Here is a 204,660-nt window from a genome sequence, read left to right as displayed (position 1 = left end):
ATTACGACGCTTGAGCTCCCGCAGCTCAGCTGCCGCATCCGACGACACACCCGACTTGACTCCGTCTTCGACGTCGGCCTGGCGCAACCACTTGTGCAACGTCATCGGATGCACACCGAAGTCGCCGGCGACCTGCTCGATCGTCACACCCGACTCGCGGTTACGCGCGACCCGGACCACGTCCTCACCGAACTCACGCGGATACGGCTTGGGCACAAAGACATCCTTCCAGCCTGCACCTCAGCAAGCGAACTCAGATGTCACAGAACCCTTCAGCAGCCCCCGATCGTGCGGTCGAGGTAACCGACATAGCCATGACGGGTCGTCGGCTCGATGTCAGCCGTGCGCAGCCACTCATCAATGGCATACGAGAACGACACCGTCGTACTCGGCGAGCGCTGCTTGTCCACCTGCGCCTGTAGCGTCGTCATGACCTTGTCGGCGCGACGATAAGCAGCCTTGTCGGTGCCCCTGACGGTCTCCGACAGGTACAGCTCCCTGCCCGTCACCGGGTCGACACCCGAGTAGACCCGCACCTGCAGCGCCTCGCCACGGCGGCGGATATTGCCTCTACCTCGGCGGTCGCTTCCCTGCTCTGCCCCAGTCATGACCGACAGCGTCCGGGCACAAGCACGACCACGTCAACGATCGCCCCATGGACAAAACCATGGACAAGCGATCTTGAGGACTGAACCGAGAAGAAGTATTGCCTGGTCAGAGCTGTGGGCCGGGCGGGGCTCGAACCCGCGGCCAAGGGATTATGAGTCCCCTGCTCTAACCAACTGAGCTACCGGCCCCCTGGGAGCTGCCGCTCCCCTGGCTGCGCTCGGTAGCCTCGCGGCCGACGTCGAGCCCAGCAAATCGCACTATAGCCGGTGCTCCGCCGTCTCGAGCACCGTGCCCGCCAGGACTGTCCGCGCGGGAGGGTTCGTCAGAGCTTCGGGGTTCGTGAGCGGGTCGCCTTCGAGCAGGAGGAGGTCCGCGTCGTAGCCCTCTCGAAGCCTGCCCTTGCGCTCACCCAGACCGCACACCTGTGCGGCCACCGACGTCGCCGTGACCAGGGCAGCCGCCGGGGAGACGCCGCCTCGCGCCAGGTCGGCCACCGAGTGGCCCAGCATGCCGTGCGGTTTCGGGGTCGCGATGCCCGAGTCGCCGCCCGACACCAGCCGCACGCCCGCCTCGTGCATACGCGCCGCATGCCGCGTGCGCTCCTCCGGCGTCGACCCGGTTCGCTCCAGTAACTCCCGGATCCTCGCCGGCGGCTCCGCATCGCCCACCAGACCGAGCGTCGGGCACACCGCGATCTCGCGCTCGGCCAGCGTGTCCAGCAGCGCGTCGGTGATCCGGACGCCCTGCGGCGTCACACACGTGCAGTGCTCGATGCCGTCCACACCGGCGTCGATCGCCTGCTCCACCGCGGGCAGGCCGTGCGCGTGCGCCGTCACCGGCAGGCCCGCCGCATGCGCTTGCGCGACCAGCAACGCCAGCTGCGCGTCGGTGAACTGGCAGGCCAGGAAATCCGTTCCCTCGGTCGCTAATCCACCGCTCGCCATCACCTTGACGACGTCGACGCCGCGCTCCACCCGCTCCGCCACCGCGGCCTTGATCTCCGCCTCGCCAGCGACCTCTCCGCCCAGGTTCCAGCAGTGTCCCCGCAGGCTCGTGATCGGCGGTCCCGCCGCGACCACGGCAGGCAGTCCCGGGGTGTCCCGCCAGCTCACGGCGGCGAAGTCCCGGTCGCCGAGGTCGCGCACCGTCGTGACCCCGGCGGCGAGCTGGGCGCGCAGGGCCCGTTCGATCACCGCGTCCAGTTCGGCGTCGGAATAGGTGGCAGCGCGGTCCAGTGCGCCGAACTCGCTGTCGCCGCACAGGTGGGCGTGCGCGTCGATCAGCCCCGGCATGAGCGTCGCGCCGGGCACCTCGACGAGCTCCCAGCCGTCGGGCACCGGGCCGAACGTCCGGACCGCCTCGATCCGTCCGTCGGCCACCAGCACCAGCGCACCCTGGCGCAGCACCCGCTCGCCATCGAACGCGCGCCTCGCCCGAACCGCGATTCTGTTCTCCATGGCCACTCCTCGAGCAGGAGTCGCGGCCGGTGCGCCCGCTGTTACACGGCGGCGGGCTGCTTTCCCGTCTCGGTCGCGAGTGGACGCTCCTTGATGAACAGGCAGATCACCAGCGACACCAGGAACAACGGAGCCAGGTAGAGAAACGTCGGCGTCAGCGCGTTGGCGTAGGCGTTGACGAAGAAGTCGCGCAACGGTTCCGGCAGCGACTGCACCAGCTGCGGCGTGATCGCGTTCGCGTCGACCTGCCTGGCCCCTCCCGCCGCGAGCTCCGGCGGCATCTCACTCAACCCGTCCGTCAGCCGCGCCACGAAGATCGAGCCGAACACCGCGGTGCCGATGGAGGCGCCGATCTCGCGGAAGAAGTTGTTGGTCGAGGTCGCCGTGCCGACGTCCTTGGCCGGCACCGCGTTCTGCACGACGAGCACCAGCACCTGCATCATGAGCCCGATCCCGGCGCCGAGCACGAACATGTACGCCCCCGACTGCCACACCGGCGTGCTCGCCGTCATGGTGGCCAGCAGCAGCATGCCCGCGAACGCGACCGCGCTGCCCGCGATCGGATAGACCTTGTACCGGCCGGTCTTGCTGATCAGCTGACCCGACACGATCGAGGTCACCAGCAGGCCGCCCATCATCGGCAGCATCAGCAGTCCGGAGTTGGTCGCGTTCTCGCCGGTGACCATCTGCAGGAACGTGGGCAGGAACGCCGCGGCACCGAGCATCGCGAAGCCGACGACCACGCTGGCCATTGTGGACAGTGTGAACACCGAGTCCTTGAACAGCGTCAGCGGCACGATCGGCTCGGCGACCCTGTTCTCGACGTAGACGAACAGCGCGGTCGACACCACGAACGCCACGCTCAGCCACAGGATCACCGGCGAGGACCACTCGTAGTCCTTGCCGCCCCAGCTCGTCACCAGGATCAGGCACGTCACGGCCACGGCCATGAGCGCGGTGCCCGCGTAGTCGAGCCTCGGCCTGCTCTGCTCGCCCTTCGGCAGCTTGAGCGTGGTGATGGCGACGACGAGCGCGAGCAGGCCCAGCGGCAGGTTGACCCAGAAACACCAGCGCCAGTCGAGGTGGTCGGTGAAGAATCCGCCGAGCAGCGGACCGCCCACCGACGACAGGCCGAACACCGCGCCGAACGCGCCCATGTAGCGACCACGGTCGCGCGCGGGCACGACGTCGGCGATGATCGCCTGCGACAGGATCATCAGGCCACCGCCGCCGAGTCCCTGCAGGCCACGGAAGAAGATCAGCTGGGTCATGTTCGCGGCCAGCGCGCACAACACGGAACCGACGAGGAAGATCCCGATGGCGGCGACGAAGAGGTTCTTGCGCCCGATGAGGTCGCCGAGCCTGCCGTAGACGGGCATGCCGATGGTCACCGCCAGCAGGTACGCGGTGATCATCCAGGCCTGGTGCTCGATGCCGTGCAGTTCGCCGACGATCGTGGGCATCGCGGTGGAGACGATCGTCTGGTCGAGCGAGGCCATGAGCATCGTCAGCAGCAGCGACGCGAAGATCGCGCCGACCTGTCTGCTGGTGAAGGCCCGCCGGTCTCCGGTGTCGGTGATGGTCAAGAAGGTGCTCCCGTTCAGCGCGTGAGGGGTTCGGCCGTGAGCTCCCGCGCGGTGCCGACGGCGGTGCGCAGGAAGTCGGCGAACGGGCGTTCGCCGTCGTCACGGATCCAGCGTTGGAGCGCGACCCGCATGAGCGAGGTGACGATCGAGGCCGCCACCTCCGCGCCGGGCCACGCCGAGTCCCCGCCACCGCGCCGGAGCAGTTCCTCGACCAGCAACTGCTCGGCGCTCTCGAAGGCGCGCAGTTGTTGCGGCACCAGTTCGGGATGCCGCTCCATGAGCCTGTGGTGGGCTTTCACGTCGTCGACCACGGCGGGCTGCAGGTTGGACTGCCGCACCACCGCATCGAGCACGGTCGCCACGAGCTGCTTCGGTTCGATGCGTTCGGGCAGGTCGGCGAACAGGTCGGTGACGCGCTCGCCCATCTCGATGATCAGTGCCGCTTCCTTGGTCGGGAAGTGGTTGAAGAACGTGCGGGGTGCGTAGCCGGCCTCGGCGCTGATCTCGTCGACGGTGACGTGCTCGAGCCCGTTGTCCAACACCAGCCTCAGTGCCGCGAGGTGCAGGTCGCGCCGGGTCTGCCGCTTCTTGCGCTCGCGCAGGCCAGGAGTGGTCGCTGATTCCACGTCGGCGATTGTTGCAGAAACTGCAACGTTGCACAAACTGCTTCGAGAGCTCAGTCAGCGCCCTCGGGACGCAGGTCGAGCCTGCGCAACAGCTGAGCGTTGAGCGCCACGATCACTGTCGACAGGCTCATCGCGATCGCGCCCGCCGCGGGCGGAAGCACGAACCCGACCGGCGCGAGCACGCCGGCGGCCAGCGGCACCGACAGCAGGTTGTAGCCGGTCGCCCACGTCAGGTTCTGCCACATCTTGCGGTAGCCGGCGGCCGAGAGCCGCCGCGTGGCGAGCACCCCGCGCGGGTCGTCCGAGGCCAGCACGACACCCGCCGACTCGATGGCGACATCGGTGCCCGCACCGATCGCGATACCGACGTCGGCACGGGCCAGCGCGGGCGCGTCGTTGACGCCGTCGCCCACCATCGCCACGCGCTCGCCGCGGCTCTGCAGCTCGCTCACGGCCGCGTCCTTGTCGGCGGGCAGCACCTCCGCGAACACCTCGTCCACGCCCAGGTCCTTGGCCACGGTCTCCGCCACCGCGCGGGCGTCGCCGGTGATGAGCACGACCCGGATCCCGTCGGCGTGCAGGCGCCGCACGGTCTCGCGCGACTCCGGGCGCACCTCGTCGGCCAGGGCCAGCGCACCAGCGACCTCGCCGTCGACCACGACGTGCAGCACGATCGCGCCGCGCTCGGACCACTCCCCCGTCTCGCGCGCGAGGTCCGCGGACGGCTCGGCACCACGTTCCCGCAGCAGCGCGGGACCGCCCACGGCGACGGCACGACCGTCCACTGTGGCCTCCACTCCCCTGCCGGTGAGCGAGCGGAACTCCCGCGCGGCAGGCACGGCGCCCCGCTCCGTGGCGGCCGCCATGATGGCGCGCGCCAGCGGGTGCTCGGAGTCGCGTTCGGCAGCGGCGGCCAGCGCGAGCACCTCGTCACTCGTGAAGGAACCCGCCGCGAGGGTCGCCGTGACGGCGGGGCGGCCCTGCGTCAGCGTGCCCGTCTTGTCGAACAGCACGGTGTCGACGGTGCGCATCCGCTCGAGCGCGAGCCGGTCCTTGACGAGGATTCCCGACTTCGCCGACAACGCGGTGGAGATGGCGATCACCAGCGGGATGGCGAGACCCAGCGCGTGAGGGCAGGCGATGACCAGCACCGTCACCGCGCGCTCCACGGCGGGCGTCGCGTCGCCCAGCGCCAGCCAGACGGCGAACGTCAGCGCGCCCGCACCGAGGGCGAACCAGAACAGCATCGCCGCGGCGCGGTCGGCCAGCGCCTGCGCGCGCGAGCGCGAACCCTGCGCGTCGGCAACGAGCCGCCGGATGCCAGCCAGCGCGGTGTCGTCGCCGACCGCGTCGACGCGCACGCGGATCGCCGAGTCCGTGGCGACCGTCCCGGCCACCACGCGGTCGCCGACGTCGCGGCGCACCGGGCGCGACTCCCCCGTCACCATCGACTCGTCGAGCTCGGCACCGCCCTCGACCACGCTGCCATCGGCGGGAACCCGCCCGCCCGAGCGCACCAGCACCGTGTCGCCGACGCGCAACTCGGCGAGCGCGACGGCGCGGATCTCGTCGCCCTCCACTCGTTCCGCGGTGTCGGGCAGCAGTTCGGCCAGTGCCTCCAGCGCGCCGGATGCCTGGCCGAGCGCCCGCATCTCGAGCCAGTGACCGAGCAACATGATCACGACGAGCAGCGCCAGTTCCCACCAGAAGTCCAGCTCCAACCCGCCGATGCCGAGCGTGGTGAGCCCGCTCGCGACGAAGGCGACCGTGATGGCGAGCGCGACGAGCGTCATCATGCCGGGCGCGCGGGACCGCAGCTCGCCGATCGCGCCGGTGAGGAACGGGCTGCCGCCGTAGAGGTAGACGAGCGTGCCGAGCACCGGCGAGACCCAGCCCGCCCAGCTCGGGACCTCGTAGCCGAGCAGGTCGCCGACCATGCCGCTGGCCGCGACCACGGGCAGCGCGAGCACGAGGCTCAGCCAGAACTTGTCCCTGAACACCGCCGCGTGGTCGCCGTGCCCGCCCTGTGTCGTATCCACGGCGGCCAGGTTACCCCCAGGGGGTATAAATGCAAGCGCCCTGGCAAAGGATCTCCTGCTAGATTCGGGGCATTCGTCCTGATCTCTCGCGAGGACGACCGGGACGAAGGACGAACACACTCATGCGAAGCTCGCTGTCCAGACGCACGCTGTGGATTCCGCTCGCTCTGCTGGCGGTCGCCGCGCCGGCCTCGGTGCTCACCGTGGCGTTCTGGCCGCAGGACCAGGCCGCGCGCCAGCCCACCGCGCGGCCCGCCGCGCCAGCCGGTTCCGTGGTGGCGGTGCGGGACCTGGACGAGATCAGGGAACTCCGGCTGCTGACCGCCGCCGAGCCGACGCCGGCGAGCAGGCCAGCAGCCGCTCCGCAGCCCTCCCCCGAGACAGCGCCCGTCGTGCCGCAGGCCGACGCCGTGGTGGCCGAGGTGGCCCCGGCCCCGGCGGTGCCCGCGGGTGGCAGCGTCAGTGACTCTCGCGGGTCGGCTGGCTCCGACGGTTCCAGCGACGCCGTCGCGCGAGAGCGCGCGATGAGCCCCGCACCCCGGCCGCCGCTGGTCGACACCATCTCGCCCGACATCCAGCAGCAGATCGACGAAGCCGAGAACGGACCCGGCATCGACCTGGGCACCCTGGTCCCGGAGCCGTAACCCAGCCGCATCCCGGTGAGCTCCGGGCGCGTGCCCGCGAGTCCCCCGCCCAGGTTCGCGAGTCCCGCACTCGGGTTCGCGAGTCCCCCGCCCAGGTTCGCGAGTCCCCCGCCCAGGAACGCGAGTCCCCCGCTCGAGCTTGCGAGTCCCCCGCTCCTGACGGCCAGTCCGCGGTTCCCGCACGCGAGTTCACTCCCGATGACGAATGCGCGGTGTGGTCCGTCGCAGCGGGTGGGCGTGTGCACAGTTCGCGGTCCGGATCGCACGACTGCGGTTCCGAGCGGACGACTCGCGGTCCCAATGCACGACTCGCGGTTCCGAGCGCACAACTCGCCGTCCAGAGCGCGCAACTCGCCGTCCGGAGCGCGCAACTCGGCGTCGGGAGTGCGGGACTCGCGGGCCTGAGTGCGGGACTCGCGGTAGCCAGGCCCGGCACCTACCACCGCGGGACCCCTACGCGAAGGCCGTGCCGTCCAGCCAGCCCTGCAAGAGCGGGCCGGTTCTGGCGATCACTCGCTCCGTCGGCTCCGAGCCGATGCGCAGTACGAGGCGTGTCGCGCCGAGTCCGATCAGATGCGCGCACACGAGTTCGGCCCGCAGCCTCGCGTCCGGACCGCTGAGCCGGTCGCTGAGCTCGGCGACGAACTGCCGCTCGAAGTTCTCGCGAAACGTCGCACCCGCGGGCCGCGACGACGTGAACAGCGCGCGCAGCAAGGGATCGGCCTGCGTGCGCTCGTGGTGGTCGAGCAGCGTGCGCACGAGGTGCTCACCGAGCTCCGGCAACGGGCAGTCGAGCAGCAGCGCGGCGTCGGACTCGAAGCTGGAGGCCTCCGCGAAGAGCTCCTCCTTGCTGCCGAAGTACTTCAGCACCAGCGCGGCGCTCACCTCGGCGTCGGCGGCGATGTCGCGCAGCTTCACGTCGGCGTAGCCGTGCAGCGAGAACCTCCGCCGCGCGGCGCGCAGCACGGCGGCACGCGTCAGGCAGGCGTCGCGCCGCTGCTCGTCGGTCGTCGCGGTGAGCGGTTCCGAAGTGGACACCGCGTAAGGCTAACGCGGCCCGCCCGCGGTGACCGCCACCCGTGCGGGCACCGTCACGGTCTCGGGCTTCGGCGACGGGGTCAGCGCCCCGATCAGTCCGGCGAGCACCGCGGCGCCACCGGCGATCAGGAAGATCACGGTGTAGGAGTCCAGCGACGGGTACGTCTGCCCGCCGACCCGCACCAGCATTCCCGCGGAGACGGTGGCCACGAGCGCGCTGCACGTCGAGGTGCCGATGGAGCGGCACAGCGCGTTGAGGCTGTTGGCCGCGGCGGTCTCGGACAGGGGCACCGCGCGCATGATCAGCGCGGGCACGGCGCCGTAGGCCAGCGCGGCACCGATCGCGGTCACGGTGACCACCACGATCACGCCCGCGAGCGGCGAGTGCACCAGCGGGCGCGCCAGGTTGCCGACGGCGAGGATGCTCACCCCGAGCACCAGCGTGACGCCGGGACCCCAGCGACGCGAGATCCTGGCCGACAGCGGGGAGAACGCCACCATCGCACCACCCACCGGCAGCAGGGCGACGCCACTGAGCATCAGGGAGAGCCCGAAGCCGTAGCCGGTGCCGGTCGGTGCCTGCAGCATCTGCGCGCTCACCATGAACGAGGCGAACATCGCGACCCCGATGAGGATCGAGGCGAGGTTGGTGAGCAGCACGGCGGGCCGCGCCGAGATCCGCAGGTTCACCAGCGGCGTCGCGGGCACGCGCAGCTCGTAGAAACCCCACGCGAGAAACAGCACCACCGAGGCGGCGAACAAGCCGAGCACGAGCGGGCTGTCCCAGCCCCACATGGTGCCGCGCGAGACCGGCAGCAGCAGGCACAGCAGCGCCGCGGACAGTCCCACCGCGCCGACGGTGTCGAACGAGCCGCCGCTGCGCACCGGTGACTCCGGCACGAACGAGCGCACGAGCAGGATCTGGAACACCGCGAAGAGCGCCGATCCGGCGAAGAGCCAGTGCCAGTCGGCGTACTCGGCGACCAGCCCGGTCAGCGGCAGCCCCACCGCGCCGCCCGCGCCGAGCGTCGAGCTCATCACCGCGATGCCGGAGCCCACGCGGTCGGCGGGCAGCTCGTCGCGCATGATGCTGATGCCGAGCGGGATCACGGCGATGCCGATGCCCTGGAGTCCGCGCGCGACGAGCACCACCAGGAACTCGCTGCTCACCGCACCGAGCGCGCTGCCGACGGCCATCGCACCGAGCGCGACGAGCAGCATCCGCCGCTTGCCGTACATGTCGCCGAGCCTGCCGAGCACGGGCGCGAAGACGGCCCCGGTCAGCAGGGTGATGGTGATGAGCCAGGCCGCGTTGGACGCCGTGGTGTCGAGCAGCCGGGGGAACTCCGGCAGCAGCGGGACGGCGAGCGTCTGCATCAGCGACACGACGATGCCCGACGACGCGAGGACGCCGATGGCGACCTTCGAGCTGGCTGGTGACGACCCCGGAGCGGACAGCGTCCCGGTCACGACAGGACTCCCCTTTCACTGGCGGTGGGTGACAGGCAGGCGACGGGCGGTGAACTCGTGTTCACCGCCCTCCCGACAGAGTAAACCCGTGTTCACCCCCGGGATGCAATCCGCCGACCAGCGGAGGCGGACAAAACGCCGCATGATCCGTGTCTCACCGCGCGGCTCTGCCACGATCGTCACCATGAGCCTGGCGATCCGGGGGATCACCTACCGCGTCGACGACATCCCTGCCGAGCGTGCGGAACGGGACCTGCGGGTGATCAAGCACGGCCTGCACTGCGACACCGTGGTGCTCGACGGAGCCGACCTCGATCGCCTGCTCGCGGCCGCCGGCTCAGCGCTGGAGGCAGACCTCGACGTCTGGGTGCAGCCCAACCTCGCCGACCGCTCCCATGCCGAGGTGCTGGCCCACCTCGCCCGCGCGGCGGCGGGTGCGCAGCGGCTGCGCGCCGAGCACCCCGGACGCGTCACGCTCGTCGTGGGCTGCGAGTTCTCCCTGCGCCTGCGCGGCATGCTGCCCGGCCCGCACGAGCTCGTACGGCTCCAGGTGCTGAGGCGCTGGAGGCGGTTCTTCGACCGCCGGATCACGCGCGGGCTCGACAGGTTGCTCGGGCAGGCCGTCGCCGTCGCGCGCGCCGCGTTCGACGGGCCGCTCACCTACGCGGCCGGGTTCTGGGAGGACGTCGACTGGTCGGCCTTCGACGTCGCGGGCGTGAACCTCTACCGGTTCGGCGACGACCCGGCGGCCTACGAACGGCTGCTGCGGGACGTGGTGGCCGGAGCGGGCAGGCCGCTGGTGGTCACCGAGTTCGGCTGCGGCGCGTTCGCGGGCGCGGAGCGCAGGGGCCCCAACTCGTTCCTGGCCGTCAACTGGTTCACGAATCCACCGAGGGTGAGAAAAGGCCACGTGCGCGACGAGAGCGTGCAGGCGCGCTACCTCGCCGAACTGATCGGCCTGTTCGACGCCGAGGGCGTGCACGGGTGCTTCGTGTTCACCTACGCCATGCCGGACTTCCCGCACGACGCCGAAGCCCGCCGCGATCTGGACCTGGCGGGGTTCGGCGTCGTGAAGGTCAGGCCCGGCGATCCGCACTGGGAGCCCAAGGATGCCTTCCACGCGGTCGCGCGGGCGTACGAGCCGACCGGGTCAGTGCCGTAGCGCCTTGCGCGCCAGCCAGTTGCCCGCGAACTGCGCGGCCTGCACGAGCACGATGATGATCACCACGGCGACCGCGGTGACGACCCAGTTGAACCGCTGGTAGCCGTAGGCGATCGCGAAGTCGCCGAGCCCGCCACCACCGACCGCGCCCGCCACCGCCGTCATGTCGACCACCGCGACGAAGACGAACGTGTAGCCGAGGATCAGCGGCGCCAGCGCCTCGGGCACCAGCAGCGTGGTGATGATCCGCAGCGGGCTCGCGCCCATCGCGCGCGCCGCCTCGATCACACCGGGGTCGATGGTCACGAGGTTCTGCTCGACGATGCGCGAGATGCCGAACGTCGCGGCCACCACGAGCGCGAACGTCGCCGCGACCGTGCCCAGCGTCGTGCCCACCACGTTGATCGTCACCGGGCCCAGCGCGGTCACGAACACGATGAACGGGATCGGCCTGATGATGTTCACCAGCACGTTGAGCACCGTGAACACGACCCGGTTGGCGAGCAGCCCGCCCTTGCGCGTGGTGTAGAGCAGGATGCCGAGCACGAGGCCGAGGAACCCGCCCACCAGCATCGTGATGGTGACCATGATCAGCGTCTGGCCGACCGCGTCGAGCAGCACCGGCCCCAGGACGTCCCAGTTCATGCCGTCAGCTCCTCGACCTCGGTGACCTCCCGCAGGTCCGCGACGAGCGCGTCCACGCCCGCCTCGGGCCCGGTCAGCTCCAGCGTCAGCCTGCCGATGGGCTCACCGGCGAGCTCCTTGATGCCGCCGTAGACGATCTCGAAGCGCACGCCGTGCTTGCGCTCGGCGCCCGACAGCACCGTGCCGATCCGCCGGTCGTCGCGGATGCCCGCCGTCACGAGGCGCCCGGTGTGCCGGGCACGCAACCGCTCCAGGTCCTCGCCGTCGGGCCGGTCGTGCAGCACGGTCTCGACGAACCGGCGGGTCGTGTCGGTCTTCGGCTCGGCGAACACGTCGAGCACGGCGCCCTGCTCCACCACACGGCCCGCGTCGAGCACCGCGACGCGGTCGGCGATCGCGCGCACCACCTCCATCTCGTGCGTGATCACGACGATCGTGACGCCCAGCTCGGTGTTGACCCGCTTGAGCAGGCGCAGCACCTCACCGGTGGTCTCGGGGTCCAGCGCGCTGGTGGACTCGTCGGCGAGCAGGATCTTCGGGTTGGTCGCGAGCGCCCTCGCGATGCCGACCCGCTGCTTCTGCCCGCCGGAGAGCTGGTCCGGGTAGTCCCACGCCTTCTCGCTCAGGCCGACGAAGCGCAGCAGCTCGGCGACCCTGACCTTGCGCGTGTCCTTGTCCCAGCCCGCGATCTTCAGCGGGTAGGCGACGTTGCCGAACACCGTGCGCGAGCGCAGCAGGTTGAACTGCTGGAAGATCATCCCGATCCCCAGCCGCAGCTCGCGCAACCGCCGCTCGCCGAGGGTGGTGATGTCGGTGCCGTCGATCAGCACGGAGCCGGAGGTGACCGGCTCCAGCGCGTTGATCAGCCGGACCAGCGTGCTCTTGCCCGCGCCGGAGTAGCCGATGATCGCGTGGACGTCGCCCGCGTGGATGCTCAGGTCGATGCCGTCCAGCGCGGTCACCTGCCTGCTGCCCGAGGCGAAGGTCTTGGTGACGTCGCGGAACTCGATCAGTGGTGCGTCGGACAGTGGTGCGTCGGTCACTGCTTCGCGGTCCGCACCGTGTCGGTGAGCCGGGAGAGCACGCCCTCGAGGTCCTCGGAAGTCCGCGAGACGAACACCGACGTGCCCTTCGAGTCGGCCTGCACGAGGTCGGAGACCCGCTTGTCCTGGTAGAGCTCCACGATGCGCTGGTAGGTCGGGTTGTCCTTGTCCTCGGCGCGCGCGGCGACGATGTTGATGTATGGCTCGGCCACGGGGCTGTTCGGGTCGTCGCCGTAGAGCGCCGTCGTGGGGTCCAGGCCACCGTCGAGGGCGAAGTTGTTGTTGACCACCGACGCGTCCACCGAGGGCAGCGCGGGCACGGTCTGCGACGCGTCCACGGGCGTGACGCTGACCTTCGAGGCGGCCTCGTCGATCTCGGCGGGTGTGGAGAGCACGTTCCCGCCGCCCTTGAGGCTGATGAGTCCCGCGGACTGCAGCACCAGCAGCGCGCGAGCCTGGTTGGTCGCGTCGTTGGGGATGGCCACCGTGCCGCCGTCGGGGATCTGGGCGAGGTCGGTGTGCTTGTCGGAGTACACGCTCAGCGGAACCACGTACGTTGAGCCGATCGGGGTGAGGTCGTCGTTGTTGGAGACGTTGTAGTCGGCCAGGAACAACAGGTGCTGGAACAGGTTCAGGTCCGTCTGGCCCTGCGACAGCGCCGGGTTCGGCTGCTGGTAGTCGCTGAAGTTCACCAGTTCGACGTCGATGCCCTCGTCGGCGGCGATGCCGATGAACGTCTGCCAGTACTCCTTGCTCGCGTCGGCGACGCCGATCTTGACGACGGCCCGGTCCGAGGATCCCTCGTCCGATCCGGTGTTCACCACGATCAGGACCACCGCCAGCACGGCCACCAGCACGGCGGCGATCCCGCCGAGCAGGATCGGCTTGGTCCTCCTCGGCTTGTCCGGAAGACCGAGTTCGCCGGAGCTCTCGTTGTTCGAGGCGTTCTCCGGCTCGTTGTTCTCAGGCATAGTCGACTTTCTCTCGAGCCAGCTCGCCCGCAGGTGGTGCGGGCGGGATCAGACATCGCGGAGATTACCGACGCCGATCACCCGTCCGAGTCACGTTCCAGATCGTGGAAATACTCCCGGGTTCCAGCGCGGACGTGCTAGGCGCAGGCCGATTTTCTTTCTCTCACACAGAAAACCTGTTCCCGTTCCGCGTACTGGGAACGGCTGTGCCCGGCACCACACCGTGCACTAACTGTGGTGACACACGTCTTTTTCCGTCATCACAGGGAGATCCACATGACACAGGCAGCGGCGGGCTGGTCGTTCGAGACACGGCAGATCCACGCGGGCGCGGAGCCCGACCCGGCCACCGGCGCGAGGGCGACGCCGATCTACCAGACCACCTCGTACGTCTTCCGTGACACGCAACACGGCGCCGACCTGTTCAGCCTCGCCGAACCGGGCAACATCTACACGCGCATCAACAACCCGACACAGGATGTGCTCGAGCAGCGCGTCGCGGCGCTGGAGGGCGGGGTGGCCGCGGTCGCCTTCGCCTCGGGCCAGGCCGCCGAGACCGCGACGATCCTCAACCTGGCCAGCGCCGGCGACCACTTCGTCTCCAGCGCCTCGCTCTACGGCGGCACCTACAACCTCTTCCACTACACGCTGCCGAAGCTGGGCATCGAGGTGTCCTTCGTGGACGATCCCGACGACCTGGCCCAGTGGCGCGCCGCCGCCAGGCCCAACACCAAGCTGTTCTTCGCCGAGACGCTGGCCAACCCGCGCTCCCACGTGCTCGACATCGAGGCGGTCGCGGGGCTCGCCCACGAGCTCGGCGTGCCGCTGGTGGTGGACAACACAGTGCCGACGCCGTACCTGCTGCGCCCCATCGAGCACGGCGCCGACATCGTGGTGCACTCGGCGACCAAGTACCTGGGCGGGCACGGCACCGCGGTGGCGGGTGTCGTCGTGGACGGCGGCACGTTCGACTTCGGCGCCCACCCCGCGCGGTTCCCGGACTTCTCCGAGCCCGACCCGAGCTACCACGGCCTCAAGTACTGGGAGGCGCTCGGTCCCGGTGCGTTCGCCGCGAAGCTGCGCGTGCAGCTGCTGCGCGACACCGGCGCCGCGATCGCCCCGCTCACCAGTTTCCTGGTGCTGCAGGGCATCGAGACGCTGTCGCTGCGCCTGGAGCGGCACGTCGCCAACGCGCAGGCGCTCGCGGAGTGGCTGGAGTCGCGCGACGAGGTGGAGACCGTCTACTACGCGGGCCTGCCGTCGAGCCGGTGGTACGCGGCGGCGGGGAAGTACCTGCCGAAGGGCGCGGGCGCGGTGGTGTCGTTCGACCTGCGCGGCGGCGTCGAGGCGGGCCGGGCCTTCGTCGACGGCACCGAGCTGTTCAGCCAGCTCGTCAACATCGGCGACGTGCGCAGCCTCATCGTCCACCCGGCCAGCACCACGCACTCGCAGCTCTCCGCCGACGAGCAGACGGCGGCGGGCGTGACCCCGGGACTGGTCCGCCTGTCGGTCGGCCTGGAGCACCTCGAGGACCTCAAAGCCGACCTCGAGGCGGGTTTCCGAGCCGCCAAGAACACAACGGACACCACCGCCGCCACGGCCACCGCTGCCGCCACGGACTCAGCGTGACCGACCGGACGGGCGGCCTCCTTCCCGCCAGCGGAGCCTGGCGCGAAGGAGACCCGCCCGGCCGGCGGCGGTGGCTGCGCTGCGCCCGCCCGCTCGGCCTGGAACGCGGCGGCGTGCTGCCCGGCTACCGGCTGGCCTACGAGACCTGGGGCGAGCTGGCCGCCGACGGCTCCAACGCGGTGCTGGTGCTGCACGCGCTCACCGGCGACGCACACGTCGCGGGCGCCGCCGAACCGGGCCATCCCGGGCCGGGCTGGTGGAACGACCTCGTGGGACCGGGCAGGGCGCTCGACACCGACGAGCTGTTCGTGGTGGCGCCCAACGCGCTGGGCGGCTGCCAGGGCAGCACCGGACCGGCGTCGACCTCGCCCGACGGGCTGCCGTGGGGCAGCCGGTTCCCGCACCTGACGATCCGCGACCTCGTGGCCGCCGAGGTCGCGCTCGCCGACGAGCTCGGCATCGCGTCGTGGGCACTGGTGATCGGCGGCTCGATGGGCGGGATGCGCGCGCTGGAGTGGGGAGTCGCGCACCCGGGGCGGGTGCGCAGGCTCGCCGTGCTCGCGGCGCCCGCGCGCTCCAGCGCCGACCAGATCGGCTGGACCTCCGCGCAACTCACGGCGATCAGGGCCGATCCGGGCTGGCGAGGAGGCGACTACTACTACGCGCCGCGCGGCGACGGCCCGCACCGCGGACTGGGCATCGCGCGGCGCATCGCGCACCTGACCTACCGCGGCGAGCCCGAGCTCGACGACCGGTTCGGCGCGCGGCCGCAGCACGGCGAGAACCCGCTCGCGGGAGGGCGCTTCGCCATCGAGTCCTATCTGGACCATCACGCGGCGAAGCTGGCCCGCCGCTTCGACGCCAACACCTATCTGCGCCTGGCCGACGCGATGAACACCCACGACGTCGGCCGGGGCCGCGGAGGCGTCGGCGAGGCGCTGGCCCGGGTCACCGCCACCACCGTGGTCGCGGGCATCGACAGCGACCGGCTCTACCCGCTGGAGCAGCAGCGCGCGCTCGCCGCCGCGCTGCCCGGCTCCGGAAAGCCGTGGGTGCTCGCCTCGGCACACGGCCACGACGGCTTCCTGATCGAGACGCCGCAGGTCGCCGAACTCGTGACGCACGTGCTGGGGGACGGCCTGTGATCGCGATCATCGGATCGGCCGTACTCAGATGCCGATCGGATGGTTAGGGTAGGCACAGCTAACCGTCTCCCCGATCCCCGAAGGACCCCGCGATGCGCCGTGCCGTCTCCCCTGTTCGCAGAGTCCTCGCCGGATCGCTGGCCGGTGCGCTCGTCGCACTCGCAGGCTGCACCACCGGAGGCGGCGAGGCCCAGGACGACGCCCAGGCCAACACCGGCACCGGCTTTCCCGTCACCATCGGCACCGCGTTCGGCGACGTGACGATCGAGCAGGCGCCGCAACGGGTCGTGGCACTCGGCTGGAGCGACGCCGAGGTGGCACTCGCGCTCGGCGTGGAACCCGTGGGCGTGGCCGACTGGCTCGACGTCGGCGGCGACGGCCTCGGCCCGTGGGTCGAGCAGGACTACACCAACTCGCCGGCCCAGCTCGGGACGCTCGAGGTCAACATGGAGAAGGTCGCCGAGCTCGGCCCCGACCTCATCCTCGACACCCGCGCGAGCGGGGACCAGGCACGCTACGACCGGCTCAGCGAGCTCGGCGTTCCCGTGGTGAGCATCCCCGAGGGCGGCGAGAACTACTTCACCGACTGGGAGCAGCAGCTCGACCTGATCGGCAAGGCGCTCGGCAAGCAGGACCAGGCGGTGCAGCTGCGCGACGATCTCGAGGCCAAGTTCGACCAGGCAGTCGCCGACCACCCCGAGTTCGAGGGCGCCACCACGGTGATCGCGGCCCGCAGCAGCGAGGCGTGGGGCGCCTACGTGTCGGGCAGCAACCGCATCACGTTCATGGAGCGGCTCGGCTTCACCAACTCCCCCCAGGTTCAGGAACTGGTGGACCAGAGCGCCACGGGCTTCTCGGTGCCGATCTCGGACGAGCGCTTCGACCTGCTCGACGCCGACCTCACCATCGCCACCCCGGTGGGCGTCGAGCCCTCGACGATCAGCGACGACCCGCTCTACCAGAGCATCCCGTCGGTGCGCGAGGGCCGCAGCGTGCTGTTCACCGACAAGTCGATCTCCCGCTCGTTCGCCAGCGCCTCCGTGCTCGGCACGTCCTACGCACTGGATGTGACGGTGCCGCTGTTCGCCGACGCGCTCGCGAGCTGAGCGGCCCGTGCGCAAGCTGGCCGGGATCGGCGTGCTGGTCCTCGTCGCCGCCGCGCTGAGCCTCGTCGTCGGCACCAAGGCGATCCCGGTCGGCACGGTGCTCGACGCGCTCGTCCGGTTCGACCCGGCCGATCCCGACCACCTCATCGTCACCGAACGACGGCTGCCCCGGACATTGGCCGGCCTGCTCGTCGGCGCGGCACTCGGGCTCGCGGGAGCCGTGATCCAGGGCGTGACCCGCAACCCGCTCGCCGACCCCGGGATCCTGGGCGTCAACGCGGGCGCCGCGCTGTGCGTCGTGCTCGGCATCAGCGTCTTCGGCGTGACGACGCTGAGCGGCTACGTCTGGTTCGGCTTCGCGGGAGCCGCGCTCGCCGCGGTGCTCGTGTACGCGATCGGCTCGCTCGGCGGTGACGGGGCCTCGCCGCTGAAGCTCGCGCTGACGGGCGCGGCGCTCACCGCGGCACTCGCGTCGGTGCAGAACGTCGTGCTGCTGACCGACTCCGCGACCTACGACCAGTTCCGGTTCTGGCGGGTCGGTTCGCTCACCGGCCGCGACGCCGAGATCGTCGCCCAGGGTGCGCCGTTCCTGCTCGTCGGCGTGGTGCTCGCGCTGGGGCTCGGCAAGATCCTCAACGGGCTCTCGCTCGGCGACGACGTCGCGCGCTCGTTCGGGCAGAACGTGACCGCCGACCGCGTGTGGTGCGCGGTCGCCGTGGTGATCCTGTGCGGCGCCGCGACCGCGATGGCGGGCCCGATCGGCTTCCTCGGCCTCACCGTGCCCCACCTGGCCCGTCTGCTGACCGGGCCCGACTACCGCTGGATCCTGCCGTACTCGATGCTGCTCTCCCCCGTGCTGCTCGTGCTGGCCGACGTGGCGGGCCGCGTCGTCGCCAGGCCCGGCGAGGTGCAGGCCGGGATCGTCACCGCGATCCTCGGCGCTCCGGTGTTCGTGCTGCTCGTGCGGCGCAGGAAGCTGGCGGCCCTGTGACCGGCCCTGTGAGCGGCCCGGCGACCGGCACCACGGCCGAGGCCGCGCGCACGATCGCACGCGCGAGGCTGCGCGAGCGCGCGCGGGTGGGCAGCGTGACGACCGCGCTGGCGATCGCCGCGCTCGCCGCGTTCCTCGCCGCCCTGTCCTACGGTGACTTCTCGATCTCGCTGCCCGACCTGCTGGCATCGCTGACCGGCCAGGGCCTGCCCACCGTCGACTACGTCGTGCACCGGCTGCGCCTGCCGCGAGCCGTCACCGGGCTGCTGGTGGGCATCGCATTCGGCCTCGCCGGGGTGCTGTTCCAGCGGCTGCTGCGCAACCCGCTCGCCAGCCCCGACGTGATCGGTGTGACCTCGGGAGCCAGCGCCAGCGCCGTGCTGAGCATCCTGCTGTTCGGCGCCTCGGGGGCGGCCCTGTCGGGCAGCGCACTGGCCGGGGCACTGCTGACGGCCGCGCTGATCTACACGCTGGCGTGGCAGCGCGGCATCAGCGGCTACCGGCTGGTGCTGATCGGCATCGGCATCAGCGCCGGGCTCTCGAGCCTCGTGTCGTTTCTGATGACCAGGGCCGACCTCAGCGCGGCCGAGCAGGCTCTGGTGTGGCTCACGGGCAGTCTCTACCTGAGCTCGTGGGACACCGTCGTGCCGCTGACCGCGTGCCTGGCGGTGCTCGTGCCCGCCGCGCTGGTGCTCGCGAGGGCGCTGCCGAGGCTGCAGCTGGGCGACGACACGGCCCGCGGGCTCGGCCTGCCGGTGGAACGCTCGCGGCTGGGGCTGCTGGTCGTCGCCGTGTGCCTGGCCGGGGTGGCGACCGCCGCCGCGGGACCGGTCGCGTTCGTCGCGTTCGTGTCGGGCCCCATCGCGGCGCGGCTCATCGGCGGCGCCCGTCCGGCGGTGGTGCCCGCCGCGCTCGTCGGCGCACTCGTCACACTGGTGTCCGACTTCGTGGCCCAGCACCTGCTCGGGGGGCACCAGTTCCCGGTCGGGGTCGTCACCGGCGCCGTCGGCGCGCCGTACCTGCTGTGGCTACTGGCCATGACCAACCGCGCCGGACGCGGCGGATGAGGGAGCGCAACCGTGCCTGACCAGTCCACTGTGCACACCGAGGACATCTCGCTCGGCTACGGCGAGCGCAAGGTCGTCGACGCGCTCTCGGTGCGGGTGCCGACCGGGAAGATCACCGTGGTCGTCGGACCCAACGCGTGCGGCAAGTCGACGCTGCTGCGCGGCATGGCCCGGCTGCTGCGGCCCTCGGCGGGCGCGGCATACCTGGACGGCAAGGACATTCACACGCTGCCCAGCAAGGAGGTCGCGGTCAAGCTCGGCATCCTGCCGCAGTCGCCGTCGGCGCCCGAGGGCATCTCCGTGGCCGACCTCGTCGGCCGGGGCCGCTCCCCCCACCAGGGCTGGTTCGGGCGCGCCTCCGGCGCCGACGACGAGGCGGTCGGCGACGCGATGCGCGCCACGGGCACGCTGGAGCTCGCCGAGCGCTCGGTGGACGAACTCTCCGGCGGACAGCGCCAGCGCGCGTGGATCGCGATGGCACTCGCCCAGCGCACCGGGGTGCTGCTGCTCGACGAGCCGACCACGTTCCTCGACGTGACCCACCAGGTCGAAGTGCTCGACCTGCTCACCGACCTCAACCGCGGCGACGGCACCACGATCGTGCTCGTGCTGCACGACCTCAACCTCGCCTGCCGCTACGCCGACCACCTCCTGGTGCTCAAGGACGGCGCCCTCGTGGCCGAGGGCGCACCCGCCGACGTGGTGTCGGAACAGCTCGTGCGCGAGGTGTTCGAGCTGCCGTGCCGCGTCGTGCCCGATCCGGTGTCGGCCACGCCGATGATCGTGCCGATCGGCAGGCACCACACCGGCGACGACGTGTCCGCACCGGACGGACCGGCAGCCGTGCCCGCCGTCGAAGGCACGGCGGTGACCACCGAGGACGAGCTGCGCACGGTGATCGCCGAGCCCGCACAGGTCATCCTGGACAAGCCGGTGGCGGGCGTCGACGAGGAGTCACGGCGCTTTCTCGAGGCGTCGTCGTTCTTCCTGCTCGCCTCCAGCGACGCCGACGGCACCGTCGACGTCTCCCCGCGCGGCGACCCCGCCGGTTCCGTGCTCGTCCTCGACGACGGCCGCGCGCTGGCCTTCGCCGACCGCAACGGCAACCGGCGCGTGGACAGCATGCGCAACATCCTGCGCAACCCGAACGTCGGCCTGCTGTTCCTCGTGCCCGGCGTCGACCACACGCTGCGCGTCAACGGCCGCGCCTCGATCGTGCGCGAGGGCCCGCTGCTCGACCGGCTCGCCCTCAAGGGCACGCCGCCCGACCTCGCGATCGTCGTGGAGGTGGACGAGTTGTTCGTCCACTGTGGCCGCGCGATGACGCGCTCGTCACTGTGGAAGCCGGAGTCCTGGCCCGAGAACGAGACGCTGCCCACGGCGGGCACGCTGTTCAAGAGCCAGGCCGAGCTGCGCGTCTCACTCGCGGGCTGAGGTCTGGCCGAGTTCGCGCCGAGTTCGCTACAGCGCGAACCCCACCCCCGCGCGCTCGGCGACACCGCGCAGCTGGGCCACCAGCGGCTCCGGCATCGGGATGCCGTCGCGGGCGCGTTCCTCACGGGCCCGCGCCTGCGGGTCACCCGCCACGAGCACCGGCGAGTCCTTCTCGAGCGGTGGGGTCTCGTGCAGCAGGTCGATGGCGTCGTCGAGGTCGTCCTCGAACACGCCGGCCGCGCGGAAGAACTCCGGGTTCAGCGCGAGGAAGAAGTGCCCGATGTTGTGCGGCGCCGAGGGATCGTCGCGCTCGCGGATGGCGGGAAACGTCCCGCCGCACAGCGTCGCGCCGAGGATGTGGGCCAGCATGCTCAGGCCGTAGCCCTTGTGGTTCGACATCTCCGCCGTGCCGCCCAGTGGCGTCAGCCCGCCGAGGTCGTCCTCGCGGAGGATCCGCAACGCGTCGCCCGCGTCGGTCACCGGCCGCGCCTGCTCGTCCACCACCCAGCCGGTCGGCAGCGGGCGCCGGTGGTAGTCGTAGACCTTGACCTTGTTGACCGCGGCCGTCGTGGTGGCGATGTCGAGCAGGAAGTTCGGATTACGGCGCGCGGGCGCGGCGAAGGCGATCGGGTTGGTGGCCAGCCGCGGCACCACCGAGCCTGTGGGCGGCGAGCACGACAGGTTCGCCGAGCTCGTCACCAGCCCCACGAGCCCGTCGGCGGCCGCGAGGTCAGCGTAGTACCCGGCGGCTCCGAAGTGGTGCGAGTTCACCACCGACACCACGCCGACCGCGCTGGCCTTCGCCTTCTCGATCGCGGTGCGCATGGCGAACTCGCTCGCCGGGTGCCCGATGCCACCACCCGCGTCGACGAGTGCGGACGCCGCGTTCTCCCGCACCACCGTGGGCCGCGCCGTGACGTCGATCCGGCCCTCTTCGCGGAAGCGCTCGTAGGTCATCAGCATCGACACCCCGTGCGAGTCGATGCCCGCGAGGTCGGTGTCGACCATGACGTGTGACGTGGTCTCGGCCAGATCGGTGTCCATGCCCCACGCGGTGAGCACGTCGACGATCAGCTTCCGCACCCGATCTGCGGGAACTCCCACCGGTATCTCCTTTGCTGTCAGCGAATTCGTCAGGCCGCGGCGGAGTCGCGCACGGCTCGGGCCAGGTCCTCGTCGCCGAGGTGGGAGAAGACGTCCGCCGCGATGTGGGCGCCGATGTGCAGGCTCGACGTCGCCGCGGGCGAGGGGGCGTTGAGCACGTGGATCGCCCGGGGCGTGTGGTCGATGACGAAGTCGTCGACGAGCTCGCCGGTGTCGGTCACGGCCTGCGCGCGCACCCCGCTGCCGTGGCGGCGCAGGTCCCTGCCCTCCAGGCTGGGCACGAGCTTGCGGACCTCGCGCACGTAGAGCGGCCAGAACAGCGACCGGCTCATCTCGGCGACGCCGTAGCGCCAGTACCGCCGCGTGAGCCCGCGCAGCGCGGGATCGCGCAGCAGCCGCGCGAGCAGGCGGCGGTCGACGTCGCGCCAGCGGTAGCCCTCGCGCGCGAACGCGGGCACGGCGTTGGGACCGACGTGGACGCCGCCGTCGAGCATGGGCGTGACGTGCACGCCGAGAAACGGCAGGTCCGGGTCGGGTACCGGGTACACGGGGTTGCTCACCACGTCCCTGCGGCCGGGGCGGATCTCGGTGTACTCGCCACGAAACGGCATGATCCGCACGGTCGGCCGGTCGCCGGCGGCGCGGGCGATCTCGTCGCTGTGCAGGCCCGCACAGTTGACCAGCACGCGCGCGTGGATCTCCTCCCCCGGCGTGCTGACCACGGTCGTCTCGCCGGTGACGCCGATCCCCAGTGCCGGGGCGCCCGTGCGCAGTGTCGCGCCCAGCTCGGTGAGCTCCGTGGCCAGCGCGCGGCACACCTGGCCGAAGTCCGTCATGGCCGTCTCGGCGACCGAGAGCGCCGCGACCCCGGCGACGTGGGGTTCCCGCTCTGCGATCTCACCACGCCCGAGCCTGCGCACGGTGACGCCGTTGGCGCGGCCGCGTTCGGCGAGCAGTTCCAGGCGCGGCAACTGGTTCTCGGCGGTGGCCACCACGATCTTGCCGGTGCGCTCGACGGGAACGCCGTGCTGCTCGCAGTAGCGGATCATGGCCTCGCCGCCCGCCCTCGCGAGCCGGGCCTTGAGGCTGCCGGGCCGGTAGTACAGGCCGCTGTGGATAACGTTGCTGTTGTGCCCGGACTGGTGCGCTCCCCACCGGTCCTCCTTCTCCAGCACGGTGACCGAGGCGCGCGGCTGGGCGCGCAGCACCGCCCTGGCCGTGGCCAGGCCGAGCACACCTCCTCCGACGATGACGACGTCGACGGTTTGGGGCATTTCGCGACCTCCAGGCAGCGCAGCGGAACGCTGCGACTGTATACATTCGCAGCGGCCGTAGACAAGGGGTTACACTCCGCCGGTGACTTCCGCGGCCCGTGCCACCAACAGCTCGAACGTGATCGCCGACCGGCTGCGCACGTCGATCCGGGACGGCGGCCTGCTGCCCGGAACCCGGCTCGTGCAGGAGAAACTGGCCGCCGAGCTCGACGTCAGCCGCATTCCGTTGCGCGAGGCTCTGCACACGCTGGCCGCCGAGGGCCTCATCGAGGTGCTGCCCCAGCGTGGCATGCACGTCGCCGAACTGAGCCGCGCCGACATCGAGGACCTGTTCGAGCTCCGCCTGCAGCTCGAACCACAGCTGGCCGACGAGATCGTGCGCGGCTGCCGCGAGCGCGACGTCGAGGCGCTGCGCTCACTGGCCGAGCAGATGCGGGACAAGGGCGCCGACGCGGCGGGCAGGGCCACGCTCAACTACGAGTTCCACCGGCGCATCTACGAACTGGCCGACCGCAGGCTGTCCCTGCGGTTCATCGACCAGCTGCTGCACCTCGTGGAGCCCTACAGCCGTCGGTGGGTGCGCTCGGGCCACGAGCTCACGCGCATCGACGACGAGCACGCCGCGATGGTCGAGGCGCTGCGCACCCACGACGCCGAACTACTGCGGCGCGTGATCGTCGCCCACGTCGAGGGCGCGCGCGACCACGTGCTCGCCCGTCACCCCGGCTGACCGTCCGGGCTCACGGCGACGATTCCGGAGCCTTCTGCGCGACGTCCCCGTCGGCGTCCTGCGCGGCGAGCCCGTTCAGGCGCTGCAGGACCTTGATCTGCGCGGCGTTGTAGAACTCCACCACCACGTGCGCCATCGTGTTCGCGGCCACCGCGGGCCCGAGAGGCGAGTCCGCCGCCGGGTCGATCAGACGTGGGTACTCGCGCTGGATCTCGCGGATCCTCGGCAGCATGCGTTCGGCGAGCCGGTCGATGGTGTCCTCATCGGCGTCGGCGGGCAGTGCGTCGAAGTCGTCCTCGGCGTCGTCGGGCACGCTCAGCGCCCGGCGGTACTCCGCCATGGTCTGCTCGCTGAACACCGTCGAATAGGCCAGCAGCAAGCGATGCTGCGTCTCGGAGAGCGTGCGGGAGATGGGCGCGAACTCGGTCGGCACGTGCATCGGCGCGCGGTGTCGCACGAGGACCGCCAGCTCCGCGCGCACCCGGTTGAGCCGGTCGACCGTGGCCTCCAGCTCGGCGTCGAGCACGCGGATCGCCTCGTCCGGGTCCTCGTCGGCGTTCTCCATCGCGGCGACCTGCGCCAGCGGGACACCCAGATCGGTCAGCCGCTTGATCTGCGTCAGCCGGATCAGGTGCGAGGCCCCGTACTGCTTGTACCCGTTGGACGCGCGCTCGGGAACCGGGAGCAGGCCGATCTCGTGATAGTGCCGAATGGCTTTGACCGTCGAGCCCGCGAGCTCGGCGAGCTGCCGGGTGCTCCACGCCATTCTCCGCCCCCTCCTCGTCCGCGGCCGTCGGGCAGGTCGCCGCGTGTCCCCGGTTCAGTCCACACCATGCCCCCACGTGGGCGTCAAGCACCATCGGTACACCGTCGACTGACGAAATTCCCGCGACTTGACCGTGCCCCCGGGGCAGAGTCTGTACTGGGCTCATGGTCAAGAAGTTCAAGCGGCAGTGGCAGCTCGGCAAGGTCCGCTCCGGCGACGGCAGCGCACTCGCCGAGTTCCGGCTCTGGCAGCTCTTCGCTCGTTCGCTGTTCTTCCTCGAGCTCCCCGGCCCCGCACAGGACCGGCACCTCTTCGCGGTCGATGTCCGTTTCATGGCCGACGCCAAGAGCAGGAAGCAGCACGAGAACGGCGAGGGCAAGAGCCCCGCCGCGCTGTACCGCGACGGGGTCCAGGTCGCTCGCTCCAACCTCCCGGCGACCTTTCCCGTGCCCGGTGGCGTCATCGAGGTCGCCGCGAGCTCCTTCGGCCTCAAGCGCATGCGGTTCGTGCGCGAGGACGGCACCGAAGAGGCGCTGCGACCGCACCCCAGGTCCCAGGAGGCGCGGCGGGCGAGGTTCGAGCAGCGGCACCCGGTGGCCAGCTCCGTCGTCGGCGCGATCGCCATCGCCATCCTCCTGGTCGCGCTCGCCGGCGTCATCATGGAGGGCATCGAAGCGATCACCAAGGTCCCGGTCATCGCGGAGCACGTCGGCAGGTTCACCATGCCGATCGACCTTCCGCTCTGGGCCACCATCGCACTGGTCATCGCGGGAGTCGTCGCGGCGACCGAACGCGCCACCAGACTCAAGTACCACTGGCTGCTCGACGCCGCGGCGTCCTAGGCGTCGCCGAGCGCGACGATCAGCTCCGCCAGCCGGTGCGCGCCGGGGGCCTCCACCGGGTAGTGGCCCGCGCCCTCGAGCAGCACCAGCTCCTTCGGGAGCGCGAGACGGTCGAAGAACCGGAGACTGACCTCCGTCGGCGTCCACCGGTCCTCGGCGGGATGGGCCAGCACCAGCCGGGGGCCGCTCGCCCGCTCCGGCTCCACACCCGGGGCGGAGTCGAGGAAGCTGCGCAGGAAGCCGAGCGGCACCCGGCCACCACCACCGAGGCGGTCGCGCAGCACCAGCCGCGTCAGCTCGGGGTCGTTGCTGATCGCCCGCATGTTCGTCGACCAGCGCAGCGGAACCCGCAGTCCCGTGAACGGGCCAGCGAGCAGTCGCAGCGCCGGCGCGGCCACCGCACCGAGCCACGCCGGGCGCGCGATGTGCCTGCGCGCCACCGGATCGCGCGGATCGAGCAGGCACGTCGCCAGCACCGCATCGGCCGCCCCGGTGCGGGTGGCGGCGTCGTAGCCCAGCAGCCCTCCCATGCTCGCGCCCACGATCACCAACCGTCCGGTGTGCCGGGCTCGCTCGGCCCGCAGCAGGTCGCTCACGAGCGCGACCCACGCCGGATACCGCACCGCCGCGCCGCCCGGGACGCGCGTGCGCCCGTAGCCGGGCAGGTCGGGCGTCACCACGTGCATCCCGCGCGCCGCGGCGATCGCGGCGTAGGGCCACAGCGCCGCCGCGTGACCGCCCGCGCCGTGCAGCAGGAGCAGGCGCACCGGGGCCCCTGGATCGCCCGCTCGCTCCACGTGGACGTCGACGTCACGCCACCGCCACCACGTGGACTCCCTGCGCGGCAACGGGTCCGCGCGCAGGTCGGCAGGCAGGCGGGACAGGTAGGCTTCGTGCATGCCCTCGATCCCAGCGGGTCAGGACACCCCTGACAACTCGCGTTAGGACGATCATCGACGCGCCCCGGAAAAGGCCCCGCCAGCAGCGGTCCCGCGACACCGTGGACGTGGTGCTGGAGGCGGCTGCTCAGGTTTTCGAGCGCGAGGGCATCGACGCCACCACCAACCGGATCGCCGAACGCGCGAGCGTCTCGATCGGCACGCTGTACCAGTACTTCCCCCACAAGCGGGCGCTACTGCTCTCGCTCGCGGAGCGTCATCTCGACGCGGCGCAGCGGCGACTGGCGGAGCTGTCGGCGGAACTGGCGGCGACACGACCGGGCTGGGAGGAGACCGTCGGGCTGATCGCGGATGCGATCACCGGCCTGCATCACGACCGTCCGGGGCTGCACGCGGTGCTGTACGAGCACACGCCGCGCACGCCGGAGGCGGTGGAAAAACTGAGGGCCCTGCACGAGGCGCTGGCCGCGGAGCTGGCCGGGCAGTTGCGCCGGTGCGGACGGGGCGGTGACGACGCCGAGCACACCGCCGCCCTGCTGGTGCACGCCGTGGACGCGCAACTGCACCGGGTGCTGCTCGGCAGAGAGTCGGCGGGCGAGGACCTCACCCGCACGATGCTGGCGCTCAGCCCCGACGGTCGCCAGGGCTGAGCGCGGGACTCGCTAGTGGGCCTGTTCGGTGTCCTGCTCGACGGCCTCGACCACCATGGCGGGCGGCCACGGCAGGGTGGACGTGCCGCGGATGATCTGGTCCTTCTCGATGCGCACCCGGTGGGGGTTCGCGATCATCCGGAACTGCGCGGCAGTGTCCGTGTGCTCCATGTTCATTCCTCCTGCTCGTCTGGGCCGGTGTCCGCACACTGACCGAGCGCACGCCGAGGACAGGAACGCATCAAGGCCTGTCATCAGCGGCAGGAGCGACCCGGCCGGACGGCCGATAGCTCGGCAGACCGCGAACGGTCACCGATCCCGTCATCCTACGACGTGATCACCCATGTGGACGCGCCTGGTGGCGAGGCCCACCTTCAGCCGCCCGCCATTGACGGCAGCCCGTTGAGGTAGTCGGCGACCACGCGCACGGCGGCCGCGTTGCGCGGGCCCTGGACCAGCTCCGCGTAGGACAGCACGAGGAAGCGCTTGTGCTTGATCGCCGACACGTGCCGCAAGGGTGGGAAGCTCTCCAGGAACGCCTGCTTCTCGGCGGCGCTCGGCGGGTCGTAGTCGTTGATCACGATGACGTCGGGGTCGCGCTTCACGACGGTCTCCCACGTGGTGGTGGTCCACGAGTCCTCCAGATCGCCCATGATGTCCTCGCCACCACCGCGCGTGATCACCTCGTGTGACGCGGCGTAGCGACCGCCGGTGAACGGCTGGTCGGTGCCCGAGTCGTAGAGGAACACCGAGGGCCGGGGCCGGTCGTCGGGCACGGTCGCCTCGGCCTGGCGCACGACCTCGCGGTACTCGGCGATCAGCTCCTCGGCACGCTCGGAGACGCCGAAGATCCGGCCCAGGTTGCGCAGGTCGGTGTAGAGCGCGTCGATGGGCGACATGACGCCCCGCGAGCGATCCGTGTTGCCGTTGCGGCACGACTCACTGAGCACATAGGACGGTACACCCAGGTCGGCCAGGTGCCGGGGAGTGAGCCCGGTGTCCTCGCGGAAGCCGTAGTTCCAGCCCGCATAGACGAAGTCGGCGCCCTCCTCCAGGATCACCTCCTTGCTGATGGTGTCCACGCCGAGCCTGCGCACGCTCTCGAAGTCGGCGCGCCACGGCGAGTTCTCGACGTCGCGGTCGTGCTCGCGCGGCAGCACGTAGCCCTGGATACGGTCGCCGAGGCCGAGTGCGAACAGCGTCTCCACGATCCCGCTGTCGTAGGCCACGATCCGCTCCGGCGGGCGGTCGAAGGTCAGGTCCTCACCGCAGTTGCTCACCGTGACGGGATAGCCGTCGGCCGCGGGCGCGGACTCCTCGCGCACCTGCGCGCCGCATCCGGTGACCAGCAGCAGGGCCGCGAGGGCCAGTAACGGCGAGCGACGTCGCTGTCGGGGCATCAGAGAGTTCCTTCCGGGTCGAGGGCAGTGCTGAAGACGAGCTGGGGCGCACCCGTCACCGGGTGCTCGAGCACGTGCGCACGCACTCCGAACACGGCGGCGAGCAGGTCGGGGGTGAGCACGTCGCAGGGGCTGCCGCTGGTCACCACGCCGCCGTCGTCGAGCACGTAGAGCACGTCGCACGCGGTGGCGGCCAGGTTCAGGTCGTGCAGCGCGACGAGCGCGGTGACGCCCGTGGCGCGCACGAGCGCGAGGATCTCCAGCTGGTGCCGGATGTCGAGGTGGTTGGTCGGCTCGTCGAGCACGAGCACCTTCGGCTCCTGCGCGAGCGCGCGGGCGATGAGCACCCGCTGCCGTTCCCCGCCCGAGAGCGTGAGGAATCCGCGCGCCGACAGGTGGTCGGCCCCGACCCGGCGCAGTGCGGCGGCGCAGACCTCGCGGTCGGTGTCGCTGTCGCGGTCGAGCCTGCCCTGGTGCGGTGAGCGGCCCATCGCCACCACCTCGGCGACGGTGAAGTCGAACTCGAGATGCCGTTCCTGGGGCAGCGCCGCCACCCGCCGCGCGCTGTCGCGGGCGGTGAGGCGCCACAGGTCGTCTCCGTCCACCAGCACGCGCCCCGCCGAGGGCCGCAGTGCCCGGTAGACGCTGCGCAGCGTGGTGGACTTGCCGCTGCCGTTGGGCCCGACCAGCCCGACGACCGTGCCCGCAGGCGCGGCCACGCTCAGGTCGGCCACCAGCCGCGCGCCCGCGACGGTGACGGTGAGCCCTTCGATGCCGACGTCCATCAGCGGCCCCCGAACACGTAGGCGCGACGGCGGATCAGCCACACGAACACGGGCACGCCGATCGCCGCGGTGAGCACCCCCAGCGGCAGTTCCTGCGGCGCGACGAGCGTGCGGGCCAGCAGATCCACCCACACCAACAGCACGGCACCCGCGAGCGGAGCCACGGCGAGCAGCCTGCGGTGGTCCGCACCGGTCACCATGCGGACCAGGTGCGGAACCATCAACCCCACGAACCCGACCGCGCCGCTGACGGCCACGAGGCAGCCGGTCACGGCCGCACTCACCACGAACAGCCTGCGCCGCAACGGCGCGGGCTCCACCCCGAGCGCGGCCGCCGTCTCGTCGCCCATCGCCAGCGCGTTGAGCGCCCGCGCGTACAGCAGCAGGTAGCCGACCCCGGCGACGACGGCCGCGGCGGCCAGCGGGACCGAGGGCCACGTGACCCCGCCGAGGCTGCCGAGCAACCAGAACAGCGCCGAGCGGGCCGCGTCACCGCGAGGCGCGAGGAACACCAGCACGGTCGTGATCGCCGAGAAGCCGTACGCCAGCGCCGTGCCGGTGAGCACCAACCGCAACGGCGTCAGGCCCTGCGGCGTGCGCGCGGCGAGGTAGACGAGCGCGGTGGCGCCGAGCGCACCGAGGAACGCCGCCACCGAGAGGGCGTAGACGCCGAACGCGGCGAACGCCCCCAGCACGATCACGGCCGTGGCGCCCACCGACGCGCCCGAGGACACCCCGAGCACGAACGGGTCGGCCAGCGCGTTGCGCACCAGCGCCTGGCTCGCGACGCCCACCGCGGCGAGCCCGGCCCCGACCACCGCCGCCAGCAGCACGCGCGGCAGCCGCACCTGCCAGACGATCTGGTAGTCGGGCAGGTCCGCGGCGTCGATCCAGCCGCCGGACACGCCTGCGCCGACGTAGCCGAGCACGTCGCCGAAGGGAACCCGCGCGGCGCCCAGTGCGAGCGCGCAGAGCATCGAGGCGGGCAACGCCAGTGCCAGCGCCACCACCAGCAGTGCCGGCGACCGGCGCTGCGGGGACTGCGGCGCGACGGTACCGCTCGCGGTGGCCATGTGGTCCGCCTTCCGGAAAAGCGGGGTCCACGACGAGGCCGCGGGCGCCACGCCCGTCACCAGGAGGACGGGCCGCGGTCCGGGCTCCGACCCGCAGACCTCGACGGGTGTCCTAGAGCGTGCCGCGCTCGCCGGGCGTTCGGGCTCGCCGTCGCGGTGGACGGCCTACCGTTGCGGGTCAGCGCCGGATTTCGACCGGCTTCCCCCGTACGAGCGTGGATGCGGTTGTTCGCCCATGATCGTCGGGCAGGGCGATGGGGGTGTCAATCCGCTGTGACGCGGACGTCAACGGCGCGGATCGACGTGGATCTTCGGCCCCTGCCCCGCGCCCGGTGGCCGTCGCCCGGCGAGGACCTCGGAGACCTCGCCGAGCCCGACGGTGGCGGCCACCAGCGGACGCGGATCCACCGAGGCGTCGGCGTAGCGCTGGATGGTCCGGGCCAGTCCCGGCGAGGCGCTGAGCACCCCCACCGCGGTGACGTCCTTGAGCACCAGCGCCCGCGTGTCGAGCACGCTGGGACTGCCCGCGATGCCGACGTAGACCACGCGCCCCGCGGGCTCCACCACCTCGACCGCCCGCGCGGGCAGTTCCGCGGCGTTGGACGCGTCGATCACCGCGGCGAACGACTCCTCCGGCACCGAGGTCTGCGCCAGAAATCCCAGTGAGCGCGCGAAATCCAGCGACTGCTCCGTCCGGCCCAGCAGGTGCACCCGCGCGCCGCGCGCCCGCGCGAACAACGCGGCGAGCAGCCCGATGGTGCCGGGACCGAGGATCAGCACCTGCTCACCAGCGCTCAACCGCGCGGCCTCGACGGCGCGCAACGCGTTACCACCAGGCTCCACCAGCGCTCCGAGCACGGGATCCACGGTGGCGGGCAACGCGTGCAACGCCGTGGCGGGAACCGCGATCCGCTCGGCGAGCGCACCCGGCCTGCCACCGCGGATGCCGATCTCCTCGCGGAACTCGCACACGTGCTGGTTGCCCGCCCGGCATCGCGGGCACCGGCGGCAGCCGAGCATCGTGTCGCCGGTGACCGCACGGCCCAGCCACGCCGGATCGGCGCCCTCACCGAGCGCGGTCACCGTGCCTGCCCACTCGTGCCCGAGCCGCATCGGGAAGCGCGCGTGCCCGTCGTGCAGGTACTGCATCTCGCCGGTGAAGAACTCCACGTCGGTGCCGCACACACCGGCCCGTTCGACGTCGACCACCACCTCACCGGGACCCGGAACCGGAGCGGGCACCTCGCGCACCACGGCCTCGCCGGGACCGGTGACCACGAACGCCCGGACTGTCGACTGTGGACTCACGCGGGAGCACCCCCTCGCCAGATCGTCGCCGAACGTGCATAGTACGTGGGATGGCGGCAGAGTTGCGCAGCGCGGAATGGTACGGCGGCGAAGACCGCAACGCCTACATCCACCGGGCGTGGATGCGCCGGGGACTACCGGCCAACGCGTTCTCCGGACGCCCGCACATCGCCATCGCCAACACCGCCTCCGACCTCACGCCGTGCAACGCGCACCTCAACGAGGTGGCCTCCTCGGTGCGCGACGGCATCCACGAGGCGGGCGGCATCGCGCTGAACCTGCCGGTGGTCTCCATCGGCGAGACACAGGTGCGGCCCACGGCGATGCTGTGGCGCAACATGGCGGCGATGGCGACCGAGGAGATGTTGCGCGCCAACCCGATCGACGGCGTCGTGCTGCTCGGCGGCTGCGATAAGACCATCCCGTCGCTGCTCATGGCGGCGGGCTCGGTGGACCTGCCCGCGGCCGTCGTGCCCGGCGGGCCCATGCTCACCGGCACGTTCGAGGGCAAGCCGCTCGGCTGCGGAACCGATGTGTGGCGGCTCAGCGAGGAAGTGCGCGGAGGCACCCTCGATCAGGAGCGGTTCACCCGCTCGGAGTCGTCCATGATCCGCAGCAGGGGCCACTGCAACACGATGGGCACCGCGTCCACGATGGCCGTGGTCGCCGAGGCGCTGGGCACCGTGCTGCCGGGACTGGCGGGCACCCCGGCACCCGACAGCAGACTGCTCGAGTCGGCCCACGCCACCGGACGGCTCGTCGTCGACCTCGTGGCGAAGGACCGGCGGCCGAGCGGCCTGCTCACCCGCGCGTCGTTCCACAACGCCATCGTCGCACTGGCCGCCACCGGTGGTTCCACCAATGCGGTGGTGCACCTGCTCGCGATCGCGGGCAGGCTCGGCATCGAGCTGACCCTCGACGACTTCGACCGCATCGGCTCGGCGGTGCCGCTGCTGGTGGACCTGCAGCCGGCGGGCACGTACCTGATGGAGGACTTCCACCGCGCGGGCGGACTGCTGCCGGTGCTGCGCGAGGTGCGCGACCTGCTCGACCCCACCGCACTGACCATCACCGGCACGCCGCTGGTCGACCACCTGGACGAGGCCCGCAGCTGGGATCCCGAGGTGATCCACCCGCGCACCGACCCGGTGCAGGACGACGCCGGAATCGCCGTGCTGCGCGGAAACCTCGCCCCCGACGGCGCGATCGTCAAACCCCGCCGCCGCGTCGGCGCACCTGCTCCAGCACCGCGGCAGGGCCGTCGTGTTCGACTCGGTCGAGGACCTGCACGCGCGCATCGACGACCCGGACCTCGACGTCGACGCCGACTCGGTGCTGGTGCTGCGCGGTTGCGGACCGAAGGGCTATCCGGGCATGCCCGAGGTCTCGAACATGCCGCTGCCCGCCAAGCTGCTGGCGCAGGGCGTGCGCGACATGGTGCGCGTGTGCGACGGCCGGATGAGCGGCACCGCCTACGGCACCGTGGTGCTGCACGTCGCGCCCGAGGCCGCCGCGGGCGGGCCACTCGCGCTGGTGCGCACGGGCGACATCGTGGTGCTCGACGTGCCCGCACGCAGGCTCGACGTCGACGTCCCCGACGACGAACTGCGCGCCCGCGAACCGAACCGGGCCACCACCGACGGCTACGCGACCCCGCACCGCGGCTGGGAACGGCTCTACGTCGACCACGTCCGCCAGGCCGACACCGGCGCCGACCTCGACTTCCTGCTCGGCTCCAGCGGTTCCGAGGTGAGCCGCGAGTCACACTGAGCGACAACCGTCCACACGGGACGGTTAGTCACGGCTCGACGAGCCCCACCCTGATGGCGTAGCGGGTCAGCTCCAGCCGGTCGCGCATCCCGAGCTTGCTCAGGATGTTGGCCCGGTGCCGGTCGACCGTCTTCGCGCTGATCACGAGGATGTCGGCGATCTCCTTGGTGGAGTTGCCCTCCGCGATCAGCTTGACGACCTCCTCCTCCCTCGGCGTCAGGATCGTGTCGGGCAGGCGCCCGCCGTCGCGGTTGCGCTGCAGGTACTCGCGGATCAGCGACGTGACCGCGCCCGGGTAGAGAAAGGGCTCGCCGCGCATCGCGGCGCGGCAGGCCTCGATGAGGTCCCGGTCGGCGACGGACTTGAGCACGTAGCCCGACGCGCCCGCCTTGAGGGACTCGAAGAAGTACTGCTCGTTGTCGTACATCGACAGCATCAGGATGCGCACCTTCGGCGCCCGCCGGGAGATCTCCCGCGCGGCCTGGATGCCCGTCATCCTGGGCATCGCGATGTCCAGCACGGCCAGGTCGAGGTCGTGGGAGTCGGCGGCCTCGATGGCCTCCGCGCCGTCGGGCGCCTCGGCGACGACGGTCAGGTCCGGCTCAGCGTCGAGGATCAGCCGCAGCCCTCTGCGGACGAGCGCGTGATCGTCGGCCAGCAGGATCCGCGTCGCCGTCACGGCGCTCACGCCCCTTCCGCGGAGCCGGGAGGCAGCACCAGCGCGATCCTGGTGCCCTCGCCCGGAGTGGAGTCAACGGTGAGCTGGGCGTTGATGAGCAGTGCACGCTCGCGCATTCCCCGGATCCCCGCTCCTTCCTTGATCACAGCACCGCGACCGTCGTCGGTGATGGTCAGCGTCAGCCTGCCGCGCTCCCTGCGCAACGACAACACCACCCTGCTCGCCTTCGCGTGCCGGGCCACGTTGGTGAGCCCCTCCTGCGCGATCCGGTAGAGGACCAGCTCGGCGTCCTGGCTCAGCCCGACCAGCCCGGTGTCGACCCTCCGCGTCACCGGCACGCCGCTGGCCTGGGAGAACTCGCTACCCAACGCCGTCAGCGCGCTCGAGAGCCCCAGATCGGCCAGCACTCCGGGCCGCAGTCGCCTGGCGACCACGCGCACCTCGTCGAGGCACGCGCGCACCGCCTCCTGCGTGACGTGCAGCTCCTCCCGCAGGTCCTCGGGCGCGCGGTCGACGGTGCGCTTGAGCCCGAGCAGCACCACGGTGAGGCTCTGGCCGATCTCGTCGTGCAGCTCACGCGCGATGCGCTCGCGCTCGCCCTCCTGCGCCGCCAGCGCGTGCGCGCTGCTCTCGCTGCGCTCGGCTTCCAGCCGGTCGAGCATCGCGTTGAACGTGTCGATCACGTGCGCCAGGTCGCGGTTGCCGTTGCCGGAGAGCCGGTTCCCTGTTCGCAGCAGGTCGACGCGCTGCATGACCGAGGTGAGCGCGTCCAGCGGCGCCAGGCTGGAGCGCACGAGCAGCGCGTTTGCCGTGAGGATGAACGCCAGACCCAGGATGAGCACCGGCACCTCGGTGAGCACCACCGGGGAGGACACGGTCGCGGGCGACACCGCGAGCACCAGCGTGCCAACGGTGAACACCAGGCCGTTGATCGTCACCAGCCGCCGGAACAACCCCATGGGCGCCGAACGCGGGACGTCGCGGTCTCTCATGTGTCCAGGGTCGCCGTCGCCGCGCGCGGCGTCCATCCGGGGCATCGCGCACGCGTACGCGCCCGCGTACACATCGGCACCCTCCGTAGATGGGTGTTGGACCCGATAGTGCCGTGCGCCCGAATGGCCGAGAGTGGAGGCCCACGTGGCACCGGGGAGGAGGCAGCGCATGAGCACGCCGGCTGAGCACCGGCAGCCTCCGGCTTCGGCCCAGACCTCGATCACCGAGAGCACCACCGGCGGCTGGGTCTTCGGTGCCGCGCTCGCCGCACTGGGGCTCGGCCTGTCGATGCTGCGCGTGGTCGGCCAGAACCAGCGGATGGTGCTGCTGCGCTTCGGCAAGGTCGTCGCCGTGCGCGGACCAGGTCTGGTGCTCGTGATCCCCGGACTGCGCCGTGGAGTACGCATCCCACTGGGACCAGCACGCCTCGACCTGCTGTGGATCGACGCCGTGACCGCCGACGGGGTGCCGGTCGCCCTCAACGGCTCCGTCGTCGCCACCGTCACCGACCCCGCCGCCCAGCTCGAGGCGCCCCGCTCCCCCGGGGCGATCGAGGCCGTCGCCGCCGACCAGGTGCGCACCTACGTCCGGCGCCGCACGCTCGCCGAGCTGGCGGGGCCGTCCAGGGACGAACTCGCCGCCATCGCCCAGAACGTCGACAGGCGGGTGCGCGGGTGGGGCGTCCAGGTGAGCGAGCTCGAACTCGCCCGCGTGGAGGTCCGGCTCGGCGCCGAGCTCATCCGCTGGGCCTCCCAGCGGCCCTGCACCGACCGGAACGGAGGGAACTCCACAGTGGATGCCACCAGTGACCGGTTCCACGGAATCGGAACCCTGCACCAGCTCCTCACCCGCGGCAGCCAGCGACTCGGCGTCCGCGTGGACGAGGACGGCCGCAGCCACGTCGCCGTCTACGGACCCGACGATCCGGACGTGCCCGCTCAAACCATCGTGTTGGACCCGGACGAGGCAGACCGGCTTGCCGATATGCTCCACACCCGATCCGTCTCCGACCGTCTCGTGGAACTGGAACGCCGCGTCGTCGAGCTGACCAGGGAGGCGAGATGACCACGCTCGGAACACTGAGCAGCCGTGCGCTGAGGAATGGTGCGATGCAAGCACACGAGATCGCGGTCAACGTCCCGACCGTGACCATCGACGACCCGGTCGCCAAGGCCGTCCGGGTCATGGCCGTAGGCCGCCTGCCCGGCCTCATCATCGTCGACGACAAGGCCAGACCCCGGGTCGTGCTCCCGGGAACGCAGGTGCTGCGCCTGCTCGTCCCGGCGAGCTACCAGGAAGATCCAGCGCTGATCCGCACGATCGACGAGGCGCACGCCGACGAGTTCTGGAGCGAGCTCGGCGACCGCACCGTGGGCGACTGCCTGCCGAAGCAGCCGTCGAAGCCGGTGACGGTCCCCGCCGAAGCCACGCTGCTAGAGGTCGCCGCGCTGATGGCGCGGACGCACAGCCCGCTCGTCGCCGTCACCAGTACCGGCGGCACGCTCGTCGGCGCGGTCACGCTGGACCGGATGCTCACCAGCCTCGCGCTCTCCGGCATCGAGGACTGAGCACCATCTCCCTCGAACACCGGACCCCGGGGTGTAACCGTTGAGCGCTGTGCTCGCCCTCGCGATCTTCATTGTCGCGTTCTTCTTCATCGCCACGGAAAAGGCCAACAAGGTCGCGGTCGTGCTCATCGCGGCCGGCGCCATGGCCGTGCTGGGCCTCATCCCCGGCTCGGAGGTCTTCTTCTCCGAGCACGAGGGCATCGACTGGAACGTCATCTTCCTGCTACTCGGGATGATGATCATCGTCGGCATCGTCAAACAGACGGGGCTGTTCGACTACCTCGGCATCTGGGCGGCGAAACGGTCGAAGGGCAAGCCCTACCGGCTGATGGTGATGCTGATGCTCATCACCGCCATCGCCTCCCCGTTCCTCGACAACGTCACCACGATCATGCTGGTCGCACCGGTGACGGTGGTGGTCTGTAACCGGCTGCGCATCGCCGCCCAGCCCTATCTGATCGCCGAGATCCTGGCGTCCAACATCGGTGGCGCGGCGACCCTGATCGGCGACCCGCCGAACATCATCATCGGCAGCCGCGCGGGGCTGACCTTCACCGACTTCCTCGTGCACATGGCGCCCATCGTGGTGATCGTCTTCGCGTTCTTCGTGGTGTTCACCCGGTTCCTGTTCCGCAAGTCCTTCCAGAACGCGCCGCAGCACATCGACGAGGTCATGGCCCTGCAGGAGAAGCGGGCCATCACCGACCCCAAGCTGCTCGTGCGCTGTCTGATCGTGCTCGGCGGCGTGATCACCGCCTTCGCGCTGCACTCGGTGTTCCACATCGAGCCCTCGATCGTCGCGCTCGTCGGCGCCGGCGTGATGGTCCTCGTGGCCAACATCGACATCGGCGAGGTACTGCGCGAGGTCGAGTGGCCCACGCTGACGTTCTTCATGGGCCTGTTCGTGATGGTCTCGGGTCTGGTGCACACCGGCGTCATCGGCGACATCGGCACCTGGGCCGTCGACACGCTGGGCAACAACTATCTGGCCGCGGCCACGAGTCTGTTGTTCGGCTCGGCGGTACTCGGCGCGTTCTTCGACAACATTCCCTACGTCGCCACGATGGCGCCGATCGTGGAGGGTGTCGTCGCGCAGGCGCCGGATCCGCAGACCGGCGAGGCGTTGTGGTGGGCGTTCGCGCTGGGAGCCGACTTCGGTGGCAACGGCACGGCCGTGGCCGCGAGCGCCAACGTGGTCGCGATCGGCATCGCCGCCAGGACGGGGCACCCGATCAGCTTCTGGCAGTTCACCAAGTACGGCATCGTCGTGACGGCACTGAGTTCCATCATGGCGTGGGTCTACGTCTGGCTGCGCTACTTCGTCTGACGCGATTCCCTGATCGGGAACGCGTTCGTGACCGATTTGTGTGCTTCGTCGACGAGGATCATCGTGGTCGCGCGTTCGCGCGGAGGGGACACCACGAAAGGTCGGTCGATGCGAAGAACGATGTTCGCCGGTGCGGTCACCGCGCTGGCGCTGCTCGTGTCCGGATGCGGACAGACCACGGGCGGGACGGCGAATCCGGTCCACGACGACGTACAGCAACTGGTCAGGGCCGCCGAAGCGAGCACCGCGGAGCAGCAGTCCACGAAGATGACCATGACGATGGACCTGGGCCCCTTCTCGATATCCGGTGAGGGCCAGGCGAAGATCAGCTCCTCGGAAGCCCTGATGTCCATGGTCACCACCATGGATCTGAGCGAGCTCGGCGCGGGCGAGATGTCCTACGAGATCCGCCTGATCAACAAGAACGTCTACATCCACCTGCCCGGGGAGATGGCGGCCGGTTCCGGCCTGCCCACCGGCAAGCCGTGGCTCAAGAGCTCGGTCGAGGACATGCCGGGCATGGGGGGGGCGTGGACCTGGACCAGATGGTCCAGCAGAGTGATCCCGCCAAGACCCTCGACTCGCTCCTGGAGGCGGGCACCATCGCCGGCGCCGAGCCCGGCCAGGACGTCGACGGCGTGTCGACCACCAAGTACACCGTCGACGTCGACTTCGACCGCGCGATGGAACAGTCCGGAATGTCGGGCGAACTCGACCAGCTGCCCGTCGACTTCGAGGTCGACACCATCCCCGTCTCGGTCTGGATCGACGAGCGCGACCTGCCGCTGCGCGTCGACGTGGACATGACGGAAGCGATCGCGCAGGCGGCGGCCCAGGCCGAGGGCAGCCCCATGGCGGACATGTTCGACACCGCCGTGATTTCGATGAAGTACTACGACTGGGGCGCCCCGGTGACGGTGGAGGCTCCGCCCGCCGACCAGGTCGAGGAAGCCACCGTCAACTGACGCGTACCCGGACACCGGTGTGACGTCACAGCACGCCGGTGTCCGGCCGCCTCTCAACCTGTTCGTCCACAGTGGAACGTCAGTCGGGCAGTGTGAACGACGACAGCGTGCCGCTCGCGCGATCCGCCAGGATGCGGTGGCGTAGCGCCGAAGGCAGCCGCGGCAGGGCGCGCATGGCAGCGGCGGAGAACGCGACCTGCGCCCGCGAGCGCGGGATGCCCGAGCGCAGCGTGCGCGGCGCGACCCGGCGGCAGCGCAACACGTAGTCGCGTACCCGATCCTCGTACGCGGCGAACGCCGCGGCGTGGTCGCCGCGGTGCTCGGCGAGCGCGCGGCCGAGCACGTAGGCCGCCGCCATCGCCAGTGTCGTACCGCCGCCCACCGCGGGCCCCGGGGAGTACCCGGCGTCGCCCACGAGCGTCACCCGCCCTCGCGACCAGGTGTCCATCCGGATCTGGCTGATCGAGTCGAGATAGAAGTCGTCGGCGTCGTCCAGCGCGCCGAGCAGCCTCGGCACCTCCCAGCCCTCGCCCGCGAACTCGGCCCGCAGCAGGCGTTTCTGCTCGGCGACGTCGCGGCGGTCGTAGCTCAGCTGCGCAGCACGACGGAACAGCAGCACGGCCCTCGCCTGGTCCGTGCGCGGCACCGGGTAGGTCGCCACGACCCGGTCGACCGTGGAGTAAAGCCGCGTCGGCCCCGGCGTGCCGTGCTGGTTCGGGACCGTGAAGACGGCGAGGTAGCCGCCGAGGTAGTGGTGGAACTCCTCCTCCGGCCCGAACGTCAGGCGCCGCACGGCGGAGTGCAGGCCGTCGGCGCCGATCACCAGGTCGAACCGGCGCGTGCGCCCGCTGTCGAACACGACGTCCACCCCGCGCTCGTCCTCGGCCAGCTCCCGGATCGAGTCCCCGAAGACGTACTCCACGTCGTCGCGCGTCACGTCGTGCAGTGTCGACGCGAGGTCGCCGCGCATCACCTCGACGTGGCTGCCGTCGGCGAACGCGTCGGACAGCCCGGTGAAGTCGGCGTCGATCGCAGGTCTGCCCGGCCGCTCGAGCCGCAGCGTCGACTGCCCCAGCGCGGCCTCACGCAGCGTGGGCACGATGCCCATCCGCTCCGCCACCGTCATGGCGGGCGCGAACAGGTCGACCGCGTGGCCGCCGGCCCCCAGTCTGAGCTGCGGTGTTCGTTCCACCACCGTGGGTGTGAACCCGGCACGCGCCAGCCAGTACGCGAGTACGGGACCAGCGACACTGGCCCCCGAGATCAGCACGTCCATCGATGATCCTTCGTTAATTTACTTACCGGAAGGTCAATAGCTTACCGACCGTTAAGTGGATCCGCTAGGGTCGACGTCGTGCCGAGACCGAAGACGAGCCAGACCCGGCAGCGCATCCAGGAAGCGGCGCTCGAACTGTTCACCGAACAGGGCGTGCGGCAGACCAGCCTGCGCCAGATCGCCGACCGACTCGGACTCACCAAACCCGCGCTGTACTACCACTTCGAGTCCAGAGAAGAGCTCGTCACGAGCCTGCTGCAACCCCTCGTCGACGACCTCGACGCGCTACTGGCCGAGGACGAGGCCGCCTCAGAGATCGACGCGCGGGACCTGCTGGGCCGCTACTTCGACGTCTCGTACAAGCACCACGCGCTCATGGGGCTGATGCGACAGGACCTCCCGGCGCTGGGCGAGGTCGGCTTCGTGACGCGCGTCCTCGGCTGGCGCAGGCGCCTCACCGTGCTACTCGCCGGGCCCGATGCCGACACCGCGGCGCAGGCGCGGGCGATCGTGGCGCTCGGCGGCCTCGCCGACTGCCTCGTCCTGCTCGCGGAGACACCCGTCGACGAGTTGCGCGAGGCCACGCTCGACGCCGCCTGCGCCGCGCTCGGCCCGTCGTGATCGCCCGGTAAGGGACCGGCGTCGCGGCGGCTACCTGCCCGCGGCGTAGCCCTGCATGCCGCGCGGATTCGCCGCCGCCGAGAGCACACCGGTGTCCGGGTCCCGCGACACCGCGCACAACCGGCCCTCCGACCACGGCTCCCCCACCGTCACCTCGTGCCCGCGCCCGCGCAGTCCGGCGATCACGTCGTCGCCGATCCGCGACTCCACGGTGACGCCGCCCGGCGTCATCGCCCGCGGGAAGAACGAACTGGGGAAGCTGTCGGTGTGCCAGTTCGGCGCGTCGATGGCGCCCTGCAGGTCCAGTCCGCCGCGCACCGGCTCGCGCAGCGCGACCGCCAGCAGGAAGTGCACACTCCACTGGTCCTGCTGGTCACCGCCCGGCGTGCCGAACGCCAGCACCGGCCTGCCCTCGCGCAGCGCGAGCGACGGGCTCAGCGTGGTGCGCGGGCGACGGCCCGGGGCTAGCGAGTTGGGCAGTCCCTCGTCGAGCCACGCCATCTGCAGCCGGGTGCCCAGCGGGAACCCGAGCTCGGCGATCACCGGGTTGGACTGCAACCAGCCGCCGCTCGGCGTCGCCGCGATCATGTTGCCCCAGCGGTCCACTACGTCGACGTGACACGTGTCGCCGCGAGTCGCGCCGTCCGGGGCCACGGTCGGCTCGCCCGCTCCCGCGCCCACGGCAACGACGCCGCCCTCGCCGCGAGCCACGAGCTCGGCGTGCCTGCTCAGTGCCGGAACCCTGCCGCCGGGACGGCCGGGCCGCAGCTCGCGGGACGCGTGCTCGCCGACCAGCGCGCGCCGCTGCTCGGTGTACTCCGGTGACAGCAACGTCTCCAGCGACACGTCGGTGCCGTCGCCGTACCACGCCTCCCGGTCGGCCATCGCGAGCTTGGTGCCCTCGATGAGGGTGTGGTGATAGCCGGGCGTGCCGTACTCCAGCTCGTCCGGCAGCAACGCGAGCTGTTGCAGGAACGCGGGACCCTGGCTCCACAGGCCGGGTTTGGCGATGGTCCAGCCGTTCCACGTGAAGGTGGCGGGCTGCTCGTAGTGCGCGGAGAACGCGGCGAGATCGTCGCCGCTGAGCGTGCCGGCGTGCCGCTCCCCCGAGGTGTCCATTGTGGGCACCGCGGCCGCGGCGGAGATGGCCTCGGCGACGAATCCCTCGCGCCACACGGCGCGCGCCCGCTCGATCTGCGCCTCCCGGTCCGCGCCGGCCGCCTCGGCCTGGGCGAGCACCCGCTGCCAGGTGCGGGCCAGCGCGGGGTTGCGCAGCAGCTCACCCGCGCCGGGAGCCCTGCCATCGCGCAGGTAGAGCTCGGCCGAGGTGGTCCACTCGGTGGTGAACAGCTCGCGGACGGTCTCGATGGCCGCGCCGATGCGTTCCACGGCGGGATGGCCGCGCTCGGCGTACCCGATCGCGTAGGTGAGCACCTCGCGCAGCGACTTGGTGCCGTGGTCGCGCAACAACAGCAGCCATGCGTCGAACGCACCGGGCACCGCAGCGGCCAGCGGACCGGTACCGGGCACGAGATCGAGCCCGAGCGAGGCGTAGTGCTCCACGCTCGCCCCGGCGGGAGCAGGACCCTGTCCGCAGAGGACCTTCGGTGCCTCACCCTCGGGCGCCACGATCATCGGCACCTCCCCGGCCGGGCCGTTGAGGTGCGGTTCCACCACGTGCAGCACGAACGCGGAGGCGACCGCGGCGTCGAAGGCGTTGCCGTCGTCCTCCAGCACCGCCATGGCCGTGGCGGAAGCCAGCCAGTGGGTGGACGAGACCATGCCGAAGGTTCCCTGCAGGGTGGGACGGGTCGTGAACATCCGCCGAGTATCGCCGGGACCGGGTGCACGCGTCCAAGACATCTGGGACACCGGTTCGATAGCTTGTCGCTATGGAACGGCGTCAGCTGGAGTACTTCGTCGCGATCGTCGAGCACGGCAGCTTCACCCACGCCGCGCGCGCCCTGCGCGTGGCCCAGCCCTCGCTGTCCAGGGCGATCGGCAAGCTGGAACGCGAACTGGGCGTCGCGCTGTTCCACCGGGTCGGCCGCAACGCCGTGCTCAGCAACGCGGGCGAGCTGATGGTCGAGCGCGCACGGCTGGTGCTGCGCGACCTCGACGCGCTGCGCGCGGCGGCACGCACCGTCGGCGAGGGCGCCGTGGGCCGGGTCGACGTGGCCGCCACGTCGTCGTCAGCGCTGGAGCCCGTGATCAGCATCGTCGCCGAGCTGCGCGAGCGGCACCCCGGCGTGCTGGTGAGCACGTCGTCGGCGCTGTCCGCCGCCGAGGTGGCGGCGATGGTGGTGCAGGGCCGCTGCGAGGTCGGTGTGTGCGGCAGCGCCGAACGGCCCGTCGGCCCCGGCCTGCTCGCCCACCACCTGCGCGACGAGGAGTTCCTGCTCGTCGCGCCGCCGGGCACCCGGCGGGGCGACGACGCCACGGTGTCCCGCGACGACCTGCGGGACATGCGGTTCGTCGTCACCAAACCCGCGACGGCGACACGCGCGCTGTACGACCGGTTCGCGTCGAGCGTGCCGGGACTCTCGATCGCCGCCGAGGTCGGCGACCGCAGCGTGGTGCTGCCGATGGTGCTGCGCGGCATCGGCGCGAGCCTGATGCCCGACGGCTGGGGCGAGCTCGCGCGCAGGGCCGGTGCCGAGGTCCACCGCTTCTCCCCCGCCGAGAGCCTGCCTCAGTGGCTGCTGCACCGCACGGGACCGATCACGCCCGCGACGCAGGCGTTCCTCGACACCACCCTGGCCTCGGCCGAGGACTGATCCTCAGGCAGGGCCGAGCGCGCCCAGAATCGCCTCGGCCAGCTCGGCGGGCCGCGTGAACTGCGGCCAGTGCCCGGTGGGCAGGTCGACGTAGGTGACGTCGCGGATGCGCGCGAGCTCGGCCACGAACGGCGCTCCCTGACTCACGAACTCCCGCAGCGTCGCGCTCGGGAACTGGCAGCTGATGATCGTGACGGGCACGTCGTAGCGGCGCTCGTCGGACAGCCGCTGCGGGTCGGTGGCCACGTGTGCCGGCGACGGGATGGCGCGCTCGCGCATCGTGGCACGCAGCGCGTCGTCCAGGTCGATCAGGTCGGCCTCCTCGAAGAAGGACCAGTCCGGCAGCGGCAGTTCACCGCCGTCGGCGGGGATCTGGTCGTTGATCACACCGCCGTCGCCGAGCGGGCCGCTGTCGACGTAGATGACGCGGGCGACGCGCTCGGGGCGGGCGTCCGCCGCGGCGTGGGAGATGGCGCCGCCTCCTGAGTGCCCGACGAGCACCACCGGCCCCTCGGCGGCGTCGATCGCCGTCACGACGGCGTCGACATGGTCGCGCAGGGTGTTCCCGGAACGGTCGGCGTCCGGCGACTCCATGCCCGGCAACGTCAGCGGGTGCACGCGGTGCCCCGCGCGCTCGAGCGCCGGAACCACGTCGCGCCACGAGGAGCCGTCGAGCCACAGGCCCGGAACGAGTATGAGGTCCATGCCGGAGAAGCTAGCCCGTGTCACCGACAATTCCGGCTCACTCGTCGGCGTGGCTCTCGCGCTGGGGCTTGCCCACCGTGAGCACCACGGCGGAGTCCTCGAGCGCGTCGAGCGTGTGCCGCTGCGGCGGGATGACCAGCAGGTCGCCGTGCATGCCATCCCAGCGCACCTCCCCCGCACCCAGTCGCACCCGGCCCCTCAGCACGAACAGGGTCGCCTCACCCGGGCTGTGGTGCTCGGCCAGCCTGTTGCCCGCCGTGAGCGCGATGACCGTCTGCCGCAGCACGTGCTCGTGGCCCCCGTACACCGTCTCCGCCGCACGCCCGTTCGGCGAGTCCGCGGCGCGCCGCAGCAGCTCGCGGGCGAGAGCGTCGAGCGAGAACTTCCGCATAGCCGGAGTGTGACACCGTTCGCCGCGCGGCACTATCCATGACACCTGTCACGACGAACCGTGACCGCCCGCACTGGGCACGCGCGATCATGATCGGCATCCTGAGAGGCATGCCTGCATCGACGTCGACATCGAAGACCGCTCGGCGCTCCGCCGTCGCGATCGGACTGTGCACAGTGGTCGCTCTGGGACTGACTCCCCCCGCGACCGCCGACCAGCGCTCGCCGCTCGGTGCGGCGCTGGACTCGGTGGTCGCCGCCGGGGCTCCCGGCTCCTACGCCGCGACCGGCACCGGAGAACGCGCCGTGGCGGGAGTCGCCGCACTGGGCACCCATCGCTCCCCCGACGCGTCGGGTCGCTTCCGCGCGGCCAGCGTCACCAAACCCTTCGTCGCCACGGTGGTGCTGCAACTGGTCGCCGAAGGCCGCATCGGGCTCGACGATCCCGTGGCCGAGCATCTCCCCGGCCTGCTGCCGTACCCGGAGCCGATCACGATCCGGCAGCTGCTGGGCCACACCAGTGGCCTCCCGCGCGACATCCCCCCTTGGAACTCGCTGGAGGAGGTGGACACGGGACGGTGGGATCGGTTCACTCCCACCGAGCTGGTCCGGTTGGCGACCGACGGTGTACCCCTGCTGTTCGGGCCCGGCACGGACTTCAGCTACTCCAACACCGGCTACACCGTGCTCGGGATGCTCGTCGAACGCGTGACGGGCCGGTCGCTGGCGACGGAACTGACCCGGCGGATCATCGCGCCGCTCGGCCTGTGGGACACCGCATTGCCCTCGGCACAGCCGTTCCTGCTGCGCCCCGCGGCGCGCGGCTACGAGTACCTGTACGGCGAGGACGCCCCGCCGACCGACGTCACCACCTACGTGATGTCGCGGGCGTGGGCCGCGGGCAACCTGGTGAGCTCGGCGCGCGACCTGAACCGCTTCTTCGACGCGCTACTCGACGGCCGCCTGTTGCCCGAGGAACAGCTGACGGAAATGAAGAAGGTCCGCCCCGGCGCGCTGGGCTCCTTCGACTACGGGCTGGGCCTGATGTCGATCGCCAGCCCGTGCGGTGGACCCGACTGGTGGGGCCACGGCGGCGACTTCCCCGGCTACAACACCTGGAGCCTGCACACCGAGGACACCGGCAGGCAGGTCACGGCGGGCATGAACCTCGACGTCACCGCACCGGTCGACGCCCACGCGGCGATGGTGAACCAGGTGCTGCCCGCGGAACTGTGCGACGGCGCGACACCCCGCACGATGACGCGAATCGACCCGCCGGACCTGCGCTGACCCTGCATGTCCGCATCAGGCCGGGTGGTCACCGAGTCATCTCTTCCGAAAGACCAACCAGGTGATTCCGAGGATCACGTCCACCGCCGCCCAGAGAGCGATGATGAGACCAACTCCGATGCCAGTGCCGACGGCTGTCCCAGCTTCGCAGGCATCGAGGTCCTGACCAACCAGGCCGGAACAATCCTCGGTATTCGCGACACCAGCGATGATCCACACTAGGAACAGGATCTGCACGACAAGGAAGAACCAGCGAAAAATATGACGGCGCTTCTGTGGGTTTTGAGGAGCCGGCTGCGCCCCGGTCGGCTCATACGGCGGGTCCGACACGACTGTCCTTTCTCCGATACTTGACCAGTCGCGCCGATCGAGACAGGTGTCAACGCCTTTGAATCGTCGTGACCCGAGCGTGACCGATAAGTCCATGAAATTGCAGTTTCGGGAATCAAATCCAGGCTCGCCCTTCACACGGTCGGCCGTCCGAGATCAACCGCTTGGAGGTATCAGCACCCGGCGCGCCCCTGCAAATGTGATTCCATGAGAGCTGCGACCAAGAAGAAGATCGCGCAGCTGTGGGGGTACCTGCTCTTGGGGGTTGTGGCCTACGGCTGGTTCAGCGCCAACTTCGGACCGGGCTGGATTGCGGGATTGTCAGTAGCGGTAGTGGCGTACACGCTCTTCCAAGCACCGATGTGGTGTTGTGCGGTTACGCGAAGTGAGGAGCCCTGCCGAAACAACGCCTACGGAATTCTACTCGGATGCCATCTACGACAGCACAAATGGCAAAAATTAAGGATGTCATTGCAGTTCAGCATGTGGGGCAGGTTGACGGGCCGTGTCTTGTCCAACATCGGCGGTGTGGCCGCATCGATTTCAGCGATCGCAGCAAGCGCATCGGCAATCATCGCACTCGGAGCACTCGCTGTGAACTAATTGAATTGAACGCACCCGTCGCGCCCACGGCGACGAGCGCACCCGCGACGAGCGCGAGTCCGGCGGCGGTTCCGGCCATCTTCTGCTTCGTGCTGACCATGCGAACTCCCTGTGTTTCGGCCAACCGGTCGATCCGGTCGGATCTACCCGGTCAGTCGACGCGGGCGGCCCACAGGTTCTCGCCTCGGCCGTGATACAGGTCACTCCACGTGATCCGGTGAGGCCCGGAACGCCTGGATCGTGAGCGCGGCGAACCGTCTGGACGCCGCGAGCTGTGCGGCCTCCGAGGCCATCCGGACGCCGCGGTGGGCCATGAGCATGAGGACGAGGTCGTCCACCACGAAATCCGCCCGCAGCCTGCCGGTCTCCTTGGCCCGCGCGGCCAACGTGGCGACGGAGTCGAGGATGTACTTGCGCGACGCCATGAGCTCCGTCTGACCGGCCAGCGTCGAGAGGAACGCCTCGGTGAAGCCGCGGTTGCGCGCGTGCAGCTCGCAGGTCCGCTCGATCACGCGGCAGAACCCCCGCCAGGGGTCGGGTTCGGCGAGCCCCTCGTCGACGATGGCGTGACACCGGCGCGCCTCCTCCTCGAACGCCTCGGCGACCAGGTCCTGCTTGGCCGGGAACCGGCGGTACAGCGTGGCGGGACCGACCCCGGCGCGGCGGGCGATCGTCCGCATCGGCACGTCCATGCCCTCGGCGGCGAACAAGGAGCGTGCCGCCTCGATGATCCGCCTGCGGTTGTCCAGCGCGTCAGAGCGCAGCGCATGAGAGGAATCGGTGCTCATCGCTCTCACTCTAGCCAAGTGGACGCCTGCGTCCGGTAACACGGAGACATGAGAGCGATCAGCATCCGCACGTTCGGAGCCCCCGAAGGCCTGCACCTCGTCGACCTGCCCGACCCGGAGCCCGCCGCCGGGCAGGTGCTCATCGGCACCGAGGCGATCGGCGTCGCGGGCGTCGACGTCGTCGTCCGGCGCGGCACCCTCGGCGACCTCGGCTTCCGGGAGGGACACATTCCGGGCAGCGAGGTCGCGGGCACCGTGCTCGCCGTGGGCGAGGGCGTCGGCGCGTCGTGGATCGGGCGGCGCGTGTGGGCCTTCACCGGCGTCGGCGGCGCCTACGTCGAGCGGGCCGTGGCGGACGCAGGAAACATCATCGCGCTGCCCGACGATCTCTCCGCCGTCGACGCGGCGACGATCGCGGGATCGGCTTCGATCGCCCACTTCGGACTGTCCCGCACCCGCTTCGCGGCGGGGGAGTCGGTGCTCGTGCGCGGCGCGGCGGGCAGTATCGGGATCGCGGCGGTTCAGCTCGCGGCGCGCGGCGGCGCCGCCGCGGTGGCGGTGACGACGTCGTCGGCCGAGCGCGGAGCCCGGCTGCGCGAGCTCGGCGCGACCCACGTTCTGGACCGCGCCGGCAACGGCGAGGCCCCGTTGGGCTACGACGTGATCATCGACATCGTCGCGGGCGAGGCCGCCTCGACGTTTCTCCGCAGGCTCAACCCGAACGGCCGCATGGTGACCCTCGGCGTGGTGGGCGGTCCGCTGCCAGCGGACCTCGGCGTCGCGGTGATGACGGAGTTCCAGAAGTCGTTGACGTTCATGACTTTCAGCGCCGACACCGTGCCCGCCGACGAGCTGCGAGCGGTGCGCTCCGAGAGCCTGGTGGCAGCGGCTCGCGGCGAGCTCGTGCCGGTGGTGCACGAGGTGCTGACCCTCGAGAACGCCGCCTCGGCGCACCGGAAGATGGACGAGGGCGAGGTGTTCGGCAGGGTCGTCCTGGTTCCCTGACCAGGCCTACGATCCTGACACAGGAGAGTGAGGGCGCAAGGCCTCCGGCGGGCAATCCTGTTTGCCCGAACGGGCAGTTTTCGTGGACCCATCGATTGGTCTACACCTAAAGTCGGTTTCCCTCAGCGAGCGACTGGAGGGCCTTGCGGCCACGGCACAGTCGACGGCACACTTCGTTGCCGACAACAACAAAAGTCCGGTTTCGTCGTGTTTCGCATTCGCGGAGAACGACTCCTCCGCCGGATGCCCTGCCCGACCGCGAGGTGACGACGACGTCTCTTCGCCGCACCGGTGATCATGCCACACCAGCCGGTCGGCTCAGCGACACGACCTCCTCCACCGACTTTCCACAATGGACCTGAAAACCCAATCGCATGGAGGAAAAAGCGATGGTTTCACGGCGAAAGTTCCTCGGCATCTCCGCCGCCGCGCTGAGTGCCCCCCTCTGGGCGCGGCCGCTGGTCGCCGTCGCCAGCACGGCCGCCGCCCCGGACAACCTGAAGTTCAGCCTGGTCAACAACTCCGGCGCCACCGCCTACGCCTACATCACCGGACAGCACGGCGCTCAGGCCGACGACGGGCGCCCGGTGTTCATCAAGGCGGACGGCACCGCGTACTTCCCGCCGCGACCGGGTGGCGCGGAGCCGGAGCCGCTCGGTGAGGACTGCGCGATCCCCGTGGACGGGACCACCGAGGTCACCGTCCCGCGCATGTTCGGCGCGCGCGTGTACTTCGTGACCGAGGAGAAGCTCGAGTTCCAGGTCGTGCAGGGCGAGGGCTCCAACGCCGCCGTCGTGCACCCGAACTTCGTCTCGTCCGAGGACGCGAACTACGGCAAGAACTGGACCTTCGCCGAGTTCACGCTCGACCAGACGCAGCTGTACGCCAACATCAGCTACGTCGACTTCGTGGCGGCGCCGATCGGCCTCAAGCTCGACCACGCCGGGGGCACCCAGGAGGTCCCCGGCCTGCCCGCCGGCTCGATCGACAACATCGCCTCCGGCCTGCGCGACCAGGGCGGCCCGTGGACCTCGTGTGTGCAGGAGGCCGGCGGCAACGTCGTGCGCGTGCTCAACCCGAACCACCGGCCCGACGACTTCGCGGGCTACATGGAGCCCTACGCCGACGAGGTGTGGGCGAAGTACTCGTCCGAGACGCTCATCATCGACTCGCAGCGAGGCGATGTCGGCATCCTCGAGGGCAAGGTCGAGGGCGACGAGCTCGTCTTCGGCAGCGAGCGGTTCTCCAAGCCGAACACGATCGACATCTGGGGCTGCAACAGCGGGCCGTTCGCGAACAACCCCGGTTCGGACTCCGAGGAGCGCAAGGCGATCGTGCCCAGGCTGGCCGCGGCGTTCAACCGGACGACGCTGCTGATCAACAACGAGCAGCCGCACAGCGAGGACCCCTCGACCTTCTACCAGCACGACCCGACGAACCACTACTCCCGCGTGGTGCACGAGAACATCCCGGACGGCAAGGGCTACGCGTTCGCCTACGACGACGTCAGCGCCAACACCGGCGAGGACCACAGCGGCAAGGTGAACCACGGTGAGCCCGAGCTGCTGACGGTGACGCTCAACGCCATCCGCTGACCGGCACCGACCACGGAGACGGCCCCCAGGAGCCCCTGGGGGCCGTCTCCGTGTCACCGGAGCGAACTCATCGTCACGGCCCGGTCACCAATTGCGAGAACGTGTGCTGGAATGACAGCCTCGCCCGACGAGCGACGTGACCGATCGAGGAGCCATGACACAGCCGTACCCGCCCGATCCGAACCAGCCGTACGGCCACCAGCAGCCGAGCGGTCAGCCGTCGCAGGCTCCCTACCAGCAGTCGTACTCGCAGTACGGCACCTACCCGCAGCAGCAGGGCTACCTGGGGCAGTATCCGTACGGCCAGGGGCAGCCGGACAACGGCACGGGGACGGCGGCACTGGTCGTGGGGCTGGTCTCGCTCCTGCTGTGGCCTCTCGCCGTCGTCTCGATCATCCTCGGCATCGTGGGCGTCGGCAAGGTCAAGAACGGCCGGGCGACCAACAAGGACAGCGCCGTCGCCGGCATCGTGCTCGGCATCTTCGCCTGTGTGATCGCCGTGATCTTCTTCGGTGTGGTGCTGTCGACGAAGGACTGAGGACCGTCGGTCCGCTCATCAGGCGAACCTGACCCCCGTCAGCTCCTCAGACACCGCCCACAGCCGCGACGCGTCCTCGGTGCTGCGCAGCGGAGTCCACGGCTTCTGTTTCCCGGGAGGCCCACCCAGGTTCGCGGGCCACTGCGGCCCGTAGAAGCCGCCGTCCACCGCATCGGGCGAGGTCGCCGCCAGCAGCGCAGGGAGCTTCGCGCTCTCCACGGTCCCCACGACGAGTCCCCTCGCCGAGAGCCAGCGGATCACCCGCACTCCCCTGGTGTCCTCGGCGCGCCCGACCTCCGGGCGCGCCGCGAGCAGGCTCGTCGGGGCCACCCCCGGATGCGAGAGGTTGCTCGTGATCCCCCAGCCCACGGCCCTGCTGCGGCGGCTGAGTTCGAGACCGAACAGGCCGCAGGCGATCTTCGACTGCCGGTAGGAACCCATGCTGTCGTAGGAGCGCTCCCAGCTCAGGTCGTCCCAGTTGATCGTGCCGCTGCGCGCGGCGATGCTCGCCTGGGTCGTCACCCGCGCTCGCCCGGCCTCGAGCAGCGGCAGCAGCTGACCCGTGAGCGCGAAATGACCCAGGTGGTTCGTGCCGAACTGCAGCTCGAAGCCGTCGGCGGTGGTCCTCCGGGTCGGTGGGGTCATCACGCCCGCGTTGTTGACGAGCAGGTGGATCGGCGCTCCGGCGGCCCGCAGCTGTTCGCCGAGTGCCGCGACCGAGGCCAACGACGACAGGTCCAGCTCCCGCAGCGAGAGCTTCGCCCCCGGGTGGCGCTCGCGGATCCTCGCGACGGCCGCCGTGCCCTTGTCCGGATTGCGCACCGGCATGATCACCTCGGCTCCCGCACCGGCGAGCCTCGTCGCAATACCGAGGCCGACGCCGTCACTCGCTCCGGTGACCAGCGCTCGTGTCCCGGAGAGATCGGGCACGGTGATGTCGTACTGCCGTCGAGGCATGGGTTCGCTCCTGTGTTTCTCGGCTGAGGCTCACCTCGAGACTCCACCGCCGCGCGGGCGTTATCCACGGTCTGTCGATCCGTGGTTGAGCCGGGCCGCGCGGGAGATGATGCACGGATGATCGATCGAGCGGGGCTGGCCGAGTTCCTCCGTGGCCGCAGGGAGGCATTGCAGCCGGAGGACGTCGGGCTGCCGCGGGGGCACCGTCGGCGGACCAGCGGACTGCGACGCGAGGAGGTCGCGGCGCTGTGCCACATGTCGGCCGACTACTACTCCCGCCTTGAGCGCGAGCACGGCCCGCAGCCCTCGGAGCAGATGATCGCCTCGATCGCGCAGGGCCTGCACCTTTCGCGCGACGAACGCGACCACCTCTTCCGCCTCGCCGGGCACCAGCCGCCGGTGCGGGGCCCCGGTAGCGACCACATCAGCCCCGGGATGCTGCGGATCTTCGACCGGCTCACCGACACCCCGGCCGAGATCGTCACCGAACTGGGCGAGACGCTGCGGCAGACCCCGCTCGGGATCGCACTCGTCGGGGACCTGGCTCGCCACACCGGCCCGTCGCGCAGCATCGGGTACCGGTGGTTCACCGACCCCGCGGCGCGCGAGCTGCACCCGTCCGAGGACCACGAGTTCTACTCGCGGATGTACACCTCGGGGCTTCGGGGCGTGCTGACCCTGCGCGGGCCCGAGTCCCGGGCCGCGCAGCTCGCGGAGCTGCTCACCGGCCGGAGCGAGGAGTTCCGCACCCTGTGGGCGAAGCACGAGGTCGGCATCACGCCGAGAGCGGTCAAGCGCTATCGGCATCCCGACGTGGGCCTGTTGGAGCTGAACTGCCAGGTCCTGCTGGACCCGGAATCGTCGCACTCGCTGCTGGTCTACACCGCCGTACCGGGTAGTGAGAGCTACGAGAAGCTGCAACTGCTGTCGGTGGTCGGCGGTAGGTTCTCGGCGAGTACCGAACCCGACGGCGAAGGGCAGACGTGACCATGCGACGGCTCGTCATCACGCAGAACACCACGCTCGACGGTGTGGTCGAGAACGACGGCACGTGGTTCGACCCGACCGGCGACACGCAGCGGGAACGCGAGCTCGCGGTGGTGACGAGGGAGCATTCGGCCGCCTCCGACGGGTTCCTGGTCGGCCGCGTGACCTTCGAGGAGATGCGGGGGTTCTGGCCGAACCAGATCGACGACCGCACCGGGGTCACCGATCACCTCAACCGCGTGCAGAAGTACGTCGTGTCGAGCACCGTGGCCGACCCCGGCTGGGACGGCACCACCATCCTGCGTGGCGGCGCCGGGCTGGCCTCGGAGATTCGCGGACTCCTCGAACAGGACGGGACAGATATCGTCCTGACCGGCAGCATCACCCTGGCCCACGAGCTGCTCCGCCTCGGACTCGTCGACGAGCTCCGGCTCTTCGTCTACCCCGTCGTCCTCGGCACCGGGCGACGCCTCTTTCCCGCCGACCACGACCTGCGCGATCTGACCTTGGAAGAGTGCCGGGTGTTCACCGGAGGTGTGACGCTGCTGCGCTACACGACGTGAGCACGAACCGGCGGGGTCGCGCGATCGCGACGGCCCCGCGGTCGACCGTGCCGAGCGGCCGGCCCGGGCACACGTGCCCGGACCGGCCGCTCGAACGGACTCAGCCCCAGGTGGAGACGAACCAGGACTGGCGTCCGGTCTCAGGCTCGTAGGAACGCCGCGGAAGTGTTCCAATGTCGGCGCCGTAGACATGGATGCCGACACACGGAACGTCGCTGCCGCATTCCACCTGATGCACGTCGTCGTCGGTGGTGCAGCAGACGGTCACCTCGCCGGGCCCCCAGTCGGCCTCGCCGCGAACGGCCAGCGGTTCGTCCGCTGTGACCGGTTTGACGTAGTCGACCTCGCGCTCGACTCCGGAGTGGATGCCGACCACGCCCCACGTCTCGTGCCCGTGCACCGGCGTGCTCTGCCCGACGTCCCAGACCGCGCACGCGACCGAGAACGCACCGTCGGGATCGACGTGCAGTGGCCGCATGACGTAGCGCTCGGCGCGCGGCACGGTCAGCTCCCCGGGTAGCCGGAGGCCCGCGGCGAGCAGGCGACGCAGCCGCGCCGCGACCTCCTCGGTGACATGCCGTTCGCCGCCTCCCGTCGCGACGACGACACCGACGTCGGTGATGAAGGCATCGAGGTCGTAGTCGTCGCGGGTGTCCTGGGCGTTGGAGGTCATGGTGCTCCTCGTACTCCGAGTCTTCTCGTTGGTCAGTCGTCCTCGTGGAAACAGCGCATAGCGGTGAATCCGTGCGTGTAGGCGGCGCCCGCGCGCAGGGCGGACGCGACGAAGGTGGTCTCCGCGATCTCCTCTTCGGTCGCGCCGGCCTGTTTCGCGGCCGCCACGTGACTCTTCAGGCACGCCTTGCACTGCGTCGTCAGCGCGACACCGATGGCGATCAGCTCGCGAGTCTTGAGCGGGACCGCACCGTCTTTCCTGGACATGACGGCGGCGGAGAACGTGCTGTACGCCTTGGCCTCGACGGGCGCGGCGGATCGCAGCGCGGGCATGAATTCACGGTCGTACGTTTCGGCGGCAGAACTCACAGCGAACCTTTCGACGGGGGCGAGGGGGACCTCGGTTCACCAGTTCCGACGATCACCCCGATGAGAACTCGATTGTCCTTCCGGTACCCGACTGCAGGCTAGACTTCCCTGCCGATGGGGTCATAGTCTGCGGCGATGACGGACGGCGCGGTTCCTTTCGACATCGTATCCCTGAAGTTGTTGGTCATGATCGGTCGTTGGTCCAGCATCAGCCGCGCCGCCAGGGAAGTCCGCCTTTCCCAGCCCTCAGCCAGCATGCGACTGGCCGAACTGGAGCGTCGAATCGGGAGCACGCTCGTGGAGCGCTCGCCATCAGGGTCCCGACTGACCCAGGTCGGCATGAGGGTGGCGAGCTGGGCGTCCGATGTGGTCTCCGCGTCCGAGAGCTTCACGCAGAAAGTCCACGCCATGCAGGACTCCGAGGAGCACCGGCTGAGAATCGCGGTGTCGAAGACGATCGCCGACAACCTCCTGCCGGACTGGCTGGTCGCCATGCACGCGGCGGCCGCACCCGAAGTCACGGTCGCACTCGAGGTCCTCGACGCGGCCGACGTGGCCGAACGGGTCCGCGACGGATCGTCGGAGGTCGGGTTCGCCGAGGGCTACGAGTCCGTGGGAGACCTGCGTTCGTGCGCCGTCGGCTCGGACGAACTACTCGTCGTCACCGCGCCCGGCCACCGGCTCTCGCGCGAGGAGCCGGTGTGCCTGAGCCGGCTGGCGTCGATTCCGCTGGTACTGCGCGAAGACGGCTGCGGCAGCAGGGCCACGCTGGAGCGGGCGTTCCATCAGGCCGGTCTCCAGCTCGCCATCGGAGCCGAGCTCGCGTCGACCGTGGCGATCAAGACACTGGTGGCGACCGGCGAGAAGGTCACCGTCCTGAGCGGACTCTCGGTGCGCTCGGACGTGCGCGAGGGCAGGCTCGTGGCGCTGCGGCTGGACGGCGGGCCGCTGAAGCTGCCCTTCCGCGCCATATGGCGCCGCAGCCCACGGCCGACCGGCCCATCGCGCACCCTGATCGACATCGCCCGACGGCTGGGACAGCAGCACTCCCGCGACCGGGTCACGGCCCCGTCGCCACCTCCCGCGCCGAGTCGGTGATCCAGTGCGACCAGGATCCTGGGTACAGGGCGGCCGCGACTCCCGCGGCCTCCAGCGCGAGAACCTGGTGCGCGGCGGTCACTCCTGATCCACAGTAGACGGCGACCTGCCGGCCCTCCCGGGCACCGAGGTCCTCGAACCGGGAACGCAGTGCCGACTCGACGAGGAACCGGCCTCGTTCGTCCACATTGTTCAGCGTCGGTGCGCTGACCGCGCCCGGGATGTGCCCCGCGACCGGGTCGACCGGTTCGGTGCGGCCGAGGAAACGGTCGGTGTCGCGGGCATCGAGTAGCAATCCTCCCCCGGCGACGAACTCCGGCACCTCGTCCGCCGTCAGCACGAGCGCTCGCCCTGGCACCGGCGTGAAGTCACCGGGCTCGCCGCTGCCGCCGTCACCGGACTCGACCGGCCCGCCCGCCGCCTGCCAGGCCGCGAGGCCGCCGTCGAGCACCCGGACGTCGGGATGGCCGTGGAACCGCAGCAGCCACCACGCCCGCGCAGCCGCCGTGCCCGGCCCCGCGTCGTAACAGACCACCGGTGTCCGGGAACCGACGCCCAGCCGCCGCAGGACACCGGCGAAGCGCTCGGGATCCGGCAGCGGATGACGCCCTTCCGGACCCGGCGGGTCGGCGAGATCGCGGTCCAGGTCGACGAACCCGGCCGACGGAAGGTGCCCGGCGCGGTAGCCGTCGCGGTCGGCGTGGGTCGCCAGTGCCCAGCGCACGTCGAGCAGGACGGGTGGCGCGGTTCCTGCCAGTTCGGCCCTCAACGTCGCCACGTCGGTCAGCGGTGTGCTCATGCGTGCTCTTCCTCCTGCGGATGCGGACAAGGCTGCGGCACGGCCTTGCCTGGATTCATGAGGCCCTGCGGGTCGATCGCCCGCTTCACGAGCTCGTGCAGTCTGCGGGCCGCGGGATCGAGCTCCACGGTGAGCGCGTCGCGTTTGAGCAGACCGACGCCGTGTTCGCCGGAGATCGTGCCACCCAGCTCGTGGGCGGTGTCCATGATGGCGTGGAAGGCTCGCCGCGCCGCCGCGTCGGCCTCCGGGTCTCCGTACGGGGCCACGATCACCGGATGCATGTTGCCGTCACCCGCGTGCCCGAACGTCCCGATCAGCGCGCCCGTGCGCTCGGCGATCCGTTCCACCGCCTCGAGCAGCTCCGCCAGCCTGCCGCGGGGAACGGCCACGTCCTCCAGGTAGACCCGGCCCAGCCGCTCCAGCGCGGGGTAGGCGAACCGGCGCGCGCCGAGCAACAGTTCCGACTCGTCCGCGTCGTCGGTGCGGAACACCTCGAGCGCTCCGTGCGCGGCGAACGACGTCTCCAGCAGCCGGGTGTCCTCCACGCCGGAGGCCCCCGGCAGGTCGGTCTGCGCGATCAGCAACGCGGCCGCGGAGGTGTCCAGGTCCATCGACTTCCACTCATTCACCGCTCGGATCGTGGTGCGGTCGAGGATCTCGAGCAGACTCGGTGTGGTCCGAACGAGACAGTCGCGCACCGCGTGCGCGGCGGCCGACATGGTCGGAAACGTCGCCAGCACGGTGAGCGCGGGCGGCGGCACCGGCCGCAGCCGGACCGTGATCTCTGTGACGATGCCCAGCGTGCCCTCGCTGCCGGTGAACAGCGCGGCCAGGTCGTAGCCCGCGACGCCCTTCACGCTGGTCCTGCCGACGCGCGTGAGGGACCCGTCGGGCAGCACGACCTCCAGCGCCAGCACCGAGTCCCTGGTGACGCCGTACTTCACGCAGCACAACCCGCCCGCGTTGGTCGCGACGTTCCCGCCGATCGTGCAGAAGTCCCGGCTGGCCGGATCGGGCGCGTACCAGAGATCGTGTTCCCTGGCCGCGTCGCGCAGCGCCGTGTTGAGCACGCCGGGTTCCACCACGGCCACGCCGTCGGCCGCGTCGATCCGCACGATCCGGTCCATCCGGTCGAGACAGATCACCACGCACCCGTCGACGGCGTTGGCGCCGCCCGCCAGCCCGGACCCCGCGCCACGCGGAACCATCGGCACTCCGTGCGCGGCGGCGACCCGCACGGCCGCGGCGACCTGGGCGCTCGTCCGCGGCAGCACGATCGCTCTCGGGCTGCCCGCGGGCACCTCGGCCGCCTGGTCGCGGCGGTAGCCCTCCATCGAGTCCGGCTGGTCGATGACGTCGCCGGGGTCGAGCACGCCGCGCAGGGCGGTCAGGAAACCGTCGGTCATCCCCGCGACACCGCCAGCACGATGTCGTCGACCAGTGCGGCGGCCCTTGGCTCGTCGTCGAGCGCGCTCAGCCGGGCGATGAGCTCACCCCGCACCCCCGGGTCGAGGACACGCTCGGTGCACGATTCGAACTTGGCCTCCAGATCTCCCCGCGTCATGGGATTGTCCGGATGCCCCTTCGGCGCCTTCGACCGTGCGACGACCGTCCGGCCGCCCGTGAACCGCACCATGACCTCCACGTCCTTCGCGTTGTGCGGCAGCTCGTCCTCCGCGACCAGGCGCCGGGACACCCTGCGCATCAACGCATCGAGCTCACCTCTGCTCTCCCGGTACCCGTCCCGGAAGCTCCACTCCTCGAGCCCGCCGCGCGACAGTCCCTGTGCGACACAGAACTCGGGGCTGAAGCGGGCCTGGTCCCCCGTCGCCGGTGCCCGGTACCGCAGCGTGCGGTCGGTCTGCGGGAGGATCGAGCACGCCACCGACTCGATCGCGTCGAGTCCCGGGCCGTCGACGACGAGCCGGTGCAGGTCGATCGCGCAGTCCACCAGCCCCGTGGCCGAACCGCAGCATGGGTAGGGCTTGAAGCGCAGCCCGGCCTCGATGTGCGGCGGCCCCGCGTGCTCACGCCACGTGCCGCCGAACATCTCCAGATAGGAGGCACGGAGGTCGAGCGCCGCCGGGCCCGCGTCGATCCCGGCGGCGGCGAGCTCGGCCGCCTGCACCCCGTTGCCCGCCGCCCAGCCCGCGTGCAGTGGCTTGACCGGTGAACCGAAGTTGGCCTGGATCCCGCCCGCCAGCGACGCGGCGATCCCCAGCGCGTGGCGGGTTCGGTGCGGCGTCAGGCCCAGCATGCGCGCCGCGGCCACCGTCGCACCGAACACCCCGATCGTCGAGGTGGTGTGCCAGCCGCGGGCCCGCTGCTCGTCCGAGGCCCCGGCGCTGATGCGGCCGAGCGCCTCGTAACCGCTCAGGTAGGCGTCCACGAGCTCGGCACCGGTCGCACCCTCCCGGTGGCCGAGCGCCAGCACGGCGGGAACGAGGACCGCGGACGGATGACCGTGCAGCACCTCGGAGACGTCGTCGAAGTCGCGAGCGTGCGCCAGGCTGCCCCAGCCGGTCGCCGCGTGCTGCGCGCTCAGCGCCCGCATCCCCGGCACCGCCACCGATCCGGGACCACTGCGCCCCAGATGACCGGCGACGGCCACCTGCGGCGGATCGTCGATCGCGGCCAGCGCCACGGCGACGACATCGAGGAACGCGAGCCGTACCTGCTGTCGCGCGCGCTGCGAGACGTGCTGCCAGTCGGCCGAGACCAGGCCGGCGAGGCTGTCCATGTGACTCCTTCCCACGGGACCCGGCTCAGCTCACCGTGAGTTCGAGGCGACGGGAGAGCAGGCTGAGCGAGTAACAGATGACGAAGTAGACGGCCGCCGCGAACAGCAACAGCTGGAACGGATACGCCAGACTGCGCGCGTTGGCCTCCAGTACCCTGGTGAAGAACTCGGGGACCCCGATGATCGTGGCCACCGACGTGTCCTTGATCAGCACGATCATCTGCGACACCAGCGCGGGCATCATCCGGCGCACCGCCTGCGGCAGCACGATGTGGCGCAGCGCCGAGTACGTCGACAACCCGGTCGCCCTGGCAGCCTCCGTCTGTCCGGGGTCGATGCTCTGGATCCCGCCGCGCACGATCTCCGCGACGTAGGCTCCGATGTAGATGGTCAGTGCCACGCAGCACGACCAGAACGCGGACACGTCGTAGCCCTGCGCCGCGATCATGAAGTAGGTGAAGAAGATGAACAGCACGAGGGGAACGCTGCGGGCGCCCTCGATCAGCACGACCGCCGGATAACGCGCCCACCGCCGCTCGGACAGCCGCAACACCGCGAGCACGGTGCCCAGCAGCAGACTGCCGACCATCGACACGGCCGCGATCCCGCCGCTGAACGACAGCCCGCCGAGCATGTAACCGAGGTTGTTCCAGACCGCTTCCATCCCGGGTCACACCCCCGCCGAGGTCGTGGCGAGCGGCTTTCGCCTGGCCCGCGCGGGTTGTCCGCCCCACCGCCGGTCGAGCCGCCTGGCGAGGTAGTTCAGCAGCGCGCCCTCCGCGAGGCAGACCGCCGAGAAGATGGCCATGGTCACGCCGAACACGGCGAAGAACTGGAAGGTCGCCGACTGGATCTGGTAGGCCTGATACACCAGGTCGGGCACGCCGATCACGAGCACCAGCGCGGTGTTCTTGGTGACCGTCACGTACTGGTTTCCCAGCGGGGGCAGGATGATCCGCACCACCTGAGGCAGGATCACGTACCGCGTCGCCGTGCGGTAGGACAGTCCCGACGAGCGGGCCGCCTCCAGCTGACCGCGCGAAACCGACTGCCATCCGCTGCGCACGATCTCGGCCATGTAGGCCGACCGGTACGACACGAGTGCACACAACCCGGCCAGGAACTGGGTGCCCATCAGGTCCCGGAGCGGTTCGGTGATCGTCAGCACCCAGGGCAGGCCGAACACCCCGAAGTTCCAGAGGCTGATGTGGATCAGGAACGGGACGTTGCGGCAGGCTTCGGTCACCGCGATGGCCAGCCAGCGCAGTGGCGCGAGCCGGGGCGAGGTGGTCACCCTCGCCAGCGCGATGGCCGTGCCCACGAGGGAGGACAACACGATCCCCAGCACGGTCAGCTGCAAGGTGACCGACAGCCCGGACAGCAGCAGCGCGCGCCCTTCCGGACCCAGCACCACGCTCCAGTCGATGTCTCCGCCCATGGCTACTTCTCCGGCCACGTGGCGAGGGCGAAGTCGTGATCGCCCCACCACTTGCGAACGAACCGGGCGTAGGTCCCGTCGTCCTGCATCGCCATGAGCTCACGGTTGATCGCGTCCCGTAGCGTCGAGTCGCCCTGGCGCACCCCGATGGAGTACGGCAGCGGCAGCAGGTCGTCGGGGCCGATCACCCTGGTCACGGTGCCGCTCTTGGCCAGCGCCTCCTGGCTGCCCTCGACGGTGCCCCGGGTGGCGAAGATCGCGTCGGCCTGCCGGGCGAGCAGCGACTGCATCGTGTCGGTCCACTTGGAGACACTGAGCACCTGGCACGTCGAGCAGATCCGCGGCACCAGGGTCTCCTGGATCGAGCCCTGCGCGACCACGATCTTCTTGCCCTCCAGATCCTCGATCCGCTGATACGGCGACTTGTCGAGGACGAGGAGCTTCATCGACTCCTCGAAGTAGTCGACCGTGAAGTCGATCGCCTTGTCCCGCTCCCGCGTGTGCACCATCGACGCGGCGAGGATGTCGACCTTGCTCGTCGTCAGGTTCGCGATGCGGTTCGCGCTCGTCACCGGCTTGGTCTCGGCGCGAACGCCCAGGCGCCTGGCGAGCTCGTGCACGACGTCGATGTCGAAGCCCTCCGGTTCGGACTTGCCCTGAGGCACCGAACCCCAGACCACGGCGTCGTACTTCGTGCCCGCGACGAGCACGCCGGAGTCCAGGACCTGTTGCAGCCCATCGGCCTGCGAGCCCGGTCCTCCTCCCGACAGGGCGCATCCGGACAGGGCGGATCCGCCGAAGACCAGCACAGCACTGAGTGACAATGCGCGCGTCCATGAGCGCATGGTGGGAACCCTCTCGTGACGGTCAGGTGATGATCTGGGACAGGAACCGCTTGCTCCGCGCGTCCTGCGGATCGGCGAAGAACGTGGCCGGGGCGGTCTTCTCGACGATGGTCCCGGCTTCCATGAAGATGACGTGGTCCGCGACCTTGCGGGCGAACGCCAGCTCGTGCGTGACGACCATCATCGTCATCCCGGTGTTCGCCAGGTCGGTCATCACGTCGAGCACCTCGCGGATCATCTCCGCGTCCAGCGCGCTGGTGGGCTCGTCGAACAGCATGATCCGAGGCTTCATCGCCAGTGCCCTGGCAATCGCGGCCCGCTGCTGCTGCCCACCGGAGAGTTGCGCCGGGTGTTTGCCGGCCTGCTCGCGGATCCCGACCCGGTCGAGCAGTTCGAGCGCCAGTTCGTGGGCCTCGTCCTTGGCCATCCCGCGAACCTTCATCGGCGCCAGCATCACGTTGCGCTCCACCGTCAGGTGCGGGTAGAGGTTGAACTGCTGGAAGACGAACCCGATCTCGGTGCGCAGCCGGTTCAGGTCGGTGCGCCGGTCGTGCACGGTCACCCCGTCCACGACGATGCGGCCCGCGGCGATCGGCTCCAGGCCGTTCACACAGCGGATGAGGCTGCTCTTGCCCGATCCCGACGGGCCGAGCACCACCACGACCTCACCGGGGTCGACCGTCAGCGACACCTCGGACAGGACCTGGAAGTCGTCGTAGAACTTGTCGACGCCCTCGATGTCGATGATCGGGCTCATGCCGCAGATCCAGCGCCGGGATGGGCGTCGAGGATCCGGTCGATCGCGAGCTCCAGCTCCCGCGCTCCCTCGTCGACCCGGTCCCGCGCGAGCCGGCAGCGCTCGACGTCCTTGGCGAGGGTGCTCGCGAACTCCTCGAGCTCGCGGCGCAGCGCCGACGGTGCGGGGCCGCCGTAGAGCATGCGGGCGCGGACGTTCTCCACCGGGTCCAGCGCCGTCCGCAGGGCCTCGGGCGAGAGTCCCACGGGAGAGCCGAAGTACTCGACGGCCGCCTCGTCGATCAGGTCCACGGTGGTCTCCATCGGCGAGATCCCGCGTTCCTCGGTGTAGCGCACGACGATGCCGATGATCTGGTGGGCGCTGCGCCACGGCAGGCCCTTCTCGCGGACCAGCGCTCCCGCCACGTCGGCGCCCTGCGCCCAGTACCGCTGCACCACCGCGAGCATCCGGTCCCGGTCCACGGTGAGCTCGCGAAACACCGAGACCGCTTCTTCCAGTCTCCGCCGGGCACCGGAGAATCCGGTCCACTGTGCACTCTCAATGAGCCTGCGCCCAGCGACGGGCAACCCGGTGGAGCCCTTCTCCACCATGAGCGCGGTCGTCATGCCGCCCGCGGCCGCTTCGCTGACGGCCTTGGCCGCCTCGCAGAAGTACGGATTCCGCTTCTGCATCATGATGCTGCTCGTCCCGCAGAACCGGTCGGGCAGGTCGACGAAGCCGAACTCGGAGCTGAACCACAGCTGGAGGTCGTCGGCGAGGCGAGCGAGGTTCGCGGTGTGGATGCTCAGCACGGCCATCGCCTCGAGGCACTCGGCGTCGTGGCTCAGGATGGCGTCCATCGTGTGCGGGCTCGGGCGGTCGAAGCCCAGCAGGAACGAGGTGCGCTCGCGGTCGAGCGCGAACTCGCTGCCCGCGAGGATCCCGGCTCCGGCCGAGCTGACGTTGACCCGGCCGAAGCAGCCGAGCAACCGGTCGACGTCGCGCTCGAAAACACACGACCACATCGACATCCAGTGCCCGAACGTCGTCGGCTGCGCGTTCTGCGTGTGGGTGTAACCGGGCATCACCACGTCGGCGTACTCGGGCGCGAGCTCGATCAGGACCGCGCGGAACGCGTTGATCGCATCCACCAAGCCGAGCAGGTGATCCCGCGTGGCGATCCGCCTGCCGACCGCGCCGAGATCACCCGAGCTGCGTCCCAAGTGGATCCGGCCGCCGACCTCCTCACCCAGCGTGCGGATCAGGAACTGCTCACCGGAGTGCATGCCGCCCTGCACGCGGAACCGGACCTCCGAGACACCTTCCTTCTCCATGTCGCGCAGCGCGCTCAGCATCGCCGCGGCATCGGAACCGCCGATCAGCTCCTGTTCGGCCAGCATCACGAGATGCGCCTTGTCGAACTGGTGGATCGCGTCGAGCGTGTCCCCCAGCTTCTCCGTGCGGTGCGACTCCAGGTCGGGAAGGACATCCTCGGTCAACCGGATGCCCGCGGTGCGAAAACCACGGTACTCAGCGGACGTCTGCTGGCGCGGCATCGTTGCCGCCTCCTTTCCTCGGGAGTCGCTGTCTCCCGCTGCTGGTCAGGGTCGTGTCAAAATCCTGACTCCGCTGGGAAAGGAGTGGAAGCCTCTGATTCGCATGACGTCATAGGCAAAGCCGATAGGCCGGAGACACTGTCCCCGTCCGCCCGAGTGAGGCGATGGCATGGTGGCGCGAGCGGCTCACCGCGCCGGCATGCCTCCGTGCGGGCTGGTGACCACCACCGGGACGGACCCTTCGGCGAGGTAGAAGTGCCCAGGATAGTGGTCGAGGTGGAGATGACCGCCGTCCTCGGCGGAAGCGACAGCACGCAGGTTGTCGGCGAGCACGGCCCGCGCCGCGTCGTCACCGCTGATCACCAGCACCCGCCGTTCGGAGTCGAGGTACACGAGAACTCCGGGCCCGGGCGTCGTCCCGACCTCGATCGCCCTGGCAGCACCGTCGTCCGGCGGGGCCGCCGACCCGAGCAGCCCAGCGCCGTCGGCCACGGCATCAGCCAGGCGGGTCAGCTCGTCCGCCGACGCCGTGAGCTCCACCTCGTCGGAGCCGGGGTCACGGACGAGTTTCACCGGCGACGCTTCCTCGAGGGTCGTCATGTTCTGCCACGAACGACTCCCGGATGGTACGGACCGTGCGGCGCAGAGCCGCGACGAGCGCTGACTGTTCGCCGTCGCGAGTGCAGAGTGAGATGGGGCAGGCGGTGACGTCGACGACCGGAACGAAGACCACCTCAGGGTGCCGGTAGCTGTCCACAACGGAACTGCCGGTGATCGCGATGGCGTCGCCGCGCGCGACGACCTCGAGGAGCTCGTCCATCGTGTGCACAATGGGCCCGTAGCGCACGGGTTCCCCGCTGGGGCGCGGATCGCAGGCCCACCACCGCACCCATTGTTCGTCGCTCCTGTCGTCGTCGACGTGGGGATCGCCGTCGAGGTCGGCCAGGACGACCTGGCTACGGGCGGCCAGCCGGTGCCCGACCGGGAGCGCCACGACCCGGGGTTCGTGGCGGACCACGTCGAGTCGCAGCCCGTCGGCGTCGGCGATCGGAGGGCGCACGAGCGCGGCGTCGACGGTGCTGTCCCGGACCGCGCTCGCCTGCTCGTGCCAGGGCAGTTGCACGAGCTGGACGGTGACCGCGGGTGCGTCGCGTTGCAGCAGGTCCAGGATTCGCCGGGTGTGAGTACCGGTCGCCGCGCTCATGAATCCGAGCCGGAGGACGCCGTGGATCGTGCGGCGGTGCGCCTCCACCGCGGCCACCGCGCGGTCGGCCGCGGCCAGGGCCGCGCGGGCTTCGAGGAGGAACTGCCTGCCCGCGTCGGTGGGCACCACGGGATGGGCACTGCGATCGAGGAGGTCGACGCCGAGCTTGCGCTCGAGCGTGCGGATCTGCTTGCTCAGCGCGGGCCCGCTGACCAGGAGCTTGGCGGCCGCGCGCCCGAAGTGGCCTTCGTCGACCACGGCCACGAGGTAACGCACGAGGTGCAGGTTCAAGTCCACGGTGACTCCTCCTGCCTCCAGTGTCGCATGACTCGCCCCCACCAGTGCTCCTACCTGCTCTGATAACCAGATGGTTCAGGGTCTGACCGAGAAGTGTCCTGGACTCGCGGATGCTGCGAAGGCGATTCTCTGTGGCACCACCAACGACGGAGGTACCACCGTGAGCCGCTACGAGCAGGAGTTCGTGACGATGTTCGCCGGGCTGGAGAAGCAGCTGGAGAACATCGAGAACCCGCACCACCGCGCGATCCTGAAGAACTACCGACGCCACGGCCTGCTGGAGGTGTCCGGGCGCTACCGGGAGCTACTGGCACCGGACATGACGGTCGAGCATCCGCGGTACCGGCTGCACGAGGGCGGCCAGTCGATCGTGCTGGACGGGATGGCGCAGGTGACGTCGTTCTACGAGTCGCTGGCCGCGGCCAACGCGCTGGTCATGTGGGTGGTCGACCAGGACATCGCCGTCAACGACCACGGCTTCTCCGGTGAGGTCGTGTTCAACGAGTTCGTCCCGGCACCGATGCTCGGCGAGAGCGCCTTCGGCGACATCCGCGTCGGCGACGACCCGAATGAGATCTACCTGCTCACGCGCACGCTCGCCTTCGTGTGGCCCTACGACGAACGGGCCCGGTTGATCGGCGAGCACGTCTACGAGGACGCCGCCTCCCGCGAGATCAGCGAACCGGACCCGGCCGACGTCATCACCGCCGAACGCGCCGCGCAGCTGCTCGCGCCGGAGATCGAGAAGGCCCTGCCGTGAGCGTCGCACTGGTCACCGGCGCGGCCGGCGGGCTGGGCTCCGCGATCGCGACGCGCCTCGCCCAGGACCACGCGGTACTGCTGACCGATGTCGACTCCGGGAAGCTGGGCGACCTCGCCTCAAAGCTCGCCGCGGACGGCGCCAGTGTGGCGCACGCCGTGTGCGACGTCTCCGACCGCGACTCGGTCACTGCCGCGTTCGACACCGCCGAAGCGCAGCTCGGCGAGGTCGACGTCCTGGCCAACGTCGCGGGCGTCGGGAGGTTCGTGCCCCTCGCCGACCTGACCGACCAGCAGTGGGACCGCACCTTCGCGGTGAACACGCGGGGCACGTTCCTCACCTGTCAGGAACTGTTGCGGCGGCGTGCGGGAAGGCCAGGCGCGATCGTGAACCTCGCGTCGATCGGCGCCCGGCTCGGCATGGACATGCTGGCCGACTACGGACCTTCCAAAGCCGCGGTGATCGAGCTGACGCATGTCGTGTCCCGGGTCGGCGCGCCGACGGGTGTCCGGGCCAACACGGTGATGCCCGGTCTGATCTGGACGGACATGTGGGAGAAGACCAGCGAGTGGTTGCTCGCCAACGATCCCGCCCTCGCCGGATCGTCCGCCGAGAAGATCTTCCAGGGTTTCGTGGAGTCAATGGTTCCGATGCGCCGGCCGCAGACCCCACAGGACGTCGCGGAGATGGCGGCGTTCCTGCTCTCCGAACGCGCGGCGAACGTGACCGGCCAGACCATCTCGGTCGACGGCGGCGTCGTTCTCACCTGATCGTCGACTACGCCACCGACCCGGCGCCGGGCCTGCACGTGAAGGCCCCGCTGTGAGAGAAAAGACCCCCGCCCGTCGTGCCAGCCGCTAGTCTGGCCGCATGTGCCGGTATGCCGAGACGCCGTACAAGGTCCACTACGTGTGTCTGCCGTGCCGTCGCAGCAACAAACACCCGTGGGACGGCGCGCGGCACCTGTGTCCTTCGTGCCGCGCGCCCATGGTCTTCGCGGGGCACGACTTCGCGGCTCCCCGCCGACGGGACTCATCGGGCTGGGCGGCCGTGGCCGCGGTGCTCACCGCGGGACTGCGCTATGAGGGCTTCGAGACCTGCGGATGCGGACACGAGCCGAAGTTCCGGCCGCGCACCCGCGCGCAGGTACGCCACCGCCGCCGAATCGCGGATCGAAACGGAGTCCCCATCGCCGACGCACTGGCCTCGCGCGACCCCTACGACGTCACGTGATCAGTGAACCGGTGTCGATCTCGTCGTATTAGACGGGAAACCCTTCTGCGGTGAGAAAGTCGTGGAATTGCGCGGCGACACCGTCTTTCGCCGCACCGGCCTCCAGCCAGGCGGTGACCCCGACATCCCAACCACCAAAGACAGAACGCCACGGCCGCAGCACCCACGTCAGCCCAACCTGTCCCCCGGACTCGTACCTCGCCTTGACGATCAGATCACGATCGGCGTCGGCCCACCGTTGCTCGCCCTGCCAACCGTGCAAGTCCAGACGTTCAAGAAAACGAGCGAGGCCCCGCCCTGTCACGACGTCGGTGACGCCCTCCACGCGGGCGCCCAGCCCCGGTGCCTGTGCGTGAACGACGAAGAACAACCTTCGATCCCCGGGGTCCGTCGCGACATGTCGTTGCGCGAACCGCACGGACACCGAAGGGTTGCGCTCGCACCGGAGCACGACCCTGGCAGAGCCAGATGCCGACTCGAGTAGCGGTGATGCTCCGTCTGGTTCCGAAGCGTCTCCAGCAACACGTCCGTGATCGCACGACGCTCCCGGGCACGTCACTCCGGCAGGCGCGCGCCCTGCCGGTCGAGTTCCCGGCGCACCGTGGCCGTGTCGACATCACCGTCGCGGGCGGTGAGCGCGGCGGCGACACCGGAGGCCTGTCCGGTCGCCAGCGCGGTACCCATGACCCGCAGTGACGCGCCAGCACCGGCGTCGCCGTCCACGGTGCGACCGGCGCCGAACAGGTTGGGCGTGTTGCTGCTGCGCAGGACATCGAGCGGGATTCCGTAGTAGCCCGGTTGCCCGATTCGTTTCCACTCCGCGGGCAGGCCCGGGCCGGGATGTGACTCGATCGGCCACGCACAGACCGCTACCGCCTCGTCCACCGGCCCTGGTTGCAGCACGTCCTTCTCCGTCACCTGCGCACGGCCGACGAGATGACGTGACTCGCGCGTGCCCAGTTCTGGTCCCGTGCTGACGATGTAGGCACCGGAGCAACCCGGCAATGACCGGATGACGTCGAGATAGGCCTGTGCCTGTCGCCGGGCACTGCGCTCGGCGCGGCTGGTGTCCGCCGCGCTCCGGGCGTCGTAGCCCTCGTCGGCCAGATAGGTGATGAGGTCGCCCGAGACCGGCATCCGCGCGACCAGGCCGCTCTCACCGGTCAGGTCGTCTCGTCCGGCGCGCTTGGCCGCGCGGATCGCGGTGGTCATGAGGGCGCGGTCGACCCGGACATCGGCCGGGATACCGCCGAACCGGACCCCGAGCGTGCCGTTGAGCACCCAGCCGTCGTTGCCGTACCGCACGTCCGCGCCGCCCTGATGAGCAAGGTCGGCCTCGCCGGTGGCGTCGACGAACGCGTCCGCGCTGTAGGTGTGGGTTCCCGAGTGGTCGGCCACTCTCAGCGCGGTGATCCGGTCCTGGTGCCGGGTGGCGTCGAGGACGTACGAGTGCAGCAGCACGTCCACGCCCGCCACCTGGCACAGCTCATCCGCGACGCGTTTCACCGATTCCGGGTCGAACACCACGGCCACCGCCGTGAATTTCCGCGGTTCGGTCACGGCACCCAGCTGCCGCAACCCGGCCAGCATCTCCTCGGCGACACCGAAGACGACCTGCCGCAGGTCCTCGGTGAAGAGCCCGCAATAGGTGACCACGTTGCGCAGGGTCGCCGCCCCGCCCAGGCACGGGCCTCGCTCGATCAGCAGGGTGCGCGCGCCCGCGCGCCGGGCGCCGAGAGCAGCTCCGATACCGGCCGAGCCGCCACCGGCGACGACGACATCGTAATGATCGGTCACGGTTGGATTCCTTTCTTTCTCACGCAACGCGTTCTTCGGTCAGCCCGGAAGCGACTGTCGGCGTGTCACGCTCCCGAATGCCGAGCATGAGCAGCATTCCGAACAGCGGACCGGCGGCCAACGTGGCGAAGGCCCAGAAGAACGACTGGGTCGCCTGGAAAACCGCACCGATCACCACCGGGACGATCGTGCTGCCCAGCTGCCAGAACGAGTTCGTGATGCCGGCTGCGGATCCGGCGAGCCGGACACCCGCGAGTTTGGGAATCAACGCCACCATGAGCGGGCTGTAGACATACGCGGCGATACCGAGGAACGGCGCCACCCACAGGAAGCCGGTCAGGTCGTCGCGAGTACCGAAAACCAGCAGTGTGACGACGAACGCGCCGAGCACGATGATGACCGGGATCTTCCGCCTGTCGCCGAAGAGATCGGACACCATGCCGATGAACGGTTTCGCCGCGATGGCGGTGATGCCGAAGATGACCACGACGGTTCCCGCCTGCACCGGTGAGATGCCGTTGCCCCTGACCATCAGGGAGTTCGACCAGGTGATGAACCCGTAGGTACCCCACAGGCCGCCGAAACCGGCGAGGCCGAGCAACCACAGGTCGCGATTGCGGGTCAACGGACGCAGGTTCGGCACCTCGCGGCGAGTCTCGGCACCGTGTTTTCCGGGACGCAGCAACAGGAAACACAGCACCGCGACGACCATCGACGCCGCGCCGAACAGGTGATACGAGGTCCGCCACCCTGACGAGGCGAGCAGACCCGGCACGACCGCGTTGGCGATCACGGTGCCGAGCGAGGTCGCGGTCATGAACACACCCATCGCGAAGCCGCGGTCCCGCGCCGGGAACCACTGCGAGATGAGCTTCACCCCGGCCGAGTAGTCGCATCCCGCGAACACGCCGACGGCAGCCTGGAAAGCGATGCCGAGAGGAACCGAGTCGGTCTCCCCGAACAAGATCATGAATCCGCCGGCGACGAACAGCGAGACGCTGATCACCGCACGAGCACCGAGCCAGTCCGTCAGCACCCCGCCCGCGGCGTTCGAGATGACATAACCGACGTAGTAGCCGGTGGCGAACACCCCCAGCCCGGCCAGCGAGACGCCAAGATCCTCGCCGACCGACATCGACGCGGGGCCCCACGTCGACCGGTCCACCGCGGTCATCGTGAACGCCGCCCACGACAGCACCAGCACCACCCACCGGTACGGATGCCGCGTCATGACGGGATCGGAGATACCACTCATCGTTGAGGATCCTTTCTGCACCTGCGGTCCACCTGCCTGCCAGGCAGGGCTTCCGGTGACACCTGGCGGCGCGTGCGATGCGGCCGTCTGCGTGGTGGTCACCGAAAGGCCGGACACAGCGCAGTACACAGTGCATGACAGCGGTACGTCCAATGCCAGCTGATCAGACGTGGTATGCCTATCAGGCAGAACCCGGTGTGAAGGAGACCAATGGAGCTACGTCATCTCCGGTACTTCGCCGCGGTCGCGGCCGAGGGCTCGCTCTCGCGGGCCGCCGAGCACCTGCACCTCACCCAGCCGTCGCTGAGCAGGCAGATCCGGCAACTCGAACACGACGTCGGCGCGCCCTTGTTCGAGCGCACCCCCAACGGGACGACCCTCACCCCGGCCGGCACCGCCCTGCACCGCCACGCACTGCTGCTCCTGCGCCTCGCCGACGCCGTACCCGACATGGCGCGCTCCGCCACCGGCCGAAGCCGGGAGGTCGTGCAGATCGGCGTCCCGCCCGGCCTACCGCAGGAATGGCTGCTCAACGCGCTCGCATCCCTGGAAGCCGAGGTCGCGCACGCTGCCGTGACACTCACCGAAGCCGGGAGCACCGAACAGCTGCGCATGATCCGTGAAGGGCATCTCGACCTCGCCATCGTCCGGGAGCAGCCTGCCAGGCTCAGCACGGAGCACCTGTTCGACGTCCCCTTCGGCGTCGCCATCCGCCCCGGCCACCCGCTGGCCGATGGGACGACCTGCCGCCTCCGGGACCTCGACAACCTCAGGGTCCTCGCTCACGGCAGGCAGCAGGTACCGGTCGTCGACGACAGGCTGGTGGTGGCGGCCCACGACGCCGGGGCCGTACCGCTGTGGCAGTTCGCCCAGTTCACCGAACACGCACTGGCCTGCGCCGAAGCCGTGAAAGCCGACGCCGTCCTGCTCATCGCGCAGTCGGCACGCCGCCTGCTGCCCGCCTGGCCGTGGCTCCCGCTGACCGAGCCCGAACTCGCACTGACCACCTGGCTGGCCTGGCCGCCACAAACCCGGACCGTCGTGAGCGAGGTGGCCCAGGCCATTCGCGCAACGCCTCCCGCCGCATGACGTCCCGGGGCGGTGCACCGCCGGCAGAGCTGCGGGGCGAGGCCGCACCAGCCGACGAGGGGTGGCAGGGATGCGGCTCATCGATGACACCCCGAGCCGTCGGCCGGTTCGTCTCCACGGTCGTGAGACTCCGAGTCGATCGGCACCGGCTCGTCGGCGGAACGGCGCAGCCTGGTCACTGTTCGCCGCCACGTTACCGGGCCGCGGTGAATCCACAGTGGATCCGACAACCGAGATCCGCTCAGGCGTCTACTGGCGATCGCTCGCGCGCCGGCAGAGTGTTCGCGCGCGAGCGCCGCACGGCTGCCACACTGCCCACTGCCACGAACGCGACCACTCCGCCCGCCGTCAGCAGCGTCGTGGCGTCCGGGTCGACGACGGATTGCCCGCGCTGTGCCTGCCAGGTGAGAATCAGCACCATCGCGAGGTACCCGCAGGAAGCGACCCGCAACAGGTTGCGGCGCAGCAGTTCGTCGCGCAACGCGGGCACTCGCGTACTCGCCGCGACCAACGCCAGCAACAGCAGCGGCAAAAGCTGGATCGCGTGCAGCCCGACGAAGTGTGCGACGCGCAGATCACCACCGACCGTGCTCCAGCCCACCAGTGGCAGCCCCGGCCCGCCGTCCACGTCACCGACCGTGTGCGCTCCGACGATCGTGGGCGTCCTGCCCGCATCGATCCTCGCCTGCTGCGCGGGCGGCGGCGTGAACATCAGCGCCGCGACCGCCATGCCCAACACGGACAGTGCGAGACCGGCGCGCACCGCGGTCGCCTGCGCCTTGTCCGGCAGCCGCTGGAACACCAGCAGCACGGCCACGACCACCACGGCGAGCATGGCCACGTAAGCTCCGGTGGCGAGCAGGTTGTGCAGCAGGCGGTCGGTCGCGTCCTCGACGTTGAAGTGCGCTCGCCTGCCCCTGATGATCGTCTGCAGGACGATCACGGCCAGATCCAGCGCCAAAGCCGCGGCGACGACGGTGCCCAGCCACCAGCCCGCCCTGCGCCACCGGGGCAGCAGCGACAGCAGCCACGCGAGTGTCAGGAGATACAGGGGCAGCGACACGCAGAACTTGAAGGTCTTGAGCCAGATGGGCTGGTTGAGCAGTTCCCTGCCGTCGACCAGCAAGCCCACCAGGGCCACCACGCCGACCGCGGCCATCGCGGCGGACACGGCGACGAGCGGTCCGTGCAGCCCCCGCAACGCTCGCGGCCAGGCTGGAGTTGGTTGTGTTTGCGTCACCAGGAGGACTCTGCCCACCGAAGCCGTGCGAAACACGGGTGTCGGCACCCAAGATCGCGGTGGGGTGAACCCTACCCGCGAGATCGGTCCACACCGGACGGTGTGCTCGCAGCAGCCGTCGTCCCGTCAAGATCTGCTGCGCGAGTGGCAGCTGTGCGCCGCCGGCCCCTGCCCGCGCGGCCGCTGACCCAGGACATCACACCGCCCGCCGCGCCACCGGTTTGAGGCGCGCGTCGTCCGTCACGACGTGAGAGTTGTCGGTCTCATCGAACTCGCCTCGCCGTGTGCGGTGGGTGGAGGCATGCGTGTAGCGCGGGTCCGAGGTGGGTGACGACGTCGGCGCGGCCCATGCTGGCCAGCGGCTCGATGCGCACGACGTACCGGGTGAGGAAGAGCCCATTGATGACCGACGTGGCGGCGGCAGCGCGTGCCTGCCGGTTCGGGCCGTCGAGGAGGTCGACGAGGCGGGTGGTCACGTGGGCTTCAACGTAGCCGCGGAAGGCGACCTGGGTCGGACGGTCTGACTGCAGGGCGCTCAGCAGCCGGCGAGAACGCTCCTGGACCTCGGGACGGTCCCAGGTGGTGAGCAGCGCGTTCAGCAGACGGGGGACCAAGTACTCGACACCCTGGCCCGCGACGTGGTCCACGAGCCGTCCGGGACTGGCCAGCAGGTCCATGACGACCGTGAACAGTTCACCTTTGCTACCGAAGTGATAATTCACCAGCGCATGGTCGACGCCCGCAGTTTTGGCGATGCTCCTGATGGTCGTCCGAGTGTAGCCATCCCGCAGAAACAGTTCCGAAGCAGCGTCTATCAGGCGCTGTCGGGCATCTGACCCGCCAGAGGGACGTCCGCGCTTATTATTCACCATGATTGCCAGTATCCCATCGTGCTCCCGACCATGGCCGTGATCAGCAATCGGTGACGACGGGGAGGTGCTCGACGATGGGACAGCCACGGCGAGTGTGCATCGTAGGCGGCGGACCAGCCGGGATGGTGGCTGGCGTGCTGCTGGCTCGCGCCGGGGTGGAGGTCGTCGTGGTCGAGAAGTATCCGGACTTCCACCGGGACTTCCGCGGTGACACGATCCACCCCTCGACGCTGGAGGTGATGCACGAGCTCGGCTGGCTGACCGAGTTCCTGCGCCTGCCGCACGACACGATGGAGACCGTTCAGGTCGCGTTCGGTCGGCGCCGAATCACGGTCGCCGACTTCACCCGGCTGCCCGTCCACAGTCCCTACATCGCGTTCGTGCCGCAATGGGACTTCCTGTCCTTTCTCGCGGATAGGGCAGCGCACCTGCCCAGGTTCACGTTGCGACGTGACACCGAAGTGACCGGCCTCGTTTATGAGCACGGCTGCGTCGCCGGCGTACGGGCCCGCTCCGGCACCGACACCGTCCGGATCGACGCGGACCTGGTGATCGGGGCCGACGGGCGACACTCCATCACCCGCCAAGCGGCCGGGCTCCGGTTGACGGAGTCGGCCGCACCCGTCGATGTGTTCTGGCTACACATTCCCCGGCACCCGGGGGAGCAAACGCCACTGTTCACCGGCGGGCACGGATCGCTGATCTCGATCGACCGCGGCGACTACTGGCAGCTGGCCTACGCCTTCCCCCGTGGAACCGGCGAAACGCTCCGGGCTCGAGGGCTGGACGCATTGCGGTCGCGGATCACCAGCCTGCAGCCGGCCTACGCCGATCGAATCGAGGCGATCACCGACTGGGCGGATGTCCATGAGCTGACCGTCAGGGTGGACCGGTTGCGCCGCTGGCACCGGCCGGGCCTGCTGTGCATCGGCGATGCCGCGCACGCGATGTCCCCAGCCGGCGGTGTGGGGATCAACCTCGCCGTCCAAGACGCGGTGGCCACCGCCAACATCCTCGGGCCGATCCTGCGTGACCGCGTCCCGACACCTGCTGAACTCGATCGAGTGCGCCGCCGCAGGGCCTGGCCGGCTCGGGTCACGCAGCTGTTCCAGACCCACCTCATCCGCGGTCTCTACCACGACGCGTCACCGGCCACGGTCCGGCCACCCGTGATGCTGCGGTTGTTCTCCCGGCTTCCGGTTCTCCGTCAACTGGCAGGCCGATTCGTCGGTCTCGGTCTGCGACCGGAGCGCCCCGAGAACACTGAGCATCAGCTGGACTGAAGGAAATCGCTGTCAGGTTCGAGCCCTGGGCTCCACGGTCGTCGATCGGCCGAGGACGCGGTGCTACGTACGCGGGCCGGTCCGCCGGTACCGTCTCGCACCGCGATCACGGCCCGGTTGTGGATACTGCGCTCGACGACATGCGCGACATCCGCTTCAAGAATGATCGGCGCCCTGGTTCCGTGTGCGATAGAGGTACTCCCCTACCGTCCACAGTGCTTCGTGGTCGTCGCGCTCGACCCGAGCCGCGTCCGCGTGGAGTGGCGGAGGCTGTGAGGTCAGCATGATCGTTGTTTCGCCGCGCGGCATCACGCCAGATAGACGATTCAGGCATGCCCAATGACCTGAGACCAGGCAATCCGGGCACGAGCTTGCCCTCCTCGACCTCCCGGGACAACACCACGAGGCTGTTTGGCGACGTCAAGGACGAGTCGACGAGTTGGCGCGAGGACCTGCAGGCGGACTCCCGGAATCACCTGAAATGAGGGTGCCGCGAATCTCGCCGGGATTTGCGGCACCCTCATTCCAGGCTAGACTTCACCTAAAAAGAACTTCCAGCACATAGGCGCTCGGGGTTGCTGTACACATGGCGGCCTGACCATCGTTGATATAAATCTCCTTGCCAACCTTGCATTGGATCGACCCCGCAATCGACTTCTCAAAACGTGCGACTGGCAGCCAAATTCCCTTGGCAGTGACATCAGCAGACGTGGCCGAGGCCGAAGATGGCGCAGTGTGGCCGGTCGTCGGTTCCGCCACAGCGGAACCAGGCACAGCAACAGCAATACCGAGCGCCGCCATCGCAGCACCCGCACTGCACACGATCTTACGAAACATGCGCACTCCTTGACTTCGCTAAACGAACTGTTCCAGGTCTTACGCAATCGACCTTAGCGCTCGAAATCAAATATTCGCGCCACATGCCTGTTAGCACCTGCCGCCATGCGCAAACAGGCAGAACGTCAAACCGAAGCGAGATTTTTAAGTTCTTACAACATCCATCTCTCCAGGATCCGCGCAGCAAAGCGGCGGTCATCGCATTCGCTGTCGATCACGAGCCGAGCTGCCCGGCCGTGACGCCGTCGCCGAGGAACTGGACGAGCAGACCACCCCACCGGAGCGCAACTCCTACTCCGCTACCGGAGCCCCGAACGCCCGACGCCCACTTGCCGGTGGGCAGCCCCCTCGCCACGAGGCTGCATCGCAGACTTCAGCAAGGTGAACGATTCCGCCCATTGCTCCGTGCGTCGCTGCCAAGGCGTGGCGCGCGAGCGCCTCCGAACTCTGCGTAAACGACCTTCGTTTGGCCGCGCTGTCCGATGAGGCCGAGCGCACCCGGCAACTTCGCGCCCTACGACGAGCACCGCGGCTGCGAGGTCTACGACGCTCTCTGGGAGACGGTCGCCACGGCCGAGTCTCTACTGACTTAGCTCCGCGGCGACGTTGCCCACGAGCGGAGGACACACCGATCACGCCGAGCATCGCGACCCACCAGAAGCCGATATCTGCTGACACGCTGCGTGTTCGGTTGGGGATTGGCGCCACGCCAACTCGACGACTCGTCAAGATCGTTCGCGCGTGTAGAGCGCGGCCGCGACGATCGAGGCCGTGTCGCAGATGATCACTACCGGCCGAAGCCCTCGCGCAGTAACTCGTCCGCCTCTTCGGCGATGCTTCCGCCTGTCGCCGGGCGCGCACGCGAAGAAGGCCGTAGGCGAAGGTCGCTCCGCGACCGGCTGGAGGTGGCGCCGCAGCTCGCACAGTGCATCGGACACCCGGTCATCAGGGATTTCCTGGACCAGGCGCAGCAGCACCGCTCCGGACTGACCGTGACCGGCCAATATGGCCCTGACCTGCACCCGGGAGGGCCTGTTTGATTTCCGCCTGCTCAGATCCTTCGGGCCTGCAAAGCGAGTGTCCACGTTGATGGGTGGCGCAGGATCGTTGCCAGGAGCGGGATCGGGTCCGGGAACGAGTGGCGGCTGGTGATCGTCCCGTGCCGCAGTTCGAAGTGGTCGCACACCCGGAACGAGATCGCCGTGCCGGCCAGGGTCGCGGTGCAGGCGGATTCGATGAACACGGTGCCGCCGGTGACCGCCGTGTGTTCGGGGATCGCGACCATGTCGGGGAGGAGCGCGAACAGGCGGCGGAAGGTGCGCGCGATCTGTTCGTGCCCGATGGCGGTGGGCAATGCCGGCTGGGTGAAGGTCGCGTCTTCGGCGATCATCGGCAGGAAGTAGTCGAGGAAGGCGTCGGGCTTCGGCAGCGACCAGCCGCGCGCGAAGGCTTCCGGGAACTCGTCGGGGGTCACGCCGGCGCCTCCTGCTCAACGAACTCGCCGATCAGCCGGGCCAACGCCTGCGGCTGGTCGATCGGGACGAACGTGCGCGAGCCGGGGACGAGCACCATCCGCCCGCGCGGGAACGCGCCGGCCAGCCGCTCTCCCAGTGAGCGCGGGAAGAGCCGGTCCTCCTCCGCCCAGACGACCAGCACCGGCCGGTCGTAGTCGCGGAACGTGCGGGCGGCTTCGAGTGTCTGCGAGTTGGACGACCCGATCAGCAGCTTGCGGAGATCGCGCCGGATCAGCGGGTCCGCGAGGGGGTACCCCAGCTGCGAGGGGTCCCGCGTGACCGCGCCGAAGCCGAACCGGGAGCGGGCGAGGCCTGGCACGGTGAGGGCCGCGGCAACGAGTCCGAGTACGCCCGGCACCCGCGCCAGGCGGAACAACTGCCGGTATGCGCCGGGCGGGAACACCTCGAAGGCGTCGCAGGCCACGAGCACCAGTGCGGTCACCCGGCCCGGCTCGGCGGCGGTGACCAGCTGGGCGATCGCGCCGCCGCTGTCGTTGCCCACCAGCACGGCTTGCTCGACTCCCAGGGAGTCCAGCACCTCGGTCACCAGCCGTGCGATCGCCGGTGGCGAGAGTTCCGCCTCCGCGCGCATCGGCTGCTGATGTGCCCCGAACGGCCAGTCAGCGGTGATGCAGCGTCTTCCGGCCAGCGCCGTCGTCACGTCGGCCCAGACCGCCGGGCGCGCCAGCAGTCCTTGCAGGAACACCAGTGGCGGTCCCGGTGCGGTGGGCTCGCTGTCCCGGTAGCGGAGTGGTCCGAAACTCGTGTCGAGGGTTCGTTGACTCGTAGTCGGTGAATGACTCATAGTCGGCAACTATGATGCGAGTCATGATGGCTGTCAACAACCGGCGTCAGGAGTACAAGGAGCTCACGAGAGCCGCGTTGCTCGAAGCGGCCGGCAAGCAGTTCGCCCGCAGTGGCTTCTCCGCGACCAGCGTCGATGACATCGCGTTGGCCGCCCGCGTCAGCAAAGGGACCGTGTACCACCACTTCACCGATAAGGCCGAGCTGTTCGAAGCGGTCTTCCGGGAGTGGCAGCAGCAGTTGCTGGCCGAGGTCGCGCAGGCCGCCCGGCGCCACCGTGACCCCTGGACACAACTCGACGCCGCGCTGACCGCGTACCTGCAGAAGACGGTCGCCGATCCGGCCCACCGGGCACTGCTCCAGGAAGCTCCGAGCGCACTGGGCGTACAGCGCTGCCGGAAGATCGACGAAGAGCTCGGCCTGCCGGTGATCCTGGCCGCGCTGGAGGCGCTGCACGAGGACGGCCAACTCGGCCAGCAGCCCACGGACATGCTCGCCCGCGTGCTTTTCGGGGCGTTGTGCGAAGCCGCGATGACAGCCGGGGCGGACGCCGACCCTCAGCGCGCGCAGCGGGAAGCGGCGACGGCGCTGCGCACGATCACGGCAGGGCTCCGTCGCGGGTGAGCGACATGTGAAACCCTGCTCATCCGCGGTCCAGCACCTCGCCGAACAGCCGGCTTACGACGGCGGTCTCCTTCGGGTCCGCGGCCTCCCGCGGGGCCGCCGGCGCGACTTGACGCTCAGGCAGCGAAGCAGGTCGATCTCGGAGATCGGTGCGTCGGCCGAGCGAGGGCGGTGTCGGTGTCGAACCGGCCGGTGCTGTACTCCACGAGCCCGGCCAGACCGGCAGCGCGATCGTTTCCGGCATCCCAGCGATCGTCCGGCGCCACTGGACGAGCTGGTCACCGAGATCGAGATTGCCCTGCCACCAGCGCCGCAACATCCGATGGAAGCTCTCCGCCGGTGGCACGGTCGCCTCGGACACGACGAGCGACGACGAACGACTCAGCACGACGAGCCCTGGCGCGGGTCTCGGCCACAACCGCAAGCCAGATTATTTCACTTCGCTCATACGCCTCGCGGTCAGCAGATAGACCCCATAGCCGGGGATCATGGAGTTCTCTTCGACCACCACCGTGAACCCCTTGCTCGCGAGCAAGGATGTGATCATCCCGAGCGAGCCGTCCACGTCTTCCACCTCCACGACCACCTGACCGATCTTCGCCCAGTCGTCGTCCTCGACGCCGCGCAGCACTTCGAGCTCGGCCTTTTCGACGTCGACCTTGAGCAGATCGACCTTGGTGACGCCCTGTTCCCGGAACACGTCGGACAACCGAACGACCCGCGTGTCGATCGTCTCCGGGCTGACGTCCATATCAGCCGCCAGCTCCTTGACATCGACGTCGTCGGGCAACGCGAGATATTCCCGGATGCCGGCACTGGACTCCTCGTCGATCTGGGTACCGGTTTCTATCTTGTGCCCCGGGTAGAACCCCGAGATCAGCGTCGCCCCTGGGTAGTAGATCAACTTGCGCGACCCGGCGGTGTCGGACACGGCGGCCCGGTCCGCCACCGCCTTCACCCCGTGCCGCGCGATGTTCGCCTCCAAGGCCGCGTAAGGAAGGGGACCGGGCTCGAATGCGTACACCGTCACATCCGGCGCTTCGAGAGCGGCCTGGACGGCGAACATGCCGATGTTCGCTCCCACGTCGAACACGACGCCGCCGGGCGGGATCGTGATCCCGTGCCCCAGATAGCAGCGGTCCATGAAGATCTCGCGATGCAGGAAATACGTTTCTCCGATATGGACGCAGTCGACGGTGATCCCGTTCTGCAGAGTCAGCTCAGGCATGACGAATCCTTCTCCTGTGTTGGGCGTTTCCGTGTGCCACCGGTGCACGTGGTCCGATTTCGCGGGCGCAGCCGGATCGACAGCTCGCCGAGTCGGATCATCATCGGGCAAGGGTTCCCCTTCCGGCTCTTTCACCAGGCTGACCTCGGGAAAACGCGTGAAGAATCGCAACAACGCGACTTCCGCTTCGCTCCTCCGGCCCGGAAGTTCTCATGACCGGGCCTCGATCTTCCCGGACAAGTCCTCGACCACCAGCCGCTGCGCGTACGCGGGGGCACCGGCGTCGGCGGGCGGCAGCACCAGGCACGTTCGCTCGCGGGCGAACTCCGCCACCAGCTCGTCCAGCTCCGAGTCCACCGCGTGCAGCGAGGTCAGGTCCACGACCGCGAGCCGCGGCGCCCGGCCGAATGCCCGAAGCACTCCGAAACACGCTCTGTCCGACTCGGACAGAGTGGTCGAGTCCGTCGCCCGCATCCGCTGCGCGGCCCGGAGGGCGACCTCGGATTCCGGCAAGCCGACCAGCTCGTCGGACGTCGGATCCGCCGGGCCCACCCAGTGCACGTTCCGCTCGACCTCGCCGGGTGCGATGTCCGCGATGGGCGTCCCGCCCACGAGAACTCTGCCCGACGGCGGCGCGAGATTACCGGTCGCGAGCTCGGCGAGGGTGAGCCGAATGCCGTCCGAACCACCGAGCAAGGCGGTGCAACTCCTTGCGGCCAGGCGGAAACCGAACGGCACCTGGCCCACCGCCAGGCCGACCTCGGCGAACTCGATGTCATCGTGTTCGGGCCAGTCCTGCTGCGCCCCTGGGTCGCCGTCAAGCAGTTCACCGACGTTGCGGAGAACCTCACGCGAGTTCAGCACCGTGCTCGCCAGCAGGGCCGCTTCCGTCGTCGGCCGGACCATGAGCGCGGACAACAGGATCAGCGCCACCGCCGTCACGGGATCGCCGTCGGTCACCACGAACACGCTCACCGCCATCGCCCCGCACAGCAAGAGCTCGATCGAACGCCACAGCAGGACCTCACCGGCGGCGGGCAACACAATCGACGAGATCCGCCGGGCGGCACCGGCGGGGGGCTGAACCGGCCACGAACGGACGCGCTCCAGCCACTGCGCGGCATCCGGTTCCGTCGTCGCCGTGAGCATCCTGGCCGCCGCGAACGCAAGGACCAGCGACACGATCCAGGCGACCGCGATCAGCATTGCCGCCGCCGGGGCGGCGAAGACCGCAATGACGATCACCGACATGGGGGTCACCACCGCCGCGACCAACGGGCGCAACACGTGCGCCGGCAGCCCCATCAGCACGACGATGGCACTGCTGTCGAGCGCGGCCAGCCGATCCGAACGAGCCGCGCCCAGCTGGTGCGCGGGCAACTGCGAGATGCGCTGGGACACGGTGCGGTTGACCGTGGTGACCAGTTGGGCGCCCAGCTCGTTGCCCATCGGGACACTGCGGTGATGCAGTACCGACTGCACGGCCGCGACCACCACCAGCGCCGCGATCCAGGGCCACGCCACCCTCGGCTCGGGCGCGAAGAGAGCCCGCGCGATCGGCACGATCAACGCGAAGGCGATTCCCTGCAGTACCGCGCCGGCGACCAGCGACAACGAGAGGGCCGACAGCGCACGCCTGTCCGTGCCCCGCAGGAATGAGGTGAGGACGTTTTTCATCGGGACTCCTCGGCGATGGCGGAAACCGGATGGGTGCCGGACTCGGCGAGGTGGCCGTCCACGACCACCCGAACCTCGCCCGTCCCGACCCCGGCGGTGTCCGGTGTCACGACCAGGACCGCGGTTTTCGGGGCAAGTTCGGCGACGGCGTCGGCGAGCACGTCAGCCGGTAGCGCACGCGCGTCGAGCACCACCAGCCTGCTGTCCGCGGCCAGCGCTCGGGCCAGCGCCAGCCGTTGCGACTCCGCCGGGGACAGCCGCACATCGATGTCCACAATGGATTCATAGCCTTTTGGTGTCGCGGCCACGAGGTCGTGCACCCGCGCGATCCGCGCGCACCGCTCGGCCTCAGCCGGACGGCCGTCCGCAATGTAGGCACTGATCTCGCCGAGCACCACCGCCGGTTCGACGTCCACCACGCAGATCCGGTCCGCGGGAACTTGGGTCGAGGTCGTCGCGACCACTCGGGTGGCGTCCCGCGGGTCGGCCGCGACCACTGTCAGCACACCGGTTTCCGGGACCGTGAGCCCCTCGATCGGCTCCGGTTCCTCCCGGGTCCCCGCGATCACGGCGCCCAGCCGCGTGGCCGCGAGCTTGCCCTCGCCGATCTCCTCAAGGTAGTACGTGATAGCCAGCAACGGTGCGGCCAGTCCGGTCCCGACCACGACGAACGGCAGCAGATCGACCGCAGGCAGCCAGCCTGCCTGCACCAGCAACCCGCCGCCGCACAGCACGAACACGAGCACGGTCAAAGGCGCGAACGCGATCTCCGCGAGAGCGCGGCCGCTGAGCAGTTCCCCGATGCGCTGCCGGAAGTACTCGCCGAACCTGTCGGTCTGGACGGTCAGCTCCCGCGCCGCCCGCAAGGTACGCGCCGCCACGCTCGCGCGGGTGCCGGCCTGGCCGACCCGTTCCCCCAGGGGCAACACGGGCCGGGCCGAATCGAGCGCGGAGACATTGGCTTCGTAGTCCACCTTCATCTCCTTGGCGTAGCGCACGGAGATGAACCCGAACACGCCGAATCCCAGCAGGATCGGCAGCAGGGTCACCAGTGCCATCAGCCAGTCGACCCAGAACAGGTAGCCGATCGACAACACGAAAACCAGCACCGCCGAGACGAACTCCGGAGTCGCCCGGCCCACCATCACGCCGACCGAGGAAATGTCCCGCCCCAGCGTCGTCCCGTGCTCGCGCCAGCTCGCGTGCAGCGCTCCCGCGGGTAACGCCGCTCGTAGGCGGAAGGCCACGCCGGCGCGCAGCGCCTCCCGCGTACGCGTTCCCGCGTCGCGACTGAGTACGCGGCCGACGAACTGCACGGCGGCACCGAAGAGCACCACCGCGACGGCCGACACGACCAGTACCGCCGGCGAGCCACCGCTGTCGCCGAGCAGCCGGCGGCAGACCTCGACCACCAGAACCAGCGAGGCCACCGTGGTCACCGCGCCGAGCGCTTCCAGGACGAGCGACGTGCGTACCCGCCAGCCGATCCCGTCGCCGCTCATCGCCCGGCCACCGGGCGGCCGCCGAACCCGCGGGACAGTCGCACTATTGTCCGAGAACCGTTATCGCCCAGAATATTCATGAATTCCTCATCACGCTCGTGGTGTACCGGTTAAAGTCCCTGCGCCGCAAGCCATTCCTCGATGACTGCGCGGGTGCCCGAGATCTGGTCCTCCATGACCGTGAAATGGTCCCCGGGTGTGCTGACGAGGGTGTGCGGGAACGGCCAGGCAACGTCCACACCCGCTTCCTGGAAGGGCAGCGGATCGGCCGCCCGCACGAACAGTGTCGGCACGTCCACCTCGGCAGGGGTGAACTCCTCCAGCAGCGAGTGGTAGCGCCCCATCGCGGTCAGCCGTTCACCGCTGAGCGCCTCCGGGCCAAGAATGTACTCGCGGGCGAACAGACCCGCGAGCATCGCTTCGGCGGTGCGGGCGGAGAACTGAGCCGCGGACTGGAACGTGTCGATCAGGATCGTCGCCGCCGGTGCGAGGCCGCGCTGCACGGCCTGCATGGCGACGGCTTGCGCGATCAGGCCACCTGCCGAATGCCCGAGCAGGACGAACGGTCCGGTCCCCACAGCCTCCCGTAGCGCGGCGAGCTGGCATTCGACGAACGCGGCGAACGAGTCCGGCACCTGCTGCCCGTCGGTAAAACCCGGGTTCGTCAGAGCCAGCACCTCGCGGACGTCATCGGCCGCCTGCGCCAGCTGGACGTACTGGATGGGTCCCGCCGTGGCCGTAATCGCCGGAAGGCAGACCAGCGGCGGACGGCCGGTGTCCTCGCCGGCCAGCCGGACCGGCGGCAGTGCGTGCCCGGCCGCATCTCCTTCGGCGAACGAGGACCGAAGGCCGCCCGCCAGCTTGATCAGTTCCATCCCGGTGGTGCTGGCTTGTCCGGACTCATAGGAGCGCCGGTAGAGGCCCTCGACGCTGTCGAAAGCGGCTTCCCGGGGGCCGGTAGGCAATGCGGCATCGCCTTCGCCCGGCCCCTTCTCCAGCACCTCCGCGAGATGGTCTCGCAACCGGTCCGCCGTCGAGTACTCGAAGATCGTCGTCGCTGACAGGCGCGTGCCGAGCAGCGCGCCGAGCCGGTCGCGTAGCTCGATGCCGGCCATGGAATCGACCCCGAGATCGCGGAAGTCGGTGTCCTCGTTCACCTCCTCGAGGTCGGCCAACCCGAGAACGGCGGCCAGTTCGGAGCGCACGACGGTGAGCAGCCGCGCACCGCGGTCGTCGGCGGACAGCGCGCGCAGTTCCGCGGAGATGTTCTCCGGTGCCGGTACCGCCGGGCCCGAACCCACCTGCGCGGCCGGGGCGTCCAGCCAGTAAGCCGAGTGCTGGAAGGCGTAGTTCGGCAGCTCCACCCGGCCGCGCGGACGCGGGAGCAGCGCGCCCCACTCGATCTCGACGCCGTGGCACCACAGCCGCGCCGCCGCGCGCACCACCGAGGCGCGTTCCCCGCCCTCGCCGTCGAACGTTCCGACGACCGCCGCCGTCCCGGCCAGCTCCGCCGTCCGCGACGCCGAGGCCCGAAACGGCCCCAGCTCGACGACCGTGTCGATACCCGCCTCCAGCAGCGCTCCCATCGCGGCGGCGAGTTCGTCGGGCTTGTGCTGGTCGGTGTCCCAGTAGTCCTCGATGGCCGCGCTATCGATGCGTCCTGGCCGCACGCCCGAGTAGAGCGGGACCTCACCCGGCCCGAACGCGACCTCGGCCATCGCGGTGCGCAGCAGCTCGCGGGCACGCCCCGCCGAGTCCTCATTCGCTCCGGCGAGGCCGACGGCAGTCCGACGAGCCACCAGGACCGCGCCGTCGGATAACGAGGTCGCGCCGGCCGCGCAGGCCGCCGCGACCTCGCCGTGGTCCCAGCCGAGCATCGCGGCCGGGACCACGCCCAGCGACTGCCACATCCGCGCCAGCGACACCATGACCGCCCAGGAGACCGGCCCACTGAGCCGCTCCTGTCCGGGGCCGTCCGGATGGGTGAGCGCCTCGAAGAGGTCTCCGTCGACGTGCGGGGCGAGCGCTTCGGCGCACTCCCGGAAAGCCGCGGCGAAGACCGGAGAGGACTCGAAGAACGCGGCACCCGAGTGCGCTGGATCGGTGCCCTGACCCGGGAACACGAACGCGACCTTCGGTTTCCGCTTCACGACGCCCTGGATCAGTTCCGCGCCACCGGTCTCGTCGCGCACCAGCGTGCCCAGCGCGGTCCCGAAACCGGGGAGATCCGCAGCGAGCACGACCGCGCGATGGTCGAACCAGGTGCGCGTGGTCGCCAATGCAGCCGCCACCTCGGCCGCCGGCAGGCTGGTCCGATCGGCGAACTCCCGCAACCGATCGGCCTGGCCATGCAGGGCCGCCGCGGACTTCGCCGACAGTGTCCACGGCACCACGTCACCGGGTTCGGTGTCGAAGACGACCGCGGCAGGCTCGCCACGGAGCACCGAATCCGGCGCCTGTTGGAGAATCACGTGTGCGTTGGTGCCGCTGATGCCGAAGGCGGAGATCGCGGCGCGGCGCGGCGCTCCGGAATCCGGCCACGAGACGGCCCGCGTCACGAGGTCCACGTTGCCGGAGGCCCAGTCCACGTGCGGGCTGGGCTCGTCGACGTGCAGTGTCGCGGGCACGATGCCGTGCCGCATGGCGAGTACCATCTTCATGACGCCGGCGACGCCCGCCGCGGCCTGCGTGTGACCGAGGTTCGACTTCACCGAGCCCAGCAGGAAGGGGTTCGCACGGTCGCGGCCGTAGGTCTCCAGCAGAGCGGTCGCCTCGATCGGGTCGCCGAGCGGCGTCCCGGTGCCGTGCGCCTCGATCACGTCCACCTCGTCCGGCCGGAGCCCGGCGCCCGCGAGCGCCTGCCGGATCACCCGCTGCTGCGCCGCACCGCTGGGCGCGGTCATGCCGTTGGAGGCACCGTCCTGGTTGACCGCCGTACCCCGCACCACCGCCAGTACGTCGTGTCTGTTCGCGATGGCGTCGGAAAGCCTTTCGACAAGAAGGATTCCCGCGCCTTCCGCCCACGCGGTCCCGTCCGCCGACGCGGCGAACGCCTTGCAGCGGGCGTCTTCGGCCAGTCCGCGCTGACGGCTGAACTCGGTGAACGCCGCCGGGGTGGCCATCACCGTCGCACCGCCCGCGAGCGCGAGATCGCACGCCCCACGCTGCAGTGCGGCCACCGCCATGTCGAGCGCGACCAGTGACGACGAGCACGCGGTGTCCACGGTGACCGCGGGGCCTTCGAAACCGAATGTGTAGGCGACCCGGCCGGATGCGACGCTGCCCGCGTTGCCGTTGCTCAGATATCCCGCGATCTCCTCCGGCACATGGTTGAGTCGGGCGATGTAGTCGTGGTACATCAGGCCGGTGAACACGCCGGTCCGGCTGCCGCGCAACCGCTGCACGTCGAGGTTCGCGTTCTCCAGCGCCTCCCAGGTCAGTTCGAGCAGCAGGCGGTGCTGCGGATCCATCGCCATCGCCTCACGCGGCGCGATGCCGAAGAAGCCCGCGTCGAAACCTGCGGCGTCGTAAAGGAAACTGCCCTTCTCGACGTAGGTGGTGCCCGCCTCGCCCGCCGAGCCGAAGAGCCGCTCGAGGTCCCAGCCCCGATCGCCGGGGAACGGTCCGATGCCTTCGCCTCCGGCGAGCAGGAACTCCCACAGCTGCTCGGGTGAGCCCACCCCGCCGGGGTAACGGCAGCTCATCCCGACGATGGCGATCGGCTCGTCGCCGCCGCCAGCGACGGTGACCGGCGCGGAGATCGTCTCGGCGCCGAGCAGCTCGGTGCCGAGATGAGCGGCGAGCGCCTCCGGGCTCGGGTGGTCGAAGACCAGGGTGACGGGCAACCGGACCCCGGTGGTCTCGGCGAGCATGTTGCGCAGTTCGACCGCGCTCAGGGAGTCGAACCCGAGGTCCGAAAAGGACTGTGTGGGGGTGATGTCCTCGGCGTCGTCGTAGGCCAGGACCACCGCGACGTGTTCGCACACGATGCGCACCAGCGCCGCGGCACGATCGTCAGGGCTCATGCCGGCCACGCGCTCGTGCCAGTCCGGCTCGGGTTCGCTCGGCGCAACGGCCCGGCGCGGCGTGACGAGGGCACGCAGGATGGCGGGCGGCTCAGCGTTCGCGCTCAGGTCGAGCCAAGCGGGCATCAGCACGGGTCCGGGCCTGGCCGTCGCGGCGTCGAACAGCGCGGTGCATTCGGCCTCCGGCATTCCGCGCACGCCACCGCGGCTCAGCCGGCCGCGGTCGGCGTCCCCGAGTTTGCCGGTCATGGTGCTGACTTCGGCCCACAGCCCCCACGCCAGCGAGTGCGCGGCCAGGCCGAGCCCGTGGCGGTGGTGTGCGAGCGCGTCGAGAAAACCGTTGGCGGCGGCGTAGTTCGCCTGTCCCTGTGCCCCGAACATACCTGCCGCCGAGGAACACAGCACGAACAGCTCGAGGTCGAGCTCACGGGTCAGCTCGTGCAGGTGCCAGGCGGCATTCACCTTGGGCCGGAATACTTCCGCGATGCTCTCGGAGGTCATCGACACGACCGTGCCGTCGTCGAGCACCCCCGCCGCGTGCACGACGCCGCACAGCCGCGGAAGGGTGTCCAGCAGTGCGGCCAGCGCTTCGCGGTCGCCCACGTCACAGGCGACGCTGCGCACGGTGGCGCCCTCGTGCCGAAGCTGCGCCAGCTCTTCGGTCTCCACTCCGCTCCGGCTCGCCACCACCAGGTCCCGCACCCCGCGCTCACGCACGAGATGCCGCGCGAGCGTGGAACCGACCACGCCGGTTCCGCCGGTGACCAGCACGGTCCCCCGCAGGGCCGGGGCCGGTCCGACATCCGGGTTCGGCCGGACCAAACGCGGCACGAACACGGTGCCACCGCGCACCGCACCCTCGGGCTCGGCCGCCGCCACCATTTCGCGCAGGACGTCCGATCCCACCTCGGTATCGGCATCGGTGTCGAGAAGCAGGAACCGGTCCGGATGCTCGGACCGGGCCGACCGGGCGAACCCCAGCACGGCGGCCTGCACCGGATCGATCTGCCCGTCGCCGACCGCGGCACCTCGCCGCGTCCGGATCACCAGGCGGCATGCGGACGCATCGTGCGCCCACTCCCGCACGCTCGCGGCGACCGACGCGACGGCCGCGAGCGCGTCGTCGGCCGGTCCGCCCTCGCCCGCGGTGAACCGGGCACAGTCGAGCAGCGCGAACTCCGCGTCCTGCGGCACCTGGCCGGATTCCCATCGCGACAGGGCCTCGCCACCGGCGAGATCCGCCCACCGGTCCCAGCGCAGGGCGAACAACGCCTCGTCCGCTCCGCGGGCCGCAGCGGCGGTGGCCGAACGCAGCACCAGTTCGTCCACACCGAGTAGTGCCCGTCCCGTGGCGTCGGTGACCCGTACCCGCGCGGAGGATCCGGCCACCGACAGCCAGACCCGCACCGAACGCGCGCCCGCGGCCCAGATCTGCGCACCGGACCAGGCGAAGGGCACCCGCGCCGTGTCGTCCTCGGTCGCGAAGCCCAGGGCGTGCAGCGCGGCGTCGAGCAGTGCGGGGTGCATGCCGAACGCGCCGGCCTCGGACGCGAGGGCCTCGGGCAGCGCAGCCTCGGCGAACACATCGCCGCCGCGCCGCCAAACCCGTTGCAGTCCCTGGAAAGCCGGCCCGTAGGCATACCCCTGTTCCGCGATGGCGGCATAGAAATCGGTGAGCTCGACGGGCTCGGCCCCCTGCGGCGGCCAGGTCGCGGCCGTCAACGCGCCGAAGTCGGCCGCGCGGGCAACGCCCGTCCCGGGCACGAGAACCCCTTCGGCATGACGGGTCCAGGGCGCGTGCCCGGCGTCGGGTCGCGAGTGGATGGTCAGCGCACGGGCGCCGTGGGCGTCCGCTTCTCCGATGAGCACCTGCACCTGCACGGCTGCCACCGCGTCCAGTTCCAGCGGCGTCTCCAGGGTCAGGTCCCGCAGCCCGGCACATCCGACCTGCCTGCCCGCGTGCAGCGCGAACTCGACGAAAGCCGTGCCCGGCACCAGAATCCGGCCCAGAATGGCGTGGTCGGCGAGCCAGGGCAGGTCGGCGACCGAGAGCCGCCCGGTAAACAGCTGCGTATCGCCGCCCGCCAGGTGCACGGTCGCACCGAGGAGCGGATGATCCAGGCCGGACAGGCCGGCCGAGGTCAGATCGCCCACACGGCGGGTCCCACTCGGCCAGAACCGCCGCCGGGTGAAAGGGTAGGTGGGCAGGTCCCGGCTGGGCGACGCCGCGGGCAGCAGCGCGTTCCAGTCGATCTCGGCGCCGTGTACCCACAGGGTCACCACCGCGCGCAGGAGTGTCTCCGCCTGGGGGCGTTTGCGGTGGGCGATCGATGTGACGACCGCCTTGTTGTGCCGCAGGCTGTCCTCGATCGCGCCGGTCAGCGCGGCGTGCGGGCCCACCTCCAGGAACACGTCCGCGTCGTCCTCGGCACGGCGCACCGCGTCCTCGAACCGGACGGTCCGGCGGGCGTGGTCGAGCCAGTACTCGGGCGAGGCCAGTTCCGCCGGTGCGATGCGATCCCCGGTGACCGTGGAGATTACCGGGATCGTCGCCTCGCCCCAGTCCAGTCCGGCGAGAACGGTGCGAAACCGGTCGAGCATCGGATCCATCAGCGGCGAGTGGAAGGCGTGACTGACACGCAACCGCGAGGCGCGGTGCCCCGCGCCCTCGGCGAGGTCGACCACCCGCCCCACGATGTCGTCGGGGCCGGACACGACCACGGCACCGGGTCCGTTGACCGCGGCCAGCGCGATCCGGTCGTCCCCGGTTTCACGCAGCCACGCGGTGACAGTGGCCGCGCCGGCCTCGATCGCCGCCATTGCACCACCCTCGGGCAGGTGCTGCATCAGCCTTCCGCGCTCGACGGCCAGGGTCACCGCGTCGGCCAGCGACAACGCGCCCGCGACATGGGTGGCGGCGATCTCGCCGACGGAGTGGCCGAGCAGCAGATCGGGCCGCACCCCCCACGATGCGAGAGTGCGCAGCGCCGCCACTTCCACCGCGAACAGCGCGATCTGCGTGTACTCGGTGCGGTCCAGGCTGTCGCCGTCGGCGGCGAAGACGACCTCGGCGAGCGGCGATTCGAGCCGCTCGTCCGCGAGCGCGCAGATCTCGTCGAAAACCCGGGCGAACACGGCGTGGTCGTCGTACCACTCCCGCGCCATGCCCGCCCACTGCGCGCCCTGGCCGGAGAACACGACCGCGATCCGGACGCGCTGGTGCGCGGTCCCGCGCACCAGCCGCCCGGCGTCGAGTGCCTTGGCGAAACCTGCCGCGTCCGCGGCCACGGCCACGGCGCGGTGTTCGAACCGGGCGCGGGTAGTGACCAGGCCCGTCGCCACGCCGGCCACGTCCGCGCCCGCGGCCGCGTACCCGGCGAACGACTCGATCTGGCCGCTCAGCTCGCTTTCCGATTTCGCCGAGAGCAGCCACGGCACCGGGCCGGTCTCCTGCGCCGTAGCGATTTCCGTGTCCGGCGCCTGTTCCACTACGACGTGGGCGTTCGTCCCGCTGATACCGAACGCCGACACACCTGCCCGCCGTGGCCGCTGCACCCGCGGCCACGGCCCGCTCTCAACGCTGATCCGGACCGCCCCGGAATTCCAGTCCACTTTGGATGAACGTTCGGTCACGTGCAACGTCGGGGGCACCTCGGCGTGCCGCAGCGCCTGGATCACCTTGATCAGCCCCGCAGCGCCCGCTGCGGCCTGTGTATGGCCGATGTTCGACTTGACCGATCCGAGCAGCACCGGCTCGGCGCCATCCCGGCCCTGCCCGTAGGTGGCGAGCAGGGCCTGCGCCTCGATCGGATCCCCCAGCGAGGTTCCGGTGCCGTGCGCTTCGACCAGATCCACGTCGCCGGATCGCAGGCCCGCGTCGTCCAGCGCCTGGTTGATCACCCGTTGCTGGGAGGGACCGCTCGGCGCGGTCAGCCCGTTCGACGCGCCGTCCTGGTTCACCGCCGATCCGCGCACGACCGCCAGCACCCGGTGCCCCAGGCGCCGTGCGTCCGACAGCCGCTCCACCAGCAGTACCCCGGCGCCCTCACCCCACGAGGTGCCGTCCGCGGAGTCCGCGAACGCCTTGCACCGGCCGTCCGCCGCCAGTCCGCCCTGCCGCCCGAACTCGGCGAACACGCCGGGCGTCGACATCACCGTCACCCCGCCGACCAGGGCGAGCCCGCAGTCACCGGCCCGCAGCGCCCGTGCGGCGAGGTGCAGGGCGACCAGCGAGGACGAGCACGCGGTATCCACCGTGACCGCGGGCCCTTCGAAGCCGTACACGTAGGAAATGCGGCCGGACACTACGCTGGCAGTGGTCCCGGTGAGCACGTGGCCGTGCGACTCGTGGCCGGACCGGGTGAGCAGGGCACCGTAGTCGGAGCCGTTGACCCCGAGGAACACCCCGACCCGGCTGCCACGCAGGACGGTCGGGTCGAGCCCCGCGTCCTCGAACGCCTCCCAACTCGTCTCCAGGACCATCCGCTGCTGCGGGTCCATCTCGATCGCCTCACGCGGGGCGATCCCGAAGAACCCGGCCGCGAACTCGGTGGCCGAGTGCAGAAAGCCGCCCTGCCTGCGCGGTCCGTCCTGGAACGCGGGCCAGCCTCGGTCGGAGGGAAAGTCCCCGATGGCGTCCCGGCCGTCGCGGATGAGCTGCCAGAACGCCTCGGGTGTGTCGGCTCCTCCGGGGAACCGGCAGCTCATCCCGACGACCGCGATCGGCTCGCGATCCGCGTCCTCCAGATCGCGGACCCGTTGCCGGGTGCGTTTGAGATCCGCCGTGACCCGCTTCAGGTACCCGACGACCTCGTCCTTCTCAGCCATGTGCAGCCCCTGTTGTGACTTGCGATCCGCCGCCCGGCATCAGCTCAGGCCCAGTTCTTCGTCGATGTAGCGCAGGATGTCTTCCTCACTCGCCGTGTCCAGGTCCTCCGCGTCCCCGGTTTCGGCCTCGGCCGTCCTCGTCCGCTCACGCCACCGGCTGAGCAGCGTCTCCAGCCGCGCGGTGACCCGGGCGGCCGCTTCGTCGGTCCTCGGTTCGGCCAGCACCTCCTCGAGCCGGTCCACCGCTTCGGTGAAGGACTCCCGTTCGATCTGCTCGGGCAGCAGCAGCCCCAGCAGGTGCTCGCCGAGAGCCTCCGGTGTCGGCTGGTCGAAGACCAGCGTGGTGGGCAGCCGTAGCCCGGTGACGGCCGAAAGCCGGTTCCGCAGCTCGACCGCGGTGAGCGAGTCGAAACCGAGGTCGGCGAACGGGCTCGAGGGCGGCAGGGCATCGGTCGACGGGTGCCCGAGCACGGCCGCGCAATGCTCACGCACGACTTCGACCACCAGTCGCAGCCGCTCCTCCCCGGCGAGGGACACCGCGCGTTCGCGCAACGACCGGGTGGCGGTGTCGCGCCGGGTGGTCCGAACCAGCTCCCGGAACAGCGGGGACGCGTGCTCGCCGTGGCGGGACAGGTCCAGCCGAGCGGGCACCGTGTGTGCCCGTCCCCCGCTCACCGCGCGGTCGAACAGTGCCAGTCCTTCCGCGGTCTCCAGTGGCTGGATCCCGCCTCGGCTCAGCCGCCGCCGGTCAACCTCGCCAAGCGTCGCGGTCAGCTCGCTGTCCTCGGCCCACAGCCCCCACGACAGCGAGTGCGCGGGCAGGCCGGACTCCCGTCGCCGCATCGCGAGGGCGTCGAGGAACGCGTTCGCCGCGGCGTAGTTCGCCTGCCCCGCGGAGCCCAGCGCACCGGCTGCGGAGGAGAACAGCACGAACAGGTCCAGCTCGCCCGTGAGTTCGTGTAGATGCCAGGCTGCGTCGACCTTCGGCCGGAGCACCGCGTCCACCCGTTCCGGGGACAGCGAAGCGAGCACCCCGTCGTCGAGCACCCCTGCCGCGTGGACGACACCGCGCAGCTCCGGAATCGTGCTCAGCAGGTCGGCCACCGCCGACCGGTCGGCGACGTCGCAGGTGGCGAGCCTCACCTGCGCGCCACTCGCACGTAGTTCGGCTGCGAGTTCGGCCGCGCCGGGAGCCGTCTCGCCCCGACGACCGGCGAGCACCAGCTCGGTCACGCCGTGCACGGTCACCAGATGCCGGGCTACGGCCGAGCCGACCCCGCCCGTACCACCGGTGACCAGGACGGTGCCGTTCCACTGCTTCGCGTCGCCGTCCGCGCCGTCCCTGTCCGCCGGGACCCGGCCCAGGCGCGGCACGTAGGCACGCTCGCCGCGGATCGCGAGTTCGGGCTCGCCGGGCGCGACCGGGAGGGTGATCTCGGGCGTCTCACACCGCACCGACGGGAAGTCGACCAGGACGAGGCGGTCCGGGTGTTCCGCCTGCGCCGACCGCACCATCCCGCGTACCGCCGCAGCCACCGGATCCACCTTCTCGTCTCCCGTGACCGCGACTCCGGAACCTGTCACGATCACCAGAGGCGCCTCAGTGGTTCGTTCGTCGGCCAGCCATTCCTGCACGCGACTCAGCACGTGGCCGACCGCCTGTCGGACCTGGCCCGGCACCTCCCCTCCGCCGGGCGTCTCGCAGAGCAGCGCGGCGCCCTCGACCGGTGGTGGCCCGTCCTGCCACACGGCCAGTTTCCGGTCCACCGCCGCGCCGGCGACCCAGCGCACCTCGTACAAGGACCGCGCGGCGACCGACGCGGCCGAACGCGGCACGACGTCCCGCAACGGGCGCAGTTCGACGGAGCCCACGCTCAGCACCGGGGAACCCGTGGTGTCGAACGCCTCCAGCCGTGCCGTGTCCTCGCCGAGTGCGGTCAGCCGGACCCGCAGGGGTCCCGTGCCCGTGGCGAATGCCCGCACGTCCCGCCAGGCCGAGGGCAGGACTGGGGTCACCGCGTCCCCGATCAGCTGCCAGGCGTGCCAGAGGCTTTCGAGCAGTGCGCCCTCGTCGGAGGGCTCAACCTCGGCGCAGACTTCGCCGTCCCGCCGCCACGCCGCGCGCAGCCCGGTGAAGGCCGGGCCGAGCTCGTGCCCGGACGCGGCCAGGTCACGGTAGACCTGATCGACGTCGAGTTCCTTGGCGCCCTCGGGCGGCCACGGCCCCAGCTGTTCCGGTGCGTCGGGACCGGCTGCTGCCTGCGCACCTCGGGCATGCCGGATCCACGGCGCGTCGGCGTCGGCCTCGGGCTGGCTGTGCACGAACACCTCGCGCCGACCCGTTTCATCGGGTTCTCCGACCCTGACCTGCACGCGCAGCGCACCGGTGTCCAGCGTCAGCGGAACCTCGTGGACCAGCTCGGCGAGACCCGCGAAACCCGCGCGGTCCGCAGCGTGCAGGGCCCACTCGAGGAGCACGCCGCTAGGCACCACCGGGACACCCCGCACGAGATGGTCCTCCGACCACGACGGTGCGGCGAGCAGCCCGGAGAGCACCACCGAGCCGGTACCCGCCAGTTCGACGGCGGCACCGAGCAACGGATGCCCGGTCCGGGCCAGTCCCGCGCTGGTCAGGTCGGCGGCGTCGTCGGTGGCCTCCAGCCAGAACCGTTCCCGGTCGAAGGCGTAGGTCGGCAGGTCCACCGGCGCGAGCGGACCGGGCACGAGCGCGGGCCAGTCCAACCCGACACCGTGCGTCCACAGGGTGGCCGCCGCGTGCAGCAGTGCGGTGCGCTCGTCCTTCTTGCGCCGCAACGTACCCACGACGACGGCGTCGGTGCCGAGTGCCGCGTCGGTGATGGCGGCCGAAACCACCGGATGCGGGCTGACTTCGACGAAAGTGTCCACGCCTTGCGCGAGCAACTCCCGCACCACGTCCGCGAACCGAACCGGCTCCCGCAGGTTGCGGTACCAGTAGGCGGCAGCTGCTTCCGGGCCCGCCATCGGCGCACCGGAAACCGTGGAGTGCCAGGCGATTTCCGCCGTCTTCGGCTCAAGCCCCCGCAGTGCCGCGGCGAGGGGTTCGCGAACCGACTCGACCCCGGGCGAATGCGACGGGTAGTCCACCGCGACCTCGCGGGCGTGCACGTCCTCGGCGGCGCAGCCGTCCAGGACCTGCCGAATGGCCTCGGTGCTGCCGGCGAGGACCACCGAGCCCGGGCCGTTGACCGCGGCGATCGACACCGCATCGGGCGCTTCGGCGTGCCGTTCGATCAGTTCCCGTGCCCGGTCGGAGTCCACAGTGATCGTCGCCATTCCGCCCCGGCCGACGAGCAGTTCGGCGATGATCTCGCTGCGGCGCACCACGATTCGCGCTGCTTCGGCCCGCGACAGCACGCCCGCCACGCAAGCCGCGGCGATCTCGCCCTGGGAGTGCCCCACCACGACGTCCGGTTCGACACCGGCGGCACGCCATACGGCGGCGAGCGAAACCAGTACCGCCCACAGCGTGGGCTGGACGATTTCCACCCTCTGCAAGGAAGTCTCGTCAGCGAGCGCCTCGAACAGGTTCCAGTCCGCGAACGACGCGAGCGCGGCGGCGCATTCCCTCATCGATTCGGCGAACACCGGCGAGGAGTCCAGCAGCCCGAGCGCCATCCCGGTCCATTGGGAACCCTGGCCGGGGAAGACGAACGCCACCTTCGGATCTCGCCGCGCGGCGCCGGTGACCAGCCCGGAACTTTCGCGCTGCTTAGCCAGCTCGTCCAGCTCACGGGCGAATCCATCCACATCGGACGCCAGCACCACGGCGCGCTGCTCGAACACCGGGCGGGGCCGCATGGTCGCGGCCGACACCTCGGCCACGTCGAGGGCGGTCCGGGAAAAGTCGCGGAACTTCTCGCCGTGCAGGCGCAGGGAGGAAGCCGACTTCGCGGACAGCAGCCACGGCACCACCGCGCCGGGCCGCACGTCGAGCACACCGGCGTCGCCGGGCTCGGCGACCGGCATCGGTGGTCCCTGTTCCAGGAGCACATGGGCATTGGTGCCACTGATCCCGAACGAGGACACCGCCGCCATCCGGGGGCGACCGGTCTCGGGCCAGGCGATCTCCTCGGTGGTCAGGCGCACGGCACCCGTGGTCCAGTCCACCTGTGTGGTGGGCCGGTCCACGTGCAGGGTCCGCGGCACGACACCGTGGCGCATGGCGAGCACCATCTTGAGCACCCCGGCGATCCCGGCGGCCGCTTGGGTGTGCCCGAGGTTCGACTTCACCGAACCCAGCAGTGCCGGACGGTCCTCGGCCCGGCCCTGACCGTAGATCGACAGCAGGGCTTGCGCTTCGATCGGATCGCCCAGCGGCGTGCCGGTGCCGTGCGCCTCGATGACGTCCACGTCGCGCGGCCGGACGCCGGCCTTCGCGAGCGCCTCGGTGATCACCCGCTGCTGCGACGGGCCGTTGGGTGCGGTCAACCCGTTCGACGCGCCGTCCTGGTTCACGGCGGATCCCCGCACTACCGCGAGAATCCGGTGTCCCAGCCGCTGCGCGTCCGACAGCCGTTCGACCAGCACCATGCCCGCACCCTCGGACACACCCATGCCGTCGGCGGAGTCCGCGAACGCCTTGCAACGGCCGTCCACGGCCAGCCCGCGCTGACGCGTGAACTCGGTGAAGATACCGGGGGTGGAGACCGCGGTGACGCCACCGGCCAGTGCCGCGTCGCATTCGCCCCGTTGCAGTGCCGATACCGCCATGTCCAGCGCCACCAACGACGACGAGCACGCGGTGTCCACGGTCACCGCGGGACCTTCGAACCCGAAGGTGTAGGCGATCCGGCCGGTGGCGACGCTGCCCGCGTTGCCGTTGCTGAGGAAACCGGCGACGTTGTCCGGGACGGTCCGCAACCGGGCGGCGTACTCGTGGTACATCAACCCGGAGAACACGCCGGTCCGGCTGCCCCGCAACGAGGCCATGTCGATGCCCGCGTTTTCCACGGCTTCCCAGGAGACTTCCAGTAGTAGCCGGTGCTGCGGATCCATCGCGAGCGCCTCACGCGGGGAGATGCCGAAGAAACCGGCGTCGAAATCACCGATGCGATCGAGAAAGCCGCCGCAGGCCACCGACGAGCTGCCCGGCCGCTCGCCGTCCGGGTCGAACAGTTCCGCCAGGTTCCATCCGCGGTCGGCGGGGAATTCGCTCAGGCCTTCTTCCCCCGCCGCGAGCAGCTCCCACAGTTCGCCGGGACTGCGCACGCCCCCCGGGAACCGGCAGCTCATGCCGACGATGGCGATCGGTTCGTCCACGGCGACGGTGCGCTTAGGCTCGGCGGTCACCGGCGGGTGGCCCACCATCGCCGCGGCGAGGAAGGAAGCCAATGCCGTGGCACTGGGATAGTCGAAAACCAGGGTCGCGGGCAGGCGGAGGCCGCTGAGCTTGCCGAGCCGGTTGCGCAGTTCGACCGCCATCAGCGAATCGAAACCGAGATCCTTGAACGCCTGGTCGGGCTCGACCGCGTCCGGGGTGCCGTGCCCGAGCACCAGCGCCGCCTGCGCGCGGATCAGCTCGACGAGCATCGGTTCGCGTTCTTCGGCCGGCGCCGCGTCGAGACGTCCTTGCCAGCCGTCGCCGGACACGCGCCGAGGCGCGGCCGCCGCCAGCCCACGGAACAGCCCATCCGAAGCGACCCGGGTCAGCCTGATCGGGACCAGGTGGGCGTGTTCGGCGGCCTGTGCGCCGTCGAACAACGTGAGTCCTTCCTCCGTCGACAGCTCCCGCACACCCGCCGTCTCCAGCCGCGCCCGATGTTCGTCGGCGAGGCCGGCCGTCAGCTCGCTCGCCTCGGCCCACAGGCCCCACGAAAGCGATTGCGCGGGCAAGCCGACCGCCCGGCGATGCAGCGCGAGACCGTCGAGGAATGCGTTGGCCGCCGCGTAGCCGGACTGACCGGGCGTGCCGAACACCCCCGCCGCGGAGGAGAACAGCACGAACAGCTCGAGGTCGAGCTCACCGGTCAGGTCGTGCAGATGCCATGCGGCGTCGGCCTTGGACCGGAGCAGGCCTTCCAGCCGCTGCGGGGTCAGCGCGGTGAACAGGGCGTCGTCCACCGCGCCTGCCGCGTGCACCACGCCCCGCAACCCGGGAATCCCGGTCAGTAGCTCCGCCACGGCCTCGCGGTCGGCGACGTCGCCGCTCTCGACCCGGACCTGGGCACCGGCCGCACGCAGCTCCTCAACGAGTGCCGTCGCTCCGGGGGCTCCGGGGCCACGACGGGACACCAGCACCAGGTCGGTGACCCCGTGCGCGGTGACGAGGTGCCGCGCGATCGACGAGCCGATCACCCCCGTACCACCCGTGATCAACACGGGTCCGCCGCTCGGCCGCGCGGCAGCCCCGAGGGCGGGTTCCACACGCGCGAGCACCGGCACGAATGCCTCGCCGTCGCGCACGGCGATCTCCGGTTCCGCGGGCGCCACCAGCACGTCGTCGCCGTCGGCGAGGTCGATCAGCAGGAAGTGATCGGGATGCTCGTTCTGCACCGATCGCAGCAGCCCGTGCACGGCGGTCTGTGCGGGATCCACGTCCTCGCCGTCGTACACCGCGACCGCGTTCCGGGTCACCACGGCCAGCGGGGCGGCGTCCTCCCGCGTGCTCAGCCATTCCTGGATCCGCTCGAGCACACCGGTCAGCAGCGTGCGAGCGCGGGCAGCCCCGTTCTCGCCGTCCGGCACGAGATCGGCGCAGTCCAGCCGCGCGAAGTCGGCCGGTGGCGTTTCCGCGGCCGCGACCCGCTCCCAGCGCACGACGTGCAACGACCGCGCGGGAGCGAGTGCCGGGCCTGCCCGCAGTGGCCGCAGCACCAGCTCGTCCACCTCGGCGATCGGCACGCCCGCGTCATCCGTGATGCGCACCCGGACGGCGTCCTCGCCGACCGCGCGCAGCCACACCCGGGCTGTGCGCGAGATCGATGGATGGCCACGAAGACCGGTCCACGCGAAGGGAAGCCGCACCGTACCGGCATCGAGCAGAGCACCGCAGCCGATCGCGTGCAGCGCCGCGTCGAACAGAGCCGGGTGGACCACGAAACCGGCCTCCGGCTCGAGGTCCGCGGGCAGTGCGACCTCGGCGAAGACCTCTTCCCCGCTCCGCCACACCCGTTGCAGGCCTTGGAAAGCGGGCCCGTACTCGTGCCCTTCCTCGTACAGGGCGTCGTAAAAGCCGGTCAGGTCCACCTCATCGGCGCCGGAGGGCGGCCAGACCCCCGGCAGCGGTCCGGCGTGGGCGGCGGGTGCGGAGGCAGCGAGAACCGCGCGGGCATGCCGGGTCCACTCGCCGGAAGCGCCAACGGGCCGGGAATGGATCGTCGCCGAGCAGGAACCGCTTTCGTCGATCCCGGTCAGCTGCACCCGCAGTGCGTACTCGGCAGCGCCCTCGATCACCAGCGGCGCCTCCAGAGTCAGTTCTTCGACTCCCTCGGCGCGGTCGCGCGCGACGCGCAGCATCAGGTCGGCGAAGACAGTGCCGGGGACCAGAACTGCGCCGTTCACCGCGTGGTCGGCCAGCCAGGGCAGCGCGCGCACCGACACCGTCCCGGTGAACAGGGCCGGCCCGCCGGGCTCGATGTCGGACGACGCCGCCAGAACCGGGTGTCCCGCCAGGTCGAGCCCGAGATCCACGGGCGAGCTCACCGCGTCCTTGCCGCGCAGCCAGAAGCGCTGTCGCCGGAAGGCGTAGGTCGGCAGCTCCGCCGGCTCCGCCGCGGGCAGCAGAGCTGACCAGTCGATCCCGACACCCCGCGTCCACAGGGTCGCGGCCGATCGCAGCAGCGTGGTCACCTCGTCGGAGTCCCGGCGCAGCGAGCCCACCACGACGGCATCCTTCGCACCCGCCGCAGCGGCCAGCTCCGCGACGGCGCCGGTGAGCACCGAATGCGGGCTGATCTCGACGAACGTGTCGACCCCCTGGCCCGCGAGCTCGGTGATGGCCGCTGCGAAACGCACCTGCTCACGCAGGTTCCGGTACCAGTAGCGGGCATCGGGTGCCGTGAGCGGCTCGACCGTGACCGACGACAGCATCGGGATCGCTGCTCGTCCGGGGATGATCGGCTCGGCCAAGGCCAGCAGCTCGTCCTCGATGCGCTCGACGTGCGGCGTGTGCGAGGCGTAGTCGACCGGAAGGGTCCGGACCCGCAGTCCCGCTTGCACGGCATCGGCGGTGAGCTCGGCGAGCGACTCGGGCGCACCGGCGAGCACGGTCGCCTCCTCGTCGTTGGTCGCCGCGATCCACAGCTGCTCGCGGCCGGCCATCAGCTCCGTGCACCGCTGCGGGGAGGCCGCGAGGGACACCATGCCGCCGAGGCCCGCGAGACCCGCGCCGATGGCCTTGCTGCGCAACGCGACCAGCCGGGCGCCGTCTTCGACGGACAGCAAGCCGGCGACACACGCGGCGGCAATCTCACCCTGAGAGTGCCCCACCACAACGTCCGGCGTCACCCCGATCGCCTGCCAGGTCCGGGCGAGCGACACCATCACCGCCCACAACGCCGGCTGGACCACGTCGACCCGGTTCAGCGCCGCCTCGTCGTCCAGCACCGCTAGCAGGTCCCAGTCGACGTGCTGGGCCAGTGCGACCGCACATTCGTTCAGCGAGTCGGCGAAGACCGGAGAGCTCGCTGCGAGCCCGCTCGCCATACCCACCCACTGGGCGCCCTGACCGGGGAAGACGAAGGCCGTACGCGCCCCTTCCCTGGCCCTGCCGCGGATCGTGTCCGGGGTCTCGATTCCTTCGCTGAGGGCGTTCGCCTCGTGCCGCAGCGCGGCGGTGCCGGCGCCGAACAGCACCGCCCGGTGCTCGAGCCCGGCCCGAGTCCGGCACAACGCCGTGGCGACAGCCGCGACGTCGGTGTCCGGACCGGCGAACGCACGGAGCCGGGCGGCTTGCGCACCCAGCCCGGACTCCGACCTGGCGGACAGCAGCCACGGCACGGCCGCCCGGCCGAGCACGGGCCGCGTGGTGCCGGCGGCCGGGCGCTCGAGGTCGGGGGCCTGCTCCAGTACGACGTGCGCGTTGGTGCCGGAGATGCCGAACGCGGACACCGCCGCGCGCCTCGGCCGGCCGGTCTCCGGCCAGGAAACCGGTTCGGTGACCAGCTCGACCGCACCGGATGCCCAGTCCACGTGCGGGCTCGGCTCGGTCACGTGCAGGGTTGGCGGCACGACGCCGTGCCGCAATGCGAGCAGCATCTTGATGATCCCGGCGACCCCGGCCGCGGCCTGGCTGTGCCCGATGTTGGACTTCACCGAGCCCAGCAGCACGGGTGCGCCCTCGCTCCGGTGCTGCCCGTAGGTGGCGAGCAGCGCCTGTGCCTCGATCGGATCGCCCAGCGAGGTTCCGGTGCCGTGTGCCTCCACCACATCCACGTCTGACGTGGACAGTCCGGCGTTGTCGAGGCAACTGCGGATCACGCGCTGCTGTGCCGGGCCGTTCGGCGCGGTCAGCCCGTTCGACGCACCGTCCTGGTTCACCGCACTACCCCGGACGAGGCCGAGGATGCGCCTGCCGTTGCGGCGGGCGTCGGAGAGCCGCTCAAGCACGAGCAGTCCGACGCCCTCACTCCACGCGGTCCCGTCCGCTGTCGCGGAGAACGCCTTGCACAGGCCGTCGGGCGCCAGCCCGCGCTGCTTGCTGAACTCGGTGAAGACGGCGGGGGTCGTCATCACCATGACTCCGCCGGCCAGCGCCAGCGACGTCTCCCGCAGTCGCAACGACTGCACGGCGAGGTGGAGCGCCACCAGCGAGGACGAGCACGCGGTGTCCACCGTGACGGCCGGGCCCTCCAGCCCGTAGGTGTAGGCGAGCCGGCCGGAGAAGACGCTGGATGCGTTGCCGGTCAACAGATAGCCCTCGATGCCGGACTGTCCGTCGTGGACTCCGGCGCCGTAGCCGGAGAGCCCGCCACCGACGAACACCCCGGTGTCACCACCGGCCAGGCTGTGCGGGTCGATCCCCGACCGCTCGAACGCCTCCCAGGAGCCCTCCAGCAGCAGCCGCTGCTGCGGGTCCATCGCGAGTGCCTCGCGGGGGGAGATGTCGAAGAAACCGGCGTCGAAATCCGGGGCGCCGTCGATGAACCCGCCACGCCGGACGTAGGAGCTGCGCGGCCGGTCGCCGTCGGGATCGTAGAGCTCGGCAAGATCCCAGTCGCGATCGTCGGGAAAGTCGGTCATCCCGGCCCGGCCCTGGGAAACCAGCTCCCACAGCTGCTCCGGTGAACTGACCCCACCCGGAAACCGGCAGCTCATGCCGATCACGGCGATCGGCTCGCGGGCGGCGTCCTCAACGGCGCGCAACCGATCATGGGCCTCGCGGGTCTCGCCGATGGCCTGCTTGAGGTAGCCACGTAGCCGGTCCTCGGTGGACGACTCGTTCGACTTCTCCGGGGTTGACATGGGATCTCTTCCGATCTGCCGGGGTCGGGCGGCGGTGGTCAGCTCGACCAGGGCTTGCGGTCCATGAGCGCGAACAATTCGTCGTCGGTGGCCGTGGCCAGATCGTCACCGGCCGGGCCCGCGGGCACGGTCTCGATCTCGGCGGCCCAGTTCTCGGCCAGTGTGCGGAGCCGAGCCGCGAGGCCCGAACGCGCCGGGTGCCCGGACTCCACGCCGTTCAGAGCGCGTTCCAGCTCACCCAGCGCCGCCTCGGCGAGCTGGGACGAGTCGACCTCCGGCTGCAGACGGTCGCGTAGGTAGGCGGCGAGGAGACCCGGCGTGGGATGGTCGAACATCACCGTCGCGGGCAGGGTCAGCCCGGTCGCGGCGGCGAGCCTGTTGCGGAGCTCGATCGCGGTCAGCGAGTCGAAACCGTGCGCCTTGAACTGCTGCCTCGCCGAGATCCCCGCCGGGTCGTCCTGCCCGAGCACGGCGGCCGCCTGGACCCGGACGACCTCGGTCAACCGGTCCTCGCACTCCTCGGGCGAGAGCCCGTCCAGTCGCAGTCGGGCGGTCGTCGCCGGCGCCGACGCAGCGGCGCGCTTGGCGCCACCGCGCACCACCGAACTCAGCAGTGACGGTACGTCACCGCGGAACACCTCGGTGTCCAGGTCGACCGGTACCGCGCAGGTCTCGCCGGAGTCGAGCACCGCCCCGAACAGCGCCACACCGTCCGTGGTGGACAGTGGGCGGACGCCGCGACGGCCCAGCCTGTCCCCTCCGTCCTCAAGGTCGGCCGTCAGCCCGCTGCGCTCGGCCCACAGGCCCCACGCCAGCGACTGAGCCGGCAGCCCGGCGCGACGGCGATGCTGGGCCAGCGCGTCGAGAAACGCGTTCGCCGCCGCGTAGTTGCCCTGGCCGGGCGCGCCGAACACCCCCGCCGCCGACGAGAACATCGCGAACAGCCGGAGATCGCGTCCACGGGTCAGCTCGTGCAGATGCCAAGCGGCATCGGCCTTCGGGCGCAGGACTGTGTCCACGCGTTCCGGGGTCAGCGCGAACAGCACGCCGTCGTCAAGCACCCCGGCCGCGTGCACCACCCCGCACAGGTCCGGCACGCCGTCCACCAGTTCGGCCAGCGCCGCCCGGTCGGACACGTCACACGCGGCGATCCGGACGCTCGCGCCCAGCGCCCGCAGTTCCTCCGCGAGCTCGTCGGCGCCGGCCGCGGCGGATCCGCTGCGACCGACGAGGACCAGGTCCCGCACGCCACGGTCGGCGACCAGGTGGCGTGCCACTGCGCCGCCGATGAGGCCGGTTCCGCCTGTGATCAGCACGGTGCCGTCGAGCGCCCCGGGCGGCGCGGTCAGCACGACCTTGCCGACGTGCCGGGCCTTGCTCAGGTGCCGGAACGCGTCGCGTGCGCAGCGGGTGTCCCACGCCGTGACCGGCAGCGGGGTCAGCGCGCCCGCGCCGAACAGCCCGGCCAGGTCGGCGAACATCTCGCGCACTCGGTCGGGACCCGCCTCGCCGAGATCGAACGCGCGATAGCGGACCTCCGGCCAATCCCGCGCGACGTCCTCGGCCGACCGGATGTCGGTCTTGCCCATCTCGATGAACCTGCCGCCAGGCCCGAGCAGGTTCAGCGACGCGTCCACGAACTCCCGCGCCAGGCTGTTGAGCACCACGTCGATGCCCCGGCCGTCGCGCTCGGCCCGGAATCGCTCGGCGAACTCCAGCGTGCGCGACGAGCCCAGCCGCGACGGCGACACGCCGCCTGCCAGCACGGTCGGCCACTTCGGTTCGCTCGCGGTGGCGTAGACATCGACGCCCCAGTGCCGCGCCAGCTGCACGGCGGCCATGCCGACGCCGCCCGCCGCCGCGTGCACGAGCAGCGATTCACCTCGCTGGACTCCGGCCAGGTCGGTCAGCGCGTAGTAGGCGGTCAGGAATGCCGAGGGCACGGTCGCCCCTTCCGCGAACGACCAGCCCTCCGGGAGCGGGATGATCACCCGGGTGTCGGCGATGGCCACCGGGCCTGCGTACGAAGCGGACATCAGGCCCAGCACGCGATCTCCCACAGCGAACCCGGTCACCCCGGGCCCCACCTCCACGACCACGCCGGCGCCCTCGCCGCCGTAGTCGATCTCGCTGAAGGACTGGGCCATCGACACCATGCCCAGTGCGAGCAGCACGTCGCGGAAGTTGACCCCGGTCGCCCGCACGGACACCCGGACCTGGCCTTCGGTCAGCGGCTCGGCCGCTCGCGGACAGGGCACCAGGCCGAGGCCTTCGAGGGTGCCGCTGCCGTCCAGATCGAGACTCCACGGTGCCGGGGGCGCGACAAGGCTTTCCGCCTGCGTCGCGCGGACCAGCCGCGGGCCGAATGCTTCACCGTCGCGTACCGCGACCTCGGCCTCGCCGGTCCGTAGTACCGACTTCGCGGTTTCCGAGAGGAGCGCGAGGTCCTCGACGTCGAGCTGCCGGACGCGGCCGGGGTTTTCCGAGCACGCGGTCCGCACCAGACCACGCGCGGCGGCCTGCGCCACGTCCACGGCATCACCGGGCAGCACGGCCGCCCCACGGCAGGTCACGACCACGAGCGTGCTGTCCACGGTTTCGTCGGCAGCGAGCCATTCCCGGATCGCGGCCAGCACACCGTGCACGACGGCACGGGTGCGCGCAGGCACGTCGCCGTCGGCCCGCGGAACGGGCAGCAGGACGGAACCGGGCAGCGAGTGGCCCGCACGCACCGCGGCGAGCAGCTCTTCCACGCTGGCGAATGGCGCCTCGTCCGCGCCGAGGACCGCGTGGTCCGGTACTTCGGCGTTCTCGGCGAGCAGGAGCCGTTTCCAGTCCAGCCGATACAGCGAATCCGGGGTGGTATCCCGGCCTGCGGCCAGATCCGAGGCCGCGACGGGCCGGGTCGTCAGGGCCGACACGGTGGCCACCGGCTCACCGGCGGTGTCGGCGACGTCGACCGACACGCGATCGCCGTCACTCACCAACCGTGCGCGGGCCACGCCGGCGCCCGTGGAGTGGATGCGGACGCCGGCGAAGGAGAACGGCAGCCGGGGTTCGATCTCACCGCCCTCGGCGAAGGCGAGCGCCGCCGAGGCGTGCAAAGCCGAGTCGAGCAACGCCGGGTGCAGCCAGTGCAGCGCGGCCCCGGCCGCCTCCGGTAGGGCGAGCTCGGCGAAGATCTCCTCATCGCGACGCCACAGCGCGCTCAGTCCACGGAACACCGGACCGTACTCGTATCCCTGCGCCGCAAGCCATTCGTAGAGCCCGTCGACGGAGATCGCGGTGGCGCCCGCCGGCGGCCACTGGGCCAGCTCGGTCCCCGGAGAGCCCGCCTCGGTTGCCACGGTGCCCGACGCGTGGCTGACCCACTGCTCGGCACCGTCCGCGGAGGACCTGATCTGCACCGGCCTGCGGTCGTACTCGTCGGCCGGCCCGATCGTCACCTGCAGCTCGGCGGACACGCCCGCGGGCAAGGTCAGCGGCGTCTCGATGACCAGTTCCTCGAGGTTCTCGCACCCCGCCAGCTGCCCGGCGCGCAGCGCCATCTCCACCAGCGCCGTGCCCGGGACCAGCACGTCGCCGAGCAGGGCGTGCTCGGCCAGCCAGGCGGGCGACTCCCGCGAGATGCGCCCGGTACACACGATCCCGCCGTCGGCGAGCCGGACCCCGGCCGCCAGCAACGGGTGGCCGATCGCGACGAGCCCGGCGCTCGCGAGCCCGGCGGGTTCGTCGCCGGCAGCCGAGAGCCAGTAACGCTTGCGGTCGAACGCATAGGTCGGCAGTTCGGCGCCGGGCCCGGCGCCGAGCACTGCCGCCCAGTCCAGCTCCACCCCGGCCACCCACAGCTGCGCCAGAGATCTCAGGAACCCGCGCAACCCGTCCGCGTCACGGACTGTCCCAGCCACCACGGAGTCCTGCCCCAGCTCGTCACTCACCGCGTCGGTGAGCAGCGGATACCCGCCGATCTCCACGAGCACGGATCGCTCGGCACCGGGCAACGCCCGCACCGTCTCGGCGAACCGGGCGGGCTCCCGCAGGTTGCGGACCCAGTACCCCGACCCCTTGGCCTCATCCATTATGGACAGGTCAACCGTGGAGTACCAGGGCACTTCGCCCGTCGTCATGACGATTTCCCCGAGTTGGCCGTCGTCCGGCGCGTCCCCGTCCGCCTCCGCGGCACCGCGCAGCACGACAAGGCGTGCGCCGTCCGACAGCGACAGCGCACCGGACACACAGGCGGCGGCGATCTCGCCGTGCGCACACCCCAGCGTCGCCGACGGCGTCACTCCGACGGAGCGCCACAACGCGGCGAGCGAGATCTGCACCGCCCACGAGACGGGCTGCGCGACGGCGGGGGTTGCCATCGCGTCCTCATCCGACAACACTTCGCGCGGATCCCAGTCCACAAAGGATGACATCTCAGTGGCGCACTCGGCCATCGAGTCGGCGAAGACCGGTGAGGTCCTCAGCAGATCCGCCGCCGCTTCGACCCGCTCCGTACCCTCGCCGGGAAAGACGAAGACGACCCCTTCCGGTTCCCGCGCCACGCCGGTCACCACGGTGTCGTCGTCGGCCTCGCCCTCGGCCAGCGCCGCGAGACCGGCGGGTGCCTGGTCAGGGTCCGTGAGCAGGAGCGCGCGAAAACGCAACGCCGAGCGCCCCGCCGCCAGGGCCCGTGCGACGGCCCCGGTCTCGCTTTCGGTGTTCGGCACGGCGCCGAGAAGAGTGTGGGCCTGCCGCCGCAGAGCGGCTTCGGAATGCCCCGACAGCGCCCACAGCACTGGACCACCCTGCTGGGCCAGACCGAGCCGCGGCGCCTCCGCCGACTCGTCCGGGGGAGCCTGCTCCAGAACGACGTGCGCGTTGGTCCCGCTGACCCCGAACGCCGACACCGCGCTCCGGCGAGGTCGCTGCGTGTCCGGCCAGCCGGCGGACTCGGTCGCCAGCTCCACTGCGCCGCCCGTCCAGTCCACGTGCGGCGTCGGCTCGTCCGCGTGCAGCGTCATCGGCACGACGCCATGGCGCATCGCGAGCACCATCTTGATCACGCCGGCCACCCCGGCCGCGGCCTGGGTGTGGCCGATGTTCGACTTGACCGAACCCAGCAGCACGGGTGCGCTCTCGCCCCGGTGCTGCCCGTAGGTGGCGAGCAGAGCCTCCGCCTCGATCGGATCACCCAGTGCCGTACCGGTCCCGTGCGCCTCGAGCACGTCGACATCGGAGGTACCGAGCCCCGAGTTCGCCAGCGCCTGGCGGATCACGCTCTGCTGCGCGAGGCCACTCGGCGCGGTCAGCCCGTTCGACGCCCCGTCCTGATTCACCGCCGAGCCACGGACCACGGCCAGCACTCGCCTGCCCGCGCGCACCGCGTCGCTCAACCGCTGCAGCAGCAGGACACCCACGCCTTCGGCCCAGGCGGTGCCGTCGGCCGCCGCGGAGAACGCCTTGCAGCGGCCGTCCGCCGCCAGGCCCTGCTGTTTGCTGAACTCGGTGAAGATGCTGGGGGTGGACATCACCGTCGCGCCGCAGGCCAGCGCCAGCTCGCACTCGCCCTTGCGCAGCGACTGGGCGGCCAGGTGCAGCGCGACCAGCGACGAGGAGCAGGCGGTGTCCACGGTGAGCGCGGGCCCTTCGAACCCGAACGTGTAAGCCAGCCTGCCGGACGCGACGCTGGCCGCGTTGCCGATGCCGACGTACCCCTCGACCTCGGGCCGGGGCTTGCCGAGCAGCAGCGTCGCGTAGTCCTGGCCGCTAGTCCCGACGAACACCCCGGTCCGGGAGCCCCGCAGCGTCGAGGGATCCACGCCTGCCCGCTCGAAGACCTCCCACGAGGTCTCCAGCAGGAGCCGCTGCTGGGGGTCCATCGCCAGCGCCTCCCGCGGCGAAATGCCGAAGAACTCGGCGTCGAACAACGGGGCATCGTGCAGGAACCCACCGAACCTCGTGGCGGACCCGGTACGGCCGGCCTCGTCCGGGGTGGACAACGCGTCCAGATCCCAGCCGCGGTCGGTGGGGAACTCGGAAATGGCCTCGCCGCCGCCGTCGAGCAGCTGCCATAGCTGTTCCGGGGAGTCGATGCCACCGGGATACCGGCAGGCCATGCCGACGATCGCCAGCGGTTCGCGGTCCGCTCCCTCGACCTCGGCCAGGCGGTTCCGCACGCGGTGCAGATCGGCGGTGACCCGCTTGAGGTAGTCGAGCGCCTTGTCGTCGCCGGTCAGTTGCTGCTCAGTCATGTCCCCTACCGCCTAGATTCCGAGCTCGTTATCGATGAAGTCGAAGAGTTCGTCGCGCGTCGCCGAGCCGATGTGCTCCGCCCTGCCGTTGTCGCGTGCTCCCTGCCAGCGGGCGGCCAGCGCCTCGATCCGGAGCGCGAGTGGGCCCGGTAGCTCCGCCTGCCCGGCCGCGACGGTGGCCAGCTCGGCCTCCAGCCGGTCCAGATCGGACAGCACGGAGCCGACCGTGGACTCCGGGCCGCCCAGTTCTTCCGACAGATGCGCGGCGAGCTCCCCCGGGGTCGGGTGGTCGAACACGACCGCCGTGGGCAGGCTCAGGCCCGTCACGGTGGCCAGCTTGTTGCGGAACTCCACGGCCGCGAGCGAGTCGAAACCGAGATCACTGAATGGCTTGCCCGCCTCGATCGCCTCGGCATCGTGGCCCAGTACCGCCGCCACCTGCTCGCGGACGACGTCTGTGAGAATCTGACGCCGTTCGACCGCCGGGCGGCCCGCGAGATCCGCCGCCAGGTCCACGGGCTCCGCGACGGTGGGCTCCGGCGCGGGTCGCGCCTGCGGGATCTCGTCGAACAGCCTACTCGGACGAGCCGCCGTGAACGCCAACGCGAACCGCTCCCAGTCGATGTCCGCCACCACCGCGAAGGAGTGGCCCACCAACCGGTCGAACAGCGTGAGGGCGACGTCGGGCTCCAACGGACGAACCCCGCGACGCAGCAACTGCGCTTCGGCACCGTCGAGTGCGGCCATGCCCGCCCCGGTCCACGAGCCCCAGGCGATCGAGGTGCCCTGCAGGCCGCGGGCGCGACGACGCTGGGCGAGCGCGTCGAGATAGGCGTTCGCCGCACCGTAGGCACCCTGGGCAGCGCCGCCCCACACACCCGCGGTCGAGGAGAACAGGACGAAGGCATCGAGGTCGGCATCCTCGAAAACCGCGTCGAGATTCCTTGCGCCGTCGACCTTTCCGGCGACGAGTGCCGCCACCGTGGCCGGATCCGTGTCCTCGATCCGGCTGGACTGCGCGACGCCCGCGGCATGCACGACGGTCCGGATGTCGGTGCCCTCTTCGGCGAGCCGTTTCATCAGGTCGTCCACTGCTTCATGGTCCGCGACGTCGCAGGCTTCCACCGTCACCCGCGCGCCGAGCTCGGTCAGCTCCGCGGTCAGCTCCGCCGCACCGGGAGCCCCGGGCCCGCTCCTGCTCGTCAGCACCAGCCGTGCCACTCCGAGGCGTGCGAGGTGGCGGGCCACCTGCGCGCCGAGCGCACCGGTCCCGCCGGTCACGAGCGCCGCCCCGTTGGGAGCCCACTGTGGGCTTCCCGTCGCGAGGTCGGTCCGGACCAGCCGCCTGGCGTGCGTTCCACTCGCGCGGATCGCCACCTGGTCTTCGCCGGTCGTCCCGGCGAGCACCGCGTTCAGCAAACCGAAGGCCCGGCTGTCGCTGTCGGCGGGCAGATCCACCAGACCGCCCCAGCTCTTCGGGTGTTCCACCGCGGCCACCCGGCCGAGACCCCACAGCTGTGCCTGATCCGGGTCGGGGGACTCCTCCGGGGCCACGGCGACCGCCTGCCGCGTCACCCACCACAGCGGCGCGGCGACCTGGAGCTCTCCCAGCACTCGCACCAGCTCGTGGGCCAGGACCGTCGCGGCTGCCGGTTCCTCGGACAACGCCAGCAGTGAAAGGACTCCTGCCAGCGGTTCGTGCCCGGCGGCCGCGCGCAAGGGTTCCCGCAACGCGTCCGGCTCCTGCCCGGTCACGTCCACCGGCACCACGTCGACGCCATGCTCCGCGAGGAACTCCGCACAGGCTCGCGCGACCGGGTCGGAGCCCAGCAGGACCAGCCAGGTTCCCGCGGCTCCGGCGGCCGGCGCGGTGAAGTGCCGCCACGCGACCGAGTACTGGAGCCCGCGCAACGTAGACTCCACCCGACGACGGCGGCGCCAGTCGGCGAGCACCGGCACCATCGACCGCAGTCCCTCGTCGTCTGCGACACCCAGGGTGCCCGCCAGCGCCGCCGGATCACCACTGTCCACAGCGGACCAGAACTCGGTGTCCTCCGCGACGCTCGCCGGCTGCTCCTGCTCGTCGGCGCTGAGCCAGTAACGCTTCCGGTCGAACGCGTAGGTCGGCAGATCCAGCTGCCGGGACCGGCCGACCGCCGGCCAGCGCACGGCGCTGCCCCGGGTGTGCAGGCTCGCCAGCGCGCGGATCAGCATGCCGATCTCGTCGTGCCCCGCACGTGCGGTCGGCACGGCGATCCGCTCGGCGTCGGTGGCCGGGGCCGCCTCGGCGAGGTGGTCCGTGACCAGGGTGGTCAACACGGCGTCCGGGCCGACCTCGACGAAGTCGGTGACCCCGTGCTCGCTCAGGCACCGCAGGCCGTCAGCGAAGCGCACCGCCCGCCGTGCGTGCCGCAACCAGTACTCCGGCTGGGCGACGTCGTCTCGTGCCACGATTCTGCCCGTCAGGTTCGACACCAGCGGAATGCGGGGCTCGCCCCAGGACACGCCCTCCAGCACTCCGGCGAACTCGGCGAGCATCGGCTCGACCAGTGGCGAGTGGAAAGCCTGCGCCACCCGCAGCCGCTTCGCGCTGTGGCCGTCACGGCGGGCCAGTTCCAGCACCCGGTCGACGGCGGCCGGCGCGCCGGAGACCACCACGGACGCCGGCGCGTTGACCGCACCGATCGACACCAGCCCCGGGGTCGCCGCGAGCCAGCCCGAAACCTCCTCCTCGCTGGCCCGGATCGCCGCCATAGCGCCCTTTCCGGGCAGTTTCGCCATCAGGCCGCCGCGCGCTGCCACCACGCGGACCGCGTCGTCCAGCGACAGCAGGCCCGACACGTGTGCCGCCGCCAGCTCGCCGACGGAGTGGCCGATCAGGTAGTCGGGCACGACCCCGCAGGACTGAAGCATCCGGTACGCGGCCACCTCGTAGGCGAACAGTCCGGCCTGCGTGTAGTCCGTGCCCTCGAGTAGATCCGCGTCCGGTGTCCCGGGTTCCGCGCTCAGCACGGCCGACAGCGGCGTGTCCAGCAGCGAGTCGAAGGCCGCGCAGATCTCCGTGAACGCTGCGCCGAAGGCCGGCAATCGCGTCAGCTCGTTGCCCATGCCCGCCCGCTGGGATCCCTGTCCGGAGAACAGGAACGCGATCCGGCGGCCCGGCACCACGGTGCCGGTCACCACCCCGTCGCCGGACTCGCCGGCGGCCAGTGCGGCCAGCCCGCGATCGAAGTCGCCGGCGTCCCGGCCGAGCACGACGGCGCGGTGTTCCAGTGCGGCGCGGGACGAGGACAGCGACCAGGAGATCTCACCTGGGGTGGCGACGCCGCTCGCGGCGTATTCACGCATTCGCGCCGCCTGCCCGCGCAGGCCCGCCTCCGAACGGCCGGAAAGCTGCCAGGGCACGACCCCCGCGGGGCTGCCCGGCGGTTCCTGGTCCTCCTGTCCGGGGTCACCCTGCTCGACCTGTTCCACGATCACGTGCGCGTTGGTGCCGCTGATGCCGAACGCCGACACCGCGGCCCGGCGCGGACGCCCGGTCTCGGGCCACGCCACCGCCTCGGTGACCAAGTGCACCGCACCGGCCGACCAGTCCACGTGCGTCGTCGGCTCGTCCACGTGCAGGGTCGCAGGCACGACGCCGTGCCGCATCGCGGTGAGCATCTTCACGATCCCGGCGACCCCGGCGGCGGCCTGGGTGTGTCCGAGGTTCGACTTGACCGAACCCAGTAGCAACGAGTGGTCCCGGTTCTGCCCGTAGGTGGCCAGCAGCGCCTGCGCCTCGATCGGGTCACCCAGCGTGGTGCCGGTGCCGTGCGCCTCCACCACGTCCACATCGGACGGTTCGAGTCCCGCAGTCGCGAGCGCCTGCCGGATGACCCGCTGCTGTGCCGAGCCGTTCGGCGCGGTGAGACCGTTGGACGCGCCGTCCTGGTTGACCGCCGAACCCCGGACCACGCCGAGGACGCGGTGACCGTTGCGCCGCGCGTCGGACAGTCGTTCCACGAGCAGCATGCCGACTCCTTCGGACCAGGTCGTACCGTCCGCGGCCTCGGCGAAGGATTTGCACCGCCCGTCCGGCGCCAGCCCGCCCTGCCTGCTGAACTCGACGAACGCGGCGGGTGAGGACATCACCGCGACCCCGCCGGCGAGCGCGAGCTCGCACTCCCCCTGCCGCAGCGACTGAGCCGCGAGGTGCAGCGCCACGAGTGAGGACGAGCACGCGGTGTCCACCGTCACGGCCGGGCCTTCGAACCCGAAGGCGTAGGAGAGCCGGCCGGTCGCCACGCTGGCCGTGGTCCCGTTGCCCAGGAAACCCGCGAGATGTTCGGGGATGCCCCGCAAGTCCGTGCCGTAGTCGTGGTACATCAGCCCGGCGAACACGCCGACCCTGCTGCCTCGCGCGGCGGTGGGGTCCAGGTTCGCGGACTCGAAGGCTTCCCACGTCGTTTCCAGCAACAGCCGCTGCTGCGGATCCATAGCGACCGCTTCGTGTGGCGAGATGCCGAAGAACTCCGGGTCGAACTCCCCGGCGTCGTGCAGGAAACCGCCCTCGGCGACGGAGCTGGCGGGCTGACGGCCGTCGGTACCGTGCAGCTTGGCCAGGTCCCAGCCCCGGTCGGCTGGGAAACCCGAGATCGCGTCCTGTCCCGAGGACACAAGGTGCCACAAGTCGTCCGGAGTGCGGACCCCGCCCGGATAACGACAGCTCATGCCGACGATCGCGATCGGCTCGTCGGCGGGGATCGCGACCGGCGCGACGGTTTCCGGGACCTCCTGCTCGCCACCCAGGTAGGTGTCCAGGTGTGCCGCAAGCGCGGCCGGGCTGGGGTGGTCGAAGACCAGTGTCGCGGGCAGCCGGACTCCGAGTTCGGCGGCGAACTGGTTTCGCAGATCCACCGCGGTGAGCGAGTCGAACCCGAGGTCGGAGAAGGCGCGGTCGGGCTCGACCCGGGTGCCCGGGCGATGGCCCAGTACCTCCGCGACGTGCTTGACCACGAGTCCAAGCACGGCCGCGCGCCGCTGCTCGGAAGGCAGCGAGCGCAGCCGCCCTGCGGTGTCCTGCTCGGCTTCCCGGCTCGTCGTCCGCCGGGCCGGTACGCGGATCAGGTCGCGCAGCACCGCCGGTACGACCGCCGAACCGGCGCGTGCCAGATCGAGCTGCATCGGTGCCAGTACCGGCTGGTCCGAGGAGAGCGCGGCGTCGAAGAGCGCGAGTCCGTCCTCCGAGGACATCGCGAACATCCCGCCCCGGGACAGCCGCGCCAGGTCCTGGTCCGACATCGCGCCCGACAGGGCGCTGCGCTGTTCCCACAGCCCCCAAGCCAGTGACTGCCCCGGCAGGCCCTGCGCCCGGCGGAGATGCACGAGTGCGTCGAGGAAAGCGTTGGCGGCGGCGTAGTTCGGCTGCCCCAGCGCACCCACCAGCCCGGCCGCGGAGGAGAACACCACGAACACGTCGAGGTCGCCGGTCAGCTCGTGCAGGTTCCACGCCGCCGTGGCCTTCGGGCGCAGCACCTCTGCGAGCCGCTGCGGCGTGAGCTTCTCGACCGTCCCGTCGGCCGTCACGCCTGCGGCGTGCACGACACCGCGCACCGGGTGTTCGGCGGAAACCCCGTCCAGCACCGCGGCCAGGGCGGAGCGGTCGGCGACGTCGCAGGCCACGACCTCGGCCTCCACGCCCAGTTCGGCGAGTTCGGCGACCAGTGCCGCGACGCCCTCTGCCTCCGGGCCGCTACGGCTGAGCAGCAGCAGATGGCGGACGCCGTGCTCGGTCGCCAGGTGCCGGGCGACCATGCTCCCCAGCACCCCGGTCCCGCCGGTGATGAGCACGGTGCTCTCCGGATCCCAGTACGCGGCGCCGCCGCCGCCCGGCACGCGACCGAGCCGGGAGGCGTGCAGCACTCCGCGCCGCACGACCAGTTCCGGCTCGCCGGCCGCGTCCGCCGTGCGCAGCGCCTTGACCAGCTCGTCGTCCGGCATCGACTCCGTGGTGTCGAGCTGGATCAGGCGCCCGGGAAGCTCGGACTGCGCCGAGCGGACCAGACCCTGCACCGCGGCCTGCGCGGGATCGACAGGGGAGCCGCCGAGGCACACCGCGTCGCGGGTGCAGACGACCAGCTTCGTGGCCGCGAACCGCCCGTCCCCGAGCCAGGTCTGCAGCACGCTCAGCGTCCATTCGGTGGCCTCGCGAGTGTTCTCCGGCACCGTGCCGGAGAACTCGGGCACCGTGACGACGACGTACTCGGGCACCTCCGCGTTCTCGTCCGGAATGTCCCTGCACCAGTGCACGCTGTCACCGGGCGCGGGGTCGATCTCGGTCCAGGAGGGCATGAACAGCGAATCGTTGGTACGCGCGGACCCCAGGTGCTCGGCCGTGACCGGGCGCAGGCGCAGCTCGGCGATCGAGGCGACGGGCAGCCCGCTACGGTCGGTCAGCGTCACCGCGAGACCGGACGAACCGGTGCGCGTCATCCGGACGCGCACATGGGCGGCGCCGGCCGCGTGCAACCGGACCCCCAGCCAGGAGAACGGCAACCCGGCGGGGTCCTCGGCGCGGTCGAGCTGCGACACCGTGTGCAGCGCCGCGTCCAGCACCGCGGGATGCAGGCCGAACTGCCCGGCATCGCCGCCTCCGGGCAGGTCCACCTCGGCGAAGACCTCGTCCTCGCGACGCCACGCCGCGGTCAGGCCCTGGAACACGGGGCCGTAGTCGAAACCGCCCGCGAGCAGCTTCGAGTAGAAGTCACCGAGGTCAACCGGGACCGCCCCTTCCGGGGGCCAGACCGTGTAGTCGGCCGGTGCCGGAGCACGCATCGGCGAGAGAGTCCCGACCGCGTGCGTGGTCCACTGCGTGCTGTCGGTACGGCGAGAGTAGACAGTCAGCGGCCTGCGGCCGTCCGCGGCGGGAGCCGCCACCGAGACCTGCAGACGCACCGGACGCTCGTCCAGGATCAGCGGCGCCTGCAACGTCAGTTCGTCGATCGCGGTGCAGTCCACTTCGGTGCCGGCTCGCAACGCGAGTTCGACGAAGGCCGCGCCGGGGAACAGGACCGAGCCGTGCACCCGGTGATCGGCCAGCCACGGCTGCTCGGTGAGCGACAACCGCCCGGTGAGCACAGCGCCGTCGCCCTCGGCCGGCGCCACGCTGGCGCCGAGCAAGGGGTGGCCGGTGGCGCCCTGTCCCAGTGCCTCAGCCGTCGCCGCAGCCTTGCGGTGCGTGCCCCGGGGCCAGAACCGCTCGTGCTGGAACGGATAGGTGGGCAGCTCGACCCGGCGACCGCGAGTCACCGTGGGCCAGTCCACCGCCGTGCCACGGCTGTACAGGGTGGCCAGCGCAGCCGTGAAGCAGGCGATCTCGTCCCGGTCGGACCGGGCGGCCGCGACCACCGTCGCGCCGTCGAGCTGGTCCGAGGCCAATGCGGACAGGGTGGCGTTCGGGCCCAGTTCGACGCAGTCGGTGACGCCGTGGGCACCGAGGCAGGCGAGCCCGTCGGCGAACCGGACGGCTCCCCTGGCGTGCCGGACCCAGTACTCCGGCGTGCCGAAGACCTCGGCCCCGACGATCCCCCCGGTGACGTTGGAGACCACGGGGATCGCGGGTTCGGCCCAGGTGACGTCGGCGAGGACCGTCGCGAACTCGTCGAGCATCGGTTCGACCAGCGGTGAGTGGAAAGCGTGGCTGACGCGCAGGCGCCGGGTCCGCCGTCCCTCGGTCTCGGCGACCGCGAGCACGGCCGCGACCGCCTCCTCGGCACCGGACACGACCACGGAGTCCGGGCCGTTGACGGCGGCCAGCGACACGGCGTCGACCGCATCGCCGATCCAGGTCAGCGCTTCCTGCTCGGTGGCACGGATCGCCGCCATCACCCCGCCTGCCGGCAGCTGTTGCATCAGCTTTCCCCGCGCGGCGACCACCCGGGCCGCGTCGGCCAGCGACAGCGCCCCGGCGACGTGGACCGCCGCCAGCTCGCCGATGGAGTGGCCGATCAAGTAGTCCGGCTCGACTCCGCACCCAGCCAGCAACCGGAAGGCCGCCACCTCGAACGCGAACAGCCCGGCCTGGGTGTACGCGGTCTCGTGCACCAGCCGCGCGGTGTCGGAGTCCGGATCCGAAGTCAGCACCTCGTGCAGCGGAACGTCGAGTAGCCCGTCGAAGGCCGCGCACACCTCGCCGAGTGCGCTGCGGAAAGCCGGCAGCTCGGCCAGTCGCCGCCCCATCGCCGCGTGCTGCGAACCCTGCCCCGAGAAGAGGACAGCCGTGCGGCGTCCCTGTTCCACCGTGCCGAGCAGCACGTTCGCGGTGGACCGTCCCTCGGCCACCGCGTCCAGCCCGGCGCGGAAGTCCGCTTCGCTCTCCCCGAGCACGACGGCGCGGTGCGTCATCGCGGCACGGGAGGAGATCGTCGCCCACGCGACATCCGCGACCTCTGTGTCGCCGCCACAGGTCTCGCGGAGCCGGATCGCTTGCGCGCGAAGCGCTTCGGGCGTGTGACCGGAAAGCACCCACGGCACCGTTCCCGCAGGTTCGGGCGTGGCACGGGGCGGTTCCGCGGCGGCTTGTTCGAGGATCACGTGGGCGTTGGTGCCGCTGATCCCGAACGCCGAGACCCCGGCGCGGCGCGGCGCGGCGGTCTCCGGCCACTGCGTGGTCGAGTTCACCAACTCGAGCCCGCCGCCGGACCAGTCCACGTGTGGGGTCGGCTGGTCGGCGTGCAAGGAGGCCGGAACGGTGCCCGCGCGCAGGGCCAGCACCATCTTGATCACTCCGGCCACACCCGCGGCGGCCTGAGTGTGGCCGATGTTCGACTTCACCGAACCGAGCAGCAACGGCCGCTCCACCGGACGGTCCGAGCAGTAGCTGCCGATCAGCGCGTGCGCCTCGATCGGGTCACCCAGCGCCGTCCCGGTGCCGTGCGCCTCCACCGCGTCCACTTCGGATGGACGCAGCCCGGAGTCGGCCAGCGCGCGCTCGATGACTCGCTGCTGCGCGGGCCCGCTGGGCGCGGTGAGCCCGTTGGACGCGCCGTCCTGGTTGATCGCCGAACCGCGCACCACCGCGAGGACTTCGTGGCCGTGGCGAACGGCGTCGGACAGCCGCTCCACGACGAGCACGCCGGCGCCTTCCGCGAAACCGGTACCGTCCGCGTCCGCGCCGAAGGCCTTGCACCGGCCGTCCGCGGCCAGTCCCCGCTGCCTGCTGAAGGACACCAGCAGAGTCGGGGTCGGCATGACCGCGACACCACCGGCGAGCGCGAGCGTGCACTCCCCCCGGCGCAGTGCCTGTACCGCGAGATGCAGGGCCACCAGCGAGGAGGAACACGCCGTATCGACCGTGACCGCCGGCCCCTCCAGGCCGAAGGTGTAAGCGATCCGCCCGGACGCGACACTGGTCGCGTTGCCGGTCAGCAGATGCCCGTCCAGCCCGTCCTCGGGGGTGAACAGCTCGACGCCGTATCCGGACACCGCGCCACCGACGAAGACTCCGGTGGCGCTGCCACGAAGCGTGTCGGGATCGACGCCCGCGCGCTCGAACGCCTCCCAGGCGACTTCGAGCAGCAGCCGCTGCTGCGGGTCCATCGCGAGCGCTTCCCGCGGGCTGATGCCGAAGAACTCGGTATCGAACCCGGCGACGTCCGACAAGAAACCGGCGACGCGGGTGTGCGACGTACCCGGCTGGTCCGGATCCTCGTCGAACAGCGCGTCCAGGTCCCAGCCTCGGTCGGTGGGGAATTCCGACAGCGCGTCCCCGCGGTCGAGCAACAGTCGCCACAGGGCTTCGGGCGACGCGACGTCGCCGGGGAACCGGCAGCCCATCCCGACGATGGCGATCGGCTCGTCCGCCGCGATCGCGGTCCCGGCCGGTACCGCCGCGCGGGACTCGGTCTCCGGCAGTAGGCCTGCCAGCAGGAAAACGGCGAGCTCGCGCGGGGTCGGGTGGTCGAAGACGACCGTCACCGGAAGCCGTAACCCGGTGGCCCTCGCCAGCCGGTTGCGCAGATCCACGGCGGTCAGCGAATCGAAACCGAGGGACTTGAACGCCCGGTCCTCGGCCACCGCCGAGGCATCCTCGTACCCGAGGGCGAGTGCGGCCTGTTCGCTCACCAGCTCGACCAGGACGCGCACCTGCTCCGCCGCGGACAGTCCCGCCAGGCGGCCTGCCAGGCTGTCGCGCACCGGGCCCGCCGCGACCGAACGCCGGACGCGCGACCGGACCATCCCGCGCAGCAGCGGCGGCACGACATCCTGGGTCGCAATGCGTGCCGGGTCGAACGAGATCGGCAGGGTAAGCGCCCGGTCGGAGCCGAGCGCGCCGTCGAACGCGGCGAGTGCCTCGGTGGTAGACATCGGCCGCACGCCGGCGCGGCTCATCCGCGACAGATCGGTGTCACCCAGCGCGCCGGTCAGTTCGCTGCGCTCGGCCCACAGGCCCCATGCCAGCGAATGCGCGGTACGCCCGGCCGCACGCCGATCCTGCGCCAGCGCGTCCAGGAAGGCGTTGGCGGCCGCGTAGTTCGCTTGTCCCGCAGCGCCGAAGACTCCGGCCGCGGACGAGAACATGACGAAGAAGTCCACGTCCTCGGCGAGTTCGTGCAGGTGCCAGGCGGCGTCGATCTTCGGCCGCAGCACGGTTTCGAGCCGGGCGGGCGTCATCGTGGAAACCAGGCCGTCGTCGAGTGTCCCGGCCGCGTGCACGATGCCGCGTAGCCCGGGAAGGTCCGCGACGAGCCGCTCGAGCGCGGCGTGCTCGGTGACGTCACAGGCTTCGACGCGCACATTCGCGCCGGACTCGGTGAGTTCCGCGGCGAGCTCCCGCGCGCCGGGGGTGTCCAGGCCGCGGCGCCCGGTGAGCACCAGGTCCCGCACGCCATGCGCGGAAACCAGATGCCGGGCCACGGCCGAGCCGAGCACCCCCAGGCCGCCGGTGATGAGCACCGTGCCGGGCACCGGACCCCACGGCTCGGCGGGGCCGGCCATCTTGACCAGTCTGGGTGCCAGCAACCGTCCGGCCCGGATCGCGAGCTCCGGCTCATCGGACGCCAGCGCTGCCTGGAGCAAGTCGGCGGGCACTTCGGCATCGACGTCGAGCTGTGAGAACCGACCCGGCATCTCCGTGGCCGCCGACCTCAGCAGACCGCGGGCCGCGGCCGCGGCGACGTCGACCCGCTCACCTGGCTGGGCGGCGGTGGCGCCGTGCGTGAGCAGGACGAGACGCGAAGCGCCGACCTCCTCGGCCGCAAGCCATTCCTGGATCGCCGCCAGCACCATCGCCGCCGCTTCACGCGCTTGCTCGGGACGAGTGCTTCCACCGAACGCCAACGGGAACAGCACGACTTCGGGAACCGACGCGCCGGCGCGCACGTCCGCCACGAACTCCGCGACGGTACCGGTGAGGGTGACGTGACTCAGCTCGCTCGGCGCGATGTCCACTGTGGACCATTTGACCTCGAACAACGGGCCCGGCGTGGCGGCCTCCCGGTCGAAGTGCCGGTACCCCACGGTGTTCGCGGAGAGGACCGGCCTCCCCTCGGGATCATCGACCCGCACCGAGACCGTGCCGTCGCCCACCGGAGCGATGCGGACCCGACCTGCCGTGGCTCCGGTGGCCAGTAGGCAGACACCGGTGAACGTGGCCGGCGTCGCTTCGCCGCCGAGGCGCAGCCCCGCCTCGAGCAACGCCGGGTGCACGCCGTACGCCGCGGTCTCCAGGCGTTCCGGCTCGGGCAGCTCGAGGTCGGCGAAAATCTCCTCGCCACGCCGCCACACCCGCCCGATGCCGCGAAACGCCGAACCCAGATCGGTCCCGGTGCCGGCGAAGCGGGCGTGGATCTCGTCCGGGGACATCGGCGAAGCGCCGGCGGGCGGCCAGGCCTCGGTCTCGGCGACCGGCGACGGCGCACCGGAGGTCACCGTCGCGGTCGCGACCTCGTCCCACGTCCCGAGCACTTCATCGGCGCCGGCACGGGAGAACACGCGGACCTGGCGCTCGCCCTGTGCGCCCGGCGCGCCGAGCGTGACCTGCAGGTCCACCGGGCTGTCGGCGAGCAGCTCCAGCGGCTGCCGCAGCGTCAGCTCGGCGACGAAATCGCACTCCACCGCATCGGCCACCTGGAAGACCAGCTCGAGCACCGCCGAAGTGGGCAGGACGACCGTGCCGTCGACGACGTGGTCGGCCAGCCAGGGAAGCGAACCGGTGGACAGCCGGCCGGTGAACACGAACTCCCCGCCGTCGGCGAGCCCGATGCTCGTGGACAGCAGCGGATGCGCGAGCGGCACCAGGCCGCCGCCCGCGGTGGCGCCCTGGCCGGACGATCCGGTGAGCCAGTAGCGACGTCGCTGGAAGGCGTAGGTGGGCAGCGCGCACCGGCGGCCGTCTCCGCCGAACACCCGATCCCAGTCCGGGTCGACGCCACGCACCGACAACTCCGCCAGCGACGTCAGCAGCCGCCGGCGGCCGCCTTGCTCGCGCCGCAGGGTCCCCACAACGGCGATCTCGCCGTGCGACCGCGCGTGCGCCGTCTCCTCGATCGCCGCCGCCAGCACCGGGTGGGGGCTGACCTCCAGGAAGACCGGGGACTCGGTGTCGCACACCGCGGCCACGGTCTGCTGGAACCGCACCTGCTCGCGCAGGTTCCGGTACCAGTACTCGCCATCCAACGCGGAACCGGCGACGGGTGCCGCGTCCACAGTGGAGTACATGGGGATGTCCACGTCTCGCGGCACGATCGCGGCGGCGGCCTCCAGCAGCCGCATCCGGATCCGTTCGACGTGCGGGGTGTGCGAGGCGTAGTCCACCGCGATCCGCTTCGCGCGGACGCCCGCGTCCTCGGCCAGGGACATGACGTGGTCGAGCGACTCCGGAGTGCCCGCGACGACTGTGGACTCCGGCCCGTTCGTGGTGGCGATCCAGACGTCGTCGTGCTCGGCGATCAGCTCCGTGGCCGTGTCGGCGGCGGCAGCCAGCGACAGCATGCCGCCGAGGCCGGCCAGCTCCTCCGCGATGCACCGGCTGCGCAGCGCGATCAGCCGCGCGCCGTCGTCCAGCGACAACGCGCCGATCGCGCAGGCGGCGGCGATCTCGCCCTGGGAATGCCCGATCACGGCGGTGGGCACCACTCCCCACGACCGCCACACCTCGGCCAGGGATACCAGCATCGCCCACAGCACCGGCTGCACGACGTCGACCCGGTCCAGCGGCTGTTCCTGCCGCAGCACGTCGAGCAGATCCCAGTCCACGTGCGGCGCCAGCGCGGCACGGCACCGCTCGACCGACTCGGCGAAGACCGGCGACTCAGCCAGCAACCCGGACGCCATCCCCAGCCACTGCGAACCCTGCCCGGGGAACACGAACACGACGCCGTCGGGCTTCCGGCTCGACACACCGGTCACCACGGCGGCGCTGGACGTGCCCGCGGCAACAGCAGCCAGCCCGCTCTCCAGCTCCACGGCGTCGTCGCCGACGACCACGGCACGATGCGCCAGCGCGGCGCGGGTCGCCGCCGAGGACCAGCCGATGTCGGCCGGGTCCGCGCCGGTTTCCTGCGCGAAGCTCAAAAGCCGCGAGGCTTGTTCCGCCAAGGCCTTCTCATTGACAGCGGAAACCAGCCACAGTGTCGGCTCGTCCCGCCGATCCCGCGCCGGAGGCTGCTCGGCGGGCGGTCCCTGCTCCAGGATGACGTGCGCGTTGGTACCGCTCACTCCGAAAGAAGAGACGCCGGCACGGCGTGGTTGCCCGGTTTCCGGCCACGGGGCGGCTTCGGTCACGAGCTCGACCGCGCCGGTGGACCAGTCGACGAAGGGGGTCGGCTCGTCCACGTGCAGCGTCTTCGGCACCACACCGTGGCGCATGGCCTGCACCAGTTTGATCACCCCGGCCACCCCGGCCGCGGCCTGCGTGTGCCCGATGTTCGACTTCACCGAACCGAGCAGCAGCGGGCGGTCGGCCGGCCTGCCGTGGCCGTAGGCGGCCAGCAGCGCGTCCGCCTCGATGGGATCGCCGAGCTTGGTGCCCGTTCCGTGCGCCTCCACGACGTCGACCTGCACGGCGGAAAGATCCGCGGCAGCCAGCGCCTGCTGGATCACCCGCTGCTGGGCGAGTCCGTTCGGCGCGGACAGGCCGTTGGAGGCACCGTCCTGGTTCACCGCGGAACCGCGCATCACAGCCAGCACCTCGTGGCCGTTGCGCAGCGCGTCCGAGAGCCGCTCGACCAGCAGCAGGCCGACGCCCTCGCCGAGCCCGGTCCCGTCGGCGGAACCCGCGAACGCGCGGCACCGGCCGTCGCGGGAAAGCCCCTGCTGACGGCTGAACTCCACGAACACCTCGGGCGTGGACATCACCATCACGCCCCCGGCGACGGCCAACGAGCACTCACCGCGGCGCAGCGCGCCGGCGGCCAGGTGCAGGGCGACCAGCGACGACGAGCACGCGGTGTCCAGGGTGATCGCGGGCCCTTCCAGCCCCAGTGTGTAGGCAAGGCGCCCGGAGACGACGCTGCCGGCACGTCCGGTCAGCAGGTGCCCACGCACCTGCTCGGGCGCCAACTCGGCGTCGCCGCCGTAACCGTGAAAACTGCAGCCCACGAACACCCCGGTGTCGCTGCGCCGCAGCCCGGCAGGATCCATGCCCGCCCGCTCGAACAGCTCCCAGGTGGATTCGAGCAGCAGCCGTTGCTGCGGGTCCATCGCCAGCGCCTCGCGCGGCGAGATGCCGAAGAGCTCCGCGTCGAACTCCGCCGCGTCGTGGAGGAACCCACCGTGGCGGGTGGCGGACGTGGCCTGTCGGCCGCCCGTGCTGCCGACCAGCCCGGCGATGTCCCAGCCCCGGTCCTCGGGCAGCTCCGAGATGGCGTCGCCGCCGTCCTCGACCAGCCGCCACAGGTCCTCCGGCGACCGGACCCCGCCCGGGTAGTGGCAGCTCATGCCGACGATCGCCACCGGATCGTCCGCCGCGGACTCCAGGTCCCGCAGCCGCGACTTCGTCTCGCGCAGTTCGGCGGTGACGCGCTTGAGGTAGCCGAAGAGCTTGTCGTCGCCGGGCGTCCGCGGCCCGGCCGTTGCCTCGTCACGTGAACTCACGGCTCTCCCAGCTCTTCGTCGATCAGTGCGAAGACCTCGTCGTGCGAGGCTCCGTCGAGGTCCCATTCGCGCGATTCGGTGGCGGGGACCGCGGTCCCGCGCCGGGCCCGGCGCAACATCCGAGCCAGCCTGCCCTCGATCTCGGCCAGGACGGCGTCGTCGTCCGGCAGGCCAGCCAGTGCGTGTTCCACGCGATCCAGCTCTCCCAGTAGCGTCGGCTGGCCGTCACCCCCGAGCTCGGTGCGCAGATAGGCGACCAGGTCGGTCACGGTGGGATGGTCGAACACCAGGCTGGCGGCAAGTTTCCGGCCAATGCCGGCGCTCAGCCGGTTGCGGAGTTCGATGGCGGTGACCGAATCCAGCCCCAGTTCCCAGAACGGCCGGTCCAGGGGCACCGACTCGGCCCGCGGATACCCGAGCACGGCCGCCGCGGTCTCCCGCACGACCTTGCGCACCAGCTTTTCCCGCTCGCCGGGTGCGGTGTCCGCGAGCTGCCGCGCCAGGTCACCCTCGGCGGCCTGCTCGGCCGGTCCGGCGCCGACCGAGCCGATCCCTTCCTGTTCGGCTATCTCCCGCAGGAACGGGCTGGGCCTCGCCGCGGTGTAGGCGGTGTGGAACCGGTCCCATTCGAGGTCGGCGATCACTGCGAAGGTGTCGCCGCCACCGACCGCCGAGCCCAGCGCGGTGGTCGCCAGTTCCGGGGGCATGGCGGGGACCCCGTGTTTGCGGCGCAGCGTCGCGACCGCGTCCGCTTCGGCCATCCCACCCTGTCCCCACGCTCCCCAGGCCAGCGAGGTCGCGGGCAGGCCTTTCCCGTGCCGGTACCAGGCGAGGGCGTCCAGATAAGCGTTCCCGGGTGCGTAGTTGCCCTGCCCGGCCGCCCCGAACGTGCCCGCGGTGGACGAGAACAGCACGAAGGCCGACAGGTCCAGCTGCGAGGTCAGCTCGTGCAGATTCCACGCCGCCGCGGCCTTGGCCCGCAACGCGCCGTCCATTCGCGCGTCGGTCAGCGTCGCCAGGGGTCCGTCGTCCAGTGCCGCGGCCGTGTGCACCACCGCGGTGAGCGGGAACTCCTCGGGGATTCCGTCGATCACCGCGGCCAGCGCGTCACGATCGGCGGCGTCGCAGGCGAGGATCGTCACGCGGGTGCCCGCCTCGGCGAGCTCGGCCCGCAGTGCCTCGGCACCGTCGGCCGTCGCGCCACTGCGGCTGAGCAGCAGCAGGTGGTCGGCGCCTTCCACCGCCAGCCAGCGCGCGACGTGCGCGCCCAGCGCACCGGTGCCACCGGTGACGAGAACGGTGCCGCGCGGCCGCCATTGCGGGGCCTGCCTGCCGATCGGCTTCCGCGCGAGCCGCCGTCCGAAGACACCGGAGGCACGGATGGCCAGCTGGTCCTCCCCGGAATCGCTGCCCAGCACCGCGGCCAGGCGGGCCACGATCTGCTCGTCGAACTCGGCGGGAAGGTCGATCAGGCCGCCCCAGGTCTCGGGATGCTCCTGCGCGGCGATCCTGCCGAGGCCCCAGACCATCGCCTGCGCCACGCTGATCTCCGTGTCACCCGCGCCGGTCCGCACCCCGCCGGCCGTCAGGCACCACAGCGGGATCGTCAGCCCGGTTTCGCCGAGGGCCTGCACGAGGGTCAGGGTCGACGCGAGGCCGTTCGGCACGGCGGTGGTTCCCGGACGCAGGTGTTCGTCCCAGGCCGTCACCGCCAGCACGCCACTCAGTTCCGGCTCCCCGGCCGCGGTCTCGCGCAGCCGCGCGGCGAACCCGGCCGCGTCGGTGTGCCCGGCGATCAACGGCACGACGCGGCCGCCCCGGCGAGTCAGCTCCGAGGCCAGCAGCACGGTCCGGCGGTCATCGGAGAGGGCTTCGGGAACGACCAGCAGCCAGGTCCCTGCGAGCCCGCGCGCCTCGTTCTCCGGCACCGGGGCCCACTCGATCCCGTAGCGCCAGGAGTCCACGGTGGCGGATTCCTGACTATGCCTGCGCCAGTCCGCCAGTGCGGGCAGCACCTGCGACAGTGCCGCCCGCATATCCGCGTCGTCGACACCGAGCTGGGTCGCGAGCCGGTTCGGATCGGCCTCCACCACCGCGTGCCAGAAGTCGGCGTCGCCGGTGTTTCCTTGCTCTGCCGGAGTTTCCGGCGCATCGAGCCAGTACCGGGTGCGGGTGAAGGGGTAGGTGGGCAGGTCGACCAGGCGCCCACCGGCCACCGCTTCCGACCAGTCGACCGCGATCCCGGAGACGAACAGCGTGCCGAGCGCGAGCAGGAAGCGCTCCAGCCCGCCCTCCTCGCGGCGCAGCAGGCCGATCGCCGCCGGAGCACCGTCTTCCAGTGTTTCTTCGATGGCCGCGATCAGCACCGGGCGTGGCGAGACCTCGACGAACACGTCGTGCCCCGCCGCGGCGGCCGCGCGCACGGCACGTTCGAACCACACGGTCTCCCGCAGGTTCCGGTACCAGTACTCGGCATCCGCGGGGACATCCAGCAGCTCGCCGGTGACAGGGGAGTACACCGGCACGATGCCGTCCTGCGGGGTCACCGGTGCGGCCAGCTCGATCAGGGCGTCACGCACGCGTTCCACGTGCGGCGTGTGCGACGCGTAGTCCACCGGAATCCGCCGGGCCCGTACGCCGTCCCGTTCGCACGACGCCATCAGCTCGTCCAGCGCCACGGAGTCACCGGCGACGACCGTCGCCCCCGGTCCGTTGACCGTGGCTACGCAGACGCTGTCGGCCCACGGCGCGATCACCTGCTCCGCATCCGCCAACGGCAGCGCGAGCGAAACCATCCCGCCCAGTCCGGCTAGCTCGCGGCCGATCAGCAGGCTGCGCAGGGCGACGACTCGAGCGGCGTCGTCCACCGACAGCGTGCCGGACACGCACGCCGCGGCCAGTTCGCCCTGGGAGTGCCCGAGTACGGCGTCGGGTTCGACTCCGTACTCGGAAAGCAGGTGCGCCAACGAAACCATGACCGCCCACAGGGTCGGCTGTACGACATCGACCCGGTCGAGAGCCGGCGCGCCAGGCTCCTGTCTGAGGACATCGACCAGTGACCACGACACGTGCGGTTCCAGTGCTTTCGCGCACCGGGCGATGCTCTCGGCGAACGCCGGAGCGTCGTCCAGCAGCTCACCGGCCATGCCCGCCCATTGCGAACCCTGGCCGGGGAAGACGAACACCGTGCCGGCGCGGTCGGTCGCCACGCCGTCGACGACACCGGCCGCGGCCTCGCCCCGGCCCAGTGCCGCCAGGCGGTGCAGGACCTCGTCCCGGGTCCGCCCGACGACCACCGCGCGATGGTCGAACATCGCCCGTGTCGTCACCAACGAGCGCGCGAGGTCCACCGGGGCCAGGCCCGGATCCTCCTCGAGGAGCCGGTGCAGCCGCAGCGCCTGCTCGCGCAGGCTCTCCGCGGTCTTCGCCGACAGCACGAGCGGCACCGCGGACCGCGCTGCGGAGGGCTGTGCCGCTCGCGCCGGCACGTGTTCGAGGATGACGTGGGCGTTGGTGCCGCTGATGCCGAACGACGACACCGCGCCGAGCCTCGGCCCCTCGCGCTCCGGCCATGCCTCGGTCCGCGCGGCGAGCCGCAGGCCACTGTCGTCCCACGACACGTGCTCGGTGGGCTGGTCGGCGTGCAGTGTGCGCGGTACGACGCCGTGCCGCATCGCCAGCACCATCTTGATCACTCCGGCGACCCCGGCCGCGGCCTGGGTGTGGCCGATGTTCGACTTCACCGAGCCGAGCAGCAACGGTCGGTCGCGATCCGAACCGTAGGTCTGCGCCAATGCCCCGGCCTCGATCGGATCTCCGAGGGACGTCCCGGTCCCGTGCGCCTCCACGAAGTCCACATCGGACGATTTGACGCCGGATTCCGCCAGCGCCCGCCGGATCACCCGCTGTTGCGCCGTTCCGCTGGGCGCGGTCAGCCCGTTCGACGCACCGTCCTGGTTGACCGCCGAGGCACGCACCACCGCCTGGATCGGACGTCCCTCGCGCACCGCGTCGGACAGCCGCTGCACCACGAGCATGCCGACGCCCTCGGCGAAGCCCATCCCGTCCGCCGCCGAACCGAAGGCCTTGCACCGCCCGTCCGGTGCGAGTCCACCGATCCGGCTGAACTCGATCACCGGGCGCGGGGTCGACATCACCGTCACCCCGCCCGCGACGGCGACATCGCACTCGCCGCGGCGCAGCGACTGCGCCGCCAGATGCAGAGCGACCAGCGACGAGGAACACGCCGTGTCCACGGTGATCGCAGGTCCCTGCAACCCGAGCGCGTACGCGACCCGGCCGGAGGCGACGCTGTTGGCACTGCCGTTGCCGAGGTAGCCCTCGTACCCCTCGAGCAGGTTCGGGAACCGGCTCGAGTAGTCGTTGTAGATCAGGCCCGCGAACACCCCTGTCTCGCTGCCGTGCAACGAGGTCGGGTCGATTCCCGCGCGCTCGAACGCCTCCCACGTGACCTCCAGCAGCAGCCGCTGCTGCGGGTCGGTCGCCAGGGCCTCGCGCGGCGCCATGCCGAAGAACTCCGGGTCGAAATCGGCGGCGTCGTGGAGAAATCCGCCGACGCGACGGAACTCCCGTTCCGGCTCCTCGGGGTTGCCGAGAAAGTCCACCTGCCAGCCACGATCGTCCGGATAGCCCCCCATCGCGTCACGCTCGTCGAGCAGCAACTGCCACAGCTGCTCGGGCGAGCGGGCACCGCCGGGGAACCTGCAGGCCATGCCGACGATCGCGATCAGGTCCTCGTCCGTGTCCGCTCGTGCCGGCGCGATGTCGTTGACCGCCGCGTCGTCCTCGGGGACCAGCTGGCGGGACAGCTCCGTACCCAGGGTGGTGCTGTTGGGGTGATCGAACACGACCGTCACCGGCAGCCGCAGACCGGTGGCCGCGCTGAGCCGGTTGCGCAGTTCCACCGCGGTGAGCGAATCGAACCCGAGATCGGAGAACGCCCGTCCGGGCGCGATCGCCTCGGCGGTCGCGTGCCCGAGGACGAGCGCGGCGTGTTCGCGCACCAGTTGCACGAGGGCTCCGCGCCGATCGGCTCCCGACAGGGTGCCCAGCCGGTCGGTGGCGGTCCCGGCGCCAGCCGCCACGCGCCGGGTCTTCGCACGCACCAGGTCCCGCAGCAACGGAGCCGGGTTTTCCCGTTCGCGCAACGCCTTCACGTCGAGATGAACGGCAACGGGCCGGGGCAGTGGCGACCGGACCGCGGAGTCGAACAGCGACAGGCCCTGCTCTGTCGACAGTGGACGGATGCCGGTGCGGCGCATCCGGCCGAGATCGGCGGCGGTGAGCGCTCCGGTCATCGCGCTGCGCTGCTCCCACAGGCCCCAGGCCACCGAGTGCGCGGGCAAGCCCGAGCGGCGGCGGTGCAGGGCGAGCGCGTCCAGGGTCGCGTTCGCGGCGGAGTACGCGGCCTGCCCGGCCGACCCGAAGACGCCGGCCGCGGAGGAGAACAGCGCGAACAGCGACAGGTCCCGGTTCCGGGTGAGCTCGTGCAGGTTCCAGGCCACGTCGAGTTTGGCGCGTAGCACGGTGCCCACCTGCTCGGGAGTCAGCGCGGTGAGCATCCCGTCGTCGAGCACCCCGCCGGCGTGCACGACCCCGCGCAGGTCCGGCAGCGAGTCGATGAGCCGGCCGAGCGTGTCCCGATCGGCGGCGTCGGCGGCCACGATCCGGGCGGTCTCGCCGAGTTCCCCGAGCAGTTCCCGCGCGCCGGGAGCGTCCGGCCCCTGCCTGCTCACGAGCACGAGCTCGGTGACCGACGGCTGGGCCGCGAGGTGCCGGGCCAGCGCGCTTCCGATGCCCCCGGTCCCGCCGACCACCAGCACGGTTCCCGCCTGCGCCGCGGGAGGCGTTGTCAGCACGACCTTACCGACGTGCCGTGCCTGGCTGATGTGCCGGAAGGCGTCGCGGGCGTCACGGGTGTCCCAGCTGGTCACCGGCAGCCGGTGCAGCGCACCGGACTCGAAGAGCCCGACGAGCGTGGCGAGCATCTCGCCGAGCCGGTCGGCGCCAGCCTCGGCGAGATCGAACGCCCGGTAACCGATCCCCTCGGGCACGGTGTCGCGGATGTCGGTCTTGCCCATCTCGATGAACCGGCCGCCCCGGGGCAACAGCGTCATCGAGGCGTCCACGAACTCGCCCGCCAAGGAGTTCAGCACGACGTCCACACCGCGGCCGGCACTCGCCGCCAGCAACCGGGGTGCGAACTCCACCGTCCGCGACGACGCGAGGTGTTCGGCAGCAACACCTTGGGCCTGCACCACCGGCCATTTGGCCTCGCTCGCGGTGGCATAAATCTCCGCCCCGAGGTGACGGCCCAGCTGCACGGCCGCCATCCCGACACCGCCCGCAGCGGCGTGCACCAGCAACGACTCCCCTGCCCGCACCTCCGCCAGATCGACCAGCGAGTAGTAGGCAGTCAGGAACACCGCGGGCACCGCGGCTGCCTCGGAAAACGTCCAGCCACTCGGGACGGGTGCCACCAGCCTGCGGTCGGCCACGGCCAGCGGACCCGCGTAGGAACCCTGGAACAGGCCCAGTACACGGTCTCCGACGGCCAAGTCGCGAACCGCGGAACCGACCTCGGCGACGACACCCGCACCCTCGCTGTCGAACAGTGAACCGGTGTTCGCGACGACACCCAGCGCCACCAGGACATCCCGGAAGTTGACGCCTGTGGCACGCACCTCGATCCGCACCTGGTCGGGCCCCAGCGGCGCGGCGGCTTCCGGCGCCGGCACGAGTTCGAGCCCGTCGAGGGTCCCTCCCGTACTCAGCTCGAGGCCCCACGCGGAATCGTCCGGCGGCACCAGTTCACGCGACGCGGTGTGGCGGGCCAACCGGGGCACGGACACCGCACCCTGCCGGATCGCGATCTCCGGCTCGCCCGCCTCGGCCGCCGCGGCGACGGCGGCCGGGAGCGCCCCGGCGGAGCTCTCGGCCGCGTCCAGGTCGACGAGCAGGAACCGGTCCGGATGCTCGGTGCAGGCGGAGCGCAGCAGACCGGCAACCCCGGCCTGAGCCACGTCGACCGGCTCCGCACCGGTGACGGTGACTGCGCCACGCGTCACCACGACGAGTCGCGCGGCACCTTCGGCCCGTGCGGGGAAGTCCCGCATCACCCCGAGCACGGTGTCCAGCACCTGACGGGTAGCGGTGGGCGCGTCGTCGGCGGTGCCTGCCGGGCATGGGTAGAGCACCGGCCCGTCCACCGCGTCGAGCGAGGCGACCGAGCGCGCCGTCAACCCCGGAATCGTTCCGAAGACGGGAAACTCCCGCGCCGTGGCGAAGTCCACGTCCAGCGGCCGCCAGGACACCTCGTACAGCGGTTCCACGGACACGGAGCGCACGGCGTCCTGGGTCAGCGGCCTCGCGGTCAGGTTGTCGACGGTGAGGATCGGCAGCCCGGCGTGATCGGTCAACAGCACCGACAGACTGTCCGGCGCAGTCCTGGTGAGCCGCACCCTGGCACTTCGCGCTCCGGTGGCGTGCACCTGCACCCCGGAGAAGGCGAACGGCAGCAGCTGCTCCCGACTACCGGCCAGACGGGCCTGCAGTGCCGCGTCCAGCAACGCCGGGTGCACGCCGAGCCCCTCGGCGTCCGGCACCGTCTCGGGCAGCTCGATCTCGGCGAACCACTCCCCTTCGCGCTGCCACACCGCGCGAAGGCAGCGGAAAACCGGACCGTAGAGATATCCCGACTCGGCCGCCTTGTCGTAGAAGTCGTCCACCGGCAGCGGAGTCGCGTTCGGCGGAGGCCACTGCTCCGGCTCGGGTGAGGCGGCCTCCCCGAGCGGGGCGAGTACGCCGGTGGCGTGCTGCGTCCAGCCGGAATCGTCGCCGGGGCGTCGTGAGTGCAGGTGCACCGCTCGCCGTCCCGACTCGTCGGGTGCGTCCACCCCGACCTGGAGTTCCAGTGCCTCCTCGGTGATCACCAGCGGCGCGCTCAGGATCAGCTCGTCCAGCTGCTCGGCGCCCACCTGAAGCCCGGCGTGCAGGGCCAGCTCGACGAACACCGCACCCGGCACAATCGTGCGCCCGAGCACCACGTGGTCGGCCAGCCACGGATGCGAATTGAGCGAAACCCTTGCACTGAAGACGAATTCGTCCGCGCCCGCCAGCGCGATGCCCGCAGCGAGAAGCGGATGCCCCAGGGGCGTGAGGCCGGCCGCCGAAACGTTCCCGCCACCGGCCGCCCCGGTGAGCCAGTAGGGCCGGCGCTGGAACGCGTAGGTGGGCAGATCGAGCACCTCACCGGCACCGAGCACAACAGTCCACTCCGGACCGGCGCCATGGGTCCACAGCCGCGCGGCCGACTCGTACACACGCTCCAGACTGCCGTCACCGCGCTGCAGGGTGCCGACCGCCGTCGCGTCCCGGCCGGCGGCAAGACCGCTCTCCTGGACCGCCGCGGCCAGTACAGGGTGCGGGCTGACCTCAAGGAACACGAAGTCGCCCTGCCCCAGCAGAACCTCGACGGTCTCGGCGAAGCGCACTCGTTCACGCAGGTTGCGGTACCAGTACTCGGCGTGCAGCTCGCTGTCCTGGATGGCCGCGCCGGTCACCGTGGAGTACATCGGGACGTCGCCCTCGCGCGGGCTGACCGACGCGGCCAGCTCGAGCAGCCGGTTGCGGATGCGCTCCACGTGCGGGGTGTGGGAGGCGTAGTCGACGGCGATCCGTTTCACCCGGACGCCCGCCGCCTCCGCGACGGCCCGCACGTCTTCGAGCGCATCCGGCGCACCCGCGACGACCGTCGAATCCGGACTGTTGGTAGTAGCGATCCAGACGCCGTCGCGACCCGAGAGGAACCCGGCGACCCGTTCGGCGGACGCGGCGACGGACATCATCCCGCCCTGTCCGGCCAGTTCTTCGGCAATGGCCCTGCTGCGCAAGGCCACCAGCCGGGCGCCGTCCTCCAGCGTCAGCGCGCCGCTCACGCACGCCGCGGCGATCTCGCCCTGCGAATGGCCCACCACGGCAGCGGGTTCGACGCCCCAGGACCGCCAGTGCGCGGCGAGCGACACCATCACCGCCCACAGCGCGGGCTGGACGACGTCGACCCGGTCCAGCGGCTGCTCGGCGTCGAGCGTTTCGCGCAGCTCCCAGTCGGTGAACGGCGCCAGCGCGCTCGCGCACCGGTCGATCGACTCCGCGAAGACCGGCGACGCGGCGATCAGTTCGGACGCCATGCCCACCCACTGCGCGCCTTGCCCGGGGAACACGAAGACCACGCCGCTGCGCTCGCCCGCGACCTCCTCGGCCACCAACGGAGAAGGCTCACCGGCTGCCACGGCGGACAGTGCCTCCAGTCGGCTCTCCCTGCCGGAGGCGAGCACCACGGCCCGGTGCGGCAGGGCTGCACGCGCCGCCAGCGACTGCGCGACCTGCACCTCGTCCGACGCGGCCGCCGTCACGTGGGCATGCAGGCGTTCGGCCTGGCGACGCAGCGCCTCGGCCGAATGCCCGGACAGCACCCAGGGAACCGCGCCCGCGGGCACCGGGCGCTCGACGTGATCCGGTTCCGGAGCCTCCTCCAGGATCACGTGGGCATTCGTCCCGCTGACCCCGAACGAAGACACCGAAGCGCGTCGCGGGCGTTCCGTCCGCGGCCACGGCTGTTCCCGGGTCGCGAGCTCGACGGCGCCCGCGGTCCAGTCAACGCGGGTGCTCGGCGTGTCCACGTGCAGGGTCCTCGGCACCGTCCCGTGCCGCAGCGCCTGCACCATCTTCAGCACACCGGCCGCCCCGGCCGCGGCCTGAGTGTGCCCGATGTTCGACTTCACGGATCCGAGCAGCAACGGGTTGACCCGCTCGCCACGGCAGTACGTGTTCAGCAAGGCCTGCACCTCGATGGGATCGCCCAGCGAGGTGCCTGTCCCGTGTGCCTCCACGACGTCCACATCGGACGGTTTCAGCTTCGCGTCGGCGAGCGCGGCGTGGATGACCCGCTGCTGAGCAACGCCGTTCGGCGCAGTGAGCCCGCTGGACCTGCCGTCCTGGTTGACCGCGGAACCACGGACCACAGCGAGCACGCGATGCCCGTTGCGCCGCGCGTCGGACAGCCGCTCCACCAGCAGCAGTCCGACGCCCTCGGCCGCGCCCATCCCGTCGGCGGAGTCCGCGAAAGCCTTGCACCTGCCGTCGCGGGCCAGGCCCTGCTGACGGCTGAACTCGGTGAACAGATCAGGGGAGGACATGACGGCGACGCCGCCGGCCACCGCCAGCGAGCACTCGCCCAGCCGCAGCGACCGCACCGCCAGATGCAGTGCCACGAGCGAGGAGGAACAGGCGGTGTCCACGGTCAGCGCGGGACCTGTCAGTCCGAACACATAGGACAGTCGTCCGGACGCGACACTGCCCGCGGTGCCGGTCATCGCGTGGCCTTCGACGATCTCGGGGATCTCGGGCAGCCTGCTGCCGTAGTCCCGGAAGCTGGACCCCACGAACACGCCGGTTTCACTTCCCCGCAACGAAACCGGGTCAATTCCCGCATGCTCGAAGAGCTCCCAGCACGACTCCAGCAGCAGCCGCTGCTGCGGATCCATCGCCAACGCCTCGCGCGGCGAGATACCGAAGAAGTCCGCGTCAAACCAGCCCGCGTCGTGCAGGAACCCGCCCGCACCAGTGTAGGACGTGCCCCGCCGTTCGCCGGTCGGGTCCACCAGCGCGGACAGATCCCAGCCCCGGTCGGCCGGAAACTCCGACACCGCGTCGCCGCCCTCGGCGAGCAGTGCCCAAAGCCGGTCCGGGGAGTCGACGTCACCGGGGTAACGGCAGCTCATGCCGACGATCGCGATCGGCTCGTCGTTCGTGGCCTCCACGGAGCGAAGCCGCTCCCGTGTCTCCTGCAACTGCGCGGTGACGCGGTTCAGGTAGTGGCGGAGCCTGCTCGCCTCGTCCATGCTGGCACTTTCTGGCGTCGAATTCATGTCAGGAGATTCCGAATTCCTTCTCGATGAACTCAAAGAGCTCGTCGTTGCTCGACGATTCGAGCAACGCGGTGACCGGGGGCTCAGCTGCGGGCGAATCCTCCCGCAGTGTCAGTTGGTCCTCTAGGTAGGCGGCCAGCTCCACGGCGTCCGGCTGATCGAATACCACGGTGGCAGGCAGCCGCAGGCCAGTGGCGCGGTCGAGCCGGTTGCGCAGATCGACCGCGGTCACCGAATCGAGCCCGAGCTCCAGGAACGGCCGCCGGGTACCGATCGCTTCGGCCGAGTTGTGCCCGAGCACCGCGGCGACCTCCCCGCGAACGGTGTCGAGAAGTTTTCGGGATCGCTCGGCGGGTTTGAGCCCGGCCAGCTCTTCGGCCAGTGCGGCAGACCCTGCCCGGTCGCTCGGCTCCTTGTGCTCCATGGCGGCCTCGGCGATGTACTCCAGCAACGTGCTGGACCGCAGCGCGGTGTAGGCGTGACTGAACCGGGCCCAGTCGACATCGGCGATCACGATGTCGGGGTCGTCGTGCGCCAGCGCGATTTCCATCGCGTCAAGCGCGGATTCCGGTTCCAGCAGGGGAACTCCGTGCCGCAGCTGGGTCGCGACGACCGCCTCGGACTCGGCCATACCGCCCTGTGCCCAGCTGCCCCAGGCCAAGGAGATCGCCGGCAGGCCGAGGCTGCGGCGGTGGTGCGCCAAGGCGTCGAGGTAGGCGTTGCCCGGTGCGTAGTTTCCCTGACCAGCCAGACCGATCGTCCCGGACAGCGAGGAGAACAGGACGAACGCCGACAACTCCCGGTCACAGGTCAGTTCGTGCAACCGCAGCGCCACATCGGCCTTGACGCGCAGAACGCGGTCGATCTGCTCCGCGGTGAGACCGTCGAGCGCGCCGTCGTCCAGGACGGCCGCGGTGTGGAACACGGCGCTCGGCGGGTGTTCGGCGACGAGCCCGGCGAGCGCCTCGGGATCGGCGAGGTCGCACGCCACGATCGTCACCCGGGCGCCCAGCGTGGTCAGCTCGGCCTCGAGTTCGGCCGCGCCGGCGGCATTCGCGCCACGCCTGCTGGCCAGAACCAGGTGGTGCGTGCCGCGGCGGGCCAGCCTGCGCGCGACCTGGCTGCCGAGCGCGCCGGTGCCGCCCGTGATCAGGATCGTGCCGGATCCCGGGTCCCACCCGTTCCTGTCGGGCTCCCGCCGGAAACCGGCCCGGAACAACCGCCGGCCGAGGGCACCCCCCGGCCGGATCGCGACCTGGTCCTCGTCCCGCTGCGCGAGCACCTCGCAGAGCTGCTCCAGCACTCGGGCGTCCACCTCGGACGGAAGGTCCACGAGGCCGCCCCAGTGCTCCGGGAACTCCTGCGCCGCGACGCGGCCGAGCCCCCAGATCAGTGCCTGAGCCGGAGCGGACACCGCGTCAAGGGGGTCGGTCGAGACGGCCCCCTGGGTCAGGCACCAGACAGGTGCCGAGGCGGTTCGCACCAGCCGCAGCGTGCGGTGGACTTCTTCGGCGTCCGGACGGACCGCTGCGCCCAGCGCCAGCACGGACACGATTCCGTCGATCTCGCCGTACCGGGCCACACGTTCGCCGATATCCGGGTCGTCGGCCAGCACGGTCTCGACCACGGCACCACGAGCACGCAACGCCCCGGCGAGGTCGTCGGCGAGCGCGGCACGTTCCCGTGCGTCGTCGGTGACCACCACCCAGTTCGGCGGCAGGACCGCCGGGCTCCCGGACGTCAGGTGCTCCCAGCCGACCCGGTACCGCAAGCGGTCCATTTCCGCACCCGCCACGCTGTCCCGGCGCCAGCCGGCCAGCGCGTCGACAACCTCACCGAACCCGGCCCCGCCTTCGACACGGAGCATCCGCGCGATTGCTTCCAGGTCCTGTCGTTCCACAAGGCGCCAGAACTCCGCGTACGGATCGCCCTGCTCCGGCCCGGTCTTCTCGCCGGAGGACCGCGGCCAGAAACGCGAGTGCTGAAACGCGTAGGTGGGCAACAGAACCCGCCGCGCCCCTGTGCCGGCGAACACCCGATCCCAGTCGGGCTCGACGCCGCGCACCCACAACTCCGCCAGTGACCTGAGCATGCGGTCAGTACCGCCCTCTCCGCGCCGCAGCGTGCCGGTCGCGACGATGTCGGCCTCCTGTTGCCTGGCGATGTCGTGGACCGCCGGAGTCAGCACAGGATGCGGGCTGACCTCGAGGAAAGCCGTGTCCCCCTCCACAATCAGCTTCTCGATCGTCTCCTCGAACCGCACCGTCTCCCTGAGGTTGCGGTACCAGTACGAAGCGTCCAGTTCGGTACCGCCGACGCGGCAGGCGGTCACCGTCGAATAGAACGGAACGTGACCGGGGCGCGCGGAAATCGGCGCGGCGAGGTCGAGCAGACGGTCACGCAGCGGCTCGACGTGCGGGGTGTGCGACGCGTAGTCGACCGGGATCCGACGCGGCCGCAGTCCTCGTTTCTCCGCCTCCGCATGGATTTCCTCCAGCGCGGCCAGCTCGCCGGCGAGCACTGTCGACTCGGGCCCGTTGAGGGTCGCGATCCACACGTTGTCGTGCCGGGACACCAGCTCGTCGGCCACGCAACTGCCCGCGGCGAGCGAGAGCATGCCACCATCACCCGCCAAGTGGCGCGCGATCACCTGACTCCGCAACGCCACCAACCGCGCACCGTCCTCGAGCGACAACACACCCGACACACACGCCGCGGCGATCTCGCCCTGCGAATGCCCCACCACCACATCGGGAACCACGCCCACCGAACGCCACGTCTCGGCCAGCGACAGCATCACTGCCCACAGGATCGGCTGCACCACATCCACCCGCTCCAGCGACACCTCGTCCGACAGCGCGCCCCGCACGTCCCAGTCCACGAACGGTGCCAACGCCGCGGCACACCGATCGAACGCCTCACCGAAAACCGCAGAACTCTCCAGCAAACTCGAAGCCATGCCCGCCCACTGGGAGCCCTGCCCCGGAAAGACGAACACCACCCGCCCGGAACCCCGCCCCAGCACCTCACCCGCCACGACGCCCTTACTCACGCCGACACCCGCCACCGCGGCGAGTCCCTCGCGGTAGCCGCTGAGCTCGTCCGCGATCACGACGGCGCGGTGCGCGAGCCCGGCCCGCCCGGTCGCCAGCGACCACCCCACCGACGCGGGATCGCACACGGTGTCGGTGAACGCGTGCAGCCGGCCGGCCTGGGCGGTCAGTGCGGCCGGGGAGCTCGCCGACAACATCCAGGGCATCGCGCCGACCGGGGCGTCCGCGACCACCGGCTCGGCGGGCTCGACGGCTTGTTCGAGAATGACGTGGGCGTTGGTGCCGCTCACGCCGAACGCCGACACGGCGGCACGGCGCGGCGCGGCCGACTCCGGCCACGGCTGGTTTTCCGTGACGACATCGACCTTTCCCGCACTCCAGTCCACGAACGGGCTCGGCTCGTCCACGTGCAGGGTGGCGGGCACCACGCCGTGGCGCAGCGCCTCCACCATCTTGATGACACCGGCGACGCCTGCCGCCGCGGAGGCGTGCCCCAGCACCGATTTAAGCGATCCGACCAACAACGGCTGCGCGCGGTCGAGGCCGTAGGTCGTCAGCAGCGCCTGCGCCTCGATCGGATCGCCGAGGCTGGTGCCGGTCCCGTGGGCTTCCACGACCTCGACGTCCTGCGGCCGCAGCCGGGCGTTCGCGAGCGCCTGCCGGATCACCCGCTGCTGCGAAGGACCGTTCGGCGCGGTCAGCCCGTTCGAAGCGCCGTCCTGGTTGACCGCCGATCCACGCACGATCGCGAGCACGTCGTGCCCGTTGCGCCGCGCGTCGGAGAGCCGTTCCAGCATCAGCACACCGACACCTTCTGACCAGGCGGTGCCGTCGGCCGCCGCGGCGAACGGCTTGCACCGGCCGTCCGGGGCGAGCGCGCCCTGATGGCTGAACTCCACGAACACATTCGGGGTCGACATGACCGTGGCGCCCCCGGCCAGCGCCAGCGAACACTCGCCCGCCCGGAGTGCCTGCATGGCGAGATGCAGCGCCACCAGCGACGAGGAGCACGCCGTGTCCACGGTGACCGCGGGGCCGGTCAAGCCCAGCGTGTAGGCGATCCGCCCGGAAGCCACGCTGCCGGCGGCCCCGGTGAACACATATCCCGACGTGTTCGGTTCAGCGGCCGCCACCGTGTCGTACCCGTGCGGGACGAGGCCGACGAACACCCCGGTGCGGCTGCCGCGCAGGCTTCGCGGATCGACGCCGGCACGCTCGATCGTCTCCCAGGAGACCTCGAGGAGATGGCGTTGCTGCGGGTCCATCGCCAGCGCTTCCCTGGGCGAGATCCCGAAGAACCCGGGGTCGAACCCCGCCGCGTCGCGCAGGAAACCACCTCGGTCCACGGAGCTCGCGCCGGGCCGGGTCCGGTCGGGATGGCCGAGCTCCTCCAGATTCCAGCCGCGATCGGCCGGGAACCCTTCGATGGCGTCACGGCCGGAGAGCAGCAGCTCCCACAGTTCTTCCGGTGATCGGACACCGCCGGGGAACCTGCATCCGGTCGCCACGATGGCCAGTGGCTCATCGGTGCACGCCGCGGTGTCGGTGTCGAGGGCGGCCGCACCGAGCGTCAGATCGCTCAGCTGCTCGGCCATCGCCTGGGGTGTCGGATGATCGAACACGGCGGTCGGGGACAGTCGCTGTCCGGTGGCGGCCGAGAGTCTCTTGCTCAGCTGCACGCCGGTGAGCGAATCGAAGCCGAGGTCGCGGAAGGTGCGGTCCGCCTCGAGCTTGTCGGCGGAGTCCCACCCGAGCACCGCGGCCGCGTGCGCGCGGATCTCGGCCAGCACGGCCCGGGTTCGCTGCGCGTCGTCGGCCGCGGCGGAGATTCGTTCGGTGAACCCATCGGTGACCTCCCGGGTCCGCATCGCAGGCAGCTCGACCCGGACCTCGCTGCCGGATCCCGTTGACGCCAGCCAATACCGGTCCCGTACAAACGCGGTCGTGGGCACGTTCGCCGAGGCGGTGACGCCTCTGCCGAAGACCGCATGCCAGTCCGGCATCACCCCGTGCACCCACAGTTCCGACAGGGAGGTCAGCAACCGATCGGTGCCGCCGTCGTCCCGCCGCAGTGTGCCGATCGCGGTCGCCGGGACGCCGTCCGCGTGCCCGATCTCCTCGATGGCGCTCACCAGCACCGGGTGCGCGCTGACCTCGACGAAGAGGTGATCGGCCAGCAGCGCGCGAATCGCGTCCTGGAACCGCACCGGTTCGCGCAGGTTCCGGTACCAGTACTCGGCGTCCAGGTCCGGGCCGGCGACCCAGTCGGCAACGGTGGTCGAGAACAGCGGAACCGTGCCCTCACGCGGTTCGACCTTTCCGATGCGCTCTAGCAAGTCGGGCCGGATCCGATCGACGTGGGCGCTGTGCGAGGCGTAGTCCACGGGGATGCGGCGGGCTCGCACCCCGAGCGCCACCGCTTCGGCCTCGATCGCGGACAGGGCTTCCGCGGTACCCGCGACGACCGTGGACCGCGGACTGTTGATCGCGGCGATCGCGGCGTCCTCGCCGAACGAGGAGAACCCGAGTACGTGCTCGGTGCCGGTGGCAAGGGAGAGCATGCCACCGTCACCCGCCAGGTCGCGGGCGATCACCTGACTCCGCAACGCCACCAACCGCGCACCGTCCTCGAGCGACAACACACCCGACACACACGCCGCGGCGATCTCGCCCTGTGAGTGGCCCACCACCGCGGCCGGAGTCACCCCGGCCGACTCCCACCACGCCGCCAGCGACACCATCACCGCCCACAGCACCGGCTGGACCACATCCACCCGCTCCAGAACGGCATCCGCACGGAGCACCGCGGTCAGCGACCAGTCCACGAACGGTGCCAACGCCTCCTCGCACTCAGCCATCGATCGCGCGAAAACCGGAGACGAGTCGAGAAGATCCCGGCCCATCCCCACCCACTGAGAACCCTGCCCTGGGAAGACGAACACCACCCGCCCGGAACCCCGCCGGAGGACCTCGCCCGCCACGACGCCATCGCCCGCGCCGCCGGCCGCCACCGCGGCCATGCCCGCGGCGAACTGCGCCCGGTCGCTCGCCAGCACCACGGCGCGGTGCTCGAACGCGGCCCGCCCGGTCGCCAGTGACAGGCCCACCGACACGGGATCGCCGCTGCCCGGGGCGAACTCGGCGAGCCGATGCGCCTGTGCCCGCAGTCCTGCCGCCGATCGACCCGAGACGACCCACGGAACCACTGCCCCCGCGAGGGGATTCGCCGCATCCGCGGCCGGAGCGGGCGGCCCTGCAGGCGCCTGTTCCAGTACGACGTGTGCGTTCGTGCCGCTGATGCCGAAGGACGAGACACCGCCGCGCCGCGGCCGGTCCACCGCCGGCCAATCGGCCGGCGAGGTGACCAGTTCCACCGCACCGGTCGCCCAGTCGACCCGGGTGCTGGGTTCGTCCACGTGCAGGGTCGCGGGCACCTTGCCGCGATCGAGCGCCAGCACCATCTTGATGATCCCGGCCACTCCCGCGGCAGCCTGGGTATGGCCGATGTTCGACTTCAAGGAACCCAGCAGCAACGGCCGGTCCCGGTCCCGGCCGTAGGTCGCCAGCAGCGCCTCCGCCTCGATCGGGTCACCGAGCGCGGTGCCGGTCCCGTGCGCTTCGACAACGTCCACATCGGATTGGCCAAGGCCCGCGTCCGCCAACGCGGCACGGATGACCCGCTGTTGCGCCGCGCCGCTCGGGGCGGTGAGGCCGTTGGACGCCCCGTCGGAGTTGACCGCCGAGCCGCGGAGCACCCCCAGCACCGTGCGACCTTGCCGCTGGGCGTCGGAAAGACGTTGCAGCACAAGCATTCCAGCTCCCTCGGCCATGCCGGTGCCGTCGGCGGCCGCGGCAAACGCCTTGCACCGGCCGTCGCGCGCGAGGCCTCCCTGAGTGCTGAACTCGGTGAAGATGCCCGGGGTGGCGAGCACCGTGACCCCACCGGCCAGCGCCAGTGAGGTTTCCCCGCGTCGCAATGAGTTGATCGCGAGGTGCAACGCCACCAGTGAGGACGAGCACGCGGTGTCGAGAGTGATCGCGGGACCGGTGAGGCCCAGCAGGTAGGCGATCCGGCCGGACGCGACGCTGGTCGTCTTACCGGTCAGCAGGAACCCGTCCAGCTCGGCCGGTGCCTCGTGCAGCCGAGGGCCGTACTCCTGGTCCATCGTGCCGACGAAGACCCCGGTGTCCGTGCCGCGAAGGGCTGTCGGGTCCATTCCGGCACGTTCGAACGCTTCCCAGGACACTTCGAGCAGCAACCGCTGCTGCGGATCCATGCCGAGCGCCTCGCGCGGGGACAACCCGAAGAATCCGGCGTCGAAATCCGCGGCCTCGGCCAGGAAACCCCCGCCGTCGGTCTCGACGCCGCCCGGACCCGATGCGCGGTGGAGCCGGTCGAGGTCCCAGCCCCGATCGGTGGGAAACGGCGTGATCGCATCTTCGCCGTTCGCCAGCAGCCGCCACAGGTCCTCCGGGGACTCGACCCCGCCGGGCAACCGGCACGCCATCGCGACGACGGCTATCGGTTCCTCGGTCGAGACGGAAGGCCCGGTCGTGGCAACGGCCTGCGGCTGCCCCGGCTCCAGATGCGCCGTGAGAGCTTCCAGCGTCGGATGGTCGAACAGCGCCGAAACGGTCAGGCTCGTACCGAGCGCGGTGTTGATCCGCCCGCACAGCTCGCCGAGCATGATCGAGTCGAAGCCGAGGTCCTTGAACGTGCGGGAAACGTCCAGCTCACCGCCGGACCCGTGGCCGAGTACCGCGGCGGCCTGCGCGCGCACCACGCGGGTGGTGTCGATCGCGGCCGACCCCGCCGGTTCCTGCTCCGCGGGCGGCTCCTGGGCCTGACCGGACACGGGGACCGAACGGTGCTGACTGTGGCCGAACCAGTGTTCTCGCTGCTCGAACGGGTAGGTCGGCAGCGCGACCCGCCCACGCTGGTGTCCGGCGAAAACCGCCGTCCAGTCCGGTTCGGCACCACAGAGCCACGCCTCGGCGACCGAGGTGAGGAACCTCCGCGGGCCACCGTCCTCCCGGCGCAGCGTCGCTGTCGCGCTGAGCGGAACCCGTGCTGCCTGGCCGGCCTCGGTGATCGAGGTGACCAGCACCGGGTGGGGGCTCACCTCGACGAAAGCCGTCGGCGCGGCGGCCGCCAGCCGGCGCACCGTGTCGTGGAAGCGAACCGGCTCGCGGAGATTGCGGTACCAGTAGTCCGCGTTCAGCTCGGTCGCGTCGAGGAGGTCACCGGTGACCGTGGAGTAAAACGGCACGGCTCCCGGCCGGGAGCGGATCGGCGCCGCGATCTCGTGCAGCGCAGAGCTGATGCGTTCGACCTGAGCTGAGTGCGAGGCATAGTCGACCGCGATCGTCCGGGTGCGAAACCCTTGGCTCGCACACGCTTCGCCGAAGGCCGCCAGTTCTTCGACGCCACCCGCGACCACCGTCGCCGCCGGACCGTTGACCGTCGCCACCTCGACACCGGGATGCCCGGCGAGCTCCCGCTCGACGTCCTCGATCGCCGCGGCGACGGACAACATCCCGCCGTGCCCGGACAGGTTCTCGGCGATGACCCGGCTGCGCAGCGCCACCAGCCGGGCCCCGTCCGCGAGCGTCATCGCGCCGGAAAAGCAAGCCGCGGCGATCTCACCCTGCGAATGCCCGACGACCGCCGTCGGCTCGACGCCGACAGACCGCCAGAGCCGGGCCAGCGACACCATCATCGCCCACAACGCGGGCTGCACGACCTCCACCCGGTCGAGCGAGACCTCCGCCTCGCCGCGCAGCACCGCGACGAGATCCCACTCGATGTGCGCCGCCAGCGCGTCCGCGCACTCCCGCACCGCCTCGGCGAAAACCGGTGCGGTGTCGAGAAGCTCGCTCGCCATCCCGATCCACTGCGAACCCTGGCCTGGGAAGACGAAGACGGTGTGCCCGACGTCGCGCGGGACAGTGCCTTCCACGACGTGAGCGGCGGGGTCGCCGTCCGCCAGCGCCCGCACTCCCGTGTGGAAGGACTCGGCATCGTCGGCCAGCACCACAGCGCGATGCGGCAACGCCGTCCGAGTGGTGGCCAGCGTCCAGCCGACGGCCGCGGTGTCGCACTCCGTGGTGGTGACGTGCTCGTGTAGCCGTGCCGCGTGCTTCCGGAGCGCGGCACGGGACTGTGCCGACAACGGCCAGGGCAGCACGCCCGACCAGTGGATCGGCGCCGGTGCCTCGGCTGGCGCCGACTGCCGCGGGTGCGGTGCCTGTTCCACCACGACGTGGGCGTTCGTGCCGCCCATTCCGAACGCCGAGACCCCGGCCAGTCGATGCGTGTCGGAGGCAGGCCACGACGAGGATTCGGTCTGCACCCGCAGCCGCCATGCGTCGAAATCGATCGCGGGGTTGGGCTCGGCGAAGTTCAGGCTGACGGGCAACAGGCCGTCCCGGATCGCGAGCACGACCTTGAGCAGGCCGGCGATCCCGGCCGCGCCCTCCAGGTGGCCGATGTTGGTCTTGACCGAACCCACCCGCAGCGGCCGGTCCGGCGAGCGATCGCGGCCGAGCACCGCGCCGAGGGCAGCGGCCTCCACCGGGTCACCGAGCGCGGTCCCGGTGCCGTGCAGCTCCACGTACTGCACGGCGGCCGGGTCGACCGCAGCTACCTCGTAGGCGAGCCGAAGCACCTCCTGCTGCGCGGCTCGATCCGGTGCGGTCAGCCCGTCTCCACCGCCGTCGTTGTTGATCGCGCTACCGCGCAGTACCGCGTGCACCGTGTCACCGTCGGCCAGCGCCGCGGACAACGGCTTGAGCAGCACGAAACCCCCGCCCTCGCCGCGCGCGTAACCGTTGGCGCGGGAGTCGAAGGTGAAGCACCGGCCATCTGGCGAAAGGCCGCCGAACCGGTCCACTGCGACGGTCGTCTCGGCCGACAGGTTCAGGTTCACGCCGCCGGCGAGCGCGGCCCGGCACTCCCCCGCACGCAGGCTCTGACAGGCCAGGTGCACCGCAACCAGGGACGAGGACTGCCCGGAGTCCACCACCATGCTCGGCCCGCGCAGTCCGAAGAAATAGGAGATCCGGTTGGCGATCAGGCTCCGGTGACTGCCGGTGAGGCTGTGGTGGTCGACCACGCCCGCCCGATGCCGCAGGTTCGCGTAGTCGTCCGCGATCGCACCGACGAACACCCCGGCGCGCGACCGGGCGAGCGAGTTTGGGGTGATACCAGCGTTTTCCAGCAGCTCCCAGCTCAGTTCGAGCGCGAAGCGCTGCTGCGGATCCATCGCCGCCGCTTCCCGCGGGGAGATGCCGAAGAGCTCGGCGTCGAATGAGGCGACGTTCTCGACGAACCCGGCACGGGCCGCGCCGGGCTCACCATCGCTGTCGCACCAACGGTTCGGCGGCACCGGGATGAGGGCGTCGGTGCCGGCGGCCAGTAACTCGGCGAATGCTTCCGGTGTGCCCGCACTCGGGAACCGGCAGGACAGACCCACCACCGCGACGGGCTCGACGGCGACCCCAGAACCAGTTGTCGAACCTGCACTCGAGGAAGACATGCCAGATCAACGTCCTTAAGCCTTGGAGGTCCACACCGGACACAATCCCCGGTCCGCGTCGACCATTTGAGAGTCAGGTCGGGTCCGATTTCAGCATTTTTCGAACGGGCGTCGGGCCTGGCCGCAATGTCATGACCGCGAGATCGAACCTAGTTGGCACCCAACGATCATGCAAGAAACGGACGGGCACGTTCAATTGCCCCAACGGGTTCTGCGCACCTCGCACGTTTGACTGCACGTCTCGGCCCGCTAATACCAGATGGAAAGCGGTATTCCCAGGAAACTCTCTGCCCTTCGTGACCACGCGATGAAAAAGCCGGATCAGGTTGACAGCAGCCGGAGAAGACCGCTCAGAATAGGCCGACCGTCCCGGGAGAGATGATTCCTGCCCACTGCGGGAAGGAAAATGTCCGGATGCTCCCGATCAGGGCTCTCACGGAGGATTCATGCGGGTCTCGCTTGTCGTATTGGGCTCACGCGGTGACGTGCAGCCGTTCATCGCCCTGGGCAGGACGCTGAGAGACCGGGGGCATACGGTGACCCTCGCCACGCACCAGGATTTCGCCGGACTCGTAGAGGAAGCCGAGCTGGGCTTCTTCGAGCTGCCCGGCAGCCCACGTGACTTCCTGGCGCATCCGGCGCTGGCAGAGGCGTTGCAACAGGGTGCTTCGCTTTTCCGCGCCGCCCGCAAGGTGCCGCGTCCGTCGAAAGAGCAGAACCAGGTTCTGGCCCAAGCGGTCGCCGCTGCCGCGAAGGACGCGGACCTCGTCCTCAACACCATCCTCAGCCGCATTCCGTTCGAGGACGACGGCACCAAACCGTGGGGCTCGCTGTCCTGGTGGCCGTTGAACCCGACCTCGAGGTGGCCGGCGATGATGGCCCCCCAGGTGCAGCGCGGCCCCGTGTACAACCGGGTGACCCACTGGGTGGCCGGAGTGCTGAACTGGTTGTCGCTACGTGCGTATCGGAGCGACGCCGGGCTTCCCGCGTTGCCCGTCGGCGACCCGTACCGCGAACTCGGCCGCGACGTGCCCCTGCTGTGCCCGGTGACCCGGGAGATGTTCACCGAACCTCCGGACTGGCCCGCGCTCTCGCACGTGACCGGGTACTGGTTCTGGGACCGCGAGTGGACGCCACCCAAGGATCTCGAGGCGTTCGTCGAGGACGGTCCGGCACCGGTAACGCTGTCGTTCGGCAGCATCTGGCCGGTCTATCCTCCCGCCGAGACGCTGGCGAAAGTGCTGTCCGCGGTTCGGGCGCACGGTCGTAAGCTCGTGCTGATAGGTGGCCCGAAGGACGTTCCGTCGGACGTCTTCCGGATCACCGACGTGCACTATCCCTGGTTGTTCCCTCGTTCTTCGGTGGTCGTGCACCACGGTGGTTGCAACACCACGGGCGACGCGCTGCGCTCGGGTACCGCGCAGGTCGTGGTGCCCACCTTCGCCGACAGCCCGTTCTGGGCGGCGCAGGTGCGCAGGCTCGGTGTGAGCCCGGACCCCGTGCCATACGCGAAGTTCACCGCAGAGAAACTCGAGACCGCGCTGGGGCAGGCACTGGGCGACGACTCGATCCGCAAGCGCGCCGACGAAATCGGTACGGCCATCCGCGCGGAGGACGGCGTCGGGCGTGCCGCGGACATAGTCGAGCGCTGGCACGCGCAGTGGCACGAACGCCACGGCCCGCGGAATGCGCCGGATGGCCGCGAATCCACATTCTGACGTCGAGGCCGAGTCCCGCCAGACCGCTCACGAGGAGAGTTCATGAGCCGCTCCGCCGCGTCGAACCTGTTGCGCACCAACGATGAGACCCTGCCCAGCCGGCTCGCCCGCTCGGCTGCGGCCAAGGAGAGCGAGGTCACCGACTGGGCCGCGCTGCACGCGTGGATCGACGAACGGAACCAGGAACAGACACACGAGGTCCATCGGATTCCGTTCGGCGAGCTGGTCCGGTGGGAGATCGACCAGGAGACCGGCAATCTCCGTCACGACAGCGGGAAGTTCTTCAGCGTCGAGGGACTGCGCGTGCGCACTGACCTCGGTCCGGTGCGCACGTGGACGCAGGCGATCATCAACCAGCCGGAGATCGGCATTCTCGGCATCCTGGTGAAGGAGATCCACGGGGTACTCCACTGCCTCATGCAGGCGAAATCGGAGCCGGGCAACGTGAACGGGGTCCAGATATCCCCGACCGTCCAGGCCACCAAGAGCAACTACACCCGGGTCCACAAGGGAAACCCGGTGCCCTATCTCGACTTCTTCCGTTCGCTCGAGTCCAGGCACGTGCTCACCGATGTGCTCCAGTCCGAACAGGGCTCGTGGTTCTACCGCAAGCGCAACCGCAACATGATCATCGAGGTGGACGAGGACGTCGAACCGCACCCGGACTTCCGCTGGCTGACGCTGGGGCAGCTCAACGAGCTCCTGAAGTTCGACAACCTGGTCAACATGGACACCCGGACGGTCCTGTCCTGCATGCCGGCGGGGTTCGAGGGAGCAGTGGGCGACGGAACGGTCTCGCTCGCGCTCGCCAGTTCGGCGGACCCGCTGTCGGGCAGCCTCCACACGACCAGTGAGATCCAGAGCTGGATCACCACCCGTCAGTCCGAGCACGTCGTACACGCCAACCTGGTCCCGATGAACTCGGTCCACGGCTGGTATCGCACCGACGACGAGATCCGGCACGACACTGGCGCGTTCTTCAGCGTGATCGCGGTGGACGTGCACACCGACACCAGGGAGATCGACGGCTGGTCCCAGCCGCTGATCCAGCCTTACGGCACCGGAGTCGTGGCACTGCTGGTGAAGCGGGTGCACGGGGTGTTGCACGCACTGGTGAACGCGCGGGTCGAGCCCGGCTACCTCGACGTCGTCGAACTCGCGCCCACCGTCCAGTGCACCCCGGAGAACTACGACGCACTCGGCCTGGAACGACCGCCATTCCTCGATTTCGTACTGCGGCATGGCTCGTGCCCGCGCCTGTTCGACACAGAGCTGTCCGAGGAGGGCGGCCGGTTTCACCAGGCGCGCAACCGCTACCAGATCATCGAGGTGGAACCGGACTTCGCCGCCGAGGCACCTCCCGACTACCACTGGCTAGCCCTGCACCAGCTCAACGGTCTGTTGCAGCACAACAACTACGTCAATGTGCAGGCCCGGAGCCTGATCGCGTGCCTGCGGAGCCTCCGATGAGCCGCCGGATGTCGCTGGCCACCCTCGGCTGCTCTGCCATCGCCGACAACCGGGCACTGCCCGCTGTCGGTCTGGTACCCGACATCGCACTCGCCGCCGTGGCCAGCCGATCTCCTGAGAAAGCGGCCCGCTTCGCGGAGAAGTACGGCACGAAAGCCATGACCTACGACGAGGTCCTGGAAGACCCCACGATCGAAGCGGTCTACCTCTCCCTGCCAACTGGCCTGCACCACGAGTGGACGGCACGCGCACTGCGCGCGGGAAAGCACGTCCTGTGCGAAAAGCCGCTCACCACCTGCATCGACCAGGCCCGCGAGCTGACCGGTCTCGCCGTCGAGCGGGGATTGGTGCTGCGGGAGAATTTCACGTTCCTGCACCATCCTCAGCACACGTCGGTGCGATCCCTGCTCGCCGACGGACGGTTCGGCGCGGTGCGGACCTTCACCGCTTCCTTCGGTATCCCGCCACTGCCCGCGAGCGACATCCGCTACAACGCCGAGCTCGGCGGGGGCGCGCTGCTCGACCTCGGCGTGTATCCGATTCGCGCCGCCCAGTTCCTGCTCGGCGACAATCTGACCGTGGTGGGCGCCGTGTTGCGGACCGACGAGGCCACCGGCCTCGACCTTGCCGGCCACGTGCTCCTGGTATCGGACAACGACGTCTTCGCCGACCTCGAGTTCGGTTTCCAGCACGCCTATCGCTCGCGCTACGCGATGTGGGGAAGCGCGGCGACGCTGACGCTGGATCGGGCCTTCACCCCACCGCCGCAACGCCAGCCGCTGCTGCGCATCGACGAACAGGACCACGCGGAGGAGATCGTGCTACCCGCCGCACACCAGTTTCGCTCGTCGTTCGCCTCGTTCGCCGAAGCGGTGCTGCAGGGGTGGCGCCAGTCCGAGGAACAGCCCTGGCTGCGCGGTGCCGAGGAAACCGCCCGGCTGATCGACCGAATCCGTCGCGAGGCCGTCCAGGTGCCCGTGCGCGGCCAGGTTCCAGTCCGATGAACATCATCGGCAACGGCTTCCTCGCGGGCCATTTCCGCACCTATTTCGGTTCCCGACAGCTCGGTGCCACCATCGTCGCTGCAGGCGCGTCGACCACGGTCGCCGACAACCAAGCCGACTTCGACCGCGAGGCGAACCTCATCTACGACATCGCGCGGCGCTGCCGCGCCGGGGGCAGCACCCTCGTGCTGTTGTCCACCGCGGCACCGGCGATGTATGGCTCGGCCGACTCCCCGTGCGCCGAGGACGGTCCGGTCTACCCGCCGACGCCCTACGGCCGCCACAAGCTCGCGCTCGAACGTGTCTGCGCCTTGTCCGGTGCGCCTTGGCTGGTGCTGCGGCTGACCAACATCGTCGGACCCGGGCAGCCGCCCGGGCAGCTCCTGCCCACGCTGACCCGCCACGTCCTCGCCGGCGAGGTCACTGTGCACCGCGGCGCGCACCGCGACCTCTTCGACGTCCGGCAGCTGCCGCCGGTGCTCGACTCCCTGCTGACGCGGAAGGTGACCGGCGAGGTCGTCAACATAGCCACGGGGAATCCGGTCGAGGTCGAAAACGTGGTCCAGGGCATCGAACGGCGACTGGGCAGGACAGCACAGCGGAACTACGTCTCGCGCCCCGCCGACCGGGTGCTGGTCGACGTCACGAAAGTGCGCCGTCTGGTGCCAGAGTTCGCCGAACTGAACTTCGCCGAGGGTTACCTCGACGCCATGCTGGACCACTACTTCAAGGATTCCCGGCAAGAGTTCCTCGCACCGGGCCCCTAGCGTGAGTTCTGGAAGCGGCGGAGCCGCTCGCTGTGAGGCAGGGGCAACTGACACCGCCGTGGGTTCTGGGGCGGTTCCTGGCGAGGGCACCGCCGACGTGGTGACCTGGCAGTCATGAGTCGGTCGATCCCGGAGTCAGGGTCCGCCTCAGGTTCCTCCACCCGCGCCGCCACGCAAGCCCTTTGACACGTCTCCAGCGCTGAAGACCGGTACCCGCCGGGCGGTTCAGGGTCGCGCACCCAGTTCGGCGGCGACGAGCTCGCAGATCGCCTGTGCGTGGTCCACGAGATAGAAATGCCCTCCGCGAAAGACTTTCAGCTCGACGTCTCCGGTGGTGTGCCCGCGCCAGGCGGCTGCCTCGTCCGGGGTCACCTTCGGGTCGGAGTCACCGGTGAGCACCGTGATCGGCGAGCTGACCTTGACATCCGGCTCGCACCGATAGGTTTCGACAGCTCGGTAGTCACCGCGCACCGCGGGCAGCGCCATCCGCAGCACCTCCTCGTCGGCGAGCACTGCCGCGGCCGTTCCGCCCATGCTCTTCATCTCGGCGATGATCCCTTGGTCGTCCAGTAGGTGCACTCGTTCGTCCCGATGCCGGGACGGTGCCCGCCGCCCCGAGACGAACAGGTGTACCGGCGGCTCCTTCAACCTGCGGGTGATCTCGAAGGCCAGCACTGCTCCCATGCTGTGGCCGAACATCGCGAGCCGCCCGCCGCTCCAGGGGATGAGCTCCTCGGAGATCCGATCCGCGAGCTCACCGATGTTGTCGAGGCAACGCTCGCCACGCCGCTCCTGCCGCCCGGGGTACTGGATCGTCAAGACCTCGATTTCGGACGAAAGCGCACGCGACATCGGATGGTAGAAACTGGCCGAGCCGCCCGCGTGGGGAAGTACGACCAGTTTCGTCGCGCTCTCCGGGGCCGAGTGGTAACGGCGAATCCACAGTCCATCTCGGTCGGAGTGATCAACCACGAAGGATCTCCAGTCGGTTTCACATGTTCGGTCGCCTCGCCGGTGACCGTCCTATTTAGCGTCCGAGTCGCGTTCCTGCAGCAAGCTCGCGAACTCGCGCCATCTGCCCGCACGTTCCTGGGCCAGCGATCTCAGTTCGCCGACCCGGTGCGCCGGCACGCTCTGCGCCAGTCGCCGCCATTCCGCGATTTCCACCGGGTGCGCACCGAGCATCCGCAGCAAGGTGCGTCCTGCTTCGCTGAACCGCAACGCCGGGTCCTTGCGCAGCTGTGCTATCAGCCGCATCGCGTCCGATTCCTGCCCGGTGTATCCGCGCGCAGGCTCGGTGGGGACCGCCGAGGGCGAGGGCCAGGCTGTTCCGTCGCACCCGTTCCTCTCGTCCTTGCCGAGTTCCGGCGCGGTCTCCTCACGGTGCGCCAGCCGCGCCCGGACGTCGCGAACGGTTCCCGGCGAGATACCGGCCGCCTGGGCGATCTCGCGAAGTGATGCGGTCGGCTGTTCCTGAATGAGCCGGCGTGCCCGGCGGCGCCCCTCGGCCGCATCGAGCGGGCGGTGCTTGCCATCCCGGCCGATCCTGCTGTGCAACTGCGGCCCGTCCGCAGTTGCACGGATCGCGGCCACGGACTTCGCCGAGAGCCCGACGACCTCCGCGATCGCTCGGTCCGACCATTCGGGCTTCGCCGCGATGATCCGCGTGGCGGCCGCCTTCCTGTCGGCCGCGGTCAACGGGAGTCCGTTGACCGCGTTCGCCTTCACTGCCACCAGGAACGCGTCTCTCTCGTCTCCCTCGAAGAAGCACACCGAGATCGCGTGCTCGCCCTTCATCCGGGCAGCACACAGCCGATGCATCCCGTCGATGACTCGCATGGTGGCGCGGGAGACGATCAACGGCGGCATGGACAGGTCCGACTCGGCCAGCACTCGGACATGGTCGTCGCTCTCCCCGAGCAACCGGGGCGAGTCCGACGCGAGCAGGGAGTCGATCGCCACCAGCACGGGCGCCGAGATCGAGTAGGGAGCGCCGCTCCTACCTTCACCGCATTGCTTGCACCCCAGCGGATCTGCAACTTTACGATCGTTTTCCGAGCAACCGCAAGCCGTCACAAAAGCACCACCCTATCCATAGCCGATCCCTCTGCTCACACCTTCGGATCTGGCCGTGGCCCAGACGAGTCCGAACGCTTCCGCGCAAGCCACAAGGCGCGCCCGGATTCCACCGATCGCGCTGCGCTCGCTGATATATTTCGGCGATCTTTCGGAACTTCGTCGTCCCGCTGATGTTGCGATGGCTACAGAAGTGCCCCACCGAGAGCCGGACGTACCAGGCCAGACTCGGGGTACCACCAACTAATATACGCTTTGTTCGACTCTTTCACACCGGCACAGCGCGACGCGGCCGACGATGCGCCCCGTCCGTTTCTCGATGAATTCCACTGACCGGACTCGTCGTCGAGCAATCCCCAGCCCGGAGAGCCATGAACCTGTCGCAAATTATAAGTTAATTTTTTTCCGCCCGGACAGCGCTTGACACGCACCAACACCGTCGGCACCCCCTCGCGACCATCAATATTGCTGACCCCCTACGGGTCGGTATGCTTCCCGACCAGCAACGACCGACCCCTTACTCCCACCGATCGGTCGTTTCAGTGCAAATCGTACTTTCCGCCGAGCGCCAGCGCCCCACCATCGTCATATTGTCCTTATCCTGTTCTCCACCGCCGAGAATGGACTAGCAGAATAAAGACCAACAACACGTTTGCCCGATCGTCCTCGATCGCGTGCCCGGACAACACGTATCACTGTCCATGTAACGATAAGTGAGCAAGTTATACCCGATCAGGGGATGCACGCGCCGGGCATTATATGTCCATCGATGATTCTCCGAGCTCACCGGACGATAGGCTCTGGATCGCCCAGTGTCGATTGACAGGAACGCACGGCGGGGCTGGAGTGGTTTCCAGTGTTCTCGGATGAACGTTTCGCCCCGAAGATATCGAAGCTCTCGGTGGACTTCTGACGAGGAGACTGGCTAACGTTGTCGCCATAGGGAAGGAATCAACTGATTCGTGCTCCCCTGGGTCGAGCGCATCGGGACGGGCGGGCCGTCTTTCGCGGCGTACGCCGGTCATCAGTTCTGCGGAATGGAGCTGCTGTTGTGACAAGCATGTTCGATGTTGCGGCTTCAGGTACTTGTCAGGCTGCCGTGCGCGGCCGTGGCCGCGTGCACGACGTGGGCGGCCAGCGGCGACGCGGTGACCGCTGTGGCGCTGATCCTGCTGTGCGCGCTGATGATCCGACCGACGGCGGAGGCGGCACTGCTGGCCCCGGGAACGGGGCAGGTGCTCGTCTGCGGGGTGCCGATCGCGGACATCGCGGCGGAGGACGCCGACCGCCGCGTGCACTTGGTCGCGCCGGGCGCGGACCCGACGCCCGAGGCAGTGGCGGAGCTGTTCCCAGCGGGCCTGCCGGATTCGGAGGTCGTGGACGGTCCGCGAGTGACCGCTCCGGCCCGGACACGAGGGTCGTGCCGGACGGCACGAGGACCGGCCCAGCCGAGGCCGGTACCACCACCGGTTCAGCGGTCCTGCCAGCTCTGCACCAACTCGTCGGGGAGGTACCGGGTGGCGAGCAGCATCAGGTCGGGGTTGCCCGAAGTCCACTCTGCGGTCAGGGTCAGCCCGCCGATCCGCCAGGTGCCGTCCTCCCGGACCAGCGCGTAGCGGTAGTGCCCGCCGATCGTCCAGGTCGGCTCGCCCTCGTCGTTGGCCAGCACGTGGGTAGCCAGCACCGAAGCCGTGCACACGGCGGAATCACCGTCGACCTCGGCGAGGTGGTTCCCGGTGAGGTGCTGGGTCGCGTCCAGACCGCTGAGCGCGGTGCGCCAGCCGCGCACCAGTTCGTCCCGCGTCATCCGCAGCGGTTCGCCGCCATGCAACGAGGTGTAGTCGAAATCAATGTACTCGGCGAAGACGTCGTGAAGGCCCGGCCAGTCGCGTCGATCAGCCAGCCAGGCCGCGCGGACACAGGTCCGCACGACGGAGGCCTGCGCGGCGATCAGGTCGGCGGACTGGACTTCGTGCGGTGCGCGAGCGGGCATGTGCGGGACTCCTCCAGTCGGAGTTAGGAAGGGGCGGAAAAGTGCGAAAACGGAGGTAAAAATCGAGGCCGGTTCGAGAATAGTACGTCGACGGCGTTTTTCAAGTGTGTGAGAGCGTCGCCGTGCGAGAGCTGAAAGCCGTTGCGGGCGAAGAAAAATGCACCCAGGGCCGGGCATCGGCCGCAGTGGACGAAGTTGCACCGAAACTTGGAGTTGACGCGGGATGTATGAACCTTCCCTTCTCGACCCGGAATTGATGAGCGATCTGCGGGGTGGCTTCGGCAGACTGCGCGATGAGGCGTCGGTCTGGCGCGGCCGCGCGATGGACGGCACCCCCACTTGGTACGTCACCGGTTCCGCCGAAGTGCGCGCGCTGCTCGGCGACTCGCGGTTCGTCACCTACCTGCCTCCGGAGTCCGGGGTGGTCGATCCGCGGCGCACCATGCTCGACCAGATCGGCATCCCCGACGACCTGATGAACTACGTTCTCGGCATGCTGATCAACCACCACGGCGGTGAGCACGCCCGGCTGCGCAAGTTGATCTCCTCGGGGTTCACCAACCGCCGGGTGGCCGCGTTGCGCCCGCGCATCGGCGAGATCGCCGGTGACCTGCTCGACGGGATGGAATCCGCCCCCGGCCCGGTGGACTTGATCGACGCCTTCGCCTACCCGTTGCCGATCACCGTGATCTGCGAGCTGGTCGGCGTGCCCGAGCAGGACCGTCCGATGTGGAAGGAATGGGGCGCGGGGCTGGTCGCGATGGACGCGGCCAGAACTCCCGGCGCGCTGCGCGGCATGGTGGAGCAGGTACGGGCACTCGCCGAGCTGCGCCGTGCCGAACCCGCCGACGACCTGGTGTCGTCGCTGCTGCGCGCCCAGGTGGACGACGGCGACCGGCTCACCGACGACGAGCTGATCACCCTCGTGGTCAACCTGGTGTTCGCGGGCCACGAAACTACCGCGCACCAGCTCGGGAACTCCGTGGCGGCTCTACTCATCCACCCCGAACAGCTCGCCGCGCTGCGCGCCGACCCCCAGCGGTGGCCGGCCGCGGTGCACGAGCTGGTGCGGATGTGGACGCCGTTCCCGATCAGCCCGCTGCGCTTCGCGACCGAGGACGTCGAACTGGGAGGTCGCACGATCCGCCGCGGCGACGCGGTGCAGCCGGTGCTCATCTCCGCGAACACCGACCCGCGCGATCACACCGACCCGGACCGGTTCGACGTGACCCGCCGCGAGGGCAAGCGGGGAGACGGACACCTCGGTTTTGGGCACGGCATCCACTACTGCGTCGGCGCGCCGCTGGCCCGCCTCGAAATCGAGGTGGCGCTCTCGGCGCTGTTCACCCGCTTTCCGGGCCTGGAACTGATGAAGGAACCGGAGTGGCCACCGCACCCGATGATGATCCGGCTGGACGAGCTGTTCGTGCACCTCCGCCGCTGACCGGGCGAAGATCAAGAATCATTCCCGCGAGGACTACTCCGAGCAGCCGCACTGGGTCCTTCCAGGAGAGGAATTCGACCATGACCGAGACCTACGAACCCAGCCTGCTCGATCCGGAGCTGATGGCCGATCCCCGCACCGGTTTCGGCGAACTCCGGGCCAAGGCCGACATCTGGCGCGGACGGGCCATGGACGGAACGCCCGCCTGGTACCTGATGCGGGCGGCCGACGTGCGCGCGGTGCTCAACGATCCTCGGTTCGTCACCGGCGCGACCATCGACCTCGGCTCGGACGACCGCCGCCGGGCCCTGCTCGGGTCGCTCGGGGTGACGGGCGAGCTGGCCGGTTACGTGATCAACCTGATGCCCGACCTCGACGGCACCGACCACAGCCGCCTGCGCCGGTTGGTGTCCTCGGCGTTCACCGGCCGCCGAGTGCTCGAGTTGCGCCCGCGCGTCGAGGAGATCACCCGGCGGCTGCTCGACGACGTGGAGGCTCGCGCCGCCGCGGACGGCGGCCCGGTCGACCTCATCGAGCACTTCGCCTACCCGCTGCCGATCACCGTGATCTGCGAGCTGGTCGGCGTGCCCGAGCAGGACCGCCCGATGTGGCGGGAGTGGGGGGACGCGCTCGTCACCTTGGACCCGGATCGGTTCGCTGGGGCGTTGCGGGCGATGGTCGACCATACGCGGGCGTTGGTCGAGCAGCGGCGCGCGGAGCCCGCCGAGGACCTGATCTCCTCGATGCTGCGCGCCCAGGCCAATGACGGTGCCCGGTTGTCCGACGACGAGCTGATCAAGATGGTGATCACCTTGGTCAACACGGGGCACGAGACCACGGCACACCTCATCGGCAATTCGCTGATCGGGCTGCTGAATCACCCGGACCAGCTCAAACTGTTGACCGAGGACCCGAACCGGTGGCCGTCCGCCGTGCACGAGCTGGTGCGGGCGTGGACGCCCGTGCGGGTCACCGGACTGCGCTTCGCCACCGAGGACGTGACGGTCTCGGGGCAGCTGATCGAGGCCGGGGAGGCCGTGCAGCCAGTGCTGGTCTCGGCGAACTTCGACGAGCACGAGCACCCCGACGGCAGGGACTTCGACGTCACCCGCCGCGACGGTCCCGGCGAGGGGCATGTCGGGTTCGGCGCGGGCATCCACTACTGCCTCGGCGCGTCCCTCGCCCGGCAGGAGACGGAGGTCGCCTTGTCCGCGCTGTTCCGGCGTTTCCCGAAACTGCGCATGGACGGCGACGCGGAATGGGTGCCGGGCCCGCTGCTGATCCGCCTGACGAGCCTGCCGGTTCGGCTCGGGTGAGACGGCCGCGAACTCGACGCAACTCGGGCTTCACGTCAGCCGGACCCCGCCGCAGCCATAGTCTCGGACGTGCTCTCAGGCGACGCCCCGCCGAGATCGGCGACCGGATAGACGTCACTGGTCACCGAGGACGCCTACCGAAGCGCTTGGCGATAAGCCCAGCGACGAGCGGTTATTCGTTGAGGGTCACGATCAAGGAACACAGCGAGTTCCTTGGTATCAAAGAAAACCCTGGTGACGCGCTGCAAGACGCGGTAGCGACCACACTCCCTCGCCGCTGCTCGAAACCTTGGTTCCCAGCGTGTGCGGGGCGAACTCGGCATCCGAGCTGGTTCGCTCCATGACAAATTCCTGTGACCGATCTGCTCATCCTGCAACCGCGGTTACTCCGAGACCTGCGGCGCCGCTGGAAACAGCTCGCGCCGAGACGGCACGGGAGCCCGTCATCGCACATGCGCGTTCGCCTAACGCGGTCGTCGTCAAGCCACGAAGCCTGGACAAGGGCCCCACCCTGCTGGGCTAACGCAGCCACCGCAGAGCTGCGTCGGCGCTGTCCTCGGGGCTGCTGTTGAAGGCGATGGCTGCCGTAGGAGCGTGGTGCCGAACCAGGTTGACCACCTTCTCGAAGAACTCGAGCAACGGCTCGGGCTTGCGGATGCCGCCCCCGACCACCACACAGGCGTAGTCTTTGCGGGTCAGCGCCTCCACGATCGCTGTCTCGGCACCAGCGTCGAGCGCTACCGAACACACGTCGGACTCGATGCCGAGGGCGTCGAAACGTGCCTGACCACGTAATACCGCCGCTTTGACAGCCTCAGCGTCCGAGCCGTGGATCTTGGCAGGATCGAGACCGACCACCAATACCCGTGCCACTGTCATGCCTCTTTCTCACGAAAAGTCTTCACGCCAGCACAGTAGTCAAGAGCTGATCCACTGGCCTGCGACGACGGGCCGATGGGGCCTTGCGCCGGGGCAGCCGGACGACCTGGTGTTCGTGACCCGGACCGGTCGGGTGGTGGAGCCGCGGAACGTGAACACGATGCTCGATCGAGTGGTGCGCCACGCGAAGATCGACCGGAGCCGCGTACACGACCTGCGCCATACGTGCGCGACGTTGCTGCTTCTGGACGGTGCGACGATCCGTGACGTGATGGACCAGCTCGGGCACGCGTCGGTCACCACCACCGGAAACATCTACGGTCATGTCCTCGATGAGGCGAAGCAGAAGATGGCCGAGCGAATGAACCGGCTAGCAGAGGGCGACTGATGTCACCTATAGATGTAAACAGGGCCCCGGATGATCTCCGAGGCCCTGTTTGCCCTGCTCCCCCGGTTGGACTCGAACCAACAACCCTCCGGTTAACAGCCGAATGCTCTGCCAATTGAGCTACAGGGGAACGCTCTGTGTCGGCCCGATCGCTCTGGCCAACGGATTAACACTCTAAACCATGCCCGATCACGTTCTCGCACCCACCCCCACACACCTGGCCCGAGCGCTCAGTGCCCGGCTGCGGGACAATGAATCACCAGGTCGACAGCGACGAGGAGGTATCGAGATGAAGACGTTCCTGCTTGGCGCAGCCGTGGGTTACGTTCTGGGCGCCCGTGCCGGGCGCGCGCGGTACGAGCAGATCGTGCGGACCTACCGCAAGATCGCCGACCATCCGGCCGTGCAGGGCGCCGCCGGCGTCGCCAGGGCCAAGGTCGGCGAGAAGGTCGGCGAGACGCTGCACTTCCGCGGTACCGGGTCGCACGGGACCAACGGCCAGCGCGCCGGCGAGTCCCGCGCATCCCAGGCCTGACCAGGGTCAGGGCACGCGGGCGACCGCGAAGACCCGCCGGAACGGGAACCACGTGGTTCCGTCGGCACGGGGTGGGTAGGCCTCGTCCAGCAGCGGCGCCAGCCGCGAACGGAAGGCCTCCCACTCCTGGTCGTCGAGCGCCGCCCTGACCGGCCGCAGCGCCGTGCCCGTGATCCACTCCAGCACAGCGTTCTCGCCCGCCAGCCGCTGCGTGTAGGTGGTCTCCCACGCGTCGACCGCGCAGCCGAGATCGGCGAAGAGGTCGGCGTAGCGCAGCGGCGTGTCCACCGCGTCGTCCTCGCGCAGCACCACGTCGGCGATCTTGTCCGCCCAGTCGGGGCTCTCCGCGAGTTGCCTGGTGAGCGTGTGCGAGGGCGCGCCCATGTTGCCGGGGACCTGCATCGCGAACCACGCCCCTGACGGCAGTTCGCCGACCCAGCGCCGCAGCAGATCCCGGTGCTCGGGGACCCAGTGCAGCACGGCGTTGGTCACCACCACGTCCGTGTCGGCGCTCGGCGACCACTCGCGGACGTCGCGCTGCTCGGCGGCCACGCCGGATTCCCTGGCCGCGGCCACCATCTCCGGTGAGCCGTCGATCGCCTCCACCGTCGCACCCGGCCACCGCTTCGCCAGGGTCTTCGTGAGGTTGCCCGGCCCGCAGCCGAGGTCGGTGACGCGCCGCGGCGCCTGCGCGTCCACGCGCGCCACCAGGTCGTAGAACGGCCTCGCCCGCAGATCGCCGTAGTCGAGGTACTTCGCCGGATCCCACATATCGCCTCCCAGTACGAGCGTACTGTTAGGAAGCGCCGGTGGCCAGCTTCGCCGCGGCCTCCTCGGCCATGCTCGCGAGCAGGTCGGTGTCGGCACCCGGATCGGGCCGCACCTGCAAGATGGAGGAATCGGTGCCGGGCACCTTGCGCACCACGAACCACGCACCGCCGCCGTCGAGTTCCTTGCGGTAGCGCTGGCGGATGGAGCCCTCGACCCGCTGACGCACCAGGTGCGGGATCCGGCCCGGCTTCGGCAGCGCGTGCCGCACCGGTGCCCGATCGGCGAGCAGCACGGCCTTGCCCGCCGTGCGCGCCTCGTCGGCTTCGGTCAACGTCAGCGCGCCGTCCTTCCAGACCGCCTTGCTGACCAGGTGCCAGCCGACGCGGCGCACCTCGCCGCCCTCGGGTACCCACAGCCCCAGCGCCGTGACGGCGATGTGGCCGCCATCGCCGGTCGAGGCGACGGCGAGCACGTGCTCGCCGGCCGCGAGAGACTCGCGGAGCGGCTCCGGCAGCGGCTCGCCGAACAGTCTGCTGAGCAACCCCATCAGTCGAACCCTCCGACCGCCTGCTCACGCAGGGCCTTGCGGTACTGCTCCAGCGCCACGAGATCACCGAAGAGCGCGCGGTAGTCGTCGGCGGCATCCACCGGCGAGAGCCGCTGGAGCTTGGACTTCAGCTCCCCGATCTGCCTGCCCACGAGGTTCTCCTGCACCGCGGCGAGCATGCCGGAGACGTAGCGCATGTCGACGTCTCCGCTGGCCTGCATGGGTTCCACGGCCAGTTCCGACAGCAGCGAGCTCACCGTCCCTTGTGGAACGTGCGGCGTCGCCGCGTCGATGAGCGCCGGGCCGGTGAGTCCCGAGGCGGTGCCACCCGCGGCCAGCACCGCGTGGTGCACGGCCACGTACGCCGGGTGGGTGAACGCGTCCTCCGGCAACGTGTCGTAGGCGGGCCCGGCGAGCGCGGGCTCCTGCAGGGCCGCCTTGAGCAGCTCACGCTGGGCACGCAGGCCGGGGTGCCGGGGGTCGGGTCGCTCGATGTCGGTGGCGCCCGAGGGCTCGGACGCCGCGTCGTTGCGGGCGGCGGGCTTGCGGCCGTTGGTCTTCAGCGGCACACCGCTGCTGGCGCGCACGCGGCGCACGACCATCGCCTCGTCCTGCCAACCGACCCACCACGCCAGCTTCGTGGCGTAGCCGTCGCGCTTGGCGCGGTCCTTGATCTGCGCCACCAGCGGCACGGTGCGCTGCAGGGCCGACACCTGACCGTCGACGGAGTCCAGGTCGTAGTCGGCGAGCAAGCTGCGGATCGCGAACTCGAACAGCGGGATCCGGCGTGCCACGAGGTCGCGCACGGCGGCGTCGCCCTTGGCCAGGCGCAGATCGCACGGGTCCATGCCGTCCGGCGCGACCGCGATGTAGGTCTGGCCGGCGAAGGTCTGGTCGCCCTCGAAGGCCTTGAGCGCCGCCTTCTGCCCCGCCGCGTCACCGTCGAAGGTGAAGATCACCTCGCCACGGAACGCGTCGTCGTCCATCATCAGCTGGCGCAGCACCCGCATGTGGTCCTCGCCGAACGCCGTGCCGGACGAGGCGACCGCGGTGGGCACTCCCGACTCGTGCATGGCCATCACGTCGGTGTAGCCCTCGACCACCACGACCTGGTGGCGCTTGGCGATCTCGCGCTTCGCGAGGTCGAGGCCGAAGAGCACCTGTGACTTCTTGTAGATCGGGCTCTCGCTGGTGTTGAGGTACTTGGCCTGGATCGGGTCGTCGTCGAACAGGCGCCGCGCGCCGAAGCCGACGACATCGCCGCCCCGGTCCTTGATCGGCCACACTAGCCTGCGGTGGAACCGGTCGATCGGACCCTGCCTGCCCTCTTTGGCGATCTGCGACTTGTAGAGCTCGGCGAGCTCGAAGCCGTTGTTGAGCAGGTGCTTGGTGAGCTTGTCCCAGCCGCCGGGCGCGAAGCCACAGCCGAAGGTCGCCGCCGCGGCCTGGTCGAAGCCACGCTCGGTGAGGAACTCGCGCGCGAGCTGCGCCTCGGGCGTGGCCAGCTGCTCGGCGTAGAACGCCTGCGCGGCCTTGTGCACCTCCACCAGGCGCAGCCTGCTGCCCCGGTCGCGCTTGACGCTCGCGCCGCCGCCCTCGTAGGTCAGGTGCAGCCCGATGCGGTCGGCGAGCCGCTCGACCGACTCGACGAAGCCGAGGTGCTCGATCTGCATGATGAACTTGATGACGTCGCCGCCCTCGCCACAGCCGAAGCAGTGGAAGGTGCCATGCGTGGGGCGCACGTTGAACGACGGCGTCTTCTCCTCGTGGAAGGGGCACAGGCCCTTCAGGGCACCGCCGCCCGCGCGGCGCAGCGCCACGTACTCCCCGACGACGTCGTCGATCCGACTGCGCTCACGCACCTGCGCGATGTCGCTGTCCCGGATCCTTCCTGCCACGCGCCCCACTCTAGGCCACCCTTCACGAGCGGTTTCGGCCATACTCTGACCATGGCCGTGACCGAGAATGCCCTCGCCGAGGAGTTCTCCACGCACCGCTCGCACCTGATCGCGGTGGCCTACCGCCTGACCGGCTCGGTGGCCGACTCCGAGGACGCCGTGCAGGAGGCCTGGCTGCGGCTGAGCGCGCTCACCAGTGAGAAGCGCGCCGAGATCCAGGACCTGCGCGCGTGGCTGACCACGGTGGTCGGCAGGTTGTGCCTCGACCGGCTGCGCTCGGCCACAGCCCGCAGGGAGCACTACGTCGGCGAGTGGCTGCCCGAGCCGATCGTCACTCCGCTGGGTGCACCTCGCAGCGACGACCCGCTCGAGTCCGTGGTCCGCGACGACGGGGTGCGCATGGCGGCCATGGTGGTGCTGGACAGGCTCACCCCCGAGCAGCGCGTCGCGTTCGTCCTGCACGACGCGTTCTCGCTGCCCTTCTCGGAGATCGCCGACATCCTCGGCGTCTCGCCCGACACGGCACGCCAGTACGGCTCCCGCGGCAGGCGGGCACTGGCCGACGCCGACCCGCCCTCGCGCCAGAGCATCGACGGCCAGCGCGAGGTGCTGGAGCGCTTCGTGTCCGCGCTCATGAACGGCGACGTCAAGGGCATGACCGAGGTGCTGCACCCCGACGTCGTGCTGATCGGCGACTCCGACGGCAGGGCCAGGACCACCCGCCGGATCATGGTGGGCGCCGACAAGATCATCCGGTTCTTCGAGGGCCTGCTCACGCTGTACCGGCCGGGCGCCTTCGAGTCGGCGCGCATGGTCATGGTCAACGGCGACGTGGGCATGTACGTGCCGCCCGCGCCCGGCGAGGGCTACCGCGACCTCGACGCGCACCTCAACTGCATGGCGATCCGTGACGGCCGGATCGTCGCGATCTACGACCAGGCGAACCCGGAGAAACTGACCCGGGCTGTGAAGCTGCCGGACGTGGATTAGTTCACGAGGCGTTTGACCGACGGAGGGAAGTCGCCCCGCAGGATCCGGTCCGAGACCATCTCCACCTGCTCCCTCGTCGCTGCGAGGGTGATCGGGGTGCCCTCCACCATGCAGCGCTGGGCCAGCTCGATGAACGTGTCGGTCACCGTCCCCCGGTTGTAGCGGTGGGCGAGGTCGAGCAACGTCTTGAGGCACAGTTCCCGCAGGTCCTGGTCGGGCGTGCACACGAACACGCGCCGGGCGAAGACCCCCACGACGTCGGCGTAGGAGGGCGCGATCGGCAGGGCGTCGACGTAGCGGAAGTAGGTGCGCACGATCAGGTCGAGGTCGTCCTCGTACCCCGTGGCCAGTGCCCTGACCGTCGGTCCGACGAGCGTGGGCAGCGCGGTGAGGAACAGCTCGGGGTCGGCCGAGTTGCGCCGGAGCGCCACCGCGATGTCGGCCACCGCCGACACGTCGCCCGCGAGCAGGTCGATCTGCGCGCGCCGCACGACCTCCGCTCCCGCCGCCGGTGCCCTCGGCCCGCGCGGGGCGCGGCCCCCGTCGGCCAGCGCCACGTCGGCCAGCAGCTCGGCGGCGTCGCGGTAGCGCAGCGACGGCTGCTCACTGGTGCTCTTCTCCACGATGCGCCGGAACTGCGGGGGCACGCGGTCGAGTTCGAGCTCGAGCTGGGGGTCGTCCTTGGTGAGGATGGTGAAGAACATCGTGCCGAGGCTGTAGATGTCGGAGGCCTCGCTCGCGGCGTAGGGCGTGGCGCGGCGCTCGGGCGCGCTGTAGCCGGCGCCGGGTTCCTCGGCGCGGCCGCCCGGCGGGAGGTCGCGCCACGGGCCGAAGTCCGAGAGCGTCCAGCGCTCGTGGTAGCGCAGCGCGTTGGCGGGTTTGAGGTCCCCGTGGACCAGACCGCGCGCGTGCAGGAACGCCACGCCCTTGACGATCTCGGTGAAGATGTCGACGGCCTTGTCGAGCGTGTCCGCCGCACCGGACCGGACGTAGTCGCCGAGCGAGCACTCGGCCATCGGCAACAGGCAGTACGGCGGGTCGACGGCGAAGTCGACGCCGAGCACCGGCAGGACGTACGGGCTCCTCAGTCCACGTTGGAGGTCGAGCTCGCGCCGGAGCCTGGTCCGGTCGTCAGTCCTGAGTGGTCTGCCTGCCGTGTCGTGGAACTCCTTTCGCACCACCGGTTCCGGCCGGTCGGAGGACGCGGACACGTAGAGGGTGGAGTGTCGGGTGGTTGCCAGGATCCTGCCTCTCGGGATGAACATCGCGGTTCCCCTGAGTTGTGCGACGTGGGTGCCTCAGCGGAACCTCCCCCAGCGGAGCACGAGCGGGACCGGGCGGTCCGGCAGGGCGGGCCGGCGCGAGCCGGCAGCATGAGGATCCGCGCAGATCACGACCTGTCTCCTCGGTGAGACACGTCGGTGGTCCAGTCGCGGCCCGCATCCGCCCTATTACCGGACGAAGCCAAAATGTGACAATTGGTGTGTTCAAACAGCATCGATCCGGTCTCGGTCAAGGGGCCGGGACCCTGCACGCCTCCCCGGACGTGAAGCCCTGGTCGGTGATGTCGAGCGCGCTGTTCACTCTGGCCCGCATGTTCTCCAGCCCGATCTGGTATGAGAGCTCGATGACGCCCTTGGACCCGAACTCCCGCTCGAGCTCGGCCACCTGCTCGTCGGTGACCGTCACCGGACTCGCCGTCATCGCGTCGGCGTAGGCCAGCGCGAGCCGCTCCTGGTGGGTGAACAGCGGCGACGTCGCGTACGAGTCGATCTGCTTGAGCCGGTCGAGGTCGAGGCCCTCGTGCTTCTGCAGCATCTCGCCGAAGTCCACGCACCACGAACAACCGAGCTGTACGGCCACCCGGTACACGGCCAGCTCGCGCACGGCGAGCGGCAGAGTGCGCGAGGCTTTCTCCGCGAGCATTTCGTGCACCGCGTAGGTGGCCAGCACGGGCCGATGGTGCGCGGCGACGGCCATCGGGTCGGGCACGGCGCCGTACCGCTTGCGGGCGAAGAAGTAGCTGAGCCGGATCAGGATTCCGGCGTTCTTGCTGGGCACTGCGGAGATGCGGGGCATCGGTTCCTCCTGCTGGTCGACGGGTTCACCAGCAGGACGAGACAGCTCAGCCGGATGTGACGGCGCGGACGTCCCAGACCCACATCCCGCCGATCACCTGCCCGCTGCGACCGAGCAGCCGCTCCACGGTGGTGCGCAGCGCCTCGCTCTCGTCGGCGGTCATCGGCAGCACCACCACGTCGGCGTTCCAGTAGCGCAGGTCGGCCTCCACCTGACGCTTTCCGCCGACCGAGATCTCGGGGGCCGTGCCCGAGTCCGCGACCTCCTCCAGCAGTTCGGAGACGGGCCTGCGCACCGCGCCGTAGGTGCCGCGGCCGTCGGTGGCCGGGCCGACGAAGTAGCCCTCGGCGAGCGGGAAGCCGAGCCCGGCCTCCACCTGCCAGTGCAGCGGGTCGGCGTCGCCGGAGTCGGGCAACGGGACGACGACCACCGACCCACCCGGGTCGACGTGGTTGCGCCACAGCCCGTCGGTGAAGAACGCGGGCGCCTCGGCGCGCTCGCCCACCCGCAGTTCGGTGGGGGCCACCGGGACGAGAGCGAGCGCGAGCGCGCCGAACCAGGTGATCCGGGCGGCGAGGCGCCAGTCGGGTGGCGCGGAGAGCCGCAGCACGCGCTCGGTGGCCATCGCCAGCAGGATCCCTGCCGGCACCACGCAGCCCATCGCGAAGCGCGACTCCAGCACCGACTCGTACAGCGGCAGGTCGAACATCAGCATCCACGGACCCGGCACGGAGGTGCCGGTGCCGTCGACCACGAGCAGCACGCCCATCGAGATCCAGGCGAGCGCGAACATCGCCACCGCGAGCGCCCTGGCCGCCGCCACCCGCCACAGTGCGATCGACACGCCCGTCAGCAGCAGTACGAGGGGCCAGCCGAAGAAGGCGTTCTCCTCGGTGCGGTTGAGCGAGAGCTCCTTGGCGGCCTCGGCGTTGCCTGCCACGGACTCGGTGGCGAACGTGGTGAACGCCGCCGCGTCGTTGCCGAGCAGCCCGTGCTCGATGCTGCCGTAGCTCTGCGGTCCGGCGAACTGCCACCACAGCGGGAACGCCACGATCGCGAGCGTCACGCCCGCGCCGACCAGGATCCCGGTGCCGAGCGGGCGCGCCATCGCGAGCGCCTCCTCGGGCCGCGAGAGCGCGTAGACGACCGCGAACACCGCCATCGTGGTGGCCGCGATGAGCAGCGGTTCCTCGCCGAGGAAGACCTGGTAGGCCACCAACAGCCCGAGCAGTACGCCATTGCGGACGGGGCGTTGCCCGCGCGCCAGCTTGAGCAGCACCAGCACGATGAACGGGAGCAGGAACAGCACCACGAAGTTCGGGTGCGCGTTGGCGTGCGAGATGATCGACGGCGCGAAGGCGCAGAACGCGGCCCCGATCGCCGCGCCGGAGCGCGTGCTCACGAGGTGCCGCGACAGCACCCAGTACCAGGCGCCCGCCGTGGCGGCCAGGCCCGCCGTCAGCGTCAGCGCCCACGTGGCCGTGGGGCCGAACAACACGGTCACGGGCGTGAGCGGGATCCCGATGCCCAGCATGGCCGTGTTGGCCATGAGGTTCACGCCGAGCGGAAAGTTCTGCAGGTCGGTGAACAGCGGGTTCTGCAGGTGCAGCACGTTGCGGGCCGTGACCGCGAAGAACCACTCCCACATGTTCTGGTCCTGGACGCTGCTGGCGAGGTACCCGCCGTCCAGGTTCATCCACAAGGGACGGTAGAGCAGGAACGCCGCGAGCGCGTAGACGCCGAACACCGCGAGGTCGGCCATCCGGCCGCGCGTGACCCAGTACGGGAGCCGGGATCGCGGGGTCGCCTCCGAGCGCACGTCGGCGGCCGCCGTCACGGCTCGACGACCCTGGCCAGGAAGTAGACGGCTCCGGTGTCCGCGTGCCGCACGAGGAACAGGAACGGCCGGTCGACCTCGACGGTCACGGGATCACCCGCGGGCATCGAGACCAGGCGCATCATGACGGCGGTCGCGGCGGCGCCCTCGAGCCCGCTCTCGTCGACGCGCAGTACGGCCTCGTGCAGCACATCGGAGACGTACAACCTCGGGTCGGCGGTGAGCCCGCTGAAGTCGGCGGGCGGCGTGAACATCGTCCGCACACCGAGCGAGCGCAGCGCGGACCTGAGCCCGGTGCGCACGTCGAGCGAGAGCTTCGGCAGCGCCAGGTTCACCATCGTCTGCCGTCGCGAGGACAGCAGCTCGGCGAGCACGTCGGAGTCCAGTGTGGACTCGGCGTTCGCGAGGGGACCGTCCGGAAGCAGGACCACTGCCTCCACGCCGCCGACGGCGGGCAGCGCGACGAGCCGCCAGCCCGCGTGCTCGGCGTACCCGAGCCGCTCCGACTGGCGCATCGTCGGCACGCGGCGGGTGCCCGACGGCGGGTGGAAGTCGGCATCGGCGGTGCCGGACTCCTGGAACGGCGAGGTCCATGCCACGCGCAGGTACAGCGCGTTGACGATGCTCGCCACGGTGTCCGCGCCGATCGTGCCGGGCGACAGCAGCTCCGGGATCAGGTCCCGCGTGGCCTTGGCGATGTCACCGTTGATGAGCGCGCGGGCACCCTCCGGATCCTCGACGAAGGGGGCGCCGGACACGCCGCCGGCGGGCCACGTGGCGAGCTCGGCGACGTAGTCGGGCCTGAGCGGGAGCTGGTCCCACGCCCACAGGGTGTTGGACACGGCGAGCACGGGCTCGTCCTGGCCGGTCCGTGCGGTGAGCTCGGCGGCATCGCGCAGCAGCGTGGCCTGCGCGCTCACCTGGCCGGGCTCGCCCGCGAGCAGTGTCGAGACCTCCTCGGAGGCCGCGCCCCGCGCGGCGGCGGCCACCAGGCCCAGCGCGCTCGCGACCGAGTACGGCGAGAAGCAGGCATCACCGGTACCCGCCGTGGCGCGATGCAGCGCGAGGGCGAACCGGAGATGAGCGCGTTCCGTGCCGCTGACAGGCATCCCCCGACGTTACCGTCGCTACGGAGCGCTAGCTGTGCCGCCCCGTGTGCCACGCGTGCCAGGCGTGGGCCTGGGCGTCGGTGAGCGAGGCGAGCTGGTCGATCACTACCCGCAGCTTCGCCGCGTCGTCGCCGGCGGCCTCCCACGCGGGCAGGAAGATCGGGTCGAGCGAGTCAGGGGCCCGGCTGGCCACCACCTCGACCACCTCCACGAGCAGCTGGCGCTGGCCCTCCTGCATCGCGAGCCTGCGGCGATCGCTCATCACGTAGCGCAATGCCAGCGCCTTGAGCAGCGCCACCTCGGCTCCGACCTGCTCGGGTACGGCCAGCTCGGCCTCGTAACGGCGCAGCGGACCGTCGCCGTGGACCTGCCTGGTGCCGGTGACCGCGGCCGAGGCGAAGCGCCCCACGAGCTCGCTCGTCATGCGCTTGAGCGCGACCTGCGCAGCCAGTGACGAGTCGTACCGCGCCGCGGCGAGGCCCGCCACCACGGGCAGGTTCAGCAGCTCCTTCGCCGCGCTCTCCACAGTGGACACCGAACTGCTGGTGAAGTGGCGTGCGGCGAGCTCGGCCACGGCCGTGCGCTCGTCGGCGTCGGCGAGCACACCCAGCGAGATGCGCCCGGCGAGCACGCCGTCCTCCACGTCGTGCACCGAGTACGCCACGTCGTCGGCCCAGTCCATGATCTGCGCCTCGAGACAACGGCGACGCCCCGCGGCGCCCTCGCGCATCCAGTCGAAGACGGCCAGGTCGTCGGCGTAGGCCCCGAACTTCCCGCCACCGTCCTGGCGGGGCCACGGGTACTTGGTGGAGGCGTCCAGGCACGCGCGCGTGAGGTTGAGGCCCGCCGTGCCGTCGCCCTCGGCGAGCACCTTGGGCTCGAGCCGCGTGAGGATGCGCAGCGTCTGCGCGTTGCCCTCGAACCCGCCGCACGCCGCCGCGGCCTCGTCGAGCGCCTGCTCGCCGTTGTGCCCGAACGGCGGGTGCCCGATGTCGTGGGCGAGCCCCGCGGTGTCGACCAGGTCGGCGTCGGCGCCCAGGTCGTCGGCGATGCCCCTGCCGATCTGGGCGACCTCCAGCGAATGGGTCAGCCGCGTGCGCGGCACACCGCTGACCTCGGCGCCCTCCCCGGGGCCCACGACCTGGGTCTTGCCTGCGAGCCTGCGCAACGCCGCCGAGTGCAGCACCCTCGCGCGGTCCCGCGCGAACGGGCTGCGCGCATCACTGAGCGCGCCGGGCAGCCCGGCGCGCTTGGGCTCCTCGGGCTGTCTGCGTTCGCGATCGTGTGCGCTGTAGACGGCGTTCATCGAACGCCACTGTATTCGTTAGCGCAGGCCGGTGCCGCCGATGCTGTCGGCCGGGTTCTTCGACAGCCGGTAGTACAGCAGCGCTCCGGTCTCGCGGAAGATGTAGCGCGCCTGCGTCTCCCTGGTCTGCACAACCGGCCCACTGTGGGTGGGCGAGAGCCAGACGTCGAGCCCGACGTCCTCGGCCATCGTGCCCGCCCGCAGCGAGTGCCACGGGTCACTCACGAGCACCACCGTGCTCCAGCCCCTGGCGTGGATCTGGTCGGCCACCGCGCGCAACGTGCGCAACGTGTCGGTGCCCTCCCCCACCGGAAGCGTGCTCTCGGCGGGCACACCGTGCTCCACCAACCAGTTCGCTCCGGCCTCGGCCTCGGTGTAGGCGTCGCCCTCGCCCTTGCCGCCGGAGGTGACGATCCGGTCGGCTACCCCGGACTCGTACAGGTTCTTGGCGTGTTCGAGCCGCGCTTCGAAGATCTTGGACGGCACGCCGTTGTACTGCGCGGCGCCGAGCACGACGATCGTGTCGACCGCGGTTCGCTCGTCGGCCCTCGCGACGTACCAGACGCGCAGCGCCGTCCCACCCACCACGAGCAGCGCCACGAGCACGACGCCGAGGACCGTCCTCCGGATCCAGCGCGCTGAAGTGCTCACCCGTCCAGTTCTACCAAATCACTGCCCGCTTCCGACGGCGGCCATGTGCCGCCGCGAACACCCCGTCCGCGCCGGAACTTGGTGACACACCGTACTTTTCGGGGCCGCCACGCAGTGCGTGACGGCCCCGGTAAAGCGGAGCTGCGAGCGGACTCAGCAGCCGATGAGCCGCGCCGCGAGGTAGGACTCGAGCTTGTCGATGGCGATGCGCTCCTGCGCCATCGTGTCCCGCTCGCGCACCGTGACGGCGTGGTCGTCGAGCGAGTCGAAGTCGACGGTCACGCAGTACGGCGTGCCGATCTCTTCCTGGCGGCGGTAGCGCTTGCCGATCGACTGCGCGTCGTCGAAGTCGACGTTCCAGTGCTTGCGCAGCATCGCGGCGATGTCCTTGGCCTTCGGTGTGAGGTCCGAGTTCCGCGACAGCGGCAGAACGGCGACCTTGAACGGCGCCAGGCGCGGGTCGAGCTTGAGCACCGTGCGCTTGTCGACGCCGCCCTTGGCGTTGGGCACCTCGTCCTCGGTGAACGCGTCGAGCAGGAACGCCATCATCGGCCTGCCGACACCCGCGGCCGGCTCGATGACGAACGGCCGGTACCGCTCACCGGAAGCCTGGTCGAAATAGGACAGATCCACGCCGGAGTGGTTGGAGTGCGTGGTGAGGTCGAAGTCGGTGCGGTTCGCGATGCCCTCGAGCTCACCCCACTCCTGGCCGGCGGAGAACTGGAACCGGTACTCGATGTCGACCGTGCGCTTCGCGTAGTGCGAGAGCTTTTCCTTCGGGTGCTCGAAGGTCCGCAGGTTCTCCCGCTCGATGCCGAGGTCGGTGTACCAGTCCATGCGGAGGTCGATCCAGTACTGGTGCCACGTCTCGTCCTCGCCCGGCTCGACGAAGAACTCCATCTCCATCTGCTCGAACTCACGCGTGCGGAAGATGAAGTTGCCCGGCGTGATCTCGTTGCGGAAGGACTTGCCGATCTGGCCGATGCCGAACGGCGGCTTCTTGCGCGACGTGGTCTGCACGTTCAGGAAGTTCACGAAGATGCCCTGCGCGGTCTCGGGGCGCAGGTAGTGCAGGCCCTCGTCGGACTCCACCGGGCCGAGGAAGGTCTTGAGCATCATGTTGAACTCGCGCGGCTCGGTGTACTGGCCACGGTTGCCGCAGTTCGGGCACGGGACCTCGGAGAGGTCCTCCTCGTTCACCGGGGTGCCCGTGCGCTCGGCGTACTCCTCGGCGAGCTGGTCGGAGCGGAACCGGCGGTGGCAGGCGAGGCACTCGACGAGCGGGTCGTTGAACGCGTTCACGTGCCCGGAGGCGACCCACACCTGGCGCGGCAGGATCACCGACGAGTCCAGGCCGACGACGTCGTCCCGGTTCTGCACCATGGTCTTCCACCACTGGCGCTTGATGTTGTCCTTGAGCTCCACGCCGAGCGGCCCGTAGTCCCACGCCGACCGGGTACCGCCGTAGATCTCTCCCGAGGGGAAGACGAAGCCACGACGCTTGCACAGATTGACGACGGTCTCGATGGTGTTGGCGGGCACTCAACGCTCCGGGGCATGCGGATTTGGGCTATGACAGTGAGCTACCAGCGTAGCCCTCGTGCCGGGTCCCTCGTCCCTGGGGATGCGGCGTTCACGGACGGGTGACGAGCTCCGCGACGACGATCCGGTTGTCCTCGTAACCGTCCGTGCCGCCCACGTAGTCGCCACCGCACGTGACGAGGACGAGCCGGTGCTCACCACCCTGGTCGAACAGCCGCTCCGCGTGCGCGGGCAGGTCGTTCTTGTGCAGCGTCACCACGTCGGTGACGCGGTAGACCCAGCGGTCCCCTCCGACGTCGACCACGGTGACGTCCTGGCCCGCGCGCGAACGCCACAGCTCGTCGAACGGCCCTGTCCGCCCGTCCCAGTTGACGTGGCCCGACAGCAGCGCGACTCCCTGCGGGGCGCCGAGCTCGGCGCCCCACCACGTGGCCTCGTCGAGGCCGTCCGGGATCGGCAGGGTGCCGTCCGGAGTCACCTCCTTGCGCACGAGCGTCGCCGTGCCGCCCTCGGCCAGCCGGACCGTGCCGGGCTGCTGGGGCGCCACGCGCGGAGCGGGTGCGGCCGAGGACTGCGGCCGCAGCTCCACCGGCGACACCGACGTCGACGTCAGCGGAGGCGGCGCGGCCGTCGTGGAGACGGGAGGCGGCGCGGCGACCGGTTCGTCGCCGCCCGTGAGCACGACGACGCCCGCGGCCACGGCAGCGACAGCGAGTACCCCGAGGACGGCGGCGAGCACGCCGCGGCGGCGCACCGTCACGCGTCGTCCGCGGCGGAGCCCGCCTGCCTGCGGCGCGTGACGAGCAGCAGCGCCGCGGCGCCGAGCACGACGCCCCCGCCGACGAGCGCCCAGCCGAGCGGCTCGGCACTCGAGGACGGCGCGGCCTGCACGCCTGCCGGGATCTTCACGGGCACCTGCGGACGGGCGGGCTCCTGCTCGCCGCCGCCGGGCGTCACGGCCTCGAAGCCGGCGGGCAGCGAGCAGCTGACCCCGCCGAGCACGAACCGGGTGGTCACCTCGCGCAGATCCGCGCCCTCGGCGTCCTTCACGTGGGAGACGATCTCCACCTGCCAGCCCGCGGCGGTGGTCACGTCACCGTCGCGCCACTGGTCCTGGCGCACGAGCTGGTCGAACGAGCTCACCTTGCTGAGCACGACGTCGGACACGGTCTTCCCGGGATCGGCGCCCTCGACCTCGATGGGCGCGCCGAACCGCAGGCCGGTGCGCGTCACCGGCTCGTCGCCGCTCGGCGGCTCCACGGGACTGAGCTCGCCGTTCTCGTCGAGGAGCAGGAGCCGCTCCGCGGTGGTCTCGGCGCGCGGGGCGTCCGGGGTCGCGCACTCGACCGTGCTGCGCGCGCCCTCGACGGCCACCACGGGGGTGTCGGAGGAGAGGTCGTTGAGCGCGAAGGTGGCCTCGGCCGTCGCGGTGGGCACCGTCGTGTCCCGCAGCGTGGCGGTGACGGCGTGCTCACGGGGCGAGACGCCCTCGGGCACCTCGCTGTCCGCGCCGAAGCCCAGCAGGTAGTTGGGCCCCGCCGCCTCGCGCTCGCCGTCGGTGGCCGGCAGCGCGGAGCGCGTCTGGGCCAGCGTCGAGGTGCCGGGCAACAGCGGTGAGCGCTGCGTCTCGGTGATCACGGAACCGCCAGCGCCGCTCTGACCGTCGCCGTCGATGCGCATGGAAGCGACGTTGGCGAAGGCCACCGGTCCGGAATTCTCGTCGACGGCGTCCGGCGGCTCCTGCCCCAGCGCCACTCCCGGAGCGGCCGCCACCAGCACGGCACCACAGACGACCAGCGTGGTCACGAAACGGCTCATGTGTCCCCTCAGCCCGAATCAACGCGACAGCGTTTCACCTTTGCTCATGTAGACGGCGGAACCGGGCAATTCGGCACCCCAAATCACCTGAACGGAGCAGTGGGAGAGTCCCAGGCACCGAATCCGGCTCGCCGATCGCGAGGCTGAGGGTCACTCTCCCAGGCGCACTAGGATGGGAGGGCATCAGGTGATCACCCGAGACGACCGAAGGCTGGAGATCCACATGGCGACGGCGAGTCCGAACGCGGCGCCCTCGGACGTACCCGGCGGCGCCGAACGGCACGACCACTCGCCGGTGCGCGAGAACCAGCCCCCCGTCCCGGTGCTGCCCGCGACGACGCTCGCCGACGCGGGAGAGCTGCTGCGTGCCCTCGCGGCGCCCGTGCGGATCGCGATCGTGCTGCAGCTGCGCGAGGCCGACCGGTGCGTGCACGAGCTCGTCGACGTCCTCGACGTCGCCCAGCCGCTGATCAGCCAGCACCTGCGCGTGCTCAAGGCCGCGGGCGTCGTCCACGGCGAGCGCAGGGGCAGGGAGGTCGTGTACCGGCTGGTGGACGATCACCTGGCGCATATCGTGATCGACGCCGTCGCACACGTGCAGGAGGACCAGGCATGACATCCGCGACTCGCGGGCCCGCGCCGATGCCGGGGCGCAGGGCGACCAAGCAGCGAGCCGCGGTCGTCGAGCTGCTCACCGAGATCGACGACTTCCGCTCGGCGCAGGAGCTCTACGACGAGCTGCGCAAACGCGGCGAGGGCATTGGGCTGACGACCGTGTACCGGACGTTGCAGTCGCTGTCGGACGCCGACGAGATCGACGTCCTGCGCACCGACTCCGGCGAGGCGCTGTACCGGCGCTGCTCCGAGCACCACCACCATCACCTGGTGTGCCGCCACTGCGGCTTCACCGTCGAGGTGGAGGGCCCCGCCGTGGAGCGGTGGGCGGAGAAGATCGCCTCGGGCAACGGTTTCTCGGACATCAGCCACACCATCGAGATCGTGGGCACCTGCTCGGCGTGCGCGCAGCGCAACGGCGGCTGAGCGGCGCGGTCGGCGCCGCTCAGTACTCGTAGGGATCGCGCGGCGCCGGGACCTGGCGCAGGGTCCCCACGGTGAACTCGGGGACGTACCCGGCCTCGGCCGTGTTCACGTCCGGCACGACCTCGCCCGTCACCTCCAGCCAGGTGTCCGCGGCCAGCTCGTCCGCCTGGTCGCCGTCGAGCTGGACCTGCACCGGATAGCCGTCGGCGGCGCAGCAGCCGATCACCATCCGGGCCAGCCACGTCTCGCCCTCGTTGTGCACCACGAAGCCCGTCAGCGTCACCCGTCGTCCGTCGACCGAGCCCGCCTCGTCCCAGCCCGCCCTGCTGACGAAGTCGGTGAGCGTCATCCGCAGCGGGTCGCCCGGCGGCAGCGGCGGGAACGACGCCGACGCGAAACCCGCCGTCGAGCCGGATCGCGTGCGGGTCACCGAGTCCGAGCCGAGCGCGGGCGGCGCCACGAGGAACACCGCCAGCACCGGCACCATCAGCAACCACGCCGAGCGCGCCGGGTGATCGTGCTCGTGTCCGGGCAGCAGCGTGCCTGGCCGCTCCCGCGCGGCGAGCACGTCGCGCACGATCGCGACGGCGCCGAGCAGCACCGTCACCGCGCCCGCTCCGAGCAACCACGGCTGGTGCGCCGGTTTGACGTAGCGCAGGTAGTCGCCGGTGAGCGCGATCTTCAGCAGCGCGCCGCCCAGCAGCAACAGCAGGATGTTCTGCGTCTCGCGCCTCACCGCGCACCTCCGAGGAAGAGCAGCCCTGCCACGACCCCGCAGACCACCGACACCACGAACGTCGCCGGCGCGAACCGCAGTGCGAACGGCCTGCCGAACGTGCCCGCCTGCAGCGCGAACAGCTTCAGGTCCACCGCGGGGCCCACGACGAGGAACACGAGCCTCGGCAGCAACGGCAGCGCCGACAGCGACGCCGCGACGAACGCGTCGGCCTCACTGCACAGCGACAGCACCACGGCCAGGATCGCCATCACGAGGATCCCCAGCACCAGCTGGTCGCCGAGCGCGCCGAACCACTCCCCCGGCACGAGCACGCCCAGCGCGGCCGACACCAGAGCGCCGAGCACGAGGAACCCGCCCGCGTCCACCAGGTCGGCACGTGCCGTCTCGGCGAAGGTCTTCCACCGATCGCGGCCCTCGACCTCGGGCAGCCTGCGCAGCGCCCGCTCGGCGATCCACTCGAGCTTGCCCCAGCGAATCCACAGCCAGCCCATGATCATCGCGGTGAACAGGGAGCCGACGAAGCGCGCCAGCACCATGCCCGGCTCGCCGGGGAACGCGACGGCGGTGGACACGATCACCACCGGGTTCACCGCGGGCGCGGCGAGCAGGAACGTCAGCGCCGCCGCCGGGGCGACGCCCTGGCCGATGAGCCTGCGCGCCACCGGCACCGACGCGCACTCACACCCCGCGAGCGCGACGCCGGAGACCCCGGCGACGCCCACGGCCGCGCTCTCGCGGCGCGGCAGGACCCTGTGCAGCACCCTGGCGGGCACGAACGCCGCGATGGCTCCGCTGATCAGCACGCCGAGCACCAGGAACGGCAATGCCTGCACGCACACCGCCACGAACACGGTCGCGCCCGTGCGCAGCGCGGGCGAGTCGAACACCGACTGCAGCCACGACTGACCGAGGATCGCGACCAGCAGCACCACGCACAGCACCTCGACCGAGGTGATGCGCAGCCGCCGCTCCGGCCGGGTGGGCGCGGTCTCGCCCACTAGCCGAGTAGTTCGGTGCGCACCTGCGACGCGGTGGACACCACGAGCATCAGCAGCGTGCCCAGCGGAGCGACGTCGAGGCCCTGTGCGGGGAACGCGTAGCGCAGCGTCAGGTCCACTCCGCGTTCGGAGTGGACGATCCCGAGCGTGCCGAACAGGCCCTGTCCGGCGCGTTCGGCGACCGCGGCGGCGAGCGCGGCGTCGTCGGGCAGATCCCAGCCCACCACGCAGGTCAGGCTCAGCACGGCCAGCCCGTCGGCCAGGCGCATGGCCTGTACCACGCACGGCACGTCGGAGTGCGCGAACGTGAGCGTGCCGTCGTCGTCGACGCGGACCTCGAGATAGGTCTCCAGCGCCTGTTTCGCCGACGTGAGCAGTTCCGCGGTGTCAGCTGCCTCGGTCGTCATGCCTTGGCTCCCTTCGTGGCGGCGTCCACGGCGCCGCCGAAGCGGCGATCGCGCTTGGCGTACTCCAGGCACGCCTGCCACAGCTTGCGTCGGTCGAAGTCGGGAAAGAGCGTGTCCTGGAAGACGAACTCGGCGTAGGCCGACTGCCACAGCAGGAAGTTCGACGTCCGCAGCTCGCCGGAGGGCCGTAGGAACAGGTCCACGTCCGGCATCTCGGGCTGGTACAGGTACTTCGCGAGTGTGCGCTCGTCCACTTTGTCCGGGTTGAGCTCGCCCGCGGCGACGAGCTTGGCGATGCGCCTGGCCGCGTCGCCGATCTCGGCCCTGCCGCCGTAGTTCACGCACATCGTCATGTTGAGCAGCGTGTTGTGCTTGGTCTTCTCCTCCGCGGCCTGCAGCTCCTTGATCACGCTGCGCCACAGCTTCGGCGTGCGGCCCGCCCAGCGGATCCGCACGCCGATGGAGCCGAGGTAGTCGACCTGACGGCGGATGGTGTCGCGGTTGAAGCCCATGAGAAAGCGCACCTCGTCGGGGCTGCGCTTCCAGTTCTCGGTGGAGAAGGCGTAGACCGACAACCACTTCACGCCCAGCTCGACGGCGCCGCTGGCCACGTCGATCATCACGGCCTCACCGCGCTTGTGACCCTCGATCCGGGGCAGTCCGCGCTGGTTGGCCCACCGGCCGTTGCCGTCCATCACCAGCGCGACGTGGTTGGGCACCAGCTCGGCCGGGATCCGCGGCGGGCGATCGCCGGACGGGTGCGGGTCAGGCGCCCGGACCTCCTGGAACGCCTTCAGTGACGCCGCTTCCTCGCGTCCCCTGCGCCGCACCTGTCACCTCCGTGTCGCCCGACATCGCGTCCGACCCTAACGCGCCGGTGATCGGAGCCTCGCGGGCACGGCGTTCGACGAAGGGCAGCGAGCGCAGCTGACGCTCCAGATGCCACTGCAGGTGCGCCGCGACCAGCCCGCTCGCGTCGCGGCGCGCGCCCGCGAGCGATCCCTCTGCCACCGGCCAGTCGCCGTGCAGCAGCGCGGCCAGCAGGACCAGCACCTCGGGAGCGGGATGCACCGAACCGGGCGTGCGGCACCGGCCGCACAGCGAGCCGCCTGCCTGAACGTTGAACGCGTGGTGCGGGCCGGGCTCGCCGCACCGGGCACACTCCGTGATGGCGGGCTCCCAGCCCGCGAACGCCATCGCTCTCAGGAAGAAGGCGTCGAGCACCAGCGACGAGTCCCGCTGCCCGTCCGCCAGCGCCCGCAGTGCGCCCACGACCAGCAGATACAGCTTGAGCGCGGGCTCGCCCTCCTCGGCGGTGAGCCGGTCGGCGGTCTCGGTGATCGCGACCGCCGAGGTGTAGCGCTGGTAGTCACCGACGATCGGCAGCGCGAACGCGTCGATCGTCTCGACCTGCGTGATGACGTCGAGCGTGCGGCCCGTGTAGAACTGCGTGTCGACGTGGTTGAACGGTTCGAGCCGGGCACCGAACCGCGACGTGGTGCGCCGGACGCCCTTGGCGACCGCACGGACCTTGCCGTGCCGCCGGCTGAGCATCGTGACGATGCGGTCGGCCTCACCGAGCTTGTGCAGCCGCAGCACCACGCCGGTGTCCCGATACAGACTCACCTGCCCATGGTCCCACGGACCGGCGGCTCAGAAGCCGAGGCGGCCCAGTTGCTTCGGGTCGCGCTGCCAGTCCTTGGCGACCTTGACGTGCAGGTCGAGGTACACCTTCGAGCCCAGCAGCGCCTCGATGTGCCTGCGCGCGTCGGCGCCGACCTGCTTGAGCCTGGCGCCCTGGTGACCGAGCACGATGCCCTTCTGACTCGGGCGCTCGACGAAGACGTGGGCGTAGATGTCGATGAGGTCGTCACGGCCCTCGCGCGGGATCATCTCCTCGACGGTCACCGCGATCGAGTGCGGCAGCTCGTCGCGCACACCCTCCAGCGCGGCCTCGCGGATGAGCTCGGCGACCAGCGTGACCTCGGGCTCGTCGGTGAGGTCACCGCCGGGGTAGAGCTGCGGCCCCTCCGGCAGCCTGCTCACCAGTACGTCGGAGAGCGTGCTCACCTGGTAACCGTCCACTGCGGACACCGGCACGAGGTCGGCGAACTCCAGGACGTCCTGCAGTGCCACGAGCTGCTCGGCGACACGGTCGGGAGAGACCAGGTCGGTCTTGGTGACGATGCCGACCACCGGCGTGCGCCTGGCGATCTTGGCGAGCTCCGCGGCGATGTAGCGGTCGCCGGGACCCACCTTCTCGTTGGCGGGCACACAGAAACCGACGACGTCCACTTCGGACCACGTCGAGCGCACGACGTCGTTGAGCCGCTGGCCGAGCAGCGTGCGCGGCCGGTGCAGACCGGGAGTGTCGACGATGATCAGCTGCGCGTCGTCGCGGTGCACGATGCCCCGGATCGCGTGCCTCGTGGTCTGCGGCTTGCTCGAGGTGATCGCGATCTTGGTCCCGACGAGCGCGTTCGTGAGCGTCGACTTGCCCGCGTTGGGCCTGCCGACGAAACAGGCGAACCCGGACCGGTGTTGTTCGGTCACGAAATGATCTCCTGCACGGTTCCCTCGGAGTCGGCCCGCAGAATCGGCGCCTCGGCGGCGAGGTCGCGCACGGCGTGCACGGACGCGCCCTTGACCAGCGGGTCGTTGGTGACGACTGCCGCGGCCTCGAGCCCCTCCGCCCCGCTGGACACGGCGGCGGCGACGGCGGCCTGCAGCGCGGTGAGCTTGAACGAGGGCAGGTCGACGGTCGTCGCGGCGTAGGTGCGGCCATCGGTGTCGCGCACGGCGGCGCCTTCCTTGGCCTGGGTGCGAGCCCGTGCGGATCGGGCGAGGATGACGATCTTCTCGTCCTCCGGGTCCAGGTCAGGCATGTTCGACGCTCCTATCGCGCTCTTCGTTTCCGTTCTGGCGCGGGGGCGCCCAGTCCTCGTCGACGGGCCTCGCCACGACGGTGGTGATCCGCATCCTGCCTCGCCGGTCCTTGCCGCCCTCGGCCCGGAGCCGCAGGCCCTCGACCTCGGCCTCCGCGCCCGGCAGCGGGACGCGGCCGAGGCGCTGCGCGAGCAGCCCGCCGACGGTCTCCACGTCGTGGTCGGAGAGGTCGACGTGGAACAGCTCGCCGAGGTCGTCGATGCCAAGGCGGGCCGACACGCGCACCACGTGCTCGTCGATGTGCTCGACGGGCGGGCGTTCGCCGGTGTCGGACTCGTCGGTGATCTCGCCGACGATCTCCTCCAGGATGTCCTCGATCGTCAGCAGTCCCGCGGTGCCGCCGTACTCGTCGACGGCGATCGCGAGGTGGTGGCGCGACACCTGCATCTCCTTCAGGAGACTGTCGAGCCGCTTGGAGTCGGGCACGAAGTTGGCCGGGGTCATCAGCTCGCTCACCCTGCGCCCGGTGCCGCCCTCCGCCATCGACGCGCTGGCCAGGTCCTTGAGGTTGACCACGCCGACGATGTCGTCCACCGACTCGCCGATCACGGGCAGCCGGGTGAACCCGGTTCGGATGGACAGGGCGAGCGCCTGCCGCACGGTCTTGCCCTGCTCGATCCAGACGAGCTCGGTGCGCGGCACCATCACCTCACGCGCGACGGTGTCGCCCAGCTCGAACACCGAGTGGATCATCTCGCGCTCGTCGGTGCCGACGACGCCGCGCTCACCGGCGAGGTCGACGAGCTCGCGCAGCTCGGTCTCGGTGGTGAACGGGCCCTCGCGGAAGCCCTTGCCCGGCGTGATCGCGTTGCCGAGCACGATGAGCAGCCTGCTCAGCGGGCCGAGCACGGTGCCGAGCACGCGCACGGGACCGGCCACGAACGTGCCGACGCGGTACGGGTGCTGCCTGCCGACCGTGCGCGGGCCGACACCGACGAGCACGTAGCTCACGAGCACCATGATCAGGCCCGCGGCGAGCACGGCGAGCACCACCGGCTGGAACCAGCGCAGGCTCACGATGGTCACGAGCACCGTGGCGGTGAGCTCGCAGCCCATCCGCAGCAGCAGGAGCAGGTTGATGTGCCTGCTGCGCTCACCGATCACGGCGAGCAGCTGGCGGGACCCGACGCGCCCCATCCGGATCAGACCCTCGACCCGCGCCTGGGAGACGGTGCTCACCGCGGCGTCGGCGGCCGCGAAGACGCCACCGAGCAGCACCAGCAGTGCGGCGATGACCAGTAGAACGGCGGAACTGGTCACGGGGTCTCCTGTTCGGTCCCTCCGTCTAGCCCGGCCGCCCCGAGCAGACGGTCGTCGTTGGTGCGCTGGACGTCGCGGCGGTCCGCGGCGAGCGCGGCGGCGCGGAAGTCGGCGAGGATACGCTTCTGCAGACCGAACATCTCCCGCTCCTCGGCGGGTTCGGCGTGGTCGTAGCCGAGCAGGTGCAGCACCCCGTGCACGGTGAGCAGGTGCAGCTCCTCCATGAGGGAGTGCCCCGCGGTGCGCGCCTGGTCCCTGGCGAAGGCCGGGCACAGCACGATGTCACCCAGCAACGCGACGGAGGACTCCGGCGCGTCGGGGCGCCGCGTGGACTCCAGCTCGTCCATGGGAAACGACATGACGTCGGTGGGGCCCGGCAGGTCCATCCAGCGCTCGTGGAGGTCCTCCATGACCTCGAGCGTCACCAGCAGCACCGACAGTTCGGCGAGCGGGCTGACCTCCATGCGCTCCAGCGCGAACCGGGCCGCCGCCACGATGGAGGTCTCGTCGACCCCGACACCGGATTCGTTGGCAATCTCGATGCTCACGGGAGTTCTTGCCTCCTTCGTGCCTCATCCGGCAAGAACTCCCGTGAGGCACGAGTGCTCTGTGCCCGTCGGAGCATTTTCTCGCTGCGCTCGTCGATGCTCATCGCCCGCCGACGGCCTTTCCGTTGCCCGCGGCGGCGTCCTGGCCCGCCTGCCACTTCTCGTAGGCGTCGACGATGTCGCCGACCAGCTTGTGCCGCACCACGTCCTGGCTTGTGAGCGAGGCGAAGTGCAGGTCGTCGACGCCCTCGAGGATGTCGCGCACGATGCGCAGGCCGCTGCGCTGCCCACTGGGCAGGTCGACCTGCGTGATGTCGCCCGTGACCACGACCTGCGAACCGAAACCGAGGCGCGTCAGGAACATCTTCATCTGCTCGGGCGTGGTGTTCTGCGCCTCGTCGAGGATGATGAACGCGTCGTTGAGGGTGCGACCGCGCATGTAGGCCAGCGGCGCGATCTCGATCGTGCCCGCCTGCATCAGCCGCGGGATCGACTCGGGGTCGACCATGTCGTGCAGCGCGTCGTACAGCGGCCGCAGGTATGGATCGATCTTCTCGTACAGCGTGCCGGGCAGGAACCCGAGCCGCTCCCCCGCCTCGACGGCCGGCCTGGTGAGGATGATGCGGTTGACCTGCTTGGCCTGCAACGCCTGCACGGCCTTGGCCATGGCGAGGTAGGTCTTGCCGGTACCCGCGGGCCCGATGCCGAAGACGATGGTGTGCTTGTCGATGGCGTCGACGTAGCGCTTCTGGTTCAGCGTCTTGGGGCGGATGGTGCGGCCGCGGCGCGAGAGGATGTCCATGCTCAGGACCTCGGCCGGCGACTCCGAGGTGCCGGTGGAGAGCATCCCCACGGTGCGGCGCACGGTGTCGGGACCGACCTGCTGCCCCTTGGTCGCGAGGGTCACGAGCTCGGCGAAGACCCGCTCGGCGAAGGCGACGTCGGCCGGAGCGCCGGTGAGCGTGACCTCGTTGCCCCTGACGTGCACGTCGGCATCGAGGAGGTCTTCCGCGGCGCGGAGGTTCTCGTCACGTGAGCCGAGCAGAACGAGCGCGGCGGCGTCGGGAATCGGGAACTTCGACTGGGCCGACTGAGCTTGTTGCGCTGCTTGCGCTGCGGAGTCTGCTGGTTGCTGCGGAACGGTTCCGGCCACGTGGCCTCTGGCCTGCTTTCTGCACGTACGTGCCACTCGGATGGTGCGGGCTGTCATGTCGATGCTAACGGCACCGCCACGTCAGGGCAGGTAGATTACCCGGCCTCACCGGAGTAACGCCCGAAGTGCCCGAGCTGTTCCCCGCCGAGCACGTGTGCGTGCACGTGAAACACGGTCTGACCTGCGTCGGAGTCGGTGTTGAAGACGACCCGGTACCCGCCCTGGGTGAGCCCTTCGAGCTTGGCGACCTCGGCCGCGGTGCCGATCACGTCGGCGAGCAGCCGCGGGTCGGCCGACGCCAGTTCGGCGACGTTGCGGTAGCGCTTCTTCGGCACGACGAGCACGTGGGTGCTGGCCTGGGGATTGATGTCGCGGAAGGCCAGCGTCGTCTCGGTCTCGTGCACGATCTCGGCCGGGATCTCCCTGGCGATGATCCGCTCGAACAGCGTGTCGGCGTCGCTCATGCCCGCACCTTAGCGCCTTGCTCCGACAGCGAAGATCGACCGACCACGAAGCGCGGTGAGGGGAGAATTTCTGTCAGAGGTGGAGGCTAGGGTGCCGCGGGGCGGTGAAGCCTGGGGGTCGCTCCACTCGCCACCGCGGCGCCGCCGGACCGAGGGGGGAGGTGTCCGGCGGAGTCTCCGGCCTGCGTCCATTCGTGTTGGCCGATCGTTAACGAGGGTAACGGTTGCGCGGTGAGCTGCGCCAGGACTGACTGGGAAAACCAACGAATTAGTGGCGTGGGGCGAATTACCCGCGTCCGTTCGGGCTATCGCCAGCGTGCGGTCAGGGCACCGAGCGCACCGAGAGCAACAGCGCCCGCCGTGGAGGTACGCAGCACGGTGGGGCCGAGCCGCACCTCGACGGCGCCCGCGTCGCGCAGCGCGGCGAGCTCCTCGGCGGTGATACCGCCCTCGGGCCCGACGACGAGGTAGAGATTCCCTTGCTGCGGAAGGGTTGTCGCGGCCAGCGTGTGCTCGGCGCCCGCCTCGAGGACGTAGGCGCCGTCGGCGGAGGCGAGCAGCGCAGCGAGCTGCGCGGTGCTCACGGGGTCGCCGACCTCGGGGACCCGGCCGCGGCGGGCCTGCTTGGCGGCGGAGCGGGCGGTGCCGCGCCAGCGGGCGAGCGCCTTCTCGCCCCGGGGACCCTCGTCCCAGCGCGCGATGCTGCGGGCGGCGCGCCACGGCAACACGGCGTCGGCTCCGGCCTCGGTCGCCAGCTCGACGGCCAGCTCACCCCGGTCGCCCTTCGCCAGTGCCTGCACGATGGTGACGCGCAGTGCCGGTTCCGGCTCGTCGCGGCGCGCCTCGATGGTGAGCTCCAGCCACGGCTCCCGGCCGGGGTGCACGCCGTCGACGACGCAGTCGGCGACGCCGCCGCAGCCGTCGGAGAGCGTGAGCCGCTCCCCCGGCCTGGTACGGCGGACGGTGACGGCGTGCCGTGCCTCCTCGCCGTCGAGGACGGCTGGACCGCCCTCGGGCAGCCGGTCGACCAGGAAAACGGGTGGCGTCGTCTCCGTCACCGGCTCTTGGCGCGCAGCTTGGAGAACAGGCCGCCGTGCTTGGAGCCGTTGCCCGCGAGGGTCGGGGCCTCCTCGCCGCGCAGCTGGGCCAGCTCGCGCAGCAGCGTCGACTGCTCGTCGTCGAGCTTGGTGGGCACCACGACGTCGACGTGGACGTGCAGGTCGCCCCTGCCGTCGACGCGGCCGGACGAGCGCAGCCTCGGCATGCCCTTGCCGGGCAGCACGAGCTCGGTGGCCGGCTGGGTGCCGGGCTCGATGTCGATCTCATGCTCGCCGTCGATCAGCGTCTCCAGCGGCACGACGGCGCCGAGTGCGGCGCTGGTCATGGGGATGCGCAGGTGGCAGTGCAGGTCGTTGCCCTGGCGGACGAAGACGTCGTGCGGCTCCTCGTCGATCTCGACGTAGAGGTCGCCAGCCGGGCCGCCGCCGGCGCCGACCTCGCCCTGGCCGGAGAGGCGGATGCGCATGCCGTCGCCGACACCGGGCGGGACCTTGGCGGTGACGTTGCGGCGGGCGCGGACCCGGCCGTCGCCGCCGCACTGCTGACAGGGGTCGGTGATGACCTCGCCGAAGCCGCGGCACACCGGGCACGGGCGGGCCGTGACGACCTGTCCAAGGAACGAGCGCTGCACGGACTGGATCTCGCCCTGGCCGTTGCAGGTGTCGCAGGTCTTGACCGAGCCGCCGTCGGCGGAGCCGCCGCCCCGGCAGCGGTCACAGAGGATCGCGGTATCGACGGCGATCTCCTTGTCGACACCGGTGGCGCACTCCTCGAGCGAGAGGCTGAGCCGGATCAGCGCGTCGGACCCGGGCTGCACGCGGCTGCGCGGGCCCCGCCCACGCCCGCCACCGGCGGCCGCGCCGAAGAAGGCGTCCATGATGTCGCCGAGACCGCCGAAGCCCGCGAACGGGTCGCCGCCACCGCCGCGGCCGGCGCCGTTGTCCATCGGGTCGCCACCGAGGTCGACGATCTTGCGCTTCTGCGGGTCGGAGAGAACCTCGTACGCGGTGGTGACCTCACCGAACTTGTGCTGCGCGTCCTCGGACGGGTTGACGTCGGGGTGCAGCTCCCGCGCGAGCTTGCGGTACGCGCGCTTGATCTCCTGATCGGACGCGTTCTTCGGCACTCCCAGAGTGCCGTAGTAGTCCCTCGCCACCGTTTTGACGTCCTCCTAGTAACGAACCACAACGCGCCGGCTATTTGCCGGACAGGATCTGGCCCACGTAGTTGGCCACCGCGCGCACCGCGGCGATCGTCCCCGGGTAGTCCATCCTGGTAGGACCGACCACACCCATACCCCCCAGCAGCAGCTGGTCGGAGCCGTACCCGATCGAGACGATCGAGGTGCTCCGCATCTGCTCGTCCTCATTCTCCTCGCCGATGCTCACCGCGATGGCACCGGGGTTGCGGGCGGCGGCGAGCAGTTTGAGCACCACCACCTGTTCTTCCAGCGCCTCGAGCACCTGCCGCAGCGAGCCGGGGAAGTCCGCGACGTTGCGGGTGAGATTGGCCGTGCCGCCGAGGACGAGCCGCTCCTCGGGGTGTTCGACCAGCGACTCGACCAGCACCGTGCACACGCGGGTCATGACGTCGCGCAGCTCGCCGGGGCTCGCGTCGGGCAGCTCGGCGACCTTCGCGGCGGCGTCGACGAGGCGGTGTCCGGCGAGCGTGCCGTTGAGGACGTCGCGCAGCCTCGCCACGGACTCCTCGGTGATCACGTCGCCGAGATCCACGGTGCGCTGGTCGACCCTGCCGGTGTCGGTGATCAGCACGAGCATCAGGCGGGCCGGGGTCAGCGGCACGACCTCGACGTGGCGCAGCGTGGAGGTGGTCAGCGTCGGGTACTGCACCACCGCGACCTGGCGGGTCAGCTGCGCGAGCAGCCGCACCGAGCGCCGCAGCACGTCGTCGAGGTCGATCGCGCCCTCGAGGAACTGCCGGATCGCCTTGCGCTCGGCGGGCGAGAGCGGCTTGATCTCGGAGAGCCGGTCGACGAAGAGCCGGTAGCCCTTGTCCGTGGGGATGCGGCCCGCGCTGGTGTGCGGCTGCGTGATGTAGCCGTCCTCTTCCAGCGTCGCCATGTCGTTGCGCACAGTGGCGCTGGACACACCGAGGTTGTGCCGGTCGACCAGCGCCTTGGAGCCGACGGGCTCCTGGTTGGACACGTAGTCGGCCACGATGGCACGCAGTACCTCGAACCGCCGCTCGTCCGCGCTGGGCACCAGCACCTCCTCTCGCCGCCTGTAGACCACGAGTTTACGGTGCGCCGCCGCGTGGCCCGCTACACGTTGCGCGGGAAGCCGAGGTTGACGCCGCCGTGGGAGGGATCGAGCCAGCGTGAGGTGACGACCTTGGTGCGGGTGAAGAAGTGGAAGCCCTCCGGCCCGTAGGCGTGGCTGTCGCCGAACAGCGAGTTCTTCCACCCGCCGAACGAGTAGTAGCTCACCGGCACCGGGATCGGCACGTTGACGCCGACCATGCCCACCTCGACCTCGTTCTGGAAGCGCCGTGACGCGCCGCCGTCGTTGGTGAAGATCGCCGTGCCGTTGCCGTAGGGGTTGGCGTTGACCAGCTCGAGCGCGGCGTCGTAGCTGGACGCGCGGAGCACGCACAGCACGGGACCGAAGATCTCGTCGGCGTAGACGGACATGCCGGGCTCGACGTGGTCGAACAGCGTCGGGCCGAGCCAGAACCCGCCCTCGCCGCCGGTGACGCCCCTGCCGTCGACGACGAGGCTCGCGCCCGCCTCGACGCCCGCGTCGAGGTAGGACGTCACGCGCTCGCGGTGGGCCGCGGTGACCAGTGGTCCCATCTCGGACTCGGGACTGCGGCCGTCGCCGACGCGCAGCTTCGTCATCCGCTCGGTGACCTTGCTCACGAGCTCGTCGCCAACGGGGTCGACGGCCACGACCACCGACACCGCCATGCACCGCTCCCCCGCCGAGCCGAAGCCCGCCGACACCGCGGCGTCCGCGGCGAGGTCAAGGTCGGCGTCGGGCAGCACGACCATGTGGTTCTTCGCCCCGCCGAGCGCCTGCACGCGCTTGCCGGCCGCCGTGCCGGTCTCGTAGACGTAGCGCGCGATCGGCGTGGAGCCGACGAACGAGATCGCCTTGACGTCGGGATGGGTCAGCAGCCCGTCGACCGCCTCCTTGTCGCCGTGTAGCACGTTGAGCACGCCGCTGGGCAGCCCGGCCTCGGCGAAGAGCTCGGCGATGAAGTTGGCCGCCGACGGGTCCTTCTCACTCGGCTTGAGCACCACGGTGTTGCCGCTCGCGATGGCGTTGGGAATGAACCACAACGGCACCATCGCGGGGAAGTTGAACGGCGAGATCACGCCGACGACGCCGAGCGGCTGGGGCATCGAGTAGACGTCCACGCCGCGCGAGGCGTTCTCGCTGTAGCCGCCCTTGAGCAGCTGCGGGGCGCCGCAGGCGTACTCGACGTTCTCCAGCGCCCGCTGCACCTCGCCCCCGGCGTCGGAGAGCACCTTGCCGTGCTCACTGGTGACGATGGCGGCGAGCTCGTCCTTGCGCGCGGCCAGCAGTTCCCGGAACGCGAACATGATCGTGGTGCGCGCGGCGAGCGAGGTGTCGCGCCAGCCGGGAAACGCCGTCGCCGCGGCGGCCACGGCCTCGGCGATCTGCCCGTCACCGGCGAAGTCCACGCGGGCGCGGACCTCGCCGGTGGCGGGGTCGAACACCTCCCCGGTCCGTTGCGCGACCCCGGCCCAGTTCTTGCCGTCGATCCAGTGGCTGATGCGGTTGGTCACGCGAGCTCTCTTTCGTCAGCTGCCGTCGGCGGCGGTGATGGCCTCGCCGAGGATCTCCAGTGCCTGTCCGGCCTCGTCGGCGGTGAGCGTCATCGGCGGGGCGAGGCGGATGACGTTGTTGTGCAGTCCGCCCTTGCCCACGAGCAGTCCCCGGCTCCGGGTCTCCTCCAGCACGGCCGCGGCTGCGGGCGGGTTCGGTTCTCTCCCGCCAGGCCGCACCAGTTCGACGCCGATCATCAGGCCCTTGCCGCGGACGTCACCGACGATCCCGGTGCCCTGGCCGAGCTCGCGCAGCCCGGACAGCAACCGGTCGCCGAGCTTGGCGGCGTTGCCCTGCAGGTCGTTCGCGAGCAGATAGTCCACAGTGGCCTTGGCGGCCGCGGTGGCGACCGGGTTGCCGCCGAAGGTGGAGATCGAGTTCGCCCGAAGACAGTCCATCACCTCGCCGCGCGCGATCACGCCGCCGATGGCGAGGCCGTTGCCGACGCCCTTCGCGAAGGTCATGATGTCGGGCTTCATGCCGTGGGCGTCCATGCCCCAGAAGTGCTCACCGGTGCGGCCCCAGCCGGTCTGCACCTCGTCGGAGATCAGCAGGATTCCGTGCTCGTCCAGGATCTCCTTGAAGGAGGCGAACAGCCCGTCGGGCGGGGTGGCGAACCCGCCGACTCCCTGGATCGGCTCGACGATCATCGCCGCGACGTCGCCGGAGGTGGTGGTCTGCAGGACGTCGCGCAGATCGTCGGCGCACGCGGCGATGTAGTCCTCGCCCGAGAGGTGCCCGAACGGGCTGCGGTACGGGTAGCCGCCGTGCACGTAGCTGACCTTCACCGGCGAGAGCGAGCTCGCCGACCAGCCCCGGTTGCCGGTGATGCCGACGGTGCCGAAGGCCCTGCCGTGGTAGGAGTTGCGCAGCGCCAGGATCTGGTTGCTGCGGCGGTACTGCGTGGCGAGCAGCAGCGCGGTCTCGTTGGCCTCGGTGCCGGAGTTGGTGAAGAACACCTTGGCGTCGGGGATGCCGGAGAGCTCGGCGATCTGCTCGGCGAGCTCCACCTGCTTGCGGATCAGGTACAGCGTCGAGGTGTGCAGCACGCCGCTGTCGAGCTGACGCCGGATCGCGTCGGAGATCTCGGCGACGTCGTAGCCGATGGCGTTGGTGAGGATGCCCGCGAAGAAGTCGAGGTAGGTCCTGCCCCGCGAATCGGTCACGTGCCTGCCGTGCGCGCTCACGATCTCAAGCGGTTCCGAGTAGTACAGCGCCAGCCAGTCCGGCATGACCGCCCGGTGCCGCGCGAGGAGGTCCGATTCCGTCATGTGTCCGAGTCTCACGGCGCCCGCCGCACCAACGCCACCGACAACATGTACCGAGAACCGCACTTCGCCGTACAGTCTGCTTTCCGGCCTGTTTTTCCGGCGAGGGCAGGAGGCGCATGTACCCGACCGTCGCGGAGGTGCTGGCGCTGCCGGTGGTGCGGCACGGTGGGGCCCGCGTGGTCGCGGGCGCCGACGGGCTCGACGCGCACGTGCGCTGGGTGCACGTCGCGGAGGTCGCCGACATCGCCCACCTGCTCAAAGGCGGCGAGCTGGTGCTCACCACGGGCATCGCGCTGCCGGACGACGACCTCGCGCTCGCGCGCTACGTCGAGGAGCTGGCCGGGGTCGGGGTCAGCGGGCTCGTCGTGGAGCTGGTGCGGCACTGGAGCGACCGGCTGCCCGCCGCGCTCGTCGGCGCCGCCGAGAAGCACGGCCTGCCGCTGGTGACGCTCTCGCGCGAGACCCGCTACGTCACGGTCACCGAGGCCGTCAACGGGTTGATCGTCGACGCGCAGGTGGCCGAGCTGCGCGCGGCCGAGCAGGTGCACGAGACGTTCACCGCGCTCACCGTCTCCGGCGCCGAACCGAGGGTCGTCCTGCGCGAGGTCGCGCGGCTGACGGGGCAGCCGGTGGTACTGGAGACGCTGTCGCACGAGGTGCTCGCCTACGACGCGACGGGAGCCGACGCCACCGAGCTGCTCGACGGCTGGCAGCCCCGCTCGCGCGCGGTGCGCATGGGCGAGCGCACGGGCTACGACACCGACGCGGGCTGGCTGGTGACGATCGTCGGCGCGCGGGGCCACGACTGGGGGCGGCTCGTCGTCGCGTGTGCCGAACCGCCGCCGCACCGCTACGTGGTGGTGGCCGAGCGGGCCGCGTCGGCGCTGGCGGTGCACCACCTGCTGGCCAAGGACGGCGACACGCTGGAGCGCCAGGCCCACCGCGCGGTGCTGGCCGAGCTGCTCGCCTCGCCCGTGACCCCGGCCGAGCTCGCCGCGCGGGCCTCGGCGCTGCGGGTGCCGCTGACCGGGCGCAGGCTCGTGGGCGCCGCGATCCGGCCGCGGCTCACCGGCACGGCCTCCGCGCCGCAGGCCGCCTCGGCGCAGCCGCTGCTGCGGGAGCTCGCCGAGGCCACGGCGCTGGCCACCCGCAGGGCGCGGGTGTCGGCGCTGGTGGCGACCGTGGACGACACGAGCGTGCGCGCGCTGCTGTCGCTGTCGCCGCAGGCCAACACGGCGGCGGTGCTGCGGCGGCTCGCGCGTGAGGTGCGGCAGGTGCGGCCCTCGGTGCCGGTGGTGCTCGCGGTCGGCACGGCGGTGGAGACCGCGGCCGACGCGGGCCGCAGCCTCACCGAGGCCGCCCACGTCGCGGCGGCGGCGCTGCGGACAGGGACCGAGCCCCGCTGCGGCTACCACCGGCTCGAGGACGTACGGCTGCGCGGACTACTGCACCTGCTCGGCGACGACGACCGGCTGGCGGCGTTCGCGGCACGCGAGCTGGGTCCGCTGCTCGCGCGCGACGCGGCGTCGGGCACCCGGCTGGTGCAGGCGCTGCGGCACTTCTGCGAGCAGGGCGGCAACAAGTCGGCGGCCGCGGCGGCGGCACACACCTCGCGCACGGCCTACTACCAGCAGCTCGCCCGCGTGGAGCAGGTGCTGGGCGTGCAGCTCGAGGACCCGGAATCGATGCTCTCGCTGCACGTGGCACTCCTGGTACACGACCTACTCGCCCGATCGAGCGACGACGACCACCCGGCCGAGTAGCTCACTTCTCCGGCGAGTCTGCCGATACCCGAATCATGCCCATGTTCGCCGCCGGATCGCTCGCCGCCTGCACGCTCACGATGCTGTGTATCGGCGGCCCCTCTCCGGACACCTCCGACTCGTCCCTGACCCTGACGCTGCAGACCGCCGACGGCGCGGCCCGCGCGGTGCAGCTCGACTGCGACCCCGCCTCGGGAACGCATCCGGCCACCGCCGACGCGTGCGACGCGCTGGAGGCCGCCGACGGCGACTTCGCGCGACTCGCCACCAAGAACCAGGCGTGCACGATGATCTTCGCGCCGCTGCAGGCCGAGGCCACCGGCCACTGGCGCGGCGAGCCGGTGCGCTTCAGCACCGAATACTCCAACGAGTGCGTCGCCGACGCCGAGTCCGCGGGCGTCTTCGCCTTCTGACGCGTTCCCCGGCCAGAGCACCCATGCGGTGAAGGGCACCTTTACTGCATCCAGCGCAGTAAAGGTGCCCTTCACTGCATTCAGGTTTCCCCGGCGTGACAACCACCGCTTCCAGCCCCGCGCAATCGACAGAATGTCGTCCGGGACGGCCAACAGTGAACACTCTGCAAGTCCCCGGCGTGCGCGCGAGGCGAGCACGATGCCGCAATGGAGCCGACCACCGCACAGCTTCGGCACCCGGACGGCCGGGTGGAACTACGCGATGTGTCGTCACTTCACGGCAGCCGGTACTTCAACGCCGAACTCGCCCCGGTACCCGTCGAGCGACGAACCTGGACCACCTACAACTATTTCGCACTGTGGATGGGAATGGCTCACAACATTCCCTCCTATCTGCTCGCCTCCGGCCTGATCGCGATCGGGATGAACTGGGTCCAGGCCTTTCTCACCATCACCCTCGGCAACCTCATCGTGCTCGCCCCCATGTTGCTCAACAGCCATGCGGGAACGAAGTACGGAATTCCCTTCCCGGTGTTCGCCCGCGCGTTCTACGGCACGCGGGGCGCCAACCTGGCCGCGCTGCTGCGCGGTTTCGTCGCCTGCGGCTGGTTCGGCATCCAGACGTGGGTCGGCGGGCAAGCCATCTTCGTCATCCTCGGTGAGCTGGTCGGTGACGGCTGGACGAACGCGCCCGCCGTGCTGGGCCAGCCGTGGACGATGTGGCTGGGTTTCCTGCTGTTCTGGGCGTTCCAGATGCTCATCATCTGGCGCGGCATCGACGCCGTGCGCCGCTTCGAGAGCTGGACCGCACCACTGGTCACCGTCGGGTTCCTGATCCTGCTCGGCTGGGTGCTCGTGGAGGCGGGCGGCTTCGGGCCGATCTTCTCGCAGCCCTCGCAGCTGGGCTGGGGGACCGAGTTCTGGACGGTGTTCGCGCCGTCGCTGATGGGCATGATCGCGTTCTGGGCCACGCTGTCGCTGAACATGCCGGACTTCACGCGCTTCGGCGTGAGCCAGCGCAAACAGGCGCTCGGACAGGTGCTGGGCCTGCCGACCACGATGTCGTTCATGGCGATCGTGTCCATCATGATCACTTCCGGCGGCATCGTGATCTACGGCGAGGCGATCTGGGACCCGGTGCTGCTGGCCGCCCGGTTCTCCTCCCCCGTCGTCGTAGTGATCGCGCTCGTCGGCCTGACGCTGGCCACCGTGTCGGCCAACCTCGCCGCCAACGTCGTCAGCCCGTCCTACGACTTCTCCAACGCCTTCCCGAAACGCATCAGCTTCCGGGTCGGCGGGCTGATCACCGGGGTCATCGGCATCGCCATCCAGCCGTGGGAGCTGATCTCCGACCCCAACATCTACATCTTCGCCTGGCTCAACTTCTACGGCGGTGTGCTCGCCGCGATCGCAGGCGTGCTGGTGGCCGGTTACTGGATCCAGGCGCGGACGCGGCTCGCGCTGGCGGACCTCTTCGCCGAACGCGGCGGCCGGTACTGGTTCAACGGCGGCTGGAACTGGCGCGCGCTCGTCGCCACCGCGGTGGGTGCGGTGCTCGCGGTCGGGGGCGCCCACTCGGCCCCCGGCGAGGGCCCCTTCCCCGAGAACGGGCTGATCCCCGCTTTCCGGGCCCTCTACGACTACAGCTGGGTGGTGGGACTGGTCGCCGCGATCGTGGTGTACCTCGTGCTCACACTGCCCACGGCACAGGGACGCGACATTCCCATTCCGGAGTACGAGAAGGAGGAGACGGCAAGTGAGCGAACTGGTGAGAGCCGGCCTGGTCCAGCAGCGGTGGACGGGTGACAAGGACTCGATGATCGCCGCATCGGTCGACGCGATCGGCAGGGCCGCGTCCCAGGGTGCGCAGGTGGTGTGCCTGCAGGAGCTGTTCTACGGCCCGTACTTCTGCCAGGTGCAGGACACCGAGTACTACTCCTACACCGAGGCCATCCCGGACGGCCCGACGACCGAGCTGATGCGGGAGGTCGCCGAGCGCCACGGCGTGGTGCTGGTCGTGCCGATGTACGAGCAGGAACAGCCGGGCGTGCTCTACAACACCGCGGCCGTGATCGACGCCGACGGAACCTACCTCGGCAAGTACCGCAAGAACCACATCCCGCAGGTGAAGGGGTTCTGGGAGAAGTTCTACTTCCGGCCCGGCAACACGGGCTACCCGATCTTCGACACCGCGGTGGGCCGCATCGGCGTCTACATCTGCTACGACCGGCACTTTCCCGAGGGCTGGCGCGCGTTCGGGCTCGCGGGCGCCAAGATCGTGTTCAATCCTTCCGCGACGAGCAGGGGCCTGTCGCAGTACCTGTGGCGGCTGGAGCAGCCCGCCGCCGCCGTGGCCAACGAGTACTACGTCGGCGCCATCAACCGGGTCGGCGTGGAACCACTGGGCGACAACGACTTCTACGGCCAGACCTACTTCGTCGACCCGCGTGGCGAGCTGGTCGGCGAGGCGGCGTCGGACACCGACGACGAGGTGGTGGTGCGCGACCTCGACATGGACAAGCTGGCCGAGGTGCGCGAGCTGTGGGCGTTCTACCGCGATCGCAGGCCCGACTCCTACTCGACGCTCGTGAACCCGTGAGGCGGTGCCAGGGATGCGAACTCTGATCAAGGGCGGCACGGTGCTCTCCTCCTCCGGCGCGGTGGAGGCCGACGTGCTGGTGGACGGCGAGACGATCGCCGCGGTCACCACACCGGGGATGCTCACCGAGGCCGACACGGTGCTCGACGCGACGGGAAGGTACGTACTGCCCGGCGGCATCGACGCCCACACCCACATGGAGATGCCCTTCGGCGGCACGTTCTCGGCCGACACGTTCGAGACGGGCACGCGCGCGGCCGCGTTCGGCGGCACCACCACGATCATCGACTTCGCGGTGCAGGCCAAGGGAACCTCGTTGTTGTCCACACTGGACAAGTGGCACGAGAAGGCCGACGGCGACTGCGCCATCGACTACGGCTTCCACATGATCGTCTCCGACGTCAACGACGCCACCCTCAAGGAGATGGAGTCCTGCGTGGACGCCGGGGTGAGCAGCTTCAAGATGTTCATGGCCTATCCCGGCGTGTTCTACTCCACCGACGGCGAGATCCTGCGCGCCATGCGCAAGGCCACCGAGACCGGCTCCACGATCATGATGCACGCCGAGAACGGCATCGCGATCGACCAGCTGGTGGCGCAGGCTCTGGCCGAGGGCAAGGGCGATCCGGTGCAGCACGGCTACACGCGGCCGCCGGAACTGGAGGGCGAGGCCACGTCGCGGGCCATCACCCTGGCCAAGGTCACCGGGGCGCCGCTCTACATCGTGCACCTCTCCGCCGCGCAGGCACTCGCGGCCGTCGCGGGGGCGCGCGACGAGGGGCAGAACGTGTTCGCCGAGACGTGCCCACAGTACCTGTACCTGTCCATCGAGGACCTGGCGAAGCCGGGTTTCGAGGGCGCCAAGTACGTCGCCTCTCCCCCGCTGCGCGAGAAGTCGCACCAGGGCGACCTGTGGCGGGGACTGCGGACCAACGACCTGTCGGTGGTGTCCACCGACCACTGCCCGTTCTGTTTCAAGGACCAGAAGGAACTCGGCCGCGGCGACTTCTCCAAGATCCCCAACGGGATGCCGGGTGTCGAGCACCGGATGGACCTGCTGCACCAGGGCGTGGTCGCCGGGGAGATCTCGCTCGCGCGCTGGGTGGAGACCTGCTCGACCACCCCGGCCCGGATGTTCGGGCTGTACCCGCGCAAGGGGGTCATCGCGCCGGGCTCGGACGCCGACATCGTGCTCTACGACCCGAAGGCGGAGCAGACGATCTCGGCGGCGACGCACCACATGGCCGTGGACTACTCGGCCTACGAGGGACTGCGGATCACCGGCGCGGTGACCACGGTGCTCTCGCGCGGGCGCGTCGTGGTGGATCGCGGCGAGTACCACGGTTCGGCCGGGCACGGCCGGTTCCTGTCCCGTGACCTCTGCCAGTACCTGAACTAGGGAGCGGCGACGTGGACTTCGGTGTGGTGCTGCAGACCGACCCGCCCGCGAGCGAGGTCGTGCGGCTGATGACGATGGCCGAGGAACAGGGTTTCGGCTACGGCTGGACCTTCGACTCGGTGGTGCTGTGGCAGGAGCCGTTCGTGATCTTCTCGCGGATCCTCGCCGCCACGTCGTCGATGGTGGTGGGGCCGATGGTGACCAGTCCCGGTACGCGCGACTGGTCGGTGCTGGCGTCGCTGTTCGCGACGCTCAACGACATGTACGGCAACCGGACGGTGTGCGGGATCGGGAGGGGTGACTCCGCCCACCGGGTGGTCGGCAAACCACCATCCACATTGGCCACGCTCAGGGACTGCATGCACGCGGTGAAGGAACTGGCCGAGGGACGCACCGCGACTCTCGGCCGCGACGAGCCGGTGCGGATCCCGTGGGTGCGGGACGGGCGGCTCGAGATGTGGATGGCGGGCTACGGCCCGAAGGCACTGAAGCTCGCAGGTGAGCAGGCCGACGGGTTCATCCTGCAGTGCGCCGACCCGGCGATCGCGCGCTGGACGATCGGTTCGGTGCGCGACGCGGCGCGCGCGGCGGGCCGGGACCCGGCGGGCATCACGGTGTGCGTCGCGGCTCCGGCCTACGTCGGCGACGATCTGCCGCACCAGCGCGAGCAGCTGCGCTGGTTCGGCGGCATGGTCGGCAACCACGTCGCCGACCTGGTGGCGCGCTACGGCGACTCGGGCCCGGTGCCGCACGAGCTGACCGACTACATCGAGGGCAGGCACGGCTACGACTACGCCCATCACGGCAAGGCGGGCAACCCGTCGACCGACTTCGTGCCGGACGAGATCGTCGACCGGTTCTGCGTGCTGGGCCCCGCCTCGGCCCACGTGCGGAGGCTGGAGGAACTGGCTGAGCTGGGGGTGGACCAGTTCGCCGTGTACCTGATGCACGACGAACGGGAGCGCACCCTGGCCGCCTACGGCCAGGAGGTCATCGCGAAGCTGCGCACCTAGACGATCGCGCCCAGACGATCGCGCCTCGTGCGGTGAAGGGCACCTTTACTGCGTTCAATGCAGTAAAGGTGCCCTTCACCGCGGTCGGGGTCAGACCAGGGACTGGTACACCAGTTGGCGGAGTTGCTGGCGCAGCGGGTGGGTGCTCGACGGGAGCAGCTGGGTGAAGAACAGCACCGTCAGCTCCTCGGCCGGATCAACCCAGAACGCCGTGCTCGCCGCTCCGCCCCACGCGTACTCGCCCACGCTCGACAGGGTCTTGGCCTTCACCGGGTCCTGCAGCACCGAGAAACCGAGGCCGAAGCCGAAACCGTTGAACGGCATCTCCGCGAACAGCGGACGCCCGAAGGCCTCCAGGTCGGCGCCGTCGGGCAGGTGGTTGCTGGTCATCGCGCGCACCGTGCGGGGGCCGAGCAGGCGCACGCCGTCGAGTTCGCCGCCGCGCAGCAGGAACTGCGTGAACCGGTGGTAGTCGGCCGCCGTCGACGCGAGACCCGCCCCGCCCTGCAGGCACGTGGGCCTGCGCGTGATCGCGTCGCCGAACGCGTCGTTGCGCACGGCCTGCCGCGTACCAGGCCGGGGCACGTAGAGCGCGGCGAGCTGCTCACGCGCCTCGCCCTCCACGGAGAAGCCCGTGTCGGTCATGCCCAGCGGCGTGAGGATCCGCTCGGCGAAGAACTCGTCCAGCGATTGGCCCGACACCACCTCGACGAGCCTGCCGAGCACGTCGGTGGCCACCGAGTAGTTCCACTCCGCGCCGGGCTGGAACGCCAGCGGCAGACTCGCCCACTCCTCGGTGCACGCGGCGAGGTCCTTGTCCGGCGGGGTGCTCCACTCGTACCCGGCGGCGCGGTAGAGCGCGTCCACCGGGTGCGCGTGGTGGAAGCCGTAGGTGAGCCCCGCGGTGTGGGTCAGCAGGTGCCACACGCGGATCGGCTCGCGCGCGGGCTCGGTGACCGGGCGCAAGGCCGAGCCCTTCGTGTAGACCGTGGGCTCGGCGAACTCGGGCAGCCAGTGGTGGATCGGGTCGGTGAGGTCGAAGGCGCCCTCTTCGAACAGCATCATCGCCGCGACGGAGGTGACCGGCTTGGTCATCGAGAAGATGCGCCAGCGCGTGTCCACCTCGACGGGCAAGCCGGCCTCGACATCGCGATGGCCCCTGGTGGAGAGGTGGGCGATCTTGCCGCGCCGCGTCACCACGGTGAGCCAGCCGGGCAGCAGGCCCTCGTCGACGTAACGGGACAGCCGGGCATCGACCCGGCGCAACCTGTGCGGGTCGAACCCGAGCTCGGCGGGATCGGCCTCGACCTTGAGCTCCGTCATGCCCTCGGTTCTACCGGACGGAGGCGCCTTCCTCAGCCGCCCGTTCGGCGGCTTTCTCCTCGCGCCAGACCTCGTCGGTGCGGCCCTGGCGCCAGTAGCCGGAGATCGAGAGCCGGTCCTTGGACACCCCGCGCTCGGTGAGCAGGTGGCGGCGCAGCTCCTTGACGAACCCGGCCTCGCCGTGGACGAACGCGTGGACCTCGCCCTCGGGGAAGTCCAGCTCGCGCACCGCGGCCACGAGGTCGTCGCCGTCGGCACGGTGCAGCCAGCGGACCTGGGCGTCGCCCTTGGTGGCCAGCGCCTGCTCCTCGGACGCGTCCTCCACGAGTGCGAGCAGCCGCACGGCCGCGCCGGCGGGCACGGCCTCCAGCGCCGCGCTCATGGCGGGCAGGGCGCTCTCGTCGCCGACGAGCAGGTGCCAGTCGGCGTCCGGCGCGGGCGCGTAGGCGCCGCCGGGGCCGAGCAGCCACAGTTCGTCGTCCGGTCGCAGGTTCGCCGCCCACGGCCCGGCGAGGCCTTCGTCACCGTGGTGCACGAAGTCGATCGCCAGCTCACCCGCAGCCGCGTCGTGGTGACGCACCGTGTAGGTCCGCAGGCGCGGCCAGTGCTCGCTCGGCAGTTCCGCCTTGATGGTTCCCAGGTCCAGCGGCTCGGGGTAGGTCACGCCCGGAACCGGGAAGACGACCTTGACGTAGGCGTCGGTGAACTCGTTCGGGCGGAAGGCGGCAAGGCCGTCACCACCCGAAACGACCCGGATCATGTGAGGCGTGATGCGCTCGGTGCGCAACACCCGCAACCTGATCACGGGACGGCTGCGCTCGCGTGGCTGCGCCATGCGTGACTCCTCTACTACCTGGAAACGATGGCAACTAAGGCCAGCCTAACGTTCACTCCCCGGCACCAACAAGGGCTACCGGCCGTGACCGAGTGGCCGCCAGCGTGGTCCAGACGTTGGTCGCGCCGACGACCAGCAGAGCGCCGACGACGGTGATCCCGAGCAGGTCCCACGGCACCACGATGCTCGCTTCTCCCGTGACGCGCGCGGTGGCGGCACCGATCCCGGCGAGCGTGCCCGCGGCGGCGAGCCCGCCCAGCAGCAGGCCGACGACGGTGACGGCCCACGACTCCACCAGCGCCATCCGCACCACCTGGCCCCTGCTGAGCCCGCTGACCCTGGCGACGGCGAACTCCCGCCTGCGCTCGGCCGCCGCGATCACCACGGCGTTGACCACCGCGATCAGCGCGTAGAACCCGGCGAGCCCGAGCACCACGGTCATGATGCCGGTGCTGGTGTCCTGCTGCCTGCTCGCCGACGCCGCGATCCAGTCGTCCAGTGTGGACACCTCACCCAGCCCGAGCGCGCGGATCTCCGCCGCCACCGCCGCGACATCGGCGCCGGGACGCACTCGCACGATCGTCTCGGCGGTCGCGGCACCCGCGGTCGCCTCGGGCACGATCCCGCGGGGCAGCAGCAGCTGGTCCCCGCCGCCCATCGACTCCGGCAGCTCCGCGACCACCCGCAGCGGCACCGTCCGCCCGCCGACACCCACCTCGATCTCCGCCTCCGCAGGGAAGAGGCCCGGGGCCACGGCGAGGGTCTCTCCCCGCAGCCCGGACAGCTCGGGCGCGCGGCGGTTCGTCTGCGCGTAGGTACCGGGGTCCACGACCGTTGCCACGTACTCGTCGGTCTGCGTGTCCACGTCGCCGTCGTAGTCGGTGCGGGTGGTGACGTCCATCGGCACCCGCAGGCGCTCCGCCGCCACCGCGACGCCGGGCACGGAGCCGAGCTCGCGCGCGGCGGGCCCCTCGGTGGTGACCACCAGCTCGCCCACGAGATCGCGGCGCTGTTCGAGCTCGGCGGCGGCGTTGATCGAGGCGAGCACGCCGGACTGTCCGACGAGCAGCGCGACGAGCACCAGCAGGGGCGCTGCCGTGGACGCGCTGCGCCGCACGCCGTCGCGCAGGTTGGCCTGGGCGAGCGAGCCCACCGTGGTGCCGCGCAGCAGCAGTCCGAGCAGCCCGCCGACCAGCGGGACCACCAGCGGGCTCAGCGCGCTCAGCGCCACCGACGCGGTGAGCGCGGCGTTGATGGTGAGCGGGATGGCGGCCTCGGGCCCGGTGAACGACGAGACCGTCACCAGCGCGATCGTGCCGGCGAGGAACAGCAGGCCGAAGAACCACCGGGCTCCGGTCATCACGCGTGCGCCCTCGCCGGTGTCGCGCAGCGCGTCGAGCGGCCGCACCTTGCCCGCCCTGCGGGACGCGGCCAGCACCCCGGCCAGCGCCACCCCGATCCCGACCCCAGCCGAGACACCGAGAATCCAGTTCTGCCACGCGGGCACGAAGTCGGCGGGCGCGAAGCCGAGCGAGGTCAGCATCGAGGTCTGCAGCCGCATCACGACCACGCCGAGCGGCACCCCCACCGCCGTGCCGAGCACCCCGAGCAGCAGCGCCTCCGAGAGCAGCAGCCTGCGCACCTGCTTCCTGCCCGCGCCGACGAGCCGCAACAGTGCGAGATCGCGCCTGCGCTGAGCCACGGTGAAGGCGAAGGTGGAGCTGACGATGAACACGGCGAGAAAGGTCGAGACGGCGAGCGTGATCCCGAGCAGCGTGATGGCCTCCACAAGACCCGAGCCCGCCGCGCTGATGAGGATCAGCAGCGAGGACTGCACGAGCGCCACCCCGAGGCAAACCGTGAGGATCGCACCGAGGAAGAGCTGCCAGCGCTCGCGGAAGGTGCTCCAGGACAGCCGCAGCACGGCTCAGCCCTCCAGTCCGGCGAGGCGCGCGGCGACCTCGGCCGCGCTCGGCGCGTGCGCGTGGTCGACGATGCGCCCGTCGGACAGGAACAGCACGGAGTCCGCGCTCGCGGCCGCCGCGGGGTCGTGGGTGACCATGACGATGGTCTGGCCGTTGCCGGAGACCAGTTCGCGCAGCAGGCCGAGCACCTGGCGCGCCGAGGCCGAGTCGAGCGCGCCGGTGGGTTCGTCGGCGAAGAGCACCCGTGGCCGGGTCACCATCGCCCGCGCGATGGCGACGCGCTGCTGCTGTCCGCCGGAGAGCTCGCGAGGCCGGTGCTTCGCGCGCTGTTCGAGCCCGACGCTCGCGAGCACCTCGCGCACGAGCTTGCCCGAGATCCGCTGCCCGGCGAGCTTGAGCGGCAGCATGACGTTCTGCTCGGCCGTGAGCGAGGCGATGAGGTTGAAGCTCTGGAAGACGAAACCGATCTCGCTGCGGCGCAGCGCGGTCAGCTCCGCGTCGCGCGCGGCGGTGAGGTCGTGCTCGCCGAGCAGCACCTGGCCCGCGCTCACGGTCTCGAGCCCGGCCGCGCAGTGCAGCAGGGTCGACTTGCCCGAACCGGACGGTCCCATCACCGCGGTCCAGGAGCCCTGCGCGAAGGCCACGGTCACGTCGTCGAGCGCGCGCACCCGCGCCTGCCGTCGGCCGTAGTGCCTGCTCACTGCTCGCAGCTCGACGGCGGCGGGCACGTGGCCCCCGGCTCGCCGCGGCTGCGTCCCCGCGGGTGCTGTCATGGTGTCCATCCCACCGGTCGCGGGGCCGCGGGTCAGCGGTGCGAGCCCCCGAACCCGGGGTGAGGCGGGCCCTACCGCCGGGTGAGCCCTCTTGACACATTGCCAACAAGTGGTCAACGTAAGCCCATGACGCAGTTCGACTACGACGTCCTGGTCATCGGCTCCGGCTTCGGCGGCTCGGTGAGCGCCCTGCGCCTGACCGAGAAGGGCTATCGCGTCGGCGTGCTCGAAATGGGCAGGCGCTTCGCCGACGAGGAGCTGCCGAAGACGTCGTGGCGACTGCGCGACTACGTGTTCGCGCCGAAACTCGGCTGCACCGGCATCCTGCGCCTGACGCCGCTCAAGGACGCGCTCGTGCTCACCGGCGCCGGGGTCGGCGGCGGTTCGCTGGTGTACGCCAACACGCTCTACGAGCCGCCCGACGCCTTCTTCGCCGACCGGCAGTGGTCGCACATCACGGACTGGAAAGCCGAGCTCGCGCCCTACTACGACCAGGCGAAGCGCATGCTCGGCGTCACGCGCTACCCGCTCACCTCCCCCGCCGACGAGGTGATGCGCTCGGTCGCCGAGGACATGGGCATCGGCCACACCTACGGCGCCACTCCCGTTGGCGTGTACTTCGGCGACGAGGACACCGAGCCCGGCGCGCGGGTGGCCGATCCGTTCTTCGGCGGCGCGGGACCCGAGCGGCGCGCGTGCACCCACTGCGGCGAGTGCATGACGGGCTGCCGGCACGGCGCCAAGAACACGACCGTGAAGAACTACCTCCACCTCGCCGAGCGGGCCGGCGCGCGCGTGCACCCGCTGACCACGGTCACCGAGGTGCGTCCCCGCACCGGCGGCGGCTACACGATCTCCACCGTCCACACCGGACGCCCGTGGCAGCGCAGGACGTTCACCGCGGAGCAGGTGATCTTCTCCGCCGCGGCACTGGGCACGCAGCGGCTGCTGCACACGATGCGCGACCGCGGAGTGCTGCCGCGCCTGTCGGACCGCGTCGGCGTGCTCGCGCGCACCAACTCCGAGGCGATCCTCGCCGCGCGCACCACGCGCACGGACACCGAGTACCACCGCGGCGTCGCGATCACGTCCTCGATCCACCCCGACGCGGTGACCCACGTGGAGCCCGTGCGCTACGGCAAGGGCAGCAACCTGCTCGGCCTGCTCGGCGCCGTGCTCACCGACCCGGTGCCCGGCAAACGGCGCTGGGTGCTCGGGCTGAAGCAGATGTGGAAACACCGCCGTTCGCTGCCCGCGCTGCACAACCCGAGGCGCTGGTCGGAGCAGACGATCGCGCTGCTGGTGATGCAGACGCTCGACAACTCGGTCACCACCTACACCCGGCGCGGGCTGTTCGGCAGGCGGCTGAAGACCAGGCAGGGCATCGGCGAGCCGAACCCGACGTGGATCCCGGCAGGCCACGAGGTGACCCGCCGGGTCGCCGACAAGATCGGCGGGCTGCCCGGCGGCGGCTGGAACGACCTGGCCAACATCCCGCTCACCGGTCACTTCATCGGCGGCTGCGCGATCGGCGACTCCCCCGAGACCGGCGTAGTGGACCCGTACCAGCGGCTCTACGGCTACGAGGGCCTGCACGTGGTGGACGGCTCCACCATCACCGCCAACCTCGGCGTCAACCCGTCGCTGACCATCACCGCGCAGGCCGAGCGGGCCGTCGCGATGTGGCCCAACAGGGGCGAGCAGGACCCGCGACCGGCGCTCGGCGAGGATTACCGGCGAGTTGCCCCAGTGCCGCCGAAACATCCGGTCGTGCCCGAGGCCGCGCCCGGCGCGCTGCGGCTCCCGCTGTTCCCGGCGAAGTCGGAACCGGCATGAGAAACTGCACCTCATGACCGCGGAATCGGCACCCAAGTGGCGGCGGCTGGAGCCGGACGAGCGCCGGGAGCAGATCTTCACCTGCGCGGCGGAACTGTTCGGGGAACGACCGTTCGCCGAAGTGTCCACTTCGGACATCGCCGCGCGCGCGGGCGTGGCGCGCGGTCTGATCAACCACTACTTCGGCACCAAACGCGAGCTGTACCTGGCCGTGGTCAAGCGCGCACTCACCGTGCCGCACGTCGCCGTGGCCCAGCTGCCGTCGGGCTCGATCGAACAACGCACCGACGCCGCCGTCGAGTGGTTCCTCGACATGGTGAGCAAGCAGGAGAAGATGTGGCTCGCCGCCATCACCCCCGAGGGCATCGGGCGCGACGTCGAGGTGGAGCGCATCCTCGACGAAGCCGACCGCCAGTCCGCCGATCGCGTGCTGGAGGCCATGGGCTTCGCCGAGGACGACCCACGCTGGGACGAGCTCAACGCCCTCGTGCGCGCCTACGGCGGCATGGTCAAGGCCGCCGGACGCGAGTGGCTGGTGCGCGGCACGCTCAGCCGGGAGCAGGTGCATTCGCTGCTGAGCAACCAGTTGCGCACCCTCATCGCCGACGTGCTGCCTCAGATCAACCCGAAGCAGGCGCCCGCGCAGTGACCCTGGCTCAGCCCCGCGCCACCGCGATCGAGCCTTCGAGCCGCTCCCCCGCCTCGTAGATCATGTACGGCACACCCCCGTCGGTGCCGAAGCTCGGCGCCGCAGCACGCCCGTTCTCCGGTGCGGCCGAACCCGAGTTGTAGAACACGCCGAGATGGTCGCGCTTCGAGAAGTCCGCACCGAGCTCGGTGATGAGGATGTCGCCGCCGCTCTCCTTGTCGGTGTGGTACACGACGTAGGCGCTACCGCCGCGCTCCAGCAGGTGCGCACCGGAGACGTTGGCGGCACCGACGTCTCCGGGCTGGACGAGCGGCTGCTCGGCGAACTCCCAGTCCCGGCCGTCGGCCGACCAGCCCCAGCGGATCTCGCGCCGGTCGGCGCTGGTGTTGTACATGAACATCATGACGTACTTGGCGTTGCGGGAGGGCAGGTCGTACCGGAACACCCTGGCGTAGGAGGTCTCCTTGGCGCCCGGCAGCATCGTGTTGTCGAGCACCACCTTGTCGTAGGTGAAGTCGATGCCGTTCGTCGAGCGGGCGAGGCGGGTGGCGGTGTTCTCGCCGTGGAAGTACAGCCACAGCTCGCGCTCGTCGGCGTTCCACAGCACGTGCGGCGACGAGACGTGGCTGACGTTGTAGTGCGGCTCCCAGACGTTGGAGACGATCGGGTTGTTCGGGTACTCCGTGAACGGCCCCTCGAGCGAGTCACCGTAGGCCAGGCAGATGCCGCCGGGCGGGTCGTGCGGGGCGTAGTAGAGGTAGTAGCGGCCGAGCGGATCGCTGAGCTTGTCGTACACGCCGCGAATACACGGGAAGATGATCTCGTCCGTGGGGCAGTACTTCAGCTCCTTGGGGTCCAGCAGAGTACCCACGTGGCGATAGTCCGGAAACCCGCCGGGTGCGGACGCGCGCGCGGCGGCCGTCGACGCGCCGGGCGCGGCGAGCGAGGTCCCCGCGCCGAGCGCGCCGGACGCGAGCACGGTGGCGCCCGCGGTAGTCGCCTGCAGGAAGCGGCGGCGGTTGAGGTTCATCGGTCGGCAACTCCTTTGTGGTCGGACGATGTTCTTCCTTGTTCTTCCTTCTTCTTCCTTACAACTGCGTGGCGGCCGTGACGATGAGGCCGCCGAGCGCGACACACCACACGTAGGGCAGCGTCCGCACCATCACCTGCTGCGGGCTGACCCCGGAGTACTGGGCGGCCCACACGGTCTGCGTGCTCGTGGGGTCGGCGACTCCGAACACCTGGTTGTACGAGGCGGTCAGGCCCAGCACGGCCACCGCCGGGTAGATGCCGGCGGAGATGAGCACCCCCGCGATGCCCGCACCGAGGCCGAAGACGTTGAGCGGGCCCCGGTAGAGACACAGCGGCGTCAGCAGCGCGAAGACCACGACGAAGACCACCGGGTGTCCCGGGCTGATCGCCGTGACGAGCGGGTTGAGCGCCTCGACCGCGCCGGGC

147 protein-coding genes, 2 tRNA genes and 4 pseudogenes (1 of these 153 only partly in view) are annotated in these 204,660 nt (G+C 70.6%); 51 read left to right on the top strand and 102 right to left on the bottom strand.

Features of this window, described 5'->3' with window-relative positions; all coding sequences use genetic code 11:
- From JHE00_RS20355 to JHE00_RS20325, 7 genes are all read right to left on the bottom strand, one after another.
- Positions 1-216, bottom strand: a 216-nt coding sequence (locus JHE00_RS20355) for a transposase (protein WP_200320347.1), incomplete at its 3' end; no start/stop codon positions are given.
- Between the two features lie 56 nt (positions 217-272).
- Entirely contained in the window at positions 273-608 is a 336-nt protein-coding gene (locus tag JHE00_RS20350) for a hypothetical protein (RefSeq protein ID WP_230424557.1), read from the bottom strand.
- A 115-nt stretch (positions 609-723) separates the two neighbouring features.
- Positions 724-797 (bottom strand) — tRNA-Ile (locus JHE00_RS20345).
- Positions 798-866: 69 nt separating this feature from the next.
- Complete coding sequence (locus JHE00_RS20340) at positions 867-2,066, bottom strand: metal-dependent hydrolase family protein (RefSeq protein WP_200320345.1); 1,200 nt, start codon at positions 2,064-2,066, stop codon at positions 867-869.
- 41 nt (positions 2,067-2,107) lie between these two features.
- Positions 2,108-3,652: an MDR family MFS transporter gene (locus tag JHE00_RS20335; protein ID WP_200320343.1), complete on the bottom strand. Its 1,545-nt coding sequence runs from the start codon at positions 3,650-3,652 to the stop codon at positions 2,108-2,110.
- A 14-nt stretch (positions 3,653-3,666) separates the two neighbouring features.
- Positions 3,667-4,278: a TetR/AcrR family transcriptional regulator gene (locus tag JHE00_RS20330; RefSeq protein WP_200320341.1), complete on the bottom strand. Its 612-nt coding sequence runs from the start codon at positions 4,276-4,278 to the stop codon at positions 3,667-3,669.
- Positions 4,279-4,328: 50 nt separating this feature from the next.
- Entirely contained in the window at positions 4,329-6,317 is a 1,989-nt protein-coding gene (locus JHE00_RS20325; protein WP_307832029.1) for a heavy metal translocating P-type ATPase, read from the bottom strand.
- A gap of 122 nt (positions 6,318-6,439) precedes the next feature.
- Between JHE00_RS20325 and JHE00_RS20320 the strand changes: the two genes are divergently transcribed.
- Complete coding sequence (locus tag JHE00_RS20320; protein ID WP_200320339.1) at positions 6,440-6,961, top strand: hypothetical protein; 522 nt, start codon at positions 6,440-6,442, stop codon at positions 6,959-6,961.
- A 453-nt stretch (positions 6,962-7,414) separates the two neighbouring features.
- On the opposite strand, the gene JHE00_RS20315 is transcribed toward JHE00_RS20320, so the two are convergent.
- Together JHE00_RS20315 and JHE00_RS20310 are read right to left on the bottom strand one after the other, a co-directional pair.
- Positions 7,415-7,999 (bottom strand): TetR/AcrR family transcriptional regulator, encoded by a 585-nt coding sequence (locus JHE00_RS20315; protein ID WP_200320337.1) that lies wholly within the window; start codon positions 7,997-7,999, stop codon positions 7,415-7,417.
- A 9-nt stretch (positions 8,000-8,008) separates the two neighbouring features.
- Positions 8,009-9,469, bottom strand: a complete 1,461-nt coding sequence (locus tag JHE00_RS20310) for an MFS transporter (RefSeq protein WP_307832028.1) — start codon at positions 9,467-9,469, stop codon at positions 8,009-8,011.
- A 184-nt stretch (positions 9,470-9,653) separates the two neighbouring features.
- Here JHE00_RS20310 and JHE00_RS20305 point away from each other — a divergent pair, with 184 nt between their 5' ends.
- Positions 9,654-10,631 carry a glycoside hydrolase family 113 protein gene (locus JHE00_RS20305; RefSeq protein WP_200320335.1) on the top strand — a complete coding sequence of 326 codons (978 nt, stop codon included), beginning with the start codon at positions 9,654-9,656 and terminating at the stop codon, positions 10,629-10,631.
- Here the strand turns inward: JHE00_RS20305 and JHE00_RS20300 are convergent.
- From JHE00_RS20300 to JHE00_RS20290, 3 genes are read right to left on the bottom strand one after another with little or no spacing between them, the layout of a single operon-like run.
- Positions 10,620-11,276 (bottom strand): methionine ABC transporter permease, encoded by a 657-nt coding sequence (locus JHE00_RS20300; protein ID WP_200320332.1) that lies wholly within the window; start codon positions 11,274-11,276, stop codon positions 10,620-10,622. The two genes, JHE00_RS20305 and JHE00_RS20300, sit on opposite strands and share 12 nt — an antisense overlap.
- Positions 11,273-12,304: a methionine ABC transporter ATP-binding protein gene (locus JHE00_RS20295; protein ID WP_200320483.1), complete on the bottom strand. Its 1,032-nt coding sequence runs from the start codon at positions 12,302-12,304 to the stop codon at positions 11,273-11,275. The genes JHE00_RS20300 and JHE00_RS20295 overlap by 4 nt, the downstream gene beginning before the upstream one ends.
- Before the next feature lie 11 nt (positions 12,305-12,315).
- Positions 12,316-13,290 carry a MetQ/NlpA family ABC transporter substrate-binding protein gene (locus JHE00_RS20290; RefSeq protein ID WP_200320330.1) on the bottom strand — a complete coding sequence of 325 codons (975 nt, stop codon included), beginning with the start codon at positions 13,288-13,290 and terminating at the stop codon, positions 12,316-12,318.
- Between the two features lie 276 nt (positions 13,291-13,566).
- Here JHE00_RS20290 and JHE00_RS20285 point away from each other — a divergent pair, with 276 nt between their 5' ends.
- The 6 genes from JHE00_RS20285 to JHE00_RS36110 all read left to right on the top strand — a co-directional run bounded on the left by JHE00_RS20285 (position 13,567) and on the right by JHE00_RS36110 (position 20,662).
- Positions 13,567-14,919 (top strand): bifunctional o-acetylhomoserine/o-acetylserine sulfhydrylase, encoded by a 1,353-nt coding sequence (locus tag JHE00_RS20285; protein WP_200320328.1) that lies wholly within the window; start codon positions 13,567-13,569, stop codon positions 14,917-14,919.
- The gene (metX, locus tag JHE00_RS20280) at positions 14,916-16,064 is read left to right on the top strand and encodes a homoserine O-acetyltransferase MetX (RefSeq protein ID WP_200320326.1); all 1,149 of its coding nucleotides are present in this window, start codon (positions 14,916-14,918) and stop codon (positions 16,062-16,064) included. The genes JHE00_RS20285 and metX overlap by 4 nt, the downstream gene beginning before the upstream one ends.
- Before the next feature lie 92 nt (positions 16,065-16,156).
- Entirely contained in the window at positions 16,157-17,170 is a 1,014-nt protein-coding gene (locus JHE00_RS20275) for an iron-siderophore ABC transporter substrate-binding protein (protein ID WP_200320324.1), read from the top strand.
- Between the two features lie 7 nt (positions 17,171-17,177).
- Entirely contained in the window at positions 17,178-18,161 is a 984-nt protein-coding gene (locus JHE00_RS20270; RefSeq protein ID WP_200320322.1) for a FecCD family ABC transporter permease, read from the top strand.
- A complete protein-coding gene (locus tag JHE00_RS20265; protein ID WP_307832027.1) occupies positions 18,158-19,228 on the top strand; it encodes a FecCD family ABC transporter permease in 1,071 nt (356 codons plus the stop codon). The genes JHE00_RS20270 and JHE00_RS20265 overlap by 4 nt, the downstream gene beginning before the upstream one ends.
- Positions 19,229-19,240: 12 nt before the next feature.
- Entirely contained in the window at positions 19,241-20,662 is a 1,422-nt protein-coding gene (locus JHE00_RS36110) for an MSMEG_1061 family FMN-dependent PPOX-type flavoprotein (RefSeq protein WP_200320320.1), read from the top strand.
- Between the two features lie 27 nt (positions 20,663-20,689).
- Here the strand turns inward: JHE00_RS36110 and JHE00_RS20255 are convergent, their stop codons facing one another.
- The gene (locus JHE00_RS20255) at positions 20,690-21,766 is read right to left on the bottom strand and encodes an Ldh family oxidoreductase (RefSeq protein ID WP_200320318.1); all 1,077 of its coding nucleotides are present in this window, start codon (positions 21,764-21,766) and stop codon (positions 20,690-20,692) included.
- Positions 21,767-21,795: 29 nt separating this feature from the next.
- The gene (lhgD, locus tag JHE00_RS20250) at positions 21,796-23,040 is read right to left on the bottom strand and encodes an L-2-hydroxyglutarate dehydrogenase (RefSeq protein ID WP_200320316.1); all 1,245 of its coding nucleotides are present in this window, start codon (positions 23,038-23,040) and stop codon (positions 21,796-21,798) included.
- Between the two features lie 82 nt (positions 23,041-23,122).
- On the opposite strand from lhgD, the gene JHE00_RS20245 reads away from it, so the two are divergent.
- A complete protein-coding gene (locus JHE00_RS20245) occupies positions 23,123-23,770 on the top strand; it encodes a GntR family transcriptional regulator (protein ID WP_200320314.1) in 648 nt (215 codons plus the stop codon).
- A 10-nt stretch (positions 23,771-23,780) separates the two neighbouring features.
- On the opposite strand, the gene JHE00_RS20240 is transcribed toward JHE00_RS20245, so the two are convergent.
- Positions 23,781-24,536 carry a helix-turn-helix domain-containing protein gene (locus tag JHE00_RS20240; RefSeq protein WP_200320312.1) on the bottom strand — a complete coding sequence of 252 codons (756 nt, stop codon included), beginning with the start codon at positions 24,534-24,536 and terminating at the stop codon, positions 23,781-23,783.
- Between the two features lie 164 nt (positions 24,537-24,700).
- On the opposite strand from JHE00_RS20240, the gene JHE00_RS20235 reads away from it, so the two are divergent.
- Positions 24,701-25,378, top strand: coding sequence for a hypothetical protein (locus tag JHE00_RS20235; RefSeq protein WP_200320310.1), 678 nt, complete (start codon positions 24,701-24,703; stop codon positions 25,376-25,378).
- On the opposite strand, the gene JHE00_RS20230 is transcribed toward JHE00_RS20235, so the two are convergent.
- Positions 25,375-26,277, bottom strand: coding sequence for an alpha/beta hydrolase (locus tag JHE00_RS20230; protein ID WP_200320308.1), 903 nt, complete (start codon positions 26,275-26,277; stop codon positions 25,375-25,377). The two genes, JHE00_RS20235 and JHE00_RS20230, sit on opposite strands and share 4 nt — an antisense overlap.
- Positions 26,278-26,378: 101 nt before the next feature.
- Between JHE00_RS20230 and JHE00_RS20225 the strand changes: the two genes are divergently transcribed.
- Positions 26,379-26,927, top strand: coding sequence for a TetR/AcrR family transcriptional regulator (locus tag JHE00_RS20225; protein ID WP_307832026.1), 549 nt, complete (start codon positions 26,379-26,381; stop codon positions 26,925-26,927).
- A gap of 12 nt (positions 26,928-26,939) precedes the next feature.
- Here JHE00_RS20225 and JHE00_RS20220 read toward each other — a convergent pair whose 3' ends face one another.
- The 5 genes from JHE00_RS20220 to JHE00_RS20200 all read right to left on the bottom strand — a co-directional run bounded on the left by JHE00_RS20220 (position 26,940) and on the right by JHE00_RS20200 (position 31,493).
- Entirely contained in the window at positions 26,940-27,098 is a 159-nt protein-coding gene (locus JHE00_RS20220) for a hypothetical protein (RefSeq protein WP_200320306.1), read from the bottom strand.
- Positions 27,099-27,301: 203 nt separating this feature from the next.
- Positions 27,302-28,327 (bottom strand): ABC transporter substrate-binding protein, encoded by a 1,026-nt coding sequence (locus tag JHE00_RS20215; RefSeq protein ID WP_200320304.1) that lies wholly within the window; start codon positions 28,325-28,327, stop codon positions 27,302-27,304.
- Entirely contained in the window at positions 28,327-29,112 is a 786-nt protein-coding gene (locus tag JHE00_RS20210; RefSeq protein ID WP_200320302.1) for an ABC transporter ATP-binding protein, read from the bottom strand. The genes JHE00_RS20215 and JHE00_RS20210 overlap by 1 nt, the downstream gene beginning before the upstream one ends.
- Positions 29,112-30,185, bottom strand: coding sequence for a FecCD family ABC transporter permease (locus tag JHE00_RS20205; protein ID WP_200320300.1), 1,074 nt, complete (start codon positions 30,183-30,185; stop codon positions 29,112-29,114). The genes JHE00_RS20210 and JHE00_RS20205 overlap by 1 nt, the downstream gene beginning before the upstream one ends.
- A gap of 285 nt (positions 30,186-30,470) precedes the next feature.
- Complete coding sequence (locus JHE00_RS20200) at positions 30,471-31,493, bottom strand: zinc-dependent alcohol dehydrogenase (RefSeq protein WP_200320298.1); 1,023 nt, start codon at positions 31,491-31,493, stop codon at positions 30,471-30,473.
- A 50-nt stretch (positions 31,494-31,543) separates the two neighbouring features.
- Between JHE00_RS20200 and JHE00_RS20195 the strand changes: the two are divergent.
- Positions 31,544-33,263 (top strand): annotated as a pseudogene (locus tag JHE00_RS20195) (dihydroxy-acid dehydratase).
- Positions 33,264-33,291: 28 nt separating this feature from the next.
- On the opposite strand, the gene JHE00_RS20190 reads toward JHE00_RS20195, so the two are convergent.
- Both JHE00_RS20190 and JHE00_RS20185 read right to left on the bottom strand, forming a co-directional pair.
- Entirely contained in the window at positions 33,292-33,951 is a 660-nt protein-coding gene (locus JHE00_RS20190; RefSeq protein WP_200320296.1) for a response regulator, read from the bottom strand.
- Positions 33,948-34,934, bottom strand: a complete 987-nt coding sequence (locus JHE00_RS20185) for a sensor histidine kinase (RefSeq protein ID WP_200320294.1) — start codon at positions 34,932-34,934, stop codon at positions 33,948-33,950. The genes JHE00_RS20190 and JHE00_RS20185 overlap by 4 nt, the downstream gene beginning before the upstream one ends.
- Before the next feature lie 169 nt (positions 34,935-35,103).
- Here JHE00_RS20185 and JHE00_RS20180 point away from each other — a divergent pair, with 169 nt between their 5' ends.
- The 3 genes from JHE00_RS20180 to JHE00_RS20170 are packed head-to-tail and all read left to right on the top strand — an operon-like array spanning position 35,104 to position 37,830.
- A complete protein-coding gene (locus JHE00_RS20180) occupies positions 35,104-36,000 on the top strand; it encodes an SPFH domain-containing protein (RefSeq protein ID WP_200320292.1) in 897 nt (298 codons plus the stop codon).
- A 44-nt stretch (positions 36,001-36,044) separates the two neighbouring features.
- Positions 36,045-36,503 (top strand): CBS domain-containing protein, encoded by a 459-nt coding sequence (locus JHE00_RS20175; RefSeq protein ID WP_200320290.1) that lies wholly within the window; start codon positions 36,045-36,047, stop codon positions 36,501-36,503.
- Positions 36,504-36,543: 40 nt separating this feature from the next.
- Positions 36,544-37,830 carry an ArsB/NhaD family transporter gene (locus JHE00_RS20170; RefSeq protein ID WP_200320288.1) on the top strand — a complete coding sequence of 429 codons (1,287 nt, stop codon included), beginning with the start codon at positions 36,544-36,546 and terminating at the stop codon, positions 37,828-37,830.
- On the opposite strand, the gene JHE00_RS20165 is transcribed toward JHE00_RS20170, so the two are convergent.
- The gene (locus tag JHE00_RS20165; RefSeq protein ID WP_200320286.1) at positions 37,818-38,183 is read right to left on the bottom strand and encodes a hypothetical protein; all 366 of its coding nucleotides are present in this window, start codon (positions 38,181-38,183) and stop codon (positions 37,818-37,820) included. The genes JHE00_RS20170 and JHE00_RS20165 overlap by 13 nt on opposite strands.
- 132 nt (positions 38,184-38,315) lie before the next feature.
- Between JHE00_RS20165 and JHE00_RS20160 the strand changes: the two genes are divergently transcribed.
- Positions 38,316-38,795: an SCO4651 family lipoprotein gene (locus JHE00_RS20160; protein WP_504739432.1), complete on the top strand. Its 480-nt coding sequence runs from the start codon at positions 38,316-38,318 to the stop codon at positions 38,793-38,795.
- Between the two features lie 79 nt (positions 38,796-38,874).
- On the opposite strand, the gene JHE00_RS20155 is transcribed toward JHE00_RS20160, so the two are convergent.
- Entirely contained in the window at positions 38,875-40,071 is a 1,197-nt protein-coding gene (locus tag JHE00_RS20155; protein ID WP_200320282.1) for an FAD-dependent monooxygenase, read from the bottom strand.
- Positions 40,072-40,149: 78 nt separating this feature from the next.
- Here JHE00_RS20155 and JHE00_RS20150 point away from each other — a divergent pair, with 78 nt between their 5' ends.
- Positions 40,150-40,692 (top strand): TetR/AcrR family transcriptional regulator, encoded by a 543-nt coding sequence (locus tag JHE00_RS20150; RefSeq protein WP_200320280.1) that lies wholly within the window; start codon positions 40,150-40,152, stop codon positions 40,690-40,692.
- Positions 40,693-40,722: 30 nt separating this feature from the next.
- Here the strand turns inward: JHE00_RS20150 and JHE00_RS20145 are convergent, their stop codons facing one another.
- Positions 40,723-42,513, bottom strand: a complete 1,791-nt coding sequence (locus tag JHE00_RS20145) for a gamma-glutamyltransferase family protein (RefSeq protein ID WP_200320278.1) — start codon at positions 42,511-42,513, stop codon at positions 40,723-40,725.
- 71 nt (positions 42,514-42,584) lie between these two features.
- On the opposite strand from JHE00_RS20145, the gene JHE00_RS20140 reads away from it, so the two are divergent.
- Positions 42,585-43,469: a LysR family transcriptional regulator gene (locus JHE00_RS20140; protein WP_200320276.1), complete on the top strand. Its 885-nt coding sequence runs from the start codon at positions 42,585-42,587 to the stop codon at positions 43,467-43,469.
- A gap of 3 nt (positions 43,470-43,472) precedes the next feature.
- On the opposite strand, the gene JHE00_RS20135 is transcribed toward JHE00_RS20140, so the two are convergent.
- Both JHE00_RS20135 and JHE00_RS20130 read right to left on the bottom strand, forming a co-directional pair.
- Positions 43,473-44,174 carry an alpha/beta fold hydrolase gene (locus tag JHE00_RS20135; protein WP_200320274.1) on the bottom strand — a complete coding sequence of 234 codons (702 nt, stop codon included), beginning with the start codon at positions 44,172-44,174 and terminating at the stop codon, positions 43,473-43,475.
- A gap of 37 nt (positions 44,175-44,211) precedes the next feature.
- Positions 44,212-44,565, bottom strand: coding sequence for a cupin domain-containing protein (locus JHE00_RS20130; RefSeq protein ID WP_200320272.1), 354 nt, complete (start codon positions 44,563-44,565; stop codon positions 44,212-44,214).
- A gap of 110 nt (positions 44,566-44,675) precedes the next feature.
- On the opposite strand from JHE00_RS20130, the gene JHE00_RS20125 reads away from it, so the two are divergent.
- Entirely contained in the window at positions 44,676-45,854 is a 1,179-nt protein-coding gene (locus JHE00_RS20125; RefSeq protein ID WP_200320269.1) for a serine hydrolase domain-containing protein, read from the top strand.
- 36 nt (positions 45,855-45,890) lie between these two features.
- Here JHE00_RS20125 and JHE00_RS20120 read toward each other — a convergent pair whose 3' ends face one another.
- A complete protein-coding gene (locus JHE00_RS20120; RefSeq protein WP_230424556.1) occupies positions 45,891-46,280 on the bottom strand; it encodes a hypothetical protein in 390 nt (129 codons plus the stop codon).
- A gap of 707 nt (positions 46,281-46,987) precedes the next feature.
- Positions 46,988-47,575 (bottom strand): TetR/AcrR family transcriptional regulator, encoded by a 588-nt coding sequence (locus JHE00_RS20115; RefSeq protein ID WP_200320265.1) that lies wholly within the window; start codon positions 47,573-47,575, stop codon positions 46,988-46,990.
- Between the two features lie 48 nt (positions 47,576-47,623).
- Here JHE00_RS20115 and JHE00_RS20110 point away from each other — a divergent pair, with 48 nt between their 5' ends.
- From JHE00_RS20110 to JHE00_RS20100, 3 genes are all read left to right on the top strand, one after another.
- Positions 47,624-48,580, top strand: a complete 957-nt coding sequence (locus JHE00_RS20110) for a zinc-binding dehydrogenase (protein ID WP_200320263.1) — start codon at positions 47,624-47,626, stop codon at positions 48,578-48,580.
- 389 nt (positions 48,581-48,969) lie between these two features.
- On the top strand, positions 48,970-50,175 hold the full coding sequence (locus tag JHE00_RS20105; RefSeq protein WP_200320261.1) for a glycoside hydrolase family 64 protein: 1,206 nt from the start codon (positions 48,970-48,972) through the stop codon (positions 50,173-50,175).
- Between the two features lie 154 nt (positions 50,176-50,329).
- Entirely contained in the window at positions 50,330-50,713 is a 384-nt protein-coding gene (locus JHE00_RS20100) for a DUF4190 domain-containing protein (protein WP_200320259.1), read from the top strand.
- Positions 50,714-50,731: 18 nt separating this feature from the next.
- Here the strand turns inward: JHE00_RS20100 and JHE00_RS20095 are convergent, their stop codons facing one another.
- A complete protein-coding gene (locus JHE00_RS20095) occupies positions 50,732-51,670 on the bottom strand; it encodes an SDR family oxidoreductase (protein ID WP_200320257.1) in 939 nt (312 codons plus the stop codon).
- Between the two features lie 117 nt (positions 51,671-51,787).
- On the opposite strand from JHE00_RS20095, the gene JHE00_RS20090 reads away from it, so the two are divergent.
- Together JHE00_RS20090 and JHE00_RS20085 are read left to right on the top strand one after the other, a co-directional pair.
- The gene (locus JHE00_RS20090; RefSeq protein ID WP_200320255.1) at positions 51,788-52,657 is read left to right on the top strand and encodes a helix-turn-helix transcriptional regulator; all 870 of its coding nucleotides are present in this window, start codon (positions 51,788-51,790) and stop codon (positions 52,655-52,657) included.
- Between the two features lie 2 nt (positions 52,658-52,659).
- Complete coding sequence (locus JHE00_RS20085) at positions 52,660-53,220, top strand: dihydrofolate reductase family protein (RefSeq protein ID WP_200320477.1); 561 nt, start codon at positions 52,660-52,662, stop codon at positions 53,218-53,220.
- A gap of 100 nt (positions 53,221-53,320) precedes the next feature.
- Here the strand turns inward: JHE00_RS20085 and JHE00_RS20080 are convergent, their stop codons facing one another.
- Both JHE00_RS20080 and JHE00_RS20075 read right to left on the bottom strand, forming a co-directional pair.
- Positions 53,321-53,893, bottom strand: coding sequence for a cysteine dioxygenase family protein (locus JHE00_RS20080; RefSeq protein WP_200320253.1), 573 nt, complete (start codon positions 53,891-53,893; stop codon positions 53,321-53,323).
- A gap of 32 nt (positions 53,894-53,925) precedes the next feature.
- Positions 53,926-54,225, bottom strand: a complete 300-nt coding sequence (locus JHE00_RS20075; RefSeq protein ID WP_200320251.1) for a carboxymuconolactone decarboxylase family protein — start codon at positions 54,223-54,225, stop codon at positions 53,926-53,928.
- A gap of 171 nt (positions 54,226-54,396) precedes the next feature.
- On the opposite strand from JHE00_RS20075, the pseudogene JHE00_RS36105 reads away from it, so the two are divergent.
- Positions 54,397-54,540 (top strand): annotated as a pseudogene (locus JHE00_RS36105) (helix-turn-helix domain-containing protein); the annotation flags it as partial.
- 129 nt (positions 54,541-54,669) lie between these two features.
- Positions 54,670-55,359 (top strand): LysR substrate-binding domain-containing protein, encoded by a 690-nt coding sequence (locus JHE00_RS20070; RefSeq protein WP_230424554.1) that lies wholly within the window; start codon positions 54,670-54,672, stop codon positions 55,357-55,359.
- Here the strand turns inward: JHE00_RS20070 and JHE00_RS20065 are convergent.
- From JHE00_RS20065 to JHE00_RS20020, 10 genes are all read right to left on the bottom strand, one after another.
- Positions 55,322-56,158 carry a sulfurtransferase gene (locus JHE00_RS20065; protein WP_200320247.1) on the bottom strand — a complete coding sequence of 279 codons (837 nt, stop codon included), beginning with the start codon at positions 56,156-56,158 and terminating at the stop codon, positions 55,322-55,324. The genes JHE00_RS20070 and JHE00_RS20065 overlap by 38 nt on opposite strands.
- The gene (locus JHE00_RS20060) at positions 56,155-57,564 is read right to left on the bottom strand and encodes an FAD-binding oxidoreductase (RefSeq protein ID WP_200320245.1); all 1,410 of its coding nucleotides are present in this window, start codon (positions 57,562-57,564) and stop codon (positions 56,155-56,157) included. The genes JHE00_RS20065 and JHE00_RS20060 overlap by 4 nt, the downstream gene beginning before the upstream one ends.
- The gene (locus tag JHE00_RS20055) at positions 57,561-58,898 is read right to left on the bottom strand and encodes an MmgE/PrpD family protein (RefSeq protein WP_200320243.1); all 1,338 of its coding nucleotides are present in this window, start codon (positions 58,896-58,898) and stop codon (positions 57,561-57,563) included. The genes JHE00_RS20060 and JHE00_RS20055 overlap by 4 nt, the downstream gene beginning before the upstream one ends.
- A 25-nt stretch (positions 58,899-58,923) precedes the next feature.
- Entirely contained in the window at positions 58,924-59,562 is a 639-nt protein-coding gene (locus tag JHE00_RS20050) for an amino acid ABC transporter permease (RefSeq protein ID WP_200320240.1), read from the bottom strand.
- 6 nt (positions 59,563-59,568) lie between these two features.
- Positions 59,569-60,336: an amino acid ABC transporter permease gene (locus JHE00_RS20045; protein ID WP_200320238.1), complete on the bottom strand. Its 768-nt coding sequence runs from the start codon at positions 60,334-60,336 to the stop codon at positions 59,569-59,571.
- A gap of 2 nt (positions 60,337-60,338) precedes the next feature.
- Positions 60,339-61,160 carry a transporter substrate-binding domain-containing protein gene (locus JHE00_RS20040; RefSeq protein ID WP_200320235.1) on the bottom strand — a complete coding sequence of 274 codons (822 nt, stop codon included), beginning with the start codon at positions 61,158-61,160 and terminating at the stop codon, positions 60,339-60,341.
- 43 nt (positions 61,161-61,203) lie between these two features.
- Positions 61,204-61,938: an amino acid ABC transporter ATP-binding protein gene (locus tag JHE00_RS20035; protein ID WP_200320233.1), complete on the bottom strand. Its 735-nt coding sequence runs from the start codon at positions 61,936-61,938 to the stop codon at positions 61,204-61,206.
- The gene (gene argH, locus JHE00_RS20030) at positions 61,935-63,473 is read right to left on the bottom strand and encodes an argininosuccinate lyase (RefSeq protein WP_200320231.1); all 1,539 of its coding nucleotides are present in this window, start codon (positions 63,471-63,473) and stop codon (positions 61,935-61,937) included. Before argH ends, JHE00_RS20035 begins: the two co-directional genes overlap by 4 nt.
- A 186-nt stretch (positions 63,474-63,659) precedes the next feature.
- Positions 63,660-64,046 carry an Imm32 family immunity protein gene (locus tag JHE00_RS20025; RefSeq protein WP_200320229.1) on the bottom strand — a complete coding sequence of 129 codons (387 nt, stop codon included), beginning with the start codon at positions 64,044-64,046 and terminating at the stop codon, positions 63,660-63,662.
- Entirely contained in the window at positions 64,030-64,974 is a 945-nt protein-coding gene (locus JHE00_RS20020) for a LysR family transcriptional regulator (protein ID WP_200320227.1), read from the bottom strand. Before JHE00_RS20020 ends, JHE00_RS20025 begins: the two co-directional genes overlap by 17 nt.
- 160 nt (positions 64,975-65,134) lie before the next feature.
- Between JHE00_RS20020 and JHE00_RS20015 the strand changes: the two genes are divergently transcribed.
- The 3 genes from JHE00_RS20015 to JHE00_RS20005 all read left to right on the top strand — a co-directional run bounded on the left by JHE00_RS20015 (position 65,135) and on the right by JHE00_RS20005 (position 66,967).
- Positions 65,135-65,734 (top strand): hypothetical protein, encoded by a 600-nt coding sequence (locus JHE00_RS20015; protein ID WP_200320225.1) that lies wholly within the window; start codon positions 65,135-65,137, stop codon positions 65,732-65,734.
- Positions 65,731-66,504, top strand: a complete 774-nt coding sequence (locus JHE00_RS20010) for an SDR family NAD(P)-dependent oxidoreductase (RefSeq protein WP_200320223.1) — start codon at positions 65,731-65,733, stop codon at positions 66,502-66,504. The genes JHE00_RS20015 and JHE00_RS20010 overlap by 4 nt, the downstream gene beginning before the upstream one ends.
- A gap of 100 nt (positions 66,505-66,604) precedes the next feature.
- A complete protein-coding gene (locus tag JHE00_RS20005; protein ID WP_200320221.1) occupies positions 66,605-66,967 on the top strand; it encodes a hypothetical protein in 363 nt (120 codons plus the stop codon).
- Between the two features lie 28 nt (positions 66,968-66,995).
- Here the strand turns inward: JHE00_RS20005 and JHE00_RS20000 are convergent, their stop codons facing one another.
- From JHE00_RS20000 to JHE00_RS19990, 3 genes are all read right to left on the bottom strand, one after another.
- Positions 66,996-67,418, bottom strand: a complete 423-nt coding sequence (locus JHE00_RS20000) for a DUF6228 family protein (protein WP_307832025.1) — start codon at positions 67,416-67,418, stop codon at positions 66,996-66,998.
- A gap of 104 nt (positions 67,419-67,522) precedes the next feature.
- The gene (locus JHE00_RS19995; protein ID WP_200320217.1) at positions 67,523-68,764 is read right to left on the bottom strand and encodes an FAD-dependent oxidoreductase; all 1,242 of its coding nucleotides are present in this window, start codon (positions 68,762-68,764) and stop codon (positions 67,523-67,525) included.
- Between the two features lie 19 nt (positions 68,765-68,783).
- Positions 68,784-70,019, bottom strand: coding sequence for an MFS transporter (locus JHE00_RS19990; protein WP_230424552.1), 1,236 nt, complete (start codon positions 70,017-70,019; stop codon positions 68,784-68,786).
- Positions 70,020-70,229: 210 nt separating this feature from the next.
- Between JHE00_RS19990 and JHE00_RS19985 the strand changes: the two genes are divergently transcribed.
- Positions 70,230-71,108 (top strand): LysR family transcriptional regulator, encoded by an 879-nt coding sequence (locus JHE00_RS19985; RefSeq protein WP_200320215.1) that lies wholly within the window; start codon positions 70,230-70,232, stop codon positions 71,106-71,108.
- Positions 71,109-71,349: 241 nt separating this feature from the next.
- Here the strand turns inward: JHE00_RS19985 and JHE00_RS19980 are convergent, their stop codons facing one another.
- Positions 71,350-72,348, bottom strand: a complete 999-nt coding sequence (locus JHE00_RS19980; protein WP_307832024.1) for a hypothetical protein — start codon at positions 72,346-72,348, stop codon at positions 71,350-71,352.
- 263 nt (positions 72,349-72,611) lie between these two features.
- Positions 72,612-73,220: a TetR/AcrR family transcriptional regulator gene (locus tag JHE00_RS19975; RefSeq protein ID WP_200320213.1), complete on the bottom strand. Its 609-nt coding sequence runs from the start codon at positions 73,218-73,220 to the stop codon at positions 72,612-72,614.
- A 74-nt stretch (positions 73,221-73,294) separates the two neighbouring features.
- Between JHE00_RS19975 and JHE00_RS19970 the strand changes: the two genes are divergently transcribed.
- Positions 73,295-74,503, top strand: a complete 1,209-nt coding sequence (locus JHE00_RS19970) for an FAD-dependent oxidoreductase (protein ID WP_200320211.1) — start codon at positions 73,295-73,297, stop codon at positions 74,501-74,503.
- Between the two features lie 537 nt (positions 74,504-75,040).
- Here JHE00_RS19970 and JHE00_RS19965 read toward each other — a convergent pair.
- The 3 genes from JHE00_RS19965 to JHE00_RS19955 form a co-directional block, all read right to left on the bottom strand.
- On the bottom strand, positions 75,041-75,340 hold the full coding sequence (locus JHE00_RS19965) for a hypothetical protein (RefSeq protein ID WP_200320209.1): 300 nt from the start codon (positions 75,338-75,340) through the stop codon (positions 75,041-75,043).
- 1,051 nt (positions 75,341-76,391) lie between these two features.
- Positions 76,392-76,814, bottom strand: coding sequence for a nuclear transport factor 2 family protein (locus JHE00_RS19960; RefSeq protein ID WP_200320207.1), 423 nt, complete (start codon positions 76,812-76,814; stop codon positions 76,392-76,394).
- Complete coding sequence (locus tag JHE00_RS19955; RefSeq protein WP_200320205.1) at positions 76,811-77,560, bottom strand: alpha/beta fold hydrolase; 750 nt, start codon at positions 77,558-77,560, stop codon at positions 76,811-76,813. Before JHE00_RS19955 ends, JHE00_RS19960 begins: the two co-directional genes overlap by 4 nt.
- Positions 77,561-77,682: 122 nt before the next feature.
- On the opposite strand from JHE00_RS19955, the gene JHE00_RS19950 reads away from it, so the two are divergent.
- Entirely contained in the window at positions 77,683-78,282 is a 600-nt protein-coding gene (locus tag JHE00_RS19950; RefSeq protein WP_200320203.1) for a TetR family C-terminal domain-containing protein, read from the top strand.
- Between the two features lie 19 nt (positions 78,283-78,301).
- Here JHE00_RS19950 and JHE00_RS19945 read toward each other — a convergent pair whose 3' ends face one another.
- The 11 genes and pseudogenes from JHE00_RS19945 to JHE00_RS19900 all read right to left on the bottom strand — a co-directional run bounded on the left by JHE00_RS19945 (position 78,302) and on the right by JHE00_RS19900 (position 144,838).
- On the bottom strand, positions 78,302-78,643 hold the full coding sequence (locus JHE00_RS19945) for a hypothetical protein (RefSeq protein ID WP_200320201.1): 342 nt from the start codon (positions 78,641-78,643) through the stop codon (positions 78,302-78,304).
- Positions 78,644-78,712: 69 nt separating this feature from the next.
- Positions 78,713-79,510 carry an FkbM family methyltransferase gene (locus JHE00_RS19940; protein ID WP_200320199.1) on the bottom strand — a complete coding sequence of 266 codons (798 nt, stop codon included), beginning with the start codon at positions 79,508-79,510 and terminating at the stop codon, positions 78,713-78,715.
- A gap of 210 nt (positions 79,511-79,720) precedes the next feature.
- Positions 79,721-81,187, bottom strand: a complete 1,467-nt coding sequence (locus JHE00_RS19935; RefSeq protein ID WP_200320197.1) for an ABC transporter ATP-binding protein — start codon at positions 81,185-81,187, stop codon at positions 79,721-79,723.
- On the bottom strand, positions 81,184-82,689 hold the full coding sequence (locus tag JHE00_RS19930) for an ABC transporter ATP-binding protein (RefSeq protein ID WP_200320195.1): 1,506 nt from the start codon (positions 82,687-82,689) through the stop codon (positions 81,184-81,186). Before JHE00_RS19930 ends, JHE00_RS19935 begins: the two co-directional genes overlap by 4 nt.
- A gap of 110 nt (positions 82,690-82,799) precedes the next feature.
- A pseudogene (locus JHE00_RS36215) lies at positions 82,800-86,354 on the bottom strand (type I polyketide synthase); the annotation flags it as partial.
- A gap of 183 nt (positions 86,355-86,537) precedes the next feature.
- Positions 86,538-91,511: pseudogene (locus JHE00_RS36210) on the bottom strand (type I polyketide synthase); the annotation flags it as partial.
- A 69-nt stretch (positions 91,512-91,580) separates the two neighbouring features.
- Positions 91,581-101,984 (bottom strand): type I polyketide synthase, encoded by a 10,404-nt coding sequence (locus tag JHE00_RS19920; RefSeq protein ID WP_200320191.1) that lies wholly within the window; start codon positions 101,982-101,984, stop codon positions 91,581-91,583.
- A 38-nt stretch (positions 101,985-102,022) separates the two neighbouring features.
- Complete coding sequence (locus JHE00_RS19915; RefSeq protein WP_443678457.1) at positions 102,023-108,208, bottom strand: SDR family NAD(P)-dependent oxidoreductase; 6,186 nt, start codon at positions 108,206-108,208, stop codon at positions 102,023-102,025.
- A gap of 27 nt (positions 108,209-108,235) precedes the next feature.
- Positions 108,236-123,298, bottom strand: coding sequence for a type I polyketide synthase (locus JHE00_RS19910; protein ID WP_307832023.1), 15,063 nt, complete (start codon positions 123,296-123,298; stop codon positions 108,236-108,238).
- Complete coding sequence (locus JHE00_RS19905; RefSeq protein WP_200320184.1) at positions 123,295-134,247, bottom strand: type I polyketide synthase; 10,953 nt, start codon at positions 134,245-134,247, stop codon at positions 123,295-123,297. The genes JHE00_RS19910 and JHE00_RS19905 overlap by 4 nt, the downstream gene beginning before the upstream one ends.
- 1 nt (position 134,248) lies before the next feature.
- Positions 134,249-144,838, bottom strand: a complete 10,590-nt coding sequence (locus JHE00_RS19900) for a type I polyketide synthase (protein WP_200320182.1) — start codon at positions 144,836-144,838, stop codon at positions 134,249-134,251.
- Between the two features lie 446 nt (positions 144,839-145,284).
- On the opposite strand from JHE00_RS19900, the gene JHE00_RS19895 reads away from it, so the two are divergent.
- Genes JHE00_RS19895 through JHE00_RS19880 form a run of 4 tightly spaced genes read left to right on the top strand, consistent with a single transcriptional unit; the run spans position 145,285 to position 149,797 of the window.
- A complete protein-coding gene (locus JHE00_RS19895; RefSeq protein ID WP_200320180.1) occupies positions 145,285-146,556 on the top strand; it encodes a glycosyltransferase in 1,272 nt (423 codons plus the stop codon).
- Between the two features lie 42 nt (positions 146,557-146,598).
- Positions 146,599-148,026, top strand: coding sequence for an NDP-hexose 2,3-dehydratase family protein (locus tag JHE00_RS19890; protein ID WP_200320178.1), 1,428 nt, complete (start codon positions 146,599-146,601; stop codon positions 148,024-148,026).
- Positions 148,023-149,030, top strand: a complete 1,008-nt coding sequence (locus tag JHE00_RS19885; protein WP_200320175.1) for a Gfo/Idh/MocA family protein — start codon at positions 148,023-148,025, stop codon at positions 149,028-149,030. Before JHE00_RS19890 ends, JHE00_RS19885 begins: the two co-directional genes overlap by 4 nt.
- The gene (locus JHE00_RS19880; protein WP_200320173.1) at positions 149,027-149,797 is read left to right on the top strand and encodes an NAD-dependent epimerase/dehydratase family protein; all 771 of its coding nucleotides are present in this window, start codon (positions 149,027-149,029) and stop codon (positions 149,795-149,797) included. Before JHE00_RS19885 ends, JHE00_RS19880 begins: the two co-directional genes overlap by 4 nt.
- 225 nt (positions 149,798-150,022) lie before the next feature.
- On the opposite strand, the gene JHE00_RS19875 is transcribed toward JHE00_RS19880, so the two are convergent.
- From JHE00_RS19875 to JHE00_RS19860, 4 genes are all read right to left on the bottom strand, one after another.
- On the bottom strand, positions 150,023-150,769 hold the full coding sequence (locus JHE00_RS19875) for a thioesterase II family protein (protein WP_307832022.1): 747 nt from the start codon (positions 150,767-150,769) through the stop codon (positions 150,023-150,025).
- Between the two features lie 51 nt (positions 150,770-150,820).
- The gene (locus JHE00_RS19870) at positions 150,821-151,765 is read right to left on the bottom strand and encodes a ParB N-terminal domain-containing protein (protein ID WP_307832021.1); all 945 of its coding nucleotides are present in this window, start codon (positions 151,763-151,765) and stop codon (positions 150,821-150,823) included.
- Between the two features lie 1,186 nt (positions 151,766-152,951).
- Positions 152,952-153,140: a hypothetical protein gene (locus JHE00_RS19865; protein ID WP_200320171.1), complete on the bottom strand. Its 189-nt coding sequence runs from the start codon at positions 153,138-153,140 to the stop codon at positions 152,952-152,954.
- Positions 153,141-153,344: 204 nt separating this feature from the next.
- Positions 153,345-153,866: a nuclear transport factor 2 family protein gene (locus tag JHE00_RS19860; protein WP_200320169.1), complete on the bottom strand. Its 522-nt coding sequence runs from the start codon at positions 153,864-153,866 to the stop codon at positions 153,345-153,347.
- Between the two features lie 256 nt (positions 153,867-154,122).
- Here JHE00_RS19860 and JHE00_RS19855 point away from each other — a divergent pair, with 256 nt between their 5' ends.
- Both JHE00_RS19855 and JHE00_RS19850 read left to right on the top strand, forming a co-directional pair.
- Positions 154,123-155,310, top strand: a complete 1,188-nt coding sequence (locus JHE00_RS19855; RefSeq protein ID WP_200320167.1) for a cytochrome P450 family protein — start codon at positions 154,123-154,125, stop codon at positions 155,308-155,310.
- Positions 155,311-155,390: 80 nt separating this feature from the next.
- The gene (locus tag JHE00_RS19850; protein WP_200320165.1) at positions 155,391-156,626 is read left to right on the top strand and encodes a cytochrome P450 family protein; all 1,236 of its coding nucleotides are present in this window, start codon (positions 155,391-155,393) and stop codon (positions 156,624-156,626) included.
- A gap of 519 nt (positions 156,627-157,145) precedes the next feature.
- Here JHE00_RS19850 and JHE00_RS19845 read toward each other — a convergent pair.
- Positions 157,146-157,505 (bottom strand): hypothetical protein, encoded by a 360-nt coding sequence (locus tag JHE00_RS19845; RefSeq protein WP_230424551.1) that lies wholly within the window; start codon positions 157,503-157,505, stop codon positions 157,146-157,148.
- Between JHE00_RS19845 and JHE00_RS19840 the strand changes: the two genes are divergently transcribed.
- The gene (locus JHE00_RS19840) at positions 157,504-157,893 is read left to right on the top strand and encodes a tyrosine-type recombinase/integrase (RefSeq protein ID WP_200320162.1); all 390 of its coding nucleotides are present in this window, start codon (positions 157,504-157,506) and stop codon (positions 157,891-157,893) included. The genes JHE00_RS19845 and JHE00_RS19840 overlap by 2 nt on opposite strands.
- Before the next feature lie 57 nt (positions 157,894-157,950).
- Here JHE00_RS19840 and JHE00_RS19835 read toward each other — a convergent pair.
- Positions 157,951-158,023: transfer RNA gene (locus JHE00_RS19835), tRNA-Asn, on the bottom strand.
- Positions 158,024-158,182: 159 nt separating this feature from the next.
- On the opposite strand from JHE00_RS19835, the gene JHE00_RS19830 reads away from it, so the two are divergent.
- Entirely contained in the window at positions 158,183-158,428 is a 246-nt protein-coding gene (locus tag JHE00_RS19830; protein WP_200320160.1) for a hypothetical protein, read from the top strand.
- A gap of 6 nt (positions 158,429-158,434) precedes the next feature.
- Here the strand turns inward: JHE00_RS19830 and JHE00_RS19825 are convergent, their stop codons facing one another.
- Genes JHE00_RS19825 through dnaG form a run of 3 tightly spaced genes read right to left on the bottom strand, consistent with a single transcriptional unit; the run spans position 158,435 to position 161,644 of the window.
- Positions 158,435-159,199: a trans-aconitate 2-methyltransferase gene (locus tag JHE00_RS19825; RefSeq protein WP_200320158.1), complete on the bottom strand. Its 765-nt coding sequence runs from the start codon at positions 159,197-159,199 to the stop codon at positions 158,435-158,437.
- Positions 159,200-159,224: 25 nt separating this feature from the next.
- Positions 159,225-159,746, bottom strand: a complete 522-nt coding sequence (locus tag JHE00_RS19820) for a hypothetical protein (RefSeq protein ID WP_200320156.1) — start codon at positions 159,744-159,746, stop codon at positions 159,225-159,227.
- Complete coding sequence (gene dnaG, locus JHE00_RS19815) at positions 159,746-161,644, bottom strand: DNA primase (protein ID WP_504739430.1); 1,899 nt, start codon at positions 161,642-161,644, stop codon at positions 159,746-159,748. The genes JHE00_RS19820 and dnaG overlap by 1 nt, the downstream gene beginning before the upstream one ends.
- A 51-nt stretch (positions 161,645-161,695) precedes the next feature.
- Here dnaG and JHE00_RS19810 point away from each other — a divergent pair, with 51 nt between their 5' ends.
- Positions 161,696-162,634, top strand: a complete 939-nt coding sequence (locus tag JHE00_RS19810; RefSeq protein WP_200320152.1) for a sigma-70 family RNA polymerase sigma factor — start codon at positions 161,696-161,698, stop codon at positions 162,632-162,634.
- On the opposite strand, the gene JHE00_RS19805 is transcribed toward JHE00_RS19810, so the two are convergent.
- The 9 genes from JHE00_RS19805 to JHE00_RS19765 form a co-directional block, all read right to left on the bottom strand.
- Positions 162,631-163,899, bottom strand: a complete 1,269-nt coding sequence (locus tag JHE00_RS19805) for a protein kinase domain-containing protein (protein WP_200320150.1) — start codon at positions 163,897-163,899, stop codon at positions 162,631-162,633. The two genes, JHE00_RS19810 and JHE00_RS19805, sit on opposite strands and share 4 nt — an antisense overlap.
- 247 nt (positions 163,900-164,146) lie before the next feature.
- Positions 164,147-164,713 carry a carboxymuconolactone decarboxylase family protein gene (locus JHE00_RS19800; protein ID WP_200320148.1) on the bottom strand — a complete coding sequence of 189 codons (567 nt, stop codon included), beginning with the start codon at positions 164,711-164,713 and terminating at the stop codon, positions 164,147-164,149.
- 46 nt (positions 164,714-164,759) lie between these two features.
- Positions 164,760-166,475: a glycosyl transferase gene (locus JHE00_RS19795; RefSeq protein WP_230424663.1), complete on the bottom strand. Its 1,716-nt coding sequence runs from the start codon at positions 166,473-166,475 to the stop codon at positions 164,760-164,762.
- A 71-nt stretch (positions 166,476-166,546) separates the two neighbouring features.
- Positions 166,547-167,659, bottom strand: a complete 1,113-nt coding sequence (locus tag JHE00_RS19790; RefSeq protein WP_200320143.1) for a serpin family protein — start codon at positions 167,657-167,659, stop codon at positions 166,547-166,549.
- A gap of 28 nt (positions 167,660-167,687) precedes the next feature.
- Positions 167,688-168,965, bottom strand: coding sequence for a deoxyguanosinetriphosphate triphosphohydrolase (locus JHE00_RS19785; protein ID WP_200320141.1), 1,278 nt, complete (start codon positions 168,963-168,965; stop codon positions 167,688-167,690).
- Positions 168,966-168,983: 18 nt separating this feature from the next.
- A complete protein-coding gene (locus JHE00_RS19780) occupies positions 168,984-169,616 on the bottom strand; it encodes a YdcF family protein (RefSeq protein WP_200320139.1) in 633 nt (210 codons plus the stop codon).
- Positions 169,617-169,769: 153 nt separating this feature from the next.
- Positions 169,770-171,158, bottom strand: coding sequence for a glycine--tRNA ligase (locus JHE00_RS19775; protein WP_200320137.1), 1,389 nt, complete (start codon positions 171,156-171,158; stop codon positions 169,770-169,772).
- A gap of 91 nt (positions 171,159-171,249) precedes the next feature.
- Positions 171,250-171,918, bottom strand: coding sequence for a class F sortase (locus JHE00_RS19770; protein ID WP_307832020.1), 669 nt, complete (start codon positions 171,916-171,918; stop codon positions 171,250-171,252).
- Positions 171,915-172,976: a hypothetical protein gene (locus tag JHE00_RS19765; protein WP_200320135.1), complete on the bottom strand. Its 1,062-nt coding sequence runs from the start codon at positions 172,974-172,976 to the stop codon at positions 171,915-171,917. Before JHE00_RS19765 ends, JHE00_RS19770 begins: the two co-directional genes overlap by 4 nt.
- A gap of 223 nt (positions 172,977-173,199) precedes the next feature.
- Between JHE00_RS19765 and JHE00_RS19760 the strand changes: the two genes are divergently transcribed.
- Positions 173,200-173,592 carry an ArsR/SmtB family transcription factor gene (locus JHE00_RS19760; RefSeq protein WP_200320443.1) on the top strand — a complete coding sequence of 131 codons (393 nt, stop codon included), beginning with the start codon at positions 173,200-173,202 and terminating at the stop codon, positions 173,590-173,592.
- Positions 173,589-174,017, top strand: coding sequence for a Fur family transcriptional regulator (locus JHE00_RS19755; RefSeq protein WP_230424550.1), 429 nt, complete (start codon positions 173,589-173,591; stop codon positions 174,015-174,017). Before JHE00_RS19760 ends, JHE00_RS19755 begins: the two co-directional genes overlap by 4 nt.
- A 19-nt stretch (positions 174,018-174,036) precedes the next feature.
- On the opposite strand, the gene JHE00_RS19750 is transcribed toward JHE00_RS19755, so the two are convergent.
- From JHE00_RS19750 to JHE00_RS19675, 16 genes are all read right to left on the bottom strand, one after another.
- On the bottom strand, positions 174,037-174,753 hold the full coding sequence (locus JHE00_RS19750) for a TIGR03943 family putative permease subunit (RefSeq protein WP_200320133.1): 717 nt from the start codon (positions 174,751-174,753) through the stop codon (positions 174,037-174,039).
- Positions 174,750-175,754, bottom strand: a complete 1,005-nt coding sequence (locus JHE00_RS19745) for a permease (protein ID WP_200320131.1) — start codon at positions 175,752-175,754, stop codon at positions 174,750-174,752. The genes JHE00_RS19750 and JHE00_RS19745 overlap by 4 nt, the downstream gene beginning before the upstream one ends.
- Positions 175,754-176,161: a YbjN domain-containing protein gene (locus tag JHE00_RS19740; protein WP_200320129.1), complete on the bottom strand. Its 408-nt coding sequence runs from the start codon at positions 176,159-176,161 to the stop codon at positions 175,754-175,756. The genes JHE00_RS19745 and JHE00_RS19740 overlap by 1 nt, the downstream gene beginning before the upstream one ends.
- The gene (locus JHE00_RS19735; RefSeq protein WP_200320127.1) at positions 176,158-176,991 is read right to left on the bottom strand and encodes an isoprenyl transferase; all 834 of its coding nucleotides are present in this window, start codon (positions 176,989-176,991) and stop codon (positions 176,158-176,160) included. Before JHE00_RS19735 ends, JHE00_RS19740 begins: the two co-directional genes overlap by 4 nt.
- Positions 176,927-177,787 carry a DNA repair protein RecO gene (gene recO, locus JHE00_RS19730; RefSeq protein ID WP_200320125.1) on the bottom strand — a complete coding sequence of 287 codons (861 nt, stop codon included), beginning with the start codon at positions 177,785-177,787 and terminating at the stop codon, positions 176,927-176,929. Before recO ends, JHE00_RS19735 begins: the two co-directional genes overlap by 65 nt.
- Before the next feature lie 27 nt (positions 177,788-177,814).
- Complete coding sequence (gene era / locus JHE00_RS19725) at positions 177,815-178,714, bottom strand: GTPase Era (protein ID WP_200320123.1); 900 nt, start codon at positions 178,712-178,714, stop codon at positions 177,815-177,817.
- On the bottom strand, positions 178,711-179,046 hold the full coding sequence (locus JHE00_RS19720) for a cytidine deaminase-like protein (protein ID WP_200320121.1): 336 nt from the start codon (positions 179,044-179,046) through the stop codon (positions 178,711-178,713). The genes era and JHE00_RS19720 overlap by 4 nt, the downstream gene beginning before the upstream one ends.
- A complete protein-coding gene (locus tag JHE00_RS19715) occupies positions 179,039-180,367 on the bottom strand; it encodes a hemolysin family protein (RefSeq protein ID WP_200320119.1) in 1,329 nt (442 codons plus the stop codon). Before JHE00_RS19715 ends, JHE00_RS19720 begins: the two co-directional genes overlap by 8 nt.
- The gene (gene ybeY, locus JHE00_RS19710; protein ID WP_200320117.1) at positions 180,364-180,915 is read right to left on the bottom strand and encodes an rRNA maturation RNase YbeY; all 552 of its coding nucleotides are present in this window, start codon (positions 180,913-180,915) and stop codon (positions 180,364-180,366) included. The genes JHE00_RS19715 and ybeY overlap by 4 nt, the downstream gene beginning before the upstream one ends.
- A 100-nt stretch (positions 180,916-181,015) precedes the next feature.
- A complete protein-coding gene (locus tag JHE00_RS19705) occupies positions 181,016-182,068 on the bottom strand; it encodes a PhoH family protein (RefSeq protein WP_200320115.1) in 1,053 nt (350 codons plus the stop codon).
- 95 nt (positions 182,069-182,163) lie between these two features.
- Entirely contained in the window at positions 182,164-182,532 is a 369-nt protein-coding gene (locus JHE00_RS19700) for a histidine triad nucleotide-binding protein (protein WP_200320113.1), read from the bottom strand.
- Between the two features lie 305 nt (positions 182,533-182,837).
- Positions 182,838-183,590, bottom strand: coding sequence for a 16S rRNA (uracil(1498)-N(3))-methyltransferase (locus JHE00_RS19695; protein ID WP_200320111.1), 753 nt, complete (start codon positions 183,588-183,590; stop codon positions 182,838-182,840).
- The gene (gene dnaJ, locus JHE00_RS19690) at positions 183,587-184,747 is read right to left on the bottom strand and encodes a molecular chaperone DnaJ (RefSeq protein ID WP_200320109.1); all 1,161 of its coding nucleotides are present in this window, start codon (positions 184,745-184,747) and stop codon (positions 183,587-183,589) included. Before dnaJ ends, JHE00_RS19695 begins: the two co-directional genes overlap by 4 nt.
- A gap of 40 nt (positions 184,748-184,787) precedes the next feature.
- The gene (gene hrcA / locus JHE00_RS19685) at positions 184,788-185,813 is read right to left on the bottom strand and encodes a heat-inducible transcriptional repressor HrcA (RefSeq protein WP_200320107.1); all 1,026 of its coding nucleotides are present in this window, start codon (positions 185,811-185,813) and stop codon (positions 184,788-184,790) included.
- Positions 185,814-185,872: 59 nt separating this feature from the next.
- Positions 185,873-187,363 carry a CoA-acylating methylmalonate-semialdehyde dehydrogenase gene (locus JHE00_RS19680; RefSeq protein WP_200320105.1) on the bottom strand — a complete coding sequence of 497 codons (1,491 nt, stop codon included), beginning with the start codon at positions 187,361-187,363 and terminating at the stop codon, positions 185,873-185,875.
- A 15-nt stretch (positions 187,364-187,378) separates the two neighbouring features.
- On the bottom strand, positions 187,379-188,674 hold the full coding sequence (locus tag JHE00_RS19675; protein ID WP_200320103.1) for an aspartate aminotransferase family protein: 1,296 nt from the start codon (positions 188,672-188,674) through the stop codon (positions 187,379-187,381).
- Between the two features lie 116 nt (positions 188,675-188,790).
- On the opposite strand from JHE00_RS19675, the gene JHE00_RS19670 reads away from it, so the two are divergent.
- The 6 genes from JHE00_RS19670 (at position 188,791) to JHE00_RS19645 (ending at position 195,861) form a co-directional block, all read left to right on the top strand.
- The gene (locus JHE00_RS19670; protein WP_200320101.1) at positions 188,791-190,437 is read left to right on the top strand and encodes a PucR family transcriptional regulator; all 1,647 of its coding nucleotides are present in this window, start codon (positions 188,791-188,793) and stop codon (positions 190,435-190,437) included.
- A 35-nt stretch (positions 190,438-190,472) separates the two neighbouring features.
- The gene (locus JHE00_RS19665; protein WP_230424548.1) at positions 190,473-190,850 is read left to right on the top strand and encodes an SSI family serine proteinase inhibitor; all 378 of its coding nucleotides are present in this window, start codon (positions 190,473-190,475) and stop codon (positions 190,848-190,850) included.
- Positions 190,851-191,057: 207 nt separating this feature from the next.
- Positions 191,058-192,656 carry an NCS1 family nucleobase:cation symporter-1 gene (locus JHE00_RS19660; RefSeq protein WP_200320099.1) on the top strand — a complete coding sequence of 533 codons (1,599 nt, stop codon included), beginning with the start codon at positions 191,058-191,060 and terminating at the stop codon, positions 192,654-192,656.
- Positions 192,607-193,449 carry a nitrilase-related carbon-nitrogen hydrolase gene (locus tag JHE00_RS19655; RefSeq protein WP_200320097.1) on the top strand — a complete coding sequence of 281 codons (843 nt, stop codon included), beginning with the start codon at positions 192,607-192,609 and terminating at the stop codon, positions 193,447-193,449. The genes JHE00_RS19660 and JHE00_RS19655 overlap by 50 nt, the downstream gene beginning before the upstream one ends.
- A gap of 13 nt (positions 193,450-193,462) precedes the next feature.
- Complete coding sequence (gene hydA, locus JHE00_RS19650) at positions 193,463-194,848, top strand: dihydropyrimidinase (protein WP_200320095.1); 1,386 nt, start codon at positions 193,463-193,465, stop codon at positions 194,846-194,848.
- 11 nt (positions 194,849-194,859) lie between these two features.
- Positions 194,860-195,861 (top strand): TIGR03842 family LLM class F420-dependent oxidoreductase, encoded by a 1,002-nt coding sequence (locus tag JHE00_RS19645; RefSeq protein ID WP_200320093.1) that lies wholly within the window; start codon positions 194,860-194,862, stop codon positions 195,859-195,861.
- 90 nt (positions 195,862-195,951) lie between these two features.
- On the opposite strand, the gene JHE00_RS19640 is transcribed toward JHE00_RS19645, so the two are convergent.
- The 4 genes from JHE00_RS19640 to JHE00_RS19625 are packed head-to-tail and all read right to left on the bottom strand — an operon-like array spanning position 195,952 to position 200,717.
- On the bottom strand, positions 195,952-197,184 hold the full coding sequence (locus JHE00_RS19640; RefSeq protein WP_200320091.1) for a serine hydrolase domain-containing protein: 1,233 nt from the start codon (positions 197,182-197,184) through the stop codon (positions 195,952-195,954).
- A gap of 10 nt (positions 197,185-197,194) precedes the next feature.
- Positions 197,195-198,019, bottom strand: a complete 825-nt coding sequence (locus JHE00_RS19635; RefSeq protein ID WP_200320089.1) for a siderophore-interacting protein — start codon at positions 198,017-198,019, stop codon at positions 197,195-197,197.
- A 52-nt stretch (positions 198,020-198,071) separates the two neighbouring features.
- A complete protein-coding gene (locus JHE00_RS19630; protein WP_200320087.1) occupies positions 198,072-199,943 on the bottom strand; it encodes an FtsX-like permease family protein in 1,872 nt (623 codons plus the stop codon).
- A gap of 3 nt (positions 199,944-199,946) precedes the next feature.
- A complete protein-coding gene (locus JHE00_RS19625) occupies positions 199,947-200,717 on the bottom strand; it encodes an ABC transporter ATP-binding protein (RefSeq protein ID WP_200320085.1) in 771 nt (256 codons plus the stop codon).
- Between the two features lie 126 nt (positions 200,718-200,843).
- Here JHE00_RS19625 and JHE00_RS19620 point away from each other — a divergent pair, with 126 nt between their 5' ends.
- Together JHE00_RS19620 and JHE00_RS19615 are read left to right on the top strand one after the other, a co-directional pair.
- Complete coding sequence (locus JHE00_RS19620; RefSeq protein ID WP_200320083.1) at positions 200,844-202,553, top strand: GMC family oxidoreductase N-terminal domain-containing protein; 1,710 nt, start codon at positions 200,844-200,846, stop codon at positions 202,551-202,553.
- A gap of 13 nt (positions 202,554-202,566) precedes the next feature.
- Positions 202,567-203,202 (top strand): TetR/AcrR family transcriptional regulator, encoded by a 636-nt coding sequence (locus JHE00_RS19615; RefSeq protein WP_200320081.1) that lies wholly within the window; start codon positions 202,567-202,569, stop codon positions 203,200-203,202.
- 7 nt (positions 203,203-203,209) lie between these two features.
- Here JHE00_RS19615 and JHE00_RS35160 read toward each other — a convergent pair whose 3' ends face one another.
- Both JHE00_RS35160 and JHE00_RS19605 read right to left on the bottom strand, forming a co-directional pair.
- Positions 203,210-204,232, bottom strand: a complete 1,023-nt coding sequence (locus JHE00_RS35160; RefSeq protein WP_230424547.1) for a glycoside hydrolase family protein — start codon at positions 204,230-204,232, stop codon at positions 203,210-203,212.
- Positions 204,233-204,290: 58 nt separating this feature from the next.
- Positions 204,291-204,660, bottom strand: partial view of a TRAP transporter large permease subunit gene (locus JHE00_RS19605; protein ID WP_200320079.1) — the final stretch only. The gene runs 914 nt beyond the window's last position; only the last 370 of its 1,284 coding nucleotides appear in the window; its start codon lies beyond the right edge, outside the window — the gene reads right to left on this strand; it ends in the stop codon at positions 204,291-204,293.

It is taken from the genome of Prauserella cavernicola (assembly GCF_016595675.1).
GTDB classification, from domain to species: Bacteria; Actinomycetota; Actinomycetes; order Mycobacteriales; family Pseudonocardiaceae; genus Prauserella_A; species Prauserella_A cavernicola.
This window is presented reverse-complemented; position numbering and strand designations above follow the sequence as displayed.

Coding starts and splice junctions, on each gene's coding strand:
- JHE00_RS19920 (WP_200320191.1), bottom strand. CDS start 101,984: ATGTCAACCCCGGAGAAGTCGAACGAGTCGTCCACCGAGGACCGGCTA.
- JHE00_RS20090 (WP_200320255.1), top strand. CDS start 51,788: ATGATCGATCGAGCGGGGCTGGCCGAGTTCCTCCGTGGCCGCAGGGAG.
- JHE00_RS19840 (WP_200320162.1), top strand. CDS start 157,504: ATGCCTCTTTCTCACGAAAAGTCTTCACGCCAGCACAGTAGTCAAGAG.
- JHE00_RS19805 (WP_200320150.1), bottom strand. CDS start 163,899: ATGTTCATCCCGAGAGGCAGGATCCTGGCAACCACCCGACACTCCACC.
- JHE00_RS19755 (WP_230424550.1), top strand. CDS start 173,589: ATGACATCCGCGACTCGCGGGCCCGCGCCGATGCCGGGGCGCAGGGCG.
- JHE00_RS20350 (WP_230424557.1), bottom strand. CDS start 608: ATGACTGGGGCAGAGCAGGGAAGCGACCGCCGAGGTAGAGGCAATATC.
- JHE00_RS19700 (WP_200320113.1), bottom strand. CDS start 182,532: ATGAGCGACGCCGACACGCTGTTCGAGCGGATCATCGCCAGGGAGATC.
- JHE00_RS20095 (WP_200320257.1), bottom strand. CDS start 51,670: ATGCCTCGACGGCAGTACGACATCACCGTGCCCGATCTCTCCGGGACA.
- JHE00_RS19820 (WP_200320156.1), bottom strand. CDS start 159,746: ATGGGGTTGCTCAGCAGACTGTTCGGCGAGCCGCTGCCGGAGCCGCTC.
- JHE00_RS19810 (WP_200320152.1), top strand. CDS start 161,696: ATGGCCGTGACCGAGAATGCCCTCGCCGAGGAGTTCTCCACGCACCGC.
- JHE00_RS20180 (WP_200320292.1), top strand. CDS start 35,104: ATGAGCACGCCGGCTGAGCACCGGCAGCCTCCGGCTTCGGCCCAGACC.
- lhgD (WP_200320316.1), bottom strand. CDS start 23,040: ATGCCCCAAACCGTCGACGTCGTCATCGTCGGAGGAGGTGTGCTCGGC.
- JHE00_RS20210 (WP_200320302.1), bottom strand. CDS start 29,112: ATGGACGTCGGCATCGAAGGGCTCACCGTCACCGTCGCGGGCGCGCGG.
- JHE00_RS20120 (WP_230424556.1), bottom strand. CDS start 46,280: ATGGACTTATCGGTCACGCTCGGGTCACGACGATTCAAAGGCGTTGAC.
- JHE00_RS20145 (WP_200320278.1), bottom strand. CDS start 42,513: ATGTTCACGACCCGTCCCACCCTGCAGGGAACCTTCGGCATGGTCTCG.
- JHE00_RS19670 (WP_200320101.1), top strand. CDS start 188,791: ATGTACCCGACCGTCGCGGAGGTGCTGGCGCTGCCGGTGGTGCGGCAC.
- JHE00_RS19970 (WP_200320211.1), top strand. CDS start 73,295: ATGGGACAGCCACGGCGAGTGTGCATCGTAGGCGGCGGACCAGCCGGG.
- JHE00_RS19740 (WP_200320129.1), bottom strand. CDS start 176,161: ATGACGACCGAGGCAGCTGACACCGCGGAACTGCTCACGTCGGCGAAA.
- JHE00_RS20275 (WP_200320324.1), top strand. CDS start 16,157: ATGCGCCGTGCCGTCTCCCCTGTTCGCAGAGTCCTCGCCGGATCGCTG.
- JHE00_RS19930 (WP_200320195.1), bottom strand. CDS start 82,689: ATGAGCGGCGACGGGATCGGCTGGCGGGTACGCACGTCGCTCGTCCTG.
- JHE00_RS20135 (WP_200320274.1), bottom strand. CDS start 44,174: ATGGACCTCATACTCGTTCCGGGCCTGTGGCTCGACGGCTCCTCGTGG.
- JHE00_RS19850 (WP_200320165.1), top strand. CDS start 155,391: ATGACCGAGACCTACGAACCCAGCCTGCTCGATCCGGAGCTGATGGCC.
- JHE00_RS19785 (WP_200320141.1), bottom strand. CDS start 168,965: ATGAACGCCGTCTACAGCGCACACGATCGCGAACGCAGACAGCCCGAG.
- JHE00_RS20320 (WP_200320339.1), top strand. CDS start 6,440: ATGCGAAGCTCGCTGTCCAGACGCACGCTGTGGATTCCGCTCGCTCTG.
- JHE00_RS20340 (WP_200320345.1), bottom strand. CDS start 2,066: ATGGAGAACAGAATCGCGGTTCGGGCGAGGCGCGCGTTCGATGGCGAG.
- JHE00_RS20080 (WP_200320253.1), bottom strand. CDS start 53,893: ATGACCTCCAACGCCCAGGACACCCGCGACGACTACGACCTCGATGCC.
- JHE00_RS20060 (WP_200320245.1), bottom strand. CDS start 57,564: ATGACCGACGGTTTCCTGACCGCCCTGCGCGGCGTGCTCGACCCCGGC.
- JHE00_RS19720 (WP_200320121.1), bottom strand. CDS start 179,046: ATGCCTGACCTGGACCCGGAGGACGAGAAGATCGTCATCCTCGCCCGA.
- JHE00_RS19965 (WP_200320209.1), bottom strand. CDS start 75,340: ATGTTTCGTAAGATCGTGTGCAGTGCGGGTGCTGCGATGGCGGCGCTC.
- hydA (WP_200320095.1), top strand. CDS start 193,463: ATGCGAACTCTGATCAAGGGCGGCACGGTGCTCTCCTCCTCCGGCGCG.
- JHE00_RS20155 (WP_200320282.1), bottom strand. CDS start 40,071: ATGGACGTGCTGATCTCGGGGGCCAGTGTCGCTGGTCCCGTACTCGCG.
- JHE00_RS19760 (WP_200320443.1), top strand. CDS start 173,200: ATGGCGACGGCGAGTCCGAACGCGGCGCCCTCGGACGTACCCGGCGGC.
- JHE00_RS19890 (WP_200320178.1), top strand. CDS start 146,599: ATGAGCCGCTCCGCCGCGTCGAACCTGTTGCGCACCAACGATGAGACC.
- argH (WP_200320231.1), bottom strand. CDS start 63,473: ATGCCGCGCCAGCAGACGTCCGCTGAGTACCGTGGTTTTCGCACCGCG.
- JHE00_RS20045 (WP_200320238.1), bottom strand. CDS start 60,336: ATGGGCGGAGACATCGACTGGAGCGTGGTGCTGGGTCCGGAAGGGCGC.
- JHE00_RS19620 (WP_200320083.1), top strand. CDS start 200,844: ATGACGCAGTTCGACTACGACGTCCTGGTCATCGGCTCCGGCTTCGGC.
- JHE00_RS20085 (WP_200320477.1), top strand. CDS start 52,660: ATGCGACGGCTCGTCATCACGCAGAACACCACGCTCGACGGTGTGGTC.
- JHE00_RS19825 (WP_200320158.1), bottom strand. CDS start 159,199: ATGTGGGATCCGGCGAAGTACCTCGACTACGGCGATCTGCGGGCGAGG.
- JHE00_RS20285 (WP_200320328.1), top strand. CDS start 13,567: ATGACACAGGCAGCGGCGGGCTGGTCGTTCGAGACACGGCAGATCCAC.
- JHE00_RS20125 (WP_200320269.1), top strand. CDS start 44,676: ATGCCTGCATCGACGTCGACATCGAAGACCGCTCGGCGCTCCGCCGTC.
- JHE00_RS20075 (WP_200320251.1), bottom strand. CDS start 54,225: ATGCCCGCGCTGCGATCCGCCGCGCCCGTCGAGGCCAAGGCGTACAGC.
- JHE00_RS20240 (WP_200320312.1), bottom strand. CDS start 24,536: ATGGCGTGGAGCACCCGGCAGCTCGCCGAGCTCGCGGGCTCGACGGTC.
- JHE00_RS19625 (WP_200320085.1), bottom strand. CDS start 200,717: ATGACAGCACCCGCGGGGACGCAGCCGCGGCGAGCCGGGGGCCACGTG.
- JHE00_RS20185 (WP_200320294.1), bottom strand. CDS start 34,934: ATGAGAGACCGCGACGTCCCGCGTTCGGCGCCCATGGGGTTGTTCCGG.
- JHE00_RS19795 (WP_230424663.1), bottom strand. CDS start 166,475: ATGGCCGACCTCGCGGTGTTCGGCGTCTACGCGCTCGCGGCGTTCCTG.
- JHE00_RS20110 (WP_200320263.1), top strand. CDS start 47,624: ATGAGAGCGATCAGCATCCGCACGTTCGGAGCCCCCGAAGGCCTGCAC.
- JHE00_RS20220 (WP_200320306.1), bottom strand. CDS start 27,098: ATGGAGCACACGGACACTGCCGCGCAGTTCCGGATGATCGCGAACCCC.
- JHE00_RS20070 (WP_230424554.1), top strand. CDS start 54,670: ATGCAGGACTCCGAGGAGCACCGGCTGAGAATCGCGGTGTCGAAGACG.
- JHE00_RS20050 (WP_200320240.1), bottom strand. CDS start 59,562: ATGGAAGCGGTCTGGAACAACCTCGGTTACATGCTCGGCGGGCTGTCG.
- JHE00_RS19615 (WP_200320081.1), top strand. CDS start 202,567: ATGACCGCGGAATCGGCACCCAAGTGGCGGCGGCTGGAGCCGGACGAG.
- JHE00_RS19990 (WP_230424552.1), bottom strand. CDS start 70,019: ATGAGTGGTATCTCCGATCCCGTCATGACGCGGCATCCGTACCGGTGG.
- JHE00_RS19880 (WP_200320173.1), top strand. CDS start 149,027: ATGAACATCATCGGCAACGGCTTCCTCGCGGGCCATTTCCGCACCTAT.
- JHE00_RS35160 (WP_230424547.1), bottom strand. CDS start 204,232: ATGAACCTCAACCGCCGCCGCTTCCTGCAGGCGACTACCGCGGGCGCC.
- JHE00_RS20005 (WP_200320221.1), top strand. CDS start 66,605: ATGTGCCGGTATGCCGAGACGCCGTACAAGGTCCACTACGTGTGTCTG.
- JHE00_RS20235 (WP_200320310.1), top strand. CDS start 24,701: ATGGTCAAGAAGTTCAAGCGGCAGTGGCAGCTCGGCAAGGTCCGCTCC.
- JHE00_RS20300 (WP_200320332.1), bottom strand. CDS start 11,276: ATGAACTGGGACGTCCTGGGGCCGGTGCTGCTCGACGCGGTCGGCCAG.
- JHE00_RS20140 (WP_200320276.1), top strand. CDS start 42,585: ATGGAACGGCGTCAGCTGGAGTACTTCGTCGCGATCGTCGAGCACGGC.
- JHE00_RS20115 (WP_200320265.1), bottom strand. CDS start 47,575: ATGAGCACCGATTCCTCTCATGCGCTGCGCTCTGACGCGCTGGACAAC.
- JHE00_RS19830 (WP_200320160.1), top strand. CDS start 158,183: ATGAAGACGTTCCTGCTTGGCGCAGCCGTGGGTTACGTTCTGGGCGCC.
- JHE00_RS19950 (WP_200320203.1), top strand. CDS start 77,683: ATGATGGCTGTCAACAACCGGCGTCAGGAGTACAAGGAGCTCACGAGA.
- JHE00_RS19885 (WP_200320175.1), top strand. CDS start 148,023: ATGAGCCGCCGGATGTCGCTGGCCACCCTCGGCTGCTCTGCCATCGCC.
- JHE00_RS20105 (WP_200320261.1), top strand. CDS start 48,970: ATGGTTTCACGGCGAAAGTTCCTCGGCATCTCCGCCGCCGCGCTGAGT.
- JHE00_RS20055 (WP_200320243.1), bottom strand. CDS start 58,898: ATGGACAGCCTCGCCGGCCTGGTCTCGGCCGACTGGCAGCACGTCTCG.
- JHE00_RS19975 (WP_200320213.1), bottom strand. CDS start 73,220: ATGGTGAATAATAAGCGCGGACGTCCCTCTGGCGGGTCAGATGCCCGA.
- JHE00_RS19895 (WP_200320180.1), top strand. CDS start 145,285: ATGCGGGTCTCGCTTGTCGTATTGGGCTCACGCGGTGACGTGCAGCCG.
- JHE00_RS20165 (WP_200320286.1), bottom strand. CDS start 38,183: ATGGACATCAGGGCTTCCGAGGAGCTGATCTTCGCCTGGCCCTCACCG.
- JHE00_RS19865 (WP_200320171.1), bottom strand. CDS start 153,140: ATGTCCGCGATCGGCACCCCGCAGACGAGCACCTGCCCCGTTCCCGGG.
- JHE00_RS19900 (WP_200320182.1), bottom strand. CDS start 144,838: ATGTCTTCCTCGAGTGCAGGTTCGACAACTGGTTCTGGGGTCGCCGTC.
- JHE00_RS20215 (WP_200320304.1), bottom strand. CDS start 28,327: ATGCCCCGACAGCGACGTCGCTCGCCGTTACTGGCCCTCGCGGCCCTG.
- JHE00_RS20065 (WP_200320247.1), bottom strand. CDS start 56,158: ATGAGCACACCGCTGACCGACGTGGCGACGTTGAGGGCCGAACTGGCA.
- JHE00_RS19845 (WP_230424551.1), bottom strand. CDS start 157,505: ATGACAGTGGCACGGGTATTGGTGGTCGGTCTCGATCCTGCCAAGATC.
- JHE00_RS20130 (WP_200320272.1), bottom strand. CDS start 44,565: ATGCGGAAGTTCTCGCTCGACGCTCTCGCCCGCGAGCTGCTGCGGCGC.
- JHE00_RS19940 (WP_200320199.1), bottom strand. CDS start 79,510: ATGCCTGAGCTGACTCTGCAGAACGGGATCACCGTCGACTGCGTCCAT.
- JHE00_RS20100 (WP_200320259.1), top strand. CDS start 50,330: ATGACACAGCCGTACCCGCCCGATCCGAACCAGCCGTACGGCCACCAG.
- JHE00_RS19765 (WP_200320135.1), bottom strand. CDS start 172,976: ATGAGCCGTTTCGTGACCACGCTGGTCGTCTGTGGTGCCGTGCTGGTG.
- JHE00_RS19905 (WP_200320184.1), bottom strand. CDS start 134,247: ATGAATTCGACGCCAGAAAGTGCCAGCATGGACGAGGCGAGCAGGCTC.
- JHE00_RS19640 (WP_200320091.1), bottom strand. CDS start 197,184: ATGACGGAGCTCAAGGTCGAGGCCGATCCCGCCGAGCTCGGGTTCGAC.
- JHE00_RS19860 (WP_200320169.1), bottom strand. CDS start 153,866: ATGCCCGCTCGCGCACCGCACGAAGTCCAGTCCGCCGACCTGATCGCC.
- JHE00_RS20035 (WP_200320233.1), bottom strand. CDS start 61,938: ATGAGCCCGATCATCGACATCGAGGGCGTCGACAAGTTCTACGACGAC.
- JHE00_RS19675 (WP_200320103.1), bottom strand. CDS start 188,674: ATGACGGAATCGGACCTCCTCGCGCGGCACCGGGCGGTCATGCCGGAC.
- JHE00_RS19790 (WP_200320143.1), bottom strand. CDS start 167,659: ATGCCTGTCAGCGGCACGGAACGCGCTCATCTCCGGTTCGCCCTCGCG.
- JHE00_RS19635 (WP_200320089.1), bottom strand. CDS start 198,019: ATGGCGCAGCCACGCGAGCGCAGCCGTCCCGTGATCAGGTTGCGGGTG.
- JHE00_RS20175 (WP_200320290.1), top strand. CDS start 36,045: ATGCAAGCACACGAGATCGCGGTCAACGTCCCGACCGTGACCATCGAC.
- JHE00_RS20205 (WP_200320300.1), bottom strand. CDS start 30,185: ATGGCCACCGCGAGCGGTACCGTCGCGCCGCAGTCCCCGCAGCGCCGG.
- JHE00_RS19935 (WP_200320197.1), bottom strand. CDS start 81,187: ATGAAAAACGTCCTCACCTCATTCCTGCGGGGCACGGACAGGCGTGCG.
- JHE00_RS20290 (WP_200320330.1), bottom strand. CDS start 13,290: ATGCCTGAGAACAACGAGCCGGAGAACGCCTCGAACAACGAGAGCTCC.
- JHE00_RS19985 (WP_200320215.1), top strand. CDS start 70,230: ATGGAGCTACGTCATCTCCGGTACTTCGCCGCGGTCGCGGCCGAGGGC.
- JHE00_RS20230 (WP_200320308.1), bottom strand. CDS start 26,277: ATGCACGAAGCCTACCTGTCCCGCCTGCCTGCCGACCTGCGCGCGGAC.
- JHE00_RS19665 (WP_230424548.1), top strand. CDS start 190,473: ATGCCCATGTTCGCCGCCGGATCGCTCGCCGCCTGCACGCTCACGATG.
- JHE00_RS19855 (WP_200320167.1), top strand. CDS start 154,123: ATGAGCGATCTGCGGGGTGGCTTCGGCAGACTGCGCGATGAGGCGTCG.
- JHE00_RS19800 (WP_200320148.1), bottom strand. CDS start 164,713: ATGCCCCGCATCTCCGCAGTGCCCAGCAAGAACGCCGGAATCCTGATC.
- JHE00_RS20305 (WP_200320335.1), top strand. CDS start 9,654: ATGAGCCTGGCGATCCGGGGGATCACCTACCGCGTCGACGACATCCCT.
- JHE00_RS19660 (WP_200320099.1), top strand. CDS start 191,058: ATGGAGCCGACCACCGCACAGCTTCGGCACCCGGACGGCCGGGTGGAA.